The 186,342-nt window shown below is 72.4% G+C and carries 166 protein-coding genes, 1 tRNA gene, 4 pseudogenes and 1 riboswitch (1 of these 172 cut by a window edge); of the genes and pseudogenes, 118 read left to right on the forward strand and 53 right to left on the reverse strand.

The genetic code is table 11. The features are described from left to right. Nucleotides 1–141 carry the beginning of a cytochrome ubiquinol oxidase subunit I gene (locus tag FYW95_RS09630; RefSeq protein WP_159941896.1) on the reverse strand. Its footprint begins 1,305 nt before the window's first position, so 141 of the gene's 1,446 nt are visible here — the first part of the coding sequence; its start codon is at nt 139–141; its stop codon lies off the left edge, out of view. 337 nt (nt 142–478) lie between these two features. Beyond that, nucleotides 479–1,180, reverse strand: a complete 702-nt coding sequence (locus FYW95_RS09635; protein WP_236567708.1) for a DUF305 domain-containing protein — start codon at nt 1,178–1,180, stop codon at nt 479–481. Between the two features lie 88 nt (nt 1,181–1,268). Between FYW95_RS09635 and FYW95_RS09640 the strand changes: the two genes are divergently transcribed. Beyond that, on the forward strand, nt 1,269–2,027 hold the full coding sequence (locus tag FYW95_RS09640) for a DUF3105 domain-containing protein (RefSeq protein WP_159941898.1): 759 nt from the start codon (nt 1,269–1,271) through the stop codon (nt 2,025–2,027). 129 nt (nt 2,028–2,156) lie between these two features. Here the strand turns inward: FYW95_RS09640 and FYW95_RS09645 are convergent, their stop codons facing one another. Beyond that, nucleotides 2,157–2,618: a DUF3515 domain-containing protein gene (locus FYW95_RS09645; protein WP_201294801.1), complete on the reverse strand. Its 462-nt coding sequence runs from the start codon at nt 2,616–2,618 to the stop codon at nt 2,157–2,159. Nucleotides 2,619–2,646: 28 nt separating this feature from the next. Beyond that, complete coding sequence (locus FYW95_RS09650) at nt 2,647–2,880, reverse strand: Lrp/AsnC family transcriptional regulator (protein ID WP_159941900.1); 234 nt, start codon at nt 2,878–2,880, stop codon at nt 2,647–2,649. Nucleotides 2,881–3,013: 133 nt separating this feature from the next. Here FYW95_RS09650 and FYW95_RS09655 point away from each other — a divergent pair, with 133 nt between their 5' ends. Together FYW95_RS09655 and FYW95_RS09660 are read left to right on the forward strand one after the other, a co-directional pair. Continuing rightward, a complete protein-coding gene (locus tag FYW95_RS09655; protein WP_159941949.1) occupies nt 3,014–4,009 on the forward strand; it encodes a thiamine-phosphate kinase in 996 nt (331 codons plus the stop codon). A gap of 299 nt (nt 4,010–4,308) precedes the next feature. Then, the gene (locus FYW95_RS09660) at nt 4,309–4,974 is read left to right on the forward strand and encodes a cellulose binding domain-containing protein (RefSeq protein ID WP_160050277.1); all 666 of its coding nucleotides are present in this window, start codon (nt 4,309–4,311) and stop codon (nt 4,972–4,974) included. 94 nt (nt 4,975–5,068) lie between these two features. On the opposite strand, the gene rpmB is transcribed toward FYW95_RS09660, so the two are convergent. Beyond that, on the reverse strand, nt 5,069–5,254 hold the full coding sequence (rpmB, locus tag FYW95_RS09665) for a 50S ribosomal protein L28 (RefSeq protein ID WP_013151263.1): 186 nt from the start codon (nt 5,252–5,254) through the stop codon (nt 5,069–5,071). Between the two features lie 423 nt (nt 5,255–5,677). On the opposite strand from rpmB, the gene recG reads away from it, so the two are divergent. The 10 genes from recG (at nt 5,678) to smc (ending at nt 16,910) form a co-directional block, all read left to right on the forward strand. Next, nucleotides 5,678–7,882: an ATP-dependent DNA helicase RecG gene (gene recG, locus FYW95_RS09670; RefSeq protein WP_159941902.1), complete on the forward strand. Its 2,205-nt coding sequence runs from the start codon at nt 5,678–5,680 to the stop codon at nt 7,880–7,882. A gap of 34 nt (nt 7,883–7,916) precedes the next feature. Further along, nucleotides 7,917–8,507 (forward strand): 16S rRNA (guanine(966)-N(2))-methyltransferase RsmD, encoded by a 591-nt coding sequence (rsmD, locus tag FYW95_RS09675; RefSeq protein WP_159941903.1) that lies wholly within the window; start codon nt 7,917–7,919, stop codon nt 8,505–8,507. Between the two features lie 82 nt (nt 8,508–8,589). After that, nucleotides 8,590–9,084, forward strand: coding sequence for a pantetheine-phosphate adenylyltransferase (coaD, locus tag FYW95_RS09680; RefSeq protein ID WP_159941904.1), 495 nt, complete (start codon nt 8,590–8,592; stop codon nt 9,082–9,084). Nucleotides 9,085–9,233: 149 nt separating this feature from the next. Beyond that, nucleotides 9,234–9,815, forward strand: coding sequence for a YceD family protein (locus FYW95_RS09685; RefSeq protein WP_159941905.1), 582 nt, complete (start codon nt 9,234–9,236; stop codon nt 9,813–9,815). Between the two features lie 127 nt (nt 9,816–9,942). Then, nucleotides 9,943–10,119 (forward strand): 50S ribosomal protein L32, encoded by a 177-nt coding sequence (gene rpmF, locus FYW95_RS09690; protein WP_013151268.1) that lies wholly within the window; start codon nt 9,943–9,945, stop codon nt 10,117–10,119. 343 nt (nt 10,120–10,462) lie between these two features. Further along, the gene (rnc, locus tag FYW95_RS09695) at nt 10,463–11,224 is read left to right on the forward strand and encodes a ribonuclease III (protein WP_159941906.1); all 762 of its coding nucleotides are present in this window, start codon (nt 10,463–10,465) and stop codon (nt 11,222–11,224) included. A gap of 6 nt (nt 11,225–11,230) precedes the next feature. Continuing rightward, the gene (gene mutM, locus FYW95_RS09700) at nt 11,231–12,085 is read left to right on the forward strand and encodes a bifunctional DNA-formamidopyrimidine glycosylase/DNA-(apurinic or apyrimidinic site) lyase (RefSeq protein WP_159941907.1); all 855 of its coding nucleotides are present in this window, start codon (nt 11,231–11,233) and stop codon (nt 12,083–12,085) included. Nucleotides 12,086–12,145: 60 nt separating this feature from the next. Further along, complete coding sequence (locus FYW95_RS09705; protein WP_159941908.1) at nt 12,146–12,433, forward strand: acylphosphatase; 288 nt, start codon at nt 12,146–12,148, stop codon at nt 12,431–12,433. Nucleotides 12,434–12,797: 364 nt separating this feature from the next. Continuing rightward, nucleotides 12,798–12,989: a hypothetical protein gene (locus FYW95_RS09710; protein ID WP_159941909.1), complete on the forward strand. Its 192-nt coding sequence runs from the start codon at nt 12,798–12,800 to the stop codon at nt 12,987–12,989. A 375-nt stretch (nt 12,990–13,364) separates the two neighbouring features. After that, nucleotides 13,365–16,910 (forward strand): chromosome segregation protein SMC, encoded by a 3,546-nt coding sequence (smc, locus tag FYW95_RS09715; RefSeq protein ID WP_159941910.1) that lies wholly within the window; start codon nt 13,365–13,367, stop codon nt 16,908–16,910. 72 nt (nt 16,911–16,982) lie between these two features. On the opposite strand, the gene FYW95_RS09720 is transcribed toward smc, so the two are convergent. Further along, a complete protein-coding gene (locus tag FYW95_RS09720) occupies nt 16,983–19,634 on the reverse strand; it encodes a S8 family serine peptidase (protein WP_159941911.1) in 2,652 nt (883 codons plus the stop codon). 597 nt (nt 19,635–20,231) lie between these two features. Here FYW95_RS09720 and FYW95_RS09725 point away from each other — a divergent pair. The 18 genes from FYW95_RS09725 to FYW95_RS09810 all read left to right on the forward strand — a co-directional run bounded on the left by FYW95_RS09725 (nt 20,232) and on the right by FYW95_RS09810 (nt 37,673). After that, nucleotides 20,232–21,173 carry an ABC transporter substrate-binding protein gene (locus FYW95_RS09725; protein ID WP_159941912.1) on the forward strand — a complete coding sequence of 314 codons (942 nt, stop codon included), beginning with the start codon at nt 20,232–20,234 and terminating at the stop codon, nt 21,171–21,173. Nucleotide 21,174: 1 nt separating this feature from the next. Then, nucleotides 21,175–22,209, forward strand: coding sequence for a FecCD family ABC transporter permease (locus FYW95_RS09730; RefSeq protein ID WP_159941913.1), 1,035 nt, complete (start codon nt 21,175–21,177; stop codon nt 22,207–22,209). Between the two features lie 98 nt (nt 22,210–22,307). Further along, the gene (ftsY, locus tag FYW95_RS09735; RefSeq protein WP_159941914.1) at nt 22,308–23,492 is read left to right on the forward strand and encodes a signal recognition particle-docking protein FtsY; all 1,185 of its coding nucleotides are present in this window, start codon (nt 22,308–22,310) and stop codon (nt 23,490–23,492) included. 454 nt (nt 23,493–23,946) lie between these two features. Continuing rightward, on the forward strand, nt 23,947–25,284 hold the full coding sequence (locus FYW95_RS09740) for an ammonium transporter (protein WP_159941915.1): 1,338 nt from the start codon (nt 23,947–23,949) through the stop codon (nt 25,282–25,284). Nucleotides 25,285–25,684: 400 nt separating this feature from the next. Continuing rightward, nucleotides 25,685–26,893 carry a LolA-like protein gene (locus FYW95_RS09745; protein ID WP_159941916.1) on the forward strand — a complete coding sequence of 403 codons (1,209 nt, stop codon included), beginning with the start codon at nt 25,685–25,687 and terminating at the stop codon, nt 26,891–26,893. 182 nt (nt 26,894–27,075) lie between these two features. Then, the gene (ffh, locus tag FYW95_RS09750) at nt 27,076–28,677 is read left to right on the forward strand and encodes a signal recognition particle protein (RefSeq protein ID WP_159941917.1); all 1,602 of its coding nucleotides are present in this window, start codon (nt 27,076–27,078) and stop codon (nt 28,675–28,677) included. Nucleotides 28,678–29,049: 372 nt separating this feature from the next. Next, the gene (gene rpsP, locus FYW95_RS09755) at nt 29,050–29,505 is read left to right on the forward strand and encodes a 30S ribosomal protein S16 (protein WP_159941918.1); all 456 of its coding nucleotides are present in this window, start codon (nt 29,050–29,052) and stop codon (nt 29,503–29,505) included. Between the two features lies 1 nt (nt 29,506). Continuing rightward, a complete protein-coding gene (locus FYW95_RS09760; protein WP_073704564.1) occupies nt 29,507–29,749 on the forward strand; it encodes an RNA-binding protein in 243 nt (80 codons plus the stop codon). Between the two features lie 123 nt (nt 29,750–29,872). Then, nucleotides 29,873–30,385, forward strand: a complete 513-nt coding sequence (rimM, locus tag FYW95_RS09765) for a ribosome maturation factor RimM (protein WP_159941919.1) — start codon at nt 29,873–29,875, stop codon at nt 30,383–30,385. Nucleotides 30,386–30,396: 11 nt separating this feature from the next. Then, nucleotides 30,397–31,161 (forward strand): tRNA (guanosine(37)-N1)-methyltransferase TrmD, encoded by a 765-nt coding sequence (gene trmD / locus FYW95_RS09770; RefSeq protein ID WP_159941920.1) that lies wholly within the window; start codon nt 30,397–30,399, stop codon nt 31,159–31,161. Nucleotides 31,162–31,343: 182 nt separating this feature from the next. After that, entirely contained in the window at nt 31,344–31,703 is a 360-nt protein-coding gene (rplS, locus tag FYW95_RS09775) for a 50S ribosomal protein L19 (RefSeq protein WP_159941921.1), read from the forward strand. 76 nt (nt 31,704–31,779) lie between these two features. Then, nucleotides 31,780–32,655 carry a signal peptidase I gene (gene lepB / locus FYW95_RS09780; RefSeq protein ID WP_159941922.1) on the forward strand — a complete coding sequence of 292 codons (876 nt, stop codon included), beginning with the start codon at nt 31,780–31,782 and terminating at the stop codon, nt 32,653–32,655. 224 nt (nt 32,656–32,879) lie between these two features. Next, entirely contained in the window at nt 32,880–33,209 is a 330-nt protein-coding gene (locus FYW95_RS09785; protein ID WP_159941923.1) for a DUF2469 domain-containing protein, read from the forward strand. A gap of 114 nt (nt 33,210–33,323) precedes the next feature. Next, nucleotides 33,324–33,689, forward strand: coding sequence for a YraN family protein (locus tag FYW95_RS09790; protein ID WP_159941924.1), 366 nt, complete (start codon nt 33,324–33,326; stop codon nt 33,687–33,689). After that, the gene (locus FYW95_RS09795) at nt 33,689–35,209 is read left to right on the forward strand and encodes a YifB family Mg chelatase-like AAA ATPase (protein ID WP_160050278.1); all 1,521 of its coding nucleotides are present in this window, start codon (nt 33,689–33,691) and stop codon (nt 35,207–35,209) included. Before FYW95_RS09790 ends, FYW95_RS09795 begins: the two co-directional genes overlap by 1 nt. A 32-nt stretch (nt 35,210–35,241) precedes the next feature. Further along, nucleotides 35,242–36,411: a DNA-processing protein DprA gene (dprA, locus tag FYW95_RS09800; protein ID WP_159941926.1), complete on the forward strand. Its 1,170-nt coding sequence runs from the start codon at nt 35,242–35,244 to the stop codon at nt 36,409–36,411. Nucleotides 36,412–36,444: 33 nt separating this feature from the next. Beyond that, nucleotides 36,445–36,801 carry a RidA family protein gene (locus FYW95_RS09805; protein WP_159941927.1) on the forward strand — a complete coding sequence of 119 codons (357 nt, stop codon included), beginning with the start codon at nt 36,445–36,447 and terminating at the stop codon, nt 36,799–36,801. Nucleotides 36,802–36,803: 2 nt separating this feature from the next. Then, nucleotides 36,804–37,673: a tyrosine recombinase XerC gene (locus tag FYW95_RS09810; RefSeq protein ID WP_159941928.1), complete on the forward strand. Its 870-nt coding sequence runs from the start codon at nt 36,804–36,806 to the stop codon at nt 37,671–37,673. Between the two features lie 256 nt (nt 37,674–37,929). On the opposite strand, the pseudogene FYW95_RS28870 reads toward FYW95_RS09810, so the two are convergent. Further along, nucleotides 37,930–38,277 (reverse strand): annotated as a pseudogene (locus FYW95_RS28870) (peptidoglycan DD-metalloendopeptidase family protein); the annotation flags it as partial. A 264-nt stretch (nt 38,278–38,541) separates the two neighbouring features. Here FYW95_RS28870 and rpsB point away from each other — a divergent pair. The 6 genes from rpsB (at nt 38,542) to FYW95_RS09845 (ending at nt 44,161) form a co-directional block, all read left to right on the forward strand. After that, complete coding sequence (rpsB, locus tag FYW95_RS09820; protein ID WP_159941929.1) at nt 38,542–39,492, forward strand: 30S ribosomal protein S2; 951 nt, start codon at nt 38,542–38,544, stop codon at nt 39,490–39,492. 112 nt (nt 39,493–39,604) lie between these two features. Beyond that, the gene (gene tsf / locus FYW95_RS09825; protein WP_159941930.1) at nt 39,605–40,441 is read left to right on the forward strand and encodes a translation elongation factor Ts; all 837 of its coding nucleotides are present in this window, start codon (nt 39,605–39,607) and stop codon (nt 40,439–40,441) included. A 162-nt stretch (nt 40,442–40,603) separates the two neighbouring features. After that, a complete protein-coding gene (pyrH, locus tag FYW95_RS09830; protein WP_159941950.1) occupies nt 40,604–41,347 on the forward strand; it encodes a UMP kinase in 744 nt (247 codons plus the stop codon). A 50-nt stretch (nt 41,348–41,397) separates the two neighbouring features. Then, nucleotides 41,398–41,955, forward strand: coding sequence for a ribosome recycling factor (gene frr, locus FYW95_RS09835; protein WP_159941931.1), 558 nt, complete (start codon nt 41,398–41,400; stop codon nt 41,953–41,955). 3 nt (nt 41,956–41,958) lie between these two features. Beyond that, nucleotides 41,959–42,894 (forward strand): phosphatidate cytidylyltransferase, encoded by a 936-nt coding sequence (locus FYW95_RS09840; protein ID WP_159941932.1) that lies wholly within the window; start codon nt 41,959–41,961, stop codon nt 42,892–42,894. 85 nt (nt 42,895–42,979) lie between these two features. Beyond that, complete coding sequence (locus FYW95_RS09845; RefSeq protein ID WP_159941933.1) at nt 42,980–44,161, forward strand: pyridoxal phosphate-dependent aminotransferase; 1,182 nt, start codon at nt 42,980–42,982, stop codon at nt 44,159–44,161. 34 nt (nt 44,162–44,195) lie between these two features. Here FYW95_RS09845 and FYW95_RS09850 read toward each other — a convergent pair whose 3' ends face one another. The 5 genes from FYW95_RS09850 to FYW95_RS09870 form a co-directional block, all read right to left on the reverse strand. Further along, nucleotides 44,196–45,608, reverse strand: coding sequence for an APC family permease (locus tag FYW95_RS09850; RefSeq protein WP_159943167.1), 1,413 nt, complete (start codon nt 45,606–45,608; stop codon nt 44,196–44,198). A gap of 177 nt (nt 45,609–45,785) precedes the next feature. Continuing rightward, nucleotides 45,786–47,930, reverse strand: a complete 2,145-nt coding sequence (glgB, locus tag FYW95_RS09855) for a 1,4-alpha-glucan branching protein GlgB (RefSeq protein ID WP_159943187.1) — start codon at nt 47,928–47,930, stop codon at nt 45,786–45,788. Between the two features lie 394 nt (nt 47,931–48,324). Further along, nucleotides 48,325–49,716: a maltokinase N-terminal cap-like domain-containing protein gene (locus FYW95_RS09860; RefSeq protein WP_159943166.1), complete on the reverse strand. Its 1,392-nt coding sequence runs from the start codon at nt 49,714–49,716 to the stop codon at nt 48,325–48,327. Between the two features lies 1 nt (nt 49,717). Then, entirely contained in the window at nt 49,718–51,568 is a 1,851-nt protein-coding gene (treS, locus tag FYW95_RS09865; protein WP_159943165.1) for a maltose alpha-D-glucosyltransferase, read from the reverse strand. A 107-nt stretch (nt 51,569–51,675) separates the two neighbouring features. After that, nucleotides 51,676–53,646: an alpha-1,4-glucan--maltose-1-phosphate maltosyltransferase gene (locus tag FYW95_RS09870; RefSeq protein WP_159943164.1), complete on the reverse strand. Its 1,971-nt coding sequence runs from the start codon at nt 53,644–53,646 to the stop codon at nt 51,676–51,678. 740 nt (nt 53,647–54,386) lie between these two features. Here FYW95_RS09870 and FYW95_RS09875 point away from each other — a divergent pair. From FYW95_RS09875 to FYW95_RS09920, 10 genes are all read left to right on the forward strand, one after another. Next, the gene (locus FYW95_RS09875) at nt 54,387–56,993 is read left to right on the forward strand and encodes a transglycosylase domain-containing protein (RefSeq protein WP_201294791.1); all 2,607 of its coding nucleotides are present in this window, start codon (nt 54,387–54,389) and stop codon (nt 56,991–56,993) included. A 105-nt stretch (nt 56,994–57,098) separates the two neighbouring features. Then, nucleotides 57,099–57,206: riboswitch (TPP riboswitch) on the forward strand. Nucleotides 57,207–57,317: 111 nt separating this feature from the next. Next, entirely contained in the window at nt 57,318–57,929 is a 612-nt protein-coding gene (locus FYW95_RS09880; RefSeq protein WP_160050279.1) for an ECF transporter S component, read from the forward strand. 51 nt (nt 57,930–57,980) lie between these two features. Then, the gene (locus FYW95_RS09885) at nt 57,981–59,516 is read left to right on the forward strand and encodes an ABC transporter ATP-binding protein (protein ID WP_201294792.1); all 1,536 of its coding nucleotides are present in this window, start codon (nt 57,981–57,983) and stop codon (nt 59,514–59,516) included. Next, nucleotides 59,509–60,285, forward strand: coding sequence for an energy-coupling factor transporter transmembrane component T family protein (locus tag FYW95_RS09890; protein ID WP_159943161.1), 777 nt, complete (start codon nt 59,509–59,511; stop codon nt 60,283–60,285). The genes FYW95_RS09885 and FYW95_RS09890 overlap by 8 nt, the downstream gene beginning before the upstream one ends. Before the next feature lie 55 nt (nt 60,286–60,340). After that, complete coding sequence (locus FYW95_RS09895) at nt 60,341–61,129, forward strand: enoyl-CoA hydratase/isomerase family protein (protein ID WP_160050280.1); 789 nt, start codon at nt 60,341–60,343, stop codon at nt 61,127–61,129. A 364-nt stretch (nt 61,130–61,493) separates the two neighbouring features. Further along, nucleotides 61,494–63,821, forward strand: coding sequence for a protein kinase domain-containing protein (locus tag FYW95_RS09900; RefSeq protein WP_236567840.1), 2,328 nt, complete (start codon nt 61,494–61,496; stop codon nt 63,819–63,821). Nucleotides 63,822–64,235: 414 nt separating this feature from the next. Then, nucleotides 64,236–65,015 carry an electron transfer flavoprotein subunit beta/FixA family protein gene (locus tag FYW95_RS09905; RefSeq protein WP_201294793.1) on the forward strand — a complete coding sequence of 260 codons (780 nt, stop codon included), beginning with the start codon at nt 64,236–64,238 and terminating at the stop codon, nt 65,013–65,015. 33 nt (nt 65,016–65,048) lie between these two features. Further along, nucleotides 65,049–65,993: an electron transfer flavoprotein subunit alpha/FixB family protein gene (locus FYW95_RS09910; protein ID WP_159943159.1), complete on the forward strand. Its 945-nt coding sequence runs from the start codon at nt 65,049–65,051 to the stop codon at nt 65,991–65,993. 126 nt (nt 65,994–66,119) lie between these two features. Beyond that, complete coding sequence (gene ligD / locus FYW95_RS09915) at nt 66,120–66,998, forward strand: non-homologous end-joining DNA ligase (RefSeq protein ID WP_160050281.1); 879 nt, start codon at nt 66,120–66,122, stop codon at nt 66,996–66,998. 164 nt (nt 66,999–67,162) lie between these two features. Continuing rightward, the gene (locus tag FYW95_RS09920) at nt 67,163–68,647 is read left to right on the forward strand and encodes an aldehyde dehydrogenase family protein (RefSeq protein ID WP_159943158.1); all 1,485 of its coding nucleotides are present in this window, start codon (nt 67,163–67,165) and stop codon (nt 68,645–68,647) included. A 4-nt stretch (nt 68,648–68,651) separates the two neighbouring features. Here the strand turns inward: FYW95_RS09920 and FYW95_RS09925 are convergent, their stop codons facing one another. Then, nucleotides 68,652–69,416 carry a class I SAM-dependent methyltransferase gene (locus FYW95_RS09925; protein WP_159943157.1) on the reverse strand — a complete coding sequence of 255 codons (765 nt, stop codon included), beginning with the start codon at nt 69,414–69,416 and terminating at the stop codon, nt 68,652–68,654. Further along, nucleotides 69,413–70,168 carry a class I SAM-dependent methyltransferase gene (locus tag FYW95_RS09930; RefSeq protein ID WP_370463242.1) on the reverse strand — a complete coding sequence of 252 codons (756 nt, stop codon included), beginning with the start codon at nt 70,166–70,168 and terminating at the stop codon, nt 69,413–69,415. The genes FYW95_RS09925 and FYW95_RS09930 overlap by 4 nt, the downstream gene beginning before the upstream one ends. A 148-nt stretch (nt 70,169–70,316) precedes the next feature. Here FYW95_RS09930 and FYW95_RS09935 point away from each other — a divergent pair, with 148 nt between their 5' ends. Further along, on the forward strand, nt 70,317–72,383 hold the full coding sequence (locus FYW95_RS09935; RefSeq protein ID WP_160050282.1) for a hypothetical protein: 2,067 nt from the start codon (nt 70,317–70,319) through the stop codon (nt 72,381–72,383). A 10-nt stretch (nt 72,384–72,393) separates the two neighbouring features. On the opposite strand, the gene FYW95_RS09940 is transcribed toward FYW95_RS09935, so the two are convergent. Further along, on the reverse strand, nt 72,394–73,740 hold the full coding sequence (locus tag FYW95_RS09940) for an acyltransferase family protein (RefSeq protein WP_159943155.1): 1,347 nt from the start codon (nt 73,738–73,740) through the stop codon (nt 72,394–72,396). A 172-nt stretch (nt 73,741–73,912) separates the two neighbouring features. On the opposite strand from FYW95_RS09940, the gene FYW95_RS09945 reads away from it, so the two are divergent. The 4 genes from FYW95_RS09945 to FYW95_RS09960 all read left to right on the forward strand — a co-directional run bounded on the left by FYW95_RS09945 (nt 73,913) and on the right by FYW95_RS09960 (nt 77,999). Next, entirely contained in the window at nt 73,913–74,836 is a 924-nt protein-coding gene (locus tag FYW95_RS09945) for a cell envelope lipid trafficking protein PgfA (RefSeq protein WP_159943154.1), read from the forward strand. Nucleotides 74,837–74,908: 72 nt separating this feature from the next. Beyond that, nucleotides 74,909–75,838, forward strand: coding sequence for a decaprenyl-phosphate phosphoribosyltransferase (locus FYW95_RS09950; protein ID WP_370463244.1), 930 nt, complete (start codon nt 74,909–74,911; stop codon nt 75,836–75,838). Beyond that, entirely contained in the window at nt 75,835–77,205 is a 1,371-nt protein-coding gene (locus FYW95_RS09955; protein WP_159943153.1) for an FAD-binding protein, read from the forward strand. The genes FYW95_RS09950 and FYW95_RS09955 overlap by 4 nt, the downstream gene beginning before the upstream one ends. A 41-nt stretch (nt 77,206–77,246) precedes the next feature. Further along, nucleotides 77,247–77,999 carry a decaprenylphospho-beta-D-erythro-pentofuranosid-2-ulose 2-reductase gene (locus tag FYW95_RS09960; protein WP_159943152.1) on the forward strand — a complete coding sequence of 251 codons (753 nt, stop codon included), beginning with the start codon at nt 77,247–77,249 and terminating at the stop codon, nt 77,997–77,999. A gap of 80 nt (nt 78,000–78,079) precedes the next feature. Here FYW95_RS09960 and FYW95_RS09965 read toward each other — a convergent pair whose 3' ends face one another. From FYW95_RS09965 to FYW95_RS09995, 7 genes are all read right to left on the reverse strand, one after another. Then, nucleotides 78,080–79,426 carry an MFS transporter gene (locus FYW95_RS09965; protein WP_160050283.1) on the reverse strand — a complete coding sequence of 449 codons (1,347 nt, stop codon included), beginning with the start codon at nt 79,424–79,426 and terminating at the stop codon, nt 78,080–78,082. Further along, nucleotides 79,423–80,373, reverse strand: a complete 951-nt coding sequence (locus tag FYW95_RS09970) for an oxygenase MpaB family protein (RefSeq protein ID WP_160050284.1) — start codon at nt 80,371–80,373, stop codon at nt 79,423–79,425. The genes FYW95_RS09965 and FYW95_RS09970 overlap by 4 nt, the downstream gene beginning before the upstream one ends. Before the next feature lie 85 nt (nt 80,374–80,458). Beyond that, nucleotides 80,459–81,424 carry an oxygenase MpaB family protein gene (locus FYW95_RS09975; protein WP_160050285.1) on the reverse strand — a complete coding sequence of 322 codons (966 nt, stop codon included), beginning with the start codon at nt 81,422–81,424 and terminating at the stop codon, nt 80,459–80,461. A gap of 253 nt (nt 81,425–81,677) precedes the next feature. Continuing rightward, a complete protein-coding gene (locus tag FYW95_RS09980) occupies nt 81,678–82,259 on the reverse strand; it encodes a GTP-binding protein (protein ID WP_159943148.1) in 582 nt (193 codons plus the stop codon). Continuing rightward, a complete protein-coding gene (locus FYW95_RS09985; protein WP_159943147.1) occupies nt 82,240–82,674 on the reverse strand; it encodes a DUF742 domain-containing protein in 435 nt (144 codons plus the stop codon). The genes FYW95_RS09980 and FYW95_RS09985 overlap by 20 nt, the downstream gene beginning before the upstream one ends. Before the next feature lie 8 nt (nt 82,675–82,682). Then, nucleotides 82,683–83,138, reverse strand: coding sequence for a roadblock/LC7 domain-containing protein (locus tag FYW95_RS09990; RefSeq protein ID WP_159943146.1), 456 nt, complete (start codon nt 83,136–83,138; stop codon nt 82,683–82,685). A gap of 2 nt (nt 83,139–83,140) precedes the next feature. Beyond that, on the reverse strand, nt 83,141–85,693 hold the full coding sequence (locus tag FYW95_RS09995) for a sensor histidine kinase (RefSeq protein WP_255459412.1): 2,553 nt from the start codon (nt 85,691–85,693) through the stop codon (nt 83,141–83,143). Nucleotides 85,694–86,639: 946 nt separating this feature from the next. On the opposite strand from FYW95_RS09995, the gene FYW95_RS28875 reads away from it, so the two are divergent. Then, a complete protein-coding gene (locus FYW95_RS28875) occupies nt 86,640–87,131 on the forward strand; it encodes a hypothetical protein (protein ID WP_370463243.1) in 492 nt (163 codons plus the stop codon). Here FYW95_RS28875 and FYW95_RS10005 read toward each other — a convergent pair. The 4 genes and pseudogenes from FYW95_RS10005 to FYW95_RS10020 form a co-directional block, all read right to left on the reverse strand. Then, entirely contained in the window at nt 87,128–87,523 is a 396-nt protein-coding gene (locus FYW95_RS10005; protein WP_159943144.1) for a DUF3592 domain-containing protein, read from the reverse strand. The genes FYW95_RS28875 and FYW95_RS10005 overlap by 4 nt on opposite strands. Nucleotides 87,524–87,580: 57 nt before the next feature. Next, nucleotides 87,581–88,225: a TetR/AcrR family transcriptional regulator gene (locus tag FYW95_RS10010; protein WP_159943181.1), complete on the reverse strand. Its 645-nt coding sequence runs from the start codon at nt 88,223–88,225 to the stop codon at nt 87,581–87,583. Nucleotides 88,226–88,373: 148 nt separating this feature from the next. Next, nucleotides 88,374–89,528 (reverse strand): annotated as a pseudogene (locus tag FYW95_RS10015) (YhgE/Pip family protein); the annotation flags it as partial. Beyond that, nucleotides 89,515–90,250 (reverse strand): annotated as a pseudogene (locus FYW95_RS10020) (ATP-binding cassette domain-containing protein). The pseudogenes FYW95_RS10020 and FYW95_RS10015, both read right to left, overlap by 14 nt. 215 nt (nt 90,251–90,465) lie before the next feature. Between FYW95_RS10020 and FYW95_RS10025 the strand changes: the two are divergent. Beyond that, on the forward strand, nt 90,466–91,263 hold the full coding sequence (locus tag FYW95_RS10025) for an endonuclease V (protein WP_159943143.1): 798 nt from the start codon (nt 90,466–90,468) through the stop codon (nt 91,261–91,263). 56 nt (nt 91,264–91,319) lie between these two features. Here the strand turns inward: FYW95_RS10025 and FYW95_RS10030 are convergent, their stop codons facing one another. Continuing rightward, nucleotides 91,320–92,759 (reverse strand): GuaB1 family IMP dehydrogenase-related protein, encoded by a 1,440-nt coding sequence (locus tag FYW95_RS10030; protein WP_159943142.1) that lies wholly within the window; start codon nt 92,757–92,759, stop codon nt 91,320–91,322. A 234-nt stretch (nt 92,760–92,993) separates the two neighbouring features. On the opposite strand from FYW95_RS10030, the gene FYW95_RS10035 reads away from it, so the two are divergent. Beyond that, nucleotides 92,994–93,977, forward strand: a complete 984-nt coding sequence (locus FYW95_RS10035; RefSeq protein WP_159943141.1) for a CDP-alcohol phosphatidyltransferase family protein — start codon at nt 92,994–92,996, stop codon at nt 93,975–93,977. 102 nt (nt 93,978–94,079) lie between these two features. Here FYW95_RS10035 and FYW95_RS10040 read toward each other — a convergent pair whose 3' ends face one another. After that, complete coding sequence (locus FYW95_RS10040; protein WP_160050290.1) at nt 94,080–95,255, reverse strand: acyltransferase family protein; 1,176 nt, start codon at nt 95,253–95,255, stop codon at nt 94,080–94,082. 581 nt (nt 95,256–95,836) lie between these two features. Between FYW95_RS10040 and FYW95_RS10045 the strand changes: the two genes are divergently transcribed. Together FYW95_RS10045 and FYW95_RS10050 are read left to right on the forward strand one after the other, a co-directional pair. Next, nucleotides 95,837–97,834 carry an amidohydrolase gene (locus FYW95_RS10045; RefSeq protein WP_159943179.1) on the forward strand — a complete coding sequence of 666 codons (1,998 nt, stop codon included), beginning with the start codon at nt 95,837–95,839 and terminating at the stop codon, nt 97,832–97,834. Nucleotides 97,835–97,840: 6 nt separating this feature from the next. Continuing rightward, nucleotides 97,841–98,644, forward strand: coding sequence for a M48 family metallopeptidase (locus FYW95_RS10050; RefSeq protein ID WP_201294794.1), 804 nt, complete (start codon nt 97,841–97,843; stop codon nt 98,642–98,644). A gap of 52 nt (nt 98,645–98,696) precedes the next feature. On the opposite strand, the gene FYW95_RS10055 is transcribed toward FYW95_RS10050, so the two are convergent. Then, a complete protein-coding gene (locus tag FYW95_RS10055; protein WP_159943140.1) occupies nt 98,697–100,826 on the reverse strand; it encodes an elongation factor G-like protein EF-G2 in 2,130 nt (709 codons plus the stop codon). A gap of 128 nt (nt 100,827–100,954) precedes the next feature. Here FYW95_RS10055 and FYW95_RS10060 point away from each other — a divergent pair, with 128 nt between their 5' ends. The 3 genes from FYW95_RS10060 to FYW95_RS10070 are packed head-to-tail and all read left to right on the forward strand — an operon-like array spanning nt 100,955 to nt 103,889. Continuing rightward, entirely contained in the window at nt 100,955–101,935 is a 981-nt protein-coding gene (locus FYW95_RS10060) for a CPBP family intramembrane glutamic endopeptidase (RefSeq protein WP_236567839.1), read from the forward strand. 17 nt (nt 101,936–101,952) lie between these two features. Next, complete coding sequence (locus FYW95_RS10065; protein ID WP_159943139.1) at nt 101,953–102,735, forward strand: alpha/beta hydrolase; 783 nt, start codon at nt 101,953–101,955, stop codon at nt 102,733–102,735. Next, entirely contained in the window at nt 102,732–103,889 is a 1,158-nt protein-coding gene (locus FYW95_RS10070; protein ID WP_159943138.1) for an MFS transporter, read from the forward strand. Before FYW95_RS10065 ends, FYW95_RS10070 begins: the two co-directional genes overlap by 4 nt. A gap of 45 nt (nt 103,890–103,934) precedes the next feature. Here the strand turns inward: FYW95_RS10070 and FYW95_RS10075 are convergent, their stop codons facing one another. From FYW95_RS10075 to FYW95_RS10085, 3 genes are all read right to left on the reverse strand, one after another. After that, nucleotides 103,935–104,930 (reverse strand): coiled-coil domain-containing protein, encoded by a 996-nt coding sequence (locus tag FYW95_RS10075; RefSeq protein WP_159943137.1) that lies wholly within the window; start codon nt 104,928–104,930, stop codon nt 103,935–103,937. Between the two features lie 182 nt (nt 104,931–105,112). After that, a complete protein-coding gene (def, locus tag FYW95_RS10080) occupies nt 105,113–105,667 on the reverse strand; it encodes a peptide deformylase (protein WP_159943136.1) in 555 nt (184 codons plus the stop codon). Between the two features lie 146 nt (nt 105,668–105,813). Further along, nucleotides 105,814–106,629, reverse strand: coding sequence for a nucleotidyltransferase domain-containing protein (locus FYW95_RS10085; protein ID WP_159943135.1), 816 nt, complete (start codon nt 106,627–106,629; stop codon nt 105,814–105,816). A gap of 775 nt (nt 106,630–107,404) precedes the next feature. Here FYW95_RS10085 and FYW95_RS10090 point away from each other — a divergent pair. Next, on the forward strand, nt 107,405–108,082 hold the full coding sequence (locus FYW95_RS10090) for a sirohydrochlorin chelatase (protein ID WP_159943134.1): 678 nt from the start codon (nt 107,405–107,407) through the stop codon (nt 108,080–108,082). A gap of 349 nt (nt 108,083–108,431) precedes the next feature. Further along, nucleotides 108,432–109,361 (forward strand): aminoglycoside phosphotransferase family protein, encoded by a 930-nt coding sequence (locus FYW95_RS10095; RefSeq protein ID WP_159943133.1) that lies wholly within the window; start codon nt 108,432–108,434, stop codon nt 109,359–109,361. 79 nt (nt 109,362–109,440) lie between these two features. Here the strand turns inward: FYW95_RS10095 and FYW95_RS10100 are convergent, their stop codons facing one another. The 3 genes from FYW95_RS10100 to FYW95_RS10110 form a co-directional block, all read right to left on the reverse strand. Next, nucleotides 109,441–110,133 carry a response regulator gene (locus tag FYW95_RS10100; RefSeq protein WP_159943132.1) on the reverse strand — a complete coding sequence of 231 codons (693 nt, stop codon included), beginning with the start codon at nt 110,131–110,133 and terminating at the stop codon, nt 109,441–109,443. Next, on the reverse strand, nt 110,114–112,666 hold the full coding sequence (locus tag FYW95_RS10105; RefSeq protein WP_159943131.1) for an ATP-binding protein: 2,553 nt from the start codon (nt 112,664–112,666) through the stop codon (nt 110,114–110,116). Before FYW95_RS10105 ends, FYW95_RS10100 begins: the two co-directional genes overlap by 20 nt. Nucleotides 112,667–112,798: 132 nt before the next feature. Next, nucleotides 112,799–114,415: an FAD-binding oxidoreductase gene (locus tag FYW95_RS10110; RefSeq protein WP_236567838.1), complete on the reverse strand. Its 1,617-nt coding sequence runs from the start codon at nt 114,413–114,415 to the stop codon at nt 112,799–112,801. 17 nt (nt 114,416–114,432) lie between these two features. On the opposite strand from FYW95_RS10110, the gene FYW95_RS10115 reads away from it, so the two are divergent. The 3 genes from FYW95_RS10115 (at nt 114,433) to FYW95_RS10125 (ending at nt 117,333) form a co-directional block, all read left to right on the forward strand. After that, complete coding sequence (locus FYW95_RS10115; RefSeq protein WP_159943130.1) at nt 114,433–115,014, forward strand: TetR/AcrR family transcriptional regulator; 582 nt, start codon at nt 114,433–114,435, stop codon at nt 115,012–115,014. Nucleotides 115,015–115,045: 31 nt separating this feature from the next. Further along, nucleotides 115,046–116,575, forward strand: a complete 1,530-nt coding sequence (locus FYW95_RS10120) for a glycerol-3-phosphate dehydrogenase/oxidase (protein ID WP_159943129.1) — start codon at nt 115,046–115,048, stop codon at nt 116,573–116,575. A gap of 203 nt (nt 116,576–116,778) precedes the next feature. Then, nucleotides 116,779–117,333 carry an ATP-binding protein gene (locus FYW95_RS10125; RefSeq protein WP_159943128.1) on the forward strand — a complete coding sequence of 185 codons (555 nt, stop codon included), beginning with the start codon at nt 116,779–116,781 and terminating at the stop codon, nt 117,331–117,333. A gap of 6 nt (nt 117,334–117,339) precedes the next feature. On the opposite strand, the gene FYW95_RS10130 is transcribed toward FYW95_RS10125, so the two are convergent. Continuing rightward, nucleotides 117,340–117,984: a LuxR C-terminal-related transcriptional regulator gene (locus FYW95_RS10130; RefSeq protein WP_159943127.1), complete on the reverse strand. Its 645-nt coding sequence runs from the start codon at nt 117,982–117,984 to the stop codon at nt 117,340–117,342. Further along, nucleotides 117,972–119,189, reverse strand: a complete 1,218-nt coding sequence (locus FYW95_RS10135; RefSeq protein WP_160050286.1) for a sensor histidine kinase — start codon at nt 119,187–119,189, stop codon at nt 117,972–117,974. Before FYW95_RS10135 ends, FYW95_RS10130 begins: the two co-directional genes overlap by 13 nt. Before the next feature lie 144 nt (nt 119,190–119,333). On the opposite strand from FYW95_RS10135, the gene FYW95_RS10140 reads away from it, so the two are divergent. Beyond that, complete coding sequence (locus FYW95_RS10140; RefSeq protein WP_159943125.1) at nt 119,334–119,873, forward strand: DinB family protein; 540 nt, start codon at nt 119,334–119,336, stop codon at nt 119,871–119,873. Between the two features lie 67 nt (nt 119,874–119,940). On the opposite strand, the gene FYW95_RS10145 is transcribed toward FYW95_RS10140, so the two are convergent. Next, complete coding sequence (locus tag FYW95_RS10145; RefSeq protein WP_159943124.1) at nt 119,941–120,447, reverse strand: LURP-one-related/scramblase family protein; 507 nt, start codon at nt 120,445–120,447, stop codon at nt 119,941–119,943. A 280-nt stretch (nt 120,448–120,727) separates the two neighbouring features. Between FYW95_RS10145 and FYW95_RS10150 the strand changes: the two genes are divergently transcribed. Next, entirely contained in the window at nt 120,728–122,353 is a 1,626-nt protein-coding gene (locus FYW95_RS10150; RefSeq protein ID WP_159943123.1) for an MFS transporter, read from the forward strand. 231 nt (nt 122,354–122,584) lie between these two features. Here FYW95_RS10150 and FYW95_RS10155 read toward each other — a convergent pair. Further along, nucleotides 122,585–122,656 (reverse strand) — tRNA-Arg (locus tag FYW95_RS10155). Nucleotides 122,657–122,786: 130 nt separating this feature from the next. Between FYW95_RS10155 and FYW95_RS10160 the strand changes: the two genes are divergently transcribed. The 25 genes from FYW95_RS10160 (at nt 122,787) to FYW95_RS10280 (ending at nt 146,576) form a co-directional block, all read left to right on the forward strand. Beyond that, the gene (locus FYW95_RS10160; RefSeq protein ID WP_159943122.1) at nt 122,787–123,173 is read left to right on the forward strand and encodes a response regulator; all 387 of its coding nucleotides are present in this window, start codon (nt 122,787–122,789) and stop codon (nt 123,171–123,173) included. Beyond that, a complete protein-coding gene (locus tag FYW95_RS10165; RefSeq protein WP_159943121.1) occupies nt 123,170–124,258 on the forward strand; it encodes a DALR anticodon-binding domain-containing protein in 1,089 nt (362 codons plus the stop codon). The genes FYW95_RS10160 and FYW95_RS10165 overlap by 4 nt, the downstream gene beginning before the upstream one ends. A 103-nt stretch (nt 124,259–124,361) precedes the next feature. After that, on the forward strand, nt 124,362–125,747 hold the full coding sequence (gene lysA, locus FYW95_RS10170; protein ID WP_159943120.1) for a diaminopimelate decarboxylase: 1,386 nt from the start codon (nt 124,362–124,364) through the stop codon (nt 125,745–125,747). Nucleotides 125,748–125,812: 65 nt separating this feature from the next. Next, nucleotides 125,813–127,099, forward strand: a complete 1,287-nt coding sequence (locus FYW95_RS10175) for a homoserine dehydrogenase (RefSeq protein WP_159943119.1) — start codon at nt 125,813–125,815, stop codon at nt 127,097–127,099. 202 nt (nt 127,100–127,301) lie between these two features. Further along, a complete protein-coding gene (thrC, locus tag FYW95_RS10180; RefSeq protein WP_201294795.1) occupies nt 127,302–128,360 on the forward strand; it encodes a threonine synthase in 1,059 nt (352 codons plus the stop codon). Nucleotides 128,361–128,458: 98 nt separating this feature from the next. Beyond that, nucleotides 128,459–129,412, forward strand: a complete 954-nt coding sequence (thrB, locus tag FYW95_RS10185; protein ID WP_159943117.1) for a homoserine kinase — start codon at nt 128,459–128,461, stop codon at nt 129,410–129,412. A 438-nt stretch (nt 129,413–129,850) separates the two neighbouring features. After that, a complete protein-coding gene (gene rho, locus FYW95_RS10190) occupies nt 129,851–131,836 on the forward strand; it encodes a transcription termination factor Rho (protein ID WP_159943116.1) in 1,986 nt (661 codons plus the stop codon). 749 nt (nt 131,837–132,585) lie between these two features. After that, on the forward strand, nt 132,586–132,795 hold the full coding sequence (gene rpmE, locus FYW95_RS10195) for a 50S ribosomal protein L31 (RefSeq protein WP_159943115.1): 210 nt from the start codon (nt 132,586–132,588) through the stop codon (nt 132,793–132,795). 115 nt (nt 132,796–132,910) lie between these two features. Then, entirely contained in the window at nt 132,911–133,981 is a 1,071-nt protein-coding gene (prfA, locus tag FYW95_RS10200) for a peptide chain release factor 1 (RefSeq protein WP_159943114.1), read from the forward strand. Next, nucleotides 133,978–134,841 (forward strand): peptide chain release factor N(5)-glutamine methyltransferase, encoded by an 864-nt coding sequence (gene prmC, locus FYW95_RS10205; protein WP_159943113.1) that lies wholly within the window; start codon nt 133,978–133,980, stop codon nt 134,839–134,841. The genes prfA and prmC overlap by 4 nt, the downstream gene beginning before the upstream one ends. A gap of 127 nt (nt 134,842–134,968) precedes the next feature. After that, entirely contained in the window at nt 134,969–135,781 is an 813-nt protein-coding gene (locus FYW95_RS10210; protein WP_159943112.1) for an L-threonylcarbamoyladenylate synthase, read from the forward strand. 12 nt (nt 135,782–135,793) lie between these two features. After that, complete coding sequence (locus FYW95_RS10215; RefSeq protein ID WP_159943111.1) at nt 135,794–136,957, forward strand: MraY family glycosyltransferase; 1,164 nt, start codon at nt 135,794–135,796, stop codon at nt 136,955–136,957. Between the two features lie 225 nt (nt 136,958–137,182). After that, nucleotides 137,183–137,623 carry a Cg1360 family ATP-synthase-associated protein gene (locus tag FYW95_RS10220; protein WP_159943110.1) on the forward strand — a complete coding sequence of 147 codons (441 nt, stop codon included), beginning with the start codon at nt 137,183–137,185 and terminating at the stop codon, nt 137,621–137,623. Nucleotides 137,624–137,683: 60 nt separating this feature from the next. Next, nucleotides 137,684–137,905 (forward strand): AtpZ/AtpI family protein, encoded by a 222-nt coding sequence (locus tag FYW95_RS10225; protein WP_159943109.1) that lies wholly within the window; start codon nt 137,684–137,686, stop codon nt 137,903–137,905. Between the two features lie 93 nt (nt 137,906–137,998). Continuing rightward, entirely contained in the window at nt 137,999–138,856 is an 858-nt protein-coding gene (gene atpB, locus FYW95_RS10230) for a F0F1 ATP synthase subunit A (RefSeq protein WP_201294796.1), read from the forward strand. A 107-nt stretch (nt 138,857–138,963) separates the two neighbouring features. Continuing rightward, on the forward strand, nt 138,964–139,173 hold the full coding sequence (gene atpE, locus FYW95_RS10235) for an ATP synthase F0 subunit C (RefSeq protein WP_159943108.1): 210 nt from the start codon (nt 138,964–138,966) through the stop codon (nt 139,171–139,173). A 30-nt stretch (nt 139,174–139,203) separates the two neighbouring features. Continuing rightward, the gene (locus tag FYW95_RS10240; RefSeq protein WP_159943107.1) at nt 139,204–139,752 is read left to right on the forward strand and encodes a F0F1 ATP synthase subunit B; all 549 of its coding nucleotides are present in this window, start codon (nt 139,204–139,206) and stop codon (nt 139,750–139,752) included. Then, complete coding sequence (locus FYW95_RS10245) at nt 139,752–140,576, forward strand: F0F1 ATP synthase subunit delta (protein WP_159943106.1); 825 nt, start codon at nt 139,752–139,754, stop codon at nt 140,574–140,576. The genes FYW95_RS10240 and FYW95_RS10245 overlap by 1 nt, the downstream gene beginning before the upstream one ends. 65 nt (nt 140,577–140,641) lie before the next feature. Then, a complete protein-coding gene (gene atpA / locus FYW95_RS10250; RefSeq protein WP_159943105.1) occupies nt 140,642–142,282 on the forward strand; it encodes a F0F1 ATP synthase subunit alpha in 1,641 nt (546 codons plus the stop codon). Between the two features lie 3 nt (nt 142,283–142,285). After that, nucleotides 142,286–143,203, forward strand: coding sequence for a F0F1 ATP synthase subunit gamma (locus FYW95_RS10255; protein WP_159943104.1), 918 nt, complete (start codon nt 142,286–142,288; stop codon nt 143,201–143,203). A gap of 5 nt (nt 143,204–143,208) precedes the next feature. Next, entirely contained in the window at nt 143,209–144,651 is a 1,443-nt protein-coding gene (atpD, locus tag FYW95_RS10260; RefSeq protein WP_159943103.1) for a F0F1 ATP synthase subunit beta, read from the forward strand. Nucleotides 144,652–144,735: 84 nt separating this feature from the next. Further along, complete coding sequence (locus tag FYW95_RS10265) at nt 144,736–145,125, forward strand: F0F1 ATP synthase subunit epsilon (RefSeq protein WP_159943102.1); 390 nt, start codon at nt 144,736–144,738, stop codon at nt 145,123–145,125. 18 nt (nt 145,126–145,143) lie between these two features. Further along, on the forward strand, nt 145,144–145,626 hold the full coding sequence (locus FYW95_RS10270; RefSeq protein ID WP_236567837.1) for a DUF2550 domain-containing protein: 483 nt from the start codon (nt 145,144–145,146) through the stop codon (nt 145,624–145,626). 73 nt (nt 145,627–145,699) lie between these two features. Next, nucleotides 145,700–146,002, forward strand: coding sequence for an MTH1187 family thiamine-binding protein (locus FYW95_RS10275; RefSeq protein WP_159943101.1), 303 nt, complete (start codon nt 145,700–145,702; stop codon nt 146,000–146,002). 58 nt (nt 146,003–146,060) lie between these two features. Continuing rightward, the gene (locus tag FYW95_RS10280; RefSeq protein WP_159943100.1) at nt 146,061–146,576 is read left to right on the forward strand and encodes a hypothetical protein; all 516 of its coding nucleotides are present in this window, start codon (nt 146,061–146,063) and stop codon (nt 146,574–146,576) included. A 66-nt stretch (nt 146,577–146,642) separates the two neighbouring features. Here FYW95_RS10280 and FYW95_RS10285 read toward each other — a convergent pair whose 3' ends face one another. The 4 genes from FYW95_RS10285 to FYW95_RS10300 form a co-directional block, all read right to left on the reverse strand. After that, nucleotides 146,643–147,089, reverse strand: a complete 447-nt coding sequence (locus tag FYW95_RS10285; RefSeq protein WP_159943099.1) for a hypothetical protein — start codon at nt 147,087–147,089, stop codon at nt 146,643–146,645. A gap of 232 nt (nt 147,090–147,321) precedes the next feature. Next, nucleotides 147,322–147,918, reverse strand: a complete 597-nt coding sequence (locus FYW95_RS10290; protein WP_159943098.1) for a cob(I)yrinic acid a,c-diamide adenosyltransferase — start codon at nt 147,916–147,918, stop codon at nt 147,322–147,324. A gap of 62 nt (nt 147,919–147,980) precedes the next feature. Continuing rightward, nucleotides 147,981–148,289: a hypothetical protein gene (locus FYW95_RS10295; protein ID WP_159943097.1), complete on the reverse strand. Its 309-nt coding sequence runs from the start codon at nt 148,287–148,289 to the stop codon at nt 147,981–147,983. An 88-nt stretch (nt 148,290–148,377) separates the two neighbouring features. Continuing rightward, complete coding sequence (locus tag FYW95_RS10300) at nt 148,378–148,806, reverse strand: Hsp20/alpha crystallin family protein (protein ID WP_159943096.1); 429 nt, start codon at nt 148,804–148,806, stop codon at nt 148,378–148,380. Between the two features lie 162 nt (nt 148,807–148,968). Between FYW95_RS10300 and FYW95_RS10305 the strand changes: the two genes are divergently transcribed. Next, nucleotides 148,969–149,292, forward strand: coding sequence for a MerR family transcriptional regulator (locus tag FYW95_RS10305; RefSeq protein WP_159943095.1), 324 nt, complete (start codon nt 148,969–148,971; stop codon nt 149,290–149,292). A gap of 258 nt (nt 149,293–149,550) precedes the next feature. On the opposite strand, the gene FYW95_RS10310 is transcribed toward FYW95_RS10305, so the two are convergent. The 3 genes from FYW95_RS10310 to nucS form a co-directional block, all read right to left on the reverse strand. Further along, the gene (locus FYW95_RS10310) at nt 149,551–151,059 is read right to left on the reverse strand and encodes a M28 family peptidase (RefSeq protein WP_159943174.1); all 1,509 of its coding nucleotides are present in this window, start codon (nt 151,057–151,059) and stop codon (nt 149,551–149,553) included. Between the two features lie 281 nt (nt 151,060–151,340). Next, nucleotides 151,341–152,000: a DUF1707 SHOCT-like domain-containing protein gene (locus FYW95_RS10315; protein WP_159943094.1), complete on the reverse strand. Its 660-nt coding sequence runs from the start codon at nt 151,998–152,000 to the stop codon at nt 151,341–151,343. A 73-nt stretch (nt 152,001–152,073) separates the two neighbouring features. Then, nucleotides 152,074–152,751, reverse strand: coding sequence for an endonuclease NucS (gene nucS, locus FYW95_RS10320; RefSeq protein WP_159943093.1), 678 nt, complete (start codon nt 152,749–152,751; stop codon nt 152,074–152,076). Between the two features lie 210 nt (nt 152,752–152,961). On the opposite strand from nucS, the gene FYW95_RS10325 reads away from it, so the two are divergent. From FYW95_RS10325 to FYW95_RS10340, 4 genes are all read left to right on the forward strand, one after another. Next, complete coding sequence (locus FYW95_RS10325; RefSeq protein WP_159943092.1) at nt 152,962–153,348, forward strand: SCO5389 family protein; 387 nt, start codon at nt 152,962–152,964, stop codon at nt 153,346–153,348. Nucleotides 153,349–153,466: 118 nt separating this feature from the next. Then, a complete protein-coding gene (locus FYW95_RS10330) occupies nt 153,467–154,675 on the forward strand; it encodes a 3-hydroxyacyl-CoA dehydrogenase (protein WP_159943091.1) in 1,209 nt (402 codons plus the stop codon). Between the two features lie 101 nt (nt 154,676–154,776). After that, nucleotides 154,777–155,109: an ATP/GTP-binding protein gene (locus FYW95_RS10335; protein ID WP_201294797.1), complete on the forward strand. Its 333-nt coding sequence runs from the start codon at nt 154,777–154,779 to the stop codon at nt 155,107–155,109. Nucleotides 155,110–155,137: 28 nt separating this feature from the next. Beyond that, complete coding sequence (locus tag FYW95_RS10340) at nt 155,138–155,878, forward strand: alpha/beta hydrolase (RefSeq protein ID WP_159943090.1); 741 nt, start codon at nt 155,138–155,140, stop codon at nt 155,876–155,878. A gap of 84 nt (nt 155,879–155,962) precedes the next feature. Here the strand turns inward: FYW95_RS10340 and FYW95_RS10345 are convergent, their stop codons facing one another. After that, nucleotides 155,963–157,246 carry a DivIVA domain-containing protein gene (locus tag FYW95_RS10345; RefSeq protein ID WP_159943089.1) on the reverse strand — a complete coding sequence of 428 codons (1,284 nt, stop codon included), beginning with the start codon at nt 157,244–157,246 and terminating at the stop codon, nt 155,963–155,965. A gap of 424 nt (nt 157,247–157,670) precedes the next feature. Further along, nucleotides 157,671–158,186 (reverse strand): methylmalonyl-CoA epimerase, encoded by a 516-nt coding sequence (gene mce, locus FYW95_RS10350; protein ID WP_201294798.1) that lies wholly within the window; start codon nt 158,184–158,186, stop codon nt 157,671–157,673. A gap of 86 nt (nt 158,187–158,272) precedes the next feature. Here mce and FYW95_RS10355 point away from each other — a divergent pair, with 86 nt between their 5' ends. Together FYW95_RS10355 and meaB are read left to right on the forward strand one after the other, a co-directional pair. Beyond that, nucleotides 158,273–159,460 (forward strand): acetyl-CoA C-acetyltransferase, encoded by a 1,188-nt coding sequence (locus FYW95_RS10355; RefSeq protein WP_159943088.1) that lies wholly within the window; start codon nt 158,273–158,275, stop codon nt 159,458–159,460. 196 nt (nt 159,461–159,656) lie between these two features. Beyond that, nucleotides 159,657–160,613 carry a methylmalonyl Co-A mutase-associated GTPase MeaB gene (gene meaB, locus FYW95_RS10360; protein WP_159943087.1) on the forward strand — a complete coding sequence of 319 codons (957 nt, stop codon included), beginning with the start codon at nt 159,657–159,659 and terminating at the stop codon, nt 160,611–160,613. On the opposite strand, the gene FYW95_RS10365 is transcribed toward meaB, so the two are convergent. From FYW95_RS10365 to FYW95_RS10375, 3 genes are all read right to left on the reverse strand, one after another. Next, nucleotides 160,610–161,419: an alpha/beta fold hydrolase gene (locus tag FYW95_RS10365; RefSeq protein WP_159943086.1), complete on the reverse strand. Its 810-nt coding sequence runs from the start codon at nt 161,417–161,419 to the stop codon at nt 160,610–160,612. The genes meaB and FYW95_RS10365 overlap by 4 nt on opposite strands. 80 nt (nt 161,420–161,499) lie before the next feature. Continuing rightward, the gene (locus tag FYW95_RS10370; protein ID WP_159943085.1) at nt 161,500–163,449 is read right to left on the reverse strand and encodes a glycoside hydrolase family 18 chitinase; all 1,950 of its coding nucleotides are present in this window, start codon (nt 163,447–163,449) and stop codon (nt 161,500–161,502) included. Between the two features lie 231 nt (nt 163,450–163,680). Beyond that, nucleotides 163,681–165,351, reverse strand: coding sequence for a glycosyl hydrolase family 18 protein (locus FYW95_RS10375; RefSeq protein WP_159943084.1), 1,671 nt, complete (start codon nt 165,349–165,351; stop codon nt 163,681–163,683). Nucleotides 165,352–165,915: 564 nt separating this feature from the next. On the opposite strand from FYW95_RS10375, the gene FYW95_RS10380 reads away from it, so the two are divergent. From FYW95_RS10380 to FYW95_RS10440, 13 genes and pseudogenes are all read left to right on the forward strand, one after another. Then, entirely contained in the window at nt 165,916–166,437 is a 522-nt protein-coding gene (locus tag FYW95_RS10380) for a MarR family transcriptional regulator (RefSeq protein ID WP_159943171.1), read from the forward strand. 75 nt (nt 166,438–166,512) lie between these two features. Then, nucleotides 166,513–168,243 (forward strand): coenzyme B12-dependent isobutyryl-CoA mutase large subunit, encoded by a 1,731-nt coding sequence (locus FYW95_RS10385; RefSeq protein WP_159943083.1) that lies wholly within the window; start codon nt 166,513–166,515, stop codon nt 168,241–168,243. Between the two features lie 144 nt (nt 168,244–168,387). Next, on the forward strand, nt 168,388–169,341 hold the full coding sequence (locus FYW95_RS10390) for a tetratricopeptide repeat protein (protein ID WP_159943082.1): 954 nt from the start codon (nt 168,388–168,390) through the stop codon (nt 169,339–169,341). A gap of 186 nt (nt 169,342–169,527) precedes the next feature. Further along, the gene (locus FYW95_RS10395; protein WP_159943081.1) at nt 169,528–170,301 is read left to right on the forward strand and encodes a cytidylate kinase-like family protein; all 774 of its coding nucleotides are present in this window, start codon (nt 169,528–169,530) and stop codon (nt 170,299–170,301) included. Nucleotides 170,302–170,655: 354 nt separating this feature from the next. Continuing rightward, nucleotides 170,656–172,062, forward strand: a complete 1,407-nt coding sequence (locus FYW95_RS10400) for an NAD-dependent malic enzyme (protein ID WP_159943080.1) — start codon at nt 170,656–170,658, stop codon at nt 172,060–172,062. Between the two features lie 98 nt (nt 172,063–172,160). Beyond that, complete coding sequence (locus tag FYW95_RS10405; RefSeq protein WP_159943079.1) at nt 172,161–172,742, forward strand: YqgE/AlgH family protein; 582 nt, start codon at nt 172,161–172,163, stop codon at nt 172,740–172,742. Nucleotides 172,743–172,861: 119 nt separating this feature from the next. Next, on the forward strand, nt 172,862–173,104 hold the full coding sequence (locus FYW95_RS10410; RefSeq protein ID WP_159943078.1) for a DUF3039 domain-containing protein: 243 nt from the start codon (nt 172,862–172,864) through the stop codon (nt 173,102–173,104). Between the two features lie 137 nt (nt 173,105–173,241). Further along, nucleotides 173,242–173,504 (forward strand): annotated as a pseudogene (locus tag FYW95_RS28135) (hemin ABC transporter ATP-binding protein); the annotation flags it as partial. 6 nt (nt 173,505–173,510) lie between these two features. Continuing rightward, on the forward strand, nt 173,511–174,326 hold the full coding sequence (locus tag FYW95_RS10420) for a class E sortase (RefSeq protein ID WP_159943077.1): 816 nt from the start codon (nt 173,511–173,513) through the stop codon (nt 174,324–174,326). A 9-nt stretch (nt 174,327–174,335) separates the two neighbouring features. Continuing rightward, complete coding sequence (locus FYW95_RS10425; protein ID WP_159943076.1) at nt 174,336–174,629, forward strand: hypothetical protein; 294 nt, start codon at nt 174,336–174,338, stop codon at nt 174,627–174,629. Nucleotides 174,630–174,873: 244 nt separating this feature from the next. Beyond that, on the forward strand, nt 174,874–176,598 hold the full coding sequence (locus tag FYW95_RS10430; RefSeq protein WP_159943075.1) for a DEAD/DEAH box helicase: 1,725 nt from the start codon (nt 174,874–174,876) through the stop codon (nt 176,596–176,598). Between the two features lie 126 nt (nt 176,599–176,724). Further along, nucleotides 176,725–177,888, forward strand: a complete 1,164-nt coding sequence (locus tag FYW95_RS10435) for a zinc metalloprotease (protein ID WP_236567836.1) — start codon at nt 176,725–176,727, stop codon at nt 177,886–177,888. A 67-nt stretch (nt 177,889–177,955) separates the two neighbouring features. After that, nucleotides 177,956–178,963, forward strand: coding sequence for a tryptophan--tRNA ligase (locus FYW95_RS10440; RefSeq protein ID WP_159943074.1), 1,008 nt, complete (start codon nt 177,956–177,958; stop codon nt 178,961–178,963). A 66-nt stretch (nt 178,964–179,029) separates the two neighbouring features. Here the strand turns inward: FYW95_RS10440 and FYW95_RS10445 are convergent, their stop codons facing one another. Next, entirely contained in the window at nt 179,030–179,602 is a 573-nt protein-coding gene (locus FYW95_RS10445; RefSeq protein ID WP_305081028.1) for a nicotinamidase, read from the reverse strand. 69 nt (nt 179,603–179,671) lie between these two features. Further along, nucleotides 179,672–180,973 (reverse strand): nicotinate phosphoribosyltransferase, encoded by a 1,302-nt coding sequence (locus FYW95_RS10450; RefSeq protein ID WP_159943072.1) that lies wholly within the window; start codon nt 180,971–180,973, stop codon nt 179,672–179,674. Nucleotides 180,974–181,105: 132 nt separating this feature from the next. Between FYW95_RS10450 and FYW95_RS10455 the strand changes: the two genes are divergently transcribed. From FYW95_RS10455 to rdgB, 6 genes are all read left to right on the forward strand, one after another. Further along, nucleotides 181,106–181,540, forward strand: coding sequence for a M67 family metallopeptidase (locus FYW95_RS10455; protein ID WP_159943071.1), 435 nt, complete (start codon nt 181,106–181,108; stop codon nt 181,538–181,540). 96 nt (nt 181,541–181,636) lie between these two features. Continuing rightward, a complete protein-coding gene (locus tag FYW95_RS10460; RefSeq protein WP_159943070.1) occupies nt 181,637–181,915 on the forward strand; it encodes a MoaD family protein in 279 nt (92 codons plus the stop codon). 7 nt (nt 181,916–181,922) lie between these two features. Beyond that, nucleotides 181,923–182,870 carry a PLP-dependent cysteine synthase family protein gene (locus FYW95_RS10465; protein ID WP_159943169.1) on the forward strand — a complete coding sequence of 316 codons (948 nt, stop codon included), beginning with the start codon at nt 181,923–181,925 and terminating at the stop codon, nt 182,868–182,870. A gap of 359 nt (nt 182,871–183,229) precedes the next feature. Continuing rightward, nucleotides 183,230–183,982: an MBL fold metallo-hydrolase gene (locus FYW95_RS10470; RefSeq protein WP_159943069.1), complete on the forward strand. Its 753-nt coding sequence runs from the start codon at nt 183,230–183,232 to the stop codon at nt 183,980–183,982. Nucleotides 183,983–184,080: 98 nt separating this feature from the next. Beyond that, complete coding sequence (gene rph / locus FYW95_RS10475; protein WP_159943068.1) at nt 184,081–184,800, forward strand: ribonuclease PH; 720 nt, start codon at nt 184,081–184,083, stop codon at nt 184,798–184,800. A gap of 62 nt (nt 184,801–184,862) precedes the next feature. Continuing rightward, the gene (gene rdgB, locus FYW95_RS10480; protein WP_159943168.1) at nt 184,863–185,468 is read left to right on the forward strand and encodes an RdgB/HAM1 family non-canonical purine NTP pyrophosphatase; all 606 of its coding nucleotides are present in this window, start codon (nt 184,863–184,865) and stop codon (nt 185,466–185,468) included. Nucleotides 185,469–186,342 lie beyond the last annotated feature (874 nt).

Genomic DNA, 186,342 nt, shown 5'->3' on the forward strand with positions numbered 1-186,342 from the left:
GTACTCGTGCCTGCCGGTGCGGTACCACAGGGTCTGCAGCACGGCCACGATGAAGGACAGCCCGATGGTCAGGGGTACGAACAGGAAGTGGTAGATCGTGGTGACGCCGAACTGCCACCTCGCGAGTTCAAGGGCTTCCATGCCCGCCTCTCAGGTTCTGACCGCCAGTAGTACTACACAATGTAGTTCTACAGCCTGTCGTAGATCCACCGGGGGCCGGTCACAACGGTGTTCCCTTCGTCTCCCCGGGGCCGGACGGCCCCCCGCGACGGTGCCCCCGGGAGGGGTGCGCGCCACCCCTGCCTTCGCCACCTGGGAAAACGGTGGAGGGGCGGGTCGCCGAAAGCACGTCTGTGGGGCCGGACACAGGCCCCGGAGGGCGCGGCTCCCCATGAGGAGAGGGGTGCGTTGCCGGGAACGCACCCCTCTCCTCATGGGGCGGCGGGGAGGGCCGTGCCGGACGGCGGCCCGTCCGGCCCTACTCGCGCTTGGCGATGAGGTTCTCCATCAGCTCGATCTCGGACCGCTGGGCGTCGACTATCCCCTGCGCGAAGTCCACGACCATCTCCTCCCGGCCCAGCTCCAGCTCGGCCTCGGCCATGTCGATACCGCCCTCGTGGTGGGCGATCATCAGCTCCAGGAAGAGGATCTCGGCCTCCACGCCCTCGCTCTCCTCCAGTTCCACCATCTGCTCGGAGGAGGCCAGGCCCGGCATGGTCTCGGGGACCTCGCCGTCGCCTCCGCCGTGGTCGTGGCCCGCCATCCAGGCCATCGGAGGCCGCGTGCCGCGCGAGTTCAGGCCCCACACCGTCAGCCACCCCTGCATGATCCCGATCTGGGCCTGCTGGGTCCGGGCGATGTCGGTGGCCACCGTGTGCAGCTCGGGGTCCTCGGTCTTGTCGAGGATGATCATCGACATGTCCACGGCCTGGGCGTGGTGCGAGCTCATGTCGCGCAGGAACCCCGCGTCGGCGCTGGTGTCCAGCGGGTAGGAGGGGCGTCCCAGCAGGTAACCGGCGCCCAGCGCCAGTACGACCAGGATCACAGCCGTCCAGGTCGGCAGGGAGCGCCACCCGGTCCGGGCCGCCGGCCCCTCCGGAGGCGCGCCGTCCTCCGCCGCCGCGTACGGGTCCCCGGCCTCGCGGACGGCTCCGGGCACGGGGGAGTTTCTTTGTTCCATAGGAACCATCCTGGTCAAATCGCACGAGTCTGGTGCCAAAGTAGAGGATAGGTAAGTCCCTTTTGTCACCACCCACCCAGGAGACCCAGTGGCCAAGAAGAAGACGGCGGAGGAGCGTCGCCGCCGAGCAGCCGAGCTGAAAGAGCAGCGTCTCAAAGAGGAAAGACGCCGCAGGATCCTTACTATCACCGGTATCACGGCCGCCGTGGTCCTGGTGGTGGGACTACTCGCGTGGCTTGTCTTCATGGAGTTCCGCAGCCGCGTCATCGAGGGTGTGGAGGAGTACGAGGTCGGCTCCTACTCCCACGTCGACGTCGGCGAGCGCGTGGACTACGAGCAGACCCCGCCCGTGGGCGGCAACCACTGGAGCGCCTGGCAGAACTGCGGGGTCTACCCCGAGGCGGTGACCCCCGAGTTCGCGGTGCACTCCCTGGAGCACGGGGCCGTGTGGATCACCTACCAGCCGGACCTGGCCGAGGACCAGGTCGAGGCGCTGGTCGACATGTACAGCCCCGGCGACTACCTGGTGATCAGCCCCTACGAGGGCGAGATGGACGCTCCGATCGTCGCCTCCAGCTGGGGCCGCCAGATCTCCGCGGAGACCGCCGACGACGAGAACCTCCAGCGGTTCGTGCGCCTCTACGAGCGCGGCACGGACGTCCCCGAGCCGGGCGCCTCCTGCTCCGGCCAGATCTCGGAGACCGCCGACGAGGTCGACGCGATGCTGCAGGGCGGGGGCATGGAGACCGAGGGCATGGAGGGCCCCGAGGGCGAGGCCGGTGACGAGGCCACCACCGAGGACGAGGCTTCCGGGGCCCCCGAGGAGACCGCCGAAGCCGAGGAGTGACGGGCCGGTTCCCCGCGCCGGGGAGCCGTGACCTCCCGCGGACACGAAAACGGGGCCGACGGCCGACGCCGGCGGCCCCGTGCGCGTGGGAACGCCCCGGAGGCGGTTCCGGCCGAGGGAAGGGGACGGTCAGAGCTCCCCGTCGGGAAGCGGGGGCACGTGCTCGGAGACCAGGTCGCTGATCTGGCGCAACGCCGCCGCGGGGGCGCCGTGGGCGGGGGGGACGGACAGCTCCACGTAGGCCTCGCGGCCGACCACCGTGTACACGGTGGGCGCGTCCTCCGGCTGCGGCAGCCACGCCACGCCGTTGACCTCCTGCAGGTAGGAGGTCGGGGCCAGCCCCGCGGGCCGCTCCACGCCGCACCGCAGTCCGATGGCCGGGTCCCCCCAGGCCGCCGTCAGCTCCGAGTCGGGACGCACCCGTGCCCGCTCGGCCTCCAGCAGGGTGTCGGGCAGGTCGGCGACCAGGTCCGCGCAGACCGCGCCGGTGGCGGCGTCCGCCTCGGGCGGGGTGATCCGCACGGTCTGCGTACCGCATCCCGTCACGGCCAGGGTGAGGGCCAGGGCCGCGACCGCGTGGAGTCTGGGCAACGGAGGACCTCGTTCTCGGACTGGGGCGTCAGATGTTGACGATAGGGCAGGTGAGGGTCCGGGCGATGCCGTCCAGACGCTGGATCCGGGCGACCACGAGGGTGCCCAGGGCGTCGACGTCCTCGGCGCTGGCCTGGACGATGACATCGTAGGGGCCGGTCACGTCGTGGGCCTTCTCGACCCCCTCGATGCCCCGGATCCGCCCGGCCACCTCGGCGGCCTGCCCGACCTCGGTCTGGATCAGGATGTATGCCTGCACCATGAAGTACTCCTTCGTGTACGCCGGGTGTGGCGCTGAGAGGTTCCCGGCCGAGCCGACGGTGCGGCCGATGACGAACGCGTGACGAACGTGGGTCTAGACCATTCCACCGGACCGCCAACGTACCCTGATGGCTGTGCACAACACCATTGGGGGGCTCGGCGAGTTCGCTCTGATCGCACGCGTGACGAGCCAATTCCCCATGACGGACGACGTAATCCTCGGGCCGGGGGACGATGCGGCCGTGGTCGCCGCACCCGACGGACGGACGGTGGCCACCACCGACCTGCTGGTCGAGGGGCGCCACTTCCGCCGCGAGTGGTCCACCGCCCGTGACGTGGGACACCGCGCCGTCGCGCAGAACTTCGCCGACGTCGCGGCGATGGGCGCCCGGCCCACCGCCCTGCTCATCGGTTTCGCCGCGCCGTCCGACCTCCCGCTGTCCTGGGCGGAGGAGTTCACCGCCGGGGTGCGCGACGAGTGCGCCCTGGCCGGGGGCGCGGTCGTGGGCGGGGACATGGTCGGCTCCGACACCCTGACCGTCGCCGTCACCGCGCTCGGCGACCTCCAGGGCCGCCCTCCCGTGCGGCGCGACGGCGCCCGGCCCGGGGACGTGGTCGCCTACACCGGCCACCTGGGCCTGTCCGCCGCGGGGCTCGCCCTGCTGGAGCGGGGGATCGACGGCCCGGTCGCGTGCCTGTCAGAGCACCGCAGGCCCAGCCCTCCCTACGCGCGCGGAGCCGAGGCGGCGGTACTCGGGGCCACCGCCATGCTCGACGTCAGCGACGGACTCGCCCAGGACCTCGGCCACGTGTGCCGGGCCAGCGGGGTGCGGATCGACCTGGAGTCGCGGGCGCTGCGCCCCGACCCCGCCCTCCTGGAGGCGGTACGCGTCCTCGGCGCGGGGCCCGGGGACGCCGAGCGCGCGGCACGCGACCTCATGGTCTCGGGAGGGGAGGACCACGCGCTCGCCGCCGCCTTCCCGCCGGACGCCTCCCTGCCCGACCACTGGCACCGTGTGGGAACCGTGGTCGCGGCACCGGGAGAAACCGACGGAGAAAACAAAAATTCGGTCACGGTCGACGGAAGAGTGCCCCTCCACACGGGGTGGGACCATTTCCGTCGGGGATGATCCGACTTGGATTTGTCCTGTTTAGCTCTCGCGCTAGGCTTTGCGAACGTGACCTACGCCGTATTCGGACAGCACGTGCCCCCATCGCCTCCGCGGGGGACGGTGGTGACAGCACGTCCGGACCGGAGGTCGCGGCGGTTTCCGGGACCCTCGTGGAACCGTCCGGTCCTCAAAGGCCGGGAGCAGGCCGTCCGCCGCGGCCGGCCTCCGTACGCGGCGGGGAGGCACGACGGAGGACGGTAGCGGGGAGGAAGCGGTCCGGGGCCCGACGGGGCGAAGGGAACGTCGAGGGGCGGTTTATGGGGCGGCATGGCTGGCGGAACGGCTCCCGCCGGGGTGCGCACCGCAGCGAGCCGGAGAACGCGGGCGCGCTGCGGCGGCTCGGCGGTTTCATCGAGAGCACCGTTCCCAAGCGCGTCGAACCACCGCGCCTGCTCAACGTGCTCGTCGTCTCCGGCGTCATCCTGGGCCTGCTGCTGTTCGGCTACAGCACCACGCAGATCTACCTGCAGTTCGGCGGCACCCCGGGTGCGACCGAGACCCCCGGCACCCAGAACGGCGCCGAGCCCACACAGGACGCCTCCCCGGGAGCGGAGGGCAGCGAGTCGGCCGCCGGAGGGGACGGAACGCAGGGACCGCAGACCCAGGCGGGTTCGGAGCCCACCACGGTCGTCTACCGGGTCCTGGAGTCCGCCCCGACCGCGTTCACCGGCCACGTCACCATCACCAACACCTCCCGGTCCCGGCTGGACGCCTGGGAGTTGGCCCTGGCCTTCGACTCCGCACAGGTCACGAGCGTCAACGGCGCCGACTGGGAGGAGATCCGGGGCGGCATCCTGGCCCGCCAGCCCGACGGGCGCGACGGCCTGGAACCCGGGGAGTCGGTGGCGCTCACCTTCGAGGCCGAGGGCGTCGCGCAGAGCCCGATCCGCTGCTCCCTCAACGGCCACGTCTGCGAACTCTGAGCCGTCCCCTCCCGCCCCCGCCGCCCGGACACGGCGAAGACCCCCGACCGCGGTGGTCGGAGGCCTTCGACGAAGATCCAGGAAAGCGGGAACCCTAGCGGGTCACCTTGCCGGCCTTGATGCACGAGGTGCAGGCGTTCACGCGCTTGGGCGTGCCGCCCACGCGGGTGCGGACGGTCTGGATGTTGGGGTTCCAGCGGCGGCGGGTGCGACGGTGCGAGTGGGAAACACTGTTACCGAACCCTGGTCCCTTGCCGCAGACGTCGCAGACGGAAGCCACGGTAACTCCATTCAAGCGCTCGGGATCGCGCACGTCGCCGCACGCGAAGGTTCATCCGACCGGGAGAGGTCGGGCGGACTGGCTGGCGAGAACGCCAACCGTGGAAGAGTACACGAGGGACACGGACGAACGCGGCAATGCAGACCGCCGACCGGTGTCCGTACGCGCAACGGCGGGCCGCGGCGCGCAGCCGCCGACCACCGGAGCATCGAATCCGCCACGCGGGCATGGCGAAAAGGCGATGAACTCCCCCGAGTATACCCCGGTTGGGAGGGCCGGGCGCCGCGGCCGCCGACGGGACCCGGACCGCGGCCGCCGCCGGTCCGCCCCGGACCGCGCGCACCGGGCCCCGGGAAGGCGCGCGAGCGTCGCACCGGCGCACTACCGTGTCGGTGACCGGCGATCCGAGACGGGGAAGCACACGTGAGTACCTGGGACGAACCGCTGAGCAGGGGACCGCTGCGGGGGAAGACGGCGAAGGCCCTCGCCGAGAAGCTGGACCTGCACACCCTCGGCGACCTGCTGCGCTACTACCCGCGCCGCTACGACCGGCGCGGCGACCTGACCGACCTCGCCGAACTCCGCGAGGGCGAGGAGGTCACCGTGCAGGCACGCGTCCTGGACGCCAAGCGCCGCACCGTGCCCGCCCGCCAGGGCCGCCGCCGCATGGACATGATGGAGGCCACGGTCACCGACGGCACCGGCCGCCTGCACCTGACCTTCTTCAACCGCGGTTCCTACCACCAGGGCGCGCTCGTCCCCGGGCGGCTGGCCATGTTCTCCGGACGCGTCTCCACCTTCAAGGGCCGCCGCCAGCTCGACCACCCCCAGTACGAACTCCTCGACGAGGACGGCCGCGAGGGCGAGCGCGCCCGGGCCTACGCCGAGGAGCTCATCCCCGTCTACCCCGCGGTCAAGGGCCTGGACTCCGCGACCATCGCCCGCACCCTGGACATCGTCCTGGCCGACGTCGACAGCCTGCCCGACCCGCTGCCGCCCGCCCTGCGGCAGGCCCACGGGCTCCTGGACATCGCCGACGCCCTGCGCCGGATCCACCGGCCCGCCGAGTGGTCCGACGTCGGCGCCGCCCGCAGGCGCCTGAAGTGGGACGAGGCCTTCGTCCTGCAGCTCGCCCTCGCCCTGCGGCGGCACCGGGCCGGGGAGTTGCCCGCCAAGCCTCGCCCCGGGGCGGCGGGCGGGATCCTCGACGCCTTCGACGCCCGGCTGCCGTTCACCCTCACCGAGGGCCAGACCGAGGTGGGCGAGCGCATCGCCGAACGGCTCGACGCCGCGCACCCCATGCACTGCCTGCTCCAGGGCGACGTCGGCGCGGGCAAGACCCTGGTGGCGCTGCGCGCGATGCTCCGGGTGGTCGACTCCGGCGGCCAGGCCGTCCTGCTCGCCCCCACCGAGGTGCTCGCCCAGCAGCACCACCGCTCCATCAGCGCCATGCTCGGCCCCCTGGGCCGCGCTGGACAGATCGACGGAGCCGAGCACGCCACCCGGGTGGCGCTGCTCACCGGTTCCATGAACACCGCCGCGCGCCGGGAGGCCCTGCTGGACGCGGCCTCCGGCGCGGCGGGCATCGTGGTGGGCACCCACGCCCTCCTCCAGGAGCACGTGACCTTCGCCGACCTGGGCCTGGTGGTGGTCGACGAACAGCACCGCTTCGGCGTGGAGCAGCGCGACGCCCTGCGCGAGAAGGCCGCGGACGGGCGCCCGCACGTGCTGGTGATGACCGCCACCCCCATCCCGCGCACCGTCGCGATGACCGTCTACGGAGACCTCGACGTGGTCGCCCTCACGCAGCTGCCCACCGGCCGGGCCCCGGTGTCCACGCACGTGGTGCCCGCGGCGGAGAAACCGCACTTCCTGGCCCGCGCCTGGGAGCGCATCCGGGAGGAGGCCGGGGCGGGGCACCAGGCATTCGTGGTCTGCCCGCGGATCGGTGACGACGCCAGGGGCGGGGCCGAGGAGGAGGTCGACGCGCCCCCCGGGGAGCAGGAGGGGGCCCGCCCGCCGCTGGCGGTGCTGGAGGTGGCCGCGAAGCTGTCGGAGGGGCCGCTGCGCGACCTGCGGGTGGAGGTGCTGCACGGCCGGATGGCCCCCGACGACAAGGACGCGGTGATGCGCCGATTCTCGTCCGGGGAGACCGACGCCGTGGTCTCCACCACCGTCATCGAGGTGGGCGTGGACGTGCCCAACGCCACGGTGATGGTCATCATGGACGCCGACCGCTTCGGCGTCTCCCAGCTGCACCAGCTGCGCGGCCGTGTGGGCCGCGGCCAGCTGCCCGGTCTGTGCCTGCTGGTCACCGACGCCGAGGAGGGCTCTCCGGCCCGCGAGCGGCTGGCCGCCGTGGCGGCGACCACCGACGGGTTCGAGCTCTCGCGGGTGGACCTGGAGATGCGCCGCGAGGGCGACGTGCTCGGCGACGCCCAGTCGGGCGCCCGTTCCAGTCTGCGGATGCTCACCCTGCTCAAGGACGAGGAGCTCATCGGCGAGGCCCGCGAGGAGGCCACGGTCTACGCGGCGGCGGACCCGGAGCTGACGGGGTACCCGCCGCTGGCCGAGGCGCTGCGCACGCTTCTGCCAGAGGAGCGCGCCGAGTACCTGGACAAGGCCTGATCGCCGGCGCCGCGTCCTTGGCTACGGTGGGGCCATGACCCGCATCATCGCCGGTACGGCCAAGGGGAGGCGCATCTCCGCCCCCGACGGCCGCACCACCCGGCCCACCAGCGACCGCGCCCGCGAGGGGCTGTTCTCCTCCGCCCTGTCCGACCTCGGCTCCCTCGGCGGGATCCGGGTGATGGACCTGTACGCGGGCTCGGGGGCGATCGGCCTGGAGGCCCTGTCCCGGGGCGCCGCGCACGCGCTGCTGGTGGAGTCCGACCGCAGGGCGGCCCAGGTGGTCCGGGACAACATCGCCGCGCTGCGCCTGCCGGGCGCCCGCCTGGTGGCCGACCGGGTGGAGCGGGTGGTCGGCCAGGACAACCCCGGCGCCCCCTACGACCTCGTGGTCGCCGATCCGCCCTACGCCGTCTCCGACGCCGAGGTCGCCGGCGTGCTGGGTGCCCTGGTCGACCGAGGCTGGCTGGCCGAGGACGCCGTGGTCGTCGTCGAGCGCTCCAAGCGCGGCGCCGAGCCCGCCTGGCCCGAGGGGCTGGAGCGCGACCGCAGCCGGGGCTACGGGGAGGCGGTCCTCTGGTACGCCCGCCCCACTCCCGCCGGCGCACAGGTGGAAACGCCCTAAGCGGGTGGTGCCGGTATCGGCGGGGCGGTCAACCCCTACGATCGCGGTACCCGAACGTAGCTTCCGAAAGGGGCGATCCACCGTGCGCCGAGTCGTCTGTCCGGGCTCCTTCGACCCGGTGACCCACGGCCATATCGACATCATCGGCCGGGCCGCCAAGCAGTATGACGAGGTCGTCGCCGCCGTGCTCAACAACGTCAACAAACGCGGCCTGTTCACCGTCCCCGAGAAGCTGGACATGCTCCGGGAGGGCACCGCCGAGTTCGACAACGTGCGGGTCAGCGAGTTCGACGGGCTCCTCGTCGACTTCTGCCGGGAAAACGGCATCGAGACCATCGTCCGCAGCCTGCGCTCGGTCAGCGACTTCGACTACGAACTCCAGATCGCGCAGATGAACTACCAGCTCTCCGGGGTGGAGACGGTCTTCATGACGGCCAACCCGCAGTACTCCTTCCTGTCCTCCAGCCTGGTCCGGGAGATCGCCCAGCACCGGGGCGACGTCTCCAGCCTGGTCACGCCCTACGTGCAGGAGCGCCTGCGGGAGAAGTACGCCGAGCGCGCCGCCGGGGGCCGCTGACCGGTGCCGCGTCCGGCTGATTTGGGTGGTCGCGCGCATGATAGGTACAATCTTGGTTTGACCATGGGTGTCGCCGGTGCTCGGCGCGCGCTCACGCCGGTGGCGCGGTCTTCGCCGCGCACCCGGCACCAACTCCTCGTGAAAGCCCGATGACCCTGTCTCGCCTAGATCCCCGTGACCCGTTCGTGGTCGACACCCGCCAGCTGGGCCGCCAGCCGGGGTCGATGCGTACGGTCAACCGCATCGTGACCCTTCCCGAGGGGTTCTCCGTGGCGATGGCGGCCGTGCCCGAGGGCAGCGAGGTCGAGCTCGACCTGCGGCTGGAGGCGGTGATGGAGGGCGTCCTCGTCACCGGCACCGTCAGCGGCCAGCTCAGCGCCGAGTGCTCGCGCTGCCTGGACCCGCTCTCGGACGAGATCGAGGCCTCCTTCCAGGAGCTGTACCGGTACCCCTCCGACGAGGACGGGGCCGCCGGAGCGGGCGAGGACGCGGAGGACGAGGATGAGGACTACTATCTAGAGGGCGAGCTGCTCGACCTCACGCCCGTGGTCCGAGACGCCATCGTGCTCGCGATCCCGCTCACGCCGTTGTGCGGCCCCGACTGCCCCGGCCTGTGCTCCGAGTGCGGTGCCAAGCTCGCCGAGGCCGGTCCCGACCACGGCCACGGCGACAACGTCGACCCGCGCTGGGAGGCGCTCCGCGCAATCGCGGAGGACCCCGGCGAACGGTGAGTCCGTGAACCGGTCACGGAGGCCGCCCGTGCGGCCCCCGACCGGAGCACACCCTCCCCGCCACAGCGCGCGGGGTGACCAGATAAGCGACCTCCCGCGACCGCGGGGGTGACCCAGGAGGATTGAAGTGGCCGTCCCGAAGCGGAAGATGTCGCGGAGCAACACCCGGACCCGCCGTTCCCAGTGGAAGGCGTCGCGCCCGGTGCTGGTCAACTGCCCGCGTTGCCGCGACCCCAAGCAGCCCCACATCGCGTGCCCGACCTGCGGCACCTACAACAACCGCCAGGTCACCAACCCGGCGTAACGCGTGCTGGGTCTCGGGACCTCGCGCCCGAATCCCGAACCGCCTCGGGGCGGATCCGTCCACGGGTCCGCCCCGAAGTGCTGTCCGCGCCCTGGTCTCCGTACTCCCCGAGCGCCGACGTGCCGGGCTTTGTAGAGTGACCTGAGGAACAGCACACGGCTCGTACGAGCACCAGTGGCACCAGGCACCGCGCCGGGCACCGGGTTCCCGAGTTCGTGGTGGCTGCCGGGGGAGCGCGTCTCCCGCGACGGTCACCTCGTTTTCGAGCATCCGGCCGGGCCGCGGCGTCCCTCCGATCCGCCCGCGCGCCCGCAGCGGCGCGCCCGAACCGGGAAGTGAACCAGTGGCCAGCCAACTCTCCGCCTCCGAGGCCAGGGCCTTCCACCAGGCCATCGGGGTCGAGGTCGACCCCAAGATCCTGCTCCGCGCCCTGACGCACCGCTCCTACGCCTACGAGAAGGGCGGTCTGCCCACCAACGAGCGCCTGGAGTTCCTCGGGGACTCCGTGCTCGGCCTGGTGGTCACCGACACCCTCTTCCGCAAGCACCCCGACCTGCCCGAGGGGCAGCTCGCCAAGCTGCGCGCCGCCGTGGTCAACATGCGCGCCCTGGCCGACGTCGCCCGGAGCCTGGGCGTGGGCGCCTACATCCGGCTCGGCCGCGGCGAGGAGGGCACCGGCGGGCGCGACAAGTCCTCGATCCTGGCCGACACCCTGGAGGCGGTCATCGGCGCCGTCTACCTGGACCGCGGCCTGGACGTGGCCTCGGAGCTCGTGCACCGGCTCTTCGACCCGCTGATCGCCACCGCCTCCGGGCTGGGCGCGGGGCTGGACTGGAAGACCTCCCTGCAGGAGCTGACCGCCGCCCAGATGCTGGGTGTCCCCGAGTACCACGTGGACGAGAGCGGCCCCGACCACCAGAAGACCTTCCGCGCCACGGTGCGCGTGGCGGGGGAGAGCTACGGCCTGGGCGAGGGGCGCAGCAAGAAGGAGGCCGAGCAGCAGGCCGCGGAGTCGGCGTGGAAGGCGATCAAGGCCCGCTCCGAGGCGGCCGGGACCGCGGCCGAGGCCGCCGGGGGCAGTGTCTCCGGCAAGGGGCGGGGGTAGGCGGACGTGCCCGAGCTCCCCGAGGTGGAGGTGGTCCGCCGCGGCCTGGCCGAACACGCCCTGGGCCGCACCGTCGGCGCGGTCGAGGTGCTGCACCCCAGGTCGGTGCGGCGGCACCTGCCCGGCGCCGCCGACTTCGCCGCGCGCCTGTCCGGCCGGGTGCCCACCGCGGCCCACCGGCGCGGCAAGTACCTGTGGCTCACCCTGGACAGCGGCGAGATGCTCCTCACCCACCTGGGCATGAGCGGGCAGATGCTGGTCCAGCCCGTCGGCAAGCCCGACGAGAGGCACCTGCGGGTGCGCCTGCCGCTGTCGGACGGCACCGAGCTGCGCTTCGTCGACCAGCGCACCTTCGGCCACCTGCTGGTGGACGGGCCGGGGACGCGCGAGGACGTGCCCGCCTCGGTGGACCACATCGCCCTGGACCCGCTGGACCCCGGCTTCGTGCCCGAGGTCTTCGTGCGGGCGCTGCGGGCCAGGCGGACCGAGGTCAAGCGCGCGCTGCTCGACCAGTCGCTGATCAGCGGGGTCGGCAACATCTACGCGGACGAGGCGCTGTGGCGCTCGCGGCTGCACTGGGCGCACTCCACGCGGGAGCTGTCCGACGAGCAGGCCGCCGAGCTGCTGAGGCACGTGCGCGAGGTGATGACCGAGGCGCTGGAGGTGGGCGGCACCACCTTCGACGGCCTCTACGTCAACGTCAACGGCCAGAGCGGGTACTTCGAGCGCGGGCTCAACGCCTACGGGCGCCGGGACCGCCCGTGCGGCCGGTGCGGTGCGCTGATCGTGCGCGAGGCGTTCATGAACCGGTCCTCCTTCAGCTGTCCGAGCTGCCAGAGGGCGCCCCGGGCACGCGTCTGAGGGCGTTCGTACACCTGTGGTGAGCAAAGTATGTCTGCCAGGTAAGTAAGGAGTCGGGTCGTGGGGGACGACGTCGAGACCGTCCGGCTGACCGCGTGGGTGCGCGGCCACGTCCAGGGAGTGGGTTTCCGCTGGTGGACGCGGTCCAAGGCCCTGGAACTCGGCCTGGCCGGCGCCGCGACCAACCTCGCCGACGGCCGGGTCGAGGTGGTCGCCGAGGGGCCCAGGAGCGCGTGCGAGGGGCTCCTTGGCCAACTCAGGGGCGGCGGAACACCTGGTCGTGTGGACTCCGTGGTCGAACGTTGGTCCTCTGCTGGGGGCGCGTTCAGCGGATTCGTCGAGCGGTGAGTATGCTGGTGGGGTAACGCGATTCGAGCACATCGCGTGACCACGGCGGCCGGGAGGGTTCGTGCGGGGGTCTCGCGGAGTGAGAACTCGCGCGATGCGGTCTTCGCGTCGCCCGCACACGCCGGTGCAGCACGGGGTGGATGTGCTCGAATCGTGCGCTGCCACCTGCCCGACACATGCCTGTTCGGGTTGTGGCCGTTACGGACTGTTGTAATCCAATCTTGACCAGTGGCGCGCGCAGTGAGACTCTGGAAGACACATCGCGCAAACAATTCCGCCCCCGTGGAGCGGCGCCGGACGGCGTGGCCGCGGGACATCACGCGCGCGGATCATCACCGGTCACTCAGTGTGGAGGACCCACATCATGGCGAAGGCTCTGTTTGGCCACGTCGGCGGCTCCGACCCGAGGATGGTCTCGGAGGTGCGTCGGCTTCAGAAGCGGGTACGCGACCTTGAGGACGAGATCAGCCGTCTTCAGGCAAGGAACGACCAGCTCACCATGGCTGTCACCGATGCCGCCTCCAGTGCGGCCGACCGCGAGCCCGCGCTCGCCTGACCTGCACACCGTCGACGTTTCGGCTCCCAGCCAGGCTGGCCTTCCGGCATGAACGATCCATCGAAGGGGACGCCGAGAGCACGATCCAGGCGTCCCTGGCCGGAACCGTCGACGGACCGGGAAACGACTCTTCAGTCCAGCGGGCCGTGTTCTTTCCTTTCCTTTGCGGCCTCTTTTACCACCGTTGTACCCGGCGGACCCCGTCACAACCCTCCGTGTCCGCCGGACATCCCCCTCCCCCCACCCGGGCGTGGCGGTCCCTGACCGCCGACCCGTTCGGCACACCGGCCCGAACCCCGTCCCTTGGTCACCCGCTTCGTGGCACCCTTGGGTGATCGCGGTGTGTATCAGCGGTGACCGTCGTGGGAGGTGTGGGTGTATCTCAAGAACCTGACGCTGCGCGGCTTCAAGTCGTTCGCGTCGGCCACCACCCTGCGTTTCGAGCCGGGTATCACCTGTGTGGTGGGCCCCAACGGCTCGGGCAAGTCCAACGTCGTGGACGCCCTGTCCTGGGTGATGGGGGAGCAGGGGGCCAAGTCCCTGCGCGGGGGCAAGATGGAGGACGTCATCTTCGCGGGCACCTCCACCCGCCAGGCGCTGGGCCGCGCCGAGGTCAGCCTCACCATCGACAACACCGACGGTGCGCTGCCCATCGACTACACCGAGGTCACCATCCGGCGGACCATGTTCCGCAACGGCGGCTCGGAGTACGCCATCAACGGCGACACCTGCCGCCTGCTCGACATCCAGGACCTGCTCAGCGACTCCGGCATCGGCCGTGAGATGCACGTCATCGTCGGCCAGGGCCAGCTCGACACGGTCCTGCACGCCGGTCCCGAGGAGCGCCGCGCCCTCATCGAGGAGGCCGCGGGCATCCTCAAGCACCGCAAGCGCAAAGAGAAGGCGATCCGCAAGCTCAACGCGATGCAGGCGAACCTGGACCGGGTCACCGACCTCACCGCCGAGCTGCGCCGCCAGCTCAAGCCGCTGGGCCGCCAGGCCGAGCTGGCCCGCCGGGCCGCGGTCATCCAGGCCGACCTGCGCGACGCGCGGCTGCGCCTGCTCGCCGACGACATCGCCACCCTCACCGAGCAGCTGGCCAAGGAGGAGGCGGACGAGAAGGACGTCCTGGCCCGCCGCGCCGCCGCCGAGGCCGCCCTCACCCAGACCCAGGAGCGCGAGGCCGAACTGGAGGAACAGGCGTCCGCCGCCGCCCCCGTCCTGGCCCGGGCGCTGGAGGCCTACCACTCCCTGTCCCGCCTCACCGAGCGCCTGGACGCCGTGCGCGGCCTGGCCGCCGAGCGGCACCGTAACCTCGCCGCCGCGGACGACGAGCCCGCGCACCGTCGTGACCCCGAGGAACTGGAGATGGAGGCCGAGGAGGCCGCCGCCCAGGAGGAGGAGCTCCTCACCCGGTTGGAGGAGGCCCGGGAGGTCCTGGAGACCGCCGTCACCGAGCGCGCCGCCGCCGAGGACGCCCTGCACCGCGAGGAGCGGCGGCTGGAGGCAGCAGCCCGCGCCTCCGCCGAACGCCGCGAGGGTCTGGTGCGGCTGTCCGCCCGGGTGGAGAGCCTGCGGGGGCGCCTGGCCTCCAGCGAGGCCGAGATCACCCGCCTGGAGGAGGCTGCCCGCCAGGCCGCCGAGCGCGCCGAGCAAGCCCAGGCCGAGTACGAGATGGCCGCCGAGGAGTCCGCCGGACTCGACGAGGGCGACGCCGAACTCGACTCCGCCCAGGAGCGGGCCGCCCGGCTGCTCGCGGAGGCCGACGCCGAGCTCGAACGCCTGCGCGCCGCCGAGCGCACCGCCGAGGGCGAGCGCGCCGCGCTGGCCGCCCGCAAGGAGGCCCTCGAAATGGGCCTGGCGCACAAGGACGGCGCGGGTACCCTGCTGGGCGCCGACCTGCCCGGCCTGCTCGGCAGCCTCGCCGCCCTGGTCCAGGTCGAGTCCGGCCAGGAGACCGCGGTGGCCGCCGCCCTCGGCACCGCCGCGGGCGCGGTCGCCGTCCGCGACCCCGACACCGCTGTGGCCGCGCTGGACCTGCTGCGGTCCGAGGACGCGGGCCGCGCCGGAGTCGTCATCGCCCGGGCCGCCGCCTCGGTGCCCCGGCCCGACTGGCCCGCTCTGCCCGAGGGGGCCCGCTACGCGGTCGACGCCGTGGTGGCCCCCGAGCACCTGGCGGGGGCGGTGACCGCCCTGCTGGACCGCACCGCCCTGGTCACCGACACGGGGGCCGCCCGGGACCTGGTGGACAAGGTGCCGGGCGTGCGCGCCGTCACCCCTGAGGGCGACGTCTTCTCCGCCGCGCTGGTGCACGGCGGCTCCGCCGCCGCACCCAGCCTGCTGGAGGTGCAGGCGGCGGTGGACGAGGCGGCCGAGAGGCTGGAGGCGGCCACCGAGACCGCGGGGCGGATCGCGGACGAACTCCAGGAGCGCCGCGGTGAGCGCGCCGCCCTGGCCGCCGAGGTCGAACAGATCGCCGCGCGCCGCCGCCAGGGCGAACGCAAGCGCAACGAGTCCGCCCAGCGCCTGGGCAAGCTCGGCGGCCAGGCCCGCTCCGCCGAGGCCGAGTCCGAGCGCTACGCCGCGGCCGCCGCCAAGGCCGCCTCCGCACGCGAGGAGGAGGCCCAGAGGCTGGCCCGCCTGGAGGAGGAGTTGGCCGAGGCCGAGGAGGTGGCCGCCTCCATCGAGGAGGAGGCCCCCGACGCCGAGACCCGCGACGAACTGGCCGCCCAGGCCTCGCGAGCCCGCGCCACCGAGATGGAGCGCCGCCTGGCCGTGCGCACCGCCGAGGAGCGCGCCCGCTCGATCGCCGGCCGCGCCGAGCAGCTGCGGGCCCAGGCCTTCGAGGAGCGCCGAGCCATGGAGCGCGCCGCCGAACGCCGCCGCACCCGCGCCGCGCAGGCCACCATCGCCGAGGCCGTCGCCGAGAGCGCCCGGCTGGCCCTGGAGCGCATCGGGGTCTCCCTGGCCGCCGCGGAGGCCGAGCGCGCCGCCGCCGAGGCCGCCAAGGAGGAGCGCGACGCCGAACTCCGGGCGGTGCGTTCCCGGGTGCGCGAGCTGTCCGTGCAGCTGGAGAAGCTCACCAGCTCCGCGCACAGCGGCGAGGTGGCCCGCGCCGAGCGGCGCATGCGCCTGGAGCAGCTGGAGACCAAGGCGATGGAGGAGATGGGCGTGGACGTGCCCACCCTGGTCGCCGAGTACGGCCCCCGCGTCCCGGTGCCCCCGCCCGCCGACGCCGGGGAGGACGCGGTTCCGCTGCCGTACGTGCGCGAGGTGCAGGCCAAGCGGGCCAAGGCAGCCGAGCGCCAGCTCAATCAGCTGGGCAAGATCAACCCGCTGGCGCTGGAGGAGTTCGCTGCGCTGGAGGAGCGGCACGCGTTCCTCAACGCGCAGCTGGAGGACCTGAAGAAGACCCGCCGGGACCTGATGGACATCGTCCAGGAGGTCGACGCCCGGGTGCAGGAGGTCTTCTCCGCCGCCTACCTGGACGTGGAGCGCGAGTTCGCGGCGATCTTCGGGCGGCTCTTCCCCGGAGGTGAGGGGCGGCTGCTGCTCACCGCGCCCGACGACATGCTCACCACCGGCATCGAGGTGGAGGCGCGCCCGCCCGGCAAGAAGGTCAAGCGGCTGTCCCTGCTCTCCGGCGGCGAGCGGTCCCTGACCGCCGTGGCCTTCCTCGCCGCGATCTTCAAGGCCCGGCCCTCGCCGTTCTACGTGATGGACGAGGTCGAGGCGGCGCTGGACGACACCAACCTGCAGCGGCTCCTGGTGATCTTCGAGGAGCTGCGGGCCTCCTCGCAGCTGATCGTCATCACCCACCAGAAGCGAACGATGGAGGCGGCCGACGCCCTCTACGGCGTCACGATGCAGGGCGACGGGATCTCCCAGGTGATCAGCCAGAAGCTCGAACGCCCCGCATGACCCCCGGGAGGCCGGGAGCCTGGCACGCGGCCGGGGCCGCCCCGCGGGGACGGCCCCGGTACGGGCGCGGGGTCAGCCGCGCGCGATGGTGATCACCGGAGAGGTCCAGGTCTCCCAGTGCTCGGGGTTGTCCGGGTCGCCGAGCGCCTTCAGCGCGCGGACCTCCAGGCGGTACCGGCCGTCCTTGACCGGCTTGATCTTGTCGTGGCGGTCCACGACCGTGCCGTCCCAGGGGTAGCTGAAGAACGAGGTCCCGGTGGCGCTGCGGTGCACGTGGTCCACCGACACGCCGATGTTGCGGTGCGGGTGCACCGGGCGTCCGGTGCGCTCGTCGACGACGACCATCTCCAGCTTGGTGACGTGGTGGTCGAAGTGGGCGATGACGTAGGGCACGTCCGGCAGGCCGTCGACCCACTCCATGGTGTAGGTGGCGCCCTCGGGCTGGTTCTCGAAGGTGCCGCCGTCGGAGCTGGCGCACTCCAGGCCGGAGAAGGCGCCGCAGTCGGTGATCCTGGTCAGCCACGGCAGGTCGTGGGTCTCGCCGGAGCCGTCGGTGATCGGGGTCATCGCCTCGATCTCCTGGTAGTCACCGTTGTAGGCGGCGTAGGGGACCCGGTAGGCGGGGCCGTCCGCCTCGCCCACGGTGACGTACCCGCCGTAGATCATCTGGGTGAAGTCCCGGGCGGGCGGGGTGACGGTGACCGTGACCTCGGCCGACGCGCCGGGGGCGAGGGTCACCTTGTCGGTGCTGAAGGACACCTCGGCGAAGGAGCTGTTGTAGCCGGGGGTGTAGGTGCTGCCGTGGGTGCCCAGGGCGGCCTCGTGGCCCAGCTCGTAGACGGTCTCCTCGTCACCGGTGTTGGTGACGGTGAGGGTCTCGGTCACGGGGCCCTCGGTGGCGCCCAGGGACAGCTTGCCGGGGGTCACGCTCGTGGTGGCGAGCACCGCGCCGGGCACGTCGAGCATGCCCGCGCCCTGACGGTGCACGTTGTCCGGGAAGCCCAGGTCGGGGTTGCCCCACCAGGCCTTGGGGTCGGCGCTGTTCTGCAGGACGTCGCGGACCTCGTGCGCGTCCAGGTCGGGACGGGCCTGGAGCAGCAGCGCGACACCGCCCGCCACGTGCGGGGAGGACATCGAGGTGCCGCTGATGGTGGCGTAGCCGCCCTTGGCCATGGGGTAGGTGGAGTTGATCAGACCGCCCGGGGCGCCGATGTCCGGCTTCAGGCTCAGGTCCGGGGACAGCCCGAAGGAGCTGAAGGAGCTGATCAGGCCGCCGGTGGGGTTCGGAACGGTGGTGTTCTCGCCGGTCCAGGTCAGGGTGACGGGCTCGTCGCCCTCCAGCAGCTCGCGCAGGTGGGCCCCGGAGGTGTCGGAGATCCCGATGGCGAACGCGCCCTGGTCGACGATGCCGCCGCCCGCGAACATGCCCGCGACGTTGTTGTACACGACCACGCCGGTGGCGCCCGCGGCCAGGGCCGTCTCGTACTTCTCGGCGAAGGTGCAGGCGCCGCGCACGATCAGCGCGGTCCTGCCCTCGGGGTCGCCCTCCAGGGTGTCGCCCAGGGAGGTGCAGCCCCGCCCGATGTAGACGAGTTCGTCGGTCTCACCGGAGGTGGGCGGCTCGGCGGCCCCGCCCATCTCCATGTAGGCCAGGGTCTCGCCGCTGGGGTTGGCGCTCACGGAGGCGGCCTGGATGTGGGTGTTGTCGAAGGAGGCCACGCCGATGACGTCCTCGCCCAGGCCGGGCGCGCCCGCGGAGTACAGGCCGGTGTCACCCGAGTTGCCGATGGAGGCGACCACGACCATGCCCTCGTCGACGAGGTTGTCGGAGGCGACCGCGGTGGGGTACTGCGGCCAGGAGTGGGCGGAGCCGATGCTCATGTTGAGCACGTCCATGCCGTCGTCCAGGGCCCGCTCCATGGCGGCGATCATGATGTCGGAGGTCGTGGAGCCGGTGCATCCGAACACCTTGTAGGCGCCGAACTCCACGCCGGGGGCCACGCCGGTGACCTCGCCCTCGGCGCCCACGATCCCGGCCACGTGCGTGCCGTGTCCGTTGCAGTCCTGGGGGTCGTCGTCGGGGACGGGCTCCGAGCCCGGGACGCCCGCGTTGAAGTCGTCGCCGACGAAGTCGTGCCCGGTGACCACGCGGTCGTTGGGGAAGGACCCGCCGCCCAGGTCGGGGTGGGTGTAGTCCACGCCGGTGTCCATGATGGCCACCCGCAGTCCCTCGCCGGTCAGGCCCAGCTCGTTCTGCGCGATGTCGGAACCGGTCATGGGCAGCGCGGTGTCCAGGTCGGGCGCGCTGTCCTCGGTCTCGGGGATCCGGAAGGAGACGACCGGGTGCAGGGCCTTGACGCCGGGGATCTCCCGCGCCGTGCCGACCTGGGCGTCGTCCATCTCCACGGAAAGGCCGTTCCACAGGTCGCGGAAGGCGTGCCGTTCGGTGTACTCCAGGCCGTACTCCTCGGCCTCGGCCCGGAACTCCTCCTGTTCCTCGGCCACCGCGGTCTCGGAGGAGCCGTCGGTGGTGGGAGGACTCTCCAGTTCGATGAACCACAGGCCGGCGGCCTGGTGGGTCAGTTCGCCGTTCTCGGCGGAGGGGGCGGGGTACAGGGGGGCGAGTTCGGAGGACTCGTCGGCGCTTGCCGGTGTGGCCGCGACCAGGCCCGCCATGAGTGTCAACCCGGCGAGGGGGGCCAGGCGCGTTCGGTGGGGTGCCACCTTGTCAACACATCCCTTCTCGGTGCGCGCCGCGGGACATCGGGGGAGCGGGGGTATTCCACCGGGTACGACTGTGGCGTTCGGGGGGATACGCCGCTTCATGTCCGTACTCGGTTAGTCGGCGCGCATAGCAACGAGATCATTGCGCTGCGCCATGAACGTGTCAATGTTCACCAAGACTCAATCCGGCCACATAGCGGGACATTGACTCTGCCCATTGTCATATTTCCACGAAACGGGCAATCTTCTTTTTTCGTCATTAACCACGCAAAAAGGTGAGGGAAAGCTGAGCTGTACCGAGGCTGACACTCCGACGAATCCGCAGGCCAGCGTAGCCCCGGGGGTACCCGGGCAGCCCGCGACGGGCCGAGTACGCTGGACGGGACGGACCGCCCGCGGGCGGCCCGTCCGGTGTCGAGGGAGCGAAGTCCGGTACCGCGGCCGCTGGCCGCCGAACCCGGCGCTGTCCCGCAACTGTGGAGCCCCGCCCGGGGACGAGCCAGGTCGCCTGCCCGACACCGACGTCCCCGTCCTCGTGGGAAGGACAGGCCGTCCCCGCCCGGACCCGTGCTCCTTCCCCCGCCACGAAGGAGCACCGTGCGCACCGCACGCCGCATTCCCCTCGCACTCCTCGGAGCCGCGCTCGCCCTGACCGCCTGCGGCGCTCCGGACAGCGGTTCCCCCGACACCGACGAGCCCGCCGCCGGTGAGGGCGCCTTCCCCGTGACCGTCACCGACGCCACCGGCGAGGTGACCATCGAGCAGGCCCCCGAGCGGATCGTCTCGCTGTCGGCCAGCCACACCGAGATGCTCTTCGCCATCGGCGCCGGAGACCAGGTCGAGGCGGTCGACGAGTACTCCACCTACCCGGAGGAGGCCCCGACCACCGAGCTGAGCGGCTTCGAGCCCAACGTGGAGGCGATCAGCGAGTACGACCCCGACCTCGTCCTGCTCGCCCGCAGCGCCGAGGAGACCGCCGACCAGCTGGAGTCCCTGGGCATCCCCGCCCTGGTCCTGGACGCCGCCGCGGACCTGGAGGACACCTACGCGCAGATCCGCCTGCTCGGCGAGGCCACCGGCCACGCCGAGGAGGCCGACGCCGAGGCCGAGCGGGTGGAGAGCGACTTCGACGCGGTCGTCGAGGACGTGCGCGAACAGGTCGGCGAGGTCGATCTGACCTTCTACCAGGAGCTCGACGACACCTCCTACTCCGCGACCTCGGCCACCTTCGTGGGCCAGGTCTACGCCGCATTCGGACTGGAGAACATCGCCGACGCCGCCGACGAGGACGGGAGCGGCTACCCGCAGCTGTCCCGGGAGTACATCGTCGAGGAGGATCCGGACCTGATCTTCCTGTCCTACGGCGACGAGTCCGCGGTCGCCGACGTGGCCGCACGTCCGGCCTTCGACACCGTCACCGCGGTGAGGAACGACGCCGTCTACCTCCTCGACGCCGACATCGCCTCCCGCTGGGGACCGCGCGTGGTCGAGTTCGCCGAGCTCGTGGGCCAGGCCGTCGTCGAGAACGCGGGCGAGTAGCGTGCGCGGCGGTGCCGGCCCGTCGGCCGGATGGTTCGCGGCGGGGCTGGTCACGCTGTCCGCGGCCGTCCTCCTGGGCGTCTCCGCGGGCGCGGCCTCCCTGTCCGCGGCCGACATCGCCCGCCACCTGCTCAGCCTCCTGCCGCTCGGCGTCGAGTCACCGCTGACCGAGCGGCAGGAGGCCCTGCTCGTGCAGCTGCGCCTGCCCCGCGTGGTCATGGGCGTGCTCGTGGGCGCCCTCCTGGCCACCGCCGGCGGCGCCTACCAGGGGGTGTTCCGCAACCCCCTGGCCGACCCCTTCCTGCTCGGCGCCGCCGCCGGGGCCGGGCTCGGCGCGACCCTGGTCATCGTCTTCGGCGCGCAGTTCAGCGACTCCCCTCGCGCCCTGGTCCCAGTGGCCGCCTTCCTGGGCGCCCTGTTCGGGGTGGCCGCCGCCTACCTGCTCGGCGCCACCGCGGGAGGAGGCGGCACGGCCTCGCTGGTCCTGGCGGGCGTGGCCGTCTCCTCCTTCCTCTCCGCCGCCCAGACCCTCGTGCAGCAGATGGGCGTGGACCAGCTCCAGCGCATCTTCTCCTGGCTCCTCGGCGGGATCGGCGGCGGCGGATGGGACGACGTGCGCCTGGTCTGGCCCTACGCGGCGGTCGCACTGCTCGTGCTGCTGGCCTGCGGCTACCTACTGGACATGCTCGCCCTGGGCGACGACAAGGCGGTCAGCCTCGGCCTGAACCCGGCCGCCGTGCGCCTGGTCGTGATCGGCGCCGCCTCCCTCGCCACGGCCGCCGCCGTCTCGGTCAGCGGCCTGATCGGCTTCGTCGGGATCGTCGTCCCGCACGTCGTGCGCCGCCTGGTGGGCTCCAACTACCGGGCGATCCTGCCCGTCACCGTGCTCCTCGGCGGCGCCTTCATGGTCCTGGTGGACATCGTCGCCCGCACCCTGGTCGCCCCCGCCGAACTCCCCATCGGCGTGGTCACCGCCTTCCTCGGCGCGCCCTTCTTCGTGCTCATCCTGCGCACCACCCGCCACCGCGGCACCTGAGCCCCCTGCCCCGTCAGCGCTGTTCCACCGGCCGTTCCCGGCGCGCCCCCGGCCCGTGACGCGAACGCGTCGCGCACTCTGCGAGACTGGGTGGCGCTATGGACATCACCTTGCTCGTTGCCATCATCATCGCCGTCGTGCTGCTGGCCGCCGGCGGATTCTTCCTGGTCAGGACCCAGAGCTCGGTCAAACCGGGCAAGGACGAGGAACGGCCCGAGACCCCCGGGGGGTCCGCGGGGGCGACCGCCGTCCAGGACCGGGAACGGGATCCGGGAACCGTGACCGGGCCTCCCGCCCAGGCGCCGCCGCCGGTGGAGGAGGCCGTCCGGCCCGCCGAGCCGGAGCTGGAGACCCCGCCCCCCTCCGCCGGTCGGATGGTCCGCCTGCGCGCGCGGCTGGCCCGCTCGCAGAGCTCCTTCGGCCAGGGCCTGCTCAACCTGCTCTCCTCCGACTCCCTGGACGAGGACGCCTGGGAGGAGATCGAGGACACCCTCATCACCGCCGACATCGGCGTGACCTCCGCCGCGCAGATCGTGGAGCGCCTGCGCACACGGGTCAAGGTGCTCGGTACCCGCGGCCCCGACGAGGTGCGCGCCCTGCTGCGCGAGGAGCTCCTCGCGCAGATCACCACCGACACCGACCGCACCGTGCGCACCGAGCCGCACGGCGACCGCCCGGCCGTGATCATGGTCGTGGGGGTCAACGGCACCGGCAAGACCACCACCACCGGCAAGCTGGCCCGCGTCCTGGTCGGCGACGGCCGCAGCGTGGTGCTCGGCGCGGCCGACACCTTCCGCGCGGCGGCCAGCGAGCAGCTCCAGACCTGGGGGAGCCGCGTGGGCGCCCCGGTCGTGCGCAGGGAGGAGGGCGCCGACCCGGCCAGCGTGGCCTTCGACGCCGTCTCCCGGGGCGTCGAGGACGGCGCCGACACCGTCATCATCGACACCGCGGGGCGCCTGCACACCAAGACCGGCCTGATGGACGAGCTGGGCAAGGTCAAGCGGGTCGTGGAGAAGCGGGCCCAGGTCGACGAGGTCCTGCTGGTCCTGGACGCGACCACCGGGCAGAACGGCCTGCGCCAGGCGCGGGTGTTCGGCGAGGTCGTGAACGTGACCGGTATCGCGCTGACCAAGCTGGACGGCACCGCCAAGGGCGGGATCATCGTGCAGGTCCAGCGGGAGCTGGGCGTGCCCGTCAAGCTGGTCGGACTGGGCGAGGGCCCCGACGACCTGGCGCCCTTCGACCCCGAGGTCTTCGTGGACGCGATCCTGTCCCAGGACTGAGCGCGGACCCCGACGGCGCGGCCGGGCACCCCCACGGGTGCCCGGCCGCGTTCGTGCGTCCCCCCGTCTGTGACGGGGGTGTACACGGAGGTCGCGACGGGGGTGACGCCCGACACGTTCCCGAAACTCCGGCGCAACACCCGGGGCGCACACCTGACCGAGCCCCCGCGGCGGCCGTGAGATGTCACGCTCCGTGTTCACGGTGGCCCCTTCCGTTCATGTGACGGGGGTCGCTCTGTGCCGGTGCACGTGCGTTCGCGAGCCCTGGGGCTTCGGTTCATCCCTCCTTAACACTGCTGTCTGTCCTTTTACGCCCGCGCAACATGTCGGGCCCAGAAGAGAAACACCCCCGCCAGACAGTGTCCTGCGTGGTGTTCTGCATCGGGCCCGATGATGCGCTCGCTGACCGCCGCCCTCACAGACAATCCCCCGTCCGTCCTATGGAGGCGACGTAATGATTGACTCCGGCAACACGACGTGGCTGCTGATCAGCGCCGCTCTCGTGATGCTCATGACCCCGGGCCTGGCCTTCTTCTACGGAGGCATGTCGCGGGCCAAGAGCGTGCTGAACATGATGCTGATGAGCTTCGCGAGCATCGCGGTCGTGAGCGTGCTCTGGGTCCTGGTGGGCCACTCGCTCACCTACTCCGACGGCGGTCCGCTCGACCCCTTCGTCGGCGGTTTCGAGTACCTGGGCCTGTCCAGCCTCATCGGTGAGATCGAGCCCATGGACGGCGAGGGCGGCGGAGGCTACCCGCTCCTGGTCGACGCCGGGTTCCAGATGATGTTCGCGGTCATCACCGTGGCCCTGATCAGCGGCGCCATCGCCGACCGCGCCAAGTTCGGCGCGTGGCTGTTCTTCGCCCCGGTCTGGGCGCTCCTGGTCTACTTCCCCGTCGCCCACTGGGTCTGGGGCAGCGGCTGGATCGGCGGCCTGTCGATCGGCGGCTACGAGGTCATCGACTTCGCCGGCGGTACCGCGGTCCACATCAACGCTGGTGCCGCCGCACTGGCCCTGACCTTCGTCCTGGGCCGCCGCAAGGGCTTCGGCTCGGAGTCGATGCGCCCGCACAACCTCCCGTTCGTCCTGCTGGGCGCCGCACTGCTGTGGTTCGGCTGGTTCGGCTTCAACGCCGGCTCCGCCTACGCCGCCGACGGCACCGCCGCACTGGCCCTGGTCAACACCCAGGTCGCCACCGCCGCCGCCACGGCCTCCTGGATGCTCGTCGAGCGCTTCCGCTACGGCAAGGTCAGCGCCCTCGGCTTCGCCTCAGGCGCCATCGCGGGCCTGGTCGCCATCACCCCGGCCGCCGCGAACGTCACCCCGATGGGCGCGATCGCCGTCGGCGTCCTCTCCGGTGCCGTCTGCGCCTACGCCATCAGCTGGAAGTTCAAGTTCAAGTACGACGACGCCCTCGACGTCGTGGGCATCCACATGGTGGGCGGCATCCTCGGCTCCCTCGTCCTGGGCCTGGTGGCCGCCGAGGTGGCGGGCGGCGCCGACGGCCTGCTCTACGGCGGCGGCTTCGGCCTCCTGGCCGTCCAGGCCATCGCGGTCGTCGGCGTCATGGCCTACTCCTTCATCGTGACGTGGGTCATCGCCAAGGTCATCGACCTGGCCGTGGGCTTCCGTATCCCGGAGGAGGTCGAGACCAACGGGCTCGACCACGAGCTGCACGCCGAGTCCGCCTACGCCTTCGACGAGCTGGACGAGCTGGAGGCGGAAGCAGAAGCGGTCTCCTCGCCGACGCCTCCGGGCGGGGAGACGGCCTCGCCGCAGGCCAAGGCCTAGGCCTCAGCGTCGAGGCCGCGGGCCTTGCGCCGTTGACGCGGTGAGGTGTTCCAGGGGCTGACGGGAGTGATCCCGTCAGCCCCGTTCTTGTGTTCGGGAACCTTTCGTTCCATATGTGGTCATTTATGGCCCCGTATTGGCCATGACCTGTGCGTCGGTTCGATACCCTTTCTGGGCGGTGCGGCGACAGAGCGCGGGCGCGGAGGCGCCCCGCCGGGGGACGGATTCCGACCCGGAACCGTCCCGGCTCCCTCCCCGCAGGGACACGGCACGCAACCGGGAGTCGCGCACCCGCATCCCACGCCACGAACGGGTCGGAGCCCGGACTCTTCCTTCCGCCGCCCACCCGGAAACCACGCTGATTCGTACAGTGCCCCGCAGGTCGGGGTCAGGAGGCAAGATGGCGCCGGTTAATCAGATCAGGGGTCGCAGGCGCGGGCGCAGAGCGCTCGCCGCCGCGGGCGCGGTCCTCGCGCTCGGACTGGCCGGATGCTCCATCGACCTCAGCAGCCTGCGTCCGGGGGGCGAGGCCGAGGAGGAGCCCACCACCGAGCCCGCCGAGACGGTCCCCGCGGCCCCGCTCATGGAGGAGGCCCTGGCCGACCTGGCCGCCTACCCGGCGCTCACCGCCACCGGCCAGGTCGCCGAGAGCGTCGGCTCCGCCGACGTGCGCGACGCCTCGCTGACCGTGGCCGACTCCGGCACGGCCAGCGGCACGATCCGCGCCAACGGCGTCGAGGCCGAGCTGATCAGCGCGGACGGCCTGCTGTTCCTGCGCGCCCCCGAGGACTTCTGGCTCGACCAGGGCGTCTTCGGTCCCGACTTCGACGACTACGACGGCAACTGGGTGCGCGCCTCCGCCGCCCAGGCGGGGTTCGACCCCAGCGCCACCCTGGTCCCGGCCGAGCTGTCCGCCATCCTGGAGGGCATCGAGCTGGAGTCGGACGAGGCCGCCGAGGAGAACCTGGACGGCACCCTCACCCACCGGATCGACCTGGCGGGTGAGCGCAACCAGGTGTGGATCAACGCCGAGACCGGGCAGATCCAGCGCATCGCCATCGAGGAGCTCGTGCCCGAGGGCGCCGAGAGCGGCCCGCAGGTCCGCCTGGACCTGGCCGAGGCCGGCACCGCCGCGATCGAGGAGCTCTACGACGGGGTCACCGCCGCAGCCGAGGGCGACCTCGGCGGCGCCCGGGACGCCCGCATCGAGGTGGGTTGGGACGGAAGCCCCGACATGTCCTGCGAGGACGGTCCCGACTGCACCTGGTCGGGCACCGTGCACGATGCGAGCGGCAACGGCACCGGCACGGTCACCGTGCGCATGGACGTGACCTTCAGCAACGAGGACATCGGCGAGCAGACCTGCAGCGACACCGGCGACCTGGAGGCGGGCGGCAGCCTGGACCTGTCGTGCAGCGCCAACTACGACATCACCAGCGCCGACCCGAAGTCCTACCAGGTCGGGGCCGAGGCCAAGCTCTCCACGATCGGGCTGACCGACGCCCAGCAGGAGAAGATGCTGACCACCCTGGACGAGCAGCGCGAGGCCACCCTGTCGGGCGGCGGCTCGCCCTCCGCCGAGGAGGAGGGCGAGGACGGCGGCAACTGACCGCCGCGGCGGGAGGGGCGGGGAGGCGCGTCCCCGCCCCTCCCGTGCGCCGGCCCCGGCGCCCGCCCTCCCGCGCCGGGGACGCCCGCGCGCCCGGGGCCCGGTCGCCTCGCGATACTCCCGGGTGATACTGGGCGGGTAGGCTGGGAGACCAATTCCGAGACGAAGGACTGGCCACACTCGTGTTCGAGACGCTTTCCGACCGGCTGACATCGGTCTTCTCCTCGCTGCGCGGCAAGGGGCGCCTGTCCGAGGAGGACATCAACGCGACCGCGCGGGAGATCCGTCTCGCGCTGCTGGAGGCAGACGTCGCGCTGCCGGTGGTCCGGGAGTTCATCTCCAGGATCAAGGAGCGCGCGCGGGGCGAGGAGGTCTCCAAGGCCCTCAACCCGGCACAGCAGGTCATCAGGATCGTCAACGAGGAACTGGTCGAGGTCCTCGGCGGCGAGACCCGGCAGATCCGCTTCGCCAAGACCCCGCCGACCGTGATCATGCTCGCGGGTCTGCAGGGCGCCGGTAAGACCACGCTGGCGGGCAAGCTCGCCCGGTGGCTGGCCGCCGACCGCAACACCCCCCTGCTGGTCGCCGCCGACCTGCAGCGCCCCAACGCGGTCACGCAGCTGCAGGTGGTCGGTGAGCGCGCCGGGACCCCCGTGTTCGCGCCCGAGCCCGGCAACGGCGTCGGCGACCCGGTCGAGGTGGCCCGCGCGTCCGTCGAGCACGCCCGCCGCAACAACCACAACGTGGTCATCATCGACACCGCCGGCCGTCTCGGCGTGGACAGCGAGATGATGCGGCAGGCCGCGGACATCCGCGACGCGGTCCAGCCCGACGAGATCCTCTTCGTCGTCGACGCGATGATCGGCCAGGACGCGGTCAACACCGCCCAGGCCTTCCTCGACGGCGTGGGCTACGACGCGGTCGCGCTCACCAAGCTCGACGGCGACGCCCGCGGCGGCGCGGCCCTGTCCATCCGGCACATCACCGGCCGCCCCATCATGTTCGCGTCCACCGGCGAGAAGCTGGAGGACTTCGACCTCTTCCACCCCGACCGGATGGCCTCGCGCATCCTGGACATGGGTGACGTGCTCACGCTCATCGAACAGGCGCAGCGCACGTTCGACGAGGCCGAGGTCGAGAAGATGGCCTCGACCATGGCCTCGGACGAGGACTTCACGCTGGACGACTTCCTCCAGCAGATGTCGATGGTCCGCAAGCTCGGCCCGATCGGCAACCTCCTCGGCATGATGCCCGGTATGGGGCAGATGCGGGAGCAGATCGACAACATCGACGACAAGGACCTGGACCGCATCCAGGCGATCATCCAGTCGATGACCCCGGCCGAGCGCGCCAACCCCAAGATGATCAACGGCTCGCGCCGCCTGCGCATCGCCAACGGCTCGGGTACGCAGGTCAGCGACGTCAACGGCCTGGTCACCCGCTTCTTCGAGGCGCAGAAGATGATGCGCAAGATGAAGAACGGCGGCATGCCCGGGATGCCGGGGATGCCGGGCATGGGCGGCGGCGCCAACCGCAAGAAGGCCAAGGCCCAGACCAAGAAGGCCAGGAAGGGCAAGCAGCGCAGCGGCAACCCGATGAAGGCCCGCCAGCAGGAGGCCGAACGCGCCGCCGAGCGCCAGCGCCGTCAGGAGGAGGGCGGCCAGCAGCAGATGCCGCAGCTGCCTCCGGGCCTGGGCGGCGGCGGCCAGCCGACGCTCCCGCCCGGGTTCGGCGGCCCCAAGATGCCCGACCTGTCGAACTTCAGGCTTCCCAAGGACAAGTAGCCCCGGGGCGGACGAGAGCGGCCGGGTTCCGGGTGCGGCGCTATCATGCCTGTGGCGCCGCCAGACGCCCGCGTCCCCGACGCGGGCGGGCCCTCGGGCCCGCCAGGTTCGCCCTCGCCGGTGAGCCGCTGGCCGACCCGGGAGACCGGGCCGGGCGGCCCGTCCACGTTCCGGGGACGGGCCGCCCCCGGAACCCGCCGGTGTCGTGTCCAGGGAACCCGTCCGCGTCTGGCACAATGAGTAGTCGACTAACGGTGACGGGCCGGCCCTCTAACTAGCCCGCCACCCACGTCTCGTCCCGCCGGGGGCCGCAACCCCACGCGGTCTCACCGAAGGGCGCACCACACCGTTAATCGGGAGAAGACCACTCCAGTGGCTGTCAAACTGAAGCTCAAGCGTATGGGCAAGATCCGTACGCCCCAGTACCGCATCATCGTCGCCGACGCCCGCACCAAGCGTGACGGCAAGGCGATCGAGGAGATCGGCAAGTACCACCCCAAGGAGCACCCGAGCCTCATCGAGGTCGACTCCGAGCGGGCCCAGTACTGGCTGTCCGTGGGCGCCCAGCCCTCCGACGCGGTCAAGGTCCTCCTGCGCAAGACCGGTGACTGGCAGAAGTTCAAGGGCCTGCCCGCCCCGGCTCCGCTCCAGGTCGCCGAGGCCAAGGACCCCGAGGCCAAGGAAGCCGCCTTCCAGGCCGCTCTGAAGGAGCTCGTGCTCCCCGGGTCCGAGGGCAAGAAGACCGCCAAGAAGTCCGAGAAGAAGGCGGACAAGGCGGACAAGCCCGCCGAGACCGCCGAGACTGAGAAGTCCGAGGGCGAGGCCTGACGTGCTTGAAGAGGCGCTTGAGCACCTCGTGAAGGGGATCGTTGCGAACTCCGACGATGTCCAGGTCAGAGCCAAGAGGCTCCGCAAGGGCAAAGTCCTGGAGGTCCGGGTCCACCCCGACGACCTGGGCAAGGTGATCGGCCGCAACGGCCGCACCGCCAAGGCGCTGCGGACCGTCATCGGCTCCCTGGCCGGGGGCCGCTACGTCCGCGTGGACCTGCTGGACCTACACGAAGTGCGCTGACGCGCCTCTGGGGGCGCCGACCGTTCGCGGTCGGCGCCCCGTAGCCGTGCCCGGGACCTCCGTCCCGGGCACTGTTCTCTTCATCCGTCCCGTCGGGGACGGGCACAAGAACCGGGAGTTCCCATGCGACTCGTTGTCGGCCGGATCGGCCGCGCACACGGCGTCCGCGGCGACGTCGCCGTCGACGTGCGCACGGACGACCCCGCCGCGCGGTTCGCCGACGGCGCCGTGCTGGAGACCGACCCGGCCGAGACCGGCCCGCTGACGGTCGCCTCGACCCGCCGCCACAGCGGCCGCCTGCTGGTCCGCTTCGAGGGCGTGACCGGCCGCGACGCGGCCGAGGCCCTGCGCGGCACCACCCTGTACGTGGACTCCGCGGACATCGCGCCCCTGGACGACCCGGACGAGTTCCACGACCATGAACTCATCGGCCTGGCCGCCGTCACCACCGGGGGTGAGCCGGTCGGTACCGTGGAGGACGTCCTCCACCACGCGCAGGACCTGCTGGTCCTCACCACGCCCGGGGGCGGTGAGGTGCTCGTGCCCTTCGTGGCCGCGCTGGTCCCCGAGGTCGACGTGGCGGGCGGCCGGATCGTGCTGGACCCCCCGCCCGGCCTGCTCGACCTCGCCGACTGAAGGGGCGCCCCGTGCGCATCGACATCATCAGCATCTTCCCTGACTACTTCGGCCCCCTGGACCTGTCCCTCATCGGCAGGGCCCGCGCGTCCGGCCTGCTCGACGTGCGCGTGCACGACCTGCGCGCCTGGACGCACGACCGGCACAACACCGTGGACGACACCCCCTACGGCGGCGGCCCCGGCATGGTCATGAAGCCCGAGCCGTGGGGTGAGGCCCTCGACGAGGTGGTGGGGGAGGGGCCCGCCCGGCTCATCCTGCCCACGCCCAGTGGCCGCCCGTTCCGCCAGGCCGACGCCGAGCGCCTGGCCAAGGAGGAGCGGCTGGTCTTCGGCTGCGGCCGCTACGAGGGCATCGACTCGCGGGTCGCGGCGGACGCCGCGCTGCGGATGCCGGTCGAGGAGGTCAGCATCGGCGACTACGTGCTCAACGGCGGCGAGTCCGCCACGCTGGTCATGGTCGAGGCGATCACCCGCCTGCTCCCGGGCGTACTGGGCAACACCGAGTCCGCCGTGCAGGACTCCTTCGCCTCCGGCGGCATGGAGAACCTGGTGGAGGGCGAGGTCTACACCAAGCCCGCATCCTGGCGCGGCCGGGAGGTCCCGCCGGTGCTGCTGTCGGGCAACCACGGGGCCGTGGACCGCTGGCGCCGCGACCAGGCGCTGCGCAAGACCGCGCGCAACCGCCCCGACCTGCTCGGCGCCCTGCCCGAAGGAGCCCTGGACCGGCGTGACCGGGAGGTCCTGGCCGAGGAGGCCGTTCGAGACGCCACCTGAGATGTGGCAAACTGGGTGGGTTCCCCTTGATGACCGGCGGCATCCGCATGCCGGCGGTACGACGTCGGCCTCTGTGACGGTCATCCGGGCGGTTCGACAGTTCAGACCCGTGTAGGTCCCTCGCCCGCGCACCCCTCCCCCCGGGGACGGGGCGCGGAGCGCTATCGATGAGGATTCGCGAGATGCACACCGCCATTCAGGAGCTGGAGAAGGCCCAGCTGCGTTCCGACGTCCCGGAGTTCCGTCCGGGTGACACCCTCAACGTGCACGTGCGCGTGACCGAGGGCAACCGTACCCGTGTCCAGGTCTTCAAGGGCGTGGTCATCCGCCGCCAGGGTTCGGGCAACCGCGAGACCTTCACCATCCGCAAGGTGAGCTACGGCGTGGGCGTGGAGCGCACCTTCCCGATCCACACCCCGGCCATCGAGAAGTACGAGGTCGCCGCCCGCGGCCGTGTGCGTCGCGCCAAGCTGTACTACCTGCGCGACCTGCGCGGGAAGGCCGCCCGCATCCGCGAGCGCCGCGAGCCCGTCGCCAAGTAGTCGGGACCGTTCCACCCGTCTTCCACGGGCCGAAACCCTGCGCTCCCCAGGGACAGTCAGGATAGGCTTCGGCACGATGAGCAAAGACGACAGGGACCTCGCCGCGGACGGGTCCCAAGACGAGGATTCCGCCCGGCCCGGCCCGGAGGAGCACAGCTCCGCCACTGGCTCCCGTGGGCATGAGCCCACGGGAGCCAGTGGTGTCTCCGAAGCCGGTGTCCCGGAGCCGGAGGAGAAGGCGGACGCCCAGATGAGCAAGTCCCAGAGCAGCGAGAAGCAGGGGTCGTTCTGGAAGGAGCTGCCCATCCTGATCGTGATCGCCCTGGTGTTGGCGTTCGTGATCAGGACCTGGTTGGTGCAGGCCTTCTACATCCCCTCCACGTCCATGGAGAACACGCTGCTGGTCGGCGACCGCGTGCTCGTCAACAAGGTCGTCTACCAGATCCGCGACATCGAGCGCGGCGAGGTCGTGGTCTTCGACGGCGACGGCTCCTGGGACGACCCCAACACCGTGGTGGTCCCCGAGCCCACCAACCCGGTCGCGCGGGGGTTCACCTGGGTGCAGCAGCAGCTCGGGGCGGCTCCCACCGGCAAGGAGTACATCAAGCGGGTCATCGGCCTGCCCGGCGACACCGTCGAGTGCTGTGACGAGCAGAACCGCGTCCTGGTCAACGGCGTCCCCCTGGAGGAGGAGGCCTACCTCTACCCGGGCAGCGTGGCCAGCCACACCGAGTTCGGGCCGATCGAGGTGCCCGAGGGGCACCTGTGGCTGATGGGGGACCACCGGGCGATCTCCTCCGACTCGCGGCTGAACCAGAACAACCCCGGCGGCGGCGCGGTGCCCATCGACCACGTGGTGGGCCGCGCCTTCGTGGTGATCTGGCCCTTCAGCCAGGCCGGACCGCTCAGCGTCCCGGAGGCCTTCGACGAACTCAACGCCGCCGACGGGTGAGCGGCCGTGCGCGGACGGGCCGTCACGGTGACCGATTCACCGAAGGAAATCCGCCCGGTGGAGTACACAGGTCCCTCCCGTGACGCATGATGGGTCTGGAGCGTGGTGGCGTACCCCGACGCGCGGGACCGCCGCCGACCCGGGAGCGACCCCCGCGGCAGCGGTGTCCAGGAAGAGGGGACCGGCTCACACGACCGGAGAGTGCGACGAAAGCGAGCACGTGGATGAGTTCTGAGGACCTGGAGAAGTACGAGGCCGAGATGGAGCTCCAGCTCTATCGCGAGTACCGGGACGTCGTCGGTCTGTTCAGCTACGTGGTGGAGACCGAGCGGCGTTTCTACCTCACCAACCACGTCGACCTCCAGCCGCGTTCGACCGAGAACGGGGAGATGTACTTCGAGGTCGTGATGGAGGACGCCTGGGTCTGGGACATGTACCGTCCGGCCCGGTTCGTCCGTAACGTCCGCGTGGTGACGTTCAAGGACGTCAACGTCGAGGAGATCACCAAGGCCGACCTGGAGATGCCCCCCGCCGAGGGCGGTGACCGGAGCTGACCCCCGCCGGGGGCGGCGACCCGGGCTGACCCCGGCCCGGTTGTCCACAGGCCGCGACCGGCCCTGGTGCGGCGGGGTGCGATCACCGACCGTGGTATCGGGAGGTGGTCGACCTTGGACCGCTGGGCCGAGTACCGACGGACACTGGGCGGCCGTGGCGAGGAGCTCGCCGTGGCCTTCCTCCGGCGCGCCGGAATGCGGGTGCTCGCCCGCAACTGGCGCACCCCCGCGGGGGAGATCGACATCGTGGCCAGGGACGGCCCCGTACTGGTCGTGGCGGAGGTCAAGACCCGCACCTCCCTGAGGCACGGGCACCCCGGGGAGGCCATCACCCCGGCCAAACGGCGCCGCCTGCGCCGCCTGGGCCGCGACTGGGCCGAGCGGCACCGGGTCCGGGCCCGCCCCCTGCGGGTGGACGGGGTCTGCGTCCTGCTCCGCGGCGGGCGAGTGTTCGTCTCCCACGAGCGGGGGCTCACGTGATGACCCTCGCCCGCACCCACTGCATCACCCTGCTCGGGGTCCAGGGGCACATCGTCGAGGTGGAGGTGCACCTGGGCGGCGGCGACTTCGGGGTGACCCTGGTGGGGCTGCCCGACGCCGCGCTGCGCGAGGCCCGGGACCGGATCCGCGCCGCCGTGGCCAACAGCGGTGAGGAGTGGCCCAGCGGCCAGATCGTCATCAGCCTGTCCCCGGCCAGCCTGCCCAAAGCGGGCAGCCTGTTCGACCTGGCCATCGCCGGCGCGGTCCTGTCCGCCTCGGGCGGGGTCCCGGCGGACCGGCTGGAGGGCACCGTCCTCATCGCCGAGCTCGGGCTGGACGGACGTGCCCGGCCCGTGCTCGGGGTCCTCCCCGCCGTGGTGTCGGCGGCCGAGCAGGGCTACCGCAGGTTCGTGGTCGCGCGGGGCAACGCCGCCGAGGCCCGGCTCGTACCCGACGTCGAGGTCACCGCGGTGGACAGCCTCACCGACCTGTGCGCCTGGCTGCGCGGGGAACTCCTGCCGGAGGAGCCCCAGGAGTACGCGCCCCGGCCGCGCGAGCCCCGCGACCAGGGGCCCGACCTGGCTGACGTGCTCGGCCAGCCGGTGGCGCGCCGCGCGGTGGAGATCGCCGCCGCCGGAGGCCACAACCTCATGATGCTGGGGCCGCCGGGCACCGGCAAGAGCCTGCTCGCCGAGAGGCTGCCCACGGTCCTGCCGCCGCTCAGCCCCGCCGAGGCGCTGGAGGCCACCGCCATCCACTCGGTGGCGGGCATCCTGCCGCCCGGGTCGCCCCTGGTCACCGTTCCGCCCTTCGCCGCACCGCACCACACCTCCAGCCGGGCCTCGATCATCGGCGGCGGCAGCGGCTGCCCCGCCCCCGGCTGGGTGTCCAAGGCCCACCGCGGCGTCCTCTTCGTCGACGAAGCGCCCCAGTTCGGCCGCGGAGTGCTCGACTCCCTGCGCGAACCCCTGGAACGCGGCGAGGTCGTCCTGGCCCGGGCCTCCTCCACGGTCACCTTCCCGGCCCGCTTCCAGCTGGTCATGGCGGCCAACCCCTGCCCCTGCGCCAAACCCGGCACCCTGTGCACCTGCCCGTCGGGGGAGCGGCGCCGCTACCTGTCCCGGCTCTCCGGTCCGCTGCTGGACCGGATCGACCTCAAGGTCGAGCTGCAGCCGGTGTCCCGGGCCGAACTCCTCGCCGACCGCGCCTTCGCCGAGTCCTCCGAGGTGGTCGCGGCCCGGGTGGGCAAGGCCCGGGCCCGCGCCGCCGAGCGGCTCGCGCACACCCCGTGGACCACCAACGCGGCCGTACCCGGAGCGCGGCTGCGCCGAGAGTTCCCGGTGGAGCCCGCCGCGCTGCGCGTGCTCGGCCGTGCCATGGACCTCGGGCAGATCAGCGCCCGGGGGGTGGACCGCGCCCTGCGGGTGGCCTGGACGCTCGCCGACCTGGCCGGTCGTGAGCGGCCCGGCGAGGAGGACGTGGCCTACGCCTTCGCCCTGTGGTCGGGGCGTGCCTGGTGACCGGGGCGGGAGCGGGAGACGGGAGGGGCGGCATGGGCAGGCGCGACAGCGAGGGGGAGGCCGACGCCCGGGCGCGGGCCTGCCTGACCGCGGTGGCACCGCCGGGGGACCCGTGGCTGGGGGCGATGCTCGCCGAGCACGGGGCCGCCCGGGTGTGGGCGGAGCTGGCGGCGGGAGCGCCCCCGCCGCCGGTGCCCGCCGGGGAGGACCAGGAACCCCCGCCGGAGGTGGCGGACATGCTGCGCCGCCGCTGGCGCACCTGGAGCACGGCCGCCGGGCGGGTGGACCCCGACGGGCTCCTCGCCGACTCGGCGGCGGCCGGGATCCGGTTCGTGGCCCCGGAGGACCCCGAGTGGCCGGGGCGGCTCGACCAGCTGGACCTGCCCGGCGGACGCCGCTCGCACGGATTGTGGGTCCGCGGCCGGGGGGACCTGCGCAACCTGTGCCTGCGCTCGGTGGCCGTGGTGGGCGCGCGTGCGGCCACGTCCTACGGCACACACGTGGCATCGACCATGGCCTACGACCTCGCGGAGAGCGCCGTGGTGGTGGTCTCCGGAGGCGCCTACGGCATCGACGGGGCCGCGCATCGGGCCGCCGCGGCGGCGGGCAGCACGGTCGTGGTGCTGGCCTGCGGGCTGGACGTGGACTACCCGCGCGGACACGCGGGCCTGTTCGCCGAGGTGGCCCGCACCGGCGTGCTGGTGAGCGAGCGCCCGGTGGGCACCGCCCCCCGCGCTCCGGACTTCCTGGTCCGCAACCGGCTGATCGCGGCGCTCACCCCGGGCACCGTGGTCGTGGAGGCGGCACTGCGCAGCGGGGCGCTCAACACCGCCTCGCACGCGGCCGAGCTCAACCGGGTGCTCATGGCGGTCCCCGGCCCGGTCACCTCCGCGTTGTCGGCGGGCTGCCACCTGCTCCTGCGGGAGTGGCAGGCGGGCTGCGTCACCTGTGCGGAGGACGTGGTCGCCCAGGTGGGACCGCTGGACGCCGTTCCGCCCGGTCCGGGCCCGCTGCGGGTGCGCGCCGACCTCGACCCCGACAGCGCCCGGGTGCTGGACGCGGTGCCCCGGACCGGGGCGGGCCCGGCCGTCATCGCCGTGGCCAGCGGTGTGTCCCTGGAGGTCGCCATGCGCTCCCTGGGCCTGCTGGCCGCCGCGGGGATGGTGGAGCGCTGCGCGTCGGGATGGAGGTTGCCGCGCTGATAGGGCCACCGCCCTTGTGGGTACGGTGTCGCCATGGCCAAACCCTACAGCGACGCCCTGGTGGCGGACGGACCGCTCCTGTTCGTCTCCGGACAGACCCCCGAGGGGCCCGACGGGGAGATCGCCGGAGACGTCGCGGGGCAGACCCGCCAGGTCTTCCGCAACCTGGAGGAGGTGCTGGCCCGTCACGGCGCGGGCCTGCGGCACCTGGTCAAGCTCACCTACTACCTGCGGCACGTCTCCGACCTCGACGAGTTCCGCGACGCCCTGGTCGCCTGTCTGCCCGAGGGGACGCGCCCGACCGCCTCCCTGGTCGAGGTGAGCGGCCTGGTCGACCCCACCTTCCTCGTGGAGGTCGACGGAATCGCCTGCCTGCCGCCGCGGGAGTAGCCGTGCTGGACCGCTTCGCCGCCCACCTGTCGGGGGAGCTGGGCCGCTCACCGCACACCGTGCGCGGCTACCTCGCCGACGTCCGCTCGCTCCTGGCCTATCTGGAGTCACGGGGCAGGTCACCGGAGGACCTCGACGTGCCCCTGGTCCGCGCCTGGCTGTCCCGGGCCCGCGACCGGGGCGCGAGTCGGGCCACGGTGGCCCGGAGGGTGGCCTCCGTGCGCGCCCTCACCCGGTTCCTGCACCGCGAGGGGGTGTTGGCCGCCGACCCCGGCCCCCGCCTGGCCAGCCCCGCCCAACAGCGGTCCCTGCCCACGGTGCTCGACGAACGGCAGGCCGCCGACGCGCTGTCGCGGGCCCCCGCCGAGACCCCCACCGACCTGCGCCGCCGCGCGGTGGTGGAGGTGCTCTACGCCACCGGCGTGCGGGTGGCCGAGCTGTGCTCCCTGGACCTGGCCGACGTGGACCGCGAGCGCGCCACCGTGCGGGTCCTGGGCAAGGGTTCCAAGGAGCGCACGGTTCCCGTGGGCGACCCGGCACTGGCGGCCCTGGACGCCTGGCTGTCCGGCGGCCGTCCGGAGATGGCGGGCCCGGCCAGCGGGACCGCGCTGTTCCTCGGTGTCCGGGGCGGACGCCTGGGGGTCCGCCAGGCCCGTGAGGACGTGCACGCCCACCTGCGCGCCGCGGGCGCGGACGCCGCCCCGCACGACCTGCGGCACAGCGCGGCCACCCACCTGCTCAACGGGGGCGCCGACCTGCGCAGCGTGCAGGAGTTCCTGGGCCACGCCAGCCCGCGCAGCACGCAGGTCTACACGCACGTGTCGGTGGAGCGCCTGCGCGACACCTACCGCCGGGCCCACCCCCGCGCCTGACGCACGCACACGCCCGGCCGGACCGGGTGCCGCCGGAGGACGGTGCCGCCGCACCCACCGGCCCGGCCGCCGCCGTCGGGAGCGGCTCGGCCGGAGGCGGTACACCGTCTGCCCCGGGCGTCGGGGACGGCGGGGGAGGGTGGGCGGCCGGCCCCAGGGGCAGTAGGCGCACCCGGCCCCGGCCGAGGAGGGCGAGGGGGTCCAGGTACTCCGTGCCGCGGAGCAGACCCCAGTGCAGGCAGGGGCGGCCGCGGCAGTGGAGGGGGTCGGCGGCGAGGGTGCCCAGGGGTTCCCCGGCGGCGACCGGGTCGCCCCGGGCGAGGGCGGACTCCACCGGCAGGTAGGTGGTGCGCAGCGTGCCGTGGCTCACGCTCACCACGGGCGTTCCGGCCACGGCGCCCGCGAAGAGCACCCGGCCGGGACCGGCGGCGTACACCTCCTGGCCGGGCTCGGCGGCCATGTCCACCCCGCGGTGGCCGGGCAGCCAGGGGTGTTCGGGCGGGTCGAAGGGGCGCAGGACCTGGGCGGGCTCCACCGGCCAGCGCCAGTCGGCGGGCGCGGGGTGCGGGAGGGCGAGGGCCAGGAGGAGGACGAGGAGGGGCATGTTTCCCAGGGTGGCGCGGGGTGCGGCGGGTCCACCAGGGGGAACCGGAGCCTGGGGACAACCGCCGCACGTCCTGGGTATTCCCGACTGAGGATAGAATCATCTGTGGCCCGTCGGGCCGATCACAATACGCACGTCCACGAGCCTCCTCCGTGAGGGGCCGTGCCCTCGGTCCGCACCCCTTCCGGTGCGGCGGTACGGCCGGGGCGTCAGGAACAACCGAAGGCGGAGAGTCCCTCTCCGCCACCGCAAGGAGGACCGGTCATGGCCACAGTCGTGACAACCCGCCAGCTCCTGGAGAGCGGCGTCCACTTCGGGCACCAGACCCGTCGCTGGAACCCGAAGATGAAGCGCTTCATCCTGACGGAGCGCAACGGCATCTACATCATCGACCTCCAGAAGTCGCTGGCGCACATCGACCGCGCCTACGAGTTCGTCAAGCAGACGGTCGCCCACGGCGGCACCGTCCTGTTCGTCGGCACCAAGAAGCAGGCGCAGGAGGCCATCGACGAGCAGGCCCGCCGCGTCGGCATGCCCTACGTCAACCAGCGCTGGCTGGGCGGCATGCTCACCAACTTCTCCACCGTCCACAAGCGGCTGCAGCGCCTCAAGGAGCTGGAGGAGATCGACTTCGACGACGTCGCCGGCTCCTCGCTCACCAAGAAGGAGCTGCTCAACCTCCGCCGTGAGAAGGAGAAGCTGGAGCGCACCCTCGGCGGTATCCGCGACATGTCCCGCGTGCCCAGCGCGGTGTGGATCGTGGACACCAAGAAGGAGCACATCGCGATCAGCGAGGCCCGCAAGCTGAACATCCCGGTGGTGGCCATCCTGGACACCAACTGCGACCCGGACGAGGTCGACTACCCGATCCCGGGCAACGACGACGCCATCCGCAGCGTCAGCCTGCTCACCCGCGTGGTCGCCGACGCCGTCGCCGACGGCCTGATGGCCCGCTCCGGCGCCGCCGAGGGCACCGGCGAGCAGAAGGCCGCCGCCGAGGAGCCGCTGGCCGAGTGGGAGCGCGAGCTGCTGGAGGGCAAGGGCGAGGCCGCCGCCGAGACCACGGCCGGGTCCGCCGAGGCCGCCGCCGAGCAGGCCCCCGAGCAGACCCGCGAGGTCGCTCCGGCCGACGAGGTCGCCGCCGAGGCCCCGGCCGAGGCCGCCCCCGCCGACTCCCCGGCCGACGCGCCCGCGCAGGCTCCCGAGGCCGAGTAAAGCCCGTGCGTCACAGCACCGTCGCCGCCCCGCCGACTACGGAGGGGCGGCGACGGTGCGCCGCCGGAACCGCTCCACTTTCCGTACAGACTCTCCACAAGGGAATCCGAGAATGGCGAACTTCACCGCCGCGGACGTCAAGAAGCTGCGCGACATGACCGGCGCGGGCATGATGGCCTGCAAGAAGGCCCTGACCGAGGCCGAGGGTGACTTCGACAAGGCCGTCGAGGCCCTGCGCGTCAAGGGTGCCAAGGACGTCGGCAAGCGCGCCGAGCGCACCGCCGCCCAGGGCATGGTCGTCCTCAAGCAGGAGTCCGAGGGCAAGGCCACGCTGGTCGAGCTCAACTGCGAGACCGACTTCGTCGCCAAGAACGACCAGTTCATCGCGCTGGCCAACCAGGTCGCCGACTTCGTCGCCGCCCAGGACAGCGACGACCTCGCCACGGTCGCCGCCGCCGAGATCGAGCCGGGCAAGAGCCTGCAGGCCTTCATCGAGGGCAAGAGCGCGATCATCGGTGAGAAGCTGGAGTTCCGCCGCTTCGCCAAGTTCGAGGGCGCCCACGTCGCCAGCTACCTCCACAAGTCCGACCCGGACCTGCCCCCCACCATGGGCGTCCTGGTCGAGCTGGACAAGGCGGACGAGGAGGTCGGCCGCGACCTCGCCCAGCAGATCGCCGCGCTGGCCCCGCAGTACATCGACCGGGACGAGGTTCCGGCCGAGGTCGTGGAGAACGAGCGCCGCATCGCCGAGCAGACCACCCGCGAGGAGGGCAAGCCCGAGCAGGCGATCCCCAAGATCGTGGAGGGCCGCCTCAACGGCTTCTTCAAGGACGTGACGCTGCTCGGCCAGCCGTTCGTCAAGGACAACAAGAAGACGGTCCAGAAGGTCGTCGACGAGGCGGGCGTGACCGTCAAGCGCTTCGTTCGCTTCAAGGTCGGCCAGGCCTGAGAGCTTTGAGATGATGGAGGTGCCGGGGAGACTGCTCCCCGGCACCTTCGGTGGATATGGGGCGGGTTCGGGCGTACGACGGCCCGGCCCGCGGCAGGAGCACTCGGGGGACCCTGTGCCGCTCGGGGACGACAAGGGAGGCTACAGGCCGTGAACGAAGCGATGAGCACCGAAACCGCCATGCACGACACCGGGTGGAAGCGCGTCATGCTCAAACTCTCCGGTGAGGCGTTCGCCGGCGGGGGAGGGCTGGGTATCGACCCCGAGGTCGTCCAGTACGTGGCCGAGTCCATCGCGGAGGCGGTCTCCGAGGGCATCCAGGTCGCCGTGGTCGTCGGCGGCGGCAACATGTTCCGCGGCGCCCAGCTCACCGAGGGCGGCATCGAGCGCGGCCGCGCCGACTACATGGGGATGCTCGGCACCGTCATCAACTGCTTGGCCCTGCAGGACTTCCTGGAGCGGCTCGGCGTGGACACCCGGGTGCAGACCGCCATCCACATGAGCCAGGTCGCCGAGGCCTACATCCCGCGCCGCGCCGTCCGCCACCTGGAGAAGGGCCGCGTGGTCATCTTCGGCGCCGGTCTGGGCGCCCCGTTCTTCTCCACCGACACCACGGCCGCCCAGCGCGCGCTGGAGATCGGCGCGCAGGCGGTCCTCAAGGGCACCCAGGTGGACGGTGTCTACGACTCCGACCCCCAGCGCAACCCCGACGCGGTCAAGTTCGACAAGCTCAACTACAACGAGGTCCTCACCCGCGGACTCAAGGTCATGGACGCCACCGCGGTCAGCCTGTGCATGGACAACGGGCTGCCCATCGTCGTGTTCGACCTGATGAGCCAGGGCAACATCCTGCGCGCGGTGCGCGGTGAGAAGATCGGCACCATCGTCGGGCCGACCCCCGCCTGAGTCGACCCCCGCGAAGCAAGAACACCACAGTCCGAACCGGGAGCGCCCACATGATCGAAGAGACCCTCCTCGAGGCCGAGGAGAAGATGGAGAAGGCCGTGGTCGTCGCGAAGGAGGACTTCGCCACGATCCGCACCGGCCGCCCCACCCCGGCGACCTTCAACAGGGTCACCGTCGACTACTACGGTGCGCCGACGCCGATCAACCAGCTGGCCTCCTTCTCGGTTCCCGAACCGCGCATGGTGGTCATCTCGCCGTTCGACGTCAACTCCCGTACGCAGATCATCAACGCCATCCGCAACAGCGACCTCGGCGTGAACCCGTCCGACGACGGCCAGGTCATCCGCGTGGTGTTCCCCGAGCTGTCCGAGGAGCGCCGCAAGGAGTACGTCAAGGTCGCGCGCACCAAGGCCGAGGACAGCAAGGTCTCGATCCGCAACATCCGCCGCCGTGCCAAGGACACCTTCGAGAAGGCCGTCAAGGCCGGGGAGGTCGGCGAGGACGAGGCGCACCGCGCCCAGGCGGAGCTGGACGAGCTGTCTTCGAAGTACGTCGCGTCCGTCGACGAGCTGCTGAAGCACAAGGAATCGGAACTGCTCGAGGTTTAGTCGGTGACCCTTCCTTCCGCCAGCGGCTCCGGAGGCGATGACCGCTCGCCCGAGCACAGACCTGACGAGGGGCCGCGCGACGGTTCCGACACGGCCGGTCAGCGCTTCGTGCTGCACAAACCGGGGGGTGAGCCGGTGCGCACCGGCCGCAACCTCCCGGTGGCCATCGCCAGCGGGTGCGCCCTGGGCGCACTCGTGTTCTTCTCGATCTTCCCCTGGCCCCAGCTGTTCACGGTCATCACCTCCCTGGCGGTGCTGATCGGGCTTCGGGAGGTCAATCGGGCCTTCGCCGGAAAGGGCATGGGCCTGGCCCTGGCGCCGCTGGCGGCGGGCGGGGTGGGCATGCAGGTCGCCGCCTACTTCGGCGGGACCGACTGGTTGGTGGGGGCCACCGCGCTGACCGCGATCCTGACGCTGGTGTGGCGGCTGCGCGGCGGTACGGAGGGGTTCGTGGCCGACGCGGCGGCGAACCTGTTCACCCTGGTGTACCTGCCGTTCCTGCTGGGGACGTGGCTGCTGCTCGTCTCGCACCCCGAGGACGGGCAGTACCGCCTGGTCACGTTCATCGTGGTGACGATCTCCAGCGACATCGGCGGCTACTTCGCCGGGATCCTGCTGGGACGGCACAAGATGGCCCCGGTGATCAGCCCCAACAAGACCTGGGAGGGCTTCGGCGGCTCCGTGGTCGGCTGCGCCGTGGCCGGGGCGCTGTGCGTGGTGCTGATGCTGGACGGCCCCTGGTGGGTCGGCGTGGTCCTGGGCCTGGCGGTCGTGCTCGCCGCCACCGTGGGGGACCTCATCGAGTCGCTGTTCAAGCGCGACCTCGGCGTCAAGGACATGGGCCGGTTCATGCCGGGACACGGCGGCCTCATGGACCGCCTGGACTCGCTGCTGATCGCCGGTCCCGTGGTGTGGATGGTGCTCAGCCTCCTGCTGTAGCGCGGCGGGGCGGACCCCCGGTCCGTCCCGCCCCGCGGCGGGGCGGGGATGGTCCGGGCGGTGGGCGGGTGGATACGCTCGTCGGGTGGAAGAACCGCTGATCGAACGAATGCGCGTGTACGGCGAGACGGTCTTCGCCGAGATGACGCGGCTGGCCGTGGAGACCGGGTCGGTCAACCTGGGGCAGGGCTTCCCCGACACCGACGGTCCCCGCTCCCTGCTGGAGGCGGCCTCCGGGCACATCCTGGCGGGGGTGAACCAGTACCCGCCGGGGCCCGGAAGGGCGGAGCTGCGCGAGGCGGTGAGCCGGTACCGGGCCCGCCACTACGGCATCGAACTGGACCCGGAGACCGAGGTCTACGTCACCGTCGGCGCCACCGCCGGGATCGCGGCCTCCCTGCTGGCCCTGGTCGAGCGCGGGGACGAGGTCATCGTCTTCGAGCCGATGTACGACTCCTACGCCGCGATGATCACCCTGGCGGGCGGGGTGCGCAGGTCCGTGACGCTGCGCCCCGACCCCGCCACCGGACGCTTCTCCTTCGACTCCGGGGAGCTGCGCGCGGCCGTGGGGCCGCGTACCCGGATGATCCTGGTGAACAGCCCGCACAACCCCACGGGCACGGTGTTCACCGCCGGGGAGCTGGAGGAGATCGCCTCGGTCTGCCGCGAGCACGACCTCATCGCGTTCACCGACGAGGTCTACGAGTTCCTCGCCTTCGACGGCAGGCCGCACGTCCCCCTGGCCACCCTGCCCGGTATGCGCGAGCGCACGCTGTCGGTCTCCTCGGTGGGCAAGATGTTCGCCGTGACCGGCTGGAAGACCGGCTGGGTGATGGGCCCCGCGCCCCTGGTCGGCGCGGTGCGCACGGTGAACCAGTTCCTGACCTTCTCCGCCAACGGCGCGCTGCAGCTGGCCACGGCCGAGGCGATCGACCACCAGGAGGACTGGGTGGCCGCCCAGCGCGCCGCGCTCCAGGACAAGCGCGACCGCCTGGCGGAGGGACTGACCGGTGCCGGGTTCGACGTGAACGTGTGCGAGGGGACCTACTTCCTCATGGCCGACATCCGGTCGCTCGGCTACGCGGACGGGGTGGAGGTGGCCCGGGCCCTGCCCTGGGAGGCGGGGGTGGCCGCGGTGCCCGCCCAGGTGTTCTACGACCACCAGCGGGAGGGGGCGCACCTGCTCAGGTTCGCCTTCTGCAAGCGGGACGAGGTGCTGGACGAGGCCGTCTCCCGCCTCGTCCGGTGGCACGGGCGCAAGGCGTAGGGCCGGTCGCGCCCCGCTTCCGGCGGCCGCGGGCTCAGCCCCGGGCCCCGCCGTCCATGAGCCCGACCAGGCGCCGCTCGGCGTCGGGACCCGCGGGGACCCGGGGCAGGCGCCAGAGGAGGACGGCGCCGACCGCCCACCACACGCCCACCATGGTCCACTCGTGCCACCCCAGGGCCGCGGGCATCCCCGGCAGGTACAGCAGGAGCAGCCCCAGGGACAGCACGAGGGCCACCACCCCGACGGGAACGCCCGCCGGGACGGTGAAGGGGCGTTCCATACCGGGTTCGCGGCGGCGCAGCACCAGGAAGCTGACCACCACCGTGACGAAGGCGACCACGATGTTGAGGCCGCCCGCGTCGACCAGCCACACGAGCATCGGGCGGCCGAAGAAGGGCGCGGCGAGCGAGAGGGCGCCGATGCACAGCAGGGCGTTGGACGGGGTGTGGAAGCGCGGGTGCAGGCGGCCCAGCCAGTCGGGGAGCATCCGGGAGCGGGCCATGGCGTAGACCAGGCGGCTGCCGCCGATGAGGAAGGCGTTCCAGCTGGTGAGCAGGCCCGCGACACCGCCCAGCACGAGCAGGTTGCCCATGAGGGGGCTGTTCCACATGGCGGAGACGGCGTCGGCGGAGGCCAGCTCGGAGTCCAGGAGTTCGGCTGCCGACAGCCCCGAGCCCGCGGTGAGCACCACCATCACGTACCAGGCGGTCGCGCAGAACACCGAGAGCACCAGCAGGGCGCCGATCATGCGGTGGGGGAGCCGGATCTCGGAGGCTGACTGCGGGATGACGTCGAAGCCGACGAAGAGGAAGGGGACCGCGACCAGCACCACGGCCATGCCCGGGACGCCCCCGGTGAACAGGGGCTCCATGTTCGCGGCGGAGCCGCCGACGAACGCCCCGGTGACCATGACCGCCCCTGCGGCCAGCAGGAACAGCACCGCCACGGTCTGCAGGACGCTGGCGGGCCGGATACCGACGTAGTTGACGGCCGTCATCAGGATCGCGGTGGCCACGCCGACCGCGGCGAGGCTGGCGTGCACCTCGGCCCCGGCGACCGTCCACAGGCGACCGGCCTCCATGCCGGGGAGCAGGTAGACGAGGGTTTGGGGAACGGCCACCGCCTCGAAGGCGACGACGGACACGTACCCGAGCACCATCGCCCAGGAGGCGACGAGGGCCCCCTTGGGCCCGATGGCGCGCATGGCGTAGTGGTGCTCGCCGCCCGCGTGCGGCATCGCGGCGACGAGTTCGGCGTAGGCCAAGCCGACGAAGGCCATGACCACACCGCCGACGACGAAGGCCAGGGCGGCGCCGCCGCTGCCCGCCGCGTCGACGAAGTCGCCGGTCAGGACGATCCAGCCGAAGCCGATCATCGCGCCGAAGCCGAGGGCGAGGACGTCCCCCCGCCCCAGCACCCGGACGAGACTCTGCCTGTCATCGGTCATGGGGCCCCCAACGTTCTCGGCTGGCCACACACAAGCACGCGCACGTCGGGTCGGGGAAGGGGGGCGTCGCGGTGATGTTCCGGCGGTTTCCACGCCACCGCGGGACGAGGCCGGTGGTGGGAGGTCCGGTGTTCGGCGGGGCGCCGGAGGGCGCGGGGTCCTCCGGCGCCGGTCACCCTAGCGTTCGGGCTCGAACCAGACCGCGCCCAGCGGCGGCAGGGTCACCTCGGCCGAGAGGGGCTGGCCGTGCCACGGGACCTCCTCGGCGTCCACGTACGCGGGAGCCGGGTGGCCCGAGCCGCCGAAGCGCTCCTCGTCGGTGTTGAGCAGCGCCTTCCAGCGGCCCTTCCCCGGCAGGCCCATCCGCCACTCCGTGCGCGGCACCGGAGAGAAGTTCACCGCGCAGGCCAGCACCGAGCCGTCGTCGCCGTGGCGCAGGTAGGACAGCGTGTTGCCCTGGTGGTCGTTACCGTCCAGCCAGCGGAATCCCGCGGGGTCGGTGTCCAGAGACCACAGGGCGGGCCGCGGCCGGTAGGCCTCGTTGAGTTCGCGCACCAGGCGCTGCACGCCCGCGTGGTGGTCGAACTGCAGCAGCCACCACGGCACGCCCTCGCGGTGCGACCACTCGTCCCCCTGGGCGATCTCCCCGCCCATGAACAGCAGCTGCTTGCCCGGGTGCGACCACATGAAGGCCAGCAGCGCGCGCAGGGTGGCCGAGCGCTGCCACTCGTCGCCCGGGGGCTTGTTGAACAGCGACTGCTTGCCGTGCACCACCTCGTCGTGCGACAGCGGCAGCACGTAGTTCTCGCTGTAGGCGTACACCATGGAGAAGGTGACGTCGTTGTGGTGGTACTGCCGGTGGATCGGCTCCTTCTTGACGTACTCCAGGGTGTCGTGCATCCACCCCATGTTCCACTTGAAGCCGAAGCCGAGCCCGCCGTGGTCGACCGGGGTGGTCACCCCCGTGTACGCCGTGGACTCCTCGGCGATCATCGCCACGTGCGGGTTGCGCCGGTAGACGGTGGTGTTGAGTTCCTTGAGGAAGTCGATCGCCTCCAGGTTCTCCCGGCCGCCGAAGGCGTTGGGTTCCCAGCCCCCGGAGTCGCGCGAGTAGTCGAGGTAGATCATCGAGGCCACCGCGTCCACCCGCAGGCCGTCGATGTGGAACTCCTCCAGCCAGTACAGCGCGTTGGCGATGAGGAAGTTGCGCACCTCGGTCCGCCCGTAGTTGAAGATGAGCGTCCCCCAGTCCGGGTGCTCGCCCCGGCGCGGGTCGGGGTGCTCGTACAGCGCGGTGCCGTCGAAGCGGGCCAGCGCCCAGTCGTCCCGGGGGAAGTGCGCGGGCACCCAGTCCAGGAACACGCCGATCCCGGCCTGGTGCAGGGAGTCCACCAGGTGGCGGAACTCGTCCGGCGAGCCGAACCGGGGCGTGGGAGCGTAGTACGACGTCACCTGGTAGCCCCAGGAACCGTCGTAGGGGTGCCCCGCCACGGGCAGGAACTCCACGTGCGTGAACCCCATGTCGGTCACGTACGCGACCAGCTGGTCGGCCAGCTCGGCGTAGCCCAGCCCGGGCCGCCAGGAGCCCAGGTGCACCTCGTACACGCTCATCGGCGCCTTGTGCTGCTCCACGCCCTTGCGCTCGGCCATCCACTCCTGGTCGCCCCAGGTGTGCGTGGAGACGGTGACCACCGAGGCGGTCTCGGGCGGCATCTGCGTGCGCCGCGCCATCGGGTCGGCCTTGTCCCGCCAGTGCCCGTCGGCGCCCAGGACCTGGAACTTGTACAGGTCGCCCTCGCCCACGCCGGGCAGGAACAGCTCCCACACGCCCGTGGCGCCGAGGCTGCGCATCGGGTGCCCGACGCCGTTCCAGTAGTTGAAGTCGCCGATCAGCCGGACCCCGCGCGCGTCCGGGGCCCACACGGAGAACCCGGTTCCGGTCACCTCGCCCATCGGGGTGTCCTCGACCCGCACGTGCGCGCCGAGGGCGTTCCACAACTCCTCGTGGCGGCCCTCACCGATCAGGTGCAGGTCCAGGTCGCCCAGGGTGGGCGCGAAGCGGTAGGGGTCGGCGGTCACGTGCTCGGGCCCGTCGGCCTCGTAGCGCGACGCGATCCGGTAGTCGGGCGCGGATCCCAGCCTGCTCTTGGCCACCTTGGCGGCGAAGACCCCCCGGTGCAGGTGCTCCAGGCGCAGACGGGACCCGTCGGCCAGGACCGCGTCCACCTCCAGGGCGCCCGGCCGCAGGGTCCGCAGCACGGTCCCCCGGCCCTGGGTGTGCACGCCCAGCAGGGAGTGGGGGTCATGGTGGTGGCCGTCCACCAGGCGGTCCAGTTCGGAGAGCAGGGCGGGGTCGGGACCGGCCTTGGCCCGGGTGGCCGTCCTGGCGGCGGCCCCGCCGCCCGACGCCTTCCCCTTGGAGGACTTCCCCTTGGAGGCCTTCGCCTTCCCCCCGGAGGCGGTCCGTGCGGCCGCGGCGGCCCCACCCGCCTCCGCCACCGGGAACTCCTCCAGGACGGGCACACCGCCGTCCGTCTCGGGATCGGTCTTGGCACCGGTCGTTTTCTTCGTGGTCTTCGCGGCCTTGGCGGCACTGGCACGCGGACGCTCTTCGCTGCGCGGCGAGGTCAATACGGACTCCGTGGTAGTCGTGCGGTCGGACCGGGGGGTGCATGGTGGGGCGGCCGCCGCCCCCGGGGAGGCGGCCGCCGGTGGGTCATCCGGGGACGGGCGGCGCGGCGGCCGCGGTGGCGATGGACTCCAGCGGGACGCGCAGCCAGTTGGGCCGGTTCCTGGCCTCGTACAGCACCTCGTAGACGGCCTTGTCGAACTCGAAGGCGCGCAGCACCACCAGGTGCTTCTCCGGGTCGGCCCCGCCCCCGTCGGCGTAGCCCCGGCAGAAGGCCTCCCGGTTGTGTCGGGCCCAGGCCCGTGCCGACCACTCCAGACCGGTGTCTCCCGGGTGCCCGACCAGCAGGTACCCGGCCGCGTAGTCGAAGGAGCGCAGCATTCCGGCCACGTCCCGCAGCGGGCTGGACAGGCGCTGGCGGTCCCGGACCGGAACGGTGGGCTCGCCCTCGAAGTCCAGCACCACCCACCCGGGCCCGGTGCGGATCACCTGGCCCAGGTGGTAGTCGCCGTGGATGCGCTGGATCGGCAGCGGTTCGTCCACCTCGGAGAAGTCGGCGTAGGCCTCCATCACCCGGGGCGCCTGCTCGGCGAGTTCGGGAACCTCGGCGCTGGCCATCGCCAGGCGTTCGACCATGGCGTCGGCCATCTCGGCCGCCCCGGCGGGCGTGAGCACGTCCGTGGGCAGCGTCCGCGCCAGGGTCCGATGCACCTCGGCCGTGGTGCGGCCGAGCCGTTCGGCCTCCCCGGTGAACGCCGACTCCTGCTCGCCGCCCCTTCCCTCCAGCAGGGCGCGCACGTTGGCGGTGGCCAGCACCCACCCGTCCGTGGCCTGCGGGATGTAGGTCTGGAGCATGGCCAGGGTGGTCGGGGTGGAGTGCCCGGCCAGGTCGGCCTCGATCCACCCGCAGGGCCGGGCCACGTACGGCGACCCGGACAGCGCCATGTTCAGCTCCAGGTCCGGATTGGTGCCGGGCCAGAGCCTGCGGAAGGTCTTGAGTACGTAGTCCTCGCCGAAGACGAGCGAGGTGTTGGACTGCTCACCGGTGAGCATCCTCCCGGTGGTGCCGGTGCGGACCCGCCCGCCGGGCAGGGTCCGGAAGCGCACCCGTCCGGAGGGTTCGGCCCCGGTGGGGGCGGCGAACCTCTCCAGGAGCAGCCCGGTCAGCTCGGCGTCGTGGGCCGCGTCGTAGACCACTCTGGGTCTGCCGCCCGAGACCTGGCACACGCCGATGGCCACGCGGGCCAGGTCGGGCGGCAGCGACCGCGGCGGACGCGAGCCCAGCAGCACCTGGTAACGGGAGCTGCGGCCCCGCTGCCCGGCCTGCACGACGAGGACGTTCAGGTCCGGTCCCTCCGGACCGGCCGAGACGAGCGTGTACCTGCTCTCGACCCGGATCTGCCGGATGGGGATGCCCTTGCCGGAGAACCAGCGCTGCCTCGGGAGCCAGACGGCGAGGAGTTCCTCGAGTTGGGACATGTCAGAGCGCCCCGTTCCCCTTCGCGGCGTGGACACGGAACCCGGCCGCGGGCAGCCCGTAGGACGGGGTGGCCTCGCGGCTGGTCCGCTCACGGCCCGTCTCGGGCGCCGCGGGCAGCTGGAACCAGTAGAAGCCGTGCCCGGGCAGGGTGAGCAGGTAGGGCAGCTCACCGATCTCGGGGAAGCGCACACCCCCCACGCACTCGACCGGGCTGACCCCGGAGTACCGGGACAGGTCCAGCTCCACGGGCTGCGGGTAGCGCGACAGGTTGTTGACGCACAGCATGCGGTCGTCGCCGTGTTCGCGGATGAAGGCGAGCACGCTCGGGTTGGAGGCGTTGAGTTCGGTGAACGCCCCGGTGCCGAACACCGGGTGGCGTTTGCGGATCTGGATCATGCGGCGCGTCCAGTGGAGCAGGGAGCCGGGGTTGTCGCGCTGGGACTCGACGTTGAGCGCCTGGTAGCCGTAGACCGGGTCCATGATGAGCGGTAGGTACAGGCGGGCGGGGTCGCCCTTGGAGAACCCGGCGTTGCGGTCTGAGCTCCACTGCATGGGCGTGCGCACGGCGTCGCGGTCGCCCAGCCAGATGTTGTCGCCCATGCCGATCTCGTCGCCGTAGTACAGGACGGGAGAGCCGGGCAGGGAGAGCAGCAGGGCGGTGAACAGTTCGATCTGGTTGCGGTCGTTGTCCAGCAGGGGTGCGAGCCTTCGCCGGATCCCCACGTTGGCGCGCATGCGGGGTTCCTTGGCGTACTCGGCGTACATGTAGTCGCGTTCCTCGTCGGTGACCATTTCCAGGGTCAGCTCGTCGTGGTTGCGCAGGAAGATGGCCCACTGGCAGTTGCGCGGGATCGGCGGTGTCTGGGCGAGGATCTCCGAGATCGGGAAGCGCTGCTCCTGCCGGACCGCCATGAACATGCGCGGCATCAGCGGGAAGTGGAAGTTCATGTGGCACTCGTCGCCGCCGGACTCGAAGTCGCCGAAGTAGTCGACGACGTCGGACGGCCACTGGTTGGCCTCGCTCAGCAGCACGCGGTCGGGGTAGAGCCGGTCCACCTCGGCGCGCACGCGCTTGAGGAACTCGTGCGTCTCCTTGAGGTTCTCGCAGTTGGTGCCCTCGCGCTCGTACAGGTAGGGCACCGCGTCCAGGCGGAAACCGTCGATGCCCAGGTCCAGCCAGTAGCGCAGGACCTCCAGGATCGCCTCCTGGACCGCGGGGTTCTCGAAGTTGAGGTCGGGCTGGTGGGAGAAGAACCGGTGCCAGTAGTACTGGCCGCGCACCTCGTCGTAGGTCCAGTTCGACGTCTCGGTGTCGACGAAGATGATGCGCGCCTCGTCGTAGAGCTCGTCGGTGTCCGACCACACGTAGAAGTCGCCGTAGGGCCCGTCCGGGTCCTCCCGCGAGGCCTTGAACCACGGGTGCTGGTCGCTGGTGTGGTTCATGACCAGGTCGGTGATGACGCGGATGCCGCGCCGGTGGGCCTCGTCCAGGAGCTCCACGAAGTCGGCGGTACAGCCGAACTCGGGGAGGATCTTGAAGTAGTCCGAGATGTCGTATCCGCCGTCGCGGAGGGGGGACTCGTACATCGGCAGCAGCCAGATGCAGTCGATCCCGAGCCACTGGAGGTAGTCCAGTTTCTGCACCAGGCCCGCGAGGTCGCCGGTGCCGTCGCCGTTGGAGTCGTAGAAACCCCGGGCGAGTACCTCGTAGAAGACGGCGTGCTTGTACCAGTGGGGATCACTGGTACCACCGGAGGACATGAGCGGGCCGGTGGCGGCCCCGGTGGCTGGGGCGAGCGGACCGTGTTCGGCGTGACCGCGTCCGCCGGGGCCGGGCTCGTCATTGCTCATCTACTGCTCCCCACCAAAATGTTCGACGTCGGATCAACGGGCGTTCCGGACACGGGTGGGGCCCCGGCGGGGTGTTCCGCCGGGCCCCGCTCCCTGGTCCGGGGCCGCTATCTGCCGCTGACGGTGAACACGTGCGCGGGACCGGTCGCGGGGTCGAGCCGGACGTAGTTGTCCGCGCCCCAGGTGTAGGAACGGCCGGTCAGCTCGTCGGTCACCCTGAGTTCCTCCTCCCGTGTGCGGCCGAGGGACGGCAGATCCAGGTGCACCGTCGCCTCGCGGGCGTGGTGCGGGTCGAGGTTGACGACGGCGATCACGGCGTCGTCGGGGTCGTTCGGCCCGGCGCCGGGCCGGTGCTTGGAGAAGCAGACGAGTTCGGGCCGGTCCACGTGGTGGAAGCGCAGGTTGCGCAGCTCCCGCAGGGCGGGGTGCTCGCGGCGCAGCCGGTTGAGCAGCGTGATCAGGCCGGTGATGGTCTGTCCGGAGGACTCGGCCGCGGCCCAGTCGCGCGGCCGGTACTGGTACTTCTCCGAGTTCAGGTACTCCTCGCTGCCCGGCGCGGCCGGGGTGTTCTCGCACAACTCGAAACCGGAGTAGATGCCCCAGGTCGGCGACAGCAGCGCCGCCAGCACCGCGCGCGCCTCGAAGGCGGGGCGCCCGCCGTGTTGGAGGTAGGCGTGCAGGATGTCCGGGGTGTTGGCGAAGAGGTTGGGGCGCAGGTAGTGGGCGGTCTCCCGGCTCAGCTCGGTGAGGTAGTCGGTCAGTTCGTCCTTGCCGTTGCGCCAGGTGAAGTAGGTGTAGGACTGGTGGAAGCCGACCTTGGCCAGGGTGCGCATCATGGCGGGTCGGGTGAAGGCCTCGGCCAGGAACAGCACGTCCGGGTGCCTGCGCGCCACGTCGGCGAGCAGCTTCTCCCAGAACGCGACCGGCTTGGTGTGCGGGTTGTCGACGCGGAAGATCCGCACGCCGTGGCCGATCCAGTGCTCGACCACGCGCAGGATCTCCGCGTACAGGCCCGTGAAGTCGCGGTCGAAGTTGAGCGGGTAGATGTCCTGGTACTTCTTGGGCGGGTTCTCGGCGTAGGCGATGGAGCCGTCGGCCCGGGTGGTGAACCACTCGGGGTGCTCGGTGACCCAGGGGTGGTCGGGTGAGCACTGCAGGGCCAGGTCCAGGGCGATCTCCAGGCCGTGCTCGTGCGCCTCGGCCACGAAGGCGTCGAAGTCGGCGAGGGTGCCCAGATCGGGGTGGACGGCGTCGTGTCCGCCGTCGGCCGAGCCGATCGCCCACACCGATCCGGGTTCGCCGGGGCCGACGGTCAGGGCGTTGTTGGCGCCCTTGCGGTGGGTAGTGCCGACCGGGTGGACGGGCGGCAGGTAGACCACGTCGAAGCCCATGTCGGCGATGGCGGGCAGGCGCTTGGCCGCGGTGGCGAAGGTGCCCGAGCGCTCCTGGCCGGGAACGGTGTCGACCTGGGCGCCCTCCGAACGCGGAAAGAACTCGTACCAGGAGCCGAACAGGGCCCGCTCGCGGTGCACGACCACGCTGGTGCGCCGGGACCTGGTGACCAGCTCGCGGATGGGGGAGCGCTCCATCTCGGCCAGGACCTCGGGGGTGAGCGCGGCGGCCAGGCGCTCGTCGGGGCTCAGGGAGCCGTCGCGCAAGGTCGCGGCGGCCCGGGCCAGCACGGGCCTGCGGGGCACGCGGCGCCCGGCGCGGGCGAGCAGCCGGGCCCCCTCCTCCAGGACGAGGCCGGTGTCCTGGCCCAGGGGGACCTTGATCCGGGCGGTGTGCCGCCAGGTGGCGAAGGGATCGGTCCACGACTCGATCGCGAACGACCACTTTCCCTCGGCGGGAAGGCTGATCTCCGCCTCGTAGCGGTCGGTTCCGGGTGCGTGCTCGCGCATGGGTACGAGGCGCTCGCGGCGGCCCCGGGGCGAGTAGACCACGACGCCGGCGGCGAGCGAGTCGTGGCCCTCGCGGATCACCGTCGCGCCCACGGTGAAGCGTTCTCCGGGAACGGCTTTCACCGGACCGAGGTCGTTGTCGGGAGAGATGTCGAGGATGGGAAGGCGTCCGATCACTGGCTACACCGTAATTGTCGTGGTTCGGGCGTTGTGGAAGCGTTCGAGTTTTCGGCAGGCGGAAATAACCGGAAGTTAATCGAAGGCAAGACGGAGTTAACGAAGTGTCCGGAACAGAAACTGTCCGGATTGCGGCTTCGGTGCACTCCGCTGTCTATCGTCTGCCCTCTTGCGGGGTTTGGCGGAGTGGCCGGGCCGAATAATTAATGTGATCCTCATCACACTAGCTGTTGGGTGTTGTGCCTGGTATTTGCGGGGTTTCACCCGGGCGAACCGTCTCAAAGCGGGCATAAGGCCACGGTAGATCCAGGTGTCTCTGTGGTTGTTTTACGGTGGATTCTGATCAAATGTCGAAAAACTGCTCCGTCATGTTGAGCCGTGCGGCACGGTGGGTAGGGATGACCGAATGAACCCGTGGACTGCATGACCGTATTCCGGACCTCCCTGTGTGGCCGAATCTTCTCTGAAGAAGCCTTTGTCCCGGATTCGGACGCTGGGTCACGGCGAGGGCGTCCAGATCCCCCCGAATCTCTCGATGTCAAGCTTGTATCGTGCCTGTTTCGTGGTGATTGAAGAAATATGTTCAGTCTGTGGTGCTTTGCTCATGGTTGGGGAAGCTTTTCGATGACACGCCCGGTTTGTCGGTCCGCTCTTTGCGAGCGGCCTGCGAGCGTGGTCCGTGGACAGTCCTGCCCGCGCGACCCGCGGGCCGGGCCGGGCAACGGCCGTAGGGGGGCGACGTGACGGAGCCGAACCAGCGTCCGCCGCGCGGGCGGCGGCACGAGGCCCCGCGCCGGGAAGGGCGGCACACCGCCTCCTGGCGTGGGCGACTGTGGAACACGGTCCCGGGCGGGTGGCCCGCGACCCTGAGGGAGCGGATCTCCCGACCGGTGCCCGACGGCACCCAGCGGGACAAGGTCCGGCGGCTGGCCGGTACGAGCGCGGTCGCGGGGCTGCTGGTGGCGGCGCTGGTGCTGCCGTGGGCGGGGGCCGCCGGGCTGGTGGCCCGGGACTCGGCGGCGGCCTTCATGGCCCTGCCCAGCGACCTGGAGATCCGGCCGCTGTCGGAGAGGGTCCTGCTCACCGACGCGGACGGCGATCCGATCGCCGAGGTGGCCGAGCGCGAACGCGAGGTGGTCTCCCTGGACGAGATCAGCCCCTGGGTCACGGCCGCGCTCATGGCGATCGAGGACGACCGCTTCTACGAGCACGCCGGACTGGACCTGCGCGGCCTGACGCGCGCCGCGATCCGCACCGCCCTCGGTGACACCCAGGGCGGCTCCACCATCACCCAGCAGTACGTGAAGAACATGCTCATCGAACAGGCCGAGGACGAGGAGGACGTCGAGGAGGCGAGCGCGCAGACCCTCATGCGCAAGGTCCAGGAGCTGCGCTACGCCATCGAGGTCGAGGACCGGCTCACCAAGGACGAGATCATGGAGGGCTACCTCAACCTCGCCTACTTCGGGTCGGGCGCGTACGGCGTCGAGATCGCGGCGCGGCGCTACTACTCCATCCCGGCCGCCGAGCTGGACCCGGCGCAGGCGGCCATGATCGTGGGCCTGGTGCGGGCACCCTCCCACTACGACCCGCTCACCAACCCCGAGAACGCCCGGGAGCGGCGCGACCTGGTGCTGGACCGGATGGCCGCCACCGGGCACCTGTCGGAGGCCGAGGCCGAGGAGTACAAGGCCCGGGACCTGGACGTGGACCCGTCCCCGCGCGGGGGCAGCTGCTACCACGGCGACCAGCCGTTCTTCTGCGACTACGTCATGCGCTGGCTGCGCGGCTCCGACGCCCTGGCCGACACCCAGGCCGAGCGGGACCGGATCCTCGAACAGGGCGGGATCACCGTGCGCACCACGCTCGACGGCGACATGCAGGCCGCCGCCGAGGAGGCGATCGGCCGGTACGTCCCCGCGGAGGAGTCCACCAAGTTCGCCGCCCAGGTGCTCGTGGAGCCGGGCACGGGACGGGTGCGGGCGATGGCCCAGAACACGCCCTACGGCTTCGACGAGGAGAAGACGGGCACCACCTCGATCAACCTGGCCGTGGACAGCGCCGACGGCGGCGGCTCCGGATACCAGGCGGGGTCCACCTTCAAGCCGTTCACACTGGCCGCCGCCCTCGACCAGGGGCTCAAGTACAGCACTAGCTTCCCCTCGCCCAAGACGACCACGGTGAGCGGGCTGAAGAACTGCGAGGGCGGCAAGATGTCCCCGTGGGACGTGCGCAACGCCGGGGAGAGCGGAGGCGGCAGGCACGACATGGTCAGCGCGACCAAGGGGTCGGTGAACACCTACTTCGCCCAGCTCCAGAAGCGCGTCGGCCTGTGCGAGACCGCGGAGATGGCCGAGAAGCTCGGTATCCACCGCGCCGACGGCGGGGAGCTGGGGGTGTGGAGCTCCTTCACCCTGGGTGACCAGGAGGTCTCCCCGCTGACCCTGGCCAGTGCCTACGCCGTCTTCGCCTCCCGAGGCACCCTGTGCGAGCCGGTTCCGGTGACTTCCATCCGATTCGGCGACGCGGACGACGAGACCGCCGAGGAGGTCGAGGTCGGCACCGACTGCGAGGAGGGCGTGATCGAGGAGGAGGTCGCCGACGGCGTCAACCACCTGCTCCAGCAGACCTTCAAGGGCGGTACCGCCAACGGACTGGACATCGGGCGCCCGGCGGCGGGCAAGACCGGCACCACCGACAGCGCGGCCTACGCCTGGTTCGCCGGGTACACCCCGAACCTCGTCTCGACCGTGGTGGTCGGCGACATCCGCGGCGGGGAGCAGAACCCGCTGCAGGGCGTGACCATCGGGGGCCGCTACTACGGCATCGTCTACGGGGGCACCCTGCCCGGCCCGATCTGGAAGGACACCATGGCCGAGGCCACCGCGGAACTCCCGGCGGAGAAGTTCGCGCCCTCGCCCAAGGCCTTCGGCGGCACCTCGCCCAAGCCGTCCGGCGGCGGTGGTACCGGCGGAGGCACCGGTGGCGGTGGCGGCGGTACCGGCGGAGGCGGTGGCGGTACCGGAGGCGATGCGGGGGATGCCGCCGGCGGTACCGGCGGAGGCGGTGGCGGTACCGGAGGAACCGGTGGAGGCGGTGGTACCGGCGGCGGAGGCGGAGATACCGGTGGCGGTGGCGGTGGTACCGGCGGCGGAGGCGGAGATACCGGTGGCGGTGGCGGTGGTACCGGCGGCGGAGGCGGAGATACCGGTGGCGGTGGCGGAGGCACCGACGGCGGAGGCGGAGATACCGGTGGAGGCGGTGGTACCGGCGGCGGTACCGGCGGCAACGGTGGTGCCGGCGAAAGCCCCCCGAGGCGCACCCCGCCGAGTGACGGAGCGACCTGAGGCCTGACGGGGCCGAGCGGTCCGGGAAGGCCGCGGAACCGGGGACTCGGGGGAATGTCGTGGGGGCGAACACACCACGGCACTCCCTCGTGCCCCATAATGGAAGGAAACCGACAGGGGAGCGCGTGAGCGCTGAGAGTGCGGCACCGAGCCGCAGACCCTTACACACCTGATCTGGGTCATGCCAGCGAAGGAAGTCGTAGGAACCCGCCACCGTGGCGTGCTCCCGCGCGCCCGGCACATTCCGGCCGCGCTCGGCGCACCCCACCGTGTCGCTCTTGGCCGCATGGCCCCTCGTCGCCCCCCGACGAAGGGACAGCAGACATGGACAGCAGTACCGACCGGACCGGCTTCTGGCGGGACGTCCTCAACCAGCTGCGGAGCTGGCGCACCGTCGACATCGTCGTCGCCGCCGTCATCGGCGTCGCGATCGGCGTCGTCTTCTGGCTGTGGAACATCGTGTGGACGGCCACGACCCCGCTGTTCGTGGGGTTCCCGCCCGCGCAGGCCGTGATCTACGGCATGTGGCTGATCTCCGGTGTCCTCGGCGGCCTGGTCATCCGCAAGCCCGGCGCCGCCGTGCTCACCTCGGTCGCGGCCGCCTCGGTGTCGGCGGTCCTGGGCACCCAGTGGGGGATCATGGTCGTCCTCGACGGCACCCTCCAGGGCATCCTGCCCGAGCTGGTCTTCCTCGCCCTGGGCTACCGGCGCTGGGGCATGGGCGCCGCCGTGCTCGCCGCGGCGGTGGCCGGCATCTCCCCCGCCATCCGCGACAACATCGCCTACAACGTGACCTGGCCGCTGCACTACCAGGTCACCTACGGCGTCATCGTGATCCTCAGTGCCGTGCTGATCGCGGGCGTGGGCGCCCGGCTGCTCACCACCGCCCTGGCCCGCTCCGGCGCGCTGGCCCCCTTCCCGTCCGCGAAGGGCTGAGCGGTGTCCGACGCCACGGGGGGCGCACCGGCCCCCCGCCCCGGAGCCCGCGTGGAACTCTCCGGCTGGGGCTGGCGCCACTCCGGACGCGAGGAGTACGCGCTGCGCGGCGTGGACCTGGCCATCGAGCCCGGTGAGCGCGTGCTCCTGCTCGGTGCCTCCGGCGCGGGCAAGTCCACCCTTCTCCACTCCCTGGCCGGGCTGACCGGCCAGGACGCCGCCATCAGCGGCGACCAGGAGGGCACCCTTCTCGTGGACGGCCGACCGGCCGACCGCGGCCGGGGCGCGGTCGGCCTGGTCAGCCAGGATCCCGAGACCCAGCTGGTCATGGCGCGCGCGGGCGACGACGTGGCCTTCGGCCCGGAGAACCTGGGCGTGGACCCCGACCTCATCTGGCCGCGGGTGCACGGGGCGCTGGCGGCCGTGGGCTTCCCCTACGGGCCGCGCCACTCCACCGGCGCGCTCTCGGGCGGGGAGAAGCAGCGCCTGGTGATCGCCGGGGCGCTGGCCATGCGCCCGCGCCTGCTGCTGCTGGACGAGCCCACCGCCAACCTCGACCCGGCCGGGGCCGAGCTGGTGCGCGGCGTGCTCGCGCGCCTGCTCGCCGAGACGGAGGCGACCCTGGTGCTGGTCGAGCACCGCGTGGCCGACGTGGTCGACCTGGTGGACCGGGTCGTGGTCGTGGAACCCGGCGGCGGCGTGATCGCCGACGGGGACCCGGCCACCGTGTTCGCCGGGTACGGCCGTGCGCTGGCCGAGCAGGGGGTGTGGGTGCCCGGACGGGAACCCGAACCGGAGCTTCCCCCGGCGCCCGGCGGGGGAGCGCTGCTGGAGGCCGAGGGCGTGGCCGCCCGCACGCCCTTCCAGCTGGGAGTGCGCTCCGCGCCCCGACGCGTCGTGGTCGAGGGCGTGGACGCCACCGTGAACGCCGGGACCGCGACCGCCCTGACCGGTCCCAACGGCGCGGGCAAGTCCACCCTGCTCACCCTGCTGGCGGGGCTGTCCCGGCCCCATCGGGGGCAGGTGCTGCCGCGGGGGCCGCTGGCCGGGGTCGACCGGCGGCCGCTGGCGCGATGGCCCGCCCGGCGGCTGGCCGGGCACGTGGGCACCGTGTTCCAGCACGCTGAGGACCAGTTCGTCACCGCCACCGTCCGCGACGAGTTGCGGTTCGCGCCGCTGCGCGCTGGGATGGGCCGGGCCGAGGCCGACGCCTGGGTGGACGAGCTGATGGAACGGCTGCGCCTGACCCGGCTCGCCGACGTGCACCCCTACACCCTCTCGGGAGGGGAGAAGCGCCGGCTTTCGGTCGCCACGGCGCTCAGTTCCGGTCCCGCGCACGCACCCGACGTCCTCGTCCTGGACGAGCCGACCTTCGGCCAGGACACCCGCACCTGGACCGAGCTGGTGGAGCTGCTGGGCGCCCTGCGCGCCGAGGGGCGGGCCCTGGTCATGGCCACCCACGACGGCCTGCTGCTGCGCCACCTGGCGGACGCGCGGCTCCGCGTGGCCGAAGGCCGAGCCGTGTACGAGCCCGCGGAGCGGACGGCGCCCGCCCGCACCGGGGAGGAAGGAGGGGGCCGTGAGTGAGTGGCGGACCACTGACGCGCTGACCCTGGACGTGCCCGGGCGGGGCGGGGCACGCTACTGGCTCGTCGGGCTCAACCCCGCGGCCAAGCTGCTGGCCGCCCTGCTGCTGGGCCTGGGACTGGTCCCGGCGGTGGACGCGGTGACCGGGGGAGTGGTGCTGGCGGGGGCCCTGGTCCTCCTGCCGTTCAGCGGCATCGACCGGCGGACCCTGTTCGTCCTGGGCGGGCCCTTCCTCCTCATGGGACTGTCCAGCGGGCTGGTGAACTACCTGTACGGCGAGCACGGCGCGGAGGGGGCCCTGGGTGCCGCGGTGCGCCTGCTGGCCATCGCCCTGCCCGGCCTGCTCGCCGCCGTGAGCAGTGACCCCACGGAGATGTCCGACGCCCTGGTGCAGCGGCTGCGGGTACCCGAGCGGCCCGCCATGGGCGTGCTGGCGGCGCTGCGGCTCATCCCGCTGCTCGCCGACCAGTGGCGCACCATCACGCTGGCGCGCCGGGCGCGCGGGCTGGAGGCCGGGAGCAACCCCGCGCGGGTGGTCACGCTGTTCTCCGGGCGCCTGTTCGCCCTGCTGGTGCGGTCCATCCGGACCGGAACCCTGCTGGCCACGGCGATGGACGCCCGCGCGTTCGGGACCGGTCCGCGCACGCGGGCCCGTCGGAGCCGCTGGCGGGGCGCGGACACCCTGCTGCTCGCGGGCGCCGCCCTGCTGCTGGTGGCGGCCTACGCCCTGTCCTCCCGGCTCGGCACCCTGGTGCTGCTCTTCTCCTGAACCGGGTGATAGGTAGTTCCGGACAGTGACGTCGAGGAGAACAGAGGTGGAGATCGTGGGCGAGTTCGTTCGCGTGGAGAGCGACCCGGACCACCCGACGGTGGCCGTGCTCCGGCTCGACCGGCCGAAGGTCAACGCGCTCAACGCGGCGGTGACGGCGGAGATCGCGGAGGCCGCCGGACGGGTGTCCGCCGACGAGGCGGTGCGCGCCGTGGTCGTCTACGGCGGGGAGCGGGTGTTCGTCGCGGGCGCCGACATCAAGGAGATGGCGGACCGCACGGCCGCCCAGATGCGTGAGTACGCTCGCGACCTGCAGAACGCGCTGAGCCTGGTGGCGCGCATCCCCAAACCGGTCGTGGCGGCCGTCACCGGGTACGCCCTGGGCGGCGGCCTGGAGCTGGCCCTGGCCGCGGACTTCCGGGTCGCGGGCGCGGGGGCGCGCCTGGGCGTGCCCGAGATCCAGCTGGGCGTCATCCCCGGCGCGGGCGGTACGCAGCGCCTGCCCCGCCTCGTCGGCCCGGCCCGGGCCAAGGAGATGATCTTCAGCGGCCGTCACGTGAAGGCGGAGGAGGCCCTGGAGATCGGCCTGGTGGACCGGGTGGTCCCGGACGAGGAGGTCTACGCGGCCGCCGTGGAGCTGGTGGCCCGGTACGCCGACGGTCCGGCGGTGGCGCTGGCCGCCGCGAAGGAGGCCGTGGACCGGGGGCTGGAGACCGACCTGGACACCGGGCTGGAGATCGAGCGGCTGCACTTCTCCGGGCTCTTCGCCACCGAGGACCAGAGGACCGGGATGCGCAGCTTCGTCGAGCAGGGCCCCGGCAAGGCCAGCTTCAGCGGGCGCTGAGCCGGGCGGGGGAGGGGCGGCGCGCCGGCCGTCCCTCCGCCCTCCGCCGGGGGAGGGCGCCCCGGCCGCGGGTGCGGGGCGGGAAGGGTTTCGCCTCCCGGCTGGTTTGAGTAGCTTTGCGATGGATTCTCCCGACGTCCGCATCCGGCCAGTCCCGGGGCGGAGGAGGGAACCGCGCACGCGAGTTTTCCGTCATACTCGTGGTGGTCGTCCGAGGACGGACGTGTTCGTCGGCGCCCCACACCCGACGGGGCGGAAGCGACCGCACGGGCCCCGCGGGGGCCACACAAGCCAATGGTGACCCATCCCCCGGCCGATAAGCTGGACGGGGCGGTATGCGGTCTTTTGAGGGGATGAGTTCTCGATGGCAATGTCGGCAGGTTTCCCCACGGGTGAGGAGCTGCCGGAGCGCATCGGCCACTACGTCATCCGCCGCCGTATCGGACAGGGCGGCATGGGCGTGGTGTACCAGGCCGAGGATCCCCGGACCGAGCAGTTCGTCGCGGTGAAGGTCCTCAAACCGGAGGTCGCCGGCGACCACATCGCCCGGGCCCGCCTCGCCCGCGAGGTCGAGACCATGCGCCGGGTGCAGAGTCCCAACGTGGCCGAGGTCATCGACGCGGACACCCAGGCCGAGCTGCCGTGGGTGGTCACCGAGTACATCCCCGGACCGACCCTGGACGCCACCGTCACCGACCACGGCCCGCTCCGGGGCCGCGCGCTCACGCGGTTCGTCACCGGCCTGGCCCGGGCGATCAAGGACATCCACGCGGTGGACGTGATCCACCGCGACCTCAAGCCCGGCAACGTGATCATCTCCAACGGCGAGCCGATCGTCATCGACTTCGGCATCGCGCACGCGGTGGACGGCGCCAAGCTGACCCAGACCGGCACGTTCGTCGGCACGCCCAGCTACCTGTCGCCCGAGGTCATCGAGGGCACGGACCTGGGTCCGGCCACCGATATCCACGCCTGGGGCGGCACCGTCGCCTTCGCCTCCACCGGGCGCCCGCCCTACGGCGCGGGCACCTTCGAGGTCATCTTCTACCGCATCCTCAACGGCGAGATCGACATGGACGGGATGCACGAGGCGCTGCGGCCCCTCGTCACCCGGGCGGTCTCCCGGGACATGTCCCGGCGCCCGACGGCCGCGCAACTGGTGGAGGAGACCGGCCGCCTCAACCTCGACCTGCCCTGGACCGAGGACACGGGCAACCGCTCCAGCGGGCTGACCGGCAGCCACACCGTCTACAACCCCGCCGTGGGTGGCTCGCCCTCGGGCGGCGGCCTGGGCGGCGCGGCCGCGGCCGGGGCGGTCGGCGCAGCCGGGGGCTACCTGGCCGGACGCGCGTTCCGCGGGAACGAGGAGTGGGGCCCGCCGCACACCAGCAGCGGGGCCAACCCGGCCGCCAGCGCCTGGTCCCTGCCCAAGGACCCCCCGCGCCCGACCTCCGCGGCCTCCTCGGGCGGCTGGGCCAGCGACCCGGAGGCCACCGACGACCTGTCCGGCGCCGCCCGGCAGCGGGGCTGGGACAGCGATCCCGAGGCGACGGACGACCTGTCCGGGGCCGCCAACGCCCGGCGCTCCTGGGACAGCGACCCGGAGGCCACCGACGACCTGGGCGCCGGAACCGAGCGGATCACCCCGAACGGCGCCGACGACCCGCACGACCCGCAGGGCACGATGCGGATGGACCCCGTCGCGCTCCGGGACGACCGGGACGACGCACTGGGCACCCGGCGCTTCCAGCCGCACGAGTTGGCCGCTGAGGACCCGCAGGGCACCATGATGATGAGCCCCGTGGACGACGCCGGCTCCGGGCGGCGACCCTACGCGGAGCCGGAGGAGCCGGTCGACCAGCAGGCGCCGCAGACGCAGTTCTTCAACACCCCGCTGCACAAGGGCGACTTCGGCGACATCCTCACCCCGGTGGACGACGGCCGCCACAGCGGCCGCACCCAGGAGTTCGACGAGGAGGGGTACGGCGGCCGGGGCGGCTGGCTGAACCGGTTCCGGCGCGGCAGTAACGACCGGATGGGCGACTACTTCCGCGGCGACACCGGTGAGCAGGACGGGTACGACGAGGACGAGGAGTACTACGAGGACGAGACCTGGCGGATGCACCCGCTGGTACTCATCCCCGTCATGGTCCTGCTGGCGGGGGTGGCCCTGTGGTTCCCCTGGTTCGGCACCCTGCTCGGCGTGGTGATCATCGCCGGGCTGAGCGCCCTGGACGTGGTCAAGGCCGAGCACGCCCGCCGCCTGCAGACACGCGGGCCGCGCAGCTCCGACACCATGGTGGTGGCGCTGAGCTTCCCGTGGGCCTTCGGGCGCATGGTGCTGCGCACGGTCGGTTTCGGGCTCGTCTACCTGGTGGCCGGAATCCTGGTCGGCATGGTCTACGCGCAGTTCGTGGAGGTGGGGAGCGAGGGCGCCAACTACACCGGCGCGTTCGCCATCTTCGTGATGATCCTGCTCAGCTACATCATGCCGAGCGGACGCGAGGCGCGGCACCAGGCGGTGTGGCTGGTGGAGCGGGTGCGCTTCCACAACCTGTACCTGTACATCGGCGTGGTCATCGGCATCCTCCTGCTCACCATGCTCATCCTGTCCATCGGGCTGAGCGCCGCCCCGTCCTGGGACCCCTTCGGCGGCCCCTCGGACTGGTTCAACTCCGCCTCCTCCGGCTGACCGGCGGTGCCCCGGCGCCCTCCCTCCCGTCGCGGGAGGGAGGGCGCTGTCGCTTTTCGGGTCGATACCGGTGGTGTGACCGGTTCCTCCGGCGCGCGCGGCGACTAGGGTGGAAACGGGCACCGGAGTCGCGCGTGCCCGGCGTCGGGGCTGGTGGCCGCCCGGGAGTGGGGCGGCGGCGGACCTGCGCGCGGGGGTGGTTAGGGTTGCCTCAGTCACACCGGGGCCCGCGGCTTGGCCCCCAAGCTACTAGCCAGTAACATCTGGACTGAGAGCACATCGCGGGATCGGTCACAAGGCGGACCCGCCGTCGGATGACCGAACGGCATTCGGCATTGTTGGGCAGAACGGGGCGCGCCAGCGTCCGGCCGCCGCACGGCGGATCATGGAGTGCAGGGAGGTCGGCCACCGGCCATGAATATTGTCGTTTTGGTCAAGCAGGTCCCGGACACGGCGACCGAACGGAAGCTCAACCCCGATGACAGGACGCTCGACCGCGCAGCGTCGGACGGCGTCATCAACGAGCTCGACGAGTACGCGATCGAAGAGGCCCTCCAGCTCAAGGAGAAGCACGGCGGCGAGGTCACCGTCCTGACGATGGGACCCGACCAGGCCACCGACTCCATCCGCAAGGCCCTGTCCATGGGCGCGGACAAGGCCGTCTTCCTCAACGACGACGCGCTCCACGGCTCGGACTCGCTCCAGACCGCCTACGCCCTCGCGCAGGTCCTGGGCACCATGGAGTACGACCTGGTCGTGCTGGGCTCGGAGTCCACCGACGCCCGCACCGGCGTCGTGGGCGCCGCGCTCGCCGAGTACCTCGGCCTGCCGCAGCTCACCTTCGCGCGCAAGGTCGACGTCGACGGCAGCACCATCCGCATCCAGCGCCAGACCGACTACGGCTACGACCTGGTCGAGGCGCAGCTGCCCGCGGTCGTCTCCGTGGTCGAGAAGATCAACGAGCCCCGCTACCCGTCCTTCAAGCTCATCATGCAGGCGAAGAAGAAGCCGGTCGACAAGAAGTCCGCCGCCGACGTGGGCATCGACACGGCCAAGGTGGGTCTGGCCAACGCCACCACCGAGACCGTCGACTTCGCCGCCGCGCCGCCGCGCGCCGCGGGCACGATCGTCAAGGACGAGGGGGACGGCGGCGCCAAGATCGCCGACTTCCTCGCCGAGAAGAAGTTCGTGTAGGCCAGGCGAGAGACTCAGGAAGGTTCAAGGATTATGGCTGAGGTCCTCGTCCTCGTCGACCACGTCGACGGACAGGTCAAGAAGGTCACCACCGAGCTGCTCACCGCGGCCCGCCGCATCGGCGAGCCCGCGGCCGTGTGGGTCGGCGACGGCGCGGAGTCCGGCAAGGGCGCCCTGGCCGAGTACGGCGCCGAGAAGGTCTACGTGGCCCCGGCCGAGCTGGGCGACCACGTCGTCGCCCCCAAGGCCGAGCTGCTCGCCAAACTCGCCCAGGACAAGGGCGCCGCCGCCATCCTCGTCTCGGCCACCGCCGAGAACAAGGAGATCGCCGGACGCACCGCCGTCAAGCTGGGCTCGGGTGTGCTCACCGACGTCGTCGACGTCAACGCCGACATCGTCGCCGAGCACAGCATCTTCGGCGGCGCCACCGTCACCCACGCCCGCGTGCGCACCGGCGTGCCGGTCGTGGCCGTGCGCCCCAACTCCGTCCCGGCCGAGGCCGCCTCCGGCGCCGCGGTCGAGGAGGCCGTGTCGGTGGAGGTCTCCGACGCCGCCAGGACGGCCAAGGTCGTGGACCGCGTCCACGAGGAGCAGGGCGAGCGCCCCGAGCTCACCGAGGCCGCGATCGTGGTCTCCGGTGGACGCGGCGTGGGCTCCGACGACTTCTCCGTCGTCGAGAACCTGGCCGACTCCCTGGGTGCGGCCGTGGGCGCATCCCGCGCCGCCGTCGACTCCGGCTGGTACCCGAACCAGTTCCAGGTCGGCCAGACCGGTAAGACGGTCAGCCCGAACCTGTACGTGGCCCTGGGCATCTCCGGCGCGATCCAGCACCGGGCGGGCATGCAGACCGCGAAGAACATCGTCGCGGTCAACAAGGACCCCGAGGCCCCGATCTTCGAGCTCGCCGACTACGGCGTGGTGGGCGACCTGCACACGGTCGCGCCCCAGCTCACCGAGGAGATCAAGAAGCGCAAGTAGCACCGCGCGCACGACCCCGAACGCCCGGCCGGGCCCCTCCGGCCGGGCGTTCGCGCCGTCGGGGCCCGTTTCCGCCGTCCGCGGACCGGGTAGTCGGGCCGCACGGCGCCGAGCGGGGGAGGGGACATGGCTGCGGAGACGGCCGGGGTGCGCGCGGGGCGGCGCGTGGTCGCGGTGCGCAGGCCGGGCAAGCCGCTGTTCGGCGAGGGCGGCGCGACCAAGGAGGACCTGGCCCGCTACCACGCCAGGATCGCCCCGCTGATGCTCCCGCACCTGCGCGACCGGCCGGTGGCCCTGGAGCGCTTCCCCGACGGGATCGGCGCGCAGGGCTTCTTCGTCAAGCACCCCCCGGTCCCGGACTGGGTGCGGACCGTGGACACCAGCGGCGGTCGGATGATGCTCTGCCAGGACGCGGCGGCCCTGGTGTGGTGCGCCGACCAGGCGGCGGTCACCGTGCACGCCTGGCAGTCCCGGGAGCCGAACCTGGGCCGCCCCGACCGGATGGTGATCGACCTGGACCCGGCGGGGGACGGGCCGGAGTCCTTCGCCGGGTGCAGGGACGCCGCCCGCGACGTGCGCGAGGTGCTCGACGACCTGGGCCTGGCCGCGTACGTGATGACCACCGGCTCCAAGGGACTGCACGTGCGCTCTCCGCTGCGCCCGGAGCTGGACGACCAGGGGGTCCGCCGCCTGGCCGAGGCGGTCGCCGGGCGGGTGGCGGCGCTGCGGCCGGACGAGCGGACCACCGAGGTGCGCAAGGCCGCGCGCGGCGGCCGCCTGTTCGTGGACTTCCTGCGCAACGGCCGCGAGCAGCTCGCGGTGGCCCCCTACGCGGTGCGGGCGCGGCCGGGCGCTCCGGTGGCGGCGCCGCTCGCCTGGGAGGAGCTGGAGGGCCTGGAGTCGGCCCGGGCGTTCACGATCGGCCTGGAGCGCGAGGAGTGCCCGTTCGCGGGGATGGGACGGCACGCCCGGTCCCCGCGCCGGGCGCTGGAGCGGCTGGGCTGAGGACCGGACGCGCGCGGCGCCGGGCGCCTGGGACCGGGGCCCGCCCCGGCGCGGTATTGCCAGCGGCCGCTGAACACTTGGCCAAGTGCGGCACGTCCCGTTGCCCCGGCGCCCGCCGGGGGACGACTGTGGGTGGGTAGCGACGTCTGAACGAGGGAGGGCGGATGTACGCCGACCAGCGGCCGAGCGCCTACACGGGACTGGACCGGATGCCCATCGGGGGCCGGTGGCGCGACGGATCGTCCGGCACCGTCCTCCCGGACGTCGACCCCTACGACGACACGGTCCTGACCGAGATCCGCCTGGCGGACGAGCGCGACGTGGACCTGGCCTACCGGGCGGCCGAGGCGGCCTGGCCGGAATGGGCCGCCACGCCCGCCCCGGAGCGCGCCGAACTGTTCCTGCGGGCCATCGCGATCCTGGACGCGCGCCGCCCCGAGATCGTGGACTGGCTCGTCCGGGAGGCCGGAGCCGTGCGCGAGCGCGCCGAATTCGAGTGGCATCTGGTGCGCAGCGGCATGGCCGAGGCCGCCTCCTACCCCACCCGTGCCACCGGCCGCATCCTGCCCGGCCTCACCCCGGGCAAGGAGAACCGCGTCTACCGTGAACCGCTCGGCGTCGTCACGGTGATCAGCCCGTGGAACTTCCCGCTCCAGCTCTCCCACCGCTCGGTCGCGCCCGCCATCGCCCTGGGCAACACCGTCGTGCTCAAGCCCGCCGAGAACACCCCCGTGACGGGCGGGCTCCTGCTCGCCCGGATCTACGAGGAGGCCGGGTTGCCCCCCGGCGTGCTCAACGTGGTCATCGGCAAGGGCGGGGAGATCGGCGACGCGCTCGCCACCCACGAGGCGTCCCGGATGATCTCCTTCACCGGCTCCACCGAGGTGGGCCGCCACATCGCCCGGCAGGCCCCGCTCAAGCGGCGCGCGCTCGAACTCGGCGGCAACGGGCCCATGGTCGTGCTGGAGGACGCCGACCTGGACCTGGCCGCGGACGCCGCGGTCTTCGGCTCCTACTACCACCAGGGGCAGATCTGCATGGCCACGAACCGGGTGGTGGCCACGGCGGCCGTCCACGACCAGCTGGTCGAGCGCATGCTCGCGCGCGCCCGGGAACTGCGCGTGGGCGACCCCCGCGACGCGAATACCCAGATCGGTCCGGTCATCGACGACGAGCAGCGCGACGGCATCCGGGACCTGGTGGCCCGGTCCGCGGAGCAGGGCGCCCGGCTGCTGCTGTCGGGGGACCCCTCCGGCCCGGCGGGCCGGGTCCTGCCGCCCCACCTGCTGCTGGCCACCAACGACGCGCCGTGCGCGGTCGAGGAGGTCTTCGGCCCGGTGGCCACGGTCGTGCGCGCCCGGGGGGAGGAGGACGCGCTGCGCATCGCCAACGACACCGAGTACGGCCTCTCCAGCGCGGTGCACACGAGTGACGCCGAGCGGGGGGTGCGCTTCGCCCGGCGCCTGCGGGCGGGGATGACGCACGTCAACGACTCCACGCTCAACGACGAGGCCAACACCGCGTTCGGCGGCGAGAAGTACTCCGGACTCGGCCGGTTCGGCGGGGAGTGGGCGATCCACGAGTTCACCACCGACCACTGGGTGAGCGTCCAGCACACGCGCCGCCGCCTGCCCTTCGGGCTGGGGTGAGCGCTCAGCCCAGCCGGCGCAGCACCAGCAGCAGGTTCCAGGTGACGAACTCGCGCAGGACGGGCACGCGCACCACCGGTTTGGCCCACCCGGGCAGGTAGCGGGGCCGGATGTCCACGGGCTCCACGTCGGTGCGTCCGCGGACCCAGCGCAACGTCTCCCCGGCGTGAGCGGCGTACATGGTGCGGCCGAAGTCGTTCTTGGGCCGCCGCCCGTGCCGCCGGGCGAACCGCTCCGCGGCGTAGGAGCCGCCCAGGTAGTGCCAGGGCGAGGTCTCGTGGCCGCCCCACGGGGACAGCCACAGCGTGTACGACAGGTACACCAGCCCGCCGGGGCGGGTCACGCGCACCATCTCGTCGGCCATCCGCGCGCGGTCCGGCACGTGCTCCAGCACGTTGGAGGAGAAGCACACGTCCACCGCGCCGCTGCGCAGCGGCAGCTCCAGGGCGCTGCCCTGGATCCCGTGGGTGTCGGCCTCGCGGCCGTGCAGACGCATCTCGTGGGCGTCGGAGTCCACGCACAGGCAGCGCGCCCCGGCGGCGCGCAGTTCGTCGGCGAAGTAGCCCGGGCCGCCGCCCACGTCCACCACCAGGCGCCCGTCCAGGGGGGTGTAGGAGCGCAGCTGGGCGACGGTGTCCCGGGCCAGGGTGCCGTAGAAGCGGGCGGGGTCGCTCTGCTCGGCGCGGAAGGCGGCGAACAGCCCCGCCGAGCGCCCCAGCGTGGCGCGGAAGGGCACGGTGCCGTCGGGGCGGACGTCGGCGGAGGTCACCGGGGGTCCCCCAGTACGACGTAGTGGCGCAGGTGGCGCCAGTGGTCGCCGCCCCAGTACTCGTCGGAGGCGGCGATCCGGCCGTGCGGAACGAGTTCGGTGATCCGCTCGGCGGGCAGCGTGTGCATCCGCATCGGCGCCGGGTAGCGCAGCAGCACCCGTTGGGCCAGGGCGACCAGGGGCCACGGCGCGTACCGGAACACCATCCCCTTGAAGGTGCGCCGCTCGGACTCGGGCACGCCCAGGACCATCGCGCCGCCGGGGCGCACCACCCGGGCGAACTCGCGCACGTAGCCCTCGGCCAGGTCGGGCGGCAGGTGCTGCAGGACCAGGTCGGTGTAGACGAGGTCGAAGGAGTCGTCCCCGAACAGTGACAGGTCCGGGCGCTCGTTCAGCACGAAGCTGATCCGGCCGCCCGAACGGTCCAGGCGCCGGGCCTCGGCCAGCATCGGCGCGGAGATGTCCACGCCCACGACCTCGTCGAAGTGCGCGGCCAGCGCGTTGGACAGCCGCCCCGCGCCGCAGCCGAAGTCCAGCACCCGGCGGACGCCCCGGAGGCCCAGCTCCGCCAGGCGGGCCACGGTCGGGTCGACGTCGGCCCGACCCGAGGCGAGGAACTCGTCGTCGTCCCAGCCGCCGTGCCGCTTGGCGGGGTCCACGCACACCGCCCACAGGGGTTCGGCCGACCCCAGCCGCGTCCAGTCGCGGCGGACCTGTTCGAGTCCCACCGGCATCACCTCCACGGTGCTCACGACCCCGACGGGACACGAGGTGAATCGTGTTCCTGTTCTGGGCTCACCGCCCCAAAGGGCCTGCGACAAGGGTCAGGAAAGAAAGTGGAACGTGTTGTATTCTGACACCCATCGCGCGGATCGGCCAACCTGCGGCGGGAGGGAATCGATGCCGCCTGCTCCCCCCACGGCCAGTGGGCACGAGAACCCGGACACCGGATCCCCGGCCGCGGGGTCGGACGGGGCACCCAGGGTACGCCGCCCGCCGGACGGTGCCGGAGAGCGGGGGCCGGACCCCGGCGAACGCCTTCGCGCGGTGCTCGCGGCCGCCCGCCGACCGGCACGCGACCCCCTGATGCTGGTGGGCCTTCTGGTGATCGCGGGAGCTCTGGGACTGCGGGCGTACGTGTTGAGCGAGTCTTCCTTCGTGGAGGACGACTACCTCTTCTTCGCCTCCGCCCACGCCAGCGACCTGGGCCCGGAGTACCTGTTCACCCTGCACAAGGGCCACCTGATGCCGGGCGCCCTGTTCCTGGTCTACCTCCAGACCGCGCTGTGGCCCTACGAGTGGTGGGTGAGCGCGGGCAGCATGCTCGCCCTCCAGGCCGCCGCGATGCTGGGCCTCCTGCGGCTGCTGTGGGAGCTGTTCGGCCGCCGCTGGGCCCTGCTGGTCCCGTTGACCGCCTACGCGCTCGCCCCGTTGACCGTCCCGGTCCTGGGCTGGTGGTCGGCGGCGCTCAACGCGGTGCCCCTCCAGCTCGCCATGGTGCTGGCGCTGCTGTGGACCGTGCGCCACCTGCGCACCGGGGACCCGCGCGCCGCCTGGTGGGCGGGCGGTGCCGTGGTGTTCGGGATGCTGTTCACGGTCAAGGCGATGTTCCTGCCGCTGGTGCTGTTCGCGGTGGCCGCCGCCCACCTCTACCCGGGCGGCCCGGTCGCCGGGGCCCGCCGGGCCTGGGCGCTGCACCGGCCCTTATGGGCGGCGATGGGCGCCCTCCTGGCCGCCTACGTGGTGTTCTACCTGGTGCGGATGCGCGCGGGCGAGGGCGGGGAGGGCGCGGGCGTGCCCCAGAGCGAGCCCGCGCTGGCCATGCTGCGCGGCCTGCTCACCGAGGTGTTCCCGGTCGGCGCGCTGGGCGGCCCGCTGGAGTGGGGCCCGGTCACGCCGACCGGCGGCCTCGTCGACGCGCCCGGGCCGGTGGTGCTGGGCTCCTGGGCGGTGTTCGCGGGAATCGTCCTGGTCAGCCTGCGGGCGCGGCGCGGTTCCTGGCGGGCGTGGACGCTGCTGCTGGGCTACGTGGTGGTCGTGGACATCGTCCCGGCCGTCATCGCGCGCGGCAGGTTCCAGGAGGTGGCCGCCGCCGACCCCCGGTACGTGGCGGACGCGGCGCTGGTGTTCGCGCTGTGCCTGGCCCTGGCCTACCTTCCCACCCGGGAGGAGCGGGCGCGCGCCCTGGCCGGGGGAGCCGGGCCCGGCGCGCCCGCGGCCGTCGAGCCCTACCGCGTCCGCCCCGCGGGCGCCGCCAGGACGGCCGCGGTGCTGGCCACGGCGGTGTACGCGGCGGCCGCGGGCTACTCCACGCACGCCTACGCGCAGACGCTGAGCGGGGACCGGCTCCAGTGGTACCTGGACACCGTGCGGGCCTCGCTCGCCGACGTGCCGGAGGAGGGCGGGCTGTACGCGCGCCCGGTCCCGGAGGACGTGGTGCTGGACTGGAACGGCCAGCGCCGCCTGAGCTCGTGGGTGCTGCCGCCGCTGGCCTCCCCGGAGGTGGCCCGGCGCATGGCCGAACCGGAGCAGTCCGGTACCGCCTACGTGCTCAACGACGCGGGCTACCTGGTTCCGGCCCGGCCCGCCGACAACAGCTTCATGTTCGCCCCCGGTCCGGCCGACGACTGCCTGGAGCCCTGGGAGGGGCTCGTGTCCTGGCCGGTGCGGGCGCACGGCGGCGACGCCCAGGTCGTCACCCTGGGCTACGCGTCGGAGGAGGCGGTCGGGGTGGTCGTGGCGGTGGGCGACGACTGGATCGAGGCGGAGCTGCCCGCCGCGCCGGAGGGCGCCACCTGGTACGTGCCGGCGGGCGCCCCGGGGCAGCGGCTGTCGGTGTTCGTGCCCGAGGAGCCGGAGGACCGGGGCGGCCTGTGTCTGACCTGGGTGTCGTTGGGCGTGATGGCGCCGACCGTGGAGGGCAACCCGTGGGACCCGCGGGAGGGCGACCGCGCCGCCGGGGAGTAGGGCCCGCCCGTCACACCGACGGCGCGCGGCGCGGCTCCGGCCCGCGCCGCTCCCGCGACCGGAGGAGCGTGCGCGCCCACCGGCGGCTGGGCTCCTCCACCCAGCGGTGGGTGGCCGCGGCCAGCAGCACGGTTCCGGCGGTCACCGGGATGACGTCCAGCCAGAAGGAGCCGGTGAAGATCTCCTGCCCGGTGAAGTCGCGCCACAGGTATAGCACGACGAACTGCCACAGGAACACCCCGTAGGAGATCCGGGCCAGGAACTGGCACACCCGGTGCCGCAGCAGGGAGTCCGGCCACCGGCCCTCCCGCCAGGCGGTGCCCAGCCGGAGCGGCTCCGGCGGCCGGAACGGGCGCGGGGCCAGCGCGACCGGGGCGATGAGGAAGAACGCGAACCCGGTCCCGGTCAGGGACTCCACCGCCGAGGTCCAGATGTCGCCGGAACCGATGAACCGCCCGCCCGTGGCGTCGGTGGCGTTGAGCGCGAAGAACCCGCCCGCCACCAGCCAGCACACGCCGGGCGAGGCGGCGACGGTCCGGCAGAAGCGGCGCACCGGGCCGTCCGCGCCGGGTTCGCGCCAGGCCCACTCCGAGATCACGGCCAGCGCCATCCCCGCCGCGAACAGGCCCGTGGCCCGGGGCAGCCAGGCGTGCATGTACTCGCGCGGCTCGGGATGGAACTGCGGGACCAGCGCGGCCAGGCCCAGGAGCGCCAGGACGGCCAGGCCGGTGAGCAGGCGCCGGCCCCGGGCGGCCGCGTCGGCGCCCCGGCGCGCCCACAGTGCCAGGAGCAGTCCGAGCAGCGGCAGCAGGAGGTAGAAGCTGACCTCGACCGACAGGCTCCACATCTGGCCCAGGCCGTAGGGGCCGGTGCCCACCCACGGGGGGTCGGTGTTGAAGGGGAAGGTCAGCGTCAGTACCTCGGCCCAGTACCGGAGCGAGCCCAGCTCCTCCCGGGAGTAGAGCAGCAGCGCCGTCACGGCCACCACCCAGTAGGCGGGGAGCACGCGCACGGCGCGGCGCCACAGGTAGGGGCGGGCGCGCGGCCCACGCACGCCGTCCAGCGCGGCACGCGCCCAGGGTCGGTACAGCAGCACGCCGGACAGGGCGAAGAACAGGGGGACGGCGAGGTCGAAGGCGGCCAGCAGCCCGCCGAGGACCCCGGGGGCCAAGGCGTCGCCGGTCTCGGTGGCCACGTGGAAGACCAGGACCATCAGGGCGGCCACGGCCCGGACGCCGTCGAGGGCCTCGTGGCGGCCGTCGACCTGGGGGAGCACCAGGGCGGGGTCGGGCCGGGGGGAGCGTGCGCCGGAGGTGCCGTCCGTGGGGTCCTCCGGCGCGGTGGGAGTGGGCGCCATGGGCCTTCCAGGTGCGGGGAGAAGACAGAACGCGTTTCACTAGAACGTGTTATAAAAATTTCGACACGCCCTGATGACGTCGTTAGCTACTGGGCAGTACTCTACCCGGAACTGGACCTAGTTCCACTGGACCCAGTTCCAGATCTGGACTCTCATCCGCCCAGGAGGGCACATGCGCCGTACCGTCGCGGTCGTTCTCATCGCGTTTGGGGTCTTCTTCCTCGCCCTTGCACCCATGACGCGCACGTGGCTGTCGAGCTCGCTGATGAAGACCCCCCTGGACTACTACAGCGAGACGGTCCTCGTCGCCGAAGGGGCCACCTACTTCAACATCGAGGACGTGGAACTCGTCGAGAACGCCACCCTGGAGGCCAACTCGACCATCCGGGCCGACGTGGCCTCCAGCACCGACGAGACGGTCGTGTGGGACCAGTTCACCTGGCTCCGGGACGCCGACACCGACTTCGGCATCACCTCCACCAGCCGCCGGGCCGGACACGACCGCGTCACCGGCCAGGCCGTCGACTGCTGCGACGCCATGGTCAACGACGACTCCGTCGCGCAGACCGGACAGGCCTGGAAGTTCCCCTTCTTCACCGAGCAGCGCGACTACGACTTCTTCGAGACCACCGTCCGGGAGGTCGTCCCCATGGAGTACCGGGGGACCGAGGCGGTCGAGGGCGTGGAGGCCTACAAGTTCGTCCAGGAGGTCGACGGCGAGGTCATCGGGGAACGCACCCTGCCGCGCTCGGTGGCCGGCCTAGAGGGCGAGGGCGACGTCACCGGCGACGAGGTCTTCTCCATCACCCGCACCTACTGGATCGAACCCGTCACCGGATCCCCCCTCAAGATCAGCGAGGACCAGAACCGGGTCGTCGTGGTGGACGGCGAGGAGGTCCTGACGCTGCTCGACGCCGAACTCGTCTCCAACGACCAGTCGGTCCGCAACGCCGTGGAGAACTCCGAACAGGGCCGCGCCGTGCTCCCCCTGCTGCACACCACCCTGCCCGTCGTCTTCCTCGCCGTCGGCGTCGGCTTCCTCGGCGTCGCGGTCGTGCTGCTCCTCACCGGACGCCGCCGTGACCACTACAACTAGCCGGTGCGCCCGCCCGGCACCCGCGAGCGCCCCCGGTCCGCGTCCCGCCGCCGTCCGCGTCCCCGGGGCGCGGTGACGGAGCGGGTGCGGGCCGCGTCGGCGCCGGCGGGCGAGGTACCGCGCGGCGGCCGGGGGGCGGTCGCCGCGCTGGTCGCCGCGTGCCGCCCCCGGCAGTGGCTCAAGAACCTCCTCGTCCTGGCCGCCCCCGCGACCGCCGGGGTGCTCTCCAGTCCCGAGGCCCTGGCGGCCTGCGCTGCGGTGTTCGCCCTGTTCTGCGCGGCGGCCAGCGGCACCTACCTGCTCAACGACGTCCACGACGCGCACCGCGACCGCGCGCACCCGCGCAAGCGCCACCGGCCCGTCGCCTCCGGGGCGCTCCCGGTCCCGGCGGCCGTCGCGGCGGGAGCGCTGCTGAGCGTCGCGGCGCCGCTGGCCTCCCTGGCCCTGGGCAACCTCCCGCTGACCGCGCTGCTCACCGGGTACGTCCTGCTCACGCAGGCCTACACCCGGCGCCTCAAGGACGTGGTGGTGTGCGACCTGGTGACGGTCGCAGCCTGCCACGTGCTGCGCGCCGTCGCGGGCGGAGTCGCCGTCGGCGTGCCGCTGACCTCGTGGTTCGTCATCGTGGTGTCGCTGGCCGCGCTCCTGGTGGTGGTCGGCAAGCGCGAGGCGGAACTGCGCGCCGACCGGGAGGAGGCCGCCGGCGCGGTCCGCCCGGCCCTGCGCGGCTACACCACCTCCTACCTGACCCAGACCCGGACCATGGCCTCGGGCGCCATGATCGTCACCTACTGCCTGTGGGCGCTGGACCAGGCGGAGGGGGCGCGGGCCCTCTTCCACGCGGTGAGTATCGTTCCCTTCATCATGTTCGTCCTGCGCTACAACCTGCTCGTGGAGCGGGGGGTGGGCGAGGAGCCCGAGGAGATCGCCCTGCGCGACCGCCCCCTGCAACTGGCCCTCGGCTCCCTCGCGGCGCTGGTGGCCCTGGGGATCTACCTGTGAACGACGAGCCGGCGAGCGGCCGGCGGACCCTGCTGCACGGGTGGGGGCGCACCGCGCCCACGGCCGCCCGCGTCGTGCGCCCGCGCACGGCCGAGCAGGTAGCCGAGGCGCTGTCCCGGGCCGGGGAGCGCGGGGCGCTGCCGCGCGGACTCGGCCGCTCCTACGGCGACGCCGCCCAGGACGCCGGGGGCCTGGTCCTGGACTGCACCGGGCTCACCGGCCCCGTGCGCCTGGACGCCGCCCGAGCCGAGGTGACCGCCCCGGCGGGCACCAGCATGGACCGCCTCCTCACCCACCTGCTGCGCCGGGGGTACTTCGTCCCCGTCACCCCCGGGACCCGCCACGTCACCCTGGGCGGGGCCGTCGCCGCCGACGTCCACGGCAAGAACCACCCGGCCGACTCCTCCCTCGGCGCACACGTGCGCGCCCTCACCCTGGTCACCCCGGACGGGCGCACGCGCCGCCTGGGGCCCGGGGGAGAGGACCCCGACCTGTTCTGGGCGACCGTGGGGGGCATGGGCCTGACCGGCGTGGTCACGGAGGTCACCGTGGCCGTCCAGCCGGTGGAGACCGCGTACATGGCGGTGGACACCGACCGGACCGCGGACCTGGAGGCCACCCTGGAGCTGATGGCGGACACCGGCCACCGCTACTCGGTGGCCTGGCTGGACCTGTTCGCCCGGGGCGGTGCCCTGGGACGGGGGGTGGTCACCCGGGCCCGGCACGCGCTTCCCCGCGACCTGCCTCCCCGGACGCGCCGCGACCCGCTGCGGTACCGGAGCACGAGCCTGCCCGTGCCGCCCCTGACCCCGCCTGCGGGAGCCCTCAACCGGTGGAGCGTGGGCGCCTTCAACGCGCTGCGCCACGCCCGCGCGCCGCTGCGGCGGCGCGGGCAGGTCCAGCCGGTGGGCGACTACTTCCACCCCCTGGACGCCCTACGGGACTGGAACCGGATGTACGGGCGCCCTGGTGCGGTGCAGTACCAGTTCGTGGTGCCCTTCGGGGCCGAGGGGACGCTGGCGCACGTGGCCGAGCGGCTGTCCCGTGCCCGGGTCCCCTCGTTCCTGGCGGTGCTGAAGAGGATGGGCGCGCCGACCCCGGCGCCGCTGTCCTTTCCCCGGCCGGGCTGGTCGCTGGCCGTGGACCTGCCCGCCGGCCTGCCCGGCCTCGGCGCGGTGCTGCACGGCTTCGACGAGCGGGTGCTCGACTCGGGGGGACGCCTGTACCTGGCCAAGGACAGCCGGGCCCGGGCCGAGACCGTGCACGCCATGTACCCCGGGCTTCCCGCGTGGCGGCGGACGCGCGAGCGCGCCGACCCGGGCGGGGTGATGGTCTCCGACCTGGCCCGGCGCCTGCGGCTGCTGTGACGCCAGGACGTTCCAGAGGACTTCGGGAAGGGGACGCGACCGTGCGTGACTCGGTGGGATCGGTGCGCAGCGTGCTGCTGCTCGGCGGCCGCAGTGAGATCGGCCTGGCCATCGTCGAACGGCTGGTCCGCGAGGGGGCCCGCGAGGTGGTGCTGGCCGCCCGGGGCGGGGTGGACCCCGTGCCGGGGGCGCTCACCGCGCTGGGCGCCGACGTGTACTCGGTGGACTTCGACGCCAGCCTGCCCGAGACCCACACCGGCACCGTCGCGGAGGCGGTGGCGCTCGTGGGTGACCTGGACGTTGTGGTGGACGCGTTCGGGGTGCTGGGAGAGCAGTCCGCGTACGAGGCCGATCCGGCCGCCGCGGCGCGCGCGGCCGCCGTCAACTACGGCGGGCACGTGTCCGCCGGCCTGGCCGTGGCCGCCCGCCTGCGCGAGCAGGGGCACGGGGCCCTGGTGGTGCTCTCCTCCGTCGCGGGCGTGCGGGTCCGCAGGTTCAACTACGTGTACGGGTCGGCCAAGGCGGGCCTGGACGGCTTCGCGCAGGGGCTCGCCGACTCCCTGCACGGCTCCGGGGCGCGGGTGCTGGTGGTGCGGCCGGGCTACGTGCCCACGCGGATGTCCGCGCACGTGGCCCCCGCCCCGTTCCCGGCCACCCCTGGCCAGGTCGCGGAGGCGGTCTCGGCGGGGCTGCGCTCCCGGGCCACCACCGTGTGGGCGCCGCGGGTGCTCCAGCCGCTCTTCACCGGGATGCGGCTGGTGCCGCGCTCCCTGTGGCGCCGTCTCGGCCGCTGAGGCGTCCGGCCGGGCTCCCCGCGTCAGCGGTCGTGAACGCCCGCGCCCTTCCGGAGGCGGGGACCGTGGAGGCACCGCGGTCAGCCGCGTTCCGGGTCGGCGGCGGAAAGACGGTAGGAGGACAGCGGGACCAGGCAGCACAGCATCACCGCGGCGGGCACCAGCGTGCTGCCCACGAGCATGCCGCGCAGGGCCTCGTCGCTCTGCCGGACCGCCTCCCCGGCCCCCGACTCCACGTATCCGCTCACCGCCAGCGCCAGGGACAGCAGGCCGGTGCCCACCGCCTGGGCCATCGCCTCGCCCGAGGTCCACAGGCCCGACAGCACGCCGCCCTGGCGGCGGCCCGACGCGTCGCCTGCGGCCAGGCAGTCCGCCAGCATCGACCACGGCAGCAGCGTCGCCCCGGACAGGCCCACCCCCACGAGTACGGACGAGACCACCGCGCCGGGCACGCCCCACGCAGGGATCATCAGCAGTCCCAGGCCGCCCAGGGCGAACACCACGGCCGAGTATCCGGCGGCCCTGCGCTTGTCCACCCGCACCGACAGGCGCTTCCACAGCGGCGCCGACGCGATCAGCGGCACCAGCACGCAGACCATGAGAATGCTCGTGTACCGCGGTTCGCCCATGACGTTGGAGGTCACGTACGGCACACCGGTCACCATGGTGCCCTGGGCCACCGCCATCAGCAGGTTGGCGGGGAACAGCACCCGGAAGTGCCGGTGGGCGAAGGCCGCCCGGAGCTGGGCCGGAAGGCCCTCGGAGCGGTGCGGGTGCGCCGGACGCGGCGCCCGGCGCGTCCCGGCCACCGCGCCCAGCATCGACACCAGCACCACGCCGCCCATGACCAGGCCCATCGTCCGGTACCCGATCACGTCGTCCCCGGCGGAGGACTGGATGACCGGGGCCAGGGCGCCGCCCAGCATCAGCGCGAGTCCGACGAAGGCCGTGCGCCAGGTGTTGAACGTGGACCGCTCGTGGTAGTCGGCGGTGATCTCCCCGGGCATCGCGGTGTGCGGCACCTGGAACACGGAGGAGGCCAGCGCGGCGGCCACGAACACCACCGCCACGTAGGCCGCGGCGGTGCCGCCCTCCAGCGGCGGCCCGGCGAACATCGCGGCGAAGAACAGCGGGAGGGTCAGCGCGCCCGCCAGCATCCACGGCCGTCGCGGACCCCACGACGAGCGGGTCCTGTCGGACCAGACGCCGATATACGGACTGACCGCAAGGTCGATCACCTTGGGGAGGAACACCACCGCCCCGGCCAGCGCGGGGCTCACCGCCAGGGTGTCGGTCAGGTAGATCAGGAGCAGCAGTCCCGGAACCGTGTTGACGACGCTCGTGGCCACCGCCCCGCTGCCGTACCAGGCGTGTACGGAGCGGGGCAGCGGCGCCGTACCCGTGGCGGGGGGAAGGGTGGTGCTCACGCGCGCCCTTCCGGAGCGGCGGCGGTGTCCGTGCCGCCCTCCGCTCCGTACAGCTCCTCGTGGCCGACCGGGTCCACGTCGTGCGCCACCGGGCAGGTGGCCGGGAACGTGCCGATCCGGTTGACGTCGTAGCCCTGGGGGTAGCTGCGGATGTTCGGGTTGCCGTCCGCCCACAGCGGCTCCTCGCGCGGCCTCATCCGCCGTACCACGCTGGCGCGCAGCTTCAGGGCGAGGTCGGCCGAGCGGCGCCAGGCCCGGCTGGGCGGTTCGTAGCGGAAGGCCTCGATGAGCGACTCGTCCAGGATCGCCATGGAGAACTTCCGGGCCAGCCCCGCCACGCGCTTGGGGTAGAAGGTCACCATGAGGTCCAGGGTGGCGTCGGAGACCCTCCGGCCGCCCTCGGTGTAGGCGAAGTGCTCCTTTTCGTAGGAGTCGAGGAGGTCGCGGAACTCCTCGTAGGTCCCGGGGATGTCCTTGATCCCCATGTACTTTCCGAGTTTGCGGTAGTAGTGGGTGATCGCGGCGGTCTCGTGGTCGCTCAGCCTGCGCCAGCCGTAGCCGTAGTCGTTGAGCCAGCGCACGGGCATGACCACGAAGGTGCTGAGCACGTACCGGTAGTCGTCGTTGCTGATGTCGTAGGAGCGGTGCATCTGGTTCATCCGGCGCAGCGAGTCGCGCCCCTTACCCGGTTCGAACCCGTACCGCATCATGTTGTTGAGGATCAGCGCGGTGTCGTCGTAGCGCTTCTGCGTGCTGCCGGTGAACTCGTTGGTCCTGCCGAGCAGTTCGCCGATGCTGGGCACGGCGTAGGTCCGGTACAGGGCGATGCCCAGCGCCCGACCCATGTCCCAGGGGAACTCGTGGGCGTTGAGGATCTGCATGATCCGCACGCAGTCGGCCTCGGCGTCCAGGCGGTGGATCTCGTCCCGGAGATCGAAACGCTTCATTCGACTCTTCCTTACGGGGAGTACGGGGGTGGGGGTGTCCTGGTGGGGAAGTCGGGGAGTGGCGGGGGAGCTTCTCCGTGCTCCGCTACCTCTCCGTGGCCTCGGGGGCCGTCGGGGAACCGACGGCCTGGCCCTCGGCGGGCACGCGGGCGCCGGTGGCGGGGACCTCGCGGGTGACCATGTCGTGCGGGACCGGGCACCCCTGGGGGAAGGTGCCGATCCGGGACGGGTCGTAGCCGCCGGGGTAGCTGCGGATGTTGGGGCTCTGCCGGGCCAGGCGCGGCTCGGTGCGCGGCGGCATCAGCCGCACCACCCGCGCCCGCAGCCTCAGCGCGGCGTGGCTGAGCCGGCGCCAGGCGGCCGAGGGCTCGGGATAGTCGAAGGCGCGGATGAGCCGGTCGTCCAGCAGCGCCCTGGTGAAGGGGCGCACCAGCGGCCGCTGCCAGGCGGGGTAGAAGTCCGCCATCAGCTCCAGGGTGGCGTCGGAGACCGCCCGGCCGCCCTCGGTGTAGGCGAAGTGCTCCTTTTCGTAGGAGTCGAGGAGGTCGCGGAACTCCTCGTAGGTCCCGGGGATGTCCTTGATCCCCATGTACTTTCCGAGTTTGCGGTAGTAGTGGGTGATCGCGGCGGTCTCGTGGTCGCTCAGCCTGCGCCAGCCGTAGCCGTAGTCGTTGAGCCAGCGCACGGGCATGACCACGAAGGTGCTGAGCACGTACCGGTAGTCGTCGTTGCTGATGTCGTAGGAGCGGTGCATCTGGTTCATCCGGCGCAGGGCGTCGCGGCCGCGGCCGGGCTCGAAGCCGTGCTCCATGATGTCGTTGAGGATCAGCGTGGTGTCGTCGTAGCGGTGCTGCGTGCGCTCGGTGAACTCACGCGTGTGCGCCAGCAGTTCGCCGATGCTGGGCACGGCGTAGGTCCGGTACAGGGCCAGGCCCAGGGCTTGCTCCATGTCCCAGGGGAACTCGTGGGTGGCGAGGATCCGCGTGATCCGCTCGCAGTCGGCCTCGGCGTCCAGGGTGTGGATCCGGTCGCGCCACTCGAACCGCTTCATGGGGAACTCCAGTCACCTCTGTGGGCCCGCCCGGACGGGTCCACGGTCTGCGGGGGTGCGCCTGGCGGCGCTCCACGGGGCGCACTTTACCCGGAAGCTCCTTGTGTACAGCTTTTCTTGGCGTCCGATCCTGTCCGGAATCCGGATGTGTGTCCGTAATGCGCGCGTCACGCCCTCCGCGGCGGGAGACGCGGTGCCCGCACGGCGAAGGGGCCGGAGGCAGTGCCTCCGACCCCCTTCGCCGTGCCCGTGCTCAGGCCGCCGTCTGCTCGACCAGCCGGTTGACCAGTGTTACCAGCACGTTCTTGGCGGAGGCGCGTTCGCGCGCGTCGCACAGCACGACCGGGACCGCCGGGTTCAGGCTCAGCGCCTCGCGCACCTCCTCGGGCGAGTAGGTGTGGGCGCCCTCGAAGCAGTTCACCGCCACCACGAACGGCACACCGCGCCGCTCGAAGAAGTCCACCGAGGCGAAGCAGGTCTCCAGGCGACGCGTGTCGGCGATGACCACCGCGCCCAGCGCGCCCTCGGACAGCTCCTCCCACATGAACCAGAACCGCTCCTGGCCGGGCGTGCCGAACAGGTACAGCACCAGCCCGGAGTTGATGGTGATGCGGCCGAAGTCCAGTGCCACGGTGGTGGTGGTCTTGGACTCCACCCCCGACAGGTCGTCGATGCCGTAGCTGGCCTCGGTCATCACCTCCTCGGTGCTCAGGGGGGTGATCTCGCTGACCGATCCGACCAGCGTGGTCTTACCGGCCCCGAAGCCCCCGGCCACCAGGATCTTCAGCGCCGCCGGGACGGGTGCCTGCGTGTCGTCAGAGTCGTTGGATGCCATCGAGAACCGCCTGGAGTACGTCCCGGCTCACCGGGCTCTTCGCTGTGTAGGGGGCGCGGGCCAACGCGAGGCCGCGGTTGAGGAGGTCGCTCAGCAGGACCTTGACCACGGCCACCGGGATGTCCAGGTGGGCGGACACCTCGGCGACCGACTGGGGACGGCGGCACAGTTCCAGGATGCGGACCTGTTCCGGCTCCAGCGCCATCTCGTCGACCTCGGCGCGCTTGGCCGCGATCACCACGCTGATCATGTCCAGCTGGACGGTGTCCGCGTGGTCGCGGCCCTGCGCGATCACGTACGGGCGGACGAGCGGCCCGGCGTCGTCGCGGGCCGCGTCGTCGTATCCGCCGACCGCGTCGCGTTGCGGCAGGCCGTGCGGTGCCTCGTCCGGTGGCAACTCGTTGTGCGCTTGCATACCGTCCCCTAACGTGCGGCTTCCCCGGAGGAGTCCTCGTGCCTGGGCGCCGCGTCCAGATAGCGACCCACCTGTTCGACCAGGACGTTCATCTCGTAGGCGATGAGGCCGACGTCGGCGCTCTCCTCGGCCAGCACCGCCAGGCACGCGCCGCGTCCGGCCCCGGTGACGAACAGGTAGGCGTTCTCCATCTCCACCACGGTCTGCAGGACCTCGCCGCCGCCGAAGTGGCGCCCCGTGCCCCGGGCCAGGCTCTGGAAGGCGGACGCCACCGCGGACAGGTGCTCGGCGTCCTCCTTGCCCAGGTCGCGGGAGCGCCCGATCAACAGGCCGTCGGCGGACAGCACGATGGCGTGCCGGGAACCCACCGCCCGGTCGAGCAGCTCGTCCAGCAGCCAGTCGATGTCCTTCTTGCCCGCGCCGCTTCCACTGTCACGCTGGGCGCTTTCGGGAGTACTCGTCACGGTTACGCGTCCTTGTCGGTGTCGTTGGTCTGCTGCTTGCCTTCGCGCCGTCCGCGGTCAGTCCCCTGCTGGAACGCGGACATGTTCCGGCGCAGGCGAGCCAGCCGCTCCGCGCCGCCCTGGGCGGAGGCCCCGTCCGTCGCGGGGCCGCCCAGGAGGTCGGACGTGGAGTCGGTCGCCAGCTGCGGTGCCAGGTTCTCCTGGGGACGCCGCTTGGGCAGCGGGGGACGTCCGTCCCCGGCCTCGACCACGGGGGACGGTGCGCCGTCCCCGGCCGCGGTGTCGGCGGAGGGGACCGCGCTGATGGTCGGGGTCCGGGTGGGCAGCGGGGGGCGTTCGGCGTCCTCGGTGGGGGCCGGGCCCTCGTCCCCGGTCCCGTCGCTCCGCGCGCCCTCGCGGACGGGCGGAGCCTCGGGGGAGGCGGTCCGCGGGGCGGGTTCCCCGGTCTCCCCCAGCGCGTCCCCGGCGGTCACCGAGGTCAGCACGGGCCGGGTGCCGGCGCCCGAGCCCACCGGATCGGGCGAGCGGTCGAGGATCTCGCGCACCTCCCAGACGTCCTCGCCGCCGTCCTCGGACGCGGGCAGAGAGGCGCGGTCACCGGAGATCAGCTCGTGCGGCAGCAGCACGATCGCCTGCACGCCGCCGTAGGGGGAGGGGCGCAGGTGCACGCGGATGCCGTGGCGGTGCGCCAGGTGCGAGACCACGAACAGGCCGAGGCGCATCTTCTCGTTGAGGCGCATCACGTCGAACTTGGGCGGGCTGGCCAGCAGCGCGTTCGCGGCCTCGAACTCGCTCTCGGTCATGCCGAGGCCCCGGTCCTCGATCTCGATGGTCACGCCGTTGGGCACGTCCTCACTGCTCAGACGCACGTGGGTGTGCGGCGGGGAGAACATCGCGGCGTTGTCGACCAGCTCGGCGACCAGGTGGATGACGTCGGCGACGGCCGGGCCGTTGAGGTGCACGCGGGCGATCCGCTCGCGCTTGACGCGGGTGTAGTCGCCGGACTCGGAGATGGCCCCGCGCAGGACGTCGATCAGCGGCATCGGGCGGTGCCAGGTCCGTCCCGGAGCCTCGCCCCCCAGGATCAGCAGGTTCTCGGCGTTGCGGCGGGACCGGGTGGCCAGGTGGTCGAGCTTGAACAGCTGGGCCAGCTGCTCGGGGTCCTCCTGCTCGCGCTCCATCTGGTCCAGCAGGCGCAGCTGCCGGTGGACCAGGGTCTGGCTGCGGTGCGCGATGTTGAGGAAGACGCGGTTGACGCCCTGGCGCAGCTCGGCCTGCTGTACGGCCTCGTCGACGGCCGCGCGCTGGGCGGTGTTGAACGCCCTGGCGACGTCGCCGATCTCGTCGTCCTCCTCCGTGAGGGAGGGCAGGGCGGTCCCGATGTCCACGCGCTCGCCCTCGTGGAGGCGGCGCATCAGGACGGGCAGGCGCTGCTCGGCCAGGTCGTTGGAGTCGTCGCGCAGGCGCAGCAGGCGCTCGGTGAGCCGCTGCGAGGATCGGCGGGCCAGCAGGAAGGCGGCGAGGATGACGACCGCGACACTGATGCTTCCTGCGGCGGCGACGAGCACGGCTTGGTTGGCCTGGGAGCGGGTCACGCTGGCGGCGTAGACGGCCTCGTCGGCGCCGATGTCGGTGAACTCGTCGAGCACGCGGTCGTAGGCCTCCGACCACTCGGCCTCGTCCACCGGCATGGACAGGTCCTCGACCTCGCTGGGCACCAGGGTGACCGGGTCGGTGACCGTCTCGGTGGTGACCTGGCGGTCCATGATCGTTTCCTGCATCCGGGTCAGGTCGGCGTACTCCTGGCTCGCCAGGACCGCCTCCAGACGCTCCTCGTGGCCCTCGCCCGCCAGGTAGTGGCCGTTGGCCGCGAGCAGGCTCTCGTAGGACCCGACCAGCTCGGTGAACCGGCGCTGGTCCTCCACGGTGAGCTCGTCGTTGGCGAAGGCGCGCGCGATCTGGGTGTCGGTCTGCGCGAACTGGTCCACGGTGCGGAACATGTAGGTCGCGGTGAAGCCGGGGCTGATCGCCTCCCCGCTGTTGCCCTGGCGGGCCTGGCTGTCGAAACTGTCGGCGCCGTGCAGGATCAGCTCGTTGTAGTAGTCGAGGACCTCGTCGCGGGTGGCCTCGCCGGAGTCGACCGACGCGCGCAGCGCGTCGATCTGGCCGTACTGGGCGTGCAGCATCTCGATGTGGTGGCCGCCCTCGCCGGGGGCCAGGTCGGCGAAGCCGATCAGCTCGCCGACCACTACGCCCAGGGAGCCGTCCGTGCTCTCGCGCACATCCTCCAGCCGGTGCTGCAGTTCATGGTCCTCGGGGTGCTCGAGGTAGGCGACCGTGACCGACCGCTCCTGCATCACGTCCACGAGGCCGACGGCCGCGGGCGTGACCAGGTCCTCGGTGGCCTGGGCGCGGAGGAGCTTCATGACCGCGTCACCGGTGAGGACGAAGGTGAGGACCAACCAGAGCACCACCAACGCGGTGGTGGGAATCATGACCATTGCGCGGATGCGGGCGGTGATGCTTCGCCCGCGTCGCTGGGGTACTGACTGCACGGTTCTCCTGTCGATCCGCGTCCGGAGTCTTGTCGGGGGCGGTGCGGGGCGGGCCGCGGTCACCGGGTGCCCGTGGCCCGGCGTTTCTCGGTCCGCCTGCGCGCGGCCTCCTGCCCCGCGGGCGGCGTCCGTCGGGGGTTCTCGACGCGGGGCGTACCGCAGGGTAACCACAAACACGGCATTTCGGCGTGGGGATCGTATCTCGCCGGTGAAACGCTGAAATATCCGGGTGGTGAAGGCAGTCTGCCACGAAAGGCGAGAATGTTCACTTCTCGGACGCGATGGTGGGTCTGTTCTCTCCGTTAACTATTGTGACAATAGGGCCAACGTCACATAGAGCGAAGAGTGTACGCAACCCCTGCTCCGGGTGTTCACCGGCCCCGGGTGCTCTCCGGGGTGAGCCGGGCGGGGAACCGGCCGGGACGCGGCCGTGGCGGGACCGGAACGGCCCCGGGGCGATGCCCGGGCGTACGGGAACGGATATCCGCGTTCGGCCCTTGCCTCCGCGTGGAGCGTACTAGCGTTGCCCACGGCGGGCGAAGCGCGCCCATGGGCGGGTGCGGCACCGCCGCGGTACGGGGGCGCGACATGGGCCGGCTGTTCGGCGGGGGACAGGAGGCGGCGGTGGCCGCCGTTCCGCTGCTGGTGCTCACCGGAGCCGCGCTCTACCTGTGCGGGCAGTACCGTCGCTACGGGCGCCCGCACGGCTGGCCCGGTCTGCTCACCGCGGCGGCGCTGGGCACGGGGATGGGACTGGCCGCCTACGCGGTCCGGCCGCTGCCCGCGTCCGCGGACGGCCTGTGCGCGCACGCCCCGGTCCCCGCCGCGTGGGACGTTCGGTGGGCGGCCGCGCCCCTCGTCCCTCCTGGGCTGGCTGACCGCCCGCTGGGTGCCACCGCCGCCCGGCGGGGCCCGCGGCTGACCCTCTGCCGTCCCCGACCGCGCGGTGCCCGGCCTGGGGCGGCGGCTGACCGGAGGGCTGCTCGACCTCGGCCTGTGGTGGTTCGGCGCGGCCGCCCTCCCGGGAGCGGATGGGATCCCCGGCGGCGGGGGCCGGACCGCCGTCCTGCTGTCCCTGGCCCTGGTCCTTGCCGTCGTCCTGCCGCGGCTGCGCCGTGACCGCCTCGCCCCGGGCGCGGCCTCGGTACGCCTGGCACTGGTCGCGACCGGGTATCCGGCCCCCGCGGCCCGCTGGCGGGTGCTGGCGCGCACCGCGCTGCTCCAGGCGCCGGTGGGCCTCCTCGTCGCCTCGGGGCGGCCCTGGCTCGCGCTCGCCGTGGCCGCGGCGCACGCCGGCACCGCGCTGGTCCGCGCCGACCGCGCGGGCCTGGCCGACCTGGTCTGCGGCGTGCGCGTGAGCACTCGGTCCACCCTGGACGGGACTGCCCTCGCGCCTGGTCCGCTACTCCGCGCCGCGCGGGGAGGCCGTGGCCGCTAGCGCCACTCCAGGTAGCCCAGGAACAGGCCCGTGAACACCAGGATCGCGCCCAGCGTGCCGAACAGCCCCCGCACCCAGTGCGACAGCCACGGCGCGGACACGATCCGGGCCAGCGCGGGCCGGTCGGGGTCGTAGGCCACGGTGACGATCTCCCCGGCGCGGGAGGCGGTCCACCCCGTGTTCTCGTGCTCGGCGTGCACCTCCTGGCCGTCCTCGGTGCGGAACTGCACGATCATGCGCGAGGCCGTGGAGGTCTCGTGGTAGCCGATGACCCGGGCCTTGGCGCGCGTCCCCCGGCGGGCCAGCCGCAGGTCCAGACGCGTGTCGCGGGCCACCACCCACAGCATGGCCGCTCCGGCCAGCAGGGGGAGCAGGGGATAGAGGTTGACCATCGAGAGCGTCCTCTCAGGAGTTCGCGGCAGGGGGCCCGCCCCGGGGCGGGGCGGACGTCACGGTGGGGGCTCCGGGGCGAGGACCAGGCCGTCGGCCATACGGGTCAGGGCGGCGTGGACCTCCTCGACCGGGCGTTCGGGCTGGAGCGTGCGCCAGTCCAGGGCCACCGTCACCACCATGCCGAACAGCGCGGAACCGGCGAGGCCGGTGTCCAGGCCCGTCCGCAGCCGCCCCTCGCGGGCGAGCTCCTCCAGCAGCCCGCTGATCACCCCGATGGCCTCGGTGCGGATCTGCAGGACGGTGGCGTACCAGGCCCGGTTGGTGCGCCAGGCCTCCGCCATGAGCAGCCGCGCCAGCGCCTCGTGCTCGCCGATGAACACCACCCCGGCGCGGAGCACGGCGGCGAGCGCCGCACGCGGCGGGACCCCGGCCCCGGGCGCGGGCACCGCCTCCTTGAGGGTGTCGGCCAACCGGCTCACGCCCCACTCCATCAGCGCGGCGTACAGCTCGTCCTTGCCGCCGAAGTTGTAGTAGACGGTGCCCTTGGCCACCCCCGCGCGCTCGGCGATCTCGTCGACGGTCGTGGCGCCGTACCCCTGTTCGGAGATCAGCGTGACCGCCGCCTCGAACAGGCGGCGCCGGGTCGTGGCCCGGCGGCCGCTCACCGGCCGGCCAGGGGTGCGCGTACTCATCCCGTCCATTGTGCCCGTGTTCACGGTGGACACGCCATGTCCGGTCCCCGCGGCCCCCTCCCGGGACCACTCCGGGGACCGGTTCGGCCGCTCACAGCTTCAGCGCGGGGTGCAGGGCGGACATCGTCCGCGTGCGCCTGCGCTCCACCGTCCATCAGGTCAGCAGCAGCGGGACCACCAGCCACAGGGACGTCACTCCGAACGCCGACCACACCGGGGCCGTGTCGCCGCCGCTGATCAGGTGGCGCGGCGCGGTCACGGCCCAGCTCAGCGGTAGGAACGGGCCGACGGCCTGGAAGAAGGCCGGGCTGGTCTCGACCGGGTAGGTGCCGCCCGCCGACGTCAGCGGCACCACCCGGCCGGCCAGCGCCACCCGCCACGAGGGGACGGAGGAGACCAGGGCGCGCGCGGACAGAGCGGGCAGCACCATGAACACCACCATCGCGCCCACCCACAGGGACAGGGGGACGAAGAAGGGGGCGAAACCGGTTCCGTAGTCGGGCGCCTCGTTGGCGACCGCGCCGTCCAGCCGGACGGGTCGGCTCATCGTCTCCGAGGCGTTCCCGCGGCCGCGGTCCGAGTAGGTGGGGATCTCGTTCGCCCCCTCGTCCAGGCCCCGGGCCAGCTCGTCGGAGCCCGAGGACAGCTCCCCCAGCCCGAGTGCAGCTCCCCGGCGCCTCCGCTGAGCTCTCCCAGTCCGGTGTCCAGGTCGCCGGCCCCCTCGGCGGCCTCCTCCGTCCGTGGATCTCGTTGAACCCGAGGAAGATCCGGTCCAGGTAGTCATCGAGCGCGGAGGCCGCCGCGGCGTCGCGGACCACGCGGAACGCGCTTCCGGCCAGCTGGCGGACGACGAAGCCGTTGGAGCCGTCGTAGCGCGCCCGCAGGGTCGCCGGTGCCGGGGACTCGTGGTCGCGGGCGGGCGAGGCCAGGTCGGCGCTGAAGTCGGCGGGGATGGTCAGCGAGACGTAGTAGGTGCCGTCGCGGACCCCGCGCGCCGCCTCCTCCGCGCTGACCGGGTGCCAGTCGAGGCCGCCGCGCTCCAGGGGCGTGTCGGTCAGCTCCGCCCCGGCGTTGACCTCACGGTCCTCGACCGTGACCGGCCGGTCCTCGTTGACCAGGGCGACGGGCAGCCGCTCCAGTCCGCCGAACGGGTCCCAGAACGACCACAGGTACATGCCCGAGTACAGCAGGGGGATGAGCAGGACGCGAGCAGCGCGGCGGCGGGCAGCGGTGAGCGGAGGAAGGAGCGCGCCGTCAACAGGCCCAGCCGCGGGACGGCGAGGGGGCGGCGGACGCGTCTACGCCGGGCCACGGCCGCCCTCCTCCCCGTCTCGGAGGGTGCGCGGACCGGCCCCGGAGGCGCGGCCGGACGGTTCCTGGCGCAGGGGGAGCGGACCCTGGGTGTCGTGGTCGGCGCACCCGCCCAGGGCGCCGGCGTCGGCGCAGGTGGCGATCACGGTCATACCGTCGTTCGCGCCAGCCGTTTGAGGGTGCGCCACAGCTCGGTCTGGTGCTCGGGGGACAGGCCGCCGTCCACGTCGTCCACGGCCAGGAGGCGGGGTTCGGCCAGCGGCGCCAGGGCCACGACCAGTCGGCGGCGTTCGAGCATGGACAGCTTCCGGACCGGGGCTGTGCGGTCGAGGCCGTCGAGCCCGGCGGCGGCCAGGGCCTCGTCGGCCAGGCTCCGCGCGGCGGGGCGCATCCGCAGCAGCAGGCCCTCGGAGAGGTGTTCGCGCACCCGGAGCCTCTCGTCCAGCGGGTTGACCCCGTCCATCAGCCCGAGCGCGCTGATCCGGCGGACCCGCCGGGAGTACCGGGGCAGCGCGTGGCCGTCCACGTGCAGGGTTCCGCCGGAGGGGCGCATCCGGCCGGTCAGGGTCAGCAGCAGGGCGCTGCGCCCGCCCCGGAGTCGGCCTGGAAGACGGTGAGCGTGCCCGCGCGGGCGGTGAAACCGACCCCCGTGTACACGGGGCCCTCGCGCGTGGTGAGCTCGACGCCCTCGGCGCGGACACGGGCTCCTGCGGCCCGTAGCATTCCCGTTCCCCTCCATTTTTGAACTGACTGGTCAGTGCAAAAGTGTGCTCCCACCGTACTCCGCCGGTCCGCCGGGTCCGGGCGCCGGGGGCTGTGGGGTGCCGCACAGCGCGCGGTGGCCGGAGCCGGGAGGGGGGACGGGCCGACCGGGGTAGGGGAGGGGCCGGATGCGGTTGGATGGGCATCCGGCGCGTCGGACGAACGGGAGGATCAGGGTGTCGGAGATCTCTGAACGGGTCGCACGGGTTCTGGACGACCCCGACAACTGGCCGGACGACCCCAGGGAAGCCGTCGCGCTCCAGCGGCGCCTGGCCGACCGGGTGCGCCAGGAGCCGCTTGACCCGGACGCGGTGCGGCTGGTGGCCGGGCTGGACGTCAGCTACGCCACGGACAACACGGCGCTCTCCGCGGCGGCCGTGGTCATGGACGTGCGGACCCTGGAGGTGGTGGAGACCGCGGCCATCTCCTCCGAGCCGTCCTTCCCCTACATCTCGGGGCTCTTCGGGTTCCGCGAGGCCCCGCCGGTGCTGGAGGCCCTGGGGCGGCTGAAGGTGACCCCCGACGTGTACCTGTGCGACGGCTTCGGGCTGGCGCACCCCCGGCGGTTTGGCGTGGCCTCCCACCTGGGCGTGCTCCTGGACCTGCCGGTGGTGGGCTCGGCCAAGTCGGTGCTCTACGGCAGGCACAGCGTGCCGGGGAACGAGCGGGGGTCCTGGACGCCGATGGTCGCCGGGCGTTCGGAGGTGGTGCCCGACTCCTTCGCGCTCGCGGAGTCGGGGGCCGAGGTGATCGGACGCGTGCTGCGCACCCGCGCGGGCGTCAAGCCGGTCTACGTGTCCGTCGGCCACCGGGTGGACCTGGAGGGCGCCGCCGAGCTGGTGCTGCGGATGTCGCCCAGGTACCGGGTCCCCGAGCCGGTCCGGCACGCGGATCGGCTGTGCGGTGAGCACCGCAAGGCGGTACTCGCCCGGAAGCGGGCCCCGGAGGGCGGCGGCGCGGAGCCCGTGTCCTGAGGTTTCCGGGACGTGCCGGAGCACCGGGCCGCCCCCGTCGGAGGCGGCCCGGGGTCCTACCAGCTGGTGTGGACCGGGCGTCCCTCGTTGTACCCGGCGGCGCTCTGCACGCCCACCACGGCGCGCTCGTGGAACTCCGCCAGCGAGGTCGCGCCCGCGTAGGTCATCGAGCTGCGCACACCGGCGACGATCTGGTCGATCAGGTCCTCCACCCCGGGCCGCTCAGGGTCCAGGTACATGCGGCCGGTGGAGATGCCCTCCTCGAACAGGGCCTTGCGGGCGCGGTCGAAAGGCGAGTCCTCGGCGGTGCGCAGCCGGACCGCGCGGGCCGAGGCCATGCCGAAGCTCTCCTTGTACTGCCTGCCCTCGGCGTCGCGCAGCACGTCCCCGGGTGACTCGTAGGTCCCGGCGAACCAGGAGCCCACCATCACGTTGGACGCGCCGGCCGCCAGGGCCAGGGCCACGTCGCGCGGGTGGCGCACACCGCCGTCGGCCCACACGTGCCCGCCCAGGTCGCGCGCGGCCTCCGCGCACTCCAGGACCGCGGAGAACTGGGGGCGGCCCACGGCGGTCATCATGCGGGTGGTGCACATCGCGCCCGGGCCCACCCCGACCTTGACGATGTCGGCTCCCGCCTCGATCAGGTCCCGGGTGCCCTGGGCCGTGACCACGTTGCCCGCCACGACCGGAACCTCCGGGGACAGCGAGCGCACCTTGGAGATGGCGGTGAGCATCTTCTCCTGGTGGCCGTGCGCGGTGTCGATCACGAGCGTGTCCACACCGGCGGCCAGCAGCTCGGCGGCCTTGCCCGCCACGTCGCCGTTGATCCCGACGGCGGCGGCCACGCGCAGGCGGCCCTCCGCGTCCACGGCGGGCGTGTACAGGGTGGAGCGCAGCGCGCCCGTGCGGGTGAGCACGCCCACCAGGGCGCCCTCGCCGTCCACGACCGGGGCCAGCCGGTGCCGGAAGTCGTGCAGCATCCCGAACGCCTCGCGCGGCTCGGTGTCCGCCGGAATGGTCAGCAGCTCGGTGGACATCACGTCGTGCAGCTGCGCGAAGCGGTCCACGCCCGCGCAGTCGGCCTCGGTGACCACACCGACCGGTCGGCGGTCCCCGTCGACCACGATCACGGCGTTGTGCGCCCGCTTGGGCAGCAGGTTGAGCGCCTCGCCGACGGTGCTGCCCGGGTTGAGCGTGATGGCGGTGTCGTGCACCAGATGGCGCCGCTTGGTCCAGGCGACCACGTCGGCGACCACGTCGATGGGGATGTCCTGCGGGATGACCGCGATGCCGCCGCGCCGGGCGATGGTCTCGGCCATCCTGCGCCCGGCGACCGCCGTCATGTTCGCCACCACCAGCGGGATGGTGGTGCCGGTGCCGTCCGGCGACGAGAGGTCCACGCTCAGCCGGGAGCCCACCGCGCTGCGGCCCGGCACCATGAACACGTCGCTGTAGGTCAGGTCCTGCTGGGGGGCCTGGTCGTTCAGAAAGCGCACTGCCTCATACCTCGGTCGAGACCGAAGGGGGTGGACCATCCGCTGCTCACGCACGCGGCCGCCTGTTGATCCCCCTCTTACTACTCAAGTATGCCGTCAACGATTAGGTCGGACGCCCGCCGATCTGGCATGATGACTCGACCTTCGCCGACACAGCCCTCTCCCTGCCCCTGTCAGCGCCTCGTCGAGCGCCGGGGCCCCTTGTGGGGGAGCGGGCACTCCTGGAGAACCCGCATGTCGCGTTTCACGTTCGCGCAAGTCAAGGAAGAGACCTACAAGGCCAAGGACGCCTGGTGGACGGTCTTCCTGGTGGACCCGCTGGCCGGACGCCTGGTCGTCTGGACCGCGAACCGCACGAGTGTCACCCCCAACCAGCTGACGCTGGGCGCGGGGGTCCTCGGCCTGCTCTCCGCGCTGTGCTTCGCCGCGCCCGCGGTCGTCTCGGGCCAGGGCTGGCCCTGGCTGCTGGCGGGGGCCCTGCTCTTCCACCTCAGCTTCGTGCTGGACTGCATGGACGGCAAGATCGCCCGGCTCAAGGGCACCGGCTCGGTCTTCGGCAGCTGGGTCGACTTCGTCTTCGACCGGATCCGCTTCTTCGGCTGCGTGACGGCCCTGCTGGTGGGCCAGTGGCTGGTGACCGGCAGCGTCGCGTACCTGCTCGTGGCGCCGGTCGTGGTCTTCTTCGACCTGCTGCGCTACCTCAACGGCTCCCAGGTGGCCAAGACCCGCAGGTCCATGAGGCGCACCCTCGCCGATCTGGCCGGGGAGCCCGAGTCCCTGAGCGCCGTCGGCCCGGGTGACGCCGATCCCGAGGACGACGAGATGGCGGACGCCGCCGCCCCCGCCGCCAGTGGTGCCGACCGGGCGGCCGCCGCGGCGCCGAAGGGCTTCTACCCGCGCGTGCGCGACGCACTGCTGCGCCACCGGGTGCGGCCGCACCTGTTCAGCGGCATCGAGTTCGAGATGTTCCTGTGCGTGGTCGCCCCGGCGACCGCGTTGGTCGCCCTCGTCACGCCGCTGGACAGTCTGATCATCCCCGTCGCGGTGTTCTCCGTCCTGGCGCTGGCCTTCTTCGAGTGCGTCCTGGTGCTGCGCCTGTGGAAGGACACCCGCAGGTTCGAGGCGCGCCGTCGCGGCCCGCTGAAGTCCGGGGCGGTCACCGCCGTCGCCGGCGTGTCGGCCGCCGACGCGGCAGCCGGAGCCGGCGGCGGAAGCTGAGCCGCGAACACGGACGCGAGGGGGGGGGGGGGGGGGGGGGCCCCCCCCCCCCCCCCCCCCCCCCCCGCGTCTTCCGCGCTCCTGACAGGGGGACCGGGCAGGTCAGGCCCCCGACCCGCGCCCGGTGCCGCCCGGAACGGCGGATCCGCCGACGCCGGTGCCCGTGGCCCGGGCGTCCCCCGGCGCGCGCCCCTCCTGACGCGGCTCGGAGTCCTCGCGCAGGAACCAGGTGAGCCGCGGTTCCACGGCCCAGCGCAGGGCCCCGCGCGCCCAGGGGGTGCACAGGAGCAGAGTCAGGCCCGTCCCGAAGGCGACCATCCCGGCCAGCCCGAGCGGTCCCGACACGAAGCCGTACCAGGGCGAGGACTGCAGGACGATGATGACCACCGAGTGGCCCAGGTACACGTACAGGCTGTAGGCGCCCAGGTCGGTGAACCACGTCCGCCTCTTCGGGACGAGCGCGAGCACGGCGACGCTCATCGCCAGCGCCAGGCCCAGGAAGGCCAGGCGAAGGCCCAGGCTGGGCAGCAGCGGGTCGATGTCCCGGTCGGTGAGGCTGCTCGTCCAGAAGAGCCAGTCCTTGCTCAGGCGGTCGGAGATGGGCACGGCGAGCACCGCCGTCACCGCGAGGACCGCCGTGGAGGCGACCCGCACCCACAGCCTGTCCAGGTACGCGAAGTGCTCGCGCCGCAGGCTCAGACCCAGGACGAAGAACGGCAGGAAGCTGACGACGCGTCCGATGGAGAGCGTCCCGCCCAGGTCCGCGGTGGCGGCGAACATCGAGATCACCACCGCGACGAGGACGGGCCAGCGCAGCCGCTTCCAGACCGGCACGCTCAGGCGCCACAGGAAGAGGGCGACCAGGAACCACAGGGCGTAGGTCGGCCGGAGCAGTGACGGGGACTCGGGCAGGCTGCCGTCCGCGACGGTGTGGATGGCCTGGTGGATCGTCCAGAAGATCAGGTAGGGCACCGCGAGCGTCAGGACGAGCTTCTCCACGCGTTTGGACGAGCCGTCGAAGGAGCGCGAGAGGTAGCCGCTGATCAGGATGAACGCGGGCATGTGGAAGAAGTAGATCCAGTAGTACAGGGCGCTGGCGGGCCCGTAGTCACCCAGCGGGCCGATCGCGTGGCCGATGACGACCAGTGCGATCAGGATGAACTTGGCGTTGTCCAGGCGGGCGTCGCGGCCGGGGGCCGGGGCCGCCTGCGTCGCGTCCGCGGCCGGGGCGGTCGCGCCTTGCCCCGGTCCCGGACCGTGTGCTGCCGGACTGGTCATGGATGAGGCCACGGGTGGACTCCGAGATCGCTTCGACTGCTGTGTACGTGTGCTTGCCGGCTTCCGGCCGGGTGTGCGGGGCCGGGACAGGCGCGGGAAGACGGTGCCGCGTGGCGCGCGAGGGGGCACCGTGTGGTGACGGACGAGTGAACATGTGCGGCGTTACCTTACTGTGATGTAGCAAGGGATGCCAGTAGTTCTCCCCACTCGGGGCGGAGAAGCGCCGGGAACCCTGCCTGTTCGGCCCGGCCCCGAAAGCCGTGGCCGACACGGCGGGGAGGCCCCCGGCGCGGTTCGGCGGCGGTTCCGGGCCGTGCGTCCCCGTGCTCCCCGCGGAGTTTCGGAGTGGACCCCCGAGGGTGGGAAACGGGTCCGGAACACGGGAGGGGATCCGGGGCACCCGACGCGGGGACCCGGAGTGGGTGGCGTTCCGTGTGCAGACCATAACCCATATGACACGCTGTGGCGCACTGTGGGCGAACCCGCCGGTGTGAGCGCGTGACGGGCGCGCCGATAGGCTGTGCCGTCAGACAGGTGCCCGCTGGGCAGCCCCGACCCAGTCGAGATACGGAATGAAGGCGGTGGAAGCCGTGCCGCACGCGGTGGACCCCAACCGTGCCGCCCAGCACGGGAACGCGGTCATGCGACTCCTTGACGAGATCTTCCCCCTCGTGGAGGGGTTCTACGTCGACCTGCACAAGAACCCCGAGCTCTCCCACGCCGAGCACCGCACCGCCAGCGGAGTGGCCGAATGGCTCACCCGGACCGGTTACGAGGTCCACAAGGGCGTGGGCGGCACCGGGGTCGTCGGCATCCTGCGCAACGGGCCCGGCCCCACGGTGATGCTGCGCGCCGACATGGACGCGCTCCCGCTGGAGGAGAAGACCGGGCTGCCCTACGCCAGCACCGCCCGCGCCGTCGACGCCGACGGCACCGAGGTCCCCGTCATGCACGCGTGCGGGCACGACGCCCACACCGCCTGCCTGGTGGGAGCAGCCGACCTGCTCTCGGAGAGCCGCGAGGAGTGGGCCGGGACGGTCATGGTCGTCGCGCAGCCGGGCGAGGAGAGCCTCGACGGCGCGCAGGCCATGCTGGCGGACGGGCTCTTCGACCGGTTCGGCCGCCCCGACGTCATCCTGGGCCAGCACCTGGGCCCCCAGCCCGCCGGGCTCATCTCCCACCGGGCGGGGGTCATCCTCGGCGCCTCCAGCTCCTACCGCGTGCGCGTCCACGGCGAGGGGGGCCACGCCTCCCAGCCGAACACGACCGTGGACCCGGTGGTCATCGCCGCGAACATCGTCACCCGCCTGCAGAGCGTGGTCTCCCGGGAGGTCAGCCCGAGTGAGATGGCGGTGCTCACCGTCGGCCGGATCCAGGCGGGTACCAAGGCCAACATCATCCCCGACGAGGCCTACCTGGAGATCAACACCCGGGCCCTGAACACCAACGTCTCCGCCCAGCTGGAGGCGGCCATCGAGCGGATCGTGCGCGCCGAGGCCGCGGCCTCGGGAGCCACCCGCGAACCCGAGATCGAGCGCTTCCAGGACGCGGGGGTCACCTTCAACGACCCGCAGAGCACCGCCGACGTCGCCGCCGCGCACCACGCCTACTTCGGTGACGACTACGTCATCCACCTGCCCGACCCCTCTCCGGCGACCGAGGACTTCAGCTACTTCGGGCTGCCCGGCGACCCGCAGCCGATCCCGTACGTGTTCTGGTTCGTCGGAGCCACCCCGCACGACGTCTGGGAGGCCGCGCCGGGCGACACCCCCTACGAGAAGATGGGCAACGTGCCCAGCAACCACTCGCCGTTCTTCTCCCCCGCGCGCGAGCCCACCCTGCGGGCCGGGCTGGCCGCGATCACCGTGGCCGCGCTGTCCTACCTGGGCAGCGACAACCAGCGGACGGGCGCGCCCGCCGGCGGCGCGTACCAGTCCGGTCCGGGTGCTCCGGCGACGGACGCCTCCGGGGCCGGTGCGCCGGGGGCCGACCCCTCCGGACCCGACTTCCCGCGCTCGGACGTCCCGGTTCCCGACCTCCCGCACACGGACCTGCCCGGACCGGACTTCCAGGGACCGGCGCCGGGGGACCGCCCGGCCTCCCCGCCGTCCGACGCGCACGCCGGACCCCAGGCCGGTTCGCCCGCGGACCCCCTCGGCCCGCCGCCGAGCGGTGCACCGGTGTCCGGCTCCCCGGACTTCCCGGGCGCCTCCTCCGGGGGCCCCGAGCGCCGCGAGCACCGTTCCGAGGCCAACGACGCCTATGACAGCGCCTACCTCGCCTCCTCATGGTCCGCGCCCGACGAGGACCGGTCCAGCACCACCCAGGAGGCCGACATGGACGCGGTGATGGAGTCCCAGGACGGGGAGCGGCGCGGCGAGAAGGCGGAGGAGTCCACCCTGTCGGCGGACATGGCCGCGCTGCTGGAGGAGAACGACTTCCCGCAGGGCCCGTCGGGCCCGCCGCAGGGACCGCCCTCGGGTCCGGCCTACGGAGGTCCGCCGCCCCAGGGCAGCGCCCACGACGCGCCGCCGCCCGGGGCCGACGACGAGCGGCCCGACTCCGACTACCGTCTCTGACCGCGGATGGGGGTCCTCCCCTGGCGGTGGGGCGACCGGCTCCTGCGCAGGACGCTGCGCCATCCCCGGGAGATCCCCCTGCTGGTCGCGTGTGTGGGGGTGACGCTGTTCACCGTGGCGGGTGCGGTCAGCCGCGCCTACGCCGGTGACCCCAACGAACCGCTGCTGCTGCTGAGCATCCCCGCGCTCGTGTACTTCGTGCGCGGGCAGCTGTACGCCCGCCAGCGCGTCAACGGCGTGCGCATCACCCCGGCGCAGTTCCCCGAGGCGCACCGGATGGTGGTGGAGGCCGCCCAGGCCTTCAACATGCGGCACGTGCCCGAGGCCTACGTCGTGCTGGGCAACGGCGTGCTCAACGCGTTCGCCTCGGGGCACGGGTTCCGCCGCTACGTGGCCGTCAACAGCGACCTGTTCGAGGTGGGCGGGCGGCTGGCCGACCCGGACGCCCTGCGGTTCGTCATCGGCCACGAGGTCGGCCACATCGCCGCCGGGCACACGTCGTTCTGGCGGCAGTTCGGCGTCTCGGTGGCCAACGTGATCCCCGGAGTGGGCTCCACGCTGGGGCGCGCGCAGGAGTACACGGCCGACAACCACGCCTACAAGTTCTGCCCGGAGGGCGTCCAGGGACTGCGGGTGCTCGCGGCGGGCAAGTACCTGTACAGGTCCGTGGACTTCCACGACATCGCAGCGCGGGCCCGGACCGACACGGGTTTCTTCGTGCTACTGGTCAACCTGCTCTCCAGCCACCCGGTGAACACGTTCCGGTTCGCCGCGCTCGCCGACCGCACCAGGCCCGGACGCGTCCTGTAGCAGGGGACGCGTCCGGGCCCGGACCCCGGGTCCCGCCCGGACCTCCCCGGCCTCAGACCTCCTCGGGCTGGCGGTCGGGCAGCCGCGCGGCCACCTGGGGAGGCAGGGGCTCGTGGCGCAGGTAGGAGCGGGTGAACACCCCCGTGCCGTGGGAGGTCGAGCGCAGTTCCACGGCGTACCGGGTGATCTCCAGCTCGGGCACCTCGGCGCGGACCACCGCGCGGCCGCCGTTGGCGGTCTCGGTGCCCACCACCCGGCCGCGCCGGGCGGACAGGTCGCTCAGCACCGCTCCCAGGTAGGCGTCGTCCACCTCCACGGTCACCTCGTCCACCGGTTCCAGCGTCGACAGCCTCGCGGAGGCCGCCGCGTCCTTCAGGGCCAGGCGGCCCGCCTTCTGGAAGGCCATGTCCGAGGAGTCCACCGAGTGGGCCTTGCCGTCGTACAGCGTCACCCGGATGTCCACCAGCGGGTGGCCCGAGTCCACGCCGTCCGCCATCTGGGCGCGCACGCCCTTCTCCACGGACGGGACGAACTGGCGCGGCACCACCCCGCCGACGATCTCGTCGACGAACTCCAGGCCCGAGCCCGACTCCAGCGGCTCAACCCGGATCCGGCAGACGCCGAACTCGCCGTGTCCGCCGCTCTGCTTGACGTTGCGCCCCATGCCCTGGGCCGGGACGGCGAAGGTCTCCCGCAGCGGCACCCGCACCCGGCCGGTGCGCACCCGCACCCCGTGGCGGTGCTCCAACCGGTCCAGGGCGGCGTCCAGGTGCGCCTCGCCCAGGCTCCACAGGACCATCTGGTGGGTCTCCGGGTTCACCTCCACCCGCAGGGACGGGTCCTCGGCCACCAGGCGGGCCACCGCCTGGGAGAGCCGGTCCTCGTCCCCCGACGACACGGCGGTCAGGGAGACCGGGAGCAGCGGCTGCGGGAAGCGCCAGGGGGCCACGCGCAGGGGGCGGTCCGGTGCGGAGAGGGTGTCCCCGGTCCGGGCGTCGGGCACCTTCGCCACCAGGCACAGGTCACCAGCCACGATCTGGCCCACCGGGCGGCTCTGGCGGCCCAGCGGCACGGACAGCGCGCCCGCGCGCTCGTCGTTGCCGGTGCGGTCCAGGTCGTCGGAGCCGGTCAGGCCGCACGGCACACCGTGCCCGTGCAGGTGGACCTGGGTGTCGGGCCGCAGGGTCCCGGAGAAGACGCGCACCAGGCTCACCCGGCCCACGTAGGGGTCGACGGTGGTGCTCAGCACCTCCGCCGCGAGGGGCCCGTCGGGGTCGCACGACAGTCCCCGGACGGGCTCGCCCCCGGGGGTCTCCACCGGGGGGAAGGGGCGCCGCGTGGGGTCCGGGCACGACAGCGGAAGCTCGCGGAGCAGCTGCCGCACGCCCACGTCGCGGGTGGCGCTGATCGCCAGGACCGGGTGGAAGCCGCCCGCGGCCACGGCCTTCTGCAGGTCGGCGATGAGCAGGTCCGGGTCGAGTTTCCCGCCCTCCATGTACCGCTCCATGAGGGCCTCGTCCTCGCTCTCGGTGATCACCTCCTCGACGAGGGTCTCCCGGAGCGGTCCGGCGGCCGCGCGCAGCCGGTCGGGCGGCTCGGCGGGCTCGCCGTAGTAGCGCTCGGAGACCAGGCCCCACACGCCCACCACGCGGCGGTCGTCCCCCGTCCCCTCCACGGCGGGGACGTAGGCGGGGTGCACGCCGCCGCCGAAGGCCTCCTGGCACTGGGCGACCACCTCGTCGTAGTCGGCGCGCGGATGGTCGATCTTGGTGATCGCCACCGCGCGGGGCATCCCCACGGCGGCGCACTCCTCCCACAGGACGCGGGTGCGCCCGTCCACGCCGTCCAGGGCGGAGATGACGAACAGGGCGGCGTCGGCGCCGCGCAGTCCGGCGCGCATGGCCCCGATGAAGTCGGCGTACCCCGGGGTGTCGAGCAGGTTGACCTTCACGTCGCCGACCATGACGGGGTTGACGGACAGGTGGACCGAGCGCTTCTGGCGGATCTCCACCTCGTCGTGGTCGCTGACGGTGGTGCCCTCCTCCACGCTGCCGGGGCGGCTGATCTCCCCGGCGGCGTGGAGGAGGGCCTCGACCAGGCTGGTCTTGCCGGATCCGGACGGACCGACCAGGGCGATGTTGCGGATGTTCTGGGGCCTGTCGGCCCTGGGTACGTCTGCCATTGCTGCCCACCCCCCGTGGTTGTGATCTGTGTCACTTCTACCGTCGCCCGCGGCGGCCCGCACGGCAAGAGCTGAACCGAAATCTGGCATGTGCACTATGACTCTTTTTGGACCTCTACTATTGCCCCGTGCCATGGTCGGATTCCCTCCCTCAGTTCAGCCTCGCCGGAACCGTTCTGACGGTCCTGCTGCTCGTCTTCGCGGCGGTCGGTGAGCCCCTCCTCGGCAGGAGGGCGTTTCGGTGGCTCTCCCGCAGACGTGACGACGATCCCCGCGCCCTCACGCGCGTGCACACCGTCACCATCGGTATCCACGCCCTGTGGGGCCTGGCGGTGGTCGGCGTCCTCCTGCTGTCGCCGGGGCTGTCCGCAGGCGACCTCGGGCTGCGCCCGCCGCACGCGTGGGGCCCGATCGCGGCCGGGGCCGTCGGCGGCCTGCTGGCCCTGGGGGTGCTGTGGGTCCTGGTCAACGGACTGCCGCGGGGCGGTCGCGGCAGGCGCGGACGGCGCCCCGCGCCCGCGCCGCTCACCCTGCCCGAACCCGAGCGCCAGCGCGGACTGCTCGTGCCCTACGGCACTGCCGAGCGGGCGTTCGCCGCGGGGGCGGCCGTCACCGGGGGCGTGTTCGGCGAGCTGCTCTACCGGGGGCTGTTCATCGTCCTGGTCGCGAGCATGGGCGTCCCGCTGTGGGTCGCCGCGGTGCTGTCGGTGGTGCTGTTCTCCGTCGCGCACCTGTACCAGGGGTGGTGGGGGCTGGTCAGCGCCGGCGCCTCGGGCACCCTGTTCACCGTCCTCTATCTGGGCACCGGGAGTGTCTGGGTGCCGGTCCTGGTCCACGTGGCGCTCAACCTGCGCTCGCTGGTCTTCCCGCCCCGGTCCGTCCGCGAGGCCTGGTACGACGACGACTACGACGACGACTACGACGACGAGTCCCCGGAGGCCCCCGCGGAGGACGCGTACGAGGAGCCTCCCGCGCGGGACGGGTACGCGACACCCCCCGGCGGCTACGCGCCGCCTACCGCGCACGGCTCCCATACCGCTCCCCCCGCCTACGACCCCCGCGCCATGCCGCCCCGGTACGACCCCCCGGGACCGGACGCCTGGCGCTGATCGGGCACGATGGTTGGGTGTCCGACGCCATTGACCACCCGCTGCCCCAACAGAACCGCCACTGGCTGACCACCGCCGACGGGGTCGATATCGACGCCGTGCTCCTGCGCGGCCCCCGGCCGCGCACCACGGCCGTGGTCCTGGCCAACGGGTTCACCGGTACCTACCGCAACCCGAACACCCGGGCCGTCGCCGAGGTCCTGTCCTCGGTCGGCGACGTGATGACCTTCGACTTCCGCGGCCACCACGGTTCCGGCGGGCTCAGCACCGTCGGGAACGCGGAGATCCACGACCTGGAGGCGGTCGTGGCCCGGCTTCGGGAGCTGGGGTACGACTCCGTCTCCGTCGTCGGCTTCTCCATGGGCGCCGCCGTCGCGATCCGGCACGCCGCCATCTACGGCGGCGTGGACGCGGTGGTCTCCGTCAGCGGGCCCAGCCGCTGGTACTACCGGGGCACGCGCCGTATGCGCCTCCTTCACCTGGGGGTCGAGGGCAGCGCGGGCCGCTTCTTCCTGCGCAGGTTCCGCGGGGTGCGGGTCACCGACCGGAGGTGGGACCCCAGGCCGGCGGAGCCCCGCGAGGTGGCCGGGGAGATCTCCCCGGCACCCCTGCTGGTCGTGCACGGGGACGCCGACGCCTACTTCCCGGTCTCCCACGCCACGGCGATCCACGACGCCGCCCGCGAGCCCCGCGAACTGTGGATCATTCCCGGAATGGGGCACGCCGAGCGCGCGGTCACCCCGGAACTGGCCGCCCGCATCCGGGACTGGCTCGCCACGTCCGTTAGAAAGGAAGGATGACCCCACCTCTTCCTGGGTTGCGCGGTACGGGCTTCGCCCTGCTCATCGCGGCCACGGCGATCGGCCTGTGCGGCTTCGCCGCAGTCCTCCCCCTCGTGCCGCTGTGGGCCACCCGGGGCGGAGCGGGCGAGTTCGGCGCCGGGAGCACCACCGCGGTGTTCATGCTCACCACCGTGCTGACCCAGTTGGCCATGCCCTGGCTCCTGGAGCGGGGCGGCTACCGGTGGGCCTTCCCGGTCGGCTCGCTCGTCATGGGGCTGCCCACACCGCTGTTCGCCCTCACCGCCGAGCTGGGGCCGCTCGTGGCGGTCTCGGCGGTGCGCGGCGTCGGCTTCGGCATGGTCAGCGTCGCCGGAACCGTGCTCGCCGCACGGCTGGTGCCGCGCCACCAGGTCGGCCGGGCCACGGGCTACTACGGCCTGGCCGTCGGCCTGCCCCAGGTGCTGATCCTGCCGGGCGGGGTGGCGCTGGCGCTCAGCGTCGGCTTCCCGACCGCGTTCTGGATCACCGGACTGTGCTCGGTGCTGGGCGCCGTGCTGGCCGGAGGCATCTGGTTCGCCGACGGCGGCCGCAACCGCGCCGCGCTGCGGGGCGGGGGCCGGGCGTCCGCGTCGGGAGCGTCCGCGGGCTCGCTGACGGCACCGCTGGTGCTCATGCTGGTGACCGCCGCCTCGGCCAGCGCGGTCATCACCTTCGTGGCCATCCCCCTGGAGGGGACGCCGTGGCTGGTGGGCGGCACGCTGGCCGCCTACGCGCTGGCGGTCGTGGCGGGCCGCTGGAGTGCGGGGGTGCTGCACGACCGGCACCGGCGCACCCTGCTCCTGGTACCGGGCATGGCCGTCGCGGCCCTGGGCATGGCCCTGGTGACCGCCGGGCTGTGGGCGGTGGCGCCGCTGGTCCTGCTCGGCGCGGCCCTGTTCGGCCTCGGGTTCGGCGCGGTCCAGAACGAGACCGTCACCCTCATGCTCAACCGCGCCGGTCCGTCCGGGTACGGGCGGGCCAGCGCGGTGTGGAACATCGGCTACGACGGCGGCGCGGGCGCCGGGGCGGTGGCGCTGGGCTCGCTGATCCAGCTGCTCGGCTACGGTCCGGCCTTCGCCCTGACGGCCGCGGCCCTGCTGGGCGCCCTGCCGCTGGCGCGCACCCGCCGGTAGCGACGGGCCCGCGCCGGGCCGCGGCGCGGGCCCCGGGGACACGGCTCAGTACGACGAGATGTGCACGTGGTCGTAGTGGTTCTGGGTGTTGTCGCCCCGGTCCTCCATCCACTTCCACTGACGGTTGGCGGAGTGCCATATCTGCTGTTCCCAGATGATGTACTTGATGCCCAGGCGGTCGGCGTTGTTGATCCCGTACTGGGCGATCTGCGTGCCCAGGGCCCGGTTCTGCGACGAGGGCAGGGCGCCGCCGGAGCTCATCATGAAGTCGCAGGCGTTGCCCGAGCCGTGGTCGTCGGCGCTGTTGCGCAGGCAGCCCACCGGGTAGGGGGCGCCGAAGTTCATCACGATCTCGTCGCGGATGGCGGCCATGCGCGGGCTGGCCCCGTCCCAGCCCCAGCCCCGGGCACTGGCGGGGATGGTGCCGTTGCCCGAGCCGCCGCCGGTGCCGGCCCCGGCCGGGGGGTCGGGGACCTGCTGCTCCTCGTACTCCCTGATCTTCTCCTCGACGCTCTCGCGCTCGTCCTCCAGCTCCTCGATGAGCTCCTCGGCCTCCTGCATCTCGGCCTGGAGCTCCTCGGCGATCTCGGCGGCCTCGTCGCGGGTGTCGACGAGCTCGGCGATCTGCTCGGACTGGCTCTGCCCCAGGTAGCTCAGGACCGCGGCGTCGGTGAACATGTCCTCCGGGTGGGAGGAGAAGATCACCTCGAAGGCGGGGTCGAGGGCCCCGCCGCTCTTGTACTGGGTGGCGGCGATGGTGGAGACCCCGTCGCGGGAGGCGTCCAGGCGCTCCTCCACCTCCTCCAGGTCCCGCTCGGCCTTCTCCACGCGCTCCTTGATCTCGGTGAACTGGAGGAGCTCGCCGTCATAGGCCTCCTCCAGCTCCTCCGCGCGCTGGGTGAGTTCGTCGATGTCCACCTCGTCGTCGCCCGGTTCGGCGCGTGCCGCCCCGGGGAGCGCGACCAGGAAGGCCGTGGCCAGGGCCGACAGGGACAGAGCGGCGCGCCTGCCGCGCATGAGGGAGGGAGGAGTGGATGTCATGTCTTCTCCGAGGACGGTCCGAAGCCCATCCGGTTGGCCGTGGGGCGGGGGGTGCCACAGCGGAGGGAGGTACTCAGCAGACCATACGAGATCTTGGCGTTACATGCCTAGTGCGTTACTTGGGAGAGTGCGCGGGGATGTGTCCGAAGATACCCGGAGCAGACGACCGGACGGACCCGGTCTCAGCCCGTGCCGCCGAAGGCGCTGGGCAGTCGGGGGCCGACGGGCGCCGGTGCCTCGGCGGGCATGAACCAGTCCGAGCGGCGGATGTCGCGCAGGGCCCGCTTGCGGGTCTCGGGCTCCAGACGGTCGACGTAGACGACGCCGTCCAGGTGGTCGGTCTCGTGCTGCAGGCAGCGCGCCATGAGGCCGCTCCCCTCCAGGGTGACCGGTTCGTTGCGCAGGTCGACCCCGGTGACCACGGCGTGCTCGGCGCGGGTGGTGGGGTACCACAGCCCGGGCACCGACAGGCAGCCCTCGTCGCCCTCCTGCGTCCGCTCCGAGAGTTCGGCGATCTCGGGGTTGATGACGTAGCCGATCCGGCCCTCGACGTTGTAGCTGAACACGCGCAGGCCGACCCCGATCTGGTTGGCGGCCAGTCCGGCCCGCCCGGGGGCGTCGACCGTCTCCAGAAGGTCCCGGACCAGTGCCTCGGTGTGCTGGTCGAACTTGGTGACGGGGGTGGTCGGCGCGGCGAGGACGGGGGCGCCGAAACGGACGATAGGGCGCATGGTCATGCGTTCCAGGTTATCCGCGGCGCCGGGTCAGCGGGCCGCCGGGCCGGGACGCAGGGTCAGCAGGCCGCCAGGCCGGGGCGCAGGGACTCGTCCAGCACCATCTCGATGTAGTCCAGGGCCGCCCGCCGCCGGGCCGGGACGCAGGGTCAGCAGGCCGCCAGGCCGGGGCGCAGGGACTCGTCCAGCACCATCTCGATGTAGTCCAGGGCCGCCCGCCGCCGGGCCAGGGCGCTCTCGTACAGGGAGGGCGCGTCGGCGCTGCGGCGCACGCGCAGGCACTCGTTGACGATGCGCTGCCAGCGCGCGGGGAAGGCGTGCAGGGCGTAGGCGCCCGCGCCGGACTTGGACGTGATCTCCCCCGTCCGCAGGGTGAAGTGCAGCCGGCTCACGCTCAGGACACTCCAGGAGGGGGCCAGGGAGCCCAGTACGGCCAGACCGCGCGGGGTGACCAGGCGGCCGGCCTTCTCGCGCCAGCGCCGCCACTGCTCGTCCAGGGAGCCCAGGGACCAGGCGCGCAGGCTCTCGGGCTCGTCCCACACGTCGAGTTCGAGCGGGTGCGGGCCGCGCACGGCGACGCCGTGCTCGGCGAGGATGTGCCAGGTGGCCGGGTTGACGTCGGCGCTGGCGCGGTTGCGGAACCGTCCGCTGGTGACCGAGGCCACGGATCCGCAGGCGGCCGGGTCGCGGGTGAGATCGTCCCAGGTCACGTGGATGCCGTTGAACTGGGGGCGGGGGACGTCGGCGCGGGTGCGCGCGTGCGCGCGGCGCAGGGGCTCCAGTTCGCCCGGCCCGGGTCTGCGGCCGGTCACGATGACGAAGTCGACGTCGCTCGTGTGGGGGCGGAAGTCGCCGAGGGCGACCGAACCGGTCAGATAGAGGCCCTCGACCAGTCCGGGCGCCTCCTCGTCCGCGTGCGCGAGAAAGGTCTGCGCCAGCGTCTGCACCCGAGGGTGGACGGCCATGCTCACTCCAGTCTGGATGGTCCGGTGCTGATCGTGGGGCGTGGCCCGTGCCGGGCCGCCCGAGCGCGCCCGCGGCTCCGGGGCCTGCGATGACGTGCTCATCAGTACCCAGTGTGGGTGGACTGGTGTGCCATGGCAAGTGATCGCACCGGACTCTCATCCTGTCTCCCCGCGACCGGTGGTGTGCGGCTATGAGGCGAAAGGGGGGCGCACGCCCTTGACAGGAGTCCAGCGTGTGTGGGAGGGGCTCCGGTCCGGCGGGGCCGCGAAGGCGGGGAAACGGATCGCCGGGGCGGAGCGGGAAATCCGTGTCGTATCTGGCAGGACTCCCGCCGCACATTCGCGCGCACGTGCATCCGCCTCGGGCAAATGCATGGGAAAACTTTTGTTGGGTATTTGTCTAGAGAGGGAGCGCGGGCGAAACCGTCGATTTGTCCGTATGGCAATCCCGGATGTGGCGTCCGCCATGCCGCGGGGGCGAGTATGGGCGGAGTGGGGAAGGGGGCGTGACGTCGGGGCAGGTGGAAGCGATCCCGCCTCTTCCAGGCCAAGAATAGCCCTCGCCCTGAGGCGCAGGACACCCTCTGGAGAAGTGGACACGCCGGAGTTTTTCGGCGATCGTTATGATTCACCGGACCTTCCGGTGGTGATAACCACCACAGCCATTGTCCGCTGTTTTCCTCCATGTAACACGACAGCACCCCCGTGAAACTGTCCCCCTTTACGCTCTGCGGGCAACGGCAGTTCTCGCAAGCGAAGTACGAAGGAGCCGTGCATGGTCCCCACGATGGTCCTTGTGGCCGACGACTCGCGTGACGCCCAGCGGAGGGAGGCCCTGTGCGGCCTGGCCGAGGCGGTGGCCAGCAGGGGAGAGGTGCCGGTGGCCCCGGCCTTCGGCAGCCCCGCGGACGTCACCGCCGCGATCCGCTCGGTCGGCGGTCCCAAGGTGGTCGTCCCCGCCTTCGTCGCGGGCGGCGACGTCGCCAGCGCCCAACTGCTCTCCAGGATCGGCCTCGGCGACCTGGAGAACTCCTGCCACACCGAGCCCCTGGGCGCGGTCCCGTCGATCGTCGCCGACCTCGCCACCCGGCTCACCGACGCGGGCTGGAAGCCCTCCGACGGCGTCGTCCTGGCCGCCGACGGCACCACCGCCACCGGTGAGCGCCAGGCCGTCACGGACGTGGCGCGGATGCTCAGCCGCCGACTCGGCTCTCCGGTCCAGGTCGGCTACCTGCGTACCTGGGCCCCGTCGGTGTTCGACGCCGTCGACCGGCTGCGACGCCACGGCCACGACAAGGTCGCCGTCGCCGCCTGGCGGCTCGTCGACGGCCCTGACTTCGAGCTGCTGCGCGGGCTGGACGTCACCGCCATCACCGCGCCCCTGTGGCCCTCGGACCTGGTCGTGGACACGCTCCTCGCCCAGCACCGGGCCGTCAAGGGGCGGCTGGCCTGAGGCCGGGGGCTCGACAGGTGAGCACCGGGAGTGACACTATCGTGTCCACGGGTGAGGGAGGGGCCGCTGGGCAGCCGCTTCCCGTTACCGCGAGCGCGAGGATGGGTATGGGCTCCAGGGGCGGGAACTCCCCGCACCCACACACGCGGTACCCGTCCCGCGCCGCGGTCCGAGCGGCGCGGAGCGGTCCGGGCGCGACCCCTCCGTCGGCTCTCACACTCCCCACGTCGGCGCGGAGGCCTCCCCGCGACCGTCCGGGCCACAGCAGCGCTCGCGCAGCGCGGACCACCTGGTCCGTCGACCCGCGGAGGGGCTTCGGGCATCGACGTGAGCGACCTAAGGTGGATGTATGAAAGACGTCACAGCGCAGTTCGTCGATGATCGGCAGCGTCGGCGTCTGGAACGGCGCTTCGGCAGCCACGTCGGTGACTGGCTGACCGAACTGCCGGGAATCGTTGAGAAACTCGCCTCGGAGTGGGAGCTCACCGTCGAGGGACCGGCGCCGCACGGCCGGACCTCCGTCGTCATCTGCGTCCTGCGCCCCGACGGCACCCGCGGCGTGCTCAAGCTCTCCCCGGACAGCGGCCTGGCCGTGTCCGAGGCCCGGCTGCTGCGGATGTGGGAGGCCTCGGGCCGGGTGCCCCGGGTGTGGGAGGTGGACGGCCGGCGGGGAGCCATCCTCATGGAGTGGGTCGGGGGCCCGACCGTCGTCTCCACGGGGGTGGTTCCGCCGATGGAGACCGTCGGCGAGCTCATCGACCAGCTCCACTCCGTCGAGGTGCCCCGTCAGGAACTGCTCGAACTGCGCCCCCTGACCTCACGGGTACAGTTCATCTTCGACCTGTGGAACCGCGAGCGCGCCGAGGGCCCGGCCGCCGACGTGGTCCCCGCCTCCGCCATGCACCAGGGGTTCTGCCGGGCCCGCGACCTGGCCAACGGGACCGTCGACGTCGTACCCGTGCACGGCGACCTGCACCCGGGCAACGTGATCGACGGCGGGGAGCGCGGCCTGGTCGCCGTCGACCCGCGGGCCTGCCTGGGCGACGGCGCGGTCGACGCGGTGGACTGGGCCCTGTGGAAGTCCACCAGCCTGACCGAGGTGGTCCACCGGGTGGACGCCCTCTCCCAGTGCCTGGGGGTGGACGGCGACCGGTTGATGGCCTGGGTGCGCGCCTTCGCGCCCTGCCTGGCGGTGGCCAAGGCCAACCGGGGCCACGTGGGCACCGACGAGTTCGACATGCTCATGGAGCTGTCCGAGGGCCTGGCCTTCGCGACCTGACCCGGGCCGCTCCCGGAGCCGGGGCGGTGCGGAGGCGCCCGCGGCGGCAGACGCGCCGCCGCGACAACCCCCGTGCACGTCAGATCTCGGGCTGGGCGGCGGCCCGCTCGAAGCGGTACCCGCGACCCGCCTCGGTGATCAGGTACCGGGGACGCGCGGGATCGGGTTCCAGCTTGCGGCGCAGCTGCGCCATGTACACCCGCAGGTAGTTGGTCTCGCTCTGGTAGGCCGGCCCCCACACGTCGTGCAGCAGCTGGCGCTGGCTGACCAGCTGACCCGCGTGCCGGGCCAGGATCTCCAGGATGTGCCACTCCGTGGGGGTCAGCCGCACCTCCTCGTCCTCCCGCAGCACCCGCTTGGCGCCCAGGTCCACGGTGAAGCACGGCGTGCGCACCACCGGGGCCTCCTCGGCGCGCACCGAGCGCCGCTCCGCGGCCCGCATCCGGGCCAGCAGCTCGTCCATGCCGAACGGCTTGGTGACGTAGTCGTCGGCGCCAGAGTCCAGGCAGCGCACCTTCTCCCCGGCCGAGTGCCGGGCCGAGAGCACGATGATCGGCACCTGCGACCATCCGCGCAGCCGCTGGATGACCTCCATGCCCTCCATGTCGGGCAGACCCAGGTCGAGCAGGACCACGTCCGGGTGGTTCTCGGCCGCCAGGCGCAGCGCCGCGGCGCCGTCGGCCGCCGTGTCCACGTCGTGTCCGCGCGCCCGCAGGTTGATCCGCATCGCCCGGATGATCTGCATGTCGTCGTCAACGACCAGAACCCGCATTGACCCGCCTCTCGTCCCCGCTGTCCGTCTCGCCGCCGTCCACGGCCCGGAGGGTGAACACCATGGTCAGCCCGCCCCCGGGAGTGTCCTCGGGGTCCAGGCTGCCGTGCATCGCCTCAACGAAACCACGTGCGACCGCCAGCCCGAGACCCACCCCCGTGCCCTGGGGTGCGTCGCCCAGCCGCTGGAAGGCCTCGAACATGCGCTGCTTGCCCTCGTCGGAGACCCCCGGCCCGCGGTCGACCACGCGCAGCTGCACGCTGTCGCCGTGCGCGCTGGCCGCGACGAGCACCGGCACGCGCGGGTCGGGGTTGTAGCGCACCGCGTTGGAGATCACGTTGGCCACCGAGCGCTCCAGCAGCCCCGCGTCGGCCAGCACCCGGGGCAGGTGGTCGGGGACGTCCACCGTGACCGCCTCGTTCACCAGGCCCAGCAGGGCGGCGGGAACCACCTCCTCCAGGCCCACCGCCCGCAGCTTGGGGCGCACGTTGTCGGTGTGCACCCGGCTCATGTCCAACAGGTTGTCGATCAGCCGGTTGAGACGGTCGGTGGACTCCTCGACCGTCTCCAGCAGGTCCTCGCGGTCCTCGTCGCTGAGCATGATGTCGGTGGCGCGCAGGCTCGACAGGCTGGCCTTGATCGAGGTGAGCGGGGTGCGCAGGTCGTGCGAGACCGCCGCGAGCAGGGCCGTGCGGATGCGGTTGCCCGCCACCTGGCTGCGCGCCTCGGCGGCGTCCCACTCCAGGCGCTGGTGCTCCAGGGCGATGCCGATGTGCGCGGCGAAGGCCCGCAGCACGCCGCGGTCGGCCGCGGGCAGCATCCGCCCGCGCAGCGCCAGCGCGAGGTTGTCGGAGATCGACACCAGGACGTCCGACTCGTCGGGGGAGTCGCACGCCGGGGCGCCCACGCTGTGCGCGGCCCGCCACCGGCCGTCGTCGCGCCGCTCCAGCAGGGTCGCCGACCGCTGCCCGAAGGTCTCCTTGATCCTGCGCAGCAACGCCTGGAGGGGCTCCTTGCCCGCCAGGACGCTGCTCGCCAGCAGCGTCACCGCGTCGGCCTCGGCCCGGGCGCGCGCCGCCTGGGCCGACCGCCGGGCTGCGGTCTCCACCACGATCGCCACCAGGGCTCCGACCAGGGCGAAGGCGGACAGCGCCAGCCCGTTGTCCAGGGACACCGGCGGCCTGCCGTGCAGCGGGGACAGCAGCACGGTGAGCAGGGCCGCGCTCCACAGCGCCGAGACCAGCGCCGGGCGCAGGCCGCCCACCGCCGCGGTGGCCACGGTCGCCAGCAACAGCAGCATGGCGTCCGAGGCGGCGCCCACGTCCTCGAACAGGGGCAGCGCCATCACCAGCGACAGCAGGGTGGGCGCCAGCAGCGCCAGCGACCACCCGGCGACCCGGCGGTGCTCGCCCAGCCCGCGGCCCGGCGGCGGCAGCGGCCACCGGCCGCTGCCGACCCGCTCGTGGGTGACGATGTGCACGTCGATGTCACCGGAGTCGCGCGCCACGATCGCGCCCACACCGGGGCCGAACACGTACTGCCAGGTCCGGCGGCGCGAGGAGCCCAGCACGATCTGGGTGGCGTGCACGCCCCGGGCGAAGTCGAGCAGCCCGGTCGGCACGTCGTTGCCGATCACCTGGTGGTAGGTGCCGCCCAGCTCCGCCAGCAGCCTGCGCTGGCGCAGCAGGTCGTCGGTGGGAGCCTGGGCCATCCCGTTCGGCGGCACCACGTGCACCGCCAGCAGGTGGCTGGGCTGGGGGTGGCCGCCCCGGGAGCGGGCGGCCACCCGGGCGGCCCGGCGGATCAGGGTCTCGCCCTCGGGCCCGCCGGTGAGCGCCACCACGACCCGCTCGCGCGACTCCCAGGTCCGGCGGATCTCGTGCTCGCCCCGGTAGCGGGCCAGGCTCTCCTCCACCCGGTCGGCGGTCCACAGCAGCGCCAGCTCGCGCAGCGCCGCCAGGTTGCCCTCCCGGTAGTAGTCGGCCAGGGCGGCGTCCACGCGCTCGGCCGGGTGGATGTCGCCGTGCGCCATCCTGCGGCGCAGCTCCTGCGGGGTGACGTCCACGAGTTCGACCTCGGCCGCGCGGCGCACCACGTGGTCGGGGACGGTCTGCCGCGGGCGCACGCCGGTGATCTGGTGTACCACGTCGTTGAGGGACTCCAGGTGGTGGATGCCCACCGTGGACAGCACGTCCACACCCGCCTCCAGGAGTTCGTCGACGTCCTGCCAGCGGGTGGCGTTGGGCGCGCCGGGCGGGTTGGGCCGGGCCAGGTCGTCGACCACGGCCGTGCCCGGGGCGCGCGCGATCACGGCGGCGGTGTCCACGGAGCCGGAGGGGTGCGGCGGCACCGCCTCCAGGCCCTCCAGGAGGGCGGAGGTGCGCTCGCGGTGGTGGGTGTCGACCGCGGCGACCACCACGTCGGTGCCGTGCTCGGCCCGACGGCGCGCCTCGGTCAGGGCGTTGTGCGTGGTACCGACGCCGGGGGCCGAACCCAGGTAGATACGGAGTTTTCCTCGTGCCACGGGTTCCATTGTCGGGGTGCCCGGAGGCCGCGGCGGCCACCGCCGCAACGGTGGACCGGTGCGCACCGGGAGACGGGCTCCCGCGCCACGGCGGCACCGCTTCCGACCAGCTGCGCGCAGGGGCGCGACGGGCGGGCCGGATCACGGGTCGGGGATGAGCTTGCTCGGGTTGAGCACCCCCTCCGGGTCCAGCGCCGCCTTGACCGCTCGCAGCACCTCCCCGCCCAGGGGGCCGATCTCCGCCGCCATCCACGGCCGGTGGTCGGTGCCCACCGCGTGGTGGTGGGTGATCGTCCCCCCGTGCGCGACGATCGCCTCCGAGGCCGCCCGCTTGGCCCGGCCCCACCGCTCCAGCGGTGCGGCGCCGGCCGCCGTCACCACCGTGAAGTACAGCGAGGCGCCGGTGGGATAGGTGTGCGAGACGTGGCACATGACGACCGCGCCGCCCTCCCCGTCCTCCAGCGCCCCGGTGAGCGCCCCCGACACGGCCGCGTACAGGGGCAGCAGGGCGCCCCAGGGCGCGGCGGTCTCCAGGGTCTCGGTGAGCACGCCCGCGGAGAGCAGGGAGTCGCGCAGGTAGGGCGCGGCGAAGCGGTCGCGCCGCCAGCGCTCCGCCGCTTCTGGGCCCAGCGGGGTGCCGCCCGCCGCGGACAGCAGGCCCCGGGCCGCGCCCGCGCGCGCCCCGACCTCGGCCGGGGCCCCCTCGAAGGCCAGGACCGCCTGGCAGCCGGGCGCGGCCGGGCGGCCCGCCACGGCCGCGCCCACGAAGGTCTCGGACTCGTCCAGTACCCGCGCCATGGTCGTCCGCGCGTCGGACTGGGCCAGGACGCGCAGCGCCTCCACCCCGGTCGGGAAGTCGGGGAAGGACCACGCCTCGTCCAGCACCCGTTCCGGACGGCGGCGCACCCGCAGGCCCACCTCGGTGATGACGCCCAGCGTCCCCTCCGAGCCGAGCAGCAGGCGGCCCAGGTCCGGTCCGGCGGCCGAGGCCGGAGGGCCGCCGGTCTCCAGGGTTCCGCGCGGGGTGGCCACGCGGAGGGAGACCACCATGTCCTCGAAGCGGCCGTACCCGGCCGAGGCCTGGCCGCTGGAGCGGGTGGCGGCGTACCCGCCGAGGCTCGCGTACTCGTAGCTCTGCGGCAGGTGCCCGAGCGTGCACCCGTGCTCGGCGAGCAGCGCCTCGGCGCGCGGGGTGCGCGTACCCGCGCCCAGGACGGCGGTCATCGAGGCGGGGTCCACCGACACCAGCCGGTCCAGGCGGCGCAGGTCCAGGCAGACCACGGCGCGCAGGCCCCCGTCCAGCGGGGTGACCCCGCCCACCACGCTGGTGCCGCCGCCGAAGGGGACCACGGCCACGCGCGCCTCCGAGCACACCCGCAGCACTCGCAGCACCTCGTCGTGGTCGGCGGGGTAGACGACCGCGTCCGGGGCGGGGTCGGCCCGGCCCGCGCGGCGCAGCAGCAGGTCCGGGGTGCTCTTGCCGCCGCTGTGGCGCAGCCGGACGGCGTCGTCGCGGCGCACGTGGTCGGCGCCGACGGCCTCGGCCAGGGCCGCGCCCACCCCGGGCCCCAGACGTGAGGGGGCGAGTTCCACCCGTTCCTCGGCCACGGGCGGGGACTCCGCCAGCGGCGCGCGCAGCACCTGGGAGACCAGGTCGCGCAACCCGGGGTCCAGGGGGGCCGTCCTGGCCGGGTCGCCCCAGCCGTACCAGCTCATGTCTGGTGCGGGGCCGCCGGGGGGAGACGTGTCGTCAGTCATGCTCTACAGTTTTACATATGGCGTCAAAGCGTAATGTTGAAGACCGGATCCTCGACGCGGCACGCGCCTGCGTCGAGGCCTTCGGGGTGCGCCGCACCACGCTGACCGACGTGGCCCGCCGCGCAGGGGTCAGCAGGCCCACCGTGTACCGGCGCTGGCCCGACGCGACGGCGCTCGTGGCGGACCTGCTCACCCGGGAGCTGCGGGGCGTCCTGCTGGAGCAGGGGGCCGGCGCTGGAACCGACGGCGAGAGCGTTCGCGCCCGACTGGTCCGGCAGGCGGCCGGGGTCGCCCGCGCCCTGCTCGCCCACCCGCTGTTCACCCGGATCGTGGACACCGAGCCCGAACTCCTGGCCACCTACACCTTCCACCGGCTGGGCGCCAGCCACCGCGCGGCCCTGGAACTGGTGGAACCCGTGGTCGCCGAGGGCCAGCTCGACGGCTCGGTCCGCCCGGGCGACCCCGCGGTGCTCGCCCGCCTCGTGCTGGTCACCGTGCAGGGCACCGTCACCTCCCGCCGCCTGTTCGCCGACGTGCTCGACGAGACCGGACTCGTCGACGAACTCTCCACCCTGCTGGACGGCTACCTCGCCCCGTAGGGCCCACGCCCGCCCGACCTCCGGAGTGCCCATGGAACCCGCACCACCCCGTTCCCCCTCACTCAACGCCGCGCGGCGCGCCGCCGACCTCGCCGCTCTGGAGCACGGCGCCCGGATGGACCTCCTGGTCGTGGGCGGGGGAGTGACCGGAACCGGGACCGCCCTCGACGCCGCCGCACGCGGCCTGTCCACCGTCCTGGTCGAACGCGACGACCTCGCCTTCGGCACCAGCCGCTGGAGCTCCAAGCTCGTCCACGGAGGGCTGCGCTACCTGGCCCGGGGACGGGTCGGCATCGCCTACGAGAGCGCCCGCGAACGCGACCTCCTCATGCGGGTGACCGCGCCCCACCTCGTGCGGCCCCTGCCCATGGTCGTCCCCGTCCACCGCGGCACCCGGCTGGCCGACGCCCTGCTCGTGCGCGCGGGCGCCGGGGCGGGCGACCTACTGCGCGTTCTGGCCGGGACGCCCCGCGGCGTCCTGCCCCCGCCCCGCGTGCTCAGCGCCCGCCAGACCCTGCGCCTGCTCCCCGGGGTGACCCGCGCGGGCCTGCTCGGCGGCATCGCCACCTTCGACGGACAGCTCGTGGACGACGCACGCCTCGTCGTGGGGCTGGCCCGCACGGCTGCCCGCGAGGGCGCCCGGATCCTCACCCGCTGCTCGGCCCGCCGTGTGCGCGCCGACGGCGTCGAACTGCGCGACGAGGCCACCGGGCGGACCCTGACCGTGCGGCCGCGCGTGATCGTCAACGCCACCGGCGTCCACGCCGACCAGCTCGACCCACACGTACGCCTGAGCCCCAGCCGGGGCACCCACCTCGTCCTCGACGCCGCCGCCCTCGGCCGCCCCCGGGCCGCGCTCACCCTCCCCGCGGGCCGCGGCCGGTTCGTGTTCGCGCTGCCCCAGGAGGACGGCCGGGCCCTGATCGGGCTCACCGACACACCCGTGTCCGGGCCCGTTCCGCGCGTGCCCGAGGCACCCGAGGGCGACGTCGGCCTCCTCCTCGACCGGTTCAACCGGGCGCTGGAGACCCGGCTGGTCCGCGCCGACGTGCTCGGCGCCTTCGCCGGGCTGCGCCCGCTGGTGCGCGGCGCCGGAGACAGCGCCGACCTCCCGCGCGAGCACTCCGTCACCGTCGCACCGAACGGCACGGTCACCGTGGTCGGCGGCAAGCTCACCACCTACCGGGCGATGGCCGAGCAGGCCGTGGACACCGCCGTGCGCGTGGGGCGCCTGACGGCCGGGCCCTGCCGGACCCGCTCGCTGCCCCTGGTCGGCGCGGCCCCGCACGAGGAACTCGACGCCCTGGCGGCCCCGCGCCGCCTGGTGTCCCGCTACGGCACCGAGGCCCCCGACGTCCTGGCCGAGGCGGCCGGGGATCCGGCGCTGCTCATACCCCTCGTCCGCGGGGTCACCGAGGCCGAGCTCCGGTTCGGGGCGCGCCACGAGGGGGCCATGGACACCGGCGACCTGTTGGACCGGCGTACGCGCCTGGGCCTGGTCCCCGCCGAGCGGGCCGCGGCCGAGGCGGCCGCGAGACGGGCACTGGAGACCACGGGCTGAGGACGGGGGACTCCGCCGCGGGAAGAAAAGAGGATTCGCGCGGAGCGCCACACCCGCTTCCCCTGTCCCACAGGGATCTGATCGCGTAAGGTCGTAGCCGTTCCCCGCCGCCCCTCCCCCGAAAGCGGCCGCCGAACGCTCCCGCAGCCACCCCTCCTGCGGTTCGCCTGCCCGTCCGAGCCGCCCCGCCGAAGGAGTTCCCCATGCCCACGCTCGTTTCCGTGCCCGCTCTGGCCAAGGCCGAGGACACCGTCCTGGCGGGGGTACCGGACGAGTACCGGCACTACTTCAGCGGACGCCCGCCGGTTCCCTTCACCAAACGCCACTGGGAGTTCCCCGGCGAGCCCGCGAGCGTGCCGCTGGCCCGCGCCTTCCTGGACACCTGCGCGGCCAGCCGGGACACCGACTACCGCTACGTCTTCTCCCTGCTCGGCACCGAGCTGGCCACCAACGCCATCCGGCACAGCCGCTCCGGCGAGGAGGGCCAGACCTTCGTCCTACGGGTGACCCGGACCCCCAACGGGCTCACGCTGGTGTGCCGCGACAACGGCAGGCGCACCCGCGCGGACGCGGGCGGGGACGGGCCGCTCAGCGCCGGGCCCCTGGAGGGGGACCGGCTCACCGCCGAGAACGGCCGGGGCCTGGCCCTGGTCGACAGCTTCGCCACCGCCTGGGGCGACAACGGGCACCCCAGCATCCGCAAGGTGTGGTTCCACCTGGCCTACGACCTCACCGGGAGTTCCTGGCCCGCCGCCTGAGGCGGCTCAACCGCCGTCGAGGTAGGCCAGCACCGCGCGGACCCGGCGGTGACCGCTGTCGGAGGGCGACAACCCCAGCTTCGCGAAGATGTTGCCGACGTGTTTGTGCACCGCGTTGTCGGTGACCACCAGCCGTCCGGCGATCTCCCCGTTGCCCAGCCCCTCCGCCATCAGCGCCAGGACCTCGTTCTCGCGCGGCGTGAGCGACTCCAGGGGGTCGCGTCCGCGGCGGACCAGCAGCTGGCGCACCACCTCCGGGTCCATGACGGTTCCGCCGGAGGCCACCCTCCGCAGCGCGTCCACGAACTCGCTCACCCGCCCGACCCGGTCCTTGAGCAGGTAGCCCACCCCGCCCCGGCCGTCGGCCAGCAGCTCACCGGCGTAGTCGCGCTCCACGTACTGCGACAGCACCAGGACCGGTAGCGCCTCATGCACGCGCCGTGCCTCGATCGCGGCGTGGATGCCCTCGTCCCGGAAGCCGGGCGGCAACCGCACGTCCACGATGGCCAGGTCCGGCGCGTGCAGGTCCACCGCCTCGGCGAACGAAGGAGCGTCCCCGGCGATCGCGGCCACCTCGAAGCCCTTGGTGGTCAGCAGCAGCTCCAGCCCCGCCGACAGGAGCACGTTGTCCTCGGCGATCACGACGCGCACGGCAGCTCCACGAGGATCACGGTCGGCCCGCCCGCCGGGCTGTCCACGCGTACCGTACCGTCCAGGGCGGCGACCCGGCGGCGCAGTCCCCGCACCCCGCTGCCCCGCTCCTCGTCCACCCCGCCGGAACCGTCGTCCTCCACCCGCACCCGCAGCACGTCACCCACCCGCTCCAGCAGGACCCCGATCCGCTCCGCGCCGCTGTGCCGGGCCGCGTTGGTGACCGACTCGGCGACCACGAAGTAGGCCGCCGTCTCCACCGCCACCGGCAGCGCGCCCAGCTCGCCCACGTCCAACCGGGTGGGCGGGGTGGTGCGGGCGGTCAGCGCGGCCAGCGCGCCCGCCAGGCCCCGGTCGGCCAGGATCGGCGGATAGATGCCGCGGATCACCTCGCGCAGCTCGGCCATCGCCTCCTCGGTTCCCTCATGGGCGTCCCGGAGCAGGGCGGCGACGGCCGGATCCGCGTCCACGGCCTCCCGGGCCACGCCCAGCCGCATCGCGATCGCCACCAGCCGCGCCTGGGTGCCGTCGTGCAGGTCGCGTTCGATCCGGCGCAGCTCCGCGCCGTGCGCGTCCACCACCTCGGCGCGGGTCCGCTTCAACTCGTCAACCCGCTCCGCGAGCAGTTCGGCCTCGGTGGGCGCCAGCAGCAGCAGGTTCATCCGGGCGTACGCCCTGGCCGCCGGGGGTGCCCCCCACAGGAACAGTGCCGTCCCCGCACCCAGGTACGTGGCGAAACCGGTCAGTGCCGTGCCCCAGTCCTCCATCGGCAGCCACAGCAGCTGCAGGTCACCCTCGGGGTAGGCCCACCAGAACAGGAACTGCGGCGCGGACAGCACCAGGCCGACCCCCAGGAATCCCAGCAGCCCCAGGACGATGCCGGCCAGCGCGGACAGCGGCATCCACAGCAGGACTCTGCGGGTGGAGGGCCGCCGCCACAGCGAGCGGAAGTCGGGCGCCTCCGGTTCGGGCACCCGCGGGACGGGCAGGCCGACCAGCCGGGCGGCCCCGGCCCGGTGCCAGGCGGCCCACCGGCCCATGAGCCCCATCCAGCGCGGCAGCAGCACGAACCCCAGCCCACCGATGGAGACGGTCAGCACCACCACCAGGGTCATGGGCAGGGCCACCAGTGTGACCATGCCCGATGCCAACGCCAACAACAGGTAGGCGCTGGACCGCAGCCCCCGCTCCCACACACTCCTCATGTCCCCTCGTCCCTTCAGCGCGTCCGTCCTCGACAACCGACAGTCTGGACCGGCTGGGAGCGCCCGGCACTACAGCCAGCCACCCTCCTGGAGGAGGAGTCCTCACCGCGCCGGAACGTCCGAGCGGCCGCGCAGACTGGGGGCGTGCACCAGAGACCGCCCGCCCACCGCGCACCCGACTGGGACGGCGCCGAGCGTCCCCCGCTGCCCACGTGCGGAGGGGAGCACGAGGTCCTCTCCGCCCACCTCGACTGGCACCGGGCCACCTTCGCGGCCAAGTGCGCGGGGCTCACCCCCGCGCAGCTGTCCACGAGATCGGTCCCGCCCTCCCGGATGAGCCCGCACGGGCTGGTCCGCCACCTGGCCGGGGTGGAGCGGTGGTGGCTGCGCATCCAGTTCGCGGGCGAGGACCTGCCGCTCCTGTACTACTCCGACGAGGACCCCGACCAGGACTTCGACGGACCGGGCGACCCGGACGAGGACTTCGCGGTCTGGCGCGCGGAGGTCGCCCGCGCCCGGGAGACCACCGCCTCCTCCGCCCCGGAGGCCACCGGTACCGAGGCGCGCACCGGCGCCCCCATCCAGCTGCGGGTCGTGCTGGTCAAGCTGATCGCGGAGTACGCCCGCCACAACGGCCACGCCGACCTGCTGCGCGAACGCATCGACGGCGCCACCGGGCACTGACGGACCTCCCGCGCGGAGGCGGACGGGCCCTCCGCCCGGCGGAGCGCCGCGGGGCCCCGGCCGGGGGTCAGTCCCCGTCGTCTCCGTCGCGGGTGAGGGTGTCCACCGCCACCGCCACGCCGATCACCAGCGCGGGGTCGCCGCCGACGTCCCGGCGGTGGGTGTTGACGTCCACCGCGTAGGTGTCGCGGACCCGGAACCACTTGCGGGAGACGTGCGCGACCGTGCCGTGCTCGTCGCTGACCACGTACTCCTTGCCGAGGAAGTCCCCGGTCACCTCCCAGTCCGGGGCGCCCTCCACCTCCACCAGAAGCCTGTCGCGCACCGGGTTGAACAGACGCTTGCGCACCGTGGCCGAGGGGCCGCCCTCGCGCTCCACGCGCATCTGGTCGCGCACCTTGAACAGCTTCTTGCGGATGAGGGCCAGGACGTTGCCCTCGGTGTCCTTGAGCTCGAAGGTCGTGCGCACCCGCAGGGCCTTGCCGTCCACGAGGAAGACCTTGCGGCCCTCCTCGTCGGTCACCCAGTAGTCGTCGCCGATGTCGAAAACGCGTTCGCGTACCAGGAACTTCATATCCCGAACCTAGGGCACCCCCGACCACCGCACCAGGGGACGCCAGCTCCTGTGGACACGCCTCCGGCGGACGGCCTCTCCGCCACCCGTCGGCCGGTCGACCCCGCGGCGCCCGGCACGGGATCCTGTCGTTCGCCCATGGAACCGTTCCGGCGCCTGCCGCCGACGGGTCACGGAACCCCGGCCGCGTGGAGATCCGGGCCACATCCGATTGACCTCAACTTAAGTGGAGGTTAGATCCTTCTCACGTCGCACCCGATGTCACGGAGGGAACATCCCCATGTCCCACCCCCAGCACGGCGGGGACCGCACCGGAGACAGCTCCTCCGCACCGCTTCGAGCGGGGGCGCGGGAGTGGACCGGCATGGCCGTCCTCTCGCTTCCCACCATGCTCCTGACCATGGACCTGACGGTCCTGCACCTGGCCGTCCCCCACCTCAGCGCCGACCTGGCCCCCAGCGCCACGCAACTGCTGTGGATCACCGACGTCTACGGCTTCCTCATCGCCGGCTTCCTCATCCCCATGGGCTCGCTCGGCGACCGCGTCGGCCGCCGCCGGCTGCTGCTGGCCGGAGCCGCGGTGTTCGCCGCCGCCTCGGTGCTGGCCGCCTACGCGCCCACGGCCGGGACACTCATCGCCGCGCGCGCCCTGATGGGCGTCGCGGGCGCCACCCTCATGCCGTCCACGCTGGCGCTGATCCGCACCATGTTCCACGACCCCGCGCAGCGCTCGGCCGCCATCGGCGCCTGGATGGCCAGCTTCATGGTCGGCGGCGCGATCGGCCCGCTGGCCGGAGGCGCCCTTTTGGAGAACTTCTGGTGGGGGTCGGTCTTCCTGCTGGCCCTGCCCGTCATGGGACTGCTGCTCGTGCTCGGCCCCCTCCTGCTGCCCGAGTACCGCACCGCACGCCCGGGACCGGCCGACCCCCTCAGCGCGCTGCTGTCGTTGGCCGCCGTGCTCGCCGCCGTCTACGGCGTCAAGGAGGCGGCGGCGCACGGGATCGGCTGGGGCGCGGCGGGCGCCGTCGCCGCCGGGGCGGCGCTCGGCGCCGTGTTCGTGCACCGCCAGCGCGTGCTGGAGCACCCCATGGTGGACCTGCGGCTGTTCGCCAACCGCTCCTTCTCCACCTCGATCGGCGTGATGACGGTGGGCGCCGCGCTGATGATGGGCATCAACCTGTTCATCGCCCAGTACCTGCAGATGGTGCTCGGCATGTCCCCGCTGCGTGCCGGGTTGTGGACCCTGCCCATGGTGGGCGCGATGCTGGCCGGGACCGTCCTGGCCACGGCGGTCGCCCGGCACGTGCGGCCCGCCTACGTGATGGGCGCCGGCCTGGCCCTGGCCGCCGTCGGGTTCACCGTCGTGGCCCAGGCCGACGGGGCCGCCGGGCTGACCGCGGTGGTGGCCGGGTCGGCCGTCTTCGCCGCGGGTCTGGCCCCGGTGAGCGCGCTGGGCACAGACATCGTCGTCGGCGCCGCCCCGCCGGAGCGGGCGGGAGCCGCCTCCGCGGTCTCCGAGACCGGCAACGAACTGGGCGGGGCGCTGGGCATCGCCGTCCTGGGCAGTATCGGCGCCGCGGTCTACCGCGCCCGGACCGAGGGCGCGCTGCCCCCTGGCCTGGCCCCGGAGGAGGCCGAATCGGCGGGCGGCAGCATCGGCGGCGCCGTGGCGGTCGCCGAGCGCCTCACCGGCCCGGAGGCGGCGGTGGTGCTGGAGACGGCCCAGGAGGCGTTCACGCACGGCATGCGGGCCGCCTCCCTGAGCGGCGCCGTGCTGCTCGCGGCCTCCGCCGTGCTGGCCGCCGCGGTGCTGCGCCGGGTACGCTCCACCGCCCACACCTCCGCCGAGCGGACCCCGGACCCGAGCGGGACGGGGGAACGGGGTCGAACCGACCCGGTCGCCTGAGCCGCCGGGCCCGGCCCGGCGGTACCGGCGATCGGACGAGCAAACGTCGGTGACCCATGTCACAGGCGAACGGGGCGCGCGGGGCGGGGCCGGGAGCACCCGGCCCCGCCCCGCGCCGTACGCCCTGTGTCCGGGAAGCGGTACCGGGTGCCGGGAAACGAAAAACGCCGACCGTGGCGGTCGGCGTCGTTCCGGCTGTTCAGCGGGGTGTTCCCGCTGTTCGGCTCTGGGTGCCCCCTGCAGGATTCGAACCTGCGCACACGGCTCCGGAGGCCGTTGCTCTATCCCCTGAGCTAAGGGGGCTGGCTTGCGTGAACAACTGTAGCAGGGGCGTCGGGCCCTTCGTCCACTTGTTGCGGGCGAGCCCGGCGGCGCCCGCCGATGGGCGCAATCCGGTGGTGTGGTGTCCGTGCCCGGGGGTAGTGTCGCGCCCGTGAACGCCCTACCCGCACGGGTTCTCGTCGTCGAGGACGACGATGTGATCCGGGAACTCATCCGCCTGAACCTCGAACTCGAGGGGTTCGAGGTGTTCACCGCCGTGGACGGACAGGACTGCCTCGACCGCGTCGCGCACATCGACCCCCACGTGGTCACCATGGACGTCATGATGCCCCGCATGGACGGGTGGACGGCGGCCGAGCGCCTGCGCGCCGACGCCCGCACCCGCGACCGGCCCATCATCCTGGTCACCGCGCGGACCCAGGAGGAGGACCAGCGGCGCGGCGAGCGCATCGGCGTCGACGCCTACCTCACCAAGCCCTTCGACCCCGACGTGCTCGTCGACGTCATCCGCGGCCTGCTCGACAGGGGCGGGGAATGACACCCAGACGCATGGAGGCGGCCGTGCGCGAGGCCGCCGTGCGGGCCTTCGGCCTGCCCGCGGACGCCGTCCCGTTCGTGTGGCCGCGCAACGACCACGCGGACGGGGGCGCCGACGCGGCCACGGCCCTGCCGCCCCGGCTCGTGGCCGCTGTGGCCGATCGGCTCCCCCCGCCTCGCGGCGGCCACCGGGGGGAGGTCGCCGCCCGGCTCGCCCGGCAGCTGTCGGACATGCGCGACGAGGGACGGGTGGACTTCGCCCGGGTGCGCGCCGACGGCCGAGGCTTCCTCAACCTCACCTTCACCGACCAGCAGCGCGAGGCCCTCCTGGAGGAGGCCGCGGACGGACCCCGCCACCTCACCGGCCGCGCCTGGGGCGGCGAGGGGGAGTGGCCCCTCACGGCCCTGCACGAGGCCGGACCGGTGGCCCAGGCCCGCAGGTACGCCCGTGCCGACGCCCGCGCCCGCATCGCCCTGGCCCTGGGCGCGAAGGCACCGCCGCCCGGCCCGGAGGGGGAGTCCTTCTGGCGCGACCCCTACCGGGACGGCGAGCGCCCCGAACTCCTGACCCCCGCCGCCCGCGCCCTGGGCGCGGTCGGGGAGGACAGCGCCCGCGTAGCCTTCTGCCGCTCGGCGCCCGAACACCCCCGCGACAGCGAGACCACCGGCCGGGGCCTGCCGGTGCTGCCCTCCGCCGAGAACCCCGGGGCCTGGGCCCGCCTGACCGAGGCCAACCCCGCCTTCCACATGCGCTACGTCCACGCGCACGCGGTCAGCGTGCTCCGCTGGGCCGAGGAGGGGGCGTTCCCGCACGCGGCCTGCCCCGCGCACACCGCTCCGGCGCTCGGCCTCCTCTTCGACGGACCCAGCGCCCTGGACACGGCGGCCCGGCGAGAGGAACCCCATATCCTGGTCAGATACCTGGAGGCGCTGGCCAGTGCCTACGATGAGTGGCGGACGTGCGCCGAATGGCGGACGTGCTCCGCCGCGGCGTCCGCGACCTCCGCGGCCCTGCCGGCCGCCGTCGCCGGAGTCCTCAGAACCGGGCTCTTCCTGCTCGGAGTGTCAGCGCCCACAAGGCTGTAGACCTCCGGTGCGCCCCCGCCCGTCCCCTTCCCGACCGGGACGGTGGACAATGGGGGCGCCCCCGTACTCCGCACAGACCCACAGTTCCAGCCGAAAGCCCATCATGAGCCGCTACGCCCACCCCGCCGGTTCCCGCCACGCGGAGATCCTGCCGGAGGACAACCCGCCGCTGCCGCCCGAGGACCTCAACGGACTCGACCCCCGGGTGTGGCCCGCCACCGCGCGCCGCGCGGACGGCGAGCTCACCGTGGGCGGCGTCGGCGTGAGCGACCTCGCCGCCGAGTACGGCACCCCCCTCTTCGTCATGGACGAGGAGGACTTCCGGGGCCGCGCCCGCGACTACCGCACCGCCTTCGCCGACGCCGACGTCTACTACGCGGGCAAGGCCCTGCTGACCAAGGCCGTGGCCCGCTGGGTCGCGGAGGAGGGCCTCAAGCTGGACGTGTGCTCGGGCGGCGAGCTCGCCGTGGCCCTGGCCGCCGGGGTGTCCCCCGGGCGCGTGGGCATGCACGGCAACAACAAGTCCGCCGCCGAGCTGCGCCGCGCGGTCGAGGTCGGCGTGGGCCGGATCATCCTCGACTCCTTCGACGAGATCGAGCGCCTGGCGGCCGTCGCCGCCGAGGCCGGCGCCCGGCCCAAGGTGCTCATCCGGGTCACCACCGGCGTGGAGGCGCACACCCACGAGTTCGTCGCCACCGCCCACGACGACCAGAAGTTCGGCTTCGCGCTGAGCACCGGCGCCGCCGCCGAGGCGGTCCGCCGGGTGCTGGACGCCCCGCACCTGGAGCTGGTCGGCCTGCACTCGCACATCGGCTCGCAGATCTTCGACACCTCCGGCTTCGAGGTCGCCGCCCGCCGCGTCACCCGGTTCCTGACCGGGATCCACCAGGACCTCGGCGTGACCCTGGCCGAACTCGACCTCGGCGGCGGCCTGGGCATCGCCTACACCTCCGGCGACGACCCGCTCGACCCCAAGACCATCGCGGAGAGCCTCACCGCCATCGTGCGCCGCGAGTGCCTGGAGGCCGGGCTGCCCGTGCCGCGCCTGGCCGTGGAGCCGGGGCGGGCCATCGCCGGTCCGGCGGGGATCACCCTGTACGAGGTCGGCACCGTCAAGGACGTCGAGGGCATCCGCACCTACGTCAGCGTCGACGGCGGCATGAGCGACAACATCCGCACCGCCCTGTACGGCTCGGAGTACACCAGCCAGCTGGTCTCGCGCGAGAGCGACGCCGAGCCGATGCTCTCCCGGCTGGTCGGCAAGCACTGCGAGAGCGGCGACATCATCGTGCACGACCTCTACCTGCCCGCGGACCTGCGGCCCGGCGACCTGGTGGCGGTCGCCGCCACCGGGGCCTACTGCTACTCCATGGCCAGCAACTACAACCACCTGCCCCGTCCGGCCATGGTCGCCGTCCGCGACGGGAGCGCCCGGGTCATCGTGCGCAGGGAGAGCGAGGAGGACCTGCTCCGCCTCGACGTCGGCTGAACAGTCCTCCACGGCGGCGCCGCCGCCCGAAGTCAGGACACGAGAGAAGTGGGAGTCACGCCCAAATGGCGATGAAGGTGGCGCTGCTCGGATGCGGCGTGGTGGGTACGGAAGTCGTCCGCCTGGTCAACGAACAGTCCGAGGAGCTGGCCGCGCGGGTGGGAACGCCGGTCGAGATCGGCGGCATCGCGGTGCGCCGCATCGACCGCGACCGCGGAGTGGACCCCGCGCTGCTGACCACCGACGCCACGGCCCTGGCCACGCGTCCCGACATCGACGTGGTCGTGGAGGTCATCGGCGGCATCGAACCGGCCCGCTCGCTGATCCTCGCCGCGATCAAGGCGGGCAAGTCCGTGGTCACGGCCAACAAGGCGCTGCTCGCCGAGGACGGCCAGACCCTGCACGCCGCCGCCCGCGACGCCGGGGTGGACCTGTACTACGAGGCCTCGGTCGCGGGCGCGATCCCGCTGCTGCGCCCCCTGCGCGACTCCCTGGCGGGCGACCGGGTCAACCGGGTCCTGGGCATCGTCAACGGCACCACCAACTACATCCTCGACCGCATGGACTCCCTGGGCTCCGGGTTCACCGAGTCGTTGGAGGAGGCCCAGGCCCTCGGGTACGCCGAGGCCGACCCCACCGCGGACGTGGAGGGCTTCGACGCCGCGGCCAAGGCCGCCATCCTGGCCCGGCTGGCCTTCCACACCCAGCGGGTGACCGCCGCCGACGTTCACCGCGAGGGCATCACCGGTGTGTCCGCGGGCGACATCGCCAGCGCGCGCGCGATGGGCTGCGTGGTCAAACTCCTGGCCATCTGCCAGCGCTCGTACGACGGCGCCTCGGTGGGCGTGCGCGTCCACCCCGTGATGCTGCCCGTGGAGCACCCGCTGGCCAGCGTCAAGGAGGCCTACAACGCGGTGTTCGTGGAGGCCGAGTCCGCCGGGCGCCTGATGTTCTACGGCGCGGGCGCCGGGGGCACCCCCACGGCCAGCGCGGTCCTGGGCGACCTGGTGGCGGTGGCGCGCAACCGCCTCGCCCACACCTCGGTGGCCGAGGGCGAGCACGACACCGGGCTTCCCGTGCACGACATGGGCCACACCGTCACCAGCTACCATGTGGCACTGGACGTGGCCGACCGTCCCGGCGTGCTGTCCAAGGTGGCGGAGGTCTTCGCCGACCACGGGGTCTCCATCCGCAACGTGCGCCAGGAGGGCAGCGGCGACGACGCCCAGCTGGTCCTGGTCAGCCACCCGGCCCCCGACGCCGCGCTCAGCGCCACGGTCGAGGTGCTGCGCACCCACGAGATGGTGCGCGAGGTGGCCAGTGTGATGCGCGTGGAGAACTTCGCCGACTGAGGGGCCCGCCCCGGCCGCGCGCACGGCCGGGGCCGCCCGCCTGGTGTTCCGCATGCTGAGACGCGGGACCGCGATTCGGGACACCCCCGGCGGGGTCCTAGACTCGTCACTGGTGGGGACAGCACGCGCCCCGGCGCCGCCCACCGATTCCACCGCGCGTCAAGCGAAGCCGCATCCACCCGAAAGGGACACAGTCGTGAGCATGGCACGGGCGTGGCGAGGCATCGTCGAGGAGTACCGCGACCGCCTCCCCGTCAACGAGAACACCCCCGTTGTCACCCTCCAGGAGGGCGGCACGCCCCTGCTGCCCGCCACGCGCGTGTCCGAGCTCACGGGCTGCGAGGTCTTCCTGAAGGTTGAGGGGCTCAACCCCACCGGTTCGTTCAAGGACCGCGGGATGACCATGGCCATCACCAAGGCCGCCGAGGACGGCGCCAAGGCGGTCATCTGCGCCTCCACCGGCAACACCAGCGCCAGCGCCGCCGCCTACGCCATCCGCGCGGGCATGACCTGCGCCGTGCTGGTCCCGCAGGGCAAGATCGCCATGGGCAAGCTCGCCCAGGCCCTCGTGCACGGCGCCCGCCTGCTGCAGGTCGACGGCAACTTCGACGACTGCCTCGAACTGGCCCGCAAGCTCAGCGTCGACTACCCGGTCGCCCTGGTGAACTCGGTCAACCCCTACCGCCTCCAGGGGCAGAAGACCGCCGCGTTCGAGATCGTCGACGCGCTCGGCGACGCACCCGACGTCCACTGCATCCCCGTGGGCAACGCGGGCAACATCACCGCCTACTGGATGGGCTACACCGAGTACTCCCGGGACGGCGTCTCCACGCGCAACCCGCGCATGCTCGGCTTCCAGGCCAGCGGCGCGGCGCCGATCGTGGACGGTGCGCCCGTCACCAGCCCGAGCACCATCGCCACCGCGATCCGGATCGGCAACCCCGCCTCCTGGAAGCTCGCCGAGCAGGCGCGCGACGAGTCCGGAGGGCTCATCGACAAGGTCACCGACCGCCAGATCATGGCCGCCTACAAGCTCCTCGCCGCCGAGGAGGGCGTGTTCGTGGAACTGGCCTCCGCGGCCAGCGTGGCCGGCCTGCTGGCCGCCGCGGCCGACGGCCGGGTCGAGCGCGGCAGCCGCGTGGTGTGCACGGTCACCGGCAACGGCCTCAAGGATCCCGACTGGGCGCTGGCCGGAGCCTCCTCCGCCACCACCGTGCCGGTCGACGCCGCGGCCGCCGCCAAGGCCCTCGACCTCGCCTGAGGCGCGGTCCCCCCGTCCCACCACCGCCCCGGCCACGTCCCGTCCGTGACCAGTAGCGCGCGGGGGTCCGCGCGGACCCCCGCGGGAAAGAGCGCACCGTGACACCACCACGCCCCGCCCGGGCGTCCGTCCTCGCCCCCGCCACCAGCGCCAACCTCGGCCCGGGCTTCGACGCCCTCGGTCTGGCCCTGCGGCTGGACAACGAGTTCGAGGTCAGCCTGCGCGACGACGGCGAGCTCCGGGTCCGGGTGGAGGGCCGGGGCGCCGACGAGGTGCCGCTCGACGGGCGCCACCTCGTCGTGCGCGCCATGCGCGAGGCCTTCGAGCGGGCGGGGGAGAAGCTGCCCGGCCTCGACCTGGCCTGCGTCAACAACGTCCCGCACGCCCGCGGCCTGGGGTCCTCCTCCTCGGCGATCGTGGGCGGTGTGGCCGCGGCGAGCGCCCTGCTGGGCAGGACCGGCCCCGACGGCGGGCCGGACCGCGACTTCGTCTACCAGGTCGCCGCCGACATCGAGGGCCACCCCGACAACGTGGCCCCGTGCGTCTACGGCGGGTACACGGTCGCCTACCGCGACGGCGACCGCTGGGGGGCGGTGTCCCTGGCCCCCGACCCGGGGATCGTGCCCGTGGTGTGCGTCCCCTCCTGGCGCCTGTCCACCGAGCGGGCCCGCGGCCTGCTGCCGGAGTCGGTACCACACGCCGACGCCGCGTTCAACGCGGGGCGCGCCGCGCTGCTGACCGCGGCCGTTTGTGGCCAACCCGAGGCCCTGTACGCGGCCACCGAGGATCGGCTACACGAGTCCTACCGCGAGCCCGCCATGCCGGCCACCCTGGAACTCGTGCGCGACCTGCGCGAGGGCGCGGGGCTGCCCGCCGTGGTCTCCGGGGCCGGGCCGACGGTGCTGGTCCTGTGCTGGTCACGGGCGGGTGCGGATTCGCCGGAAATCAACCGCCAGGTTGATTCGATCCGGCAAAGGGCGGGTAAGGAATGGGACGTACGCCCCCTGCTCGTCGAACCGACCGGGGTGCGGTCCCCATCTCCCCATCCGTAGCACCTGTGTCGAGGAATAGCCGTGGCCTCTGGTGATGTTAGGCTAGGTGAAGCACCAGATGCCCCGTTGCGGGGCGAGTGCTCATCCGCCACAGCGGCCTTCGCATCCCATACTCCGGTGGTCCGGTCCCACGACCACTCGGAAGCGGCGGCCAACGTGTCGAGTCAGCGGTTCTCCCGCGACTGTGCCAACGTCATCGCAGCCCGCTCTTCCTCTGATGAGCGTGTCTTTCCGATCGACGGGCGACACCACCGAGCCATTTGCCCCGACGTCTGGCTGTACCCAGAGCCCGCCGCGATTGGGTAGGGGACCGCTTTTCGACCGGTTTCCGACATCCACGTGGGGCACGCCCTACCCGGCCCTGCCGGTTCGCACCACCGGGCCGGCCGCTCCAGCACCCGCTGACGGCCGAAGCCCGCTCCTTGGGAAGGACCCTTAGTGAGCGACACCACCGAACTCCGAACGGATGCGGCGGTCGACAGCCAAAACACCACCGGCGCCTCCGGAACGGAGGCTGGCGACGCCGCGCCGACAGGTGCGTCGTCGCGGTCCCGCGCGGCGTCGCGCGGTACCGGGCTGGCGGCTCTGAAGCTCCCCGAGCTCCAGAAGCTCGCCTCCAGCCTGGGCATCACCGGTACGGGGCGTATGCGCAAGAGCGACGTCATCGCCGCCATCGAGGCCAAGCAGGGCGGTCCCGTGGGCGGCCCGACGAAGCCCAAATCCACAAAGAACGCCGAGACGGCGCCCGAGGCCGGTAGGGTCGAGGCAACCGACGGCCAGACCGAGGCCCAGGCCCCCGATTCGTCGGGTACGGACGAGGCTTCGCGCACGCGCGTGGCCGAGCGTCCGTCGGACCAGGCCGTGACCGACTCCCAGGGTGGCCGGGGCGACAAGCCCTCCCGTGGCCGCCGCTCGTCCCGCAGGCGCGGTGACGAGACCGGCGACCAGACCCGATCGGTGGACGGCGCCGACTCCTCTACCTCCGCGAGCAGCGTGACCAAGACATCCAGCACCCCCCAGAAGAACGGCCCCGACTCCGCCGAGGACCGGGACAACAGGTCCGGGCAGGGTCGCGAGCGCCAGCGCAACCGCCGCAACCGCAACCGGGGCGGCGACGACCAGAACACCGGCGGCAACGCCCAGCAGGGCGGTGGCCAGAGCCAGGGCCGGGGCGCCGGAGGCGACGACGACGAGTTCGGCGGCGGGCGCCGCCGCGGCCGCCGCCGCGACCGCCGCGACCGCCGCGGACGGGGCCAGGGCCAGGAGCCCGAACCGGTGATCGGCGAGGACGACGTCCTGCTGCCGGTCGCGGGCATCCTCGACATCCTCGACAACTACGCCTTCGTGCGCACCACCGGCTACCTGCCCGGGCAGAGCGACGTCTACGTCTCCCTGGCCCAGGTCCGCAAGCACGGCCTGCGCAAGGGCGACCACATCATCGGCGCGGTCCGCCAGCCCCGGGACGGGGAGCGACGCGAGAAGTTCAACGCCCTGGTGCGGCTGGACTCGGTGAACGGGATGTCGCCGGACCAGGCCAAGCACCGCCAGGAGTTCTCCAAGCTCGTCCCGCTCTACCCGCAGGAGCGCCTGCGGCTGGAGACCGAGCCGGGCGTGCTCACCACGCGCATCATCGACCTGGTCGCCCCGATCGGCAAGGGTCAGCGCGGGCTCATCGTCTCCCCGCCCAAGGCGGGCAAGACGATGGTGATGCAGGCGATCGCCAACGCCATCACCGAGAACAACCCCGAGTGCTACCTGATGGTGATCCTGGTCGACGAGCGGCCCGAGGAAGTCACCGACATGCAGCGCACGGTCAAGGGCGAGGTCATCCACTCGACCTTCGACCGGCCCGCCGAGGACCACACGGTCGTCGCGGACCTGGCCATCGAGCGGGCCAAGCGGCTCGTGGAGATGGGCATGGACGTGGTCGTGCTGCTGGACTCCATCACCCGTCTGGGCCGCGCCTACAACCTGGCCGCCCCGGCCAGCGGGCGCATCATGTCCGGTGGTGTGGACTCCACCGCCCTGTACCCGCCCAAGCGCTTCTTCGGCGCGGCCCGCAACATCGAGGGCGGCGGCTCGCTGACCATCCTGGCGACCGCGCTGGTGGAGACCGGCTCGCGCGCCGACGAGGTGATCTTCGAGGAGTTCAAGGGCACCGGCAACATGGAGCTCAAGCTCAGCCGCGGCCTGGCGGACAAGCGGATCTTCCCGGCGGTGGACGTGGACGCCTCCAGCACCCGCAAGGAGGAGATCCTCATGTCCTCCGAGGAGCTCAACGTGGTCTGGAAGCTGCGCCGGGTGCTGCACGCGCTCGACACCCAGCAGGCCATCGAGCTGCTCCTGGACAAGATGAAGGAGTCCAAGAGCAACGCCGAGTTCCTGCTCCAGATCCAGAAGACGACGGTGGGCCCCGAGCGGTAGAGCGCCCGGATCCGCCGCGCGGCCCCCCTCCCGAAGCCGGGAGGGGGGCCGCACCGTGCGCGGGAAGCGCGGGAAGCGCACGTTCTTCGACCCCCGTTTCGGAATCCGGGATGTCTTGGCTGTGAGACGAGAAAGATCACCAGTGTGTCGCGGATCACCGAGGGGTTGTCCGCTGTCGACGCGGCGGGCCCCCACACCCGCACCAGCGCACATGAGGGAACACCGTGGCGCCGCCCCCCACAAGGGCGCTGCCCGGTGGCGGGGAGGCCGTCGGGGCCGGCGGTCGGGGGAGGTCACCGGTTTCCGCCGCACGCCTGCCTGCTTCTCGCTACGGGCGTGCCGAACACACCAACGCGGGGGCACGGCCGCAGGAGGCGGCCAGGACGGCGCGCGCTGGTAGGCGGCGGCTCCGGCCGCTGCGTGTGCCGTTCCTGCTCCCCGCTCCGAGCGGGGCCGCCGTCCGCGACCGGCTCCGGGGTCCGACCGCCCAGGAGGAGGCGGTGCCGCGGAGGCGGCGGGGCCCCGCGGGACGCCCGGGGGAGGGGGCGGAATAGACACTGGTCCCGGCATCGTTGTGGGTCTGGCAAACTGGTATCGGGAGTGGTCCGCCCCGGCTGTGCCGGGCCCGCCGCCCCGTTACCTGGATCGCCGCGGCACCGGTTCGCGCATGACCCACGACGACCGCCCCACCCCCGGGTGGTGCGGCTTGTCATGCGTCCGGCGGTCGCGCCCCTGATGAGGAGACACACATGAAGGCCGACATCCACCCGGAGTACGTCGCGACCGAGGTGACCTGCACCTGCGGTGCCCACTTCGTCACGCGCAGCACGGTTCCCGAGGGCAAGATCCGCGCCGAGGTGTGCTCCGAGTGCCACCCGTTCTACACCGGCAAGCAGAAGATCCTCGACACCGGTGGCCGGGTCGCCCGCTTCGAGAAGCGCTTCGGCAAGCGCAAGTAGCGCCGCCCGCCGCCCCGCGGCACCGGCTCGCCCGGTGCCGCGGGACCAGGCCGGCCCTCCACGGGGCCACAACGCAGGGGCGAGGCACGACGGACAGGACGGGGACGGGCGACACGTGAAGCTGGACGACCTTCTGGGGGAGTACTACGAGCTGGAACAGCAGCTCGCCGACCCCGAGGTGCACGCCGACCAGGCCAGGGCGCGCACGCTGGGCAAGCGCTACGCGCAGCTCACCCCCATCATCGAGACCTACCGCGCGCTCAGGGAGGTCGAGAACGACATCGACGCCGCGCGCGAGCTCGCCGCCGAGGACTCCTCCTTCGCCGAGGAGGCCGAGCGCCTGACCGCGGAGGCCGAGGCCCTCACCGAGCGCCTGCGCTTCCTGCTCGTCCCGCGCGACCCCGCCGACGACAAGAACCTCATCATGGAGGTCAAGGCGGGCGAGGGCGGTGAGGAGTCCGCCCTGTTCGCCGGCGACCTGGTCCGCATGTACCTGCGCTACGCCGAGCGCCAGGGCTGGAAGACCGAGATCATCGACGCCACCCACTCCGACCTGGGCGGGTACAAGGACGTCACCATCGCCTTCAAGAACAAGGGCACCCCCGAGCCCGGCTCGGGCGTGTGGCCCATGCTCAAGTTCGAGGGCGGAGTCCACCGGGTCCAGCGGGTTCCGGTCACCGAGTCCCAGGGGCGCATCCACACTTCCGCCGCCGGAGTGCTGGTCGTACCCGAGGCCGAGGAGATCGAGGTCGAGATCCACGAGAAGGACCTGCGCGTGGACGTGTACCGCTCCTCCGGGCCCGGCGGCCAGAGCGTCAACACCACCGACTCGGCGGTGCGCATCACCCACCTGCCGACCGGCATCGTCGCCTCCTGCCAGAACGAGAAGAGCCAGCTCCAGAACAAGGAGCAGGCCATGCGCATCCTGCGCGCCCGCATCTACGCCGAGGCCCAGGCCAGCGCGGACGCCGAGGCCGCCGCGGAGCGCAAGAGCCAGGTACGCACCGTGGACCGCTCCGAACGGATCCGCACCTACAACTTCCCCGAGAACCGCATCTCCGACCACCGGGTCGGATACAAGGCCTACAACCTCGACCAGGTCCTCGACGGGGAGCTGGACGGGGTGGTCAAGGCCCTGGTGGACGCGGACACCAAGGAAAGGCTCGAAGCGGCGCAGTCGTCATGAACCTCCTGCTCGACGAGGTCGCCCGCGCGACGCTGAGGCTCGCGGAGGCGGGTGTGGCCTCACCCCGTACCGACGCCGAGGAACTCGCGGCGTTCGTGCACGGTGTCCGTCGAGGGGAGCTGCACACGGTCGCCGACGCCGACTTCGACGCCCGGTACTGGGAGTGCGTGTCCCGCCGCGAGGCCCGCGAACCCCTCCAGCACATCACCGGCCGAGCCTACTTCCGCTACCTCGAACTCCAGGTCGGCCCCGGGGTCTTCGTCCCCCGGCCGGAGACCGAGATCATGGTCGACTGGGCGATCGAGACCCTGCGCGCCATGGACGTGGCCGACCCCCTGGTGGTCGACCTCGGTACCGGGTCGGGCGCCATCGCCATCTCCATCGCCCAGGAGGTGCCGCGCTCGCGGGTGCACACGGTGGAGATCGACCCCGTCGCCCTGGAGTGGGCCCGCCGCAACATCGAGGGCAGCGGACACGGCGACCGGGTCACCGCCCACCACGCCGACATGCGCTCGGCCCTGCCCGAGCTCAACGGCCGGGTCGACCTGCTCATCAGCAACCCGCCCTACGTGCCCACCCGCGAGGCCGCGGTCATCCCGCCCGAGGTGCGCGACTACGACCCCGCCCCCGCGCTGTGGTCGGGCGAGGACGGCCTGGACATGATCCGCTCCCTGGAGGCGGTCGGCCGCAGGCTGCTGCGCCCGGGCGGTGCGATGGCGGTCGAGCACCACGACGGCCAGGGCATCGACATCCCCTGGCTCTTTCCCGAGGACAGGGGCTGGCGCGACGTCCTCAACCGCAAGGACATGGCCCGGCGCGACCGCTTCGTGGTCATGCGCCGCGCCGACGAGGACGGCTGACCATGCTCCCGGGCCCTCCACGCGCCGCGCCCACGCCGGGGGCGCCGCCGCCGTGAGCGCTCCACCCCCCGTATCCCCGGGCGACCGCGCCGGCGGTCGGCCCCGTCCCAGAGTGAGGTGAACGCAGGTGAGCCGCATCTACGACTGCGCGGACGAGACCGCCCGCAAGGACGGCATCGCCGACGCCGCGTCGGCGGTACGCCGAGGCGACCTTGTGGTGCTGCCGACGGACACCGTGTACGGCATCGGCACCGACGCCTTCAGCCCGACCGCCGTGGCCCGGCTGCTGGCCACCAAGGGCCGCGGGCGGGAGACGCCCCCGCCGGTCCTGGTCGGCTCCATGCGCGCCGCCACCGCGCTCATCGACGACCTGGGCAACCACGGCCGCGACCTGATGGAGGAGTTCTGGCCCGGCCCGCTCACCCTGGTGTGCACCGCCACCCCCAGCCTGTCCTGGGACCTGGGCGACACCAAGGGCACCGTGGGCGTGCGCATGCCGATGGACCCGGTCGCCCTGGACCTGCTCAAGGAGGTCGGCCCGATGGCGGTGAGCAGCGCCAACAAGTCCGGCCAGCCCTCCGCCACCCGCGTGGAGGAGGCCCTGGAGCAGCTGGGCGAGGAGGACATCGCCGTCTACCTGGACGGCGGTGAGACCGAGGCGCGCGCGTCCTCCACCATCGTCGACCTCACCTACGCGGTCCCGCGCGTACTGCGCGCGGGGGCGATCTCCATCGAGCAGCTGCGCGCGGTGTGCGGCACCGTCATCGGCGAGCTGCGCAAGGGCCGCACCAAGGCCGAGCCGGAGGACCGGGCCGGGGCCGGGGAGCGGAGCGAGGAGAGCGCGCAGGACACGGGGGACGGCCAGGACGCCGCCCCCGGGGCCCCGGCCCGGGAGGGCGAGGGCCCCGAGCAGACCGCCCTCGACGGCGACAAGAACTAGAGGGGCTCCCACGTGCGTGAGTACGCGCTCACCTTCGTCATCGCCGTGGCGGTGACCTACCTGCTCGTCCCGATCGTGCGCAGGTTCGCGATCGCCTTCGGCGCCACCCCGCCGGTGCGCGACCGCGACGTGCACACCGAGCCGATCCCGCGCCTGGGCGGGCTGGCCATCTACGGCGGGTTCGCCGCGGCCCTGCTCATCTCCGCCCAGCTGCCGCACCTGCAGAACGTGTTCGTCGCCGACACCTGGAGGGGCCTGCTGCTGGCGGGCGGCCTCATCACGCTCATCGGGGTGGTCGACGACCGCTGGGGGATGGACGCGCTGAGCAAGCTCGCCGGGCAGACCGCCGCCGCGGGCATCCTGGTCTGGCAGGGCGTGCAGCTGCTGTGGCTGCCGCTGCCCGGCACCCAGCTCTCGCTCGGCCCCTGGCTGGGCACGATGATCTCCATCCTGCTCATCGTGGTGACCATCAACGCGGTCAACTTCGCCGACGGCCTCGACGGGCTGGCCGCCGGCATCGTCGGCATCTCCGCCTTCGCCTTCTTCCTCTACTACTACGTCGTCGCGGTGGAGCAGGGCTTCGTGCGCCAGTCCTACCCGGCGATGATCGCGATCATCCTGGCGGGCACCTGTGTGGGGTTCCTCTTCCACAACTTCCACCCCGCCAAGGTGTTCATGGGCGACACCGGGGCGATGCTGCTGGGGCTGCTGCTCACCTCGATCACCATCACGGTGACCGGTCAGTTCGACGCCAACACCGCGCGGGAGGGGTTCAACTCGGGGGTGGTGGTGTTCCTGCCCATCGCGCTGCCGCTGCTGGTGATCGCCCTGCCCCTGGCCGACCTGGTGCTGGCGGTGCTGCGCCGCACGCTCGCGGGCAAGTCCCCCTTCGCGCCGGACCGCGGCCACCTGCACCACCGCCTGCTGGACATGGGGCACAGCCACGTGCGCGCGGTCCTGCTGATGTACCTGTGGGCGGGGATCCTGTCCTTCGCCGCGGTGGCGCTGTCGGTGTTCGACTCCCCGGCGATCGTGCTGACGGTGACCGCGCTGGTGGCCACGTGCGCGGTCGGCCTCATCGCCCTGCCCCGGCTGCGCAGGCGCGGGCTGCTGGTCCGCCGGCGCAAAGAGAGCGTCAAGACGCCCGCAGATCACGATTCGCCAACTGATGGTTGAGAGGCCGGTCCGCGGTGATGCGCGGGGCTCGGAGAGCGTCCGCTCTGACCTGCGGATACGGTGTGGGGACAGGTGTGGCGAAGCTGACATCGGGGCCGGAAAGCGCCTGGAACGGGCACTTCGCGACCCGTTAAGGTCGCGTTAAGGAACCCCCGGATCCGGCACCGAAAACCTTGTGATAGCTTTCACGAGCAGGCAACCACTGAACCCCACGGAGCTTCGTTGATGCAGGAACACGACGCCCGGACTCTCCGCGGCGCCGCGCTTCCGACGGCCGTCGTCGGCGTGGTCGCGTTGATCGCCGGCTTCGCCATCTCCGGTACCCAGGGACTCTACGGCGCGTTTTTCGGCGTGCTTCTGGTCATCGGCGCCTTCGCCGTTTCGGCCTTCGTCATCTCCTGGACCGGCGGCCGGCGTCCCGAACTCCTCCTTCCCGTGGCCTTCCTCGTCTACACGACCAAGTTCGGGATCCTCGCGGTCGTCCTGGTGCTCTTCCGGGACACGACCGTCCTGGACAAGGACGTCTTCGGGTGGACGGCGCTCGCCTGTGTGCTCGTCTGGCTGGCCGCCCAGGCCGTGGCCGTGAAGAGGAGCAAGCAGCCGACCATCGTCCCCGCCGACGAACACGACGAGAACAGTGCCGAGGGCAGTGAGGCACACCGGTGAGCCCGCTGGCGCGGGGCGGTGTGCGGAGCCTGATCACCTACTGCTATCTTCCGGAGCGAGATGAACGGTCAGTCACGTGCGAAGCGCGACTCCCAGGAGTCGACGAACGCCAACGCGACCACACTCATCTCGTATCTGCTGGGAGGACTCGCCTTCTGGGGCGGCGTCGGCTGGGTCGCGGACTGGGCACTGGGCTTCTCGGGCCTCTTCCTGCCCATCGGGCTCGGCTTGGGCCTGGTCGCTTCGATCTACCTCATCTACACCCAGCACGTCCGGTCCTGACCGAACACCCGGATGCGTCCTCCCGCACTGAGGGCGGGGCCGTACCGACCACAACACCAAGGATTATGTTGCGTCACGACGAAAGGGATCGCCGTGGGTGCTGACGTGAGCGTCGTCGCGGCGTCCGAGCCAGGCTGCCACATCTTCAACGACTTCGGCTGCGGTTTCGAGGCTCCGACGGTGAGTCTCTTCTTTCCGACGCCGTGGCTCGACTTCGGCCTTCCGGGTACCTCGGGGCTGAACAAGTACTACCTGGTCGCGGTGGTCGCACTGATCATCGCCGCCGCCTTCTGGTACTTCACCACGCGCAGGTCCAAGGTCGTCCCCGGCCGCGGGCAGAGCATGGCCGAGATGCTGGTGGGCTTCCTGCGCGACCAGGTGACCCGGACCACCATGGGCAAGGAGGGGGACAAGTTCCTTCCGCTGATGGTGACCCTGTTCCTGTTCATCTTCTGCATGAACATCATGGGTCTCATCCCCGGCCTCCAGCTGCCGGTGACCTCCAACCTGGCCTTCCCCGCGGTCCTGGCCCTCTTCATCTTCGTGCTGTGGAACGTGGTCGGCATCCGCCGCCACGGTGTGGGCGCGCACTTCAAGGCGCGTCTGGTGCCGGGCGGCGTCCCCGGGTGGATCCTGCCGGTGGTCGTCCCCATCGAGGCGCTGTCGAACTTCGTCATCCGCCCCGCCACGCACATGATCCGTCTGTTCGCGACCATGTTCGCCGGGCACCTGCTGCTCGCACTGTTCGCGGCCGCCGGTTTCTACATGTTCAACCCCCTGTCCCCGATGGGTGCCGGGTTTGGTGCCCTCTCGGTGGGTTACTCCGCCATCGCCCTGGTCGGCTTCCTGGTCTTCACGGCCTTCGAGCTGTTCATCATGGCGGTCCAGGCCTACGTCTTCGTTCTCCTGTCCTCCATCTACCTCGGTGAGGCCATGGAGGGCGCGCACTAGGGAGAAGGCCCTCGGCCCCCTCCCCACGCGAATCCACGACCCGTCCGATCCGTCAGTCAGCCCGGCGCCAACCATCATCGCCGGCGTGTAGTAAAGGGAAAATCAGCATGGACATCACCGGTAGCCTGAACACCATCGGTTACGGTCTCGCCGCCATCGGCCCCGGCATCGGCGTCGGCCTCGTCTTCGGTCTCGGCGTGCAGGCCATCGCCCGCCAGCCCGAGGCCCGCGGCATCCTCCAGGGCCAGATGATCTTCGGTTTCGCCGTTATCGAGGCCCTGGCCATTCTCGGCTTCGTTCTCGCCTTCGCGCGCTAGCCCACTATCGGTCCACAGAACGCGAAGGGGATGCCAGCCGTGTATTTGGCAGCCGAGCAAGAAAACGTCCTGCGAATTCACTGGGACGAGTTCACCTTCGGTCTCATCGCCTTCCTCATCATCCTCGCCGTCGTCTACAAGATGTGGCCGAGGTTGACGAAGGCGCTGGACGAGCGTGCCGACCAGATCGAGGGTGGCATCGCTCGCGCTCAGAAGGCCGAGGCCGAGGCGGAGGAGATCCGCCAGCAGTACCGCGAGAAGCTCGAGGAAGCCCACCGCGAGTACGCGCAGGAGTTGGAGAAGGCCAAGGAGCAGAGGGCGGCCATCATCGCCGAGGCGCGCGAGGAGGCCCAGGTCGAGGCCCGTCGCATCGTCGACGCGGCGCACGCCCAGATCGAGGCCGACCGCCAGCAGGCCGTGGCGCAGCTGCGCCACGAGATCGGTGCGCTCTCCACCGAGCTGGCGAGCCGCATCGTCGGTGAGGTCCTCAGCGACAGCGCCGCCCAGAACCGCGTCATCGACCGGTTCCTGGAGGAGCTGGAGCAGAGCGAGAGCACGCAGCAAGCCGAGGTGCGTTGATGCGTGGTATCAGCCGCACGTCGCTGACCGAGGTGACCCGGCGCCTGGACGAGAACGTCCTGGCGTCGGCGGGCACCGCGGACAACGGCGTCTCACTGGGCAGCGAGCTGTTCGAGGTCGTCGCCCTCCTCGGCAACGAGCACTCGCTGCGCCGCTGGCTGGCCGACCAGGCGAACCCGGCCGAGGCCAAGTCCAGCCTCCTCGGGCAGCTGCTGGAGACCAAGGTGTCCCCGGCGGCCGTCCTGGTGGCCGGCGACGTGGTCTCGGCCCGTTGGTCCAAGGCCCGTGACCTCGTCGACGCGATGGAGCGGATGGCGGTCTACGTGACCGTCGCCCCGCTCCACAGCGCCTCGGCCCTGGGCGAGTTGGAGGACGAGCTGTTCCGCTTCCAGCGGATCGTCGCCTCCCGTCCCGACCTGCGCGACGCCCTCACCCGTGACGGGGTGTCCGTGGAGCAGCGCCTCTCCCTCGTGGAGAGCCTGCTCTCGGGCAAGGTGAACCCCGCGACGCTGAGCCTGATCGGCGAAGCGGTCACCCGTCCCAGGGGCCGTACCCTGGAACAGGCGCTGGACAACTACGGGCACATCGTCGCCGAGCGCGCCAAGCGCTACGTCGCCGTGGTCCGCAGCGCCGTCGCCCTGAGCGAGAACCAGCAGTCCCGGCTCGGAGCCGCGCTCTCGCGCGCCTACGGCCGCGACATCCACCTGAACATCGAGGTCGCCCCCGAGATCGTGGGTGGCCTGTCCATCCAGGTGGGTGACGAGGTCATCGACGGGACCATCGCCGGGCGTATCGCCGAGGCCCAGCGCCGCCTGGCCGGCTGACAGAACGCAAGGCAAGCACGCACGGCGCCAGCCCGGCGCCATTTGAGAGCAAGGACAACGTAGAGATGGCGGAGCTGACGATCCGGCCGGACGAGATCCGGGACGCGCTGCAGCGCTTCGTCCAGTCGTACGAGCCTGAAGCCACCCGCGCGGAAGAGGTCGGTACCGTCACCTACTCCGGTGACGGCATCGCCCGCGTCGGTGGCCTTCCCTCGGCGATGGCGAACGAGCTGCTCCAGTTCGAGGACGGCACCCTGGGCCTGGCCCAGAACCTCGAGATCGGGGAGATCGGTGCGGTCGTGCTGGGCGACTTCACCAGCATCGAGGAGGGCCAGAAGGTGCGCCGCACCGGCCAGCTCCTCTCGGTGCCGGTGGGTGACAACTTCCTCGGCCGCGTGGTGGACCCCCTCGGTGCCCCCATCGACGGCAAGGGCGAGATCGAGACGACCGAGCGCCGCGAGCTGGAGCTGCAGGCCGCGAGTGTGATGGAGCGCAAGCCCGTCCACGAGCCGCTGCAGACCGGCATCAAGGCCATCGACTCGATGACCCCGATCGGCCGCGGCCAGCGCCAGCTGGTCATCGGCGACCGGCAGACCGGCAAGACCGCGGTCTGCATCGACGCGATCATCAACCAGAAGGCGAACTGGGAGTCGGGCGACCCCGACAAGCAGGTGCGCTGCATCTACGTCGCCATCGGCCAGAAGGGCTCGACCATCGCCGGTGTGCGCGGCGCCCTGGAGGAGGCCGGGGCGATGGAGTACACCACCATCGTCGCCGCCCCCGCGTCGGACGCGGCGGGCTTCAAGTACCTGGCCCCCTACACCGGCTCGGCCCTGGGCCAGCACTGGATGTACGAGGGCAAGCACGTCCTCATCGTCTTCGACGACCTCACCAAGCAGGCCGAGGCCTACCGCGCGGTGTCGCTGCTGCTGCGCCGCCCGCCGGGCCGTGAGGCCTACCCCGGTGACGTCTTCTACCTCCACTCCCGTCTGCTGGAGCGCTGCGCCAAGCTCTCCGACGAGATGGGCAAGGGCTCGATGACCGCGCTGCCGATCATCGAGACCAAGGCGGGCGACGTCTCGGCGTACATCCCCACCAACGTCATCTCCATCACCGACGGCCAGGTCTTCCTGGAGGCGGACCTGTTCAACCAGGGCCAGCGCCCGGCGATCAACGTCGGTGTGTCGGTCTCCCGTGTCGGTGGCGCCGCGCAGACCAAGGCCATGAAGAAGGTCTCCGGCACCCTGCGGCTGGGCCTGGCCCAGTACCGCGAGCTGGAGGCGTTCTCCGCCTTCGGTTCGGACCTGGACGCCGTCTCCAAGCAGCAGCTGGAGCGCGGTGCCCGCCTGATGGAGCTCCTCAAGCAGGGCCAGTACTCGCCGTTCTCCATGGAGAAGCAGGTCGTGTCGATCTGGGCCGGTACCACCGGCCGCGTCGACGACGTCCCGGTCGAGGACGTGCGCCGCTTCGAGGAGGACTTCCTGGACTACCTCTCCCGTGAGGACGCGGGCATCCTCGACAACATCCGCGAGAGCGGCAAGTTCGAGGACGAGACCGAGAAGGCCCTCGACGCCGCCCTGGAGAAGTTCAAGCAGGGCTTCCAGACCTCCGCCGGTACCCTCCTGGGCACCGAGGCCGACGCCGAGGCGCTCGACGAGGAGAAGGTCGGCCAGGAGACCATCAAGGTCGCCAAGGGCGGGAAGTAACCCATGGGTGCACAGCTTCGCGTCTATCGCCGGAGGATCCGCTCGACGAAGTCGATGGCGAAGATCACCCGTGCGATGGAGCTCATCGCCACGACGCGCATCACCAAGGCGCAGCGTGCGGCGGAGGCTGCTGGGCCCTACGCGCGGGAGATCACCCGGGCCGTCTCGGCCCTCGCCAGCCGGGTGTCCGACCACCCGCTGCTGCGCGAGGCCGAGAACCCCACCCGCGCGGCCGTCCTGGTGATCACCAGCGACAAGGGCCTGGCGGGCGCCTTCTCGTCCAACGTGCTCAAGGAGGCGGACTCCCTGTCCCAGCTCCTCCGGGAGCAGGGCAAGGAGGTCCTCACCTACATGGTGGGCCGCAAGGGCGTGGGCTTCTACAAGTTCCGCGGCCGTCCGCTCGAGGCGCAGTGGGAGGGCTTCACCGAGCGCCCGACCTACGCGCACGCCCAGGAGATCGGCTCCGCCCTCATGGAGAAGTTCGCCCTGGACACAGCGGAGGGCGGCGTGGACGAGATCCACGTGATCTCCACGGAGTTCGTCTCGATGCTGACCCAGCGGGCCTCGACCGTCCGGGCGCTTCCTCTGGAGGTCGAGGAGGTCGAGGCGAGCGAGCTGGAGGCCGCACAGGGTGCTCCGCTGCCTCTGTACGAGTTCGAGCCCTCCGCGGAGGAGGCGTTGGACCGGCTGCTCCCGCAGTACGTGACCAACCGCATCTACTTCGCGCTCCTGGAGTCGGCCGCCTCCCAGCAGGCGTCCCGTCGTGCCGCCATGAAGGCCGCCACCGACAACGCCGAGGAACTCGCCAAGAACCTGACCCGCCTGGCCAACCAGGCGCGTCAGGCTGAGATCACCAATGAGCTCAGTGAGATTGTCGGCGGTGCCGACGCGCTCGCTGCTGCCAGCGCGGGAAGTGAGTAACAAAAGTGACTGCGACTGTTGAAGGGACGGCCGGGGCCGGCACCGCCACCGGCCGGATCTCCCGGGTCACCGGCCCGGTCGTCGACGTGGAGTTCCCCGTCGGCTCCCTCCCTGCCATCTACAACGCGCTCCAGACCACCGTCACCGTCGGTGGCAAGGACAAGACCATCACCCTGGAGGTCGCCCAGCACCTGGGTGACAACCTGGTGCGCTCGGTCTCCCTGGCCCCGCAGGACGGCCTCGTCCGCGGCGCCGAGGTCCGTGACACCGGCGAGCCGATCAGCGTGCCCGTCGGCGACGTCGTCAAGGGCCACGTGTTCAACACGCTGGGCGAGTCCCTGGACGTGCCGACCTCGGAGCTGAACGTCACCGAGCGCTGGCCGATCCACCGCAAGGCCCCGGCCTTCGACCAGCTCGAGTCCAAGACCGAGATGATGGTCACGGGCATCAAGGTCATCGACCTGCTCACCCCGTACGTGCGCGGTGGCAAGATCGGCCTGTTCGGCGGCGCGGGTGTGGGCAAGACCGTGCTCATCCAGGAGATGATCACCCGTATCGCCCGCAACTTCGGTGGTGTGTCCGTGTTCGCCGGTGTCGGCGAGCGCACCCGTGAGGGTACGGACCTCTTCCTGGAGATGGACGAGATGGGCGTCCTCCAGGACACCGCTCTCGTCTTCGGCCAGATGGACGAGCCCCCGGGCACCCGTCTGCGGGTGGCCCTGTCCGCCCTGACGATGGCGGAGTACTTCCGCGACGTCCAGAAGCAGGACGTGCTGCTGTTCATCGACAACATCTTCCGTTTCACCCAGGCGGGTTCGGAGGTCTCCACGCTGCTGGGCCGTATGCCCTCGGCCGTGGGCTACCAGCCCAACCTGGCGGACGAGATGGGCCAGCTGCAGGAGCGGATCACCTCGACCCGCGGCCACTCGATCACCTCGATGCAGGCGATCTACGTGCCCGCGGACGACTACACCGACCCGGCTCCGGCGACCACCTTCGCCCACCTGGACGCGACGACCGAGCTCTCCCGCCCGATCTCGCAGAAGGGCATCTACCCGGCGGTCGACCCGCTGGCCTCCACCTCCCGCATCCTCGACCCGCAGTACGTGGGCGAGGAGCACTACCAGGTGGCCCAGCGCGTCAAGGAGATCCTGCAGCGCAACAACGACCTGCAGGACCAGATCGCGATCCTCGGTATGGACGAGCTGTCCGAGGAGGACAAGATCATCGTCAACCGGGCCCGCCGGATCGAGCGCTTCCTGTCGCAGAACATGTTCGTGGCCGAGAAGTTCACCGGCACCCCGGGCGTGTTCGTGCCCCTGGAGGAGACCATCGCCTCCTTCAAGGGTCTGTGCGACGGTGAGTACGACCACCTGCCCGAGCAGGCGTTCCTCGACGTCGGCAACATCGACATGGCCGTCGAGAAGGCCAAGAAGCTGCAGGGCTAAAGGTTCTTCAGGCCGGGCCGGTTCCCGACAACACGTGGGGGCCGGCCCGGCCGGACCCACCCGCTAGCCGAGGAGTTTGTGGCAGTGTCGAAGAAGCTTTTCGTCGAGATCGTCTCCCCCGAACGTGAGGTTTGGGCGGGCGAGGGCGACATGGTCATCGCGAAGACCGTCGAGGGCGAGATCGGCGTCCAGCCCGGGCACGTCCCGGTGCTGTCGCTGCTGGCCAGCGGCGCGGTCGTCCGCGTGCTGGGCGCGCGGGAGACCGGCGAGGTCCGGGCCGCCGCGCACGGCGGCTTCGTCTCGGTGTCGGGTGAGGGACGCGTCTCCATCCTGGCCGAGACCGCCGAACTGGCCGAGGACATCGATGTGGAACGCGCGCGCGCCGCGCTGAAGAGGGCGTCCGAGGCCGGCGACACCGACGCCCTGGGTCGCGCTAGCAGCCGTCTGCGCGCCGCGGGCGAGGAAGTCGCCTAGCGGGGGGCGGCGAAGCGCGTGGGAACGGAACGTCTGCTGTCATCGTGGTCGGGGACCGCGGTGTGGGTGTTCGCTGCCCTGCTCGCCGTCCTCCTGGTGCTGGTCCTGATCGGCGCCGTGCGCCGCTGGACCCTCGTACGGCGCGGCGGCGCGGTGGAGTGCTACCTGCGCGCCGTGGGCGCGCGGGGCCGACGGGGCTCCTGGCGGATCGGCTTCTGCCGGTACGGCACGGAGCACCTGGACTGGTTCCCCATCTTCTCGCTCAGGCCGCGGCCGACAGCCACGCTGTCGCGCCGCGGTCTCGTCGTCGCGGGGCGCCGCGCCCCCGAGGAGGGCGAGGACCTGCCCGTCGACCTCACGGTGGTCGGGGTCGGCTGGCTGGGACCGGACGGCGGTGACCCCGCCGAGGCGGCCTACGAGATCGCCATGAACGAGGGCACCCTGACCGGTTTCCTGTCATGGCTGGAGTCGATGCCCCCGGGGACGCGCTGGGAGGCCTGAGGCCCCGCGATCCCCCTGCGCCAGGGCGCGTCGGTGGTTTCCCGCGCCGGGTCCGTGTGCCTAGCATGGCGGCATGAGCACGATCGTCGCCTTCTCCGTAGCCCCTCTCGGTTCCGGTGAGTCCGTCACCCCCGCCGTCGCACGCGCCGTCAAGGTGGTCCGCGAGAGCGGTCTGCCCAACGAGACCTCCGCCATGTTCACCACCGTCGAGGGTGAGTGGGACGAGGTCATGGACGTGGTCAAGCGCGCCGTGTCCGCCGCGGGGGAGGGCGCCTCCCGGGTCACCCTCACCCTCAAGGCCGATATCCGCGAGGGGGTCACCGACGGCCTGCACGGCAAGGTCGAGTCCGTCGAACGCGAACTCGGCAACCTCTAGGCACGCGGGCCCGCCCTCCCCTTCCGCCCGGGGCGCCCACAGGGCAGTATGCGGTTCCATGCTCGCTTCCCGACTTCCCGGCCTCCTGGCCCTCGCGTTGGCCGCGCCCCTGCTCGTCTCCTGCCAGCCCGCGGGCGGGGTGGTCGGCGCCGTGGCCACGGGTCACTTCAGCGCCCAGCACAAGCTCCCCGTCCTGATCCTGTCCTGGTGCGGTGACGCCGGGCCCCAGCAGATCGACCTGATCGGCGGGGCGGCCGACCGGCACCTGGTCGCCACCCGCGCGTTCGACGGCCACCGGCTGGAGGTGGACCTGTCCGCCCCGGGGGAGGACTGGCGGATAACCGACGACGAGGGTCGCCAGGTCTTCCGCCTGGGTCCGGAGTCGGCGGAGGAGGAGTACCTCGTGGGGGTCGGCTCCCGGGCGGCCGATCCGGGGCGGGACACCGAGCACGACCTGGGCACGGTCGTGTTCACCACGGGGGCGCTGGCCACCGACGAGGGCGTCTACTCCCGCGCCGAGGGCTCCCGGGAGGGCGAGTACGTTCCGGTGGAGGAGTTCCCGCCCGAGTGCTGAGGGCGGTCACGACGGCGCGCCCGGCCCGTGGGAGGGGTTGACGGGCCGGGCGCGGTCCGGGAGGGCTCAGCCCGCCTGCGCGCGGGCGTGCCCGGAGCGGAGCGCGCCGGAGAAGTACCCCCGGGCGCTCTCGGAGTTGGCCAGTCCGATCACGGTCAGGGCGACGGCGGCCGCGATGATCTCGGGGACGCCGCTGACCGGGGTGGACAGCAGGGCCGCGATGACGACGGCGTAGACGCCGTTGACCCAGGTCACCGTCCGGCGGGCGCCGGGGCGGTCGCGGTAGAGCATGACGGCCGCGACGATCGCCGCCGTTCCGTAGACGAGGCCGATCGCCGCGGCGGTCAGTACGGCCCAGGTGGGCACCGAGGCGTTCGCGGCGACGGCGTCGACGGTCTCCATGGCGGCGGCTCCGGTGAAGGCCGCCAGGCTGCCCAGGAGCTGGTAGATCGCGATCAGGATCAGCAGGACGAGAACCGCCGTGACGGTGGTGGGCCGGGCTCTGGCAGTCATGCGGGTTCCTTCCTCAGACGTAGATCCATATAAAGAACCCATAACCTTTTCATTGCGAAGAACACATGATTCCCTGGGTTTTCTGAGGCCTCCCAGGTGGCGGGCGTGCAGAAGGGGCCGTTGCGCGCCTCCCGCGGGCGCTCCGGCGGCGGCGCCGGGGCTCGGGAGGGCGGTGGGTGAAGAAAAGGGGCCTCGTTCCGTAGAACGAGACCCCTTTTTCTGAATACGGAAACTACCGTTCGCCGCCGGGTTTCCAGAGCACCTCGTCCCCCTCCCCGGCGACGTAGCGGCCGAGAATGAAGAGCAGGTCGGAGAGCCGGTTGAGGTACTGCGCGGTGAGCGGGTTGACCGTCTCACCGTGCTCCTCGATCGCCGCCCAGACGCTGCGCTCCGCCCGCCGCACCACGATCCGCGCCGTGTGCATGAGCGCCAGCGTGGGGGACCCCCCGGGCAGGACGAAGCTGCGCAGGGTGGGCAGGTCGGCGTTGTAGGCGTCGCAGGCCTCCTCCAGCCGGGTGACGTACTCGGGCAGCACGCGCAGCGGCGGGTACTCCGGCTCGGGCACGATCGGCGTGGACAGGTCGGCGCCCAGGTCGAACAGTTCGTTCTGGACCCGGCCGAGCAGGGCGCGCACGTCGTCGGGCAGCTCGCCCAGCGCGATGGCGGTGCCGATGGCGGCGTTGGCCTCCTCGGTGTCGGCGTACCCGACCAGGCGGGTGTCGTTCTTGCTGGTCCGGCTCATATCGCCGAGCGCCGTCGTTCCGGCGTCGCCGGTGCGCGTGTAGATCTTCGACAGCACGACCGGCTTGTCGGTGTCCCGTTTGGTCATGCCGCCACCCTAGGCCACCCGCCTTCCACACGGCCTCCGTGCCGGGCGGTCGGCACGGGGCCTCAGACGGCCATGGCGAGGAGGGAGCGCAGCTCGTCGGCGAGCGGTTCGTCCAGGCTCTGCGGCACGCCTCTGTGCCGGGGGTCCCGGCAGGCCCTGCGGAAGGAGTCGGGGTCACCGGTGAGGTCGGTGGTGGCCCGTCTGAGCCCGTCCAGCGCGCGGCTGAGCTCGTCGGGGGTGCTCTCCCAGGCCCTCTCGTAGGCCCGGAGGGCGTGGAAGAAACGGACGCACGCCAGGTGCGTGGACTCCTGGTCGCTCTGGCGCTGGATGTGCTCTGCTACCGCGCTGGTCCTGCGCAGGAGGGAGGGCATCGAATCACTGCTCCTGATCGATGGGGAGACGGGAACGCTGTCTGCGAGGGGCCGCGGCCCGGCCCGGCCCCGGGCCGGGCGCGGGTGCTCACGCACTGATGCTGCGGGGCTGGCCGTTGCCCTGGCTGACGGTGATCTTGCGCGGCTTGGCCTGCTCGGCGACCGGGATGCGCAGGGTCAGGACGCCGTCGGTGTAGTCGGCCTCGATGGCGTCGGTCTGCAGGGTCTCGCCGAGGAACAGCTGCCGGGAGAAGGCGCCGGCGGGCCGCTCGGAGGCCACCACCGAGTCGCGGTCGCGCATGGTGTCCGGACGCTCCGCGGTCACGGTCAGCACGTTGCGCTCGACCTCCAGGTCGATGGAGTCCGCGCTGACTCCGGGAAGGTCGAAGCAGGCAACGAAGACGTCGCCGTCGCGGTAGGCGTCCATCGGCATCGCGGCCGGCCGGGAGGCCTCTCCCAGGAGCCGCTGCGTGAGCCGGTCGAAGTCGCGGAAGGGGTCGGTACGCATCAGCATCATGGAAACCTCCTTCAGCTGGACCATAAAACCTGATGCGAGCTGACGCAGGTTTTATACCTCATACTGGAGGAGATAAACAACAGTGTTCGATAAAGATCTGGTTGGGTCGACGACGCGGGCGCGCCGTGCGGGGGAGCGGGGCGCCAGGGAAGGACACCGCTCATGACACAACCCCGGCCGGGTTCCTCCCGGGGTCTCTACACGATCTCCGTGGCCGCGGAGCTGGCGGGCATAGCCCCGCAGAGCCTGCGCTCCTACGAGGAGCGGGGGCTGGTCGCCCCGGTCCGCACGGACGGCGGCACGCGGCTGTACAGCGACGACGACATCGCCCGCCTGCGCAGGGTGGCCGAGCTGACCGCCCAGGGGGTCAACCTCGCCGGGATCGGCCGCATCCTCGCGCTGGAGGACGAGAACACCCGTCTGCGCGAGGACGCCTCCGGGGACGGCGGAGGTCCGGGGCGGGTGCGTGCGGAGGAAGCGGGGTGACGGAGGATAACTGTTCCGCATCAGCGGGTGAAGGTGACTCAGCTCACTGATACATTAAGGATTCACGGAGCTACTCAGCGTAGTTTCCGGCGGTGTCCAGGAGCGCTGCTCCGGGTGGGCAGAGGGGGCCACCCGGGTGTGCGCGGAGGGGGAGACACCGTGAGGGGCGGGCGGCGTGGAACCGGGGGGTTCACGCCGCCCGCCCCGCGTCCGGGCCGCGCGCACGCCCGACGGCGCCCGGACGCGGCCCGGGCCGGACTACATACGCCAGTCGTCGCCCACCCGGGGGAACCCGGTGTCGACCGCGCGCAGCACGCCGTTCACCGGCAGGGTGTTCCGGGAGAAGAACTCCACGCCGTGCGCACCGGCGGCCGAGAGCTCGGCGACCGAGTCCCAGTTGATGTACTCCAGGGTGTCCTCGGCGGTGTGGTAGTACGGGTCGAACTGCTCACCCGCGGTGCCGCCGTACCACTCGACCTGCTCCTCGGTCTTGACGCCGTCGGCGCCGCTGAAGAGGCCGCCCGCCGGAATGCCCGCCGCCATGAAGGGCTGGTAGTCGCTGCGCCCGCTCAGCACGCCGGGCTCGCTCACCTGGTCCTGGGCGGCGAAGTAGTCCTCGAAGACCTTCGCGATCGCCCCGGAGCCGGAGGGCGCGCCGCCGGAGCCGGGCAGCTCCATCCGGCCGTCCAGGACGAACCGGGCGTAGTTGTGCGAGCCGATCATGTCGAAGTTCAGGTACAGGGCGATGTCGTCGACCTGGTCGTCGCTCAGGTCCTCCACGTAGCGGGTGGAGCCGACCAGGCCCTCCTCCTCGGTGCCCCAGAAGGCGAAGCGGACCTTGTTGTTCGGGTCCTCCTGCTTGGCCAGCTGGATGGCGGTCTCCAGCACGAAGGCCGAACCGCTGCCGTTGTCGTTGATGCCGGGGCCCTCCTCGACGCTGTCGAGGTGGCCGCCCACCATGACCACGTTGTCGTCCCGGCCGCCGGGGGTCTCGGCCAGGATGCTGAAGGAGCTGTCGACGTTGACCTCGGCGTCCACCCGGACCCGCAGTTCCAGGCCCTCGGTGGCCAGCATGTCGGTGCCCGCCGCACCGGACACGCCCACGGCGGGGATGTCGGAGAGCTCGCTCACGGTGCCCTGGAAGGCCTCGGGGGCGTTGTTGACCACCAGGGCGGCCGAGGCGCCCGCGTCCGCGGCGTTCTGCGTCTTCTGCGCGAACGGGCAGGTGCCGCGCAGGGTGATCGCGATCGCGCCCTCGGGGAAGCCCGCGAAGTCGTCGGGGGAGCAGCCGCTCTCGGGGCTGTCGGTGTTGACGGCCACCGCGGGCGCGGTGACGTCCCCGGCGCCGGAGTAGCTCATGGTCACGTAGTCGCTGCCGGACTCGTAGACCACCTCCTCCGGGGCGGTCTGGGCCAGCACCGACGGGGACTGCTCGCGCCACAGCTCGTACTCGTACTCGTGCCGATAGGGCTCGTACCCGGCGCGCTTGAGCTGGTCCTCGACGTACAGGGCGGCCACGTCGTAGCCCGGCGTGCCCGTGGCCCGGTTGCCGCCGTTGTACTCGGCGATGGTGTCGAGGTTCTCCATGTGCGCCCGGATGGCCTCGGCCGTCACCCGCTCCGACAGCGGCAGGTCGTCACCGGGCTTGCCCGGCTTCCCGGGTTTGCCGGGCTTGCCCGGCTTTCCGGCGTGCTCGGGAGCTCGGGAGTGGTCCGGCGGACCGGCCTCTGCGTGTGCGGGAGAGGCGGCCAGGGCCCCGACGGCCATCAGGACGGCCGAGGCCGCGGCCGCGGCGGCTCGGCGCCGGGCCCCTGTGTGTGTGCGGTGCAACGATCTTCCTCCGTGGTGACGGGCTCCATCGCTCCATGGTGTGGGGGGATGGACACCTGGGGTAGGCGAAGTGTCGCTGCAGCCTGACATCACCCGGCTTCCTGCGGCAAGGACCTACCGTCACAATTGCCACAATCAGCCACAGACCTTACGCACTGGGTGGCATTGTGGTTCGATGGACGGCTGGAAGCGGACAGAACGTCTCGCCCGGGGGTCCGCTAATCCTCGATCTCGTCCTGGTGCCTGCGCGGCCGGTACTCGACGCCGACCCCGCCCATGACCGCGATGCCGCGGATGTGCACGACGGGGGTGTCCGGGTCCACCACGCTGGGGGAGTCGCCGGAGATCCCGAAGCCGCCCATCAGCGGGACCCCGTGCACCCGCACCTGGACGTCGTCGGGGACGACCACGGCCACTCCGCCCATGAGGCAGTAGGTCCAGATGGTGGTCTCACGCCGGGTGAACCGGGCCTCGCGCAGGTCCAGGTTGATCCCGCCCATCACCGCGACGGCGGTGAAGGTGCCCGGCACCACCCAGCTGCCGGAGCGGTCGGCGCCGCCCAGCAGGGCGATCGCGGCCTGGCTGGTGGGCTGCTGGTTCACCACCCGGCCGCCCCCGTAGACGGGCCGGGGGGAGCGGAAGTCGGTGGGCGCCGGGGAGGAGTCGCTGGGCGCGGGGAGGTCCTCGGTGAGGGGGGCGAGCTCGCCGAGGGTCTTGGCCCGGTAGACGGCGTCCAGCCGTTCGCTGTGCTCGTCCGGGTCCAGGCGCCCTTCGGCGAGGGCCTCGCGCAGCCGGTGCGCGACGGAGTCACGGTCGGCGTCGGAGGCGCGTATCCGGCCGTGCTCGGGGGGAGTGACTTCGCTCATCGGTTCCACCATATGCCGATTCTTCCGGGACGGCGCTCCCGCCGCATCCGGGCCCGACCCTGAGCCGACCCCGGCCCGACCCGGATCAGAAGAGGCGCAGCACGTCCGGCTCGATGCCGCGCAGCTCGTCGTAGTCCAGCACCACGCAGGTGATACCGCGGTCCTCGGCCAGGACGCGCGCCTGCGGCCGGATCTCCTGGGCGGCGAAGACGCCGCGCACCGGCGCCAGCTGCGGGTCGCGGTTGAGTAGTTCGAGGTAGCGGGTGAGCTGTTCGACGCCGTCGATGTCCCCGCGCCGCTTGAGCTCCACGGCCACGGTGGCGTTGTCCCCGTCCCGGCACAGGATGTCGACCGGTCCGATGGCCGTCGGGTACTCGCGGCGGATGAGCGTGTAGCCCTCGCCCAGGGTGGTGATGTGCTCGGCCAGCAGCTCCTGCAGGTGGGCTTCGACGCCGTCCTTCTGCAGGCCGGGGTCGCGGCCCAGCTCGTGCGAGGAGTCGTGCATGACCTCCTCGACGGTGAGCACCAGCTTCTCACCGGACTTGCCGTGCGTGACCGTCCACACGTCCGGGCCGTCCTCGACGGTCTCCTCGCGCAGTTTGCAGGGCGGGTTCATCCAGTTCAACGGCTTGAACGCGCGGTCGTCGGCATGGATGGACACACTCCCGTCGGCCTTGATGAGGATCAGGCGGGGAGCCATGGGCAGGTGTGCGGTGAGCCGGCCGACGTAGTCGACGCTGCACCGGGCGATGACGAGGCGCACGAGAGGTCACGTTACCGCCTCGGCGCACCGCGTGGAGCGGCTCCGGCTAACCGACCCCGGCACGCATGGCAATGACAACCGTCTCCACATCCGTGTGCCCGGAGGGGAAGGCAGGTGTGTCCCCCATGCGCCATGACGGGGCGTCGGCGGACCTCTAACGTCTCCAGAGGGATCAGGACGATCCGTAGTACACCCGACGAAGGGACATCCATGTCGCTGACGGTCTCCCCCGACCTGCTGGAGAAGGCGCGGAGCGGTCCGGTCGAGGACGCCGACTTCATCGCCTGCATCAGGAGCTCCCTCCCCTACGCCTGGGAGGTGGTCAGCGGGCTGGCCGAGGGCGCGCGGACCTCGGAGTCCGGTTTCGAGGCCAACGAGGTGCCCCCGCCCGGGGAGGAGGAGCGGGGCCAGCTGCTGCGCCTGCTCGCCAGCGACGCCATGCGCGGCGCCGTGGAGCGGCACTTCGGCCTGCGCCTGGCCTTCCAGAACTGCCACCGGGTGGCGCTGTTCGCCCCCGGGGCCGAGGCCGCTCGCGCCGAGTTCACCTCCGCGCGGGCGCAGCTGCTCAACCAGTCGCCCGAACTCGTGGACTGCTGACCGGGAGGGGAGACCACGGCCGCCGCGCCGCTCCCGGCGCGGCGGCCGCATGGCACCGAGTGCCTGGCACGGGCATCCCGTGACGCGTGCGGAGGAAGCGGCCCCGTAGTCTGGGCGTATGGTGCAGGAATTTGACAAGGTCGGTGTCGTCGGACTCGGCACGATGGGTGCGGGCATCGCTGAGGTGTTCGCCCGTGCGGGGTTCAACGTCACCGGGGTCGAGATCGACCAGGCCGCCGTCGACCGCGGCCGGGCCCACGTGGACAAGTCCCTTTCGCGAGCTGTCAGCAAGGGCAAACTCACCGAGGAGGAACGCGCCGGGATCGACTCCCGGCTGACCTTCACCACCTCACGGGAGGACCTCGCCGACGCCGACTTCGTCGTCGAGGCCGTTCCCGAGCGGATGGACATCAAGAAGGACGTCTTCGGCGACCTGGACCGGATCTGCCCGCCCGGCACGATCCTGGCCACCAACACGTCGTCGCTGTCGGTCACCGAGATCGCCGCGCTCACCGGCCGACCGGACAAGGTCGTGGGCCTGCACTTCTTCAACCCGGCCCCGGTCATGAAGCTGGTCGAGGTCGTCACCACGGTCTCCACCGCTCCCGAGACCGTCGACGTGGTCTCCGAGGTCGCCAAGCGCATCGGCAAGACGCCCGTCGCGGTCGGCGACCGCGCCGGGTTCGTGGCCAACGCCCTGCTGGTGCCCTACGTCAACGACGCGATCCGCCTCTACGAGCGCGGGGTCGCCACCCGCGAGGAGATCGACGCCGCGGCGCAGAAGGCCGCCGACCTGCCGATGGGTCCGCTGGCCCTGGCCGACCTGGTCGGACTGGACGTCTGCCTGGCCGTGATGGACGTGCTGTGGGAGGAGTTCCGCGACCAGCGCTACGCCGCCTCGCCGCTGCTGCGCCGCATGGTCGCCGCCGGGCGCCTGGGCCGCAAGGCGGGCCTGGGCTTCTACGCGGGGACCGACGAGGCCCCCGAGCCCCGCCCCACGGGCCGCTACGCCGAGATGCTCCGCGAGGAGGAGACCCTCGACCTGGGCGAGGTGCTCATCGCCCCCCAGATCGACGACGCCATGCGCATGATCGGCGACGGCTACGCCTCCGCCCGGGACGTGGACACCGCCATGCGGTTCGGCTGCGGCTACCCCAAGGGCCCGACCGAACTCCTGGAGGAGCGCGGCGCCGAGTCCGTGGTCACCACCCTGGTCGCCATGCACGAGTACGGCCTGACCCACGTCGCGGTGCCCGCCCCGCTGTTGATGGACCAGCTGCCGGACGTGGAGGAGGGCCACGGCGGCGGCTGCGCCTGCCAGGCCTGACGGCCTGACCGCTTCGGGCACCGCACCGGGAGGGGTTTCCCCTGAGGCCGTCGCCACGTGTGTGGCGACGGCCACAGCCGCCGTTTGTCTACCCTGGACGGGTGAGCCCGCGCCGTAACTCCTCCCGACGCACGTCCTCCCGGGGCCGCAGGGCACCCGGTGCCGCCCCCGACGACGAGGACGCCCTCATGCTGCGCGTCACCGGGGGGCAGCGCCGCGAGACCGGGCCGGACGGGGAGTGGGTGACGCGCCGCATCCCCGGGGCCGCGGCCACCAAGGTCTACCGCTGCCCCGGCTGCGCCCAGGAGATCCCCGTGGGCATGGCCCACGTCGTGGCCTGGCGTCCCTACGGCGACGGCGGCGACCGGCGCCACTGGCACTCCTCCTGCTGGGACCGTCGCTCCCACCGCGCGCCCCGAGCCCCCCGCCGCTGAGCCCCGCCACCGACATCCCCGAGGAGCCATGGAGATCCGAGCCACCACGGTGCTGCCCGCCGTGCGACGCCCCATCACCCTGCACACCGCCGACGGCCTGGAGCTGGTCGGGGAACTCGCCCTGCCCGAGGGCCGCGAGCCCAGGGCCACGCTGGTGTGCCTGCACCCGCTGCCCACCGCCGAGGGCATGATGGACAGCCACGTCCTGCGCAAGGCCTCCTTCCGGCTGCCGGCCCTGGCCGACGTCGCCGTGCTGCGTTTCAACACGCGCGGCACCACCTCGCGGCACGGCACCAGCCAGGGGACCTTCGGCGAGGGCGAGGCCGAGAAGCACGACGTACTCGCCGCCATCGAGTTCACCGAGTTCGAGGGGCTGCCCGAGCCCTGGCTGCTGGGCTGGTCCTTCGGTACCGAACTCGCCCTCAAGTGGGGGGCCGACCCCCAGGTGAGGGGGGCCATCCTGCTGTCGCCCCCGCTGCACCGCGCCGACGAGTCCGACATGGCGGCCTGGGCCGCGTCGGGCAAGCCGGTGGTCGCCCTGGTGCCCGAGCACGACGACTACCTGCGTCCCGCGGAGGCCAGGGAGAGGTTCCGGCCGCTCACCCAGTGCGAGGTGATCGGGGTGGAGGGCGCCAAGCACCTGTGGGTGGGCGAGCCGTACGTGCGCCGGGTGCTGGACGAGGTCGTCAAGCGGGTCAACCCCGAGGCCCACCCGCTGCCGGTGGAGTGGGACGGCCCCTACGAGAAGGACACGCAGACCCTCCGGTAGGCCGACGAGAGGGGGCCTCCCCTCCCGGAGTTCCGGGAGGGGAGGCCCCCTTCTCACGTCCTGCCCAGTCTCCGAGGGGGACTGTTACTCCTGCCACCAGTCCTCGTCGTCGGCGCCCTTGCCGGAGTGCGCGGGCTGACGGGTCTCCTCCGCGGCCGGAGCGGACTCCTGCGGGAGGGCGGCCGGAGCCGGGGCCGGGGGAGCGGCCGGAGCGGCCGGGGCGGGGCCGCCGCCACCGAGCAGCTGGCGCAGCTGCTGCAGGTGCGACTGGATGCTGTCCCGCTGGCGGTTGAGCTCCTCGACCTCCTTCTTGGCGGCCGTCATGATCCGGTTGGCCTCGGACTTGGCGTCGCTGAGCTGGTGCTCGGCCTTGGACTTGGCCTCGCCCTCGATCTGCGCGGCGTTCTTCTTGGCGTTGCTGACCAGCTGCTTGGCGTGGTTCTCGGCGTCGCGACGGGTCTGCTCGGCCTGCTGGCTGGCCTTGGTGGCGCGCTGCTCGGCGCTGGCGGCCCGCTCCTCGGCCTCGTTGACCATCTTCTGCGTGGCGGCCTGGGCGGCGGCCAGGCGCTCGGCGTCCTGGCGCTCGGCCTCGGCGCGGCGGTCGGCCAGCTGCAGCTCGAACTGGTCCTCGGCCTCGGTGCGGCGGGCCTCGGACTCGGCGTAGGCGCGCTCGGCGTTCTTGCGCAGCTCCTCGGCCTGGCTCTTGGCGGCCTGGATGGTCTCGTCGCGCTCGCGCTTGGCGGCGGCACGGGCCTGGGCGCACTCGCGCTCGGTGGTCGTGCGCAGCTTGGCGATCTCGCCCTCGAAGGTGGCGCGCTTCTCGGCGATCTCGTGGTCGACCGCGGAACGCTTCTTCTGCACCTCGCGCTCGGTGACCGAGGTCAGCTCGTCGGCCTCGCGACGGGCCGTGGTGGTGATCTCCTCGGCCTCGGCCTCGGCGGTCTGGCGCATCTCGTCGGCCTCGCGCTGGGCGAGGGTGCGCACCTCGGTGGCCTCGGACTCGGCGGCGGCGCGCATCTCGGCGGCCTCCACCTTGGCCGCCGAGCGGATGTCGTTGGCGTCGATCTGCGCGCTCTGGACCAGCTCGTTGGCCTGCTCCTCGGCCAGGCGCAGGAGCTCCTCGATCCGCGAGCCCAGACCGGCGTAGGAGGGGCGCTCGCGCTCCTGGAGCTGGCGGTTCTTGGCGTTCAGCTCGCTGCTGAGCTTCTCGACCTTCTTGGTGTACTGCTTGACCTCGTTGCGCAGGCTGGCCGTGTAGTCGTCCACCTGGGTGCGGTCATAGCCACGCAGCACCACGTCGAATTCTTGCGGGGTGTTGTCTTCGTCGAAGATGTTGTTGAGCTGGGTGTCAATGTTGTTTGACGGCATGTGGCGGAATTCCTGAACGGGTGCGAGACGGCTACTTGCGAAGGGCCGGGGACGCAAGGAGGGCGGCTGCGTCGTCCCCCGGGGACGGGCGGGTCCGGAAGCGGAGAACCGGGCGGGGTGCGGCGGGCCGACAAGGCCCCTGACCGCGTCCGCTGTCGTCCGCGTGCGCCGCGTCACCCGACACGGCGGCACGGTCGACCCGGCTCGACTACCGGACTGCGAGATGTGGACCAACGCCGGAACAGCGAATCCGGCAGCTAGCCGACTTTATCAAGCGCGGAACCCCTGGGAAGAGGGTTTCGGGTAACTTCCGGTGACCTCTGTGCCCTCACGGGGCTGTGACACTCAACCTGTGATGTGTCCGGAACGCCCCCGTGACGTTGTTTCGGCGGTTTGGGGAGCTATGCCGTGTGCCGCCGGCGGCTCAGTGCGCGCTCTGCACCAGTTCGGTGAGGACCCCTCCGCAGTCCTTGGGGTGCAGGAAGACGATCCGCGAACCCGCGGTCCCCGCGCGCGGCTCGGCGTCCAGCACGCGCACGCCGCGCTCACCGACCCCCGCGGCGGTGGCGGCCACGTCGGCGGTCCCGAAGGCGATGTGGTGCACCCCCTCGCCGTGGCGCTCCAGGAACTTCGCGACGGGGGAGTCCTCGCGGGTGGGCTCCAGCAGCTGCAGGTACGTGGCCCCTCCGTCGTCGGTGCCGTTGGTCCGGAGCATGGCCTCGCGCACGCCCTGCTCCTCGTTCACCTCCTCGTGCGCCACCTCGAACCCGTACGTGGACCGGTAGAAGGCGATCGAGGCGTCGAGGTCGCGGCAGGCGATCCCCACGTGATCGAGCCGGGTGATCCCGGAGAACGGTGCGGACGGGACGGAGGGCGATGACGGTGTGGACGAGGAGGGCGGGGTGATGAACTCGCTGGCCGAGTGCGGTGCGTCACTCATGGGATGAACCTCCCGGGGGTCGCTGGCTACCGTGTGGGTATCGTTGCAGACCAGGTGCGTCATTTCTCACTTGGAGGCCAGTTACGATGCCCGGTTCCGTCATCGCCGGTGGGGCTCGCACCCCCATCGGCCGACTTCTCGGCTCCCTCGCCGGGTTCTCCGCCGCCGATCTCGGGGGCTTCGCGATCAGGGCCGCGCTGGAGCGCGCCGGTGTTCGCGGAGACCAGGTCGGCTACGTGGTCATGGGCCAGGTGCTCCAGGCCGGCGCCGGCCAGATCCCCTCCCGCCAGGCCGCCGTCAAGGCGGGTATCCCCATGAGCGTGCCCTCGGTCACCATCAACAAGGTCTGCCTCTCGGGCCTGGACGCCATCGCCCTGGCCGACCAGCTCATCACCGCGGGCGAGTTCGACGTGGTGGTCGCGGGCGGCATGGAGTCCATGACCAACGCGCCGCACCTGCTGCCCAAGTCGCGCAAGGGCTACAAGTACGGGTCCGTGGAGGTCCTGGACGCCACCGCGCACGACGGCCTGACCGACGCCTTCGAGGGCGACTCCATGGGCGCCTCCACCGAGCGGCACAACGCCAAGCTCGGCCTGGGGCGCGAGGAGCAGGACGCCTTCGCGGCCCGTTCCCACCAGCGCGCGGCCGCTGCCGCCTCCGCCGGGTACTTCGACGCCGAGATCGTCCCCGTCGAGATCCCCCAGCGCAAGGGCGACCCGGTGGTCTTCGCCGCCGACGAGGGCGTGCGCCCCGACACCACCGTGGAGAGCCTGGCCAGGCTCCGCCCCGCCTTCGACAGCGAGGGCACCATCACCGCGGGCTCCTCCTCGCAGATCTCCGACGGCGCCGCCGCCGTCGTCGTGATGAGCCGGGCCAAGGCCGAGGAGCTGGGCGCTCCGGTCCTGGCAGAGATCGGCGCGCACGGCAACGTCGCCGGCCCCGACAACTCGCTGCACTCCCAGCCCTCCAACGCCATCAAGCACGCGCTGGCCAAGGCCGGGCGTTCGGTGGAGGACCTGGACCTGGTCGAGATCAACGAGGCCTTCGCCTCGGTGGGCATCCAGTCCACCCGCGACCTGGGCGTCTCGGAGGACATCGTCAACGTCAACGGCGGCGCCATCGCGATCGGCCACCCGATCGGCGCCTCCGGGGCCCGGATCGCCCTGCACCTGGTCCACGAGCTGCGCCGCCGCGGCGGCGGGTTCGGTGCCGCCGGCCTGTGCGGCGGCGGAGGCCAGGGCGACGCCCTGCTGTTCACGGTTCCCGCCCCCTAACCGGGCGCCCTCCACGGGCCCGGCCGCGGGCAGCGGGAGATCCCCGAACGCCCGCGTGCCGGGGCCGCGAAGACCATCCGACACGAAGACACTGTGTAACCCGGGACAGCCCCGGCAAGCACGACGCACCTGACAGCCGCGGGGCGGGGGCCACGAGCCCTCGCCCCGCACTGCTCCGTTGAAACCGAGGAGTCCTATGCACACCCCCCAGCTGGTCGAGCGGGTCCGGGGGGGTGACCGCCGGGCGCTGGCCCGCGCGATCACCCTGGTCGAGAACGGGTCCGAGGAGCTGCGCGAGATCATGGCGGGCCTGGCCCCGCACACCGGCCGCGCCCGCGTGGTCGGGTTCACCGGCTCGCCCGGGGTGGGCAAGTCCACCACCACCAACGCCGTCGTGCGCGCCGCCCGGGCCCGGGGGCTCACCGTCGCGGTGCTGGCCGTGGACCCCTCCTCGCCCTTCACGGGCGGTGCCCTGCTGGGTGACCGCGTGCGGATGCAGGAGCACGCCACCGACCCGGGCGTGTTCATCCGCTCCATGGCCAACCGCGGGCACCTGGGCGGGCTGTCCTGGGCGACGCCGCACGCGCTTCGGGTGCTCGACGCCGCCGGGTTCGACCTCATCCTGGTGGAGACCGTGGGCGTGGGCCAGGCGGAGGTGGAGATCGCCGGTCAGGCCGACACCACCGTCGTGCTGTGCGCCCCGGGCATGGGCGACTCGGTGCAGGCCGCCAAGGCGGGCGTGCTGGAGGTGGCCGACGTGTTCGCGGTCAACAAGGCCGACCGCGACGGGGCCCGGGCGACCCTGCGCGAACTGCGCCAGATGGTGGCCATGAAGGACCGCGCCGACGAGGAGTGGAAGCCCCCGATCGTGATGACCGTGGCCTCCCGGGACGAGGGCGTGGACGAGCTGTGGGAGCGGATGGAGCAGCACTTCGCCCACCTGGAGGCCAGCGGCGAGCTCACCGCGCGCCGCCGCACCCGGGCCCGCGACGAGGTGCAGGCGATCGTGCTGGAGCTGTTGCGCTCGCGGATGGGCCGGATCGGCGACGAAGCCGGGTTGGACGCCCTCGCCCGCGAGGTGGCCGAGGGCGTCCGGGACCCCTACTCAGCGGCGGAGGTACTGGCCAAGGAGCTGGGCGCCGACCTGCGCTAGTCCCCGCCGAGGACCCGCCGCAGGACGGCGGCGAACCCCTCGGGGTCCTCGGCGAACCCGCCGTGGCCCCCGGGGAAGGTGACCGGCTCGGTGCCGAGCCGCTCGGCCAGCGCCAGGGACGTGCGGTGGGTGAGCAGGGGGCCCGAGGCGGCGCCCGCGCCCACCACGACCCGCGCGGGCCCGGCCCTGAGGGCGTCGGTGCCGGGCACGTGGCGGGTGGTGGCGCGGATCTCGTGCAGGTAGAACCGGCGGCTGTCGGCGAGCATCTGCTCGCCGGGCTCCTCGGAGGGCGCGTGGTCCCCCGCCTCCTCCACCGGGAACCCGGCGTTGGCCATGAACCTGGCCCACGCGGCGAACACGCCCTCCCGCCGGTAGGTCTCGATGATCTCCTCGGTCACGGCGTGCTGCTCGGCGGCGTCGGGGAGCAGCGACAGGAGCGGGGGCTCGTGCGCGACGACGGTCCGCACCCGGCCGGGGTGGCGCTCGGCCAGCGCCAGCGAGGTCACGGCTCCGCCGCTGGAGCCGAGCACGTCGGCCCGGTCCGCGCCCACCGCGTCCAGGAGGGCGACGAGGTCGTCCGCGCGCAGTTCGGGGGTGGAGTCGCTTTCCGGGTCGTCGAGGGGGCTGCGCGAGATGCCGCGCGGGTCGTGCGTGAGGACCGTGCGGTCCCGCGCGAGCAGATCCGCCAGCGGGGTGAACTCCTCGGCGCCCATGGGCGCTCCGGTGAGGACGAGGACGGGCCCCTCACCGCGGACCTCGTAGTACAGGGTTCCGTCGGCGGTCCTCAGGGTGTGGGTGTCGGTCATGTCCGCTCCTTCGCGTCGGGTCGCACAGGAACAGACTCCGGCGGGGGCGCGGACTCACCGCCCCCGCCGGAAGGGATCCGTCAGTCGTTCAGGGCCGCGTCGATGGCGGCCATGAGGCTGCCCCGGGCGTCGTCGCCGTCGACGGACCAGACCATGACGCCGCCCAGGCCGTTCTCCTGGGCCCAGTCGGTCTTCTGGGCCATGGAGACCTCGTCGTCGTAGGTCCAGAAGGTCGACCCGTCGTACAGCCAGGCGGTGCCCAGTTCGTCGTCGCGGTACAGCTCGTAGCCGGGGAGGTCCTTCAGCACCTTCCAGTCCTCGATGCCGTCCTCGTAGCTGCCGGGCGCGGGGCCGGAGGCGGCCTGGAAGAGGCCGTCACCGTCGGGACCGGGGGCCACCCCGGTCCAGCCGCGCCCGTAGAAGGGCACGCCCAGGACCATGTCGGCGGGGTCGACGCCGTGGTCCAGGTAGGCCTGGACGGTGGTCTGGGTGGAGTAGACGTCCGGGCCGGGGTCGGCGGGGTGCTCGACCAGGTTGGACTGGTGGTTGGCGGTGTTCTCCCAGCCGCCGTGGTAGTCGTAACCCTGCACGGTGATGAAGTCGAAGTCGCCCATGAGCGGCTCCATCTCGAAGCCGAGCTCGATCTTCTCCGGGTCCGCGGGCAGGAAGGCGGTCAGCTCGAACTGGCGGCCGGTCTCGTCCTCCAGGGCGTCCAGCTGCTGGCGGAACTCGTCGACCAGGGCGGTGAAGTTCTCCCGGTCCTCCGGGCGCACGGTGTTGTGCTCGTGCCCCGCCGAGCCGGGCCACTCCCAGTCCAGGTCGATGCCGTCGAAGACGCCGTAGGCGGAGCCGGGGCCTCCCGCGCCGTCGAACAGCGGCAGGTTGCCGCGCAGGAACTGGTCGATGCAGGAGGAGACCATGCGCTCGCGGGACTCCGCGGTCAGGGCGGCGTCGGAGAAGTGCTCGGACCAGGTCCAGCCGCCGAGGGAGATGTTGACCTTCAGGCCGGGGTGCATCTCCTTGAGCTTGAGCAGCTGGTTGAAGTTGCCGCGCAGGTCCTGGTTCCAGGTGTCGGCGACCCCGTCCACGCTCTCGTCGGCGCGGAAGGAGCGGCCGTAGTCGGCCCAGGCGTCGCCCTGGCCGAGCTGGTTGGCCATGAAGCACTCGCCGTTGGCGTTGATGTTGCCGAAGGCGTAGTTGACGTGGGTGAGCTTCTCGGCGGTGCCGGAGGTCTCCAGGTCGCGCACCAGGTAGCCGCGGTCGTAGATGCCCCACTGGGTGAAGTAGGCGACCCGGCGGTCCCCGGGCGGGTCGGTGGGTCCGCCGTCGTCCGCGCCGGTGGTGGCGCTCACCGGGGCGCTCTCGGGGCCGCGGTTGTTGGAGGTGTCGTAGGCGCGCACCGTGAACGCGTACGCGGTCTCCGGGGCCAGCCCGGTCACCGTGGCGGTGGTGCCGCTGACGGCGCGGACCACCTCGCCGCCGGAGAGGACCTCGTAGCCGGCCACCCCGGCGTTGTCGGCCGCGGCCGTCCAGCTCAGGGCCACGGTGGTGGCGGTGGTGCCGGTGACGGTCACGCCGGTGGGCGCGGTGGGCGGTTCGGTGTCCTCCTCGCCCGGCTCGCCCGAGCAGGGGGACCCGTTGACCGTGCAGTCCACGGGCACGGTGTCGCCGCCGCCGTGGGTGCCGTTGAACCCGATGGAGTAGCTGCCGCCCGCGGGGACGGTCGCGCCCCACGAGGGCGGGGTGACGGTGTAGGCGTCGCCGGACCGGCTGAGGGTGGCGTTCCACAGGCTGGTGATCGCGGTGCCCGAGGGCAGCCGCAGGCCGATGGTCCAGTCCGCGAGCGGGGCGCCCGAGTCGTTGTCGATGGTGAGCTGACCGCCGTAGCCGGTCTCCCAGCGGCTGGTCTCCACGTAGGTGACGGTGACGCCGGTGGACTCGGCGGCGGCGGGGAGGGGGGACAGGGCCAGGGGCAGGGCGATCGCGGCGGCTGCCAGTGCCGCGAGCCGGTGTCGAAGTCGTGTTCTCACTGGGTCTCCTGGTGCGTGAGGGGGGATCGCCCGTACCGCGCGTCGGGGCGGGACGGGGCTCGGACCCTCCGTCGGGGAGGGGGTGGCTGGCGCGGGGCGTCGCACATCGCTCCGCGCCAGCCGTGGCGGCGGTGCTCCCCGGATCAGAGCACCGACGCCGCCGGGGCCCGGTCCGGGGTCACCGGGCCGGGAGTCGGGGGACGGGAGGGGTCCCGTCGCGGTCCGGTCGCCTCAGTCGTTCAGCGCGGCGTCGATGGCGGCCATGAGGCTGCCCCGGGCGTCGTCGCCGTCGATGGACCAGACCATGACGCCGCCCAGACCCTGTTCCTGGGCCCAGTCGGTCTTGAGGGTCATGGCGGCCGGGTCGTCGTAGGTCCACAGGGTCGAACCGTCGTAGATCCAGGCGGTACCGGCCTCGTCGTTGCGGAAGACCTCGAACTCCCCGGAGCCGACCTTCTCGGCGAGGATCCGCCAGTCCTCGGTGCCCGCCGCGTACGTCCCCCGGGCGGGGCCGGAGGCGGACTGGAAGAGGCCGTCGCCGTCGGGGCCGGGCTCCACACCGGTCCACCCCTGGCCGTAGAAGGGGACGCCCAGGACGATCTTGGCGGGGTCCACCCCGCGGTCGAGGTAGGCACGCAGGACGGTCTCGGCGGAGATCACCGGCTCCGGGTCGCGGGCGTCCACGACCAGGTTGGACTGGTGGTTGGTCACGCTCTCCCAGGTGCCGTGGTAGTCGTAGCCCTGCACCGTGACGAAGTCGAAGTTCGGCATGAGATCGTCCAGCTCGTACCCGGCGTCCAGGCGCCAGCCCCCGGCGGGCATGAAGGCGGTCAGCTCGTAGTGGCGGCCGGTCTCCTCGCCGAGCTCGTCCATCTGCTCGCGGAACTCGGTGACCAGCGCGGTGTAGTTCTCCCGGTCCTCGGGCCGGACCGTGTTGTGCGGGTTGCCGCCGGAGCCGGGCCACTCCCAGTCCAGGTCGATGCCGTCGAAGACCCCGTAGGCGCTGCCCTCGCCGCCCGCGCCGCCGATCTCGGGCAGGTCGCCGCGCAGGTACAGGTCGACGCAGGAGGCGACGAGCCGTTCGCGGGACTCGGGGGTCAGGGCGGCGTCGGAGAGGTGCCGCGACCAGTTCCAGCCGCCCAGGGAGACGCTGACCACGAGGTGGGGGTAGCGCGCCTTGAGCTCGCGGAGCTGGTTGAAGTTGCCGCGCAGCGCCTGGTCGGGGTCGTCGGCCACGCCGTCGACGCTCTCGGCGGCCGGGACGACGCGGCCGTAGTCGGCCAGGGCGTCGCCCTCGCCGGGTTCGTCGGTCATGAAGCACTCGCCGTCGGCGCTGACGTTGCCGAAGGCGTACTGGATGTGCGTGAGCCGCTCGGCGCTGCCGCTGGCGACCAGGTCGCGCACGTGGTAGTCGCGCTCCCTGGCGCTCCACTGGGTGTAGTAGGCGACGCTGAGGCTGTCGTGGGAGGGGCCCTCTCCGCGCTCGCAGGCGGAGCCGTTGACGAGACAGCCCAGCGGGGCGGTGCCGCCCCCCGAGTGCACGCCGTTGAAGCCGAAGGAGTAGCTCCCGCCCGCCGGGACGCCGGCGCCCCAGTGCGGCGGGGTGATCGTGTAGCCGTCGGGGGTGCCCGCGAGCGTGGCGTTCCACAGGTGGTGGATGCGGCTGCCGTCGGGCAGGGCGAAGGTGAGGGTCCAGTCGCTGACGGGGGTGTCCGAGGCGTTGTGGACGGTGATCTTCCCGCTGTAGCCGGTGGGCCACCGGGCCGTCTCCGCGTAGGTGGCCGTGAGCCCGGAGGGCGGCGCGGCCTCGGCGGCGGCCGGGGGTGCGATCAGCGCCAGCGGTGCGAGCAGCACGCTGGCCGCGAGGGCCGCGAGGCGGGTACTGAGACGTCGTGCTCTCACGTCGGGGCATCTCCTGGTGCGTGAGCGGGGGCGGGGGGATGTGTCGACCGTGGTGCCGTGTGCGGTGGGAGGGGCTGCGATCGGACGGAGAGGCCGCGGGTTCCCGAGGGCCTGTTGGGGGCCGTTGGACGGGCCCGAGCCTGTGACGTGGGGGGATAAATTTTTAGGAAACTTAACTAATAATTCCGGGACGCGTCAACGCCCCGGGCGGGACTTTCTGCCCCTGTCGGGGGCGGGGCGGGGAGGTCCGCGGGCACTTCGGAGGGGGCGGAGCGGATTTTCCGAGCTGGCGGGGTGGACCAGTGGCCGGGGGTGGAAGGTGTCCCCTTGTGGCCACTGAGAACTCTTGCGCCGGGGTGGATTCGGTGCTAGCACGATCCGCCGTACCCCGCGCCGGTGCGCGCGAGCCCCACGTCGCGGTCGACCCGTACGGGCCCCGGGGTCCGCGGCCCCTCCGCGGAGGCCCCCGTTCCGCGGCGCGCGGACCGGCGGGTGGCGCGGGCCGCCTCCCGTCCGGCGAAGCCCCTGCTCCGCGCTGACTAGAGTGACGGCGTGGGTAATCCGTTGAATCTTCCGTTCGACCCGATCGAGCGCGCACACGACAACTGGACGCGCAGATGGGGGGCCTCGCCCGCCATGGCGGCGGTCACCTCCGTCATGCGCGCCCAGCAGATCCTGATCGGGGAGCTGGACGGGGCCCTCAAGCCGTTCGGCCTGACCTTCGCCCGCTACGAGGCGCTCGTCCTGCTCACCTTCAGCGGTTCGGGCTCCCTCCCCCTCGGCAAGATCGGGGAGCGCCTCATGGTGCACCCGACCAGCGTCACCAACACCATCGACCGCCTGGAGGGACAGGGCTTCGTGCGCCGGCGCCCCAACCCCAGCGACGGCCGCGGCGTGCTGGCCGAGATCACCGACTCCGGGCGCCGGGTCACCGAGGAGGCGACCGGCGCGCTGCTGTCCATGGACTTCGGGCTGTCCTGCTACTCCGACGAGGAGCTGTGGAGCATGCACGAGATGTTCACCAAGCTCCGGGTGGACTTCGGGGACTTCCCCGCCCCCGTCGCTGGGGCCGCCGAGGGCCGCTGACCGCCCGCCGCCCGGGGCCGGGCGCCACGGGCGCCGACCCTGTACATCATTAGTTGGACGTCCTACTATTTCGGTATGGCGAACACCACGAGTGACCCCACCAACGGCGGCGGGGCCGAGGAGATCAAGGCCGGGCGCGAGCGCTGGCAGCGCCGCTACGACTCCTCGCGCACACGCGAGGCCGACTTCACGACCCTGTCCGGGCGCACCCTGGAGCCCGTCTACGGTCCGCGCCCCGGCGCCGAGGTCCCCGGCTTCGAGCGCATCGGCTGGCCCGGGGAGTACCCCTACACGCGCGGCCTGTACGCCACCGGCTACCGCGGGCGGGCGTGGACCATCCGCCAGTTCGCCGGGTTCGGCAACGCGCGCCAGACCAACGAGCGCTACAAGATGATCCTGGCCTCGGGCGGCGGCGGGCTCTCCGTCGCCTTCGACATGCCCACCCTCATGGGCCACGACTCCGACTCCCCGCACGCGCTGGGCGAGGTCGGCCACTGCGGCGTGGCCATCGACTCCGTGGCCGACATGGACCTGCTCTTCGACGGGATCCCCCTCGGCGAGACCACCACCTCCATGACCATCAGCGGACCGGCCGTCCCGGCGTTCTGCATGTACCTGGTGGCGGCCGAGCGCCAGGGGGTGGACATCCGCACCCTCAACGGCACGCTGCAGACCGACATCTTCAAGGAGTACATCGCCCAGAAGGAGTGGCTGTACCCGCCCGCGCCGCAGCTGCGGCTGATCGGCGACCTCATGGAGTACTGCGCGGAGAACATCCCCGCGTACAAGCCCCTGTCGGTGTCCGGATACCACATCCGCGAGGCCGGGGCCACCGCCGCCCAGGAGCTCGCCTACACCCTCGCCGACGGCTTCGGCTACGTCGAGCTGGGCCTGTCCCGGGGACTGGACGTCGACCGGTTCGCGCCGGGGCTGTCCTTCTTCTTCGACGCCCACATCGACTTCTTCGAGGAGATCGCCAAGTTCCGCGCCGCGCGCCGCATCTGGGCCCGCTGGCTCCGGGACGTCTACGGCGCCAAGACCGGGAAGGCGCAGTGGCTGCGCTTCCACACCCAGACCGCCGGGGTGTCCCTGACCGCGCAGCAGCCCTACAACAACGTCGTGCGCACCGCCGTGGAGGCCCTCGCGGCCGTGTTGGGCGGCACGAACTCGCTGCACACCAACGCCCTGGACGAGACCCTGGCGCTGCCCACCGAGCAGTCCGCCGAGATCGCCCTGCGCACCCAGCAGGTCCTCATGGAGGAGACCGGGGTGGTCAACGTGGCCGACCCCCTCGGCGGCTCCTGGTACCTGGAGGCGCTCACTGACGAGCTGGAGGCCGACGCCGAGCGGATCTTCGCCCAGATCCTGCGCATGGGCGGGGGAGAGGACGCCGAGCACGAGATCGGCCCGATGACCTCAGGCATCCTCGCCGGAATCGAGAACGGCTACTTCAGCTCCGAGATCGCCGAGTCGGCCTTCCAGTACCAGCAGGCGCTGGAGAAGGGCGAGAAGAAGATCGTGGGAGTCAACTGCCACACCAACACCGTCTCCGGCGAACTCGACATCCTCCGGATCAGCCACGAGGTCGAGCACGAGCAGAAGCGGGTGCTCGCCGAGCGCCGCGCCTCCCGCGACGGGGCCGCCGTCGAGCGGGCCCTGGCCGACCTGCTGGCGGGCGTGCGCGCGGGAGACCGCAACCTGATCCCGCTGATCATGGACGCGGCCCGCGCCGAGGCCACGCTCGGCGAGATTTGCGCGACCATGGGCGAGGAGTTCGGCACCTACACCGAGGACCCCCGGTTCTGACCCGGTCCCGGCCCCCGCCCGCACGGGCCCCGCCGGAGGCGACCGGCGGGGCCCGCCGCGCGAAGGGGGAGGAGTCCGCGGCCCGGCGGGACGGGGACCCGCGCGCGGGCGGCGTCCCGCCCGCGCATACGGCAGGATGGAACCATGCAGCCTTCGGACTTTTCACCGAACAGTGCCGTTGACCTCGGCGCGCGCAAGGCGGCCATGGAACGCGAGGCCAAACAGCGCGCCGCGGAGTCGGCGGGTCGATCCAATCCCTACGCCGTCAACGTCGACGAGTCCAACTTCCAGGCCCAGGTGCTGGAGCGGTCCATGGCCGCCCCGGTCGTCCTGGCCGTCCTGGCGGGATGGTCGGAGCAGTCCAAGCAGGTCGAGACCGCCCTGGACAAGCTCTCGGCGGCCTCCGGCGGCAACTGGTTCCTGGCCAAGGTCGACAGCGAGGCCAGCCCGCAACTGGTCCAGGCCCTGCGCGTGCCCACCACGCCCATGATCGTCGTGGTCGTCCAGGGCCAGCTCCTGCCCGGCCCGGCGGGCCCGGCCACCGAGGAGCAGCTCACCGGCTGGCTGGTCGAGGCCTTCGCCGCGCTCAAGGAACAGGGCGCGCTGCCCCCCGGCCACCCGGGCACCGTCACCGGCGACCCCGGCGCGCAGGACGCCGCCGAGGGCCAGCCGGAGCAGCCGCAGGGCCGCCCGGTGGACGCGGAGGCGCAGGAGGCCCTGGAGCGGGGCGACTTCGCGGCGGCCGAGGCCGTCTACGCCAAGGCCGTGGAGGCCGACCCGGGCGACGCCGAGTCCCGGAGCAAGCTCGCCCAGGTCCGCCTGGTCGGCCGCCTCCAGGAGGTGGACGCCAACGCGGCCCGCCAGGCCGCCGCCGACAACCCCGAGGACGTCGGAGCCCAGATCACCGTCGCCGACATCGACATGTACGGCGGCAAGTTCGAGGACGCCTTCGACCGCCTCATCGCCACGGTCAAGCGCACCTCCGACGAGGACCGCGACCGGGCGCGCACCCACCTGCTGGGGCTCTTCGAACTGCTGCCGCCGGGCGACCCCAGGGTCAACGCGGCCCGCCGCAAGCTCACCTCGGCGCTGTTCTAGGCCGGGGCCGGGAAAGGACAGGGGCATCCCGGACCCGCGCGCCCCGGCCCCGGGGCCGGGGCGCGCGGGTCCGGCCGCACACGGGCCGGACCGGCGCGCGAGGGGCCGGATAGCCCGTGCCCAGGGGGGTACACCTCCGCCAAGAGGCGGGCACACGGCCCGCGCGGCGACCTGGCAGGTACCCCCATGGCGACCGACGGCACTTCCGCGGGCCACGGCAGGCCCGTGGTCACGCTCTCCGCCTCCTACGGCGCGGGAGGAGGGGCGGTCGGCCGGGCCGTCGCGGCTCGGCTCGGCGTGGCCTTCCTGGACCGCGCGGTCCCCAGCGAGGTGGCCGCCCGCATCGGCTGCTCCCTGGAGGAGGCCCTCCAGCGCGACGACCGCGCCCCCGGCGGGCTCGAACGCCTGCTCTCCAGCGCCGCCCGCCTGCCCACCGTCACCCTGGGCGGCGTGGACACCGCCCTCATCGGCACCACCAACGAGGAGGGCCGGCTCCTCTACGACCACGAGTTCGTGGAGCAGACCGAACGGGTCATCGGCGGGGTGGCCCTGAGCGGCGGCGTCGTCCTCGGCCGGGCCGGGGCCCTGGTCCTGGCCGACCACCCCAGCGCCCTGCACGTGCGCCTGGACGGAGACCGCCGCGCGCGCCTGGACCGGGCGCGCACCCTGTGGACGGCCGGGGACCGCAGCGAGCGCGGCGCCCGCGGCTGGGGTGGGGAGGAGCCCACCCGGCGCCTGCTCGAGGACAACGACCGCGCCCGGACCGCCTACGTACGGCGCTTCTACCGGGCCGACCCGGCCGACCCGCGCCACTACCACCTGGTGCTGGACGCGCCCGCGCTGTCGCTGCGGGCGTGCGCGGACCTGGTCGTGCGCGCGGCGCGCGACCGCGCCGACGCGGCACCGGAGGCCGACACCGCGCCTCCCGTTGACGGACGGGACACCCCGAAGTCAACGTAAATTGTGCGGTTTTTTACCATCGCGGTAATTCTCACCTTGTGCTGACGACAGCCACTTGACTCGGGTAAGGTGAGGCGACTCGGTTACGGGTCCAGACCACGCCCCCACCGGAGCCCGTCCCACACGCCGGTGGCACCATGGGGGCACCGGCGCGCGCACCGGAACACGCGGTGTCCCGCGCGCACGCGTCCAGGCCCTCCCCCTCCGCGACCGTCCGCGGTCCCGGTACGCGGAGCGGGCGGCGGCACCCGTCCCCGGCTCGCCCCCGGCGGGGCCGCCCGGCACCCGCCACCCGGCCGAGCCGCCCCGCGCCCCGCGGACGCACGACACCCAGCCAGAGCCAAGGAGCAACACGTGGCCACCCTTCCCAGCGTTTCCTACTCCATCACCGTCCGCCTCGAACTGGACGCTGGGGGCAGCGCGGTCGGCAGCCTCACCAACGCGGTGGAGCAGGTGGGCGGCATGATCACCGCGCTGGACGTGGCCGCGGCCGGGCACGAGCGCATCCGCATCGACGTCACCTGCGCCGCCCGCGACACCGAGCACGCCCAGGCCATCATCGACGCCCTGGGCGCGATCGAGGGCGTGGTCGTGCACAAGGTCAGTGACCGCACCTTCCTCATGCACCTGGGCGGCAAGATCGAGATGAAGTCCAAGGTGCCGCTGCGCAACCGCGACGAGCTCTCCATGGCCTACACCCCCGGTGTCGCCCGCGTCTCCCAGGCCATCGCGGCCAACAAGGACGACGCCCGCCGCCTGACCATCAAACGCAACAGCGTCGCCGTGGTCACCGACGGCTCCGCGGTCCTGGGCCTGGGCAACATCGGCCCCGAGGCCGCCATGCCCGTCATGGAGGGCAAGGCCGCCCTGTTCAAACGCTTCGCCGACATCGACGCCTGGCCCATCGCCCTGGACACCCAGGACGTGGACGAGATCGTGCGCACCGTCCAGGTGCTCGCCCCCGGCTTCGGCGGCATCAACCTGGAGGACATCTCCGCCCCCCGCTGCTTCGAGGTCGAGGCCCGCCTGCGCGAGCTGCTCGACATCCCCGTCTTCCACGACGACCAGCACGGCACCGCCATCGTCGTCCTCGCGGCCCTGCGCAACGCGCTGCGCGTGGTGGGCAAGAAGCTCAGCGAGGTCCGCATCGCCATGTCCGGCGCGGGCGCGGCCGGTACCGCCATCCTCAAGCTGCTCATGCACGCGGGCGCGCGCGACGTCATCGTCAGCGACGTGAAGGGCGCCGTGCACACCGGGCGCGAGGACATGGACCCCACCCTGCGCTGGATCGCGGAGAACACCAACCCCCAGGGCTACGACGGCGACCTGCGCGGCGCCGTGGCCGGGGCGGACGTGTTCATCGGGGTGTCGGCCCCCAACCTGCTCAGCGGTGAGGACATCGCGGAGATGAACGAGGACTCCATCATCTTCGCGCTGGCCAACCCCGACCCCGAGGTCGACCCGGAGGTCGCGCACCTGCACGCCGCCGTCGTCGCCACCGGCCGCAGCGACTACCCCAACCAGATCAACAACGTGCTGGTCTTCCCGGGGTTCTTCCGCGGCCTGCTGGACGCCCAGAGCCACCACGTCACCTCGGACATGATGGTCGCCGCCGCCGAGGCCCTGGCCGACGTGGTCACCGAGGACGAGCTGGGCCCGAACTACATCATCCCCAGCGTGTTCCACTCCGACCTGTCCCACCACGTGGCCAGCGCCGTGCGCGAGGTCGCCCAGCGCGACCAGGCCGCCCGCGGCGAGTAGCCCCGGGCCGTGCGCGGTGCCCCGCCGCACGGCCTCGCTCCCGTAACGGGCTGGGGAACAGCGGCGGATCGCCGACGGTTCCAGGGTAGGTGTGGAGCATGGACCAGCCGACGATGACGGGGCGCCTCCTCGTGGCGAGCCCCCTTCTGCAGGAGGACTCCTTCCGGCGCTCGGTGGTGTTCGTCGTGGACGACGGGGACGACGGCACCCTCGGCGTGATCCTCAACCGCCCACTGGAGGTGCCCGTGGACGAGGTCGTCGCCGACTGGGGCGGCTACGCCAGCGAACCCGCGGTCATGTTCTCGGGCGGACCGGTCGGCGTCGGCTCCGGCATCGCCCTGGGGGTGGCCGGGCCGGGCGAGCCGCCGCCGGGGTGGTCCCCGCTGCAGGGCCTGGACCCGCAGCTGGGCCTGGACGGGCTGGGCGTGGTCGACCTCGACGGCCCCGCGCAGGTGCTGGGCGGGGCGCTCGGCGCCTTCCGCGTCTTCGCCGGGTACGCCGGGTGGAGCGAGGGGCAGTTGGCCGGGGAGATCGAGGAGGGCGCCTGGTACGTGGTGGACGCGATCGCCGACGACGTCTTCACCACCGCCCCCGAGGGACTGTGGTCGCGGGTGCTGCGGCGCCAGGGCGGCGACATGGCGCTGCTGTCCACCTTCCCCGACGACCCCACCCTGAACTGAGCCCGTCGCACCGGGGTCCGGACCGCATACCCGGAACCGGAGTCCCCGAACCGGGACCGCCGGGGTGGGCCGCGACACCCTATACCGTGGAACGCAGACGTTGAAAGGTGTGAGGCACGATGGCGATGGACATCCTCAACAAGGTCCTCCCGGACAGCGAGACCAAACCGGACATCTCCCACGACGGTGGTGACCGCGAGCGGTTCGCCCACTACGTCCAGAAGGACAAGATCACCGAGAGCGCCGTCACCGGCAACCCGGTGATCGCCCTGTGCGGCAAGGTATGGGTGCCCAACCGGGATCCGAAGAAGTTCCCCGTGTGCCCCGAGTGCAAGAAGGCCTACGAGGAGATGATGAAGTAGTTCTCCCCGGCCCGGCGCTCCGCGGCCCGGCCGCGGCGAACGCCCGGGGCCCCGGCACACCGCCCGGTGTGCCGGGGCCCCGTCGTGTCGGCGCGCCCGCACGTTCCGTCCGGTTCCCGCCCGGGCGCACCTCCGTCGCGCGACTCGCGGGGCGCGGCGGTGCGGTTATCGTGGTCCTGCACGATTTGGGGCTTGCGGCGGCCTACGCCCATCGTGTGGCGATACCCTCCCAGGGACGGGTGGCCGCACGGGGCGCCCCCGCCGACGTTCTCACAGCGTCGCTGCCCGGCTCCGTCTACCAGCACGAGGTCGAAGTCCTGCCGCATCCGCGTACCGGGGTTCCACTGGTCGTACCCCCTCCGGTAGGTGCCGGTGCGTACGGAGACGTCCACAGAAGTAGGTCGTATTGGTGTCCACAACTGAACGGCAGTACCACGAGGATTCCTGGTCCGATGGTGAGGACGAGGACTGGGAGGGGCGCGGTCGACGGGCTTCGGGCGGGCGGCGCCGTCGCTCCCGCAGGCCCAGGGCCACCCCCGGCGACGTCGTCCGCGGCATCGTCCGGTTCGTCGGCGAGATCATGCTGACCGCCGGCCTGCTCATGCTCTTCTACGCGTCCTACGAGGTCTACGGCTCCCAGTGGGAGACCGACCGCGAGCAGCGCGACCTGGCCCAGGGGCTGGAGGAGGCCTGGGCGGCGGAGGCGGAGGCCGGGCCGGACTCGGCGCCGCTGCCGGGCAGCGCGGACAGCCGCCTGTACGTGCCGTCGCTGGACCTGGACTGGATCGTGGTCAACGGCACCACGCCGGACGACATCCGCTACAGCCCCGGCCACTACACCGAGTACCCCAGCTCGCCCGGCGGCGAGGGCAACTACGCGGTGGCCGCCCACCGCACCCCCGGCCTGTTCTGGGACCTGGACCTGCTCCAGGAGGGCGACGTCATGGTCCTGGAGGACAAGGAGAACTTCTACACCTACGAGGTCTTCCGGGACGAGACGGTGCTGCCCACCGACGTGTGGGTGATCGAGCCCGACCCGTTCGACGACGCCACCGACGAGGAGCCCGGACGCTCCCTGCTCACCCTCACCACGTGCGCGCCCAAGCTGAACAACACCCACCGCCTCATCGTCTGGGCGGAGCTGGTGGAGACCACGCCCAAGTCCGAGGGGATGCCCGAGTCGATCGCGCACATGGCCCCCGAAGCCGACGAGGACGAGTGAGGAACGCGAATGTACGGTCTGATCTGGCGCATCCTGCCCGGCCCGTGGGCCTCCAAGTTCATCATGGCTGTCGGTCTGCTGGCGGGCGCCGCCGCGCTGCTGTGGTTCTTCGCCTTTCCGGCGATCTCCCCGTACATGCCCTTCAACGACGGCGCCGTCGACGTCCAGGGCGCGGGAACCGGAGCTGAGACCGGAGCCGAAACCGGTGAGGACGGGCTTCGTGATGGCACTGGGCCTGCCGAGGATGAAGGGGTTTCTGAGGAGCAGGGCTTCGAGGAACCGGCCGAGGAGGGACGGGGGTAGCCGATCCGGCGGTGGACCCCTCGACCGAACGCGGGAGACCATCCTCACCTGGCGGCGCGCCGCGGCCCGAGGGGCCCGGCGCGCCGCGCCGCTGTCCGGGCCGGCGCCAGGGCACGCGCACGGCACCACCGGGGCGAGTCCTCGGGGGGCACGCCGTGTGCGCGGCACCACTGGCCTGGCTCCCGGATCGGTCGGGTGCTGCCGCTAACCTCTAGCAGGTGAGTAACGGGGGACGGTTCGAAGAATGACGGTGACGCAGACCACGACGGAGGACCGGCTTCGGGGCCTTCGCGCATGGCAGCGTGAGGCGTTCGAGGAGTACTTCCGCCGGGAACCACGCGACTTCCTCGCCGTGGCGACCCCCGGCGCGGGCAAGACCACCTTCGCCCTCACCCTGGCCAGCGAGCTCCTCCAGCGGTACACGGTGCGGGCCATCACCATCGTGTGCCCCACCGAGCACCTCAAGAAGCAGTGGGCCGAGGCGGCCGCCCGGTTCGGCATCGCCATCGACCCCGACTTCCGCAACGGGCAGGGCGCCCTGGGCCGCCAGTACGTCGGCGCCGCCGTCACCTACGCCCAGGTGGCCGCGCACCCGATGCTGCACCGCAACCGCACCGAGGCCCGCAAGACCCTGGTCGTCTTCGACGAGGTGCACCACGCGGGCGACGCCCTCTCCTGGGGCGACGCGGTCCGCGAGGCCTTCGACCCGGCCACCAGGCGGCTCTCCCTGACCGGCACCCCCTTTCGGTCCGACATCAACCCCATCCCGTTCGTGGACTACGTCCAGGACGGCGCCGGGGTGCGCCGCTGCTCGTGGGACTACAGCTACGGCTACGGTCCCGCCCTGAACGACGGGGTCGTGCGCCCGGTCATCTTCATGGCCTACTCCGGGGAGATGCGCTGGCGCACCCGCGCGGGCGACGAACTGGCCGCCCGGCTCGGCGAGCCCCTCACCCAGGACGCGCTGTCCCAGGCGTGGCGGGCCGCACTGGACCCCAAGGGCGACTGGATCAAGCGCGTGCTCCAGGCCGCCGACCGCCGCCTGACCGAGGTGCGCAAGACCCACCCCGACGCGGGCGCGCTGGTCATCGCGAGCGACCACGAGAACGCCCGCGCCTACTCGCGCATCCTGCGCCAGATCACCGGCAAGGGCGCCACGGTCGTCCTGTCCGACGACCCCACCGCGTCGAAGAAGATCTCCCGGTTCGCCGCGGGCGACGACCGCTGGATGGTCGCGGTGCGCATGGTCTCGGAGGGGGTGGACGTGCCCCGCCTGATGGTCGGGGTCTACGCCACCTCCACCAGTACCGCGCTCTTCTTCGCACAGGCCATCGGCCGCTTCGTGCGCGTGCGCCAGCGCGGCGAGGTGGCCTCGGTGTTCCTGCCCTCGGTGCCGACCCTGCTGGAGTACGCGGGCGAGATGGAGCGCGAGCGCGACCACGTGCTCGACCGCTCCCCGGCCGAGGGCGACGAGTATCCCGAGGACGACCTCCTCAAGGAGGCCAACAAGAAACGGGACACCCCCGACGCCGGGGAGGAACTGCCCTTCGAGACCATGGAGTCGGCGGCCGAGTTCGACCGCGCCCTCTACGACGGGGCCGAGTACGGCGGCGCGCCGGGCTCCACCGAGGAGGAGGACTTCCTGGGCCTGCCCGGTCTGCTCGACCCCCAGCAGGTCTCCCAGCTCCTGCGCAAGCGCAAGGCCGACCTGAAGGCCAGTGAGCTCAGGACCAGGAAGCAGGAGCCCGAGGCGGAGGAGGAGGGGCCCACGCACCAGGTCCTGGCCGACCTGCGCCGTGAGCTGAGCGGCCTGGTGGGCGCCTGGCACCACCGCACCGGCAAGCCGCACGGGGTGATCCACAACGAGCTGCGCCGGGCCTGCGGCGGGCCCCCGGTGGCCCAGGCCACCCCGGCGCAGATCCGTGAGCGGATCGCCAAGATCCGGGCCTGGGCGGTCGGCGGGCGCTAGCCGCCCCGCCCGCCCGCTGGACCGCGCGGTCGCTGAGCCGCCCGAATGGATCAAAACGGGCAAACACTTCGTAAGGCCGCGCACGGCTCATAAGCTCTCAGTGTTCATTCAATTACCTTATGTGAGATGAGTGGACAAAGCCCTCGCGGCGGGTCAGCCGCGCTCTGGACCGGACTGCTGATGTGCGGTGTCGCCCTGACCGGCGTGGCCGGAGCCACCGCACCCGACGCCGCCCGCGCGCGGCTGGCGTCGGAGGACGCCGCCGCGTTCGAGGAGTGCCTTCCGGGCACGGCGGCGCGCGTGACCGACGCCGAGGGGGGCACCCGTCCCCCCGAGGGCGGGGAGCTGAGCCCGAGCCAGGCCGCCGACTACCACCGACAGCTCCGCGAGGCGCTCGTGCCGCTGCGCGGCCAGGAGCTCCAGCCGCCGCACACGATCCCGGTCGTCGTGCACGTGATCTCCTCCGAGGACGGCAGCGGGGACATCAGCGACGATCGCGTCCGGGAGCAGATCGACGTCCTCAACACCGCCTACAGCGGCGGCCGGGCCGACGTCTCCGCCGCCTCCGGCACGACGGACGGCACCGGCGGTCCCGGGAACGCCGACGGCACCGGCCAGGAGAACGGCTCCGACGCCGGCTCCGGCGGCCCCGACACCTCGCAGCCGGGCGCGGCCCTGGACGCGGCGCGGGCCGCCGTGGAGGCCGCCGACGAGGCCGTGGACACGGGCTTCCGCTTCGAGCTGACCGAGGTCACCCGCACGGTCAACGACGACTGGTTCGCCAACTTCGACGACAACCGCGACACCATCAGGGCCCGGCTGCGCCAGGGCGACGCCGCGACCCTGAACATCTACACCGCCGACCTGGGCCCCGGTCTGCTGGGCTACTCCACCTTCCCGCAGGACTACGAGCAGGACCCAGAGCAGGACGGCGTCGTGGTCGCCCACGACACCCTGCCGGGCGGGGACCGGGAGCGGTTCAACCTCGGCCACACCACCACCCACGAGGTCGGCCACTGGCTCGGGCTCTTCCACACCTTCCAGAACGGGTGCGACGAGCCGGGCGACTACGTCGACGACACGCCCTACGAGCGCGAGGCCGCCTCCGGCTGCCCCGGGGGCCGCGACACCTGCCCCGACCGGCCGGGCGAGGACCCCGTCACCAACTTCATGAACTACAGCGACGACGCCTGCATGACCCACTTCACCGACGGCCAGGGCCAGCGCATGGTCGAGCACTGGGCGGCCTTCCGGGAGGGGTCCGCGCAGCAGCTGGCCCGTGCGGGCTGACCGCCCCGCGCCCTCCCCGGCACAGGGATGAGCGTCCCGAACCCGCGCCACCGCTACTCTGGTGGGCATGGCAGCGAACACGTACCTGACCGGTATCAAGCCCACCGGCGACTTCCACCTGGGCAACTACGTCGGCGCGATCAAGCCCGCCCTCGCGGCGTCGTCGGAGTACGACACCTACTACTTCATCGCCGACTACCACGCCCTCAACACCATCAAGGACGCGGACGAACTGCGCCACAGCATCCGGTCAGGCGCTGCCACCTGGCTCGCGTGCGGTCTGGACCCCGAACGGACCGTGGTCTACCAGCAGTCCCGGGTACCCGAGACCTTCGAGCTCACCACCATCCTGAGCGCCCTGACCCCCAAGGGCCTCATGAACCGCGCGCACGCCTACAAGGCCGCGCGCGACCGCAACAACGAGGCCGGGATCACCGACCTGGACGCCGGGATCAACATGGGGCTGTACAACTACCCCATCCTCATGGCCGCCGACATCCTCATCATGGAGGCCACCCACGTCCCCGTGGGCCGCGACCAGACCCAGCACATCGAGTACACCTCCGACATCGCCGGGTACTTCAACCACCGCTACGGCGAGGCCTACAGCTTCCCCCTGCCCAAGGGCGTCATCGACGAGGGCGAGGCGAGCATCCTGCCCGGCGTCGACGGCCGCAAGATGAGCAAGTCCTACGACAACCACATCCCGCTCTTCCTGCCGGAGAACAAGCTCAAGAAGGCCATCCGCCGCATCCCCACCGACTCCACGCCGGTCGAGGACCCCAAGGACCCCGACAGCTCGGTGCCCTTCCAGCTGCTCACCCACTTCGCGGACGCCGACAGGGTGGCCGACGTGCGCAAGCGCCTGGAGGCGGGCGGCATGGGCTGGGGCGAGCTCAAGAACGAGCTCTTCGAGGCGGTCAACACCGAACTCGGCGCCAAGCGGGACCGGTACGAGGAGCTGATGGCCGACCCGGCGCGGATCGACGCGATCCTGGAGGCCGGTTCGGAGCGCGCCCGCCAGCGCGCCCGCGCCACCCTCGACCGCGTGCGCGCCGCCATCGGCGTCGCCTGAGGCCCGGCACGGCGAGGGGCGGCGGTACGCACACCGCCGCCCCTCCCCCGCGTTCGCGGCCGGTGCTCAGCCGACCAGCGGCTCACCCTCCAGCTCCACGCCCGCCTCGCGCAACTGCTCCAGCGCCGCGTCCACCGTCGGGCGCGCCACCCCCGCGGTCAGACCGAGCAGCACCCGCGTGCGCAGGCCCTCCCGGGCCGCGTCCAGCGCGGTGGCCCGCACACAGTGGTCCGTGGCGATCCCCACCACGTCCACCTCGTCCACGCCGTGCTCGCGGAGCCACTCGGCCAGGGGGACCCGGTCCTTGCGGGCGCTCCCCTCGAAACCGCTGTAGGCGGCCGTGTAGTGCCCCTTGTCGAACACCTCCTCGGCCAGCGAGGCGTCGAAGTCGGGGTGGAACTCCACTCCCGGCGTCCCCGCCTCGCAGTGGCGCGGCCAGCTGTCCACGAAGTCGGGGTTCTCCGAGAAATGGCTCCCCGGGTCGATGTGGTAGTCCCGGGTGGCCACCACGTGGTCGTAGCCGCCCGAACGCGCGTGCTCGGTGATCGCCGCCGCCGTACGCGCGCCGCCGGTCACCCCCAGGTGCCCTCCCTCGCAGAAGTCCCTCTGCACGTCCACCACGATGAGCGCCCTCATCACGTCACCTCCTCGTTCGTCGTCCGCGCCGTCGGCGGTGCCGGCGGGACACCGTGCCAACAGAACGCCGTGCTAGCGGAACACCGTGGGCAGGGCCGCCTCACCGCGCGACATCCGCAGGGCCTCCTCGGGCAGCTCCGCCACCGTCGCCAGGTGCCGTTCCCGGGCCTCCCGCACCGTCTCACGCCCCACCACCTCGCCGTCGGCGACCAGGGGGCGCAGCAGCGGGCGCGTCCCCACCTGCTCGGCCGGCGGATGCGGATAGATCTCCTCCGCCACGGCCGTGCCCCGGTCGTCCAGGCGCCGCACCGCCCACTTGCGGCCGCCGCGGCTGGGCTTGCCGACCGAGCGCTTGGCCACCGGCTCCAGGGGGGAGTCCGGTTCCAGGCCCCGGGCCCGCGCCACCAGCTTGTACACGAGGGACACCGTCGGAGCGCCCGAGCCCGTCACCAGAGAGGTACCCACTCCGTAGCCGTCCACCGGGGCCACCGCCAGGGCCTGGATGGCGTGCTCGTCCAGGTCGCCGGTCACCACGATCCGGGTGCCGGTCGCGCCCAGCGAGTCCAGCTGCTCGCGCACGCGTGCGGCGTGGGCGGCCAGGTCACCGGAGTCGATTCGCACCGCGCCCAGCTCGGGCCCGGCCAGCTCCACCGCGGTGCGCACCGCGCGTTCCACGTCGTAGGTGTCCACCAGCAGCGTCGTTCCCGCGCCCAGGGACTCCAACTGGGTTCTGAAGGCGTGCCGCTCGCTGTCGTGCAGCAGGGTGAACGCGTGCGCCGCCGTCCCTCCGGTCGGCACCCCGTAGGTGCGCCCGGCCTCCAGGTTGGAGGAGGTGGCGAACCCGGCCACGTAGGCGGCGCGCGCCGCCGCCACCGCCGACCGCTCGTGGGTGCGGCGCGAGCCCATCTCGATCAGCGGGCGGTCGCCGGCCGCCACGGCCATGCGCGTGGCGGCCGAGGCGATCGCGCTGTCGTGGTTGTACACGGACAGGGCCAGCGTCTCCAGGAGCACGGCCTCGGCGAAGGGGGCCTCCACCACCAGGATCGGCGACCCGGGGAAGTACGCCTCGCCCTCGCCGTAGCCCCACACGTTCCCGGAGAAGCGGTAGTCGGCCAGCCACTCCAGGGTGGGCTCGTCCACGACCCCGTGGTCGGACAGGAAGTCGAGTTCCTCCCGGCCGAAACGGAACCTCTCCAGGAGGTCCAGGAAGCGGCCGGTTCCCGCCACGACGCCGTACCGGCGCCCCTCGGGCAGGCGGCGGGCGAACATCTCGAACACCGACCGGCGTGCGGCGGCGCCGCTGTGCAGTGCACCCTGGAGCATCGTCAGCTCGTAGTGGTCGGTGAGCAGCGCGCTGCTGATGTCCTCACTCATGGGCACGAGCCTAGACCGTGCCCGGCACGCGCCCGGGAGGCGCCCCAGTCCCGCCGGGGAAGGGTGATCCACATCGCACACCAACAATACCCATTTGGTTGGTAGGGAACTGGATTTGGGTACCCTGGACACATGCTGAGGATTGATCGCTCGATCTACGACAAGATCGTCGCCCATGCCCGCCGCGACCACCCCGACGAGGCGTGCGGCATCGTGGCGGGGCCCGAGGGCTCCGACCGCCCCGAGCGGTTCGTCGAGATGATCAACGCCGAGCGGTCGCCGACCTTCTACCGCTTCGACTCCCTCGAACAGCTCAGGGTCTGGCGGGAGATGGACGACCGGGACGAGGAACCGGTGGTGATCTACCACTCCCACACCGCGACCGAGGCCTACCCCTCGCGCACCGACATCTCCTACGCGTCCGAGCCGGGCGCCCACTACGTGCTCGTGTCCACCCGCGAGCCCGACACCGTCGAGTTCCGCTCCTACCGGATCGTCGACGGCCAGGTCACGGAGGAGCCGGTGGAGGTCACCGGGGCCGAACCCGGGACCGAGGCGGACCGGTAGGTTCCGCACCAGGCGGGGGCGGTGTCCAGGAATGGGCGCCGGGTGCCCCCTGTTGGCATTGAACGCACACCAACGACCGCTAACGGAGACACCTTCATGGCCATCGAGGTCCGCATCCCCACCATCCTGCGCAACCTGACCGACGACGCCAAGGTCGTCGAGGGTTCCGGTGCCACGCTCGGCGAGCTCTTCAGCGACCTGGACAGCCGATACCCGGGCATCGAGGAGCGCCTGGTGGACGGTGGCAAGCTGCGCCGCTTCGTCAACGTCTACCTCAACGACGAGGACGTCCGCTTCGTCGGCGGTCTGGAGGCCGAGCTCTCCGACGGCGACAACGTGACCGTCCTCCCCGCCGTCGCCGGTGGAAGCCGCTAGGCCGGTCATGCGCTACGACTCCCTGCTCGACTCCCTCGGCGGCACGCCGCTCGTCGGCCTGCCCCGCCTCTCCCCCTCGCCGCGGGTCCGCCTGTGGGCGAAGCTGGAGGACCGCAACCCGACCGGCTCGATCAAGGACCGCGCCGCGTTCTTCATGATCGAGCAGGCCGAGAAGGACGGGCTGCTCTCCCCGGGCTGCACCATCCTGGAGCCGACGTCGGGGAACACCGGCATCTCCCTGGCCATGGTCGCCAAGCTGCGCGGCTACCGCATGGTCTGCGTCATGCCGGAGAACACCTCCGCCGAGCGCAAGCAGTTGCTGGCCATGTGGGGGGCCGAGGTCCACTTCTCCGACGCGGCGGGCGGCTCCAACGAGGCCGTCCGCGTGGCCAAGGAGATGGCCGCGGCCCACCCCGACTGGGTGATGCTCTACCAGTACGGCAATCCGGCCAACGCCCGGGCCCACTACGAGACCACCGGTCCCGAGCTGCTCGCCGACCTGCCGGAGATCACCCACTTCGTGGCCGGGCTCGGCACCACCGGCACCCTCATGGGCGTGGGCCGCTACCTGCGCGAACACCGCCCGGGCGTGCAGATCGTGGCGGCCGAGCCCAGGTACGGCGAGCTGGTGTACGGGCTGCGCAACCTCGACGAGGGGTTCGTGCCCGAGCTGTACGACGAGTCGGTGCTCACCACCCGCTTCTCCGTGCCCTCCGACGCCGCCCTCAGGCGGACCCGGGAGCTCCTGGACAAGGAGGGCGTCTTCGCGGGCATCTCCACCGGCGGTGCCCTGCACGCCGCCATGGGTGTGGCGCGCAAGGCGGAACAGGCGGGCGAGCGCGCCGACATCGCGTTCGTCATCGCCGACGCCGGGTGGAAGTACCTGTCCACCGGTGCCTACGAGGGCACCCTGGAGGAGGCCGAGGAGCGGCTCGACGGCCAGCTCTGGGCCTGACGCGACGTCGCCCCGGGCCCCGTCGCCCGGCGCGACGCGGTACCGGGCGAGGGCCGGTGCTCCCCCGCGGGGGAGCACCGGCCCTCGTGCTGTGCGGTCCACCAGGGCGGTGAGGGGCGGGCAACGCCTCCGCAACGTGCTCAGAGCAAACAGGACATACGGTGTCAAGGAGTGTGAAAAATTCACACGTGATCCAGGTCGCGTGAGACGCGGGCCACATTTTGTACCACCCGGGCGGCCATTGGGGTACACCCGTAACAACGGGACATCCGCAGAACCAGCCGCCATCCGCACTCCTCACACATTCTCGACGGGGGTGCCACGGACGCCGCGCGGCCCATCGAGAAGGCGACGACGACGTGCGACTCACGATTATCGGCTCCTCGGGGAGCTTCCCCGGGCCGGACAGCCCGGCATCCTGTTACATGCTCGAAGCGGACGGCTACCGCCTCCTGCTCGACATGGGCAACGGCGCTCTCGGAGCGCTCCAGCGCCATATCGACATCTACTCGGTCGACGCCGTCTACCTGAGCCACCTGCACGCCGACCACTGCTTCGACCTGTGCTCGTACTGGGTGGCCAGGATGTTCCACCCGGGCGGGGCGAAGCCGCGGATCCCGGTCTACGGCCCCAGGGGCGTGGCACAGCGGGTGGCCGAGGCCTACGGTCTGGAACCCGACCCCGGGATGACCGAGGTGTTCGAGTTCCACGAGCTCACCCCCGGAACCCTGCGGATCGGCCCCTTCGCCGTCCGCGTCGACTACGTCAACCACCCGGTGGAGGCCTTCGGCATCCGGCTGGAGCACGGCGGGGCCTCCATGGCCTACTCCGGTGACACCGGGGTGTGCGACTCCCTGGTCGAACTCGCCACCGACACCGACCTCTTCCTGTGCGAGGCGGCCTTCCAGGACCACCTGGAACACCCCAAGGACATGCACCTGACCGGGAGCGAGGCGGGCGACCACGCCAACCGGGCCCGGGCCCGCAGCCTGCTGCTCACCCACCTGGTGCCGTGGAACGACGACGAGGTCACGCTCGCCGAGGCGCGTTCGACCTACGGCGGCCCCATCGGACTGGCCCGCAGCGGCCAGGTGCACACGGTCGGCGGCTGAGCCGGGGCGGGGGCGCACGGCTCCCGGCAGGGCCGTGGCCACGGACGGTTCCCGCCTCCCAGCCCCGGAGGACACCCGGCGGCGATACGCTCTTGACCATGGCCCGACCTGACGGACGCGTTCCGACCCAACTCCGCCCCGTGACCATCACCCGCAACTGGCTCCGCCACGCGGAAGGCTCCGCGCTCATCGAGTTCGGGGACACCCGAGTGCTGTGCGCCGCCAGCGTCGAGGACGGTGTTCCGCGCTGGCGTCGGGGCACCGGCGAGGGCTGGGTCACCGCCGAGTACGCGATGCTGCCCCGCTCCACCGACACCCGCGGGGCGCGTGAGGCGGTCCGCGGCAAGATCGGCGGACGCACCCACGAGATCTCCCGGCTCATCGGCCGCTCCCTGCGCGCGGTCGTGGACTTCAAGGCGATGGGCGAGCACACCATCACCCTGGACTGCGACGTGCTCCAGGCGGACGGCGGCACCCGGACCGCCGCGATCACCGGGGCCTACGTGGCGCTGGCCGACGCGATGAAGTGGCTGCGCAAGCGGCGCAAGCTCAAGAACAACCCGCTGACCGGCTCCCTGGCCGCCGTCAGCGTGGGCGTGGTCCAGGGGCAGCCCCGGCTGGACCTGAACTACCTGGAGGACTCGGTCGCCCAGACCGACATGAACGTGGTCCTCACCGGGGACGGGAGGTTCGTCGAGGTGCAGGGCACCGCCGAGGGCGCCCCCTTCGACCGGGACCTGCTCAACCAGTTGCTCGACCTCGCCCTCTCCGGCTGCGAGGAACTCACCGCGCTCCAGAAGAAGGCTCTGTCGGAATGACCGCCGTGAACCCCGTGGGCGCCGGTACGCGTATCGGCGCCGCCCGCGGGGGAGGGGAAACCGTGAAGATCGTCCTGGCCACGCGCAACAAGAAGAAGGTCCCGGAGATGCGGGCCATCCTGGCCGACGCCGGGGTGAAGGCGGAGGTGCTCTCGCTCGACGCGTTCCCGGACGCCCCCGAGGTCCCCGAGACAGCGGACACCTTCCTCGGAAACGCCCTGCTCAAGGCGCGGGCCATCGCCGCGCACACGGGGCTGCCCGCGGTCGCCGACGACTCGGGGCTGAGCGTCGACGAGCTGCGGGGGATGCCCGGGGTGCTGTCGGCGCGCTGGTCGGGTCGCTTCGGCGCCGGTGACCAGGACCGCGCCAACCTCGACCTGGTCCTGGACCAGCTGGCCGACACCCCGTCCGAGCGCCGGGGCGCGCAGTTCGTGTGCGCCGCGGTCCTGGTCATGCCGGACGGCACCGAGGCCGTCGCCGAGGGTGTGCTGCGCGGCCGCCTCGTGCGGGAGCGCCGGGGGGAGAACGGGTTCGGCTACGACCCGGTGTTCGTCCCCGAGGGGGAGAGCCGCACGACGGCGGAGCTGTCCCCGGAGGAGAAGAACGCGATCAGCCACCGCGGTATCGCCTTCCGCAAACTGGCGAGGGAGCTGGCGGAGATCCTCTGACGGCTGACGGGCCGAGGGCTCCGGGGATCTGGGGACGAGGTCCCGGGAAGCACCGGAGGGCGGGGCCGGTGGATCAGCTCTTCGGGCCTCCCGGCCTCGGGGCCTCTGGTTCGCTGCGCTGACCAGTTCTCTGTGCTGGTCAGGCGGGTTCGTCCAGGGGGCCGGCCATGGACCCGACGAAAAATCCTCGCGGAAATCCGGGGCCCGTGTGTTTGGTCGCCGGGCCGCAGGGCAGGATCGCCTTTGCCTGACAATCAAGCCAACGAACGCCAGACGCGGTCCTTGGTGTGTGGGGGTTGGAGAGCGTCACCCCGCGGACCGGGCAGGCCTGGCAGGCCGCTCGACCTCCGTGGAACGCCCGGGGTGACGGGAGTTCGCTCCTCGACCGGGCGATTTGACGCCACCGGATCGGTTCCCTACACTCGATCGGGTCGCTGCGGGACGGCGAGGATCCTTCGACGGATCGACTCGGAACCGGGCCGCATCACAAGACCTCCTCTCGAGTCCACGTGGTCCGAGCATGTGCTCGGAGCATGTAAGCTCAGGGAGTTGCCTCGAAAGAGGAACTCGCCTTTACTTCGAAGCAGTGTTTCGAACGCTTGTTGTGCAGGAAAGCCGTACGGCTGGAAGGCACAGCGGCAAAACCGCCGGTTTGGCGGGGCACGGAACACCTGATAAAGTAAAGGCACAACAAAGCGGAAACGCACACAGCGCCTTCCACGGAAAAGCGACAGACCGGTTTCGGCTGGTCGGGCTTGTACGGGAAGAGCGGTTGTTTCTTGAGAACTCAACAGCGCGTGTTTGATTTTCTTTAAGCCAAGTTTGTTTTGGCCCCGTCACACGAGCCCCTTCGCAGGGGGGAGTGTGCGAGGTT

The sequence above is a fragment of the Nocardiopsis sp. FR4 genome, assembly GCF_009830945.1.
Lineage (GTDB): Bacteria > Actinomycetota > Actinomycetes > Streptosporangiales > Streptosporangiaceae > Nocardiopsis.

Excerpts from the sequence above, each read along its gene's own strand:
- FYW95_RS09935 (WP_160050282.1), top strand. The coding sequence starts at position 70,317 with ATGCCGCCTGCTCCCCCCACGGCCAGTGGGCACGAGAACCCGGACACC.
- FYW95_RS10365 (WP_159943086.1), bottom strand. The coding sequence starts at position 161,419 with ATGACCGACACCCACACCCTGAGGACCGCCGACGGAACCCTGTACTAC.
- FYW95_RS09805 (WP_159941927.1), top strand. The coding sequence starts at position 36,445 with ATGGCCAAACCCTACAGCGACGCCCTGGTGGCGGACGGACCGCTCCTG.
- FYW95_RS10125 (WP_159943128.1), top strand. The coding sequence starts at position 116,779 with ATGCCCACGCTCGTTTCCGTGCCCGCTCTGGCCAAGGCCGAGGACACC.
- rplS (WP_159941921.1), top strand. The coding sequence starts at position 31,344 with ATGCACACCGCCATTCAGGAGCTGGAGAAGGCCCAGCTGCGTTCCGAC.
- rpmE (WP_159943115.1), top strand. The coding sequence starts at position 132,586 with ATGAAGGCCGACATCCACCCGGAGTACGTCGCGACCGAGGTGACCTGC.
- FYW95_RS10070 (WP_159943138.1), top strand. The coding sequence starts at position 102,732 with ATGACCCCACCTCTTCCTGGGTTGCGCGGTACGGGCTTCGCCCTGCTC.
- rpsB (WP_159941929.1), top strand. The coding sequence starts at position 38,542 with ATGGCCACAGTCGTGACAACCCGCCAGCTCCTGGAGAGCGGCGTCCAC.
- FYW95_RS10300 (WP_159943096.1), bottom strand. The coding sequence starts at position 148,806 with ATGATGCTGATGCGTACCGACCCCTTCCGCGACTTCGACCGGCTCACG.
- pyrH (WP_159941950.1), top strand. The coding sequence starts at position 40,604 with ATGAGCACCGAAACCGCCATGCACGACACCGGGTGGAAGCGCGTCATG.
- FYW95_RS10440 (WP_159943074.1), top strand. The coding sequence starts at position 177,956 with ATGGCAGCGAACACGTACCTGACCGGTATCAAGCCCACCGGCGACTTC.
- FYW95_RS09660 (WP_160050277.1), top strand. The coding sequence starts at position 4,309 with ATGGGGCGGCATGGCTGGCGGAACGGCTCCCGCCGGGGTGCGCACCGC.
- atpA (WP_159943105.1), top strand. The coding sequence starts at position 140,642 with ATGGCGGAGCTGACGATCCGGCCGGACGAGATCCGGGACGCGCTGCAG.
- FYW95_RS10240 (WP_159943107.1), top strand. The coding sequence starts at position 139,204 with ATGCCAGCCGTGTATTTGGCAGCCGAGCAAGAAAACGTCCTGCGAATT.
- FYW95_RS09905 (WP_201294793.1), top strand. The coding sequence starts at position 64,236 with ATGAATATTGTCGTTTTGGTCAAGCAGGTCCCGGACACGGCGACCGAA.
- FYW95_RS10115 (WP_159943130.1), top strand. The coding sequence starts at position 114,433 with ATGGCGTCAAAGCGTAATGTTGAAGACCGGATCCTCGACGCGGCACGC.
- FYW95_RS09970 (WP_160050284.1), bottom strand. The coding sequence starts at position 80,373 with ATGAAGCGTTTCGATCTCCGGGACGAGATCCACCGCCTGGACGCCGAG.
- FYW95_RS09710 (WP_159941909.1), top strand. The coding sequence starts at position 12,798 with ATGGCGAAGGCTCTGTTTGGCCACGTCGGCGGCTCCGACCCGAGGATG.
- rimM (WP_159941919.1), top strand. The coding sequence starts at position 29,873 with ATGCGACTCGTTGTCGGCCGGATCGGCCGCGCACACGGCGTCCGCGGC.
- prmC (WP_159943113.1), top strand. The coding sequence starts at position 133,978 with ATGAACCTCCTGCTCGACGAGGTCGCCCGCGCGACGCTGAGGCTCGCG.
- lysA (WP_159943120.1), top strand. The coding sequence starts at position 124,362 with ATGAGCCGCTACGCCCACCCCGCCGGTTCCCGCCACGCGGAGATCCTG.
- FYW95_RS10110 (WP_236567838.1), bottom strand. The coding sequence starts at position 114,415 with ATGACTGACGACACGTCTCCCCCCGGCGGCCCCGCACCAGACATGAGC.
- FYW95_RS10395 (WP_159943081.1), top strand. The coding sequence starts at position 169,528 with ATGGCGACCGACGGCACTTCCGCGGGCCACGGCAGGCCCGTGGTCACG.
- FYW95_RS10150 (WP_159943123.1), top strand. The coding sequence starts at position 120,728 with ATGTCCCACCCCCAGCACGGCGGGGACCGCACCGGAGACAGCTCCTCC.
- FYW95_RS10010 (WP_159943181.1), bottom strand. The coding sequence starts at position 88,225 with ATGGACGGGATGAGTACGCGCACCCCTGGCCGGCCGGTGAGCGGCCGC.
- FYW95_RS10120 (WP_159943129.1), top strand. The coding sequence starts at position 115,046 with ATGGAACCCGCACCACCCCGTTCCCCCTCACTCAACGCCGCGCGGCGC.
- meaB (WP_159943087.1), top strand. The coding sequence starts at position 159,657 with ATGCACACCCCCCAGCTGGTCGAGCGGGTCCGGGGGGGTGACCGCCGG.
- ftsY (WP_159941914.1), top strand. The coding sequence starts at position 22,308 with ATGGACATCACCTTGCTCGTTGCCATCATCATCGCCGTCGTGCTGCTG.
- def (WP_159943136.1), bottom strand. The coding sequence starts at position 105,667 with ATGACCATGCGCCCTATCGTCCGTTTCGGCGCCCCCGTCCTCGCCGCG.
- FYW95_RS10165 (WP_159943121.1), top strand. The coding sequence starts at position 123,170 with ATGACACCCAGACGCATGGAGGCGGCCGTGCGCGAGGCCGCCGTGCGG.
- FYW95_RS09880 (WP_160050279.1), top strand. The coding sequence starts at position 57,318 with ATGGACAGCAGTACCGACCGGACCGGCTTCTGGCGGGACGTCCTCAAC.
- FYW95_RS10135 (WP_160050286.1), bottom strand. The coding sequence starts at position 119,189 with ATGAGGAGTGTGTGGGAGCGGGGGCTGCGGTCCAGCGCCTACCTGTTG.
- FYW95_RS09985 (WP_159943147.1), bottom strand. The coding sequence starts at position 82,674 with ATGCAAGCGCACAACGAGTTGCCACCGGACGAGGCACCGCACGGCCTG.
- FYW95_RS10450 (WP_159943072.1), bottom strand. The coding sequence starts at position 180,973 with ATGAGTGAGGACATCAGCAGCGCGCTGCTCACCGACCACTACGAGCTG.
- FYW95_RS10330 (WP_159943091.1), top strand. The coding sequence starts at position 153,467 with ATGGTGCAGGAATTTGACAAGGTCGGTGTCGTCGGACTCGGCACGATG.
- FYW95_RS10455 (WP_159943071.1), top strand. The coding sequence starts at position 181,106 with ATGCTGAGGATTGATCGCTCGATCTACGACAAGATCGTCGCCCATGCC.
- rsmD (WP_159941903.1), top strand. The coding sequence starts at position 7,917 with ATGACCCGCATCATCGCCGGTACGGCCAAGGGGAGGCGCATCTCCGCC.
- FYW95_RS10100 (WP_159943132.1), bottom strand. The coding sequence starts at position 110,133 with ATGCGGGTTCTGGTCGTTGACGACGACATGCAGATCATCCGGGCGATG.
- FYW95_RS10305 (WP_159943095.1), top strand. The coding sequence starts at position 148,969 with ATGACACAACCCCGGCCGGGTTCCTCCCGGGGTCTCTACACGATCTCC.
- ligD (WP_160050281.1), top strand. The coding sequence starts at position 66,120 with ATGGCTGCGGAGACGGCCGGGGTGCGCGCGGGGCGGCGCGTGGTCGCG.
- tsf (WP_159941930.1), top strand. The coding sequence starts at position 39,605 with ATGGCGAACTTCACCGCCGCGGACGTCAAGAAGCTGCGCGACATGACC.
- FYW95_RS10105 (WP_159943131.1), bottom strand. The coding sequence starts at position 112,666 with ATGGAACCCGTGGCACGAGGAAAACTCCGTATCTACCTGGGTTCGGCC.
- rph (WP_159943068.1), top strand. The coding sequence starts at position 184,081 with ATGGCCCGACCTGACGGACGCGTTCCGACCCAACTCCGCCCCGTGACC.
- FYW95_RS10005 (WP_159943144.1), bottom strand. The coding sequence starts at position 87,523 with ATGGTCAACCTCTATCCCCTGCTCCCCCTGCTGGCCGGAGCGGCCATG.
- FYW95_RS10220 (WP_159943110.1), top strand. The coding sequence starts at position 137,183 with ATGCAGGAACACGACGCCCGGACTCTCCGCGGCGCCGCGCTTCCGACG.
- FYW95_RS09795 (WP_160050278.1), top strand. The coding sequence starts at position 33,689 with ATGACCCTCGCCCGCACCCACTGCATCACCCTGCTCGGGGTCCAGGGG.
- FYW95_RS10355 (WP_159943088.1), top strand. The coding sequence starts at position 158,273 with ATGCCCGGTTCCGTCATCGCCGGTGGGGCTCGCACCCCCATCGGCCGA.
- FYW95_RS10055 (WP_159943140.1), bottom strand. The coding sequence starts at position 100,826 with ATGGCAGACGTACCCAGGGCCGACAGGCCCCAGAACATCCGCAACATC.
- FYW95_RS10410 (WP_159943078.1), top strand. The coding sequence starts at position 172,862 with ATGGCGATGGACATCCTCAACAAGGTCCTCCCGGACAGCGAGACCAAA.
- FYW95_RS10145 (WP_159943124.1), bottom strand. The coding sequence starts at position 120,447 with ATGAAGTTCCTGGTACGCGAACGCGTTTTCGACATCGGCGACGACTAC.
- FYW95_RS10430 (WP_159943075.1), top strand. The coding sequence starts at position 174,874 with ATGACGGTGACGCAGACCACGACGGAGGACCGGCTTCGGGGCCTTCGC.
- dprA (WP_159941926.1), top strand. The coding sequence starts at position 35,242 with ATGGGCAGGCGCGACAGCGAGGGGGAGGCCGACGCCCGGGCGCGGGCC.
- FYW95_RS09650 (WP_159941900.1), bottom strand. The coding sequence starts at position 2,880 with ATGGTGCAGGCATACATCCTGATCCAGACCGAGGTCGGGCAGGCCGCC.
- FYW95_RS10390 (WP_159943082.1), top strand. The coding sequence starts at position 168,388 with ATGCAGCCTTCGGACTTTTCACCGAACAGTGCCGTTGACCTCGGCGCG.
- FYW95_RS09860 (WP_159943166.1), bottom strand. The coding sequence starts at position 49,716 with ATGTCCCAACTCGAGGAACTCCTCGCCGTCTGGCTCCCGAGGCAGCGC.
- FYW95_RS10050 (WP_201294794.1), top strand. The coding sequence starts at position 97,841 with ATGGGGGTCCTCCCCTGGCGGTGGGGCGACCGGCTCCTGCGCAGGACG.
- frr (WP_159941931.1), top strand. The coding sequence starts at position 41,398 with ATGATCGAAGAGACCCTCCTCGAGGCCGAGGAGAAGATGGAGAAGGCC.
- FYW95_RS09745 (WP_159941916.1), top strand. The coding sequence starts at position 25,685 with ATGGCGCCGGTTAATCAGATCAGGGGTCGCAGGCGCGGGCGCAGAGCG.
- FYW95_RS10285 (WP_159943099.1), bottom strand. The coding sequence starts at position 147,089 with ATGACTGCCAGAGCCCGGCCCACCACCGTCACGGCGGTTCTCGTCCTG.
- FYW95_RS09910 (WP_159943159.1), top strand. The coding sequence starts at position 65,049 with ATGGCTGAGGTCCTCGTCCTCGTCGACCACGTCGACGGACAGGTCAAG.
- FYW95_RS10035 (WP_159943141.1), top strand. The coding sequence starts at position 92,994 with ATGTCGCGTTTCACGTTCGCGCAAGTCAAGGAAGAGACCTACAAGGCC.
- atpE (WP_159943108.1), top strand. The coding sequence starts at position 138,964 with ATGGACATCACCGGTAGCCTGAACACCATCGGTTACGGTCTCGCCGCC.
- FYW95_RS09635 (WP_236567708.1), bottom strand. The coding sequence starts at position 1,180 with ATGGAACAAAGAAACTCCCCCGTGCCCGGAGCCGTCCGCGAGGCCGGG.
- FYW95_RS10225 (WP_159943109.1), top strand. The coding sequence starts at position 137,684 with ATGAACGGTCAGTCACGTGCGAAGCGCGACTCCCAGGAGTCGACGAAC.
- FYW95_RS09685 (WP_159941905.1), top strand. The coding sequence starts at position 9,234 with ATGACCCTGTCTCGCCTAGATCCCCGTGACCCGTTCGTGGTCGACACC.
- FYW95_RS10090 (WP_159943134.1), top strand. The coding sequence starts at position 107,405 with ATGGTCCCCACGATGGTCCTTGTGGCCGACGACTCGCGTGACGCCCAG.
- FYW95_RS10435 (WP_236567836.1), top strand. The coding sequence starts at position 176,725 with ATGAGTGGACAAAGCCCTCGCGGCGGGTCAGCCGCGCTCTGGACCGGA.
- FYW95_RS10425 (WP_159943076.1), top strand. The coding sequence starts at position 174,336 with ATGTACGGTCTGATCTGGCGCATCCTGCCCGGCCCGTGGGCCTCCAAG.
- FYW95_RS09785 (WP_159941923.1), top strand. The coding sequence starts at position 32,880 with ATGAGTTCTGAGGACCTGGAGAAGTACGAGGCCGAGATGGAGCTCCAG.
- FYW95_RS10175 (WP_159943119.1), top strand. The coding sequence starts at position 125,813 with ATGGCGATGAAGGTGGCGCTGCTCGGATGCGGCGTGGTGGGTACGGAA.
- FYW95_RS10255 (WP_159943104.1), top strand. The coding sequence starts at position 142,286 with ATGGGTGCACAGCTTCGCGTCTATCGCCGGAGGATCCGCTCGACGAAG.
- FYW95_RS10275 (WP_159943101.1), top strand. The coding sequence starts at position 145,700 with ATGAGCACGATCGTCGCCTTCTCCGTAGCCCCTCTCGGTTCCGGTGAG.
- FYW95_RS09900 (WP_236567840.1), top strand. The coding sequence starts at position 61,494 with ATGGCAATGTCGGCAGGTTTCCCCACGGGTGAGGAGCTGCCGGAGCGC.
- FYW95_RS10280 (WP_159943100.1), top strand. The coding sequence starts at position 146,061 with ATGCTCGCTTCCCGACTTCCCGGCCTCCTGGCCCTCGCGTTGGCCGCG.
- FYW95_RS10095 (WP_159943133.1), top strand. The coding sequence starts at position 108,432 with ATGAAAGACGTCACAGCGCAGTTCGTCGATGATCGGCAGCGTCGGCGT.
- FYW95_RS09920 (WP_159943158.1), top strand. The coding sequence starts at position 67,163 with ATGTACGCCGACCAGCGGCCGAGCGCCTACACGGGACTGGACCGGATG.
- FYW95_RS10345 (WP_159943089.1), bottom strand. The coding sequence starts at position 157,246 with ATGCCGTCAAACAACATTGACACCCAGCTCAACAACATCTTCGACGAA.
- lepB (WP_159941922.1), top strand. The coding sequence starts at position 31,780 with ATGAGCAAAGACGACAGGGACCTCGCCGCGGACGGGTCCCAAGACGAG.
- FYW95_RS10340 (WP_159943090.1), top strand. The coding sequence starts at position 155,138 with ATGGAGATCCGAGCCACCACGGTGCTGCCCGCCGTGCGACGCCCCATC.
- FYW95_RS10465 (WP_159943169.1), top strand. The coding sequence starts at position 181,923 with ATGCGCTACGACTCCCTGCTCGACTCCCTCGGCGGCACGCCGCTCGTC.
- FYW95_RS09740 (WP_159941915.1), top strand. The coding sequence starts at position 23,947 with ATGATTGACTCCGGCAACACGACGTGGCTGCTGATCAGCGCCGCTCTC.
- FYW95_RS09975 (WP_160050285.1), bottom strand. The coding sequence starts at position 81,424 with ATGAAGCGGTTCGAGTGGCGCGACCGGATCCACACCCTGGACGCCGAG.
- FYW95_RS10040 (WP_160050290.1), bottom strand. The coding sequence starts at position 95,255 with ATGACCAGTCCGGCAGCACACGGTCCGGGACCGGGGCAAGGCGCGACC.
- FYW95_RS10325 (WP_159943092.1), top strand. The coding sequence starts at position 152,962 with ATGTCGCTGACGGTCTCCCCCGACCTGCTGGAGAAGGCGCGGAGCGGT.
- thrC (WP_201294795.1), top strand. The coding sequence starts at position 127,302 with ATGGCACGGGCGTGGCGAGGCATCGTCGAGGAGTACCGCGACCGCCTC.
- FYW95_RS09980 (WP_159943148.1), bottom strand. The coding sequence starts at position 82,259 with ATGGCATCCAACGACTCTGACGACACGCAGGCACCCGTCCCGGCGGCG.
- FYW95_RS10405 (WP_159943079.1), top strand. The coding sequence starts at position 172,161 with ATGGACCAGCCGACGATGACGGGGCGCCTCCTCGTGGCGAGCCCCCTT.
- FYW95_RS10075 (WP_159943137.1), bottom strand. The coding sequence starts at position 104,930 with ATGACATCCACTCCTCCCTCCCTCATGCGCGGCAGGCGCGCCGCTCTG.
- FYW95_RS10295 (WP_159943097.1), bottom strand. The coding sequence starts at position 148,289 with ATGCCCTCCCTCCTGCGCAGGACCAGCGCGGTAGCAGAGCACATCCAG.
- FYW95_RS10290 (WP_159943098.1), bottom strand. The coding sequence starts at position 147,918 with ATGACCAAACGGGACACCGACAAGCCGGTCGTGCTGTCGAAGATCTAC.
- FYW95_RS09940 (WP_159943155.1), bottom strand. The coding sequence starts at position 73,740 with ATGGCGCCCACTCCCACCGCGCCGGAGGACCCCACGGACGGCACCTCC.
- FYW95_RS10385 (WP_159943083.1), top strand. The coding sequence starts at position 166,513 with ATGGCGAACACCACGAGTGACCCCACCAACGGCGGCGGGGCCGAGGAG.
- mce (WP_201294798.1), bottom strand. The coding sequence starts at position 158,186 with ATGAGTGACGCACCGCACTCGGCCAGCGAGTTCATCACCCCGCCCTCC.
- FYW95_RS10315 (WP_159943094.1), bottom strand. The coding sequence starts at position 152,000 with ATGGTGGAACCGATGAGCGAAGTCACTCCCCCCGAGCACGGCCGGATA.
- FYW95_RS10460 (WP_159943070.1), top strand. The coding sequence starts at position 181,637 with ATGGCCATCGAGGTCCGCATCCCCACCATCCTGCGCAACCTGACCGAC.
- FYW95_RS10085 (WP_159943135.1), bottom strand. The coding sequence starts at position 106,629 with ATGGCCGTCCACCCTCGGGTGCAGACGCTGGCGCAGACCTTTCTCGCG.
- treS (WP_159943165.1), bottom strand. The coding sequence starts at position 51,568 with ATGAGCAATGACGAGCCCGGCCCCGGCGGACGCGGTCACGCCGAACAC.
- FYW95_RS09945 (WP_159943154.1), top strand. The coding sequence starts at position 73,913 with ATGCGCCGTACCGTCGCGGTCGTTCTCATCGCGTTTGGGGTCTTCTTC.
- FYW95_RS10310 (WP_159943174.1), bottom strand. The coding sequence starts at position 151,059 with ATGGCCGTCGGGGCCCTGGCCGCCTCTCCCGCACACGCAGAGGCCGGT.
- FYW95_RS09850 (WP_159943167.1), bottom strand. The coding sequence starts at position 45,608 with ATGACCGATGACAGGCAGAGTCTCGTCCGGGTGCTGGGGCGGGGGGAC.
- FYW95_RS10245 (WP_159943106.1), top strand. The coding sequence starts at position 139,752 with ATGCGTGGTATCAGCCGCACGTCGCTGACCGAGGTGACCCGGCGCCTG.